This window comes from Acinetobacter sp. TW_SC_4, from assembly GCF_054861205.1.
Window position 1 is genome coordinate 173,014 of record NZ_CM142174.1, and the last position, 230,686, is coordinate 403,699.

206 protein-coding genes, 11 tRNA genes, 3 rRNA genes, 5 pseudogenes and 1 riboswitch (2 of these 226 running past the window's edge) are annotated in these 230,686 nt (G+C 43.3%); of the genes and pseudogenes, 128 read left to right on the forward strand and 97 right to left on the reverse strand.

The window, feature by feature from the left end; all coding sequences use genetic code 11:
• From ACWM1W_RS00745 to ACWM1W_RS00760, 4 genes are all read right to left on the reverse strand, one after another.
• Window positions 1–351: the 5' portion of a DUF1376 domain-containing protein gene (locus ACWM1W_RS00745; RefSeq protein WP_000548572.1), read on the reverse strand. 204 nt of this gene lie to the left of the window's left edge; 351 of the gene's 555 nt are visible here — the first part of the coding sequence; it begins with the start codon at window positions 349–351; its stop codon lies beyond the left edge, outside the window.
• A gap of 68 nt (window positions 352–419) precedes the next feature.
• Window positions 420–668, reverse strand: coding sequence for a hypothetical protein (locus ACWM1W_RS00750; RefSeq protein WP_001084944.1), 249 nt, complete (start codon window positions 666–668; stop codon window positions 420–422).
• On the reverse strand, window positions 658–1,842 hold the full coding sequence (locus tag ACWM1W_RS00755) for a site-specific integrase (protein WP_004883936.1): 1,185 nt from the start codon (window positions 1,840–1,842) through the stop codon (window positions 658–660). Before ACWM1W_RS00755 ends, ACWM1W_RS00750 begins: the two co-directional genes overlap by 11 nt.
• A gap of 13 nt (window positions 1,843–1,855) precedes the next feature.
• Complete coding sequence (locus ACWM1W_RS00760) at window positions 1,856–2,071, reverse strand: hypothetical protein (RefSeq protein WP_001054887.1); 216 nt, start codon at window positions 2,069–2,071, stop codon at window positions 1,856–1,858.
• Between the two features lie 110 nt (window positions 2,072–2,181).
• On the opposite strand from ACWM1W_RS00760, the gene ACWM1W_RS00765 reads away from it, so the two are divergent.
• A complete protein-coding gene (locus ACWM1W_RS00765; protein WP_004280956.1) occupies window positions 2,182–2,388 on the forward strand; it encodes a helix-turn-helix domain-containing protein in 207 nt (68 codons plus the stop codon).
• 391 nt (window positions 2,389–2,779) lie between these two features.
• On the opposite strand, the gene ACWM1W_RS00770 is transcribed toward ACWM1W_RS00765, so the two are convergent.
• Both ACWM1W_RS00770 and ACWM1W_RS00775 read right to left on the reverse strand, forming a co-directional pair.
• A tRNA-Gly gene (locus tag ACWM1W_RS00770) sits at window positions 2,780–2,855 on the reverse strand.
• 45 nt (window positions 2,856–2,900) lie between these two features.
• Window positions 2,901–2,976, reverse strand: a tRNA-Gly gene (locus tag ACWM1W_RS00775).
• Window positions 2,977–3,206: 230 nt separating this feature from the next.
• On the opposite strand from ACWM1W_RS00775, the gene ACWM1W_RS00780 reads away from it, so the two are divergent.
• From ACWM1W_RS00780 to ACWM1W_RS00800, 5 genes are all read left to right on the forward strand, one after another.
• The gene (locus ACWM1W_RS00780; RefSeq protein ID WP_375726005.1) at window positions 3,207–3,515 is read left to right on the forward strand and encodes a BolA family protein; all 309 of its coding nucleotides are present in this window, start codon (window positions 3,207–3,209) and stop codon (window positions 3,513–3,515) included.
• A 9-nt stretch (window positions 3,516–3,524) separates the two neighbouring features.
• Window positions 3,525–3,917 (forward strand): SirB2 family protein, encoded by a 393-nt coding sequence (locus tag ACWM1W_RS00785; RefSeq protein WP_375726006.1) that lies wholly within the window; start codon window positions 3,525–3,527, stop codon window positions 3,915–3,917.
• 61 nt (window positions 3,918–3,978) lie between these two features.
• Window positions 3,979–4,815, forward strand: a complete 837-nt coding sequence (locus ACWM1W_RS00790) for a ParA family protein (protein ID WP_005233323.1) — start codon at window positions 3,979–3,981, stop codon at window positions 4,813–4,815.
• A 13-nt stretch (window positions 4,816–4,828) separates the two neighbouring features.
• Window positions 4,829–5,221, forward strand: coding sequence for a hypothetical protein (locus ACWM1W_RS00795; protein WP_375726007.1), 393 nt, complete (start codon window positions 4,829–4,831; stop codon window positions 5,219–5,221).
• A 194-nt stretch (window positions 5,222–5,415) separates the two neighbouring features.
• Window positions 5,416–6,009 carry a hypothetical protein gene (locus tag ACWM1W_RS00800; RefSeq protein WP_005233326.1) on the forward strand — a complete coding sequence of 198 codons (594 nt, stop codon included), beginning with the start codon at window positions 5,416–5,418 and terminating at the stop codon, window positions 6,007–6,009.
• Between the two features lie 25 nt (window positions 6,010–6,034).
• On the opposite strand, the gene ACWM1W_RS00805 is transcribed toward ACWM1W_RS00800, so the two are convergent.
• Window positions 6,035–6,673, reverse strand: a complete 639-nt coding sequence (locus ACWM1W_RS00805) for a DedA family protein (protein ID WP_004780651.1) — start codon at window positions 6,671–6,673, stop codon at window positions 6,035–6,037.
• A 481-nt stretch (window positions 6,674–7,154) separates the two neighbouring features.
• On the opposite strand from ACWM1W_RS00805, the gene guaA reads away from it, so the two are divergent.
• Window positions 7,155–8,723 carry a glutamine-hydrolyzing GMP synthase gene (gene guaA / locus ACWM1W_RS00810; protein WP_005233328.1) on the forward strand — a complete coding sequence of 523 codons (1,569 nt, stop codon included), beginning with the start codon at window positions 7,155–7,157 and terminating at the stop codon, window positions 8,721–8,723.
• A gap of 94 nt (window positions 8,724–8,817) precedes the next feature.
• Window positions 8,818–9,750, forward strand: coding sequence for a restriction endonuclease (locus ACWM1W_RS00815; RefSeq protein WP_004780654.1), 933 nt, complete (start codon window positions 8,818–8,820; stop codon window positions 9,748–9,750).
• A gap of 52 nt (window positions 9,751–9,802) precedes the next feature.
• Here the strand turns inward: ACWM1W_RS00815 and ACWM1W_RS00820 are convergent, their stop codons facing one another.
• Together ACWM1W_RS00820 and ACWM1W_RS00825 are read right to left on the reverse strand one after the other, a co-directional pair.
• Window positions 9,803–10,870: a GGDEF domain-containing protein gene (locus ACWM1W_RS00820; RefSeq protein WP_395521834.1), complete on the reverse strand. Its 1,068-nt coding sequence runs from the start codon at window positions 10,868–10,870 to the stop codon at window positions 9,803–9,805.
• Window positions 10,871–11,185: 315 nt separating this feature from the next.
• A complete protein-coding gene (locus ACWM1W_RS00825; protein ID WP_005233341.1) occupies window positions 11,186–12,538 on the reverse strand; it encodes a GGDEF domain-containing protein in 1,353 nt (450 codons plus the stop codon).
• A 488-nt stretch (window positions 12,539–13,026) separates the two neighbouring features.
• On the opposite strand from ACWM1W_RS00825, the gene ACWM1W_RS00830 reads away from it, so the two are divergent.
• From ACWM1W_RS00830 to ACWM1W_RS00840, 3 genes are all read left to right on the forward strand, one after another.
• A complete protein-coding gene (locus tag ACWM1W_RS00830) occupies window positions 13,027–13,974 on the forward strand; it encodes a pirin family protein (protein WP_005233343.1) in 948 nt (315 codons plus the stop codon).
• 30 nt (window positions 13,975–14,004) lie between these two features.
• The gene (locus ACWM1W_RS00835) at window positions 14,005–14,403 is read left to right on the forward strand and encodes an OsmC family protein (RefSeq protein ID WP_005233345.1); all 399 of its coding nucleotides are present in this window, start codon (window positions 14,005–14,007) and stop codon (window positions 14,401–14,403) included.
• Window positions 14,404–14,522: 119 nt separating this feature from the next.
• Entirely contained in the window at window positions 14,523–15,173 is a 651-nt protein-coding gene (locus ACWM1W_RS00840) for a glutathione S-transferase (RefSeq protein WP_004780664.1), read from the forward strand.
• Window positions 15,174–15,226: 53 nt separating this feature from the next.
• Here ACWM1W_RS00840 and phoR read toward each other — a convergent pair whose 3' ends face one another.
• The 3 genes from phoR to ACWM1W_RS00855 all read right to left on the reverse strand — a co-directional run bounded on the left by phoR (window position 15,227) and on the right by ACWM1W_RS00855 (window position 18,234).
• The gene (gene phoR, locus ACWM1W_RS00845; RefSeq protein WP_005233347.1) at window positions 15,227–16,585 is read right to left on the reverse strand and encodes a phosphate regulon sensor histidine kinase PhoR; all 1,359 of its coding nucleotides are present in this window, start codon (window positions 16,583–16,585) and stop codon (window positions 15,227–15,229) included.
• A 24-nt stretch (window positions 16,586–16,609) separates the two neighbouring features.
• Window positions 16,610–17,320 (reverse strand): phosphate regulon transcriptional regulator PhoB, encoded by a 711-nt coding sequence (phoB, locus tag ACWM1W_RS00850; RefSeq protein WP_375726009.1) that lies wholly within the window; start codon window positions 17,318–17,320, stop codon window positions 16,610–16,612.
• A 221-nt stretch (window positions 17,321–17,541) separates the two neighbouring features.
• Entirely contained in the window at window positions 17,542–18,234 is a 693-nt protein-coding gene (locus ACWM1W_RS00855) for a TetR/AcrR family transcriptional regulator (RefSeq protein ID WP_005233348.1), read from the reverse strand.
• 218 nt (window positions 18,235–18,452) lie between these two features.
• On the opposite strand from ACWM1W_RS00855, the gene ACWM1W_RS00860 reads away from it, so the two are divergent.
• Window positions 18,453–19,301, forward strand: a complete 849-nt coding sequence (locus ACWM1W_RS00860; RefSeq protein WP_005233350.1) for an SDR family NAD(P)-dependent oxidoreductase — start codon at window positions 18,453–18,455, stop codon at window positions 19,299–19,301.
• Between the two features lie 133 nt (window positions 19,302–19,434).
• On the opposite strand, the pseudogene ACWM1W_RS00865 reads toward ACWM1W_RS00860, so the two are convergent.
• From ACWM1W_RS00865 to ACWM1W_RS00885, 5 genes and pseudogenes are all read right to left on the reverse strand, one after another.
• A pseudogene (locus ACWM1W_RS00865) lies at window positions 19,435–20,375 on the reverse strand (IS5 family transposase).
• Window positions 20,372–20,653, reverse strand: a complete 282-nt coding sequence (locus tag ACWM1W_RS00870) for an LLM class flavin-dependent oxidoreductase (protein WP_228301765.1) — start codon at window positions 20,651–20,653, stop codon at window positions 20,372–20,374. The pseudogene ACWM1W_RS00865 and the gene ACWM1W_RS00870 overlap by 4 nt, the downstream one beginning before the upstream one ends.
• 97 nt (window positions 20,654–20,750) lie before the next feature.
• Entirely contained in the window at window positions 20,751–20,945 is a 195-nt protein-coding gene (locus ACWM1W_RS00875; RefSeq protein WP_005233364.1) for a hypothetical protein, read from the reverse strand.
• A gap of 162 nt (window positions 20,946–21,107) precedes the next feature.
• Window positions 21,108–22,472: an MATE family efflux transporter gene (locus tag ACWM1W_RS00880; protein ID WP_214001821.1), complete on the reverse strand. Its 1,365-nt coding sequence runs from the start codon at window positions 22,470–22,472 to the stop codon at window positions 21,108–21,110.
• A 103-nt stretch (window positions 22,473–22,575) separates the two neighbouring features.
• On the reverse strand, window positions 22,576–23,730 hold the full coding sequence (locus tag ACWM1W_RS00885) for a methionine aminotransferase (RefSeq protein WP_375726265.1): 1,155 nt from the start codon (window positions 23,728–23,730) through the stop codon (window positions 22,576–22,578).
• Between the two features lie 273 nt (window positions 23,731–24,003).
• Between ACWM1W_RS00885 and ACWM1W_RS00890 the strand changes: the two are divergent.
• The 5 genes and pseudogenes from ACWM1W_RS00890 to ACWM1W_RS00910 all read left to right on the forward strand — a co-directional run bounded on the left by ACWM1W_RS00890 (window position 24,004) and on the right by ACWM1W_RS00910 (window position 29,891).
• Window positions 24,004–26,863: pseudogene (locus tag ACWM1W_RS00890) on the forward strand (type VI secretion system Vgr family protein).
• The gene (locus ACWM1W_RS00895; protein WP_375726266.1) at window positions 26,863–28,323 is read left to right on the forward strand and encodes a glycoside hydrolase family 19 protein; all 1,461 of its coding nucleotides are present in this window, start codon (window positions 26,863–26,865) and stop codon (window positions 28,321–28,323) included. The pseudogene ACWM1W_RS00890 and the gene ACWM1W_RS00895 overlap by 1 nt, the downstream one beginning before the upstream one ends.
• A 5-nt stretch (window positions 28,324–28,328) precedes the next feature.
• A complete protein-coding gene (locus ACWM1W_RS00900; RefSeq protein ID WP_375726288.1) occupies window positions 28,329–29,150 on the forward strand; it encodes an IS5 family transposase in 822 nt (273 codons plus the stop codon).
• Between the two features lie 220 nt (window positions 29,151–29,370).
• Window positions 29,371–29,502, forward strand: coding sequence for a hypothetical protein (locus ACWM1W_RS00905; protein WP_340810689.1), 132 nt, complete (start codon window positions 29,371–29,373; stop codon window positions 29,500–29,502).
• A complete protein-coding gene (locus ACWM1W_RS00910; RefSeq protein WP_375726213.1) occupies window positions 29,499–29,891 on the forward strand; it encodes a hypothetical protein in 393 nt (130 codons plus the stop codon). The genes ACWM1W_RS00905 and ACWM1W_RS00910 overlap by 4 nt, the downstream gene beginning before the upstream one ends.
• Before the next feature lie 69 nt (window positions 29,892–29,960).
• On the opposite strand, the gene ACWM1W_RS00915 is transcribed toward ACWM1W_RS00910, so the two are convergent.
• Window positions 29,961–30,881, reverse strand: coding sequence for a Dyp-type peroxidase (locus ACWM1W_RS00915; protein ID WP_340810687.1), 921 nt, complete (start codon window positions 30,879–30,881; stop codon window positions 29,961–29,963).
• Window positions 30,882–31,040: 159 nt separating this feature from the next.
• Here ACWM1W_RS00915 and ACWM1W_RS00920 point away from each other — a divergent pair, with 159 nt between their 5' ends.
• Window positions 31,041–31,661, forward strand: a complete 621-nt coding sequence (locus ACWM1W_RS00920) for a LysE family transporter (protein WP_340810686.1) — start codon at window positions 31,041–31,043, stop codon at window positions 31,659–31,661.
• Window positions 31,662–31,700: 39 nt separating this feature from the next.
• On the opposite strand, the gene ACWM1W_RS00925 is transcribed toward ACWM1W_RS00920, so the two are convergent.
• From ACWM1W_RS00925 to ACWM1W_RS00940, 4 genes are read right to left on the reverse strand one after another with little or no spacing between them, the layout of a single operon-like run.
• Window positions 31,701–32,171 (reverse strand): 2-thiouracil desulfurase family protein, encoded by a 471-nt coding sequence (locus ACWM1W_RS00925; protein ID WP_340810685.1) that lies wholly within the window; start codon window positions 32,169–32,171, stop codon window positions 31,701–31,703.
• Between the two features lie 3 nt (window positions 32,172–32,174).
• On the reverse strand, window positions 32,175–32,975 hold the full coding sequence (gene znuB, locus ACWM1W_RS00930; protein WP_340810684.1) for a zinc ABC transporter permease subunit ZnuB: 801 nt from the start codon (window positions 32,973–32,975) through the stop codon (window positions 32,175–32,177).
• Between the two features lie 3 nt (window positions 32,976–32,978).
• Entirely contained in the window at window positions 32,979–33,761 is a 783-nt protein-coding gene (gene znuC / locus ACWM1W_RS00935; RefSeq protein ID WP_005233382.1) for a zinc ABC transporter ATP-binding protein ZnuC, read from the reverse strand.
• Window positions 33,743–34,240 carry a transcriptional repressor gene (locus ACWM1W_RS00940; RefSeq protein ID WP_005233384.1) on the reverse strand — a complete coding sequence of 166 codons (498 nt, stop codon included), beginning with the start codon at window positions 34,238–34,240 and terminating at the stop codon, window positions 33,743–33,745. The genes znuC and ACWM1W_RS00940 overlap by 19 nt, the downstream gene beginning before the upstream one ends.
• Window positions 34,241–34,385: 145 nt before the next feature.
• Between ACWM1W_RS00940 and ACWM1W_RS00945 the strand changes: the two genes are divergently transcribed.
• The 10 genes from ACWM1W_RS00945 (at window position 34,386) to ACWM1W_RS00990 (ending at window position 42,578) form a co-directional block, all read left to right on the forward strand.
• Window positions 34,386–35,225: a metal ABC transporter solute-binding protein, Zn/Mn family gene (locus tag ACWM1W_RS00945; protein ID WP_005233388.1), complete on the forward strand. Its 840-nt coding sequence runs from the start codon at window positions 34,386–34,388 to the stop codon at window positions 35,223–35,225.
• A 170-nt stretch (window positions 35,226–35,395) separates the two neighbouring features.
• The gene (locus tag ACWM1W_RS00950) at window positions 35,396–35,794 is read left to right on the forward strand and encodes an ATP synthase subunit I (protein WP_004780700.1); all 399 of its coding nucleotides are present in this window, start codon (window positions 35,396–35,398) and stop codon (window positions 35,792–35,794) included.
• Window positions 35,795–35,898: 104 nt separating this feature from the next.
• Window positions 35,899–36,774, forward strand: coding sequence for a F0F1 ATP synthase subunit A (gene atpB / locus ACWM1W_RS00955; protein WP_004780701.1), 876 nt, complete (start codon window positions 35,899–35,901; stop codon window positions 36,772–36,774).
• An 82-nt stretch (window positions 36,775–36,856) separates the two neighbouring features.
• The gene (atpE, locus tag ACWM1W_RS00960) at window positions 36,857–37,102 is read left to right on the forward strand and encodes a F0F1 ATP synthase subunit C (protein ID WP_000424060.1); all 246 of its coding nucleotides are present in this window, start codon (window positions 36,857–36,859) and stop codon (window positions 37,100–37,102) included.
• 39 nt (window positions 37,103–37,141) lie between these two features.
• A complete protein-coding gene (locus ACWM1W_RS00965) occupies window positions 37,142–37,612 on the forward strand; it encodes a F0F1 ATP synthase subunit B (protein ID WP_340810683.1) in 471 nt (156 codons plus the stop codon).
• 12 nt (window positions 37,613–37,624) lie between these two features.
• Window positions 37,625–38,161, forward strand: coding sequence for a F0F1 ATP synthase subunit delta (locus ACWM1W_RS00970; RefSeq protein ID WP_340810682.1), 537 nt, complete (start codon window positions 37,625–37,627; stop codon window positions 38,159–38,161).
• Between the two features lie 43 nt (window positions 38,162–38,204).
• Entirely contained in the window at window positions 38,205–39,749 is a 1,545-nt protein-coding gene (atpA, locus tag ACWM1W_RS00975) for a F0F1 ATP synthase subunit alpha (protein WP_005233393.1), read from the forward strand.
• Window positions 39,750–39,837: 88 nt separating this feature from the next.
• Entirely contained in the window at window positions 39,838–40,707 is an 870-nt protein-coding gene (gene atpG, locus ACWM1W_RS00980; RefSeq protein WP_004780708.1) for a F0F1 ATP synthase subunit gamma, read from the forward strand.
• A gap of 30 nt (window positions 40,708–40,737) precedes the next feature.
• Window positions 40,738–42,132, forward strand: a complete 1,395-nt coding sequence (atpD, locus tag ACWM1W_RS00985; protein ID WP_004780710.1) for a F0F1 ATP synthase subunit beta — start codon at window positions 40,738–40,740, stop codon at window positions 42,130–42,132.
• 26 nt (window positions 42,133–42,158) lie between these two features.
• Window positions 42,159–42,578 carry a F0F1 ATP synthase subunit epsilon gene (locus ACWM1W_RS00990; protein WP_004780711.1) on the forward strand — a complete coding sequence of 140 codons (420 nt, stop codon included), beginning with the start codon at window positions 42,159–42,161 and terminating at the stop codon, window positions 42,576–42,578.
• Window positions 42,579–42,622: 44 nt separating this feature from the next.
• On the opposite strand, the gene ACWM1W_RS00995 is transcribed toward ACWM1W_RS00990, so the two are convergent.
• Window positions 42,623–43,327, reverse strand: coding sequence for a hypothetical protein (locus ACWM1W_RS00995; RefSeq protein WP_340810681.1), 705 nt, complete (start codon window positions 43,325–43,327; stop codon window positions 42,623–42,625).
• Between the two features lie 401 nt (window positions 43,328–43,728).
• Here ACWM1W_RS00995 and ACWM1W_RS01000 point away from each other — a divergent pair, with 401 nt between their 5' ends.
• Window positions 43,729–45,105 (forward strand): NAD-dependent succinate-semialdehyde dehydrogenase, encoded by a 1,377-nt coding sequence (locus tag ACWM1W_RS01000; protein WP_005233395.1) that lies wholly within the window; start codon window positions 43,729–43,731, stop codon window positions 45,103–45,105.
• 68 nt (window positions 45,106–45,173) lie between these two features.
• On the opposite strand, the gene ACWM1W_RS01005 is transcribed toward ACWM1W_RS01000, so the two are convergent.
• The 4 genes and pseudogenes from ACWM1W_RS01005 to ACWM1W_RS01020 all read right to left on the reverse strand — a co-directional run bounded on the left by ACWM1W_RS01005 (window position 45,174) and on the right by ACWM1W_RS01020 (window position 47,790).
• Complete coding sequence (locus tag ACWM1W_RS01005; protein WP_034580597.1) at window positions 45,174–45,779, reverse strand: primosomal replication protein PriC; 606 nt, start codon at window positions 45,777–45,779, stop codon at window positions 45,174–45,176.
• 164 nt (window positions 45,780–45,943) lie between these two features.
• A complete protein-coding gene (locus ACWM1W_RS01010) occupies window positions 45,944–46,321 on the reverse strand; it encodes an RcnB family protein (protein ID WP_005233398.1) in 378 nt (125 codons plus the stop codon).
• 208 nt (window positions 46,322–46,529) lie between these two features.
• Window positions 46,530–47,075, reverse strand: a pseudogene (locus ACWM1W_RS01015) (glutathione peroxidase).
• Window positions 47,076–47,247: 172 nt separating this feature from the next.
• Complete coding sequence (locus ACWM1W_RS01020; RefSeq protein ID WP_340810680.1) at window positions 47,248–47,790, reverse strand: glutathione peroxidase; 543 nt, start codon at window positions 47,788–47,790, stop codon at window positions 47,248–47,250.
• A gap of 327 nt (window positions 47,791–48,117) precedes the next feature.
• Here ACWM1W_RS01020 and ACWM1W_RS01025 point away from each other — a divergent pair, with 327 nt between their 5' ends.
• Window positions 48,118–49,029: a DMT family transporter gene (locus ACWM1W_RS01025; RefSeq protein ID WP_005233405.1), complete on the forward strand. Its 912-nt coding sequence runs from the start codon at window positions 48,118–48,120 to the stop codon at window positions 49,027–49,029.
• Between the two features lie 397 nt (window positions 49,030–49,426).
• Here ACWM1W_RS01025 and ACWM1W_RS01030 read toward each other — a convergent pair whose 3' ends face one another.
• Genes ACWM1W_RS01030 through ACWM1W_RS01040 form a run of 3 tightly spaced genes read right to left on the reverse strand, consistent with a single transcriptional unit; the run spans window position 49,427 to window position 52,388 of the window.
• The gene (locus ACWM1W_RS01030; protein ID WP_005233408.1) at window positions 49,427–49,996 is read right to left on the reverse strand and encodes an L-threonylcarbamoyladenylate synthase type 1 TsaC; all 570 of its coding nucleotides are present in this window, start codon (window positions 49,994–49,996) and stop codon (window positions 49,427–49,429) included.
• Between the two features lie 40 nt (window positions 49,997–50,036).
• Complete coding sequence (gene dprA / locus ACWM1W_RS01035; RefSeq protein ID WP_034171543.1) at window positions 50,037–51,176, reverse strand: DNA-processing protein DprA; 1,140 nt, start codon at window positions 51,174–51,176, stop codon at window positions 50,037–50,039.
• A gap of 57 nt (window positions 51,177–51,233) precedes the next feature.
• Window positions 51,234–52,388: a LysM peptidoglycan-binding domain-containing protein gene (locus ACWM1W_RS01040; protein WP_005233424.1), complete on the reverse strand. Its 1,155-nt coding sequence runs from the start codon at window positions 52,386–52,388 to the stop codon at window positions 51,234–51,236.
• A gap of 120 nt (window positions 52,389–52,508) precedes the next feature.
• Here ACWM1W_RS01040 and def point away from each other — a divergent pair, with 120 nt between their 5' ends.
• From def to ACWM1W_RS01095, 11 genes are all read left to right on the forward strand, one after another.
• The gene (def, locus tag ACWM1W_RS01045) at window positions 52,509–53,039 is read left to right on the forward strand and encodes a peptide deformylase (RefSeq protein ID WP_004780730.1); all 531 of its coding nucleotides are present in this window, start codon (window positions 52,509–52,511) and stop codon (window positions 53,037–53,039) included.
• A 92-nt stretch (window positions 53,040–53,131) separates the two neighbouring features.
• Complete coding sequence (locus tag ACWM1W_RS01050) at window positions 53,132–53,542, forward strand: DUF2946 family protein (RefSeq protein ID WP_005233427.1); 411 nt, start codon at window positions 53,132–53,134, stop codon at window positions 53,540–53,542.
• Window positions 53,543–53,613: 71 nt separating this feature from the next.
• A complete protein-coding gene (locus ACWM1W_RS01055; protein WP_340810678.1) occupies window positions 53,614–55,680 on the forward strand; it encodes a TonB-dependent copper receptor in 2,067 nt (688 codons plus the stop codon).
• A 594-nt stretch (window positions 55,681–56,274) separates the two neighbouring features.
• Window positions 56,275–57,812: ribosomal RNA gene (locus tag ACWM1W_RS01060) — 16S ribosomal RNA — on the forward strand.
• A 61-nt stretch (window positions 57,813–57,873) separates the two neighbouring features.
• Window positions 57,874–57,950, forward strand: a tRNA-Ile gene (locus tag ACWM1W_RS01065).
• A 61-nt stretch (window positions 57,951–58,011) separates the two neighbouring features.
• Window positions 58,012–58,087 (forward strand) — tRNA-Ala (locus tag ACWM1W_RS01070).
• Between the two features lie 379 nt (window positions 58,088–58,466).
• Window positions 58,467–61,358, forward strand: a 23S ribosomal RNA gene (locus tag ACWM1W_RS01075).
• A 230-nt stretch (window positions 61,359–61,588) separates the two neighbouring features.
• A 5S ribosomal RNA gene (gene rrf / locus ACWM1W_RS01080) occupies window positions 61,589–61,703 on the forward strand.
• The 16S, 23S and 5S rRNA genes sit together here with 2 tRNA genes alongside, the layout of an rRNA operon.
• A 153-nt stretch (window positions 61,704–61,856) precedes the next feature.
• Window positions 61,857–63,071, forward strand: coding sequence for an MFS transporter (locus ACWM1W_RS01085; RefSeq protein ID WP_340810879.1), 1,215 nt, complete (start codon window positions 61,857–61,859; stop codon window positions 63,069–63,071).
• 143 nt (window positions 63,072–63,214) lie between these two features.
• Complete coding sequence (locus ACWM1W_RS01090) at window positions 63,215–65,605, forward strand: YgiQ family radical SAM protein (RefSeq protein WP_286713574.1); 2,391 nt, start codon at window positions 63,215–63,217, stop codon at window positions 65,603–65,605.
• Between the two features lie 398 nt (window positions 65,606–66,003).
• Window positions 66,004–66,552, forward strand: coding sequence for a DUF2726 domain-containing protein (locus tag ACWM1W_RS01095; protein WP_340810881.1), 549 nt, complete (start codon window positions 66,004–66,006; stop codon window positions 66,550–66,552).
• Window positions 66,553–66,632: 80 nt separating this feature from the next.
• Here the strand turns inward: ACWM1W_RS01095 and ACWM1W_RS01100 are convergent, their stop codons facing one another.
• From ACWM1W_RS01100 to mdtD, 5 genes are all read right to left on the reverse strand, one after another.
• Window positions 66,633–66,989, reverse strand: coding sequence for a RidA family protein (locus ACWM1W_RS01100; protein WP_286713570.1), 357 nt, complete (start codon window positions 66,987–66,989; stop codon window positions 66,633–66,635).
• 4 nt (window positions 66,990–66,993) lie between these two features.
• The gene (gene shiA, locus ACWM1W_RS01105; protein ID WP_340810885.1) at window positions 66,994–68,289 is read right to left on the reverse strand and encodes a shikimate transporter; all 1,296 of its coding nucleotides are present in this window, start codon (window positions 68,287–68,289) and stop codon (window positions 66,994–66,996) included.
• 222 nt (window positions 68,290–68,511) lie between these two features.
• The gene (dinB, locus tag ACWM1W_RS01110) at window positions 68,512–69,567 is read right to left on the reverse strand and encodes a DNA polymerase IV (RefSeq protein WP_375726094.1); all 1,056 of its coding nucleotides are present in this window, start codon (window positions 69,565–69,567) and stop codon (window positions 68,512–68,514) included.
• A gap of 167 nt (window positions 69,568–69,734) precedes the next feature.
• Window positions 69,735–70,496 carry a glycoside hydrolase family 25 protein gene (locus ACWM1W_RS01115; RefSeq protein WP_340810889.1) on the reverse strand — a complete coding sequence of 254 codons (762 nt, stop codon included), beginning with the start codon at window positions 70,494–70,496 and terminating at the stop codon, window positions 69,735–69,737.
• A gap of 51 nt (window positions 70,497–70,547) precedes the next feature.
• Window positions 70,548–71,939: a multidrug transporter subunit MdtD gene (gene mdtD / locus ACWM1W_RS01120; RefSeq protein ID WP_312087393.1), complete on the reverse strand. Its 1,392-nt coding sequence runs from the start codon at window positions 71,937–71,939 to the stop codon at window positions 70,548–70,550.
• Window positions 71,940–72,291: 352 nt separating this feature from the next.
• Between mdtD and ACWM1W_RS01125 the strand changes: the two genes are divergently transcribed.
• Complete coding sequence (locus ACWM1W_RS01125) at window positions 72,292–73,257, forward strand: hypothetical protein (RefSeq protein ID WP_034169797.1); 966 nt, start codon at window positions 72,292–72,294, stop codon at window positions 73,255–73,257.
• 89 nt (window positions 73,258–73,346) lie between these two features.
• Here the strand turns inward: ACWM1W_RS01125 and ACWM1W_RS01130 are convergent, their stop codons facing one another.
• Complete coding sequence (locus ACWM1W_RS01130; RefSeq protein ID WP_004787380.1) at window positions 73,347–73,967, reverse strand: LOG family protein; 621 nt, start codon at window positions 73,965–73,967, stop codon at window positions 73,347–73,349.
• Window positions 73,968–74,290: 323 nt separating this feature from the next.
• Between ACWM1W_RS01130 and ACWM1W_RS01135 the strand changes: the two genes are divergently transcribed.
• The 6 genes from ACWM1W_RS01135 (at window position 74,291) to ACWM1W_RS01160 (ending at window position 82,778) form a co-directional block, all read left to right on the forward strand.
• On the forward strand, window positions 74,291–75,871 hold the full coding sequence (locus ACWM1W_RS01135; protein WP_340810395.1) for a TerC family protein: 1,581 nt from the start codon (window positions 74,291–74,293) through the stop codon (window positions 75,869–75,871).
• A gap of 75 nt (window positions 75,872–75,946) precedes the next feature.
• Window positions 75,947–76,411, forward strand: coding sequence for a YchJ family protein (locus ACWM1W_RS01140; RefSeq protein ID WP_340810394.1), 465 nt, complete (start codon window positions 75,947–75,949; stop codon window positions 76,409–76,411).
• A 61-nt stretch (window positions 76,412–76,472) separates the two neighbouring features.
• Window positions 76,473–77,117: a trimeric intracellular cation channel family protein gene (locus ACWM1W_RS01145; protein ID WP_004787374.1), complete on the forward strand. Its 645-nt coding sequence runs from the start codon at window positions 76,473–76,475 to the stop codon at window positions 77,115–77,117.
• 131 nt (window positions 77,118–77,248) lie between these two features.
• Window positions 77,249–78,568 carry a niacin transporter NiaP gene (niaP, locus tag ACWM1W_RS01150; RefSeq protein ID WP_004787371.1) on the forward strand — a complete coding sequence of 440 codons (1,320 nt, stop codon included), beginning with the start codon at window positions 77,249–77,251 and terminating at the stop codon, window positions 78,566–78,568.
• A 163-nt stretch (window positions 78,569–78,731) separates the two neighbouring features.
• Window positions 78,732–80,951: a DNA topoisomerase IV subunit A gene (gene parC, locus ACWM1W_RS01155; protein WP_340810393.1), complete on the forward strand. Its 2,220-nt coding sequence runs from the start codon at window positions 78,732–78,734 to the stop codon at window positions 80,949–80,951.
• Between the two features lie 150 nt (window positions 80,952–81,101).
• Window positions 81,102–82,778 carry a long-chain-fatty-acid--CoA ligase gene (locus tag ACWM1W_RS01160; protein ID WP_004787366.1) on the forward strand — a complete coding sequence of 559 codons (1,677 nt, stop codon included), beginning with the start codon at window positions 81,102–81,104 and terminating at the stop codon, window positions 82,776–82,778.
• Between the two features lie 21 nt (window positions 82,779–82,799).
• Here the strand turns inward: ACWM1W_RS01160 and ACWM1W_RS01165 are convergent, their stop codons facing one another.
• Window positions 82,800–83,201 carry a hypothetical protein gene (locus tag ACWM1W_RS01165; RefSeq protein ID WP_340810392.1) on the reverse strand — a complete coding sequence of 134 codons (402 nt, stop codon included), beginning with the start codon at window positions 83,199–83,201 and terminating at the stop codon, window positions 82,800–82,802.
• Between the two features lie 100 nt (window positions 83,202–83,301).
• Between ACWM1W_RS01165 and ACWM1W_RS01170 the strand changes: the two genes are divergently transcribed.
• Window positions 83,302–83,700 carry an MAPEG family protein gene (locus tag ACWM1W_RS01170; RefSeq protein ID WP_004787362.1) on the forward strand — a complete coding sequence of 133 codons (399 nt, stop codon included), beginning with the start codon at window positions 83,302–83,304 and terminating at the stop codon, window positions 83,698–83,700.
• A 120-nt stretch (window positions 83,701–83,820) separates the two neighbouring features.
• Entirely contained in the window at window positions 83,821–84,357 is a 537-nt protein-coding gene (ppa, locus tag ACWM1W_RS01175) for an inorganic diphosphatase (RefSeq protein WP_005233448.1), read from the forward strand.
• Window positions 84,358–84,457: 100 nt separating this feature from the next.
• On the opposite strand, the gene ACWM1W_RS01180 is transcribed toward ppa, so the two are convergent.
• Complete coding sequence (locus tag ACWM1W_RS01180; protein ID WP_340810391.1) at window positions 84,458–85,807, reverse strand: OprD family outer membrane porin; 1,350 nt, start codon at window positions 85,805–85,807, stop codon at window positions 84,458–84,460.
• An 867-nt stretch (window positions 85,808–86,674) separates the two neighbouring features.
• Between ACWM1W_RS01180 and ACWM1W_RS01185 the strand changes: the two genes are divergently transcribed.
• Window positions 86,675–87,409, forward strand: a complete 735-nt coding sequence (locus ACWM1W_RS01185; RefSeq protein WP_004787356.1) for a TorF family putative porin — start codon at window positions 86,675–86,677, stop codon at window positions 87,407–87,409.
• A 46-nt stretch (window positions 87,410–87,455) separates the two neighbouring features.
• Here the strand turns inward: ACWM1W_RS01185 and ACWM1W_RS01190 are convergent, their stop codons facing one another.
• Both ACWM1W_RS01190 and ACWM1W_RS01195 read right to left on the reverse strand, forming a co-directional pair.
• The gene (locus ACWM1W_RS01190) at window positions 87,456–88,943 is read right to left on the reverse strand and encodes a YifB family Mg chelatase-like AAA ATPase (protein WP_448765291.1); all 1,488 of its coding nucleotides are present in this window, start codon (window positions 88,941–88,943) and stop codon (window positions 87,456–87,458) included.
• A gap of 65 nt (window positions 88,944–89,008) precedes the next feature.
• Window positions 89,009–89,236: an accessory factor UbiK family protein gene (locus ACWM1W_RS01195; protein ID WP_004787313.1), complete on the reverse strand. Its 228-nt coding sequence runs from the start codon at window positions 89,234–89,236 to the stop codon at window positions 89,009–89,011.
• Between the two features lie 278 nt (window positions 89,237–89,514).
• On the opposite strand from ACWM1W_RS01195, the gene glnK reads away from it, so the two are divergent.
• The 7 genes from glnK to ACWM1W_RS01230 all read left to right on the forward strand — a co-directional run bounded on the left by glnK (window position 89,515) and on the right by ACWM1W_RS01230 (window position 95,654).
• Complete coding sequence (gene glnK, locus ACWM1W_RS01200) at window positions 89,515–89,853, forward strand: P-II family nitrogen regulator (protein WP_004650081.1); 339 nt, start codon at window positions 89,515–89,517, stop codon at window positions 89,851–89,853.
• A gap of 60 nt (window positions 89,854–89,913) precedes the next feature.
• Window positions 89,914–91,329: an ammonium transporter gene (locus tag ACWM1W_RS01205; protein ID WP_104426949.1), complete on the forward strand. Its 1,416-nt coding sequence runs from the start codon at window positions 89,914–89,916 to the stop codon at window positions 91,327–91,329.
• 139 nt (window positions 91,330–91,468) lie between these two features.
• The gene (gene nrdR, locus ACWM1W_RS01210; RefSeq protein WP_004787309.1) at window positions 91,469–91,936 is read left to right on the forward strand and encodes a transcriptional regulator NrdR; all 468 of its coding nucleotides are present in this window, start codon (window positions 91,469–91,471) and stop codon (window positions 91,934–91,936) included.
• Window positions 91,937–91,938: 2 nt separating this feature from the next.
• Window positions 91,939–93,027, forward strand: a complete 1,089-nt coding sequence (gene ribD, locus ACWM1W_RS01215; RefSeq protein ID WP_375726095.1) for a bifunctional diaminohydroxyphosphoribosylaminopyrimidine deaminase/5-amino-6-(5-phosphoribosylamino)uracil reductase RibD — start codon at window positions 91,939–91,941, stop codon at window positions 93,025–93,027.
• Window positions 93,024–94,316 (forward strand): DNA adenine methylase, encoded by a 1,293-nt coding sequence (locus ACWM1W_RS01220; protein WP_004787305.1) that lies wholly within the window; start codon window positions 93,024–93,026, stop codon window positions 94,314–94,316. Before ribD ends, ACWM1W_RS01220 begins: the two co-directional genes overlap by 4 nt.
• 23 nt (window positions 94,317–94,339) lie before the next feature.
• Window positions 94,340–94,999, forward strand: coding sequence for a riboflavin synthase (locus ACWM1W_RS01225; RefSeq protein WP_004787303.1), 660 nt, complete (start codon window positions 94,340–94,342; stop codon window positions 94,997–94,999).
• Between the two features lie 109 nt (window positions 95,000–95,108).
• Complete coding sequence (locus tag ACWM1W_RS01230) at window positions 95,109–95,654, forward strand: VTT domain-containing protein (protein WP_004787301.1); 546 nt, start codon at window positions 95,109–95,111, stop codon at window positions 95,652–95,654.
• Window positions 95,655–95,755: 101 nt separating this feature from the next.
• Here ACWM1W_RS01230 and blhA read toward each other — a convergent pair whose 3' ends face one another.
• The 3 genes from blhA to ACWM1W_RS01245 are packed head-to-tail and all read right to left on the reverse strand — an operon-like array spanning window position 95,756 to window position 98,248.
• Complete coding sequence (gene blhA / locus ACWM1W_RS01235) at window positions 95,756–96,370, reverse strand: cell division protein BlhA (RefSeq protein WP_004787299.1); 615 nt, start codon at window positions 96,368–96,370, stop codon at window positions 95,756–95,758.
• A gap of 26 nt (window positions 96,371–96,396) precedes the next feature.
• A complete protein-coding gene (locus tag ACWM1W_RS01240) occupies window positions 96,397–96,807 on the reverse strand; it encodes a DNA polymerase III subunit chi (RefSeq protein ID WP_341120428.1) in 411 nt (136 codons plus the stop codon).
• The gene (locus ACWM1W_RS01245; protein ID WP_004787294.1) at window positions 96,800–98,248 is read right to left on the reverse strand and encodes a leucyl aminopeptidase; all 1,449 of its coding nucleotides are present in this window, start codon (window positions 98,246–98,248) and stop codon (window positions 96,800–96,802) included. The genes ACWM1W_RS01240 and ACWM1W_RS01245 overlap by 8 nt, the downstream gene beginning before the upstream one ends.
• 156 nt (window positions 98,249–98,404) lie before the next feature.
• Here ACWM1W_RS01245 and lptF point away from each other — a divergent pair, with 156 nt between their 5' ends.
• The 4 genes from lptF to ACWM1W_RS01265 all read left to right on the forward strand — a co-directional run bounded on the left by lptF (window position 98,405) and on the right by ACWM1W_RS01265 (window position 103,446).
• Window positions 98,405–99,505 carry an LPS export ABC transporter permease LptF gene (gene lptF, locus ACWM1W_RS01250; RefSeq protein ID WP_341120430.1) on the forward strand — a complete coding sequence of 367 codons (1,101 nt, stop codon included), beginning with the start codon at window positions 98,405–98,407 and terminating at the stop codon, window positions 99,503–99,505.
• Between the two features lie 2 nt (window positions 99,506–99,507).
• Entirely contained in the window at window positions 99,508–100,578 is a 1,071-nt protein-coding gene (lptG, locus tag ACWM1W_RS01255) for an LPS export ABC transporter permease LptG (protein ID WP_004787289.1), read from the forward strand.
• 124 nt (window positions 100,579–100,702) lie between these two features.
• Window positions 100,703–102,250: a 2,3-bisphosphoglycerate-independent phosphoglycerate mutase gene (gene gpmI / locus ACWM1W_RS01260; protein ID WP_004787286.1), complete on the forward strand. Its 1,548-nt coding sequence runs from the start codon at window positions 100,703–100,705 to the stop codon at window positions 102,248–102,250.
• A gap of 23 nt (window positions 102,251–102,273) precedes the next feature.
• Window positions 102,274–103,446, forward strand: coding sequence for a S41 family peptidase (locus ACWM1W_RS01265; RefSeq protein WP_004787284.1), 1,173 nt, complete (start codon window positions 102,274–102,276; stop codon window positions 103,444–103,446).
• Here ACWM1W_RS01265 and ACWM1W_RS01270 read toward each other — a convergent pair whose 3' ends face one another.
• Genes ACWM1W_RS01270 through gacA form a run of 3 tightly spaced genes read right to left on the reverse strand, consistent with a single transcriptional unit; the run spans window position 103,447 to window position 107,114 of the window.
• Window positions 103,447–104,868, reverse strand: a complete 1,422-nt coding sequence (locus ACWM1W_RS01270; RefSeq protein ID WP_395521888.1) for a sigma-54-dependent transcriptional regulator — start codon at window positions 104,866–104,868, stop codon at window positions 103,447–103,449.
• A gap of 17 nt (window positions 104,869–104,885) precedes the next feature.
• The gene (locus tag ACWM1W_RS01275; protein ID WP_375726096.1) at window positions 104,886–106,451 is read right to left on the reverse strand and encodes a sensor histidine kinase; all 1,566 of its coding nucleotides are present in this window, start codon (window positions 106,449–106,451) and stop codon (window positions 104,886–104,888) included.
• A 27-nt stretch (window positions 106,452–106,478) separates the two neighbouring features.
• The gene (gene gacA, locus ACWM1W_RS01280; RefSeq protein ID WP_005233474.1) at window positions 106,479–107,114 is read right to left on the reverse strand and encodes a response regulator transcription factor GacA; all 636 of its coding nucleotides are present in this window, start codon (window positions 107,112–107,114) and stop codon (window positions 106,479–106,481) included.
• A gap of 216 nt (window positions 107,115–107,330) precedes the next feature.
• On the opposite strand from gacA, the gene ACWM1W_RS01285 reads away from it, so the two are divergent.
• The gene (locus tag ACWM1W_RS01285) at window positions 107,331–108,383 is read left to right on the forward strand and encodes a serine hydrolase (protein WP_034590260.1); all 1,053 of its coding nucleotides are present in this window, start codon (window positions 107,331–107,333) and stop codon (window positions 108,381–108,383) included.
• Between the two features lie 61 nt (window positions 108,384–108,444).
• Here the strand turns inward: ACWM1W_RS01285 and thrC are convergent, their stop codons facing one another.
• The 4 genes from thrC to xerD form a co-directional block, all read right to left on the reverse strand.
• On the reverse strand, window positions 108,445–109,584 hold the full coding sequence (gene thrC / locus ACWM1W_RS01290; RefSeq protein WP_004787275.1) for a threonine synthase: 1,140 nt from the start codon (window positions 109,582–109,584) through the stop codon (window positions 108,445–108,447).
• A 57-nt stretch (window positions 109,585–109,641) separates the two neighbouring features.
• Window positions 109,642–110,946: a homoserine dehydrogenase gene (locus ACWM1W_RS01295; protein ID WP_375726097.1), complete on the reverse strand. Its 1,305-nt coding sequence runs from the start codon at window positions 110,944–110,946 to the stop codon at window positions 109,642–109,644.
• A 127-nt stretch (window positions 110,947–111,073) separates the two neighbouring features.
• Window positions 111,074–111,886: a DsbC family protein gene (locus ACWM1W_RS01300; protein WP_312331355.1), complete on the reverse strand. Its 813-nt coding sequence runs from the start codon at window positions 111,884–111,886 to the stop codon at window positions 111,074–111,076.
• 99 nt (window positions 111,887–111,985) lie between these two features.
• Window positions 111,986–112,903, reverse strand: coding sequence for a site-specific tyrosine recombinase XerD (gene xerD / locus ACWM1W_RS01305; protein WP_312331354.1), 918 nt, complete (start codon window positions 112,901–112,903; stop codon window positions 111,986–111,988).
• 176 nt (window positions 112,904–113,079) lie between these two features.
• On the opposite strand from xerD, the gene ACWM1W_RS01310 reads away from it, so the two are divergent.
• The 5 genes from ACWM1W_RS01310 (at window position 113,080) to ftsW (ending at window position 118,444) form a co-directional block, all read left to right on the forward strand.
• The gene (locus tag ACWM1W_RS01310; protein ID WP_004787267.1) at window positions 113,080–113,340 is read left to right on the forward strand and encodes a FeoA family protein; all 261 of its coding nucleotides are present in this window, start codon (window positions 113,080–113,082) and stop codon (window positions 113,338–113,340) included.
• On the forward strand, window positions 113,337–115,193 hold the full coding sequence (gene feoB, locus ACWM1W_RS01315; RefSeq protein WP_375726098.1) for a ferrous iron transporter B: 1,857 nt from the start codon (window positions 113,337–113,339) through the stop codon (window positions 115,191–115,193). The genes ACWM1W_RS01310 and feoB overlap by 4 nt, the downstream gene beginning before the upstream one ends.
• Before the next feature lie 57 nt (window positions 115,194–115,250).
• The gene (locus ACWM1W_RS01320) at window positions 115,251–115,502 is read left to right on the forward strand and encodes a DUF6587 family protein (protein WP_262738493.1); all 252 of its coding nucleotides are present in this window, start codon (window positions 115,251–115,253) and stop codon (window positions 115,500–115,502) included.
• A gap of 378 nt (window positions 115,503–115,880) precedes the next feature.
• Window positions 115,881–117,227: a UDP-N-acetylmuramoyl-L-alanine--D-glutamate ligase gene (murD, locus tag ACWM1W_RS01325; RefSeq protein ID WP_375726099.1), complete on the forward strand. Its 1,347-nt coding sequence runs from the start codon at window positions 115,881–115,883 to the stop codon at window positions 117,225–117,227.
• Between the two features lie 20 nt (window positions 117,228–117,247).
• Window positions 117,248–118,444 carry a putative lipid II flippase FtsW gene (gene ftsW / locus ACWM1W_RS01330; protein ID WP_004787257.1) on the forward strand — a complete coding sequence of 399 codons (1,197 nt, stop codon included), beginning with the start codon at window positions 117,248–117,250 and terminating at the stop codon, window positions 118,442–118,444.
• Here the strand turns inward: ftsW and ACWM1W_RS01335 are convergent.
• From ACWM1W_RS01335 to ACWM1W_RS01365, 7 genes are all read right to left on the reverse strand, one after another.
• Window positions 118,433–118,693, reverse strand: a complete 261-nt coding sequence (locus ACWM1W_RS01335; protein WP_375726100.1) for a zinc ribbon domain-containing protein — start codon at window positions 118,691–118,693, stop codon at window positions 118,433–118,435. The genes ftsW and ACWM1W_RS01335 overlap by 12 nt on opposite strands.
• Before the next feature lie 56 nt (window positions 118,694–118,749).
• The gene (gene gluQRS, locus ACWM1W_RS01340) at window positions 118,750–119,670 is read right to left on the reverse strand and encodes a tRNA glutamyl-Q(34) synthetase GluQRS (protein ID WP_375726101.1); all 921 of its coding nucleotides are present in this window, start codon (window positions 119,668–119,670) and stop codon (window positions 118,750–118,752) included.
• A 2-nt stretch (window positions 119,671–119,672) separates the two neighbouring features.
• Window positions 119,673–120,200, reverse strand: coding sequence for an RNA polymerase-binding protein DksA (dksA, locus tag ACWM1W_RS01345; protein ID WP_375726102.1), 528 nt, complete (start codon window positions 120,198–120,200; stop codon window positions 119,673–119,675).
• Window positions 120,201–120,408: 208 nt separating this feature from the next.
• Window positions 120,409–121,221: a metallophosphoesterase gene (locus tag ACWM1W_RS01350; protein ID WP_375726103.1), complete on the reverse strand. Its 813-nt coding sequence runs from the start codon at window positions 121,219–121,221 to the stop codon at window positions 120,409–120,411.
• Window positions 121,218–121,853 (reverse strand): NUDIX domain-containing protein, encoded by a 636-nt coding sequence (locus ACWM1W_RS01355; RefSeq protein WP_375726104.1) that lies wholly within the window; start codon window positions 121,851–121,853, stop codon window positions 121,218–121,220. The genes ACWM1W_RS01350 and ACWM1W_RS01355 overlap by 4 nt, the downstream gene beginning before the upstream one ends.
• Before the next feature lie 79 nt (window positions 121,854–121,932).
• Window positions 121,933–123,828: a phosphomethylpyrimidine synthase ThiC gene (gene thiC / locus ACWM1W_RS01360; RefSeq protein ID WP_375726105.1), complete on the reverse strand. Its 1,896-nt coding sequence runs from the start codon at window positions 123,826–123,828 to the stop codon at window positions 121,933–121,935.
• A gap of 90 nt (window positions 123,829–123,918) precedes the next feature.
• Window positions 123,919–124,047, reverse strand: a riboswitch (TPP riboswitch).
• A gap of 96 nt (window positions 124,048–124,143) precedes the next feature.
• Complete coding sequence (locus ACWM1W_RS01365) at window positions 124,144–125,181, reverse strand: hypothetical protein (RefSeq protein ID WP_375726106.1); 1,038 nt, start codon at window positions 125,179–125,181, stop codon at window positions 124,144–124,146.
• Between the two features lie 281 nt (window positions 125,182–125,462).
• Here ACWM1W_RS01365 and abuO point away from each other — a divergent pair, with 281 nt between their 5' ends.
• Both abuO and phoU read left to right on the forward strand, forming a co-directional pair.
• The gene (gene abuO / locus ACWM1W_RS01370; protein WP_375726107.1) at window positions 125,463–126,812 is read left to right on the forward strand and encodes a multidrug efflux outer membrane protein AbuO; all 1,350 of its coding nucleotides are present in this window, start codon (window positions 125,463–125,465) and stop codon (window positions 126,810–126,812) included.
• Between the two features lie 98 nt (window positions 126,813–126,910).
• Window positions 126,911–127,630 carry a phosphate signaling complex protein PhoU gene (gene phoU, locus ACWM1W_RS01375; protein ID WP_004787240.1) on the forward strand — a complete coding sequence of 240 codons (720 nt, stop codon included), beginning with the start codon at window positions 126,911–126,913 and terminating at the stop codon, window positions 127,628–127,630.
• A 559-nt stretch (window positions 127,631–128,189) separates the two neighbouring features.
• Here phoU and ACWM1W_RS01380 read toward each other — a convergent pair.
• Window positions 128,190–129,992 carry an ABC transporter ATP-binding protein gene (locus ACWM1W_RS01380; protein WP_395521887.1) on the reverse strand — a complete coding sequence of 601 codons (1,803 nt, stop codon included), beginning with the start codon at window positions 129,990–129,992 and terminating at the stop codon, window positions 128,190–128,192.
• A 160-nt stretch (window positions 129,993–130,152) separates the two neighbouring features.
• Here ACWM1W_RS01380 and ACWM1W_RS01385 point away from each other — a divergent pair, with 160 nt between their 5' ends.
• The gene (locus tag ACWM1W_RS01385) at window positions 130,153–130,773 is read left to right on the forward strand and encodes an alpha-ketoglutarate-dependent dioxygenase AlkB family protein (RefSeq protein ID WP_375726280.1); all 621 of its coding nucleotides are present in this window, start codon (window positions 130,153–130,155) and stop codon (window positions 130,771–130,773) included.
• Between the two features lie 54 nt (window positions 130,774–130,827).
• Here the strand turns inward: ACWM1W_RS01385 and ACWM1W_RS01390 are convergent.
• From ACWM1W_RS01390 to recN, 5 genes and pseudogenes are all read right to left on the reverse strand, one after another.
• A pseudogene (locus ACWM1W_RS01390) lies at window positions 130,828–131,593 on the reverse strand (IS5-like element ISAba31 family transposase).
• Between the two features lie 280 nt (window positions 131,594–131,873).
• Window positions 131,874–132,317, reverse strand: a complete 444-nt coding sequence (ruvX, locus tag ACWM1W_RS01395) for a Holliday junction resolvase RuvX (RefSeq protein ID WP_034169762.1) — start codon at window positions 132,315–132,317, stop codon at window positions 131,874–131,876.
• A complete protein-coding gene (locus tag ACWM1W_RS01400) occupies window positions 132,310–132,864 on the reverse strand; it encodes a YqgE/AlgH family protein (protein WP_004787233.1) in 555 nt (184 codons plus the stop codon). The genes ruvX and ACWM1W_RS01400 overlap by 8 nt, the downstream gene beginning before the upstream one ends.
• Before the next feature lie 318 nt (window positions 132,865–133,182).
• Window positions 133,183–134,005 (reverse strand): IS5 family transposase gene (locus tag ACWM1W_RS01405; RefSeq protein WP_085064288.1). Its coding sequence is split into 2 segments (ribosomal slippage): window positions 133,183–133,623 and window positions 133,625–134,005, totalling 822 coding nucleotides; the frame shifts between segments, so codons are not numbered across the junction.
• A 212-nt stretch (window positions 134,006–134,217) separates the two neighbouring features.
• Complete coding sequence (gene recN, locus ACWM1W_RS01410; RefSeq protein ID WP_375725935.1) at window positions 134,218–135,879, reverse strand: DNA repair protein RecN; 1,662 nt, start codon at window positions 135,877–135,879, stop codon at window positions 134,218–134,220.
• Between the two features lie 435 nt (window positions 135,880–136,314).
• On the opposite strand from recN, the gene ppnP reads away from it, so the two are divergent.
• The 3 genes from ppnP to ACWM1W_RS01425 all read left to right on the forward strand — a co-directional run bounded on the left by ppnP (window position 136,315) and on the right by ACWM1W_RS01425 (window position 138,491).
• A complete protein-coding gene (gene ppnP / locus ACWM1W_RS01415; RefSeq protein ID WP_375725936.1) occupies window positions 136,315–136,638 on the forward strand; it encodes a pyrimidine/purine nucleoside phosphorylase in 324 nt (107 codons plus the stop codon).
• A gap of 142 nt (window positions 136,639–136,780) precedes the next feature.
• Window positions 136,781–137,530, forward strand: a complete 750-nt coding sequence (gene rlmB / locus ACWM1W_RS01420) for a 23S rRNA (guanosine(2251)-2'-O)-methyltransferase RlmB (RefSeq protein WP_005233526.1) — start codon at window positions 136,781–136,783, stop codon at window positions 137,528–137,530.
• Between the two features lie 43 nt (window positions 137,531–137,573).
• A complete protein-coding gene (locus ACWM1W_RS01425; RefSeq protein WP_375725937.1) occupies window positions 137,574–138,491 on the forward strand; it encodes a DMT family transporter in 918 nt (305 codons plus the stop codon).
• 38 nt (window positions 138,492–138,529) lie between these two features.
• On the opposite strand, the gene coaE is transcribed toward ACWM1W_RS01425, so the two are convergent.
• Genes coaE through pilB form a run of 4 tightly spaced genes read right to left on the reverse strand, consistent with a single transcriptional unit; the run spans window position 138,530 to window position 142,966 of the window.
• A complete protein-coding gene (gene coaE, locus ACWM1W_RS01430; RefSeq protein WP_004787215.1) occupies window positions 138,530–139,135 on the reverse strand; it encodes a dephospho-CoA kinase in 606 nt (201 codons plus the stop codon).
• A 1-nt stretch (window position 139,136) separates the two neighbouring features.
• Window positions 139,137–139,997, reverse strand: coding sequence for a prepilin peptidase (locus tag ACWM1W_RS01435; RefSeq protein WP_004787213.1), 861 nt, complete (start codon window positions 139,995–139,997; stop codon window positions 139,137–139,139).
• A complete protein-coding gene (locus ACWM1W_RS01440) occupies window positions 139,997–141,226 on the reverse strand; it encodes a type II secretion system F family protein (protein WP_004787210.1) in 1,230 nt (409 codons plus the stop codon). Before ACWM1W_RS01440 ends, ACWM1W_RS01435 begins: the two co-directional genes overlap by 1 nt.
• A 30-nt stretch (window positions 141,227–141,256) precedes the next feature.
• The gene (pilB, locus tag ACWM1W_RS01445) at window positions 141,257–142,966 is read right to left on the reverse strand and encodes a type IV-A pilus assembly ATPase PilB (RefSeq protein ID WP_291358489.1); all 1,710 of its coding nucleotides are present in this window, start codon (window positions 142,964–142,966) and stop codon (window positions 141,257–141,259) included.
• 278 nt (window positions 142,967–143,244) lie between these two features.
• On the opposite strand from pilB, the gene tpiA reads away from it, so the two are divergent.
• The 11 genes from tpiA to ACWM1W_RS01500 all read left to right on the forward strand — a co-directional run bounded on the left by tpiA (window position 143,245) and on the right by ACWM1W_RS01500 (window position 150,513).
• Complete coding sequence (tpiA, locus tag ACWM1W_RS01450) at window positions 143,245–144,036, forward strand: triose-phosphate isomerase (protein ID WP_375725938.1); 792 nt, start codon at window positions 143,245–143,247, stop codon at window positions 144,034–144,036.
• Between the two features lie 13 nt (window positions 144,037–144,049).
• Entirely contained in the window at window positions 144,050–144,379 is a 330-nt protein-coding gene (gene secG / locus ACWM1W_RS01455) for a preprotein translocase subunit SecG (protein ID WP_004787204.1), read from the forward strand.
• A gap of 53 nt (window positions 144,380–144,432) precedes the next feature.
• Window positions 144,433–144,517 (forward strand) — tRNA-Leu (locus ACWM1W_RS01460).
• 52 nt (window positions 144,518–144,569) lie between these two features.
• A tRNA-Met gene (locus ACWM1W_RS01465) sits at window positions 144,570–144,646 on the forward strand.
• Between the two features lie 81 nt (window positions 144,647–144,727).
• Window positions 144,728–144,804: transfer RNA gene (locus ACWM1W_RS01470), tRNA-Met, on the forward strand.
• Between the two features lie 72 nt (window positions 144,805–144,876).
• A tRNA-Met gene (locus ACWM1W_RS01475) sits at window positions 144,877–144,953 on the forward strand.
• Window positions 144,954–145,041: 88 nt separating this feature from the next.
• Window positions 145,042–145,118 (forward strand) — tRNA-Met (locus ACWM1W_RS01480).
• Between the two features lie 224 nt (window positions 145,119–145,342).
• A complete protein-coding gene (gene rimP, locus ACWM1W_RS01485; RefSeq protein WP_125278902.1) occupies window positions 145,343–145,867 on the forward strand; it encodes a ribosome maturation factor RimP in 525 nt (174 codons plus the stop codon).
• Window positions 145,868–145,902: 35 nt separating this feature from the next.
• Window positions 145,903–147,387 (forward strand): transcription termination factor NusA, encoded by a 1,485-nt coding sequence (gene nusA, locus ACWM1W_RS01490; protein WP_004787201.1) that lies wholly within the window; start codon window positions 145,903–145,905, stop codon window positions 147,385–147,387.
• Between the two features lie 10 nt (window positions 147,388–147,397).
• A complete protein-coding gene (infB, locus tag ACWM1W_RS01495; RefSeq protein ID WP_375725939.1) occupies window positions 147,398–150,109 on the forward strand; it encodes a translation initiation factor IF-2 in 2,712 nt (903 codons plus the stop codon).
• Complete coding sequence (locus ACWM1W_RS01500; protein WP_004810065.1) at window positions 150,109–150,513, forward strand: ribosome-binding factor A; 405 nt, start codon at window positions 150,109–150,111, stop codon at window positions 150,511–150,513. The genes infB and ACWM1W_RS01500 overlap by 1 nt, the downstream gene beginning before the upstream one ends.
• A 72-nt stretch (window positions 150,514–150,585) precedes the next feature.
• Here ACWM1W_RS01500 and ACWM1W_RS01505 read toward each other — a convergent pair whose 3' ends face one another.
• From ACWM1W_RS01505 to ACWM1W_RS01555, 11 genes are all read right to left on the reverse strand, one after another.
• Window positions 150,586–150,990, reverse strand: a complete 405-nt coding sequence (locus ACWM1W_RS01505; protein WP_375725940.1) for a Na+/H+ antiporter subunit G — start codon at window positions 150,988–150,990, stop codon at window positions 150,586–150,588.
• A 10-nt stretch (window positions 150,991–151,000) separates the two neighbouring features.
• Complete coding sequence (locus ACWM1W_RS01510) at window positions 151,001–151,276, reverse strand: monovalent cation/H+ antiporter subunit F (protein ID WP_004787192.1); 276 nt, start codon at window positions 151,274–151,276, stop codon at window positions 151,001–151,003.
• Window positions 151,273–151,791, reverse strand: coding sequence for a Na+/H+ antiporter subunit E (locus ACWM1W_RS01515; RefSeq protein ID WP_448765113.1), 519 nt, complete (start codon window positions 151,789–151,791; stop codon window positions 151,273–151,275). Before ACWM1W_RS01515 ends, ACWM1W_RS01510 begins: the two co-directional genes overlap by 4 nt.
• Window positions 151,791–153,599: a monovalent cation/H+ antiporter subunit D gene (locus ACWM1W_RS01520; protein WP_375725942.1), complete on the reverse strand. Its 1,809-nt coding sequence runs from the start codon at window positions 153,597–153,599 to the stop codon at window positions 151,791–151,793. The genes ACWM1W_RS01515 and ACWM1W_RS01520 overlap by 1 nt, the downstream gene beginning before the upstream one ends.
• On the reverse strand, window positions 153,599–153,964 hold the full coding sequence (locus ACWM1W_RS01525) for a Na+/H+ antiporter subunit C (protein ID WP_004787185.1): 366 nt from the start codon (window positions 153,962–153,964) through the stop codon (window positions 153,599–153,601). The genes ACWM1W_RS01520 and ACWM1W_RS01525 overlap by 1 nt, the downstream gene beginning before the upstream one ends.
• Before the next feature lie 4 nt (window positions 153,965–153,968).
• Complete coding sequence (locus ACWM1W_RS01530; protein WP_375725943.1) at window positions 153,969–156,806, reverse strand: monovalent cation/H+ antiporter subunit A; 2,838 nt, start codon at window positions 156,804–156,806, stop codon at window positions 153,969–153,971.
• Window positions 156,807–157,243: 437 nt separating this feature from the next.
• Complete coding sequence (locus ACWM1W_RS01535) at window positions 157,244–158,629, reverse strand: AAA family ATPase (RefSeq protein WP_375725944.1); 1,386 nt, start codon at window positions 158,627–158,629, stop codon at window positions 157,244–157,246.
• A gap of 40 nt (window positions 158,630–158,669) precedes the next feature.
• On the reverse strand, window positions 158,670–160,172 hold the full coding sequence (locus ACWM1W_RS01540; protein ID WP_375725945.1) for an AAA family ATPase: 1,503 nt from the start codon (window positions 160,170–160,172) through the stop codon (window positions 158,670–158,672).
• Between the two features lie 19 nt (window positions 160,173–160,191).
• Window positions 160,192–160,974: a bifunctional phosphoribosyl-AMP cyclohydrolase/phosphoribosyl-ATP diphosphatase HisIE gene (hisIE, locus tag ACWM1W_RS01545; RefSeq protein WP_159122705.1), complete on the reverse strand. Its 783-nt coding sequence runs from the start codon at window positions 160,972–160,974 to the stop codon at window positions 160,192–160,194.
• 215 nt (window positions 160,975–161,189) lie between these two features.
• On the reverse strand, window positions 161,190–162,077 hold the full coding sequence (locus ACWM1W_RS01550; protein WP_034169744.1) for an SDR family NAD(P)-dependent oxidoreductase: 888 nt from the start codon (window positions 162,075–162,077) through the stop codon (window positions 161,190–161,192).
• 294 nt (window positions 162,078–162,371) lie between these two features.
• Window positions 162,372–163,649, reverse strand: a complete 1,278-nt coding sequence (locus ACWM1W_RS01555) for an O-acetylhomoserine aminocarboxypropyltransferase/cysteine synthase family protein (RefSeq protein ID WP_375725946.1) — start codon at window positions 163,647–163,649, stop codon at window positions 162,372–162,374.
• A 319-nt stretch (window positions 163,650–163,968) separates the two neighbouring features.
• Between ACWM1W_RS01555 and ettA the strand changes: the two genes are divergently transcribed.
• On the forward strand, window positions 163,969–165,630 hold the full coding sequence (ettA, locus tag ACWM1W_RS01560) for an energy-dependent translational throttle protein EttA (RefSeq protein WP_005233568.1): 1,662 nt from the start codon (window positions 163,969–163,971) through the stop codon (window positions 165,628–165,630).
• A gap of 42 nt (window positions 165,631–165,672) precedes the next feature.
• Here the strand turns inward: ettA and ACWM1W_RS01565 are convergent, their stop codons facing one another.
• The 6 genes from ACWM1W_RS01565 to ACWM1W_RS01590 all read right to left on the reverse strand — a co-directional run bounded on the left by ACWM1W_RS01565 (window position 165,673) and on the right by ACWM1W_RS01590 (window position 169,085).
• Complete coding sequence (locus ACWM1W_RS01565) at window positions 165,673–166,083, reverse strand: SEL1-like repeat protein (protein WP_375725947.1); 411 nt, start codon at window positions 166,081–166,083, stop codon at window positions 165,673–165,675.
• Window positions 166,084–166,401: 318 nt separating this feature from the next.
• Window positions 166,402–166,743 (reverse strand): hypothetical protein, encoded by a 342-nt coding sequence (locus ACWM1W_RS01570; protein ID WP_004787163.1) that lies wholly within the window; start codon window positions 166,741–166,743, stop codon window positions 166,402–166,404.
• A gap of 143 nt (window positions 166,744–166,886) precedes the next feature.
• Window positions 166,887–166,962: transfer RNA gene (locus ACWM1W_RS01575), tRNA-Glu, on the reverse strand.
• Between the two features lie 36 nt (window positions 166,963–166,998).
• A tRNA-Ala gene (locus tag ACWM1W_RS01580) sits at window positions 166,999–167,074 on the reverse strand.
• A 57-nt stretch (window positions 167,075–167,131) separates the two neighbouring features.
• Entirely contained in the window at window positions 167,132–168,640 is a 1,509-nt protein-coding gene (gltX, locus tag ACWM1W_RS01585) for a glutamate--tRNA ligase (protein WP_375725948.1), read from the reverse strand.
• 139 nt (window positions 168,641–168,779) lie between these two features.
• Entirely contained in the window at window positions 168,780–169,085 is a 306-nt protein-coding gene (locus tag ACWM1W_RS01590; RefSeq protein ID WP_180013405.1) for a hypothetical protein, read from the reverse strand.
• Window positions 169,086–169,475: 390 nt separating this feature from the next.
• Here ACWM1W_RS01590 and ACWM1W_RS01595 point away from each other — a divergent pair, with 390 nt between their 5' ends.
• The 9 genes from ACWM1W_RS01595 (at window position 169,476) to ACWM1W_RS01635 (ending at window position 179,927) form a co-directional block, all read left to right on the forward strand.
• Window positions 169,476–170,480: a sulfate ABC transporter substrate-binding protein gene (locus ACWM1W_RS01595; RefSeq protein WP_375725949.1), complete on the forward strand. Its 1,005-nt coding sequence runs from the start codon at window positions 169,476–169,478 to the stop codon at window positions 170,478–170,480.
• 242 nt (window positions 170,481–170,722) lie between these two features.
• On the forward strand, window positions 170,723–171,742 hold the full coding sequence (locus ACWM1W_RS01600) for a sulfate ABC transporter substrate-binding protein (RefSeq protein WP_159122700.1): 1,020 nt from the start codon (window positions 170,723–170,725) through the stop codon (window positions 171,740–171,742).
• A 190-nt stretch (window positions 171,743–171,932) separates the two neighbouring features.
• Window positions 171,933–172,844, forward strand: coding sequence for a 16S rRNA (cytosine(1402)-N(4))-methyltransferase RsmH (gene rsmH / locus ACWM1W_RS01605; protein WP_180104162.1), 912 nt, complete (start codon window positions 171,933–171,935; stop codon window positions 172,842–172,844).
• Window positions 172,845–172,854: 10 nt separating this feature from the next.
• Window positions 172,855–173,187 carry a cell division protein FtsL gene (gene ftsL, locus ACWM1W_RS01610; protein WP_004787146.1) on the forward strand — a complete coding sequence of 111 codons (333 nt, stop codon included), beginning with the start codon at window positions 172,855–172,857 and terminating at the stop codon, window positions 173,185–173,187.
• A gap of 15 nt (window positions 173,188–173,202) precedes the next feature.
• Window positions 173,203–175,026 (forward strand): penicillin-binding protein PBP3, encoded by a 1,824-nt coding sequence (ftsI, locus tag ACWM1W_RS01615; RefSeq protein ID WP_375725950.1) that lies wholly within the window; start codon window positions 173,203–173,205, stop codon window positions 175,024–175,026.
• Between the two features lie 11 nt (window positions 175,027–175,037).
• Entirely contained in the window at window positions 175,038–176,534 is a 1,497-nt protein-coding gene (locus ACWM1W_RS01620; RefSeq protein WP_375725951.1) for a UDP-N-acetylmuramoyl-L-alanyl-D-glutamate--2,6-diaminopimelate ligase, read from the forward strand.
• Window positions 176,535–176,542: 8 nt separating this feature from the next.
• Window positions 176,543–177,946 (forward strand): UDP-N-acetylmuramoyl-tripeptide--D-alanyl-D-alanine ligase, encoded by a 1,404-nt coding sequence (locus tag ACWM1W_RS01625; RefSeq protein ID WP_375725952.1) that lies wholly within the window; start codon window positions 176,543–176,545, stop codon window positions 177,944–177,946.
• Window positions 177,947–179,065: a phospho-N-acetylmuramoyl-pentapeptide-transferase gene (gene mraY, locus ACWM1W_RS01630; RefSeq protein ID WP_375725953.1), complete on the forward strand. Its 1,119-nt coding sequence runs from the start codon at window positions 177,947–177,949 to the stop codon at window positions 179,063–179,065.
• A 58-nt stretch (window positions 179,066–179,123) separates the two neighbouring features.
• Window positions 179,124–179,927 (forward strand): putative RNA methyltransferase, encoded by an 804-nt coding sequence (locus tag ACWM1W_RS01635; RefSeq protein ID WP_375725954.1) that lies wholly within the window; start codon window positions 179,124–179,126, stop codon window positions 179,925–179,927.
• 58 nt (window positions 179,928–179,985) lie between these two features.
• On the opposite strand, the gene ponA is transcribed toward ACWM1W_RS01635, so the two are convergent.
• Window positions 179,986–182,514 carry a penicillin-binding protein PBP1a gene (gene ponA / locus ACWM1W_RS01640; protein WP_375725955.1) on the reverse strand — a complete coding sequence of 843 codons (2,529 nt, stop codon included), beginning with the start codon at window positions 182,512–182,514 and terminating at the stop codon, window positions 179,986–179,988.
• Window positions 182,515–182,680: 166 nt separating this feature from the next.
• On the opposite strand from ponA, the gene ACWM1W_RS01645 reads away from it, so the two are divergent.
• From ACWM1W_RS01645 to ACWM1W_RS01720, 16 genes are all read left to right on the forward strand, one after another.
• Window positions 182,681–183,739: a pilus assembly protein PilM gene (locus ACWM1W_RS01645; RefSeq protein WP_004787132.1), complete on the forward strand. Its 1,059-nt coding sequence runs from the start codon at window positions 182,681–182,683 to the stop codon at window positions 183,737–183,739.
• Complete coding sequence (locus tag ACWM1W_RS01650) at window positions 183,739–184,377, forward strand: PilN domain-containing protein (protein ID WP_005233586.1); 639 nt, start codon at window positions 183,739–183,741, stop codon at window positions 184,375–184,377. The genes ACWM1W_RS01645 and ACWM1W_RS01650 overlap by 1 nt, the downstream gene beginning before the upstream one ends.
• Window positions 184,374–185,090, forward strand: a complete 717-nt coding sequence (locus ACWM1W_RS01655; protein ID WP_005233587.1) for a type IV pilus inner membrane component PilO — start codon at window positions 184,374–184,376, stop codon at window positions 185,088–185,090. Before ACWM1W_RS01650 ends, ACWM1W_RS01655 begins: the two co-directional genes overlap by 4 nt.
• On the forward strand, window positions 185,090–185,617 hold the full coding sequence (locus tag ACWM1W_RS01660) for a pilus assembly protein PilP (RefSeq protein ID WP_034169727.1): 528 nt from the start codon (window positions 185,090–185,092) through the stop codon (window positions 185,615–185,617). Before ACWM1W_RS01655 ends, ACWM1W_RS01660 begins: the two co-directional genes overlap by 1 nt.
• Window positions 185,618–185,633: 16 nt before the next feature.
• Window positions 185,634–187,802 (forward strand): type IV pilus secretin PilQ, encoded by a 2,169-nt coding sequence (gene pilQ, locus ACWM1W_RS01665; protein WP_375725956.1) that lies wholly within the window; start codon window positions 185,634–185,636, stop codon window positions 187,800–187,802.
• 36 nt (window positions 187,803–187,838) lie between these two features.
• Window positions 187,839–188,375: a shikimate kinase AroK gene (gene aroK / locus ACWM1W_RS01670; RefSeq protein WP_375725957.1), complete on the forward strand. Its 537-nt coding sequence runs from the start codon at window positions 187,839–187,841 to the stop codon at window positions 188,373–188,375.
• Window positions 188,376–188,403: 28 nt separating this feature from the next.
• Window positions 188,404–189,483: a 3-dehydroquinate synthase gene (gene aroB, locus ACWM1W_RS01675; protein WP_375725958.1), complete on the forward strand. Its 1,080-nt coding sequence runs from the start codon at window positions 188,404–188,406 to the stop codon at window positions 189,481–189,483.
• A gap of 12 nt (window positions 189,484–189,495) precedes the next feature.
• The gene (locus ACWM1W_RS01680) at window positions 189,496–190,347 is read left to right on the forward strand and encodes a hypothetical protein (protein WP_375725959.1); all 852 of its coding nucleotides are present in this window, start codon (window positions 189,496–189,498) and stop codon (window positions 190,345–190,347) included.
• A 450-nt stretch (window positions 190,348–190,797) separates the two neighbouring features.
• The gene (gltB, locus tag ACWM1W_RS01685; protein ID WP_375725980.1) at window positions 190,798–195,273 is read left to right on the forward strand and encodes a glutamate synthase large subunit; all 4,476 of its coding nucleotides are present in this window, start codon (window positions 190,798–190,800) and stop codon (window positions 195,271–195,273) included.
• 72 nt (window positions 195,274–195,345) lie between these two features.
• Entirely contained in the window at window positions 195,346–196,767 is a 1,422-nt protein-coding gene (locus ACWM1W_RS01690; protein WP_180025542.1) for an FAD-dependent oxidoreductase, read from the forward strand.
• Window positions 196,768–197,037: 270 nt separating this feature from the next.
• Window positions 197,038–197,631 carry a LemA family protein gene (locus ACWM1W_RS01695; protein WP_004787108.1) on the forward strand — a complete coding sequence of 198 codons (594 nt, stop codon included), beginning with the start codon at window positions 197,038–197,040 and terminating at the stop codon, window positions 197,629–197,631.
• A gap of 37 nt (window positions 197,632–197,668) precedes the next feature.
• Window positions 197,669–198,712 carry a TPM domain-containing protein gene (locus tag ACWM1W_RS01700; protein ID WP_375725960.1) on the forward strand — a complete coding sequence of 348 codons (1,044 nt, stop codon included), beginning with the start codon at window positions 197,669–197,671 and terminating at the stop codon, window positions 198,710–198,712.
• Window positions 198,706–199,266, forward strand: coding sequence for a TPM domain-containing protein (locus tag ACWM1W_RS01705; protein WP_375725961.1), 561 nt, complete (start codon window positions 198,706–198,708; stop codon window positions 199,264–199,266). Before ACWM1W_RS01700 ends, ACWM1W_RS01705 begins: the two co-directional genes overlap by 7 nt.
• 219 nt (window positions 199,267–199,485) lie before the next feature.
• Window positions 199,486–199,989: a pilin gene (locus ACWM1W_RS01710; protein ID WP_375725981.1), complete on the forward strand. Its 504-nt coding sequence runs from the start codon at window positions 199,486–199,488 to the stop codon at window positions 199,987–199,989.
• Between the two features lie 143 nt (window positions 199,990–200,132).
• Complete coding sequence (tfpZ, locus tag ACWM1W_RS01715; protein WP_375725962.1) at window positions 200,133–200,867, forward strand: TfpX/TfpZ family type IV pilin accessory protein; 735 nt, start codon at window positions 200,133–200,135, stop codon at window positions 200,865–200,867.
• A 92-nt stretch (window positions 200,868–200,959) separates the two neighbouring features.
• Entirely contained in the window at window positions 200,960–202,594 is a 1,635-nt protein-coding gene (locus tag ACWM1W_RS01720) for a PglL family O-oligosaccharyltransferase (RefSeq protein ID WP_375725963.1), read from the forward strand.
• 54 nt (window positions 202,595–202,648) lie between these two features.
• Here the strand turns inward: ACWM1W_RS01720 and bfr are convergent, their stop codons facing one another.
• The 3 genes from bfr to ACWM1W_RS01735 all read right to left on the reverse strand — a co-directional run bounded on the left by bfr (window position 202,649) and on the right by ACWM1W_RS01735 (window position 204,139).
• Window positions 202,649–203,113, reverse strand: coding sequence for a heteropolymeric bacterioferritin subunit Bfr (gene bfr, locus ACWM1W_RS01725; protein ID WP_175966220.1), 465 nt, complete (start codon window positions 203,111–203,113; stop codon window positions 202,649–202,651).
• Window positions 203,114–203,339: 226 nt separating this feature from the next.
• Window positions 203,340–203,534 (reverse strand): bacterioferritin-associated ferredoxin, encoded by a 195-nt coding sequence (locus tag ACWM1W_RS01730; RefSeq protein ID WP_004787097.1) that lies wholly within the window; start codon window positions 203,532–203,534, stop codon window positions 203,340–203,342.
• A 221-nt stretch (window positions 203,535–203,755) separates the two neighbouring features.
• On the reverse strand, window positions 203,756–204,139 hold the full coding sequence (locus ACWM1W_RS01735; RefSeq protein ID WP_104425645.1) for a RidA family protein: 384 nt from the start codon (window positions 204,137–204,139) through the stop codon (window positions 203,756–203,758).
• 131 nt (window positions 204,140–204,270) lie between these two features.
• Between ACWM1W_RS01735 and ACWM1W_RS01740 the strand changes: the two genes are divergently transcribed.
• The gene (locus ACWM1W_RS01740; RefSeq protein WP_004787095.1) at window positions 204,271–205,329 is read left to right on the forward strand and encodes an RNA-guided endonuclease InsQ/TnpB family protein; all 1,059 of its coding nucleotides are present in this window, start codon (window positions 204,271–204,273) and stop codon (window positions 205,327–205,329) included.
• Window positions 205,330–205,402: 73 nt separating this feature from the next.
• On the opposite strand, the gene ACWM1W_RS01745 is transcribed toward ACWM1W_RS01740, so the two are convergent.
• The 3 genes from ACWM1W_RS01745 to gmk all read right to left on the reverse strand — a co-directional run bounded on the left by ACWM1W_RS01745 (window position 205,403) and on the right by gmk (window position 208,708).
• Window positions 205,403–207,508: a RelA/SpoT family protein gene (locus ACWM1W_RS01745; RefSeq protein ID WP_461603286.1), complete on the reverse strand. Its 2,106-nt coding sequence runs from the start codon at window positions 207,506–207,508 to the stop codon at window positions 205,403–205,405.
• Between the two features lie 217 nt (window positions 207,509–207,725).
• Window positions 207,726–208,007: a DNA-directed RNA polymerase subunit omega gene (gene rpoZ / locus ACWM1W_RS01750; RefSeq protein ID WP_004650579.1), complete on the reverse strand. Its 282-nt coding sequence runs from the start codon at window positions 208,005–208,007 to the stop codon at window positions 207,726–207,728.
• Between the two features lie 77 nt (window positions 208,008–208,084).
• Window positions 208,085–208,708, reverse strand: a complete 624-nt coding sequence (gene gmk / locus ACWM1W_RS01755) for a guanylate kinase (protein ID WP_461603287.1) — start codon at window positions 208,706–208,708, stop codon at window positions 208,085–208,087.
• A 135-nt stretch (window positions 208,709–208,843) separates the two neighbouring features.
• On the opposite strand from gmk, the gene ispH reads away from it, so the two are divergent.
• The 12 genes from ispH to rplS all read left to right on the forward strand — a co-directional run bounded on the left by ispH (window position 208,844) and on the right by rplS (window position 219,401).
• A complete protein-coding gene (gene ispH, locus ACWM1W_RS01760) occupies window positions 208,844–209,794 on the forward strand; it encodes a 4-hydroxy-3-methylbut-2-enyl diphosphate reductase (RefSeq protein ID WP_159122677.1) in 951 nt (316 codons plus the stop codon).
• Between the two features lie 162 nt (window positions 209,795–209,956).
• Complete coding sequence (locus ACWM1W_RS01765; RefSeq protein WP_461603288.1) at window positions 209,957–210,388, forward strand: pilus assembly FimT family protein; 432 nt, start codon at window positions 209,957–209,959, stop codon at window positions 210,386–210,388.
• Window positions 210,385–210,930 (forward strand): type IV pilus modification protein PilV, encoded by a 546-nt coding sequence (gene pilV, locus ACWM1W_RS01770; protein ID WP_168542238.1) that lies wholly within the window; start codon window positions 210,385–210,387, stop codon window positions 210,928–210,930. Before ACWM1W_RS01765 ends, pilV begins: the two co-directional genes overlap by 4 nt.
• A complete protein-coding gene (locus ACWM1W_RS01775) occupies window positions 210,927–211,838 on the forward strand; it encodes a prepilin-type N-terminal cleavage/methylation domain-containing protein (protein WP_461603289.1) in 912 nt (303 codons plus the stop codon). The genes pilV and ACWM1W_RS01775 overlap by 4 nt, the downstream gene beginning before the upstream one ends.
• On the forward strand, window positions 211,838–212,650 hold the full coding sequence (locus ACWM1W_RS01780; protein WP_278356937.1) for a PilX N-terminal domain-containing pilus assembly protein: 813 nt from the start codon (window positions 211,838–211,840) through the stop codon (window positions 212,648–212,650). Before ACWM1W_RS01775 ends, ACWM1W_RS01780 begins: the two co-directional genes overlap by 1 nt.
• Window positions 212,651–212,664: 14 nt before the next feature.
• Window positions 212,665–216,150, forward strand: a complete 3,486-nt coding sequence (locus ACWM1W_RS01785) for a pilus assembly protein (RefSeq protein ID WP_461603290.1) — start codon at window positions 212,665–212,667, stop codon at window positions 216,148–216,150.
• Between the two features lie 10 nt (window positions 216,151–216,160).
• Window positions 216,161–216,622, forward strand: coding sequence for a type IV pilin protein (locus tag ACWM1W_RS01790; RefSeq protein WP_302700370.1), 462 nt, complete (start codon window positions 216,161–216,163; stop codon window positions 216,620–216,622).
• A complete protein-coding gene (locus ACWM1W_RS01795) occupies window positions 216,610–217,095 on the forward strand; it encodes a type IV pilin protein (protein ID WP_278356940.1) in 486 nt (161 codons plus the stop codon). The genes ACWM1W_RS01790 and ACWM1W_RS01795 overlap by 13 nt, the downstream gene beginning before the upstream one ends.
• A 142-nt stretch (window positions 217,096–217,237) precedes the next feature.
• Window positions 217,238–217,495, forward strand: a complete 258-nt coding sequence (rpsP, locus tag ACWM1W_RS01800; protein ID WP_004826436.1) for a 30S ribosomal protein S16 — start codon at window positions 217,238–217,240, stop codon at window positions 217,493–217,495.
• 21 nt (window positions 217,496–217,516) lie between these two features.
• Window positions 217,517–218,065: a ribosome maturation factor RimM gene (gene rimM, locus ACWM1W_RS01805; protein ID WP_432242175.1), complete on the forward strand. Its 549-nt coding sequence runs from the start codon at window positions 217,517–217,519 to the stop codon at window positions 218,063–218,065.
• Between the two features lie 43 nt (window positions 218,066–218,108).
• Window positions 218,109–218,858 carry a tRNA (guanosine(37)-N1)-methyltransferase TrmD gene (trmD, locus tag ACWM1W_RS01810; protein WP_432242176.1) on the forward strand — a complete coding sequence of 250 codons (750 nt, stop codon included), beginning with the start codon at window positions 218,109–218,111 and terminating at the stop codon, window positions 218,856–218,858.
• A 171-nt stretch (window positions 218,859–219,029) separates the two neighbouring features.
• Window positions 219,030–219,401: a 50S ribosomal protein L19 gene (gene rplS, locus ACWM1W_RS01815; protein ID WP_004787066.1), complete on the forward strand. Its 372-nt coding sequence runs from the start codon at window positions 219,030–219,032 to the stop codon at window positions 219,399–219,401.
• A 523-nt stretch (window positions 219,402–219,924) separates the two neighbouring features.
• On the opposite strand, the gene ACWM1W_RS01820 is transcribed toward rplS, so the two are convergent.
• From ACWM1W_RS01820 to ACWM1W_RS01830, 3 genes and pseudogenes are all read right to left on the reverse strand, one after another.
• Window positions 219,925–220,893, reverse strand: a complete 969-nt coding sequence (locus ACWM1W_RS01820) for a lipase family alpha/beta hydrolase (RefSeq protein ID WP_461603291.1) — start codon at window positions 220,891–220,893, stop codon at window positions 219,925–219,927.
• 169 nt (window positions 220,894–221,062) lie between these two features.
• Window positions 221,063–222,073: pseudogene (locus ACWM1W_RS01825) on the reverse strand (lipase family alpha/beta hydrolase).
• A 505-nt stretch (window positions 222,074–222,578) separates the two neighbouring features.
• Entirely contained in the window at window positions 222,579–223,607 is a 1,029-nt protein-coding gene (locus ACWM1W_RS01830; protein ID WP_461603292.1) for a lipase secretion chaperone, read from the reverse strand.
• Between the two features lie 153 nt (window positions 223,608–223,760).
• Here ACWM1W_RS01830 and truB point away from each other — a divergent pair, with 153 nt between their 5' ends.
• The 3 genes from truB (at window position 223,761) to ACWM1W_RS01845 (ending at window position 226,044) form a co-directional block, all read left to right on the forward strand.
• The gene (truB, locus tag ACWM1W_RS01835; RefSeq protein WP_461603293.1) at window positions 223,761–224,666 is read left to right on the forward strand and encodes a tRNA pseudouridine(55) synthase TruB; all 906 of its coding nucleotides are present in this window, start codon (window positions 223,761–223,763) and stop codon (window positions 224,664–224,666) included.
• 15 nt (window positions 224,667–224,681) lie between these two features.
• Window positions 224,682–225,449, forward strand: coding sequence for a sulfite exporter TauE/SafE family protein (locus tag ACWM1W_RS01840; protein ID WP_004787054.1), 768 nt, complete (start codon window positions 224,682–224,684; stop codon window positions 225,447–225,449).
• Window positions 225,450–225,576: 127 nt separating this feature from the next.
• Complete coding sequence (locus tag ACWM1W_RS01845; RefSeq protein WP_005233643.1) at window positions 225,577–226,044, forward strand: hemerythrin domain-containing protein; 468 nt, start codon at window positions 225,577–225,579, stop codon at window positions 226,042–226,044.
• Window positions 226,045–226,115: 71 nt separating this feature from the next.
• Here ACWM1W_RS01845 and ACWM1W_RS01850 read toward each other — a convergent pair whose 3' ends face one another.
• Window positions 226,116–227,000, reverse strand: a complete 885-nt coding sequence (locus tag ACWM1W_RS01850) for an EamA family transporter (protein ID WP_461603294.1) — start codon at window positions 226,998–227,000, stop codon at window positions 226,116–226,118.
• 331 nt (window positions 227,001–227,331) lie between these two features.
• Between ACWM1W_RS01850 and ACWM1W_RS01855 the strand changes: the two genes are divergently transcribed.
• Window positions 227,332–228,480 carry a hypothetical protein gene (locus ACWM1W_RS01855; protein ID WP_180002706.1) on the forward strand — a complete coding sequence of 383 codons (1,149 nt, stop codon included), beginning with the start codon at window positions 227,332–227,334 and terminating at the stop codon, window positions 228,478–228,480.
• A 46-nt stretch (window positions 228,481–228,526) separates the two neighbouring features.
• Here the strand turns inward: ACWM1W_RS01855 and ACWM1W_RS01860 are convergent, their stop codons facing one another.
• Window positions 228,527–229,393: an EamA family transporter gene (locus ACWM1W_RS01860; protein WP_461603295.1), complete on the reverse strand. Its 867-nt coding sequence runs from the start codon at window positions 229,391–229,393 to the stop codon at window positions 228,527–228,529.
• Window positions 229,394–229,519: 126 nt separating this feature from the next.
• Window positions 229,520–230,686, reverse strand: the 3' portion of a protein-coding gene (gene serA / locus ACWM1W_RS01865) for a phosphoglycerate dehydrogenase (protein WP_005233651.1). The gene runs 66 nt beyond the window's last position; 1,167 of the gene's 1,233 nt are visible here — the last part of the coding sequence; its start codon lies off the right edge, out of view — the gene reads right to left on this strand; its stop codon occupies window positions 229,520–229,522.

A 230,686-nucleotide genomic window follows, 5' to 3' on the forward strand; every position in this document is an offset into this window, starting at 1 on the left:
GGATTTCCCCCAACGTACTTGAGCTGCATTTTTAGCTTTATCAGATTTCATTTGCTGATTTTGCAATGCTTGGCTTTTTAAACTGCTTAAGAAATTTGAATGAATCTGCTCAGACTCGACTTCAAACAATTCTAGGGCCATCAGCGTATTTAACAAAGTTTTAGCCTTGGTGTGCTGCGGTAATTTCGTGATGCTACAAACAGTCGCTAGGTCGTGAGGAATGGCACCATTTTTCCAGAAATCCATCATTAACAGCAGTGCCGCACCAATTTGTTCTGCCGTCATTCGTGCAAATTTTGCCTGTAGGTCGCCAATATAGAGTGGCATCCAAATTGAAATATCTTTATGCATGTGTTCACCTTTTTATAGGTATAGAGGGGCTAAGGTCATCGATTTGATGACCTTTTATGATTGTTTTATTAGTGAGCTAGGCTCATTAACCGGAAACGGGCCTGTTGAGCCAAGTCATCGTAATGAGCTTGCCCTTCATCCAGCATTCGCTGTAGCCAGAGTCTTAATGCTTGGTGATCATCGAAGCATTTATTGATTTCCAGCAAAAAGGCCAGATTGTGCAGTTTGGGAATGTGTAGCTCATGGATTAATTCACGAGCGACCATATCTGCTTCTGGGCTAACGACTACGCCGCCAAAAAAAGCTTTACTGTTCATGGACAAGCTTCTCTGTATTCAGTCTCTCCAGCATGGCTTCAAAAGCACTACCATCGCGGCGCGTAACATTAGGGATGTAACGGCTATAGACCCGGAATAGCATTTCAGTCGTTGAATGTCCCAGCTGGCGTGCAATCCATTCTGGGTTCTCGCCTGCCGACAGCCAGAGCGTAGCTGCAGTATGACGTGTTTGATAAGCACGACGAGGTTTTAGCCCTAAATAGCGTAGCAGGGGATGCCAGACACGCTTATTGACCAGGCGATAATCAAGCGGCCCACCATCGCGATTACAAAATACAAATTCTGATTTTCCAGAATTTAAGCTTTTTTGTTGCAGAAAGGCCTGATAAACCCGATCACTCATCTGGATCGTGCGGTCAGAACCATAAGTTTTGGTTCCACCAAGCTCCCCATTCACCAATGCTTCACGAATGTGGATTTCCCGACGTTGTAAGTCCACATTTTTCCATTGCAAGCCATCGATCTCACTGGTGCGCATACCTGTGAAAAATCGAACAGTATAATAAGGCTTAAAATCATCACGAACTGTGGCAAGGATTGCGTGTACTTCCTTTAATGAAAAAGGTGTTACTTCAATCTTTCCTTGCTTTAAGTTCTTGATATTTTTATAAGGGCTATCAAATTCATATCGTTCGGCAGCACTATCGAGTATCATACGAAGCACTATCATAATCTGGTTGATTCTTGATGGTGAAAGGCATTCTTGGTTTTTTCCGTGAGTCACTTTGGCGAGGGATGAACGGAATCCAAGAATGTCTGACTTTTTAATATTAATAACAGGAATTGCGCCAAAAAAAGGGATCAAGTACTTTTTGATTACAATTTGAATTTTCTCCTTATAACTTGTACGCCACTCTATTTCTTTATCAGTGAACCAGATTTCACAGAACTTTGAAAATAGAGGTGTTTTAGAGCTGATTTCATTTACTCTGTTTTCTGCATTTTTGATTTCTTTCAAACGAGAACTTTTTGGAAAGTACTTAGCATAGTCAAAAATACCCAATAAGATTTCCGCTTCCATTCGCTCAATCACTTTTTCAAGCTTTTTGCGATTCGGAGCATTGTCTTCAAGAGCTGTTGTTTCACGACAACGGATGTTTAAGTATCGAAAATCGACACATAACTTACCGTATCTAGTACGGATGGCAGCCATAATAATATCCTCCTTATTGAAGTTGTAGGCTGTGTAGCGAGCCTAAAGTGGTTTTAGTCATATCTTCTTCAATACGCTCCCATACATATAAAATTTTGCGTCCACCAAAAGGGCGGATGTAATGAATACCTTCGATTAGAACGCTATCCTTTAACTGATTACGAATGGTACGTTCGTTATAATGGATTCGTTCTGCCAATTCTTTTGTAGTAATATAAGTAAGATTCATGTTTGTATCCTTTTATAAAGTATCACAATGGTGTTATTTAAGATCACAATGCAATAATAAATGCGTTTAATACATCATGCAAGTACTTTATTACACAATGGTGGTAATTAATGATAGTTTGTAACTTGCCTGTTCTTTTGGCGGAACGAAGAATGAAAGTGGCAGATGTAGCTCGGGCAACCGGAATGAGTAAGACGACTTTACATAAGCTTTATAATGGTCAATCAACTCGTATTGATTTTGAAACATTAGAAAAATTGTGCGTATTGTTAAATGTAGACGTTGGTGATTTATTAAAGTTCAAGCCAGATGAATAATTATTGCTAATAAAAAGCGTCATATAATTTAATAATTTTCTAGTTAGTATATTGTTTTTATTAAGTATTTTTGGTGACCAAATTTGGTCACCATTTTTTATAAGAGATTAAAAAGCTTTAATGAAAGCCATAAGGGAGTGCTTCAGGTTTTTTTAAAAATTACTCAGTTCATATTGAGTAGAATTCATGCAAAAACTTAAACATGTTGATCTATAGTTGACATTGATAGGGCACGTTTTGGTCACTTTTGGTCACGTAAGCCCACTCTTAACTGATCTAACTTAACTTTTTACTCACTTTGAAGCTGATAGCTTTATAGACTGAAAGAAAAAATGTTATTTAAAATCAACAACGAAAAAGCCCCAATCTTTCGATCAGGGCTTTTTGAATTTGGAGCGGGAAACGAGACTCGAACTCGCGACCCCAACCTTGGCAAGGTTGTGCTCTACCAACTGAGCTATTCCCGCAGGGTCGATCAATTTTTTACTTTAAAAAATGAACAAAAAAGAATTTGGAGCGGGAAACGAGACTCGAACTCGCGACCCCAACCTTGGCAAGGTTGTGCTCTACCAACTGAGCTATTCCCGCATGCCGTGTATAATACAGCATGCAAAAACAGGGTCAATAACTTTATGAAGAATCTTGTGTCGATTGCATAAAATAAAAGCAATATTCTCTGTGCTTCCAGACAATTAGACAAAATTTATGCAAAATTTAATGAAATCTCGGCACAATCAAATAATTGCAGACATTTTTTGCACCGAAATAGCGGATAGAACAGGGTATACTGGACCCATATCTTGAATCGGAGTCAGGCCATGAGCTTAGAACAACAACTGAAAGACCGTTTGACACAATTGTCACCTACTTACCTGGAAGTCGTGAATGAATCTTCGGGTCATGGTGGATATTTTCCGGGTAAGGAATCGCATTTTAAGGCAGTGATTGTCAGTGAAGCCTTTGCCGGCCTGCGTGCGGTACAACGCCATCAAAAGGTCTATGCTGCGGCAGGTGATTTGCTGTCTAAAGATAAAATTCATGCCTTGGCAATTCATGCTTTCTTGCCTGAAGAGTGGACAGGACAGGATACGTCTAGTCCGGAATGTGCACATGCACCAAAAAACTAAGAGGACTTTATGGATACCCAGCTTTTAGTCAAGATTATTCATATGTCTGCGGCAGGACTGGCCATTGTGGCCATTCTTGCGCGTGCTATTACCCTGTTTATGGGTACACAGGGCAATCAACCGAATCCAAAAGCACGTGTATTTCTGGTCGCTTTGCAGCACGTGGTGATTAGCGTGATTGCCTTAACTGGGATTATTGCCCTGTTTTTAAAGAATTTTGATGTACAGCCTTGGTTTTATGCCAAAATTATTTTATTTCTGGTGCTGATTTCATCCTTGGGCAAAGCGTATAAAAAAGATGATTCAATCCTGCTGGTACAACGCCGTGCTGGCTTATTTATTGCTGTGGTTTCACTTATTGCGATTATGGTATTGGTCATGATCAAGCCGAATTTTGGCTAAATTATTCATCAGTCAATGAACTCAAACATACTGATCATTAGAAAAATAAAGAGGGGTGTTTATGCATACTCGTGTGGTTTTTAATCAAAAAGGTGGGGTGGGGAAATCGAGTATTGCAGTCAATTTGGCAGCAATCAGTGCGCATCAGGGGCTTAAAACCCTGTTAATCGATCTTGATCCGCAGGCAAACTCCAGCCAGTATTTACTAGGGGATGATGCAACTTATTCGAGTGACAAGCCGGCGCTGGAGCCGAATATTGAAAACTATTTTGAAGATGTATTGGGGAACCAGCAGAGCAAAAGCTTAATTGGTAATGCGATTGGTTCCATTCTCAAGACCCGGGCTAAAGGGCTGGAAAGTTATCTGCATCAATCACCTTTTAAAAATCTGGATGTCATTCCGGCCAGTCCAAGTTTGGGCACATTGGCCCATGCACTGGAATCCAAGCATAAGATTTACAAGCTGCGCGATGCCTTGCAACCACTTGCTGAGCATTATGACCGGGTGTTTATTGATACTCCGCCAGCATTTAATTTCTTTACACTTTCAGCCCTGATTGCTGCAGACCGTGTTCTGATTCCGTTTGACTGTGATGTGTTTTCTAAACGGGCCTTGCAAACTCTGATTGAGAATGTCATCGAAACTCAGGATGATCATAACGAACGTCTGGAAATTGAAGGCATCGTGGTCAACCAGTTTCAGGCTCAGGCAAAACTGCCTCGCGAAGTGGTACAGCAACTAAGAGATGAAGGTCTTCCGGTACTAAACAGCATGTTGCCACCGTCGGTGCTGATGAAAGAGTCACATCAAAAAAATCAGCCATTAATTCACTTGGCAACTGATCATAAATTGACTCAGGCCTATCAATCATTGTTCAATGAGATAGAGCAGCATTAAGATCGAGTTAACTATGAAACTTGTGAAAATAAGCCTGGCGATCAGCATACTTAGCTTGCTGAGTGCCTGTGCAACGACGGTCAAACCGACCTATGTTTCACCCACTCATTATCAAACCATCAACTGTCAGCAGCTTCAGGGGGAATACAACCGTATTCAGCAATATCTTGATAATGGTGTTGAGCCGCCTAAACGTACAGGTGTCGGCGTAGGGGTAGGCATCGGTGGTGGCTGGGGCAGCCGCGGTGGCTGGGGCATTGGTCCGAGTGTATCAGTGAATATGGGACAGTCTTCCAATACCAAACGCACTGAAACGGCACGTCTACTGGGTGAACAGGAAGCTATTGTACAAGCTGCAAAATTTAAAGCCTGCCCAATTGTTGTCCGTCAAAACACCAATAAATAGCCCTCTAAATATCAAAAAAATGCTGACTTTAAGTCGGCATTTTTTCTATCTTAAAAATGATTGCTCAAGTGACACAGTTCACAGTATTCACCAGAAAAAATGACCGATGCGCATAAAATTTTGAAAGATCCCGTCTTGTGATCAGAACACGAGATTGGTTAAGGTAATCACCTTGTCTGATATGTTTAACTACCATGATTGAAAACTGGCTCTTTGTTTTTGCAACAATAGCAGTGCTGATGATCCCTGGACCTGCCAATGCATTGGTGGCCAGTTCTGCCTATCAGCAGGGAACAGCCAAAACCAGTCTGTATATTCCCGTCATTCTGGTAGGGTATTTATACGCGATCAATGGGTGGGCTCTGCTGGTCCATCTGTTTTCACCGATCTGGCCCAGTTTTCAGGAACTGGTGCATGTGCTGAGTGCAATTGGTGTGGGCTGGATGACCTTCCATTTATTCAAAGCACGGCAACTGGAACAATATAATCAGAGTCATCCTCAGATCCGTCCCTGGCAGATGTTTAAGGGAACCTTGAAAAATCCCAAAGCAGCGCTTCTGGCGACAGGGATATTGCCGCTGTCTACTTGGGAAAGTCCGAGTAACTTTGTTCTAGTCTTTGCGATTTTTACTGGGATTGCTTTGCTTGTTGCATTGTTCTGGATGATCTTTGGACAAGCGATTCTGGCGGGAGAGTCGGCAAAAAGAAAAGCCGACCTGATTTATAAAGGGTCGGCTCTGTTTTTACTGCTTTGCCTGGTGCCCTTGTTGATCAATTGGCTGGAATAAATTTTCAATCAATAATGCTAGGCTTTCAGGCGATTTTATTTTTCTTGAGTTTCTGCTGAATAAAGCCAATCACACCAGGCATGACACTTAAAATAATGATACCGAAAATCAGATGAGTGAAGTTGTCTTTGACGATTGGCATGTTGCCAAACAGATAACCTAGGATCACAAATGAACTGATCCAGAGAAAGCCACCGATTATATTGTAAGTCAGGAAATATTTGTAATTCATACTTCCCGCACCAGCAACAAAAGGTGCAAAGGTACGTGCAAAAGGAATGAAACGGGCAAAAATAATGGTTTTACCACCGTGTTTCACAAAGAACTGCTGGGTAGCAAGCAAATGCTTTTTATTAATAAAACGTGATTCAATCTCAAATACACGTGGCCCAATATATTTACCAATATGATAATTCAGGGTGTCGCCCAGCACTGCCGCAGTGAACAGTAGCGGAATCAGTACCCATGGATCCATTGCACCCGTTGAAGCCGCTAGTGCACCTGATGCAAATAACAGGCTGTCTCCCGGCAGGAATGGCATCACCACCAGTCCCGTTTCAACAAAAATAATCAGGAAAAGAATGCCATAAATCCAGATGCCGTAATTGGTAATGAATTCGAGCAGGTGATCATCAACGTGGAGGATAAAATCAAGCAGTTCCATAGGGAAAAAACAAGCAAAAAGGTGATCAAATCCTAACAGTCTGCGGCATGAAAGTCAGTACCGAACAGGAAAATAATTGCCCGCTCATCCCTGATGGGTGAATTAAAAATTTATCTTACAAATTGGCGGTAAATTCCTATAAAACAGGCTTAGCATGAAAATGTCATTAAAATAAAAATCAAAAGGTGGCTCCCATGTTTAACCCTAAACGCCATCCCAGTGAAGACCGTGATAGAGGTAAGCGAAATAAACCTTCAATAGCAACTTAACTGGCCGGTCTTAAAATATTGAAATCCAAATAGCGTAAATATATTGAATTCTGGGGAGAGAAGGGAAAGCTCTCCTGCTGAATCGAAAGCTTAATTCTATTTAAAAAAATAAACTGCTTAATTATTATGCGGATGGGAATAGTGTGCTTAAGCCTAATAAAAATGTTAGAATACGGCGCTTATCTTTCGTTTGCCTTTCATAGTTGTTTGTCATGACTACCAATACTCAAATTACTGAAGATCGTATCCTGATTCTGGATTTCGGTTCTCAATATAGTCAGCTCATCGCACGTCGTGTCCGTGAAGCTGGTGTATATTCTGAAATGTATGCCTATGACATGTCTGAAGAAGACATTCGCGCATTTAATCCAAACGGTATCATCTTGTCTGGTGGACCTGAAAGTGTTCACCTGGAAGGCAGCCCGCGTGCGCCGCAAGTGGTATTTGAGTTAGGTGTACCTGTACTGGGTATCTGTTATGGCTTGCAAACCATGTGTGAACAGCTTGGCGGTAAAGTTGAGCCAGGTACTGTACATGAGTTCGGTTATGCAGAAGTGGATATCGTGGTACGTGACCAGCTGATTGGTCAGCTGCAAGACCGTGAAAACCAGCTGCATGTCTGGATGAGTCATGGTGACAAGGTTGCACGTATTCCAGAAGGCTTCCAGGTGACTGCAAGCACACCAAGCTGTCCGATTGCCATGGTGTCTGATGAAACTCGCCGTTTCTATGGGATCCAGTTCCACCCTGAAGTGACACATACTTCGAAAGGTGCAGAATTACTGTCTAACTTCGTACACCAGATTTGTGGTTGTCGTGGTCTGTGGACACCAGAACATATTATTGACCTGCGTGTAGAACAGCTTCGTGAACAGATTGGCAATGAAAAAGTATTGTTAGGTCTTTCAGGTGGTGTGGATTCATCAGTTGTAGCTGCGCTTTTGCACAAAGCAATTGGCGATCAGTTGACTTGCGTATTTGTAGACAACGGTCTGCTTCGTTTGAACGAAGGCGATCAAGTGATGCAGATGTTTGCAGACAACATGGGGATCCGCGTGATCCGCGCTGATGCTGAAGACCGTTTCCTTTCTGCTTTGGCTGGCGAAGTTGATCCAGAGAAAAAACGTAAAATCATCGGTCGCGAATTTATCGAAGTCTTTGCTGAAGAAGCGCGTAAGCTCGATGGCGTAACCTTCCTTGCACAAGGTACGATTTATCCAGATGTGATTGAATCTGCTGCCAGCAAACAAGGTAAGGCACATGTCATCAAGTCGCATCACAACGTAGGTGGCTTGCCTGAAGATTTGGCATTTGACCTGGTTGAACCATTGCGTGACCTGTTTAAAGATGAAGTACGTAAATTGGGTACAACTCTAGGCTTGCCACACAGCATGATCTATCGTCATCCGTTCCCAGGTCCAGGCCTTGGTGTTCGTATTCTGGGTGAAGTGAAAAAAGAATATGCTGATATTCTTCGCCTTGCTGATGACATCTTCATGCAAGAACTTCGCGCAAGCGGCTGGTACGACAAAACTGCTCAAGCTTTTGCCGTATTCCAACCAGTGAAATCTGTGGGTGTGGTCGGTGATGGCCGTCGTTATGCATGGGTAATTGCACTTCGTGCAGTTGAAACCATCGACTTTATGACAGCGCGTTTTGCACATCTTCCATATGACCTGGTAGACCGTATTTCTACACGTATCATGAACGAAATTGCTGAAGTTTCTCGTGTGGTATATGACGTTTCATCTAAGCCACCAGCAACAATTGAATGGGAGTAATTTTCTAACGAAAATTACCTATAAAAAAAGAGCGCTTAGGCGCTCTTTTTTTCATTTATACTCAAGAAAAATTAATTCTTAAGCTAAAAAATATATGTCATTACCTACTTATGATCAGTTAATGCTGCCTTTGATGAAATTATTATCAGAAATAGAAGGGCCAATTAAAATTTCAGATGCCGCCAATATCCTAGCTGAGCGTTCTGGCTTACCTGAAGAAGATCTAAATAAGGTACTACCAAGTGGTAAAAATATATTTAAAGATCGAGTTGCTTGGGCAAAGACATACTTAGTCAAAGCAGGTTTAATTCATCAACCAAAACGAGCATATTGTGAAATTAGCGATTTAGGAAGAAAAATTGATTTAAAAAACTTAGAAGCAATAACTAATGAATTTTTAGCACAGTTTGATGGATTTATAGATTTTAAATTTGGAAAGAAAAACGAAGAGGGATTAGAGGTCGAAATTTTAAAAAATTTTGAAAACTCAAATAAATTGCAAGAAACACAAACACCTGAAGAAACAATTCAGACTACGACTGAATTATTAAGGTTCAATTTGAAAAGTGATTTACTTCAAATGGTAAAGGAAAAGTCTCCTTCATTTTTTGAGAGACTTGTTGTAGATCTGCTTGTTGCTATGGGCTACGGTGGTTCACATCAAGATGCAGCCCAAGCAATTGGTAAAACCAACGATGGTGGAATTGATGGAGTAATCAGTGAAGACCGATTAGGGTTAGATAAAATTTATATTCAAGCAAAACGTTGGGAAAATACAGTAGGACGTCCTGATATTCAGCAGTTTAAAGGAGCTTTGGCGGATCAGGTTGCCAAGAAAGGCGTATTTATTACTACTTCTAATTTTAGTAAAGAGGCAATTGAATCTGCAAAGAAGTCGGGAATTGTATTAATTGATGGTGATAAGTTAACGTCTTTAATGATTGAATTCGGTTTAGGCGTACAAATAGAACGTAGTTTTCATATCTATAAAATTGATCAAGATCGTTTTGATGAAGATAATTTTTAACTCATAAAAAAGAGCGCTTCGGCGCTCTTTTTTATTATTTTTCAAATGACATTTAAGCCGGTTTAACCTGCCAGTTTTGAAGTTCTCCAAGCAAACCTTGGTCAAGTTCAGGATCATAACACTCGACTCGGTTCCGACCATTGGCTTTAGCCTGATACAGGGCAATATCAGCCTGTTTAATCAGCGCCATTAAATCCGTTTCACTACTTTCCAGAATGGCTGCACCAATTGAAACGGTGAAATCGAGACGATGCCCATGTTCCAGATTGACCATAATATTCTCGATTTTGTGTCTTAAACGCTCGGCAATTTTGAGTGCATTATCTAGTGAAGTTTCAATAAGGCATGCGATAAATTCTTCACCCCCATAGCGTGCCAGCACATCATGGCGTCGCATTTCATTGCATGTGGTTTGAGCAATCATCTTGAGCACCTGATCTCCAACATCATGTCCATAACGGTCATTGATCTGCTTGAAATGATCGACATCAAAAACCAGCAAACTGATTGGAGCAGGCTGTTTAAGATTGTTTTGGATCAGCTGTTGTACCAGATATGCGAAACAGCGTCTATTATTCAGACCTGTCAGCGAGTCAGTATGGGGGAAATTTTCAAAAGTCTGACGATGATATTCATTCAAGGTATGTTGCAGGAATACCAAACGGGATTTTAGTGTAGAGCTCCAACTGATATATAAACTGAAGGTCAATACCGGCATATAGATCAGGGAAAACAAGAACATCTGATACAGATTAGCTTGGGTATTGAAATACACACCAATATAAATTACCAATGTAATCAGACCGGAATTAATCAGACTAGGCCAGAGGCGGATCTGCATACATAAATTGGCCAGGACAATAAAGACCAGTGAAGCATATTGATAAATGAGTGTATGCGGACTTTCAGACTGATTCAGATTAAAAAACCAGATTGCACTTGCTCCGATAATCGAGGTCGGCAACAGCAGGTCAAATACAGGCAAATTCCGGTAAAAATGATACATCCAGATGGTAATCAGCACGATCACCAAGGTATAGCCTAGCTTGGTCAGAATGAGCAAATTCATAATGTCATTCAGTACCAGGATATCGGCAAGGGTATAGGAGGCATATGCCACCTGTGCAAATAGGTTTACCTACAACAAATATTTTAGAGTGAGCTGTTTCTGATGGTTAAAGTAGGCAGGTTTTAAAGACCCAAGAATACGAACAAGAGGATCGTGAAGGGCATCCTGAAGCAGGAGGCGAGCTTCTTCTTGATATTTATCTGGCATGCAGCCTTCCCACATTAAATCCAAAGAAATGAATAAGATGAATATTTATATTTGTATGAAAAATATTCTATTCTTTTAGGAATTATTTGAAAAGCATCACAAACAAATTTAGGCCTAATTCTTAAATTCTTGTCTAATAATCTTGATTTTGCTATCAGGTTACAAAGCAGACCAAGACTGTTTCGCTTTATGATGAGTGCCAGCCTGCTCCTGTTTATTCAGTGGTTTAAATACATTCCAGGGATTTGGAGAGAGCGGTTTAGTCGGTTGCAGCATATTAGGATGATAGACCCGAATCCGATTTCGTCCTGCTTTTTTGGCTTCGTAAAGCGCAATATCCGCATGCTTAATCAGGTCTTCAAGTTCCTGTTGTGGAGATTCAAGTTCAGCAATACCGATAGAAATCGTGAACTGGATTTTCTGGTCAGAATTGATGTACATCACCTGCTTTTGAATCGAGCAGCGAATCCGTTCTGCAATCATCAGGCAATCCTGTAGCTGGGTATCTTCCAGCAAGGCAATAAATTCTTCTCCACCAAAACGTGCCAGTACATCACTAGAACGCATTTCTTTACGGGTAATTTCAGCAATCAGTTGTAGCACCCGGTCACCCACATCATGACCATAATTGTCATTGATTTTCTTGAAATAATCGACATCAAACATCAATAGGCAGGTGCTGGCAGGCTTTGGCCATTGATGGATTGAACGTTCCGCCATATCCACAAAATGACGACGATTAAATAACTGCGTCAGATCATCAGTATGAGCAAGATTTTTTAAGGTTTGATAGTTCCATTCATCCAGCAAAGTGCGTAGAAAAGAGCGCCGTATGTTGATGATATTATTCCAGTTGATATAAATACTAAACGCCCAGAGAGGTGTGAAAACAACGGTGAAAATAAAGGCCTGCGATAGACTCATGAGATGAGTCACTCCAATCATGATAAACAAGGCGATAAAAATGGAACAATACAAGGCACTCTTAAACTCAGTCTGTACACAGAGGTTGGTAATTAAAATAAAGATCGCAGAAGCATAGATATAAGTCGACACATGCGGGCTGCTCGACAGCAGGAGCAGGCCAATCCAGGTCGCTGCAGCCACAGTCGTGCCCACAGGCAAAATCATGTCCAGAACCCGGATATTCTTTTGATGCTTAAACAGGTAATAGCAGCAAAACATGACAGCAATGACCAGTGATACCCGGATCAGGCCAGACAGGAAAAACATGTCAGGAATAATAAAAATATCGGCAAAGAAATACAGCAAAAAGGCGATCTGCGCCATGTAATTAATCTGGCGAAGATTTTGATGACGATGCAAATAAAGATAGTTATAAAAGTACTGCTGGAATTGCGCAGGAATATGTGCAGCGCGATGTACAAGCGCATCTTCAATTAACTGGCGATTTTGCAGATCACATTCGGCCAACTTTAATGATCTATCCGTGGTCGAGTTTTGAAAAGACATATTCGCCGTTGAATATATATTTTCATTCGAGGATGACATGTCCTGATCCAATCTTATTTTTATTGGGCCCTATTATGAACCAAATGAATAAAAAACAATCTCCCTAGAATTAGGGGGTAGCACAATTTTTAAAAAGAAAACGTAACAAAATTTTTGTTTTTGTGAACATAAAGCTAGACGGATCACATTTTTATAGATTGCTGATTTTAAAAGTTTATATAAATAAAAATAAGCGTTTCACGTGAAACATGAGCAGGATGAATAAGTTGATTTAAACGAGATAATGCTGATTACTTGAATGATTATATAATTCATCACCAAGAACTTGATTACAGTCTTTGGAAGACTGAAGCCTTTAAGTATTTGAACTGTTCTGATGAGTAGCACATTTTATACGTATCGAAATATTTCTAAAGATAAATTTTGCGGGTAGACGCGGTACATTGTTCTATGAGGTAGACATCTTGTGATGATCAGGGAAAGATGTCTTGATACAGCAGAATGAACTTGCCGAGGTCAGCTCAACCATGTCGAATAATAATGATATTGAACTGTCAAATTCAGATGATTGTGAAAAGTATATCAATCAGTTCATACAGGAAGTTCCTTTACGGCGTGCGGAAATCGGGCAGGGAACCGTCATTAAACGCGCCTTGCCGAGTCGGCATAAACGCATGATTGGCGCCTGGTGTTTTCTGGATCATGCCGGTCCCACTCAATTTCCTCAGGGAGATGGTCTGGATATCGGACCGCATCCGCATATTGGCCTGCAAACATTTACCTGGATGATTGAAGGCACCATGATGCATAGTGACAGTCTGGGTAACCGGCAATTGATCCGGCCGAAACAGGTTAATCTGATGACTTCAGGCTATGGCATTTCGCATACAGAGGTTTCACCGGAAACTGAAACCAAAATGCATGCAGCACAGCTCTGGATCGCCCTGCCTGATGACAAGATCAATATGGCTCCGGCGTTTGATCATTATCCGGAATTACCTGTGATCGAAGAACAGGGCATTCAATGTACGGTCCTGGTCGGGGAATTTCTGGATACACTATCACCAGTTAAGGTTCATACCGAACTTTTGGGGGTGGATCTATTCGCTGCTGAAAGTACCCGTGCCCGTCTGAGTTTAGATCCAAGATTTGAATATGGTTTTATGGCCCTTGAGGGGCTGGCAAGTATTAATGGGCATGAACTGACTGAAGATAATATGGTGATTCTTGAACCCGGATTACAGCATGTGGATGTTGAAATTCATGCGGGTGGGCGAATCTTGCTGATTGGTGGAGAGCCATTTGAAAGCCCTATTTTATTGTGGTGGAATCTGGTGGGTCGTGATGTGGAAGAACTGAAGCTGGCCCGTGAACAGTGGATGATGGAACACCCGCGTTTTGGCACCATTCCAAGCTATGATGGCCCACGTATGGAAGCACCGGCATTTCCGGAACATATGCGAGCTTCTAAATAGTTTTCATAATTATAAGAACAAAGGATCAGTATGGCCCGAATCGCAATTGCCAAAATACAGAGCTTAACCATACCGTGGCAGGGAGAAATCAGTCATGGCCAGCATCATTACCTGACCGATAAACCTGAATCCTTCGGCGGGCAGGATGCAGGTCCTGCACCTTATGATCTGCTTTTAGGCAGTCTGATCTCTTGCACCATGATTACTTTGCGCATGTATGCCAAGCATAAGAATATTGAACTGGGCGACTTTCAGGTTGAAGCAGAATTTTTTGCTAATAAAGAAGGGCAGGAATGGATTGAACGACGCTTAAGTTTTGATACTGTTCATGATTCGGCTTTGCAGCAGAAAATTCTGGAGATTTGTGCCAAAACCCCGGTGACCAAAACCCTGTTACGCAGTCTGGAGATTCCCACTAGCCTGATTTAAGCTAAAGAGGGTACGCTATATCCGGTAGGGAAAATGTAAGTAGACTAATAAACTCTTTAATCAGATCTGGACTTTTTGCTATGCTCACGCAGTAATAACAATAAAATCATGAGTCTAATATGCGTGTTTTACATCATCTCGAACAATCAAGATCATTTCGAATCATGTGGGCCTTGGAAGAGCTGGAACTTGATTATGAGATCAAGTATTACAAACGCCTGCCAAACTATTCTGCTCCGCCTTCTTTGAAACAGGTTCATCCTCTGGGTAAAGCCCCGATTCTGGAAGATCAGAATCTGGTACTGGCTGAGTCTGCCGCCATTCTGGAGTATCTCCAAGAAACCTATGATTCGACCCATCAGTTTCAGCCGATCAGTGCCGAGAACAAGGCGCAATACCGTTATTGGATGCATTATGCAGAAGGGTCTTTGATGCCTTTGCTGGTCATGCAACTGGTGATGACCAAAGTTCCTGAGCAAGTGCCATTTTTAGTTCGTCCGGTTGCTAAAACAATTTGTGAAGGAGTGAAAAAGCAGTTTGTACAAAGCCGTCTAAAAGACCATATCCAGTTTCTGGAAGATCATTTAAGCCAGCATGAATATTTTGCCGGGCGTTTCAGTTTTGCGGATATTCAGATGAGCTTCCCACTCGAAGCCATGCAAAGCCGTACTGGTAAAAGTTATCCGGCGATTCAAGCCTATCTGGAACGGATCTCGCATCGAGCAGCTTATTTCCGGGCCTTATCCAAAGAGCAGGCATTAAAGTCTTAAAACCTTCGCTAAAAAAGAAAAGGTGCGACTTGCACCTTTTTTTTATTTTTGAATCAGTCTGGGAAACTGAGACGTTCTTTAGGGAAAATCACTTTAAAGGTGGATCCCTGATTTTCACGGGAGTCAATTTCGAGCTGGGCCTGATGTTGCATCAGTACATGCTTCACAATTGCCAGACCCAGGCCTGTGCCACCAGTACGGCGGCTACGGTCAGAATCTACCCGGTAGAAACGTTCGGTCAAACGTGGCAAGTGTTTAGGATCAATCCCAATCCCGGTATCTTCTACGACAAAATAAGCCGATTCACCATCATCATGCCAGCCCATGGTCACGGTTCCACCTTTAGGCGTGTACTTGATGGCATTGGTAATCAGGTTACTGAAGGCACTGGCAATTTCCATATCTGAGCCGATTAGGTCACAGTGACTGTCAATGTCCAGATTTAGGGTATGGCCATAATCCACGTTATAGGCTTGCGCATCATCAAACAGCTGGTTCATCAGATTCGGCATGTCAATAATCTGGTTCTTGGCAATATTCTTGTCATTTTCCAGACGGGATAGCAGTAACAGGTCATTCACCAGTGCATTCATGCGACGGGTCTGAGACTGCATCTGGTCAAAGGCGCGTTTCCAGCGCGGGCTAATATCTTCCTGATCGGTAAAGGTTTCGATATAGCCGCTGAGCACAGTTAAAGGTGTACGCAGTTCGTGCGAAATATTATCGACGAAGTCCTTACGCATCTGTTCCAGATTATGCATCCGGGTCACATCATAAGCGACCAGTAAGCGGCTTTCACCGCCAAAACGGGTCATTTTGATTTGCACATAATGATCTTCGAATATCGAAGACTTCATTTTAAGACCATCAGGTGCATCATCAATATGATGATAGTAATCAATGAAATTTGGCTGACGTAACAAACTCAGGATATTACGGCCGCGATCTTCCTGACCAATCCCTAGTAAACGTCCTGCCGCTGGATTCCACCATTCAATCTGCTGGTTTTCATCAATCAGCACTACAGCTTCTTGAAGGGCGACTAGCGAGGATTGTGCACGGTCAATCAGCTCGACCATTTCAGCCTGAACAACGCGTTCCTGACGCTGGGCCCGATAAACATTGAACAGTAAAGCGCCCCAGATTCCGTTGATATTTGGCGGTACATCATAGGGACGGTTCGAGATCCATTCATTGACCAGGTAGAGTGAACGCAACTGTGTACCAAAGAAGGCAACAAAGGCCAGAACGATACAGATCCAGAAATAACCGATGCCTAGGCCAATACAACTGGCAATTACCAGGAAGAGAAGAAGGAGACGTAAATCTTGCTTGGCAAAATCCCATAAGCTGCTGTAACGAAATCTTTTGTGCTCGTGTGACAGTTCGGGAACAGGATAGGGCTCATACATAAAACGAGATTTACCTAAAAACAATTAACCGAGTGCAACATCGACACGGGTCGAGAAACGGTAACCGGTGCCACGCACAGTTTGTACATAGCGGTCAGCGCCATAAGGTTCGAGTACCTTGCGCAGGCGACGGATATGCACATCAATGGTCCGGTCTTCAATATAGACGTTGCCACCCCAAACCTGATCCAGCAACTGCGCACGGGTATAAGCACGTTCCGGATGGGTCATGAAAAATGCCAAGAGACGATATTCAGTGGGTCCCATGTCCAGTATAGTATTGCCAAAATTCACACGCTTACTGACTGGATCTAATACCAATCCATTAGCATCAATGGATTTTTCACCACTGAGGGCATTGGAGCGACGTAAAACAGCTTTAATACGTGAAACCAGCTCACGGGTCGAAAACGGCTTGGTCATATAGTCATCGGCACCGGCGTCCAGTCCCTGAACTTTATGATCTTCTTCACCACGCGCAGTCAGCATGATGACAGGAATTTCGGACAGGTTTTCATCACGTTTCAAACGACGACATAGATCGACACCATTGACGCCACCCGGCATCATCCAGTCCAGCAAAATCAATGCTGGACGCTGGTCCACAATCATTTGATGAGCCTGCTTGGCATCTTCTGCCTGTAAACATTGAAAGCCTGCCATATCCAGAGAAGTGTGGATCATTTCACGAATCGGCAGTTCATCATCAACAATTAGAATGTAGTCATCTTTCACAGCGCAATACCCTATTTCATGCAAACGGTGGACCGTTTTATATTTATGACAGGCTTATTACAAAGATTAATTATGACAGTATCATTGCAGAATAGGTAGTTCTGGAACTTTTTGCAAAGATTTGTCACAATTTAAGCTGTTATTTTATAAGAGGGTCTTAATTCAAAATATTGTAGATCACTTACAAGTAAATTTATCTGGAACTTATCTTGATTTAAAAATTATTTAACCGGATCCGCTGGTTTTTCTGTACCCAAAGTGTCTAATAAAGCAAAGAACACCAGACTACAGGAAGACAGAATTTCTTCCAGTGACTGTTTAAAGCCGCTCATGACCCAGCGAATCGCAATCTGGGTGACATAACCATTAAGTCCGGTCGAGACCAGGGAAATCTCTCGTTCAGAACGATTCAGGTTTGGCATCATCAGCATGACAAAGGTCTGAATCATACGGTCGAAACGTCCCATGGTTTCATGAATCGTAGCCTGATTATGCAGTTCCTGAACGAGCATGGCATCGATATAAATAATTCGTGCCATACCCGGATTGTCACGTAAGGTCGTTAGCAAGGCAGTCAGACCGGCTTCGATCATTTTCTTTGGATCAGAAGAGGCTTGCATCATGGCCTGCATGACATTCTGCTGTAACTGGTCAATTAGCTTGAGGAAAATGGTCTGGAACAGATGTTCGCTTTTCTTAAAGGATTCATAAAAATAACGTTCAGTCAGTTTGGCTTCGTTACAGATATCCTTCACTGTGACTGAAAAGAAACCATGACGACCATAAGCTTCAATCCCGGCCTCAATTAGCTTTTCACGACGCGCCTGCTGACGCTCAGCCATAGAAAGTCCTTTAAACTGGCGTTCCTTACTTTTACTCGCTAGTTTTTGTCCTGAATTTACTGCATCCGTCATAAAGACCATAGACTCATGTGCTTGAGATTTTAAGTATCTTATCAATAAATCCGGCTTTGACCTATGCTGAAATTCAAACCTGAAAATTGGCCCGTAGAGACATGCTGGAATTATTGACAATAAGGATTGTCAAAACTATATTGAAACGGTGTGCTGTATTCCTATGCGACAGAAAACAGGCTGTCATGGAAGGGCAGTGTTTTAATCAAGGAAATTCAATGAAAAATTTTAATAATAAAGTCGCGGCCATTACTGGTGCAGGTTCAGGTATCGGTCAACAACTTGCGGTGCTTTTAGCAAAGCAGGGCTGTCATTTAGCACTCAGTGATGTGAATGAACAAGGCCTGGCTAAAACCGTTGAGCTGCTAAAAGGTACTGATGTTCGTGTCACAACCAAAAAAGTCAATGTGGCTAATCTGGAAGAAATGCACGCTTGGGCCGCCGAGGTCGAGAAAGATCATGGCAGCGTGAATATGATCTTTAACAATGCTGGTGTAGCTCTTAGTTCTACCGTAGAAGGTGCTAGCTATGAAGAGCTGGAATGGATCGTCGGGATTAACTTCTGGGGTGTAGTTTATGGCACCAAAGAGTTTCTGCCTTTAATCAAGAAAACCGGTGATGGTCATGTCATCAATATTTCCAGCCTGTTTGGTTTAACTGCCCAGCCAACCCAGTCTGCTTATAATGCCACTAAATTCGCTGTGCGTGGTTTTACCGAATCCTTGCGTCAGGAACTGGATATGGAAAACTGCGGCGTAAGCGCACTCTGTGTACACCCAGGCGGAATCCGCACCAATATCGCCATTGCAGCGAAAATGAATGACAGCATTCGTAGTCTGGGAATGCATCCGGAAAAATCTGTACAGAATTTCAATAAGCTGCTGCGTTGCCCACCGGAAGAAGCAGCCCGTCAAATTTTGGACGCGGTACAAAAAGACAAACGCCGTCTGCTGATTGGAAATGATGCCAAAACGATTGATTTAATTCAGCGCCTCATGCCAACTGGCTATCAGAAAGTCACGGCTTTAGCTACCCGCCTCGGCAAGCAGAAGAAAAAGTCAGCTTAAAACACTCTGATCAAAGCCCGCGTAAGCGGGTTTTTTTATGCCCGAAAACTTAAGCAGCTAAAGTATTTTATAAATCAAAAAGGCTTTGTTGCACAAAGATTTAAAAGACAGCACCTGCTTATCTGAACAGAACTCAAGTGACAACTTGGGTATGAGGACGACCTAATTCTGTAAATCTGTTTAATACTGCTATGCGTGCATGAATCTCATTGACCTGACTAGGAAAACTCCTTGCTGTTAATTTATCGCCTAATCATTTGATGCAATGCATCTTGGTTTCGACCAAACTTCGACGAAGATAACCAGACCATTTTTTCCAAATAGTTCTTCCTAAACGTTTCACTGTTTTTAATAATTCATTCCGCTCTAAAGATCTCAATTTCTGATCTTTCCATGGTTTTGCATTTTTTCTTGGTGGAATGACCGCATGCGCTTGCCGATCTGCAATGACCTGACGGCATTGCTTGGTGTCATAAGAGCCTTCAGTATAAACAGAGTCAATCCGCTCATCTTGTGGAGTTTGATCAAGTAAATCACCAAGCACCTGTGAATCACTGACATTATTGGTTGTAAGCTGAACTGCTCGTATTTGCAAGGTGTCGGCATCAATACCAATATGAAGCTTACGCCATTGGCGACGATATTCAGGTCCATGTTTCTTACGTTTCCATTCACCTTCACCTAGAAACTTCAAACCAGTTGAGTCTACGAGTAGATGTAGCCCATCGCTACTTTTTTGATAGCTAATCGCAATATCAATATGTTTTTGTCTTCGACAAAGCGTGCTGTACGAATATCGCTGATATTCGGAGCAGCTCATTTACACAGTTTAATCAAACTTTGAACAAAACCTGTGACCATGCGTAAAGAGAGTTTGAATAGAGATTTGATCATTAAACAGCATTGAGTAGCGGTATCAGAGTAAGTTTGATTTCGACCTTGCTTGCCTTGTGGTTGTGCATACCACTGAGTGTTTGGATCAAACCAAAGGGAAATATTACCTCGGTTAATGAGGGCACGATTGTAGGAAGACCAGTTAGTTGTACGATAGATTTTAGGAGCAGGTTTATTCATATTGAAATTATAGGACTGAATAATCTTTCTAGGCTAGGTTTATGCAACAAAGCCGCCACAAAGACAGAAACCCCCGGCATTACTTTTAGATCATCCGGATGACGGCCATATTTAGCCAGGCGCCCTTTGACATCACGGTAGAAGGCTCGAGCATCAGCTAAACTTTGCTGGGCGGTAAAAATCACTTCGGCATATTTGGCGGCCAGTTCACGTCCATCTTCAGACTGACCTGCCTGAACAATCACTGGATAGCCCTGTGGCGGACGAGGGACATTCAGTGCACCTTGGACATTAAAATATTTGCCACTATGAAGTGGTTCGTACTGTTTAGATGCATCAAAGAAATGACCGTTTTCTTTGTCATAGAGGAATGCATCATCTTCCTAGGAGTCCCAGACCATCTGCAAGGAAATAAGCATCAAACAGGCCGCGTTCAGCAGTTTTCGCCAATTCAATCGCATAATCGATGCTTAAATGCTCCTGAGGACGAGATTCAGGATGGCACCAACCTGCCGCATGTTGCGAAGTCGTTGGAATAAAAGCACCCAGTTTAATTTGTCGTTTAGCCATGAGAAGACCTTGTGTTTTTATACAATACACTGCTTATAACAAGGATCTTCATGGCTGAAAAATATAATAAAAATGAATCCATATAAAAAATATGGATTAAGCAGGAAATACGCTATTTAGAGGTGCTTTGCTAAGGTTTATCCAGTAGTCCAAGCTGGAAGATTAAACCAGTGCCTCGATGGTTTTTTTCTTCCAGATAAACTGGTAATACAAGCCTTGCATAATACAAAGACAGACAAATGCCAAGGCATAACCATACCAAATCCCTTGTAAACCCCACCAGCGGCTGAACATATAGGCAGCTGGTACTTCAATGCCAATAATGGCAATGATATTGATCAACATCGGGACTGTCACTGTGCCACTGGCCCGCATGATCGAAGCAAAAATTGCGCTAGCACCAAAGAACAGAATCGACCATAAGACAATGAAGAGAAGTTGCTGACCTAGGACCACGACCTGCGGGTCAGTGATAAACAAAGCCATGAGATATTTAGAAAACAGATAAGCTAGAATTACCAGACTACCTGTGAACAAGATATTCATACTTAAGGCAGTTCGAGTCACTTTATTGAGCAAATCATTTTTACCAGCACCAATGGCCTGTGCCCCAAAGACTGAAGCTGCAATGGCAATAGAAAGAGCAGGGAACTGAATATAATTCAGTACCTGATTCACGGCACCATAGGCCGCCGTCGCTTCTGCACCATAACGGTTGACCAGACCCACAATGACCAGACCAGCGACTGAAGTTGTGACCATTTGAACCCCGGTTGGAATACCTAAGCGCAGGATAATCTTGCTGAGCTGGGGCTGATGACGAATATCTTTGATTAAAGCCCAGTCTGGTTTTAGAGGGTGACGTTTATAATTTAAATAGAGAATAAGAAATAACAGTACAGCCAAGTTACCCAGAATGGTTGCAATTGCTGGAGAGATGATCCCCATCTTAGGAAAACCAAAATAACCCGCGATCAGGACCGGTGTCACTACCAAGCCTACACCAATCGTTAGGGCAGAGGCAAACAGTGGCGTAGTACTGTCTCCAACCCCGCGTAAAATTGAAGTATAAATAATATAAATAAAAATCAGAGGACTACCAGCCAGCATCCATTGTACATAAGGTAAAGACAGGTGCATCACATCCGGATCTGTACCTAATAATTGCAAGATATTTTCAGCAAAAAATACACCCAATAGGGCAATCAGGCTGCCACCAATCAACGTCATAAACAGGGTAGAGCCAACTACACAGCGCACTTTTTCAAGATTTCTGGCACCCCAAGCTTGTCCTACCAGAACCGTAGAACCTGCAGAGAGACCAATCACAAAGGCCATCAGACAGAACAGAATCGGGAAAAATACTGCAACTGCAGCAATCGCTTGCACGCCCAACATTTGCCCCACAAAAACAGTATTAATCGTACCGGACAGGCTTTGCAGGATGTTGGTAACCACCAGCGGTAACAGGAAAATAAAAAATGTTTTCCATAAATTCTGCTGGTGAACCAATGCTTGCTGTGCCATATGACATCCTGTTCTTGATTTTTCATATATTTATCAGGACTAAATTATCCTTGATCCGCATCAAGAACGCCTTAGCTTTTCAGTAACCAATAAGTCTATTTTTTTAAACTTTGGAAAGAATATGTGCTGCTTCTATCAAGGTTTCATCTTTTTTGGCAAAGCAGAAGCGTAATAAGTGTAAATCTTTAGGCGGCTCCTGATAAAACGCTGATACCGGAATCGCCACAACACCGTGTTGTTTCGCCAGATAATGGCACATCGACAGTGCATCCAGATCAGGACGAATTTCACTGTAATCCAGATTCTGGAAATAGGTGCCTTGTGATGGCGTCCAGTGAAAACGGGAGTCTGTCAGTGCATGATTAAACAAATCCCGTTTGGCCTGATAAAAACCGGACAGCTCATGGATATGTTCAGAATGTAGCTGCATATATTCAGTCAAAGCCACCTGAATTGGCGTTACACCACAGAAGCTGACAAACTGGTAAATCTGTCTGAACATCTGCATTAAGGCTGGTGGTGCAACACAGAAACCGGTTTTCCAGCCGGTCACATGAAAGGTTTTACCAAAAGAACCAATCACAAAACTGCGTTCACGGAGTTCCGGAAATGATGCTGCAGAATGATGACGAACTTCATCAAATACCAGATGTTCATAGACTTCATCGGACAGAACCACGATATTACGATCACAAATCAGTTCAATCAGCTGCTGCCAGTCTTGCTCTGTCCATACCGTTCCGGTGGGATTATGCGGTGTATTCACTACAATCATGCGGGTACGGTCATTGATTGCATCTTTGACCTTATTCCAGTCCACAGAAAAACCAGGATATTCTAGAGCGATATGTACCGGTTTGGCACCGACCAGCTTCACGCTTGGCGCATAGCTGTCATAACTGGGATCAAAAATAATGACTTCTTCACCTGCTCGTACCGTTGCCTGAATTGCACAGAAGATTGCAATCGTTGCACCAGAAGTAATGGTGATTTCATCTATCGGATCTAGAGTGAGCCGGTCACGGTGCTGATAAAGATCAGCGACCAGCCCACGTAATACTGGTAAACCATCACCCGGTGCATATTGATTAAAACCATTTTCAACCGCCCGACTGAGGGCTTCAATCAATTGTGGTGGAGCAGGAAAATCTGGAAAACCTTGTGACAGGTTAATTGCCCCGAGTTTTTGTGCCAAGGCCGACATAGTACTAAAAATAGTAACGCCCAGATTGGGAAGTTTAGAATGTAACTCAAGCATGTCCTTGGCCTCTGGCTTATCCTGTAATCGAGGATGATGTAGGAGATATAAAGTATTCGGCTTTCAGTGTAGCAGTAAGTGAATCAGCAAATAATCAGAAAAATCGAAAAGGTTGAAACAGAATACATCTTCTATTTCATAAACATAGAGAATATTAGGTCAGGGTAAGGTTATTTGTGGTTAATTCATGTGAAATAAATACCAAGATGGATTGTTCTAAGCTTATTCCCTAAAATCAGTGCGATAAAAATAACCTCAAATAATAATTATAAAATGCTACAGAGTATTTATACGGTGCTTGAAGGCTTGGGTCTAAGCTCACAGAAGCGTGCACTTCATCTCCGATTTTCCAATGAAATTTTAAATTCTCAGGTCCTGATTCAGCGTATTGAAGGCAGGCACTGGATCAATGAGGGACTACATGCTGAATTACTTTGTCTATCCACCCATCCCTATATTGCCTTAAAACAGTTTATTGGCTGTCAGGTTGCTGTTGATCAGGTCACTGATCAAGGTGAGCTTTTTCGGACTACAGGTATCATTACCGCAGCTAAACAGGGGCATAGCGATGGTGCTTTAAGTGTCTATCAGCTGACTCTCGAAGATGCGACTTCACTTTGGCATAAACGCCGTAATAGCCGTGTGTTTTTGAATAAAAGTATCAAAGCGATTAGTGAGATTCTGTTTACTGAATGGCAAAAGCGAAGTGGCTTATTTGCGAAAAGTTTAAGTTTGGATCTTTCCGGACTAAATCGTGAATATGATGTACGGCCATTGGTCATACAGTCCAATGAAAGTGATTATGATTTTCTGACCCGCTTATGGCGTAGTGAGGGTATTAACTGGCTGATTGATGAAAAGGAATTAATTATTCCAATCTCAGCTCAAACCATTCAGCCACAAGTCCTGCGTCTTGTTAATGGGCAGCAATATTTTCAAGCCTTAAAACGCCGTTCCATCCGCTTCCATCGTAGTCATGCAACTGAGCAATTCGATACTATCACCAGCCTAATTGCTGAGCGACAACTTGTACCAAATAGTGTTGCATTGCAACGCTGGCAAGCTATAGATCTGGAGCAGGAGCAAAACCAGCAGTTAGTGAATATCCAGCAAAGTAGTGTTCAGGATCATACCAGTTTAAGTCTGGAAGATGTCTGGAACATCAGTCCAGCTTGGACCAGTGACCTAAAGAGAGAAGATCAGGCTACATCATCCAGTCCAGCTCAACTGGATCAACTCAGTCAGCAACTTAGTCACTATCATGCCATGCAGTCCAAATATTTTAAGGCCAGCAGTAGTGTTCGTGATGCCCAAGTCGGTTACTGGTTTGAACTGCATGACCATCCCGAAATTGATCAACATCCGCACAATGAGCGTGAATTTTTAATTTTGGGCAAACACTTCTATAACCAAAATAATTTACCGAAAGATCTTTTGCTACAGCTGGATCAGCTCATGCAGTCCAGTCACTGGAAAGTTCTGGATGATGAGAGACAAGGTAATGAGCTGTATTTAATTCGTCGAGATATTCCTGTAATACCTAAATATTATCCACTACAACATCGGCCTATGGCCTATCCACAACGGGCGAAAGTAGTAGGGCCTGAAGGTGAGACTATTTATGTCGATGAATGGGGACGTGTGAAGGTCCGTTTTTTGTTTACCCGTAGTGAAGATCATCAGCATGATGGTGGTGCTGGCGCCAATGATAATGACACTGATTCGGCCTGGGTAGACGTGCTAACGCCATGGGCAGGCGAAGGTTATGGCGCCCGATTCCATCCGCGTATCGGGGAAATTGTAGTGATTGATTTCTTCGAAGGAGATATTGATCGTCCCTTCATTGTTGGACGTATTCATGAAGCTGAACGTTTTCAAACTATGTTTGATAAGAAGGGGCAATTGCCATTCACTAAAAAACTAAGTGGTATCCGTTCTCAAGAGGTGGGTGGCGAAGGTTTTAACCAGCTTCGCTTCGATGATACAACTGGACAGATTAGTGCACAGCTGCAAAGTAGTCATGGGGCCAGTCAGCTAAATTTAGGAAATCTAAGTCATCCAAAAGAAGATGAGGCTAGCGCCGGGCGTGGTGAGGGCTTTGAGTTAAGAACAGATCAATGGGGAGCACTTAGAGCGGGAGCTGGCTTGCTTCTCTCTACCTATAAACAAGAAAATGCGAATGCCAATCACTTAAATGTCAGTCCTGCGAAAAGCCAGCTTGAATCTAGTTTGAATCATAGTAAGGCCTTAAGTGAGATTGCTAAAAATCAGCAAACAGACCCCCTTAGAAGGGTTAGATCATCTAAAAAAATTTCTGGATCAGATTGAACAGCAAGATCAAAGCAAGGCTGAAACTTTCAAACAAGCTTTAATGCTGCTGTGTGCACCGAATTCAATTGCACTCTCAACTAATGAAGATCTGTATCTTTCAGCTGATCAGCAGATTAACCACAGTGCTGCGGATAATATTAATTTTTCCACACGGAAATCTTTGATTGCTCACGCTCAGGACAAGATCAGCTTATTTGCAGCTCAACAAGGATTAAAAGTCGTTGCGGCAAAGGGAAAAGTCGAACTCCAGGCACAAGATGACGCAATAGAAACAATTGCTCGTCATAAAGTAAAAATTATTTCAACTGAAGATCGAATTGAAATTATAAGCCCTAAAGAAATTGTGCTTACTGCCGGTGGATCTCAGTTAAAGATTAATGGACAAGGTGTATTTGGAGTAACAGGTGGGAAGTTTGAGTGTAAAGCGGGGCAGCATATATTTAAAGAAGGTCAAAATATTATTGAACAAAAAATAAGTCTACCAAAAATGGAAACTTTGTTTAGTAATCGAATTAATTATCAATGGAATACTGCCTGTGAAAGAGAAAAAGAAATTTTCATTGTTGATAAGAAGGAGGGAACATTAATTAAAAGCAAAAAATCCCTGCTAAATGAAGTAAATCAAATAAGTACTCTACGGTTCTATACCTCTCAAAAAACAGATTTTATAGCTTTTGGATTTAATTCTTATCAAACATATCTACGTCAAGAACTAAATAAAGAGGATATCGATGAGTTATTGGAGGACCTAGAAAACGAGGAAATTGAGGATGAGGTATACACTAAAGAGGATACTGAATAATGAGTCAGTTAGTCACTATTACATCCAAACTTTATGATGCATCAGGGAAGTATGTCACCAATTTAAAAGTAAAATCACGTTATAAAGGTTCATCTAGAGAGAATATCAATAAGACAGATCAAGACGGTCTATTTATCTTTCAAGCTTCACCGAATCGAACTGTAGAAATTCTAGCTCAACCGCCTAATACTAAAGATTATATTGTTGTTAAAACTATTAATTCTTCAATAGTTTCTTCTAGAAAAGACCCTGTAAAAGTACCTTTACCTAAAAGTATAGAGGAATATCAACAGAAAAAAATTACCATTACTTCAAAAGGGATAGTAACAACTTTATTTAAAATTATAGATAGTAAAGAGAAAATCCTGATAAATTTCCCAGTGACTTCTCGTCCTAAAGGAAGTCAAAAGTCATTTGAACGTAATTCAAATGAACAGGGTATTGTAGAAGTTCTATCTTCACCTAATCGAGATATTGAAATTTTGGTTTTAACTTCGAATGATGAATTTACTTTAAAAAGTTCTGTTAACTCTGGGAATGGATCCCAAATACCAATAATAATTAAACTAGATGAACCTTATGAAAATTTTAAAAGTCTCTCAAATTTCAAAATAGTAGACAGGTTAGGAAATGACTACAATATTGAAAATACTAAAATTGAAATCTTGTATTTAGAAAGTGGAATAAAGAAAGTTTCAAATACTTCTAATGGAAAATTTTCACTTCAAAGTATGGTTGGAGAAAAAGTAAAAATTACAGTATTTAAGCCAGATGGAAAGCCTTTAGAAGCCAATAATTATTACTCTAAAAGAATGAAAAAAGATTCTAATAAATTGGAATTAGATGTGGATATAACAGGAGGCCAAACCTCAGTAAATAAACCCGAAATAGAAAAGGAATTAAAAGTTAATGAATGTGCCTGTAATAGAGATATTATGGAAGAAGAATTCAAAAAAGTAACAACTAGTGTTACAGCTATAAGCTTTCTTAAATATTTAAATCAACAGTTTAAGAAACTTAATATGAATAACTGTTTGGAAAAAGCCCATTTTATAGCACATACACTGCATGAAACTGCAAGCTATTCTCTAATGGAAGAAGGATTAGCTGGTAAATCTGAAAGTGAAGTTTATGATGGTTATAAAGGAAGGGGATTAATACAAATAACTTATAAAACTAATTATGAATCATATGGGTTGGCAGTGAATGAAAATTTTTTAGGAAATAATAGGCATAGAATTGCTAGAGAAAAACAACATGCTGTAGGTTCTGCAGTTTGGTATTGGCATCATTCTAAAGCTGGTAATTTAACTCCTCATGCAATTAATAATGATCTAATAGCAACTTGTGCATTAATTAACGGAGGATATAATGGATTTGATGATAGAGAAAAATATCATAAAAGAGCTATAGCAGCTTTTAATAGACCTCTTGCGAAAGTAAAAACCACCTCAATATAAATTTCATGAGATATCAGAAATTAAATCGTTTTTCAGATTCTGAATTCAAACGCTTGGTTGGCATACCTCGACAAGTTTTTACTGAAATGGTAGAGGTTTTAGAAAAAGCAGAATCACTCAAAAAGAAATCAGGTCGTCCTCCTACCTTAGATATAGAGGATCAGTTGTTATTAACTCTCAATTACTTACGGAACTACAGCACTCAACTGGAATTAGCGGCAAATTACCATATCGCTGAAAGTAATGTGAATCGAACCATTAAAAAGGTTGAAGATGCATTGATGAAATCAAGACGTTTTAATCTGCCAAAACGAAGCATTACCACAGCAGACGAACACTTTAACTGGGTCATTATTGATGCGACAGAATGTTCAATAGAACGTCCGAAAAAAAATCAGAGTAAGTTCTATAGTGGTAAAAAGAAGAAACATACGCTAAAAGCACAAGTGATCTATCATCCGAACAGCAAACAAATCATAGGGTTAGATATATCGAATGGCAGTCAGCATGATATTAAATTGGCAAGAAAAACGGTTAAGAAATTCAAACATTGTGAATATGTTATGACCGATTTAGGCTACTACGGATTAGAGCAAGATGGCTTTAAGTTATTGATGCCAATAAAGAAAAAGAAGAATTTACCCTTATTTGATGTTGAGAAAAAGTACAATAAAATGATTGGAAAAATACGAGTTGTGATCGAACACATTAATAGTCAATTGAAAAGATTTAGAATGCTAAGTGAACGCTATCGAAATAGACGGAAAAGATTCGGTTTACGCATTAACTTAATTGCTGCACTCGTAAACCGGATAAACTTGCAATAATGACTTTCGCAAGAGATCTAATATAAAGAAATGTAGAAACTTAGATAAAAAAGTAGTAGCTAATCTTGATTATTATACAAAATTTGAAAATAGTTATATTTATGCTAATAAAATAGGAGAAAGTTTTGGGTGGGGATTATGGAATGATCCTAAGGGATATAAAAAAGGAAAATTAAAAAGTGCTGAAGAAGCCAAAAAAGGATATCAGAGATTTCTAGAAATGAGTAAAGATAAAGAGTTTCCTTTTGGATATACTAAAGATAAAAAAGGTAATAAAGTTAGTAGAAAGAGATATGGTTACACTGCAAATTCTGCAAAATTATTAGCTAAAAAGAGAATAAAAGAATTATGAAGAAAATTATCGCCATATTTTTTGCTCTAACTTCATGTTCAAATGTTCAATCTAATGAAAAATACTATTGCTTGGCAAGCGATAATAAATCAATTCTATTGGTTTCTAGTCGTTATCCCGAAATTGATTCTATAAAATATTATCCCTATTTAAAAAATATTAAAATTTCAAAACCTATAAAAGAAAAAAGTATTGATATGGGAGATAATACTAAACCAGAAATTTATAGAACTATGAATGAAATGATTAATGGAAAAATAACAGGGAAATATACTTTCATGTCGCAAGGTTATCTTCTTTATAATGTGGAATATTTTAGCTTAAAAACTAAGAAAAAAACTTTCTTTGAAAAAAATGATTTAAGAATTAAAGGTATAAATTGTATTTAATTAAGATATGCAATTGATGATAGTAAATTAAAAAGATTAGGGCTAATTGATATCAATTAGCCCTATTATTTACCCTTCCAAAACCCCTTCTAGCAACTCCTCACTTGGTGCAAAGTAATACGCACCATCCATTGGAGTCACGAAATGTAGCAAGCGGTCATGGATCCCATCGCCTGATGTACCAAACATACGCACTAACATGGCATCAATGATTTTCAGGTCTTTGGTATAAGCAATGAAGAATAGGCCTTGGTCACCACGACCATCTCCATAAGGCAGAGAATGACGTAGAATTTCCATTTCCTCGCCTTCCTCATCTTCAACAACAGTACGAGCGATATGCGCATTGGCAGGTTTTACCTCATCCTCGAGTTCAATCGATTCAAGTTTGGTACGACCCATGACTTGTTCTTGAGCATCGACTTTGAGTTTTTTCCATTTATCCAGGTTATGCGCATAACGCTGCGCAAAAATAAATGAACCGTCTTGGAAAATACCAGCATCTTCACTCAGTAAAGCCACTTCAGCACGATCATCCGGAAATTGTGGATTTTCAGTCCCATCGATGAAACCGGTAATATCACGGCCATCAAAGTAACGGAAGCAAACACGCTCATCTAATACTTCAACCTGATCGCGAATACCTTCGAAGAAAGACTGACTCAAGGCGAAACAGATATCGGCACGCGCACTGGCAATATGAATCAGTACATCAGCGGGAACCACAGGCATATTAAATGAACCTTGAATTGGCTCTAATTGTTTAAAACCAGCAGGTGCCTGTTCATACAGTTTTGACCAGAGTTCAGGACCAAAAGCGACAGCCGTTTTAATTTGCGCATTCGGATGTTGGGTAATCAGACGATCGCGTGTCGTAAAGAGCTGTTCTAATCGTTCCTTAAAATCTTCAATACTGAGATCTTTCAGGCGTAAAACAATAAAGCGAGCATGATCTGAAGGTAATGGCAAAATTACAGATTGGGCTGTCATTCATGGCTCCTGTAATAAATTTCTGTATCCAATCCTGCTATTGTGCCTGAAGCGCTATAGAGTGAATAGTATGCAGTCTGATGTTTAAGCAATTTTTTTGGCTGAAAATATTGGAAAAGTCATATAATTAGATCCTGAATTTGAATGAGTTAAATCTCCATGTCCTATCAAGTCTGGTTTGCTTATATGTTAGCTTGTTGGGTGATCAGTATTTCCCCAGGTGCGGGTGCTATTGCTTCGATGTCGAGCGGACTGAATTATGGCTTTCGACATGGATACTGGAATGCGCTCGGCCTGCAACTCGCCCTATTGGTTCAAATTGCTATTGTGGCTGCCGGGGCAGGGGTATTGTTCGCGACTACACCTTGGGCATTTCTTGCTGTGAAATGGTTTGGAGTTGCCTATTTATTGTATCTGGCCTTTGTGCAGTGGAAAGCACCAGCGCAGTCGATTGAAATTAAACATGAACTCGCACGAAAATCAGCTGGAAAACTCGTCATCCACGGTTTTCTGGTCAATATGAGTAATCCCAAGGCAATTGTATTTTTGCTGGCAGTATTGCCGCAATTTCTGGACTTATCTAAACCGCAATGGATTCAATATGTGATTATGGCTGCGACCATGGTGACGATTGATCTGATTGTGATGGCAGGTTATACCGGTCTGGCTGCCAAAGTTCTGAGTCTTCTAAAATCGCCAAAACAGCAGAAAGTCATGAATCGAACTTTTGCCAGCTTGTTCGCTGGAGCTGCGTTTTTATTGAGTTTGGTGCATCAGTAGGGAAACCTCTCCTTAAAGGAGAGGGAATTCAACGATCTCTTAAAGAATCATCTGTAAAAATTCATCTTCAGTCATGACCTCAATATCATGCTGTTTAAATAATGCAGCCGTCACGCCATCACCCTGAATTTTATTTCCAGTAAATGAACCATCATAAATCAGCTTGCTGCCGCAAGATGGACTATTGGCTTTTAAGACAGCATGGGTGACTTGAAATTTCTGTGCTAGCTCCAAGGCAGCATAAGCTCCCTGTATAAAAGCAGTAGATACATCCTGTCCTTGAATATCTGTTACTTGAGCTAAACCTTTAAGAACTTCTAATCCTGTCCCACCTTGAATCTCTGCTGCGGGTCGAGGTATAGGCAAACCACCACTGACTTCAGGGCAAATCGTGACATATTGATCCGGCAATAAATAATCGACCAACTCTTTTACTAGACAGTCGCGATTATCATAACGGACCTTGTGTCCGAGCAAGCAGGCACTAATTAGATAAAATTTGTCTGCCATGCCTTAAGCCAGTTTTTTAAACTTCTGCAGGATAAAAATAGCGGCAAACAGCACTGACATGGTCAGCACAATGGTCAGACCTGTTGACATATTCAGACCTGCACTTGACCAGAGCCCGACTGTCACACCAATTTGTGCAATCACAAAAGCCCAGATCACCATTTGACGAGGAGAATTTGCCAGTAGGCGAGCCGTCAAAGCTGGAATCACCAGCAATGCACCCATCAAAAGAGAACCGACCGCACGTAATGCCAATACAGTAAACAATGCCAATAAGAGCATAAAGATCAGACGTTGCAGTTTTGCATTCACTCCTTCACTGATCGCCATATCAGGATCAATTGCAATCTGGATTTGCGCCTGCCAACTTTTATACAGAACGGCCAATGCCAAGATAATCACAACGGCAAAAGTAGGAAGATCTGTCCATGAAATAGTGAGTAGATCACCAAATAAATAACTCAGCAGTTCCGGTCTTAAACTCGGTAAATGCTGAATGAATAGTAGGCCTGAACAGAGCAGGGTTGCTGAGCAGAGTGCCAACAATGCATCATTCGGCAAACGTGGGTCATGAAGTACCCATAAAATCGCCACCAATAGTAAGGCGATTAAGGTGACACCAGTCCATAATGGCAAACTGAGTGCACCTGCAATGGCCACACCCAATAAAGTGCCATGTGCCATCGTGTCAGCAAAGAAAGACATACGGCGCCATAACATCAGACAGCCGAGTGGTGCGGTCAGGAACACCAAGAGTGTTCCCATAATCCATGCAGGTAATAGGAGAGATAACCAATCCATCATGGCTTAAGCTTCCGGCTCGGGGTGAATGTGGGGGCGTGAATCGTGCTGGCATGGTGTGGCTGAATCACCATGCGCACAATGGTCATGATGATGCTGGTAGAACACCCGGTTGGTACCAAAAATGGCTTGATATTCTGGATGCTGCTGTACGCTTTCTGGCAGGCCGCTACAGCAGATATGTTTATTCAGGCATACCACACGATGCGTACCTTGCATCACCCATTGCAGGTCATGTGATACCATTAAAATGGCACAGCCATATTTTTCCGGCAGGCTACGCACATATTCATACAGTTCAGCCTCAGACTGAATATCTAGACCCTGCATCGGTTCATCCAGTACCAGAATATCCGGCTGACGTAATAAGGCACGAGCCAATAGGACGCGTTGACGTTCACCGCCAGAAAGCTGTTGAACTTTGGAATTTTCCAGCTTGGCAATGCCGGTATCACGAATGATTTCAGCTTTAATAGCTGAAGGGCATTTTTCTAGTGCCAACAGATCTTTGACACGTAGCGGTAAACTATGTGAAGGATTGAATTTCTGTGGCACATAAGAGAATTTCAGCTTGCGCGCCGTTTTGATTTCACCGGATTTCGGTTTGACGATCCCAAGCATGACCTTTATTAAGGTCGACTTACCGGCACCGTTCGGACCAATCAGCGTAACAATCTCTTTCTCCTGCAAAGAGAAATCAATGGCCTTTAAAATGTCACGATCATCAATATTGACCCAAATCTTGGAAAGCTGGATCAAGGGTGATGCATTCAAGCTTTGTTGCGACACTGCTGACAGATTCCTGAAATTTCGATAATGCTGTGGTGTGCACTAAAATCGTCTGAAGCCGCCAAGGCATCCAGTTGTTCTAATAAACCTTGTGCAGATGCTTCTTTAACCGCTTTACATTCAGTACAAATCAAGAACGCTGCCTGATGGCCTTCACGCGGATGGCAACAGGGAATATAGGCATTAATGGACGTCAGGCGGTGAATAAAGCCTTTTTCTAATAGAAAGTCGAGTGTACGGTACACTGTTGGTGGGGCAGCAGGACGGTCGCTGGCATTTTTCATTTGTGCCAGCAGATCATACGCACCCATCGGGCCGCTTGCATTCAGAATCAGTTCCAGTACCTCTTTGCGTAAAGGAGTGAGGCGTGCGCCACTTGCCGCACAAAGACTCTCTGCTTCGGCTAGACGCTGCGCGACATTTGGATGGTCGTGTACGCCGTGCAATGCATTGTGGTGTTCGTGCGAACATGAACCCATAGTTCACCTCAGGTGCGAAACTGAAAATTAAAAGATTTCAAATCTTAACATGAAGCGTCCAGAGTTTCGATTGGGCATAGGTATTTTTGTAATTTTGTTATATTATAACACTACTAAATTTGTCCTTATATAGCGATTTCTCTTCATGTTCCGTTTCCTTGCCCTGTGTAGCCTGGCTTTGTTCAGCACCCTAAGCTGGTCGCAAAGTCTGGTGGTTTCAACGCAGCCGATTTATCTGATTGCCAAGTCCATTACTCAAGGCGTGGAACAGCCGACTTTATTATTGGCTAATCAAAGCGGTCATGATGTCAGCCTGACCCCGGCACACCGGAAAACGATTCAGGATGCTGGTCTGGTGATCTGGTTAGGGCAGGCACATGAAGCACCGTTGGCAAAAGTGTTGAACAATAACAATAAAAGTATCGCGATTTTAGATTCGGGTATTCTGACCACTTTGCCAATGCGTAATCCACGTGGGCAAGCCTTAAAAGATACTATCGATACCCATGTCTGGCTCGATCCTAACAATGCAGTACGTATCGGTTTCTTTATTGCAGCCCTACGTTCTCAGCAACTGCCTGAGCATCGGGAGGCCTATTGGAAAAATGCGCGTGACTTTGCCCAAACCATGTTTTTGACTGCACAGCGTTATAGTTCTACAAGTAAAGCTAAACCTTATTGGTCCTATCATGATGCCTATCAATATCTGGAACGCCCATTGAACCTGAAGTTCATGGGGGCTTTGACGGATGATCCACATGTGTCACCAACCGTGGCGCAGATCAAGTATCTGCAAGACAGTCGTGTGCAGAGCAAAATGTGTCTGCTGGCAGAAGCACATGCTGGTGAAAATCAGTACCGTAAACTGAAACCGATTGTATTCCAGAGTGTCGATGAAAGCATGAGTGGGGCAGGGGACTTTATCCAGGCCTGGCAGAAATTGGCCGAGCAAACCCGTAAATGTGTGTTAAATGCCCATCAATGATTTAAAAATAATCAAGTTTTGATTAGTTTGCCAGCATTTGATCTGTTGAAAAAAACACGACTAAGGTCGGGAAAAGATTGCATGTTCAGGGGTGTAACTCTATAATGCCTGCGATTAAAAATAATCATCAGCTAAACTTGTCAAGCATGCTTGCTGTGAGTGAATAAATAATGAGCCGAACTAGTCGCTTGATTGACCGACGATTAGCGAAAGCTTTAGTCCTCTTACAAGCATTAATGATTCCTGTTTCAGCCTTGATTGGCTGGGTCGTGAAAGACTCAACCTTAGCCTTGAGTGCCGCTTTGGGGGCGTTCGTCTGCTGGCTTGCGAGTTGTTATTTTTCATGGCAATCATTTCGAGCGGCAGGAGCCCGGGCATCTAAGCAGGTTCTTTCGAACATGTATAAAGGCCTGATGGGCAAGTTTGCAATTGTGATTGTTGGTTTCATTTTAATTTTAAGCAATGTCAAGCCGTTATCCCCGGTTGCGTTGTTTTGTGGTTTTATGCTCGTTCAAGCCATGTCGTGGGTCGCTCCTTTTTGGGTGTCACGTCTACAAAAACGAGTTTAAACACAACAAAAAATTGAAAAGTTTTTTTAGGAGCAGGCGAGATATCAAGCAGCACGCGATATTCGTTTGTTCTATAGTTTTTTGACATTGACCAGGTGTGATTTATGGCTGCTGAAGAACATGCCCTTACTTCGACCGAGTATATCAAGCATCACTTGACCAATATGACCTATGGCAAAATGCCAGACGGTACATGGAAATTGGCCGAGAATGGTGCTGAAGCTCAACAGATGGGGTTCACTGCTATTCACTTGGATTCAATGGGTTGGTCAATCGGCCTCGGTATCATTTTCTGCTTGTTATTCTGGCTCGTAGCGAAAGCTGCAAACTCTGGTGTTCCTACCAAGTTCCAGTCTGCAATCGAAATGATTATCGAGTTTGTTGACTCAAGTGTACGCGATACCTTCCATGGTAAATCGCGTTTGATCGCTCCACTAGCGCTAACCATCTTCGTGTGGATTTTCCTCATGAACTTGATGGACCTTATCCCGGTTGACTGGATTCCTTATGTCGCTCAACACGTGATTGGTGGCCTGTTTGGTATTGATCCACACCACGTATACTTCAAGATCGTTCCATCTACTGACCCTAACATTACCCTTGGTATGTCATTGTCTGTATTTGCACTTATCTTGTTCTACAGCATCCGTGAAAAAGGTGTTGGCGGCTTCGTTGGTGAACTAGCACTTAACCCATTTAACCCAAGTAACCCAGTTGCAAAAGCGATTCTTATTCCAGTGAACTTGATTCTGGAATTGGTAACCTTCCTTGCACGTCCAGTTTCATTGGCTCTACGACTATTCGGTAACATGTATGCGGGTGAGTTAATCTTCATTCTTATCGCGTTATTACCGTTCTGGATCCAGTGGGCGTTATCTGTGCCTTGGGCGATCTTCCACATTCTTGTTATTACGCTACAAGCATTCATTTTCATGATGCTGACTATCGTATACTTGAGCATGGCAAGCGAAAAGCATTAATGGTATTGCCTAACTGTCACGGGATGGTTGGGCACAATTTTTTAACTTAATTTGGTATAAACCTAACCTCTGAGGAATTATCATGGAACTCACTTTAGGTCTAGTTGCAATTGCATCTGCTATCTTGATCGCTTTCGGTGCTTTAGGTACTGCGATTGGTTTTGGTCTTCTAGGCGGCCGTTTCCTTGAAGCTGTAGCTCGTCAACCAGAATTGGCTCCACAACTTCAAACTCGTATGTTCTTAATCGCGGGTCTTCTTGATGCTGTGCCTATGATCGGTGTTGGTATTGGCTTGTTCTTCATCTTCGCTAATCCATTTGTAGGTTAATCAGCTTAATTCCGAAATTCACTATTTGAGGAATTTGCAATGAATATCAACCTCACATTGTTTGGCCAAGCGATTGCGTTTGCGATTTTCGTCGCATTCTGCATGAAGTTTGTATGGCCACCACTAATCAATGCGATTAGTGAACGTCAGCGTAAAATCGCTGATGGCTTAAATGCTGCTGAAAAAGCGAAGGCTGACCTTGCAGATGCGCAAGCACAAGTGAAAGCTGAACTGGAAGCGGCAAAAGCACAAGCGGCTCAATTGATCGAACAAGCGAACCGTCGTGCAGCGCAATTGGTCGAAGAAGCTCGTACTCAAGCGTCAGCTGAAGGTGAGCGTATTCGTCAACAAGCTAAAGAAGCTGTTGATACTGAAATCAATGCTGCTCGCGAAGAATTACGTCAACAAGTGGCTGCTCTTGCAGTTGCTGGTGCTGAGAAAATTCTTAGCCAGCAAGTTGACGCAGAAGCTCACAATGCCATGCTGACTCAGCTGGCTGCTAAACTTTAAGAGAGGCGAATTATGGCTGAACTCTTGACGTTGGCACGCCCTTACGCTAAAGCAGCATTTGCTTACGCTTCTGAGCAAGGTACAGCTGACTCTTGGTCAACTGCACTTGAATTGCTCAGTGCTGCGGTGCAAGACGAAGCATTTTCAGCTTATCTAAATCGCCCTGAGTTGACACCTGCTGAGCAGGTGGCACTTTTTGCTAAAGTTTTAGGCGAAGACCAAACGCCTGCAGTGTCAAACTTTTTGACTATGCTTGCTGAAAACGCACGTTTGGCTTTGCTTCCTGAAATCGCTGCAGAATATGAACAGCTCAAATCACAGAATAACAATACTGTGGATGTTGTAATTGAATCAGCATTCCCATTGACTTCTGTACAGGAACAACTTCTTACTCGTGCGTTAGAGAAAAAATTCAATGCAGCAGTAAACGTTTCTGTAGAAGTTAACCCGGCGTTAATCGCGGGTGTGGTTATTCGTGCAGGCGACCAAGTGATAGATGATTCTGCGCTTAATAAGCTTGAAAAAATGCGTACTCGTCTTCTTGCTTAAGAAATAAGAAGACTGAACTTTAAAAAGATTGAGGTATAGCGCAATGCAACAACTGAATCCATCCGAGATCAGTGCGCTCATTAAACAGCGTATCGGCGATCTGGACACCAGCGCGACCGCTAAAAACGAAGGTACCATTGTTATGGTATCCGACGGTATTGTGCGCATTCACGGCCTTGCTGATGCAATGTACGGTGAAATGATCGAATTCGACGGCGGCTTATACGGTATGGCACTGAACCTAGAACAGGATTCAGTGGGCGTCGTTGTTTTAGGTAACTACTTAAGCCTTCAAGAAGGTCAAAAAGCTCGTTGTACAGGTCGTGTATTAGAAGTTCCGGTTGGTCCTGAACTTCTTGGCCGTGTCGTAGACGCTTTGGGTAACCCGATTGATGGTAAAGGCCCTATTGATGCAAAACTGACTGATGCTGTTGAAAAAGTAGCACCAGGCGTAATTTGGCGTCAATCAGTGGATCAACCTGTACAAACTGGTTATAAATCAGTAGATACAATGATCCCAGTAGGCCGTGGTCAACGTGAGTTGATCATTGGTGACCGTCAGACTGGTAAAACAGCTATGGCGATCGACGCGATCATCGCTCAGAAAAACTCTGGCATTAAATGTATCTACGTTGCAGTTGGTCAAAAACAATCAACTATCGCAAACGTAGTACGTAAGCTAGAAGAAACTGGCGCTATGGCGTATACAACTGTTGTAGCAGCAGCTGCAGCCGATCCAGCAGCAATGCTGTTCTTGGCTCCATACTCTGGCTGTACAATGGGTGAATACTTCCGTGACCGCGGTGAAGACGCGCTTATCATCTATGATGACTTGTCTAAACAAGCTGTTGCTTACCGTCAAATTTCATTGCTTCTTCGTCGTCCACCAGGTCGTGAAGCTTATCCAGGTGACGTGTTCTATCTACATTCACGTCTACTTGAACGTGCTTCTCGTGTATCTGCTGACTACGTTGAGAAATTCACTAACGGTGAAGTTAAAGGCCAAACTGGTTCATTAACTGCATTGCCGATTATTGAAACTCAAGCAGGTGACGTATCTGCATTCGTACCAACCAACGTAATTTCGATTACTGATGGTCAGATCTTCCTAGAAACATCATTGTTCAACGCGGGTATTCGTCCTGCTGTGAACGCGGGTATCTCTGTATCTCGTGTTGGTGGTTCTGCGCAGACTAAAGTCATCAAGAAATTGTCTGGTGGTATCCGTACTGCACTTGCACAGTACCGTGAATTGGCAGCGTTTGCTCAGTTCGCTTCTGACCTTGACGAAGCAACTCGTAAACAGCTTGAACACGGTCAACGCGTAACTGAGTTGATGAAGCAAAAACAATATGCTCCATACTCAATCGCTGACCAAGCTGTATCAGTTTATGCATCTAACGAAGGCTACATGGCTGACGTAGAAGTTAAGAAAATCGTAGACTTTGATGCTGCGTTAATTGCTTACTTCCGTTCAGAACACGCTGCATTAATGCAAAAAATTGACGAGACTGGTGCTTGGGATAAAGATATCGAAGCTGAATTCAAAGCTGGTATTGAAAAATTCAAAGCGACTCAAACTTACTAATTTAGCAACTTGCTAGATTGGTGTTGGTTTGGTTCACGGAATCAACCTTCGAGGGCTCGTAAGGGCCTTCGAATACTAGGTTAAGCGTATGGCAAATTTAAAAGAAATTCGCGCCAAAGTAGCTAGTATCAAAAGCACGCAGAAAATTACTCGCGCGATGCAGATGGTAGCAGCTTCTAAGATGCGTCGTGCGCAAGAGCGCATGGCTCAAGGCCGTCCGTATGCCGAAAATATGCACCGTGTAATTGCTCATTTGGTACAAGCGAATCCTGAATATAAACACCGTTATATGGTTGAACGTCCTGTTAAGCGCGTTGGCTATATCATTGTGTCTTCAGATCGTGGCCTTGCTGGTGGTTTGAACATTAACCTGTTCAAGAAAGTGGTAAAACACGTTCAGCAGCAACAAGAGCAGTCAATTGAAGTTCAATTTGCTTTGATTGGTCAAAAAGCGGTTTCGTTTTTTAAAAACTACGGCGGTAAAGTGCTTGGTGCGACCACTCAAGTGGGCGACACTCCAAGTCTTGAACAGTTATCTGGTTCTGTACAGGTGATGTTAGACGCTTATGATAAAGGCGAATTAGATCGTATTTATCTGGTTTCTAACGGCTTTGTCAACGCCATGACTCAAAACCAAAAGATCGAACAGCTTGTTCCTTTGGCAGCTGCTGAAGAAGACAAGACGCTTAACCGTCAATACGGTTGGGACTACATCTACGAGCCTGAAGCTGAAGAGCTTTTAAATGGCTTGTTGGTTCGTTACATCGAGTCTGTGGTGTATCAAGGTGTGATCGAAAACATCGCGTGTGAGCAGTCTGCTCGTATGGTTGCAATGAAAGCTGCAACTGATAACGCGGGTGAGTTGATCAAGAACCTGCAACTTATTTATAACAAGCTGCGTCAAGCCGCGATTACTCAGGAAATTTCTGAGATCGTTGGTGGTGCCGCTGCCGTTTAACATATATTAGTTTGAATTGAGGAGACAGCAATGAGTAGCGGTCGTATCATTCAGATCATCGGCGCGGTTATCGACGTCGAGTTTGAACGTAACAGCGTTCCTAAGATCTATGACGCTCTCCAAGTTGACGGTACTGAAACTACTTTAGAAGTTCAGCAACAACTTGGTGATGGCGTAGTTCGTACTATTGCAATGGGTTCTACTGAAGGCCTTAAGCGTGGTTTGAACGTAACTAACACTAACGCTCCGATCTCTGTACCAGTAGGTACAGCGACTCTTGGCCGTATCATGGACGTTCTTGGTCGCCCTATCGACGAAGCTGGTCCTGTTGCGACTGAAGAGCGTTTACCAATTCACCGTCAAGCGCCTTCTTATGCAGAACAAGCGGCTTCTACTGACCTTCTAGAAACTGGTATTAAAGTCATCGACTTACTTTGCCCGTTCGCGAAAGGTGGTAAAGTTGGTCTGTTCGGTGGTGCCGGTGTTGGTAAAACTGTAAACATGATGGAGTTGATCAACAACATCGCTAAAGCTCACTCAGGTTTATCTGTGTTTGCTGGTGTTGGTGAGCGTACCCGTGAAGGTAATGACTTCTATCACGAGATGAAAGACTCTAACGTTCTAGACAAAGTAGCAATGGTCTACGGTCAGATGAACGAGCCACCAGGTAACCGTTTACGCGTAGCCTTGACTGGTCTGACTATGGCTGAGTACTTCCGTGATCAAAAAGACGAAAACGGTAAAGGCCGTGACGTACTATTGTTCGTCGACAACATCTATCGTTATACACTAGCAGGTACTGAAGTATCAGCACTTCTAGGCCGTATGCCATCTGCAGTAGGTTACCAACCGACTCTTGCAGAAGAGATGGGTGTTCTTCAAGAACGTATTACATCGACTAAGTCTGGTTCTATTACGTCAATCCAAGCGGTATACGTACCTGCCGATGACTTAACTGACCCATCGCCTGCAACTACGTTCGCTCACTTGGACGCAACTGTTGTATTGAGCCGTGACATCGCTTCTCAAGGTATTTACCCTGCGATCGATCCACTTGACTCTACTTCACGTCAGCTAGATCCACTTGTAGTTGGTACTGAGCATTACGAAATCGCTCGTTCAGTTCAAAACGTTCTTCAACGTTATAAAGAATTGAAAGACATTATCGCAATTCTTGGTATGGACGAATTGTCAGAAGAAGACAAACTTACTGTATACCGTGCACGTAAGATCCAACGTTTCTTCTCTCAACCGTTCCACGTAGCTGAAGTGTTTACTGGTGCTCCTGGTAAACTTGTACCGCTTAAAGAAACGATTCGTGGCTTTAAAGGTCTTCTAGCTGGTGAATACGATCACATCCCAGAACAAGCGTTCTACATGGTTGGTGGTATTGACGAAGTGATTGCTAAAGCTGAGAAACTTTAATTAGTTCCCTAATTTAGGAGATTCTCATGGCGACTATGCAATGTGACGTTGTAAGTGTTCAAGAGTCTTTGTACTCAGGCACTGTAACTATGCTAATTGCTAAAGGTGCTGGCGGTGAGTTAGGTATTATGCCTGGTCATGCTCCGCTGGTAACTTTGCTCCAACCTGGCGCGATCCGCGTTATTTTGGAAAACGGTACAGAAGAATTAATCTATGTATCTGGTGGTGTTCTAGAAGTTCAACCGCATGTTGTTACGGTTCTTGCTGATACAGCAGTCCGTGCAGAAAACTTGGATGAAGCTGCAATTATTGAAGCGCGTAAACACGCTGAACAATTGCTCGCGAATCAAAAGAGCGATTTGGACTCTGCTGCTGCTTTGGCTGCTCTTGCAGAAACTGCTGCTCAGCTGGAAACGATCCGCAAAATCAAAAACCGCGCAATGTAATTGCTGGTTTAAGATTGAAAAAACCACCCGAAAGGGTGGTTTTTTTATGGGAGTAAACCTTGAATAGTACTTCCAATAGAAAAGATGCTGTCAGTTATTCCTAGACCTAATGCCAAACCTCCTAAATACATTTTCCAATCTTGGCTTTTTTCACTTCTCATAAAATCTTCGTACTTTTGATTGGTAAATGTATGACCAATCGATTCTTCAAGAATTTCTAATAACCCATCGTTTCCAAATATATGGTAGTAGTCTAAAGCTTCAACGATCTTTCTTAATTTTTTAACAATAAATGATCTAACGCTATCATCTAAAGATTTATTATCTAAAATAGAAAGTATTAAATTTAAAGTATTATTTTTAATATCATTTATATCGTTAATGTTCAAAGTGAGTGACTTGTTATTGATTAATTCCCAAATCCTAATTTGAGAGTAGATATGTGATTGAATATCAGGGTAGAGTGATCTTGCGGTTGAGTAAAAGTTATGAACATCGAAACTTGTGTAAGAAATTAAGTCAATTAAGTCTTGCTGCCAACTATATTCATTGGATGGCTGATCAGCTCTCATAAAATCAACCAAGTCATAAATGTTATTCGCAAGTTGTATTCTTAAGCGATCGTAATTTTCACTGTCAGGTTCGACTTCTAACCCAATTGCTAAGCATTCATATGGCTGTAAAGTACCAGCATTTACATAAGGTTTGATAAGTTCTAAAAAATTATAAATAATTTGAGGTTTATTCATATTTTCAAAAAATATTTGAGGAATAATCTTAAATCTTATACATGAAATGTTTTAAATAGAATGGGGAATAATCTCAAACTCCCCATTCTCCACAATCCTCACCTTAAATGTCTCATCAAATCCTTCTGCTAAACTTGGTACTTCAAGCTTTTTATAGTTTGCTCGAACCCTAACTTCAGCACTATTGGCTTTAGTTTGATATTTATTAGAAAACTTTATTTTGTACCGCTCGATATAACTTTTACCATTTCTCAGTAATGTTTTGAACCAATCTGTAAACCTGCACACGCCATAAAAAAATCAGTGATAAGTTAAATGATTCGAACAGATTTCGCTTGTTATAGCTTAATACGATAGAAGTTTAGAACAGGCAAAACTTATAATTGAAAAAAGGGAAAACTATGGCTTATCAATCTATTAATCCATTTACCAATCAAAAATTGAAAGACTACCCATCGCATAGCGATCAAGATATTCAACATGCACTCGATACTGCAGAAAAAATCTTGAAGTCGGATTGGACTCAACACGTAGATACCCGAATTGAGGTACTTCGTAAACTGGCAAGCAACATGCGGGAACGCAAGTCAGAACTGGCTAAAATCATGACGCTGGATATGGGTAAGCTGATCAAGCAGAGTGAAGGTGAAATCGAAACCTGCGCCAAAATTGCTGAATACTATGCTGATCATGCCAAAGAGTTTTTAGCGCCAGTTTCTTATGAAACGGAACTGGGAGAAGCTTGGGTAGAACATCATCCCTTAGGAATTATTATGGCGGTAGAGCCTTGGAACTTCCCATTCTATCAATTGATGCGTGTCTTTGCCCCCAACTGCGCAATTGGTAACCCTGTGGTAGCCAAGCATGCCAGCATCGTTCCGCAATGTGCTGAAGCCTTTGAACGGTTGATTCTTGATGCAGGCGCACCGAAAGGTGTGTGGACTAATCTGTTTATCAGTAGTGATCAGGTCGCAGATATTATCGCAGATCCACGTGTACAAGGCGTTGCTCTTACGGGATCAGAAGGTGCAGGGCGTGCAGTAGCGGGGCAGGCCGGTAAACATGTCACCAAATCCACATTAGAATTGGGTGGTAATGATGTATTCATTGTGCTGGATGATGCTGATCTGGAAAAAGCGATCAAAATTGGCTGTCAGGCACGCGTTAATAACACGGGGCAAGTTTGTACAGCAGCTAAACGTTTTATCCTGCATGAGAAAATTGCAGAACAATTTAAAGCGGGCATGCTCGAGGTCTTTGAAGGCTTAAAAATTGGTGATCCATTGGATTCTGAAACTACTCTTGGCCCACTGTCTTCAGCAGATGCGTTGGAAAAACTGACCAAGCAGGTGGATAAAGCTGTAGAGAATGGCGCGAAAGTTTTGACTGGTGGTAAGCCTTATGAACATGAAGGTAATTTCTATCAGCCAACTATTCTGGAAAATATCAGCCGTGATAATCCGGCTTGGTATGAAGAATTCTTTGGCCCGGTCGCTCAAATTTATGTGGCAAAAGATGAAGATGAAATTGTATCGATTGCCAATGATTCCAATTATGGTCTCGGAGGCGTGATTCATTCACAAAATATTGAGCGGGCGAAAAAGCTGGCTTCACGTGTAGAAACCGGCATGATCTGGATTAACTGGTATACCGACACTGCGCCAGAACTGCCATTTGGCGGGATCAAAAATTCAGGTTATGGTCATGAACTTTCAATTGATGGTTTCAAAGAATTTGTGCAGAAACGATTGGTAGTGGTGAAAAGCCCAAAAAAATAATATTGAATTTTTAAAATAAAGAAGCCACTTAAACAGTGGCTTCTTTTTGAACGAGATATCAACGTAAATCAGGTGTTTTCTGGTTCAGCTTCTGATGAAGCGTCTTTATCTGGGTTTTGAATCAGCATGCCTGCCAGTTTAAGCATTTCAGCTTGCACACTGACCATCTGGCTTTCAATTTTCTTTAAATCAACCTGGCTGAAATCGACCTGGCCATTCAGTAAAGGAGAAGCCAGAACCTGTTGATTGGCACTCATGATATTGCTACGTACCTGATCAATTTCCTGACTTTTTAAATTCAGTTCACTTAAGGCCTGATTAAAGCCTGTCAACTGTTGTTGTAACTTGCCTGCTGTAGCTTGCAGTTGCTGGGTATCTTTAGTATCTACCGCAGTTTGCAGATCAGTTTGGGTCTGCTTTAACTGTTCAACATAACTGCCTGCCTTGAATTGCAGATCAGCCACATCACGCACCATATAAAACATATTGCCAGACTTCAGCTCTGTTTGCGCAGTCGTCGTGCGATCACTTTGCTGTGCAGGTTCAAGATCAGTAGAAAGAGTACTTTGTTCTTGCTCGACCGGTGCTTCGGTCGCCTGTTCACAGCCCATTAATAAAATGCCTGAGCTAAATAATGCAAAAGGAAGAAGAGCATTTACAAGAATCTTGGACATGAAATCGTGGTCTCGGTGCAGGTGGTTCTAAGGCATGACTATAAGAATAAAATGTGGAGATAAAAAAGATTGTTGCAAAGTAATAACAAATATTTTGAATACAAATGATTAAGACATTAAAAAAGAGTGCCGAAGCACTCTTTTTTCACCGAGGAGGATAAAACTTATCCTGCAATAATTTTGATAATGTTATGGCTCATCACATTGGTCAGGATATAGTCACCATTCACTTTGATCCATTGCTGGTTTTTACCAGGTTTGCTGAGTCTTTTGTATTTGCTGTGGTCTACCTTGTACACTTTGTTCTGGAACTGAGCTGGTATTTTTTGACCTACGCGCCAATCGCGTGAAGGATCTATTTTCTTATGTATCTGTTTATGCTGTTGAGCGTGTGCAGGGGATTTATGCTGTGCATGCTGCTGAACATGCGTTTTTTGTGGCTGATGGTGTTGCGAGTGATGCTCTGGAGCTGCAGCAAAAGCTGAAGTCGCCACAAGTGCACTAGATAATGAAAATATGACTGCTTTTACTAAGTTTTTCATGTTTTGAACCTATCGTTATCTCTCTTGGGATAACTGCATATTAGGCTCAACTCATTGATAAATATGGAATGAAGTGTTGTAGAAAAATAAAAATTAAGTGTAAATCATGGAGGTTTTAGAGCTACGTAAATATGGTTTTAAGTATTTGATTTTAATATAAAGAATAAGTATCTATTCTTGAAATAGATACTTACATTACTGTTACAAATTATTTAGCCAATTCTGCATTGATCGTATCTCGCAAGCGAGCATCATCTGCTGGAATATTGGGTGCAAATCGCGCGACCACTTCACCTTGCTTGTTGACCAGGAATTTTTCAAAGTTCCATAGCACTTCTGGTAATTCATTTGGCGTGTTGCCAAAACTTTTCAGGCGCTCTGCAAAATCTTCGCCGCCTGTACGTTGCGGCTGAGCTTGGGTCAGATAATGGTAAAGAGGATGCTGATCTTCACCCACGACAGAGATCTTGGAGAATAGCGGGAGATCCACATTGTAGTGCAGACTGCAGAACTGCTAGATTTCCTCGTCTGTGCCCGGTTCCTGACCTTTAAAGTTATTCGCAGGAAAAGCCAGAATTTCCAGTCCTTCGGTTTTTTTCTCATTATAAAGTTTTTGCAGTCTTTCATATTGTGGGGTTAAACCACATTTCGATGCGACATTCACAATCAGCAGGACTTTGTCCTGATAACTGGACAGAGTCGTATTTTCTCCAGTGACGGTTTTTACCGGAATCTCATAAATGGACTGACTCATATTGTTTCGCTCGAGTTGTTATGGAAATAGACTCATGTTTTATCGGGTCTGGGCGGTTTCAGTAAACATAAATTTTAGATAAGTTTTTGAAAAGAGTATGAAATTCAATGTTCATGCCTATGAGTCAGGTCGGCTAAACTGGTCATCAGTTGCAACCGACCTATTAAAAGACTTATTTAGCAAGCTCAGCATTGATTGCATCCAGCAGGCGTGAATCATCTGCCGTGATATCCGGTGCAAAACGTGCAACGACTTCACCCTGTTTGTTCACCAGGAACTTTTCAAAGTTCCAGAGGACTTCAGGTGGTTCATTTGGAGTCAGGCCATAGTCGACCAGATCTTTCCACCACGGACCTTCACCGATACGTTCTGGCACAGCTTGAGTCAAAGTAGCATACAAAGGATGTTTAGCTTCACCCACGACCGGAATTTTAGCAAACAGCGGGAAATCCACCTGATAGTTCAGGGAACAGAATTCCTGAATTTCCTTTTCACTTCCAGGTTCCTGTTCCAGAAAATCATTGGAAGGGAAGCCTAAAATTTCCAGTCCTTCGGCTTTTTTATCATCATAAAGTTTTTGCAGGCCTTCATATTGTGGGGTCAGGCCGCATTTAGAGGCTACGTTTACAATCAGTACCACCTTGCCCTGATACAGGTTCAGCGTGGTTTCTTCACCCTGAATGGTCGCAACCGGAATGTCATATACAGATGCCATGTGTTTATCCTAAAGTGATTTATTATCGTTCTCTGTTGTAACGGGCTTTGCCCAATCCCGCAAGACCCATTACTGCGGCTTTTGACAGATTTTTGTATAGCGCTGTGTCAACGCAGCATATTTTAAGCAGGTACTGGATTGAAGCAGGGCTGAATGATGGGACGATCTTGAACAGAACAACATTTCGCAGCAGTACACTGCCCCAAAACGCTTAAATTGGACTAGAATGAGGGCGCAAGGAAAGTTTAAAAATAAAGTGAAAAGGCATTCATTCAGAACAGGAAGCAGAGTCTGCTTCAGGTCTATCGACTCAACAAGGAACAGAATATGACACAGCAAGAAAAAATGCTGTCTTGGGTCATTCTTTTACCGGTCAGTGCGGTACTGATCTGGTCACTGAATATTGTCGTGACCCGCTATGTGACGGACTTTATTTCGCCGGTGAGCATCAGTTTTTATCGCTGGTTTTTTGCCTTTCTGATTCTGACCCCGTTTATTCTGCCGCGAGTGATTCGTGAACGTGCCCTGATCGTCCCGCATCTGAAACAGCTGGCAGTGCTGAGTGCATTTGGTCTGGTGCTGTATCAGGGCCTGGCGTATACCGCCGCACATTACACCACCGCCACCAATATGGGCATTATTAATGCCTTTATTCCAATTTTCACCATTTTTGTGTCGATGCTGATTCTGCGCGATATCCCGAATCGCTATGCGATTATTGGCAGTCTGTTGTCCTTTGCCGGGCTGATCTATGTGATGGGGCAGGGTAATCCGTGGGGGCTGTTGCATGCTGGCGGCCAGTGGGGTGATCTGCTGATGATTATTGCCGTATTTTTCTATGCCTTTTACGGGGTCTTTCTGAAAAAATGGCAGCTGCAGATTCCGCTCATGCTGAGCCTGTATGTGCAGATTCTATTTGCATTGCTGTATCACCTGCCGTTTGTGGCGTGGTTGGGTCTAGATGTCATTAATCTGGCCAATGCTGGCAGCGTCATCTACGCCAGTATTTTCCCGTCACTGATTGCACCTTTGCTGTGGATGATGGCGATTCAGCGTCTGGGGCCGAACCGTACCAGTATCTTTATGAACCTGATGCCGGTGTTTACTGCTTTAATTGCCTTGGTCTGGTTAAAAGAGGCCTGGACCATTTATCACAGTATTGGTGGGGCGATTATTCTGTTCGGCATTGTACTGGCCCAGAAAAAAACCATGGCGCCGGTGCTGCTAAAAGCCAAATAATTGCCTAAAAAACGAACAAACAAACTTAGTTTTTTTGCTTGAATGATCTCGTAAATAAAGACAAATAGACTTTAGTCGAGGATGGGAGGTTTTAGGTTCTTTAAAAAGCACTTTAAAAAGAGCAAGATAATTTGAATTTTTTTAAAATAATGATTGATTAATCATAGGTTTAAGCTGCTTTTTAAGAGCTAAAATATATTTGTTTTTTTTAAACTGTTCGCCCATAATACGCTCCATCGCAGATCAGCAACTGTTGCTGAAATGTCCAGAGATTTCGATACCCTCTGGATGTGATTGATACACATCCTTTTTTATGCTCAACCATCCCTATATGGTTGAGCTTTTTTTTGTCTTAAAACTTTAGTCGACTTGAAAAGAAAAATGACTGAGCAAAGGCTCAGTCACGAATAATTTCACCTGTTACGGCATCAATAATCCGGCTTGGTTTCTGGCTCAGTCCCAGATCACCATTCAGATAATTCAGATCCTGACCAAAATAACGCATGGCATCTTGCAGGGAACGTGCAGGTTCTAAGCCGGCAGGATTGGCACTGGTTGAAACAATAAAACCGCCAAAAGCCTGACACAAGGCTACACAAAGAGGATGAGTGGTCACGCGCACTGCCACTTTAGGGTGTTTGCCTTTAATCCAGCCTGGAATATCGTCATTGGCAGGGAGTAGCCAGGTGGTCGCCCGGTCTGTAGGTCGATCATTACTCCAGGACTCAATTACTTTTTCACGCATTTCTTCACTTAGATCCTGAAGTAAATGTTCCACTTGTAAAATATGAGCTGCGAGTAAAATCACGCCTTTTTCAATCGGGCGCTGTTTTAAGGTTAAAATCTGGTGAAATGCCTGTTTATTATAGGGGTCGCAACCTAAACCCCAAACAGCCTCTGTAGGGTATGCCAAGACCTGTGCAGCTTTGAGACATTCAGCTGCTTCGGCAACAGAGGTGGTGATCATGTGTATACCTTATCAAAACAAGAAATGTCTATTGTGAACCTTATTTATGCGGACGACAACGTAGATACATGCCGGCTTGCTGGGTGCAAAAGCCAAGTAGCTCCAGTTCCATCAATTGACCGGTGAGAGAAGAAACATCCTGTTGCAGATGATGACTGAGATGATCCAAGTCCTGTCCGACCCAGTCCAGCTGGTTATAAAGTCTGAGCAAATGCGGCGGTATGTGTGCAGGAAGTTCATCCGCCATGTCATGTTGTACTTCATTTTGTAAGGCTTGCCATTGGGTCGCCAGTGCCAGTTCTTCAATCACCTGTTGCGGATGATCAATCAGAATCGCGCCTTCACGAATCAGCTGATGGCAACCTTTATGATATTCACTATAAATATGTCCCGGAATGGCAAATACAGTCTTGCCTTGTTCGGCAGCCAGTTTGGCCGTAATCAGAGAGCCGCTTTTTAAGGTCGCTTCAGCCACAATGACCCCGAGACTTAAGCCACTGACAATCCTGTTACGCCGTGGAAAGTGATGCTGCAACGGTGGGGTTTCTGGTAGAAACTCGGTAATGACGGCACCACCATGCGCAATAATCTCCTGGCGCAATTGTGCATGTTGAGAAGGGTAGGTCTGATCCAGTCCGGTTCCCATCACCGCAATGGTTCCCTGATGTTTTAATCCTGCCCGATGAGCAGCTTCATCTATGCCTTGTGCTAATCCACTATTAATATAGAAACCCTGTTCACTCAAATAAAAAGAAAAATCATAGGCTACTTGCCGGCCATGAGGACTCGGCTTGCGACTTCCCACAACTGCAATTTGGGCTTGTAGCAGGGTATCCGGCTCACCTTGGCCAAAAATAATCGGTGGTTTGTCTACATAGTGGCTGAGTTGCTGCGGATAGTGCAGATCATGGTAGAGTAGAACAAAATCACTATCTCGCTGAACTTTTTCCAGACAGCGCTGAAATTTCTGTTGTGATTCTGGAAGCGAGAAGTCTTTTAAGCGTTGGACATGATTGGCATGAATGCCAAGCGCCTGCCAGGTAGGCACCTGATCAGGCCGTATGGCTGTGGTCAGACTTGAATAATGCTGACTGATTTTATAGAAGCTCGAAAGAGAATGCTGAACTAGATACCATAACGTCAGTGTTTCCAGTTGCACGCGTGATAAAGAGTTCAGCATATCGAGACCTATATGTGTGTCTTCTTATTCTTTCAGTTGTAAAGTTAGATCAATCTATTATTCATCTAACAATGGCGCTTGAATATTGGCACCCACCTTGATAGGTAACTCACTTTCCAGCACATAAGCATAGCTCAGCTGGTCAAAAGTTTTAAAGACCATCACATTGCCAATGCGCTCACCTGGAAGCTGTACGCGCTCTTTGGTTTTCGGATCAGTCACGACTTCACCTTTCTGGTTTACGCTAAAGACATGACCAGTCTGAACCCCATGTGCCGTACCACGGTCAATCGTCACGACACTATGACGTGCTGCTGTACCAATTGAACCCAGTACACGCACAATCTGACCACCAGCAACCGTATTTTCTGCATTCACTGGATAGAACAGGGTAGGCAACATCGGATCGTATTCAGGTAATACACGGTCACCACGACGCACTTCGGCATTGTAGCTATCTGTCAATTCCAGCGTGGTAACATCACCTTCGCCACGTACTGCGATTCCGGAAGCAACCTGTTGCAGCTCTAGAGCAGCCGTGTATTTCTTGCCATTTGCATCGGTAAAGACATAAGGGTCTGCTTCACGATACACCGCATAACGCTGGCCAACCACCAGACCGTTACCACGGGCATAGACCTTCTGGCCTTTACCTGCCAGTACGCGCTGGTCTGCGGTACCGAGAATGTAAGGCGTGCCTTGAACTGAATCAGCTGCCACAATGGTATAGCGTTCAAGCCATTGCTGGATGTGCGCTAATGGAATCACTGGAATCGTATTATTTAAAGATTCAACGCGAACCTGTGGTTGTAGTGAAGTACTACCGATATAACGACTGATGATACCTTCACAGCCATCACCTTCGTCTTTACCGATAATTGGACGACCTTGATAGTCACACATCAACAGGCGATCACCTGGAAAAATCCAATGTGGATTTTTCACGTGCTTGTTACTGGCCCAGATTTCTGGCCAACGCACCGGATTTTTTAAGAAACGTTTTGAAATATCCCACAATGTATCGCCTTTTTTGACCACGTAGACATTAGGCGCACTGGCTTTTAAAGCAGGTGGATTGACGTTGCGGGCAGGAGCTGCCTCGGCTGAATATATTGTCCCCATACTCACTCCGACACAAACTGCCAGTGCGAGCATTTGATTTTTTAACCCCAAGGCACTAAAAAATGGCATGCCCTTCAAAACCTTTTTCATTATCATAATTCCTAAAATTATGTGCGTAATTGCGTTATAATAACGATCTTACACACATTTTTTTGATGAAGCATTCCCTTCATTTGGTTTTTTGATCAATGGCATAATTGAGGACGCAGTATGGCCTTATTACCTATTTTAAGTTTCCCGGATCCCCGTCTTCGTACCATTGCACAACCAGTCGAAGAAGTTACTGATGAAATTCGTCAGCTCGCTGCAGATATGTTTGAAACCATGTATGAAGCGCCAGGCATCGGACTCGCCGCGACCCAAGTCGATCGTCATATTCAGCTGATTGTGATGGACCTGTCTGAAAACAAAGATCAACCCATGGTGTTCATTAACCCCAAAATCACACCATTGACTGAAGAAACACAGCCTTATGAAGAGGGCTGTCTATCAGTTCCTCAAATATACGATAAAGTTGAGCGTCCGTCACGCGTAAAAATTGAGGCAATTGGTCTGGATGGTCAACCCTTTGAACAAGAGGCTGATGGACTTCTCGCTGTGTGCATCCAACATGAAATGGATCACTTAAATGGTAAGCTTTTTGTGGATTATCTGTCGCCATTAAAACGTCAGCGTGCCCGTGAAAAAGTAGAAAAACTGGTTCGCCAGCGCAATAAGGAAAAAGTTGCAGTTAAACGCTAAAATTATTTTCCCAAGCAGTTTTTATGATTCAACAAGCCCAATTTTGATTGGGTTTTGTTATACTCAGCCTAGATAAATTTAAGGGTTTGCCTATGGTTCTGCGGGGAGGTCTGCTACTTTCCTTTGTAGCGGTATTTCTACAGATTGCTGTATTCTTACAGCCTTTGCTGCCGAAGCAATATCAGGTTGCTCCGGTCTGTGAAACCATCACGCGTGCCCTTTTAGTTTCCTCTCATGTTCATTCTGAACATCCTGCTCATCATCTTGATCAGCATCCTATTTCCTCGGACTCCATGGCGCATGAACACGATGCTAGTCATCAGTGTCAGTACTGTACTGTCTATGGCAACCTGGTTTTGCCGCCTGAGCTTGAAGTGAAAGAAGTCCTGGATCGAATTCAGGTCAGACTATTGGCTTTTGAACAAGCCTTTAAGCATGTCTGGTTTATCCTTCAACGACTCTTTTTAATCCCGCAGGGACGGGCACCGCCACTGTTTGCATAAATCCACGTTGTTTTGCCTGGGTCTTTACTGACTTAGGCCGTGTTCAATTTATGTATTCAGTGAGATAGAAAATGGCTCAGCCTAAATTTTCTTTACAGCCCCTTGCGGCTGCGATTTGTGTTGCTTGTTATTCTTCGATGGTGCTGGCAAATGAAGCCATGCCAGTACAAACCATGGCACCGATTGTGGTGACTTCAACTGCCGGTAATGATGCTAATGGTCTGATTGTCCGTGCTGATCCGAAACAGCCGATTCAGCCAGTGCCGGCAACCGATGGCGCAGATTATCTGCAAAGTATTGTAGGTTTTAGTTCGGTCAATAGCGGAGCAGGTACCAATGGCGATGTGACCTTTCGTGGCATGTTCGGTTCACGCATTAAAATCCTGACTGATGGCACAGAAAACTTGGGTGCCTGCCCAAGCCGGATGGATTCGCCCACTTCATATATTTCTCCAGAAAGTTATGACCGTATTTCAGTGATTAAAGGTCCTCAAACGGTTCAATATGCCAATACAGGTTCTGCTGCAACAGTTATTTTTGAACGTAATCCTGAAAGCTTTACAGAAGATAAAAATTACCGTGGACAAGCTAGTGTACTTATGGGCTCTTATGGTCGTTTAGATCATAATGTTGAAGCAGCATTGGGGGATGATAAAAAATACATTCGTTTAAATGCGAGCCGATCTGTATCGGATAGTTATAAGGATGGTGATAACAATAAAGTTCCATCAGATTGGGAAAGATGGAATACCGATATTGCATTAGGTTGGACACCTGATGAAAACACATGGATTGAGTTAACAGGCGGAAAAGCTGATGGCGAAGCTGTTTATGCAGGGCGTGGCATGGATGGTTCACAGTTTGCACGAGAAAGCTTAGGTTTGCGTGTTGAGAAGAAAAATATTACAGATGTAATTAAGAAAATTGAAGCGCAAGTGAACTATAATTTTAATGACCATATTATGGATAATTATAGTTTGAGAAAAGTACCTCAGACACACGATGAAAACCATCAAATGGTAGATAATCCAATGTCTATGCAGGTAACACGCCGTACACTCAATACTCGTTTAGCTATGACAAGTGAATGGGATAAGACTCAACTTATTACGGGGTTTGATTCTCAACACAATAAACATGCTGGTGGTATGAAGTCGAATAGCATGGATATGCCATTAAAAGCTGATATGGAGTTTCAGTCTTATGGTGCTTTTGGTGAATTAACTTATCAATTGGAAGGAAACAATCGTGTTGTATCAGGTGCGCGTATTGATCGTGTTGAAATTGATGCTTTAAAAACTCAACACAGCCGCACAGAACTTTTGCCAAGTGCATTTATCCGTTTTGAAAATACTCACCCTAACCATGATGATGGTAAAACTTATATCGGTTTAGGTTACGTAGAACGTGTGCCAGATTATTGGGAATTGTTTAAAACCGATTACAAAGGTGTAACGGCAAATACTTTCAAAAAATTAGAAACAGAGAAAACATTACAGCTTGATTTAGGCTATCAGCATGAACACGGTGCATTTAATTCTTGGGTATCGGCTTATACAGGCTTAATTAACGATTATATTTTGATGGTATATCCACAAACACAATCAAGTGGGCATGGGCATTCAATGCATATGAGTGCTAAGCAAAATACTGTAGATTCAAGAAATGTTGATGCCATTATTGCTGGTGCGGAAGCAGGTATTGGTTATAACTTTACAGATGCTATTCAAGCAGATGTTAGTGCAATGTACGCTTGGGGTGAGAATACAACTGACAATATGCCGCTACCCCAAATCTCTCCATTAGAAGCACGAGTTAACTTGCGCTATATTCAAGACAAATACAATGTTGGGTTATTGTGGCGTGTAGTGGATGGTCAAAACCGTATTAGTAAGAATGAAGGTAATATTGTTGGATACGATCTACAGCAAAGCGCAGGTTTTAGCACATTATCGCTAAATGGAACCTATAATTTAGCAGAAGACATCGATTTATCAGTGGGTATTGATAATGTGTTAGATAAAACCTATACGGAGCATTTGAATAAGATGGGAAATGCAGGTGTCGGTCTGGCGGCCAATGAACAATTCAATAATATGGGACGAAATTATTGGGCAAGAATCAGTATGAAGTTCTAATCTGATTAGATTCAGTACAAAAAGCAGGACAAAAGTTCTGCTTTTTGCTTTTTTAATTTAATAAAATTAATAATAATCAAATATTTAATTATTTTGACAATTTCTAAATAAAATAATGAATATTTTTATTAAAATATTTTTTATATATAAAACAGTTATTTATAAATATTGTGGTTTATAAAATAAACACACGTTTCAAATGTTTTAAAAAAGGTGTTGCAAGGCATCTGAAATGCTGTAGAATGCACATCCATCGGCGGTGATGAAGATTAAAACTTCTGATAAAACAGTAACTTAGCATGAAATAGTTAAGTTGGGTTTTAGAAAGGGGGGTTAAAAATAATTTTCATTACTGGTTGACTTTCTAGAGATAGAGAGTAATATAGCCGACCTAGCTTGCTACTGACGAAGTAGTAAGAAGATCATTAAGAGATTATGAAGAACAACTTGTGTGGATTTTTACTGGTTGATTGATCGAAATTATTTTCATTGATTGATTGGTTTGAATTACTCGAAGTTTATTTGAGCGAAATTTAAGTCAGGAAATTGATGAGCCAAGTTTAAGAGTTTTACTTATAAAACTCGAAATGATTTTAACTGAAGAGTTTGATCATGGCTCAGATTGAACGCTGGCGGCAGGCTTAACACATGCAAGTCGAGCGGGGATAGGGTGCTTGCACCTGATTCCTAGCGGCGGACGGGTGAGTAATGCTTAGGAATCTGCCTATTAGTGGGGGACAACGTTCCGAAAGGGACGCTAATACCGCATACGTCCTACGGGAGAAAGCAGGGGATCTTCGGACCTTGCGCTAATAGATGAGCCTAAGTCGGATTAGCTAGTTGGTGGGGTAAAGGCCTACCAAGGCGACGATCTGTAGCGGGTCTGAGAGGATGATCCGCCACACTGGGACTGAGACACGGCCCAGACTCCTACGGGAGGCAGCAGTGGGGAATATTGGACAATGGGGGGAACCCTGATCCAGCCATGCCGCGTGTGTGAAGAAGGCCTTTTGGTTGTAAAGCACTTTAAGCGAGGAGGAGGCTTACCTGGTTAATACCTGGGATAAGTGGACGTTACTCGCAGAATAAGCACCGGCTAACTCTGTGCCAGCAGCCGCGGTAATACAGAGGGTGCAAGCGTTAATCGGATTTACTGGGCGTAAAGCGCGCGTAGGTGGCTAATTAAGTCAAATGTGAAATCCCCGAGCTTAACTTGGGAATTGCATTCGATACTGGTTAGCTAGAGTATGGGAGAGGATGGTAGAATTCCAGGTGTAGCGGTGAAATGCGTAGAGATCTGGAGGAATACCGATGGCGAAGGCAGCCATCTGGCCTAATACTGACACTGAGGTGCGAAAGCATGGGGAGCAAACAGGATTAGATACCCTGGTAGTCCATGCCGTAAACGATGTCTACTAGCCGTTGGGGCCCTTGAGGCTTTAGTGGCGCAGCTAACGCGATAAGTAGACCGCCTGGGGAGTACGGTCGCAAGACTAAAACTCAAATGAATTGACGGGGGCCCGCACAAGCGGTGGAGCATGTGGTTTAATTCGATGCAACGCGAAGAACCTTACCTGGCCTTGACATACAGAGAACTTTCCAGAGATGGATTGGTGCCTTCGGGAACTCTGATACAGGTGCTGCATGGCTGTCGTCAGCTCGTGTCGTGAGATGTTGGGTTAAGTCCCGCAACGAGCGCAACCCTTTTCCTTATTTGCCAGCACTTTGGGTGGGAACTTTAAGGATACTGCCAGTGACAAACTGGAGGAAGGCGGGGACGACGTCAAGTCATCATGGCCCTTACGGCCAGGGCTACACACGTGCTACAATGGTCGGTACAAAGGGTTGCTACTGCGCGAGCAGATGCTAATCTCAAAAAGCCGATCGTAGTCCGGATCGCAGTCTGCAACTCGACTGCGTGAAGTCGGAATCGCTAGTAATCGCGGATCAGAATGCCGCGGTGAATACGTTCCCGGGCCTTGTACACACCGCCCGTCACACCATGGGAGTTTGTTGCACCAGAAGTAGCTAGCCTAACTGCAAAGAGGGCGGTTACCACGGTGTGGCCGATGACTGGGGTGAAGTCGTAACAAGGTAGCCGTAGGGGAACCTGCGGCTGGATCACCTCCTTAACGAAAGATTGACGATTGGTAAGAATCCACAACAAGTTGTTCTTCATGACGATGTATCTGAGGGTCTGTAGCTCAGTTGGTTAGAGCACACGCTTGATAAGCGTGGGGTCACAAGTTCAAGTCTTGTCAGACCCACCACTAACGACAAGCAAGCAATTGCAGAGTGAAGAAATCAGAGACATTGACTTATTGATAAGCTGGGGACTTAGCTTAGTTGGTAGAGCGCCTGCTTTGCACGCAGGAGGTCAGGAGTTCGACTCTCCTAGTCTCCACCACTCATTGCGATGCAATGAGTTAAACATTAAGCAAACGGTTTGATAGCTTATAGAGCTTAGTAAGAAAGCGGCGTATAATACGCGGCATTGTTATTAAGCTCTGTGATTTATCACAGTAATGCAGTCCGACGAGGATGCATTAAATCATTAACAGAATATATTTGAGTTGAAATAATTTGTTCATACTCATACAAGAGCGGAAACAAGAGATCGCAAGATTGATTGTTGAAGTGATTGAATGAGAACTAGCGAAATTAACTGAATCAAGCGTTTTGGTATATGAATCTAATTGAAGCTGTACAGTGATTAAGTTCACAAGATCGCAAACAACTACGTTGCTACACTGACTTGTAGGTGTAACGACTGTTTGGGGTTGTATAGTCAAGTAATTAAGTGCATGTGGTGGATGCCTTGGCAGTCAGAGGCGAAGAAAGACGTGATAGCCTGCGAAAAGCTCCGGGGAGGCGGCAAATATCCTGTGATCCGGAGATGTCTGAATGGGGAAACCCACCGGCTATAAGGTCGGTATCATAAACTGAATACATAGGTTTATGAGGCGAACGCGGAGAAGTGAAACATCTCAGTATCCGTAGGAAAAGAAATCAATTGAGATTCCCTCAGTAGCGGCGAGCGAAAGGGGAACAGCCCATTAAGTCATATCAGTTTTAGTGGAATGCTCTGGGAAGTGCAACCATAGTGGGTGATAGTCCTGTACACGAAAGGGCTGATATGATGATGTCGAGTAGGGCGAGGCACGTGAAACCTTGTCTGAATATAGGGGGACCATCCTCTAAGGCTAAATACTCCTGACTGACCGATAGTGAACCAGTACCGTGAGGGAAAGGCGAAAAGAACCCCTGTGAGGGGAGTGAAATAGATCCTGAAACCGCATGCATACAAGCAGTGGGAGCCACTTTGTGTGGTGACTGCGTACCTTTTGTATAATGGGTCAGCGACTTATATTCAGTAGCGAGGTTAACCGAATAGGGGAGCCGTAGAGAAATCGAGTCTTAATAGGGCGTATAGTTGCTGGGTATAGACCCGAAACCGGGTGATCTATCCATGAGCAGGTTGAAGGTTGGGTAACACTAACTGGAGGACCGAACCCACTGTCGTTGAAAAGCCAGGGGATGACTTGTGGATAGGGGTGAAAGGCTAATCAAACTCGGTGATAGCTGGTTCTCCCCGAAAGCTATTTAGGTAGCGCCTCGGACGAATACCATTGGGGGTAGAGCACTGTTTCGGCTAGGGGGTCATCCCGACTTACCAAACCGATGCAAACTCCGAATACCAATGAGTACTATCCGGGAGACAGACTGCGGGTGCTAACGTCCGTAGTCAAGAGGAAAACAATCCAGACCGCCAGCTAAGGTCCCTAAATCATAGTTAAGTGGGAAACGATGTGGGAAGGCATAGACAGCTAGGAGGTTGGCTTAGAAGCAGCCACCCTTTAAAGAAAGCGTAATAGCTCACTAGTCGAGTCGGCCTGCGCGGAAGATGTAACGGGGCTAAAACTATGTACCGAAGCTGCGGATTTGCAATTTATTGCAAGTGGTAGGGGAGCGTTCTGTAAGCCGATGAAGGTGGATTGAGAAGTCTGCTGGAGGTATCAGAAGTGCGAATGCTGACGTGAGTAACGACAAAACGGGTGAAAAACCCGTTCGCTGAAAGACCAAGGGTTCCAGTCCAACGTTAATCGGGGCTGGGTGAGTCGACCCCTAAGGCGAGGCCGAGAGGCGTAGTCGATGGGAAATTGGTTAATATTCCAATACTTCAGTGTAATGCGATGAGAGGACGGAGAAGGTTAAGTCAGCCTGGCGTTGGTTGTCCAGGTGGAAGACAGTAGGCATGCATCTTAGGCAAATCCGGGGTGCTCTATGCTGAGAGTTGATAGCAAGCCAGTTTACTGGTGAAGTGGCTGATACCATACTTCCAGGAAAAGTCTCTAAGCTTCAGTTACACTGGAATCGTACCCGAAACCGACACAGGTGGTCAGGTCGAGTAGACCAAAGCGCTTGAGAGAACTCTGCTGAAGGAACTAGGCAAAATGGTACCGTAACTTCGGGAGAAGGTACGCTGCCGGCGGTGATAGGACTTGCTCCTTGAGCTGTTGGCAGCCTCAGAAACCAGGCCGCTGCAACTGTTTATTAAAAACATAGCACTCTGCAAACACGAAAGTGGACGTATAGGGTGTGATGCCTGCCCGGTGCTGGAAGGTTAATTGATGGGGTTAGCGTAAGCGAAGCTCTTGATCGAAGCCCCAGTAAACGGCGGCCGTAACTATAACGGTCCTAAGGTAGCGAAATTCCTTGTCGGGTAAGTTCCGACCTGCACGAATGGCATAATGATGGCGGCGCTGTCTCCAGCAGAGGCTCAGTGAAATCGAATTCGCCGTGAAGATGCGGTGTACCCGCGGCTAGACGGAAAGACCCCGTGAACCTTTACTGCAGCTTGACATTGAACTTTGATCTTACTTGTGTAGGATAGGTGGGAGGCTTTGAAGTGGTGACGCTAGTTGCCATGGAGCCGTCCTTGAAATACCACCCTGGTAATATTGAGGTTCTAACTCTGCTCCCTGATCGGGAGCGAGGACCATGTCTGGTGGGTAGTTTGACTGGGGCGGTCTCCTCCTAAAGAGTAACGGAGGAGTACGAAGGTGCGCTCAGCGTGGTCGGAAATCACGCGTAGAGTATAAAGGCAAAAGCGCGCTTAACTGCGAGACCCACAAGTCGAGCAGGTACGAAAGTAGGTCTTAGTGATCCGGTGGTTCTGTATGGAAGGGCCATCGCTCAACGGATAAAAGGTACTCTGGGGATAACAGGCTGATACCGCCCAAGAGTTCATATCGACGGCGGTGTTTGGCACCTCGATGTCGGCTCATCTCATCCTGGGGCTGAAGCAGGTCCCAAGGGTATGGCTGTTCGCCATTTAAAGAGGTACGCGAGCTGGGTTTAGAACGTCGTGAGACAGTTCGGTCCCTATCTACCGTGGGCGCTGGAAATTTGAGAGGATCTGCTCCTAGTACGAGAGGACCAGAGTGGACGAACCTCTGGTGTACCGGTTGTGACGCCAGTCGCATCGCCGGGTAGCTATGTTCGGAAGGGATAACCGCTGAAAGCATCTAAGCGGGAAGCCTACCTCAAGATAAGATTTCCCCGAGACTTTATGTCTCCTAAAGAGCCGTTGAAGACTACGACGTTGATAGGTTGGATGTGGAAGCATAGCGATATGTGAAGCTGACCAATACTAATTGCTCGTGAGGCTTGACTATACAACACCCAAGCAGTTGTATATAAAGCGTCAATTGATTTCATATTGATCTAACGATCAGACGAAAACTTGATTTAGTTAAGCTAATCGAACAAATGAGAGTATAATTAAGCACTGCTTAGTTCTACTCGCAAGAACTCAGATATTCTGTTAATAACTCATTTGGAAAAAGCATTGGCATACACTGAAAAGTGAGACATAAGACCAAAGCAAGTATCCATAAACAGTTGTGCTGGCGACCATAGCAAGAGTGAACCACCTGATCCCTTCCCGAACTCAGAAGTGAAACCTCTTAGCGCTGATGGTAGTGTGGGGTCTCCCATGTGAGAGTAAGTCATCGCCAGCTCATTATTCTAAACACCCCCTGTCATTTGGCAGGGGGTGTTTTTTTTATGGGAAGGATTTAATCAAATAAATGTTATTTATGTGCTATTTCAACTGAAACATCACATAAAAATAAACTTGAGAGGCGTATACTGAACCGGTCTAAGGAGCTGATATGTCCTCAAACTCATCTTCAAGCCATATTGAATATGGTTCATCTGTCTTTAAAGCGGTCTTGTTTTCCTTGTTTCTGGCTGGATTTGCGATTTTTTCATCGTTATATTGCGTACAGCCGATGATGCCGATTCTGGCAGACTATTTTCATATCTCTCCTACGCAAAGCAGTTTTCCACTTTCATTTTCTACCATTGCATTAGCTGTTGGTCTTATTTTTACTGGACTCATTTCTGACCGTTTTGGCCGTAAGCCGATTATGGTTTGGTCTTTATTTTCAGTTTCAATATTGTTGTTACTGAGTGCTGTATGGCCAGTTTGGTCAGTATTTCTAGCTACCCGAGTATTAATAGGTCTAACCGTAAGTGGCGTGGCCGCAGTGGCGATGACCTATATTGGGGAAGAAGTTGCCGCGAAAGATGTTGGTTTTGCCATGGGACTCTATATTTCTGGAACTGCGATTGGTGGTATGAGTGGTCGATTGATTGCTGGAACATTGGTGGATTTTATTTCCTGGCAATCCGCGACTTTGATTATTGGATTGCTAAATCTATGTATCGCGACAACTTTTTATTTTCTATTACCGAAGTCCAGGCATTTTAAAGCTTATCCAATACAATTCAGCCGTTTTATCAGAGCATTTCAGCAGAATCTGAGTGATCCTAAATTAAGAATTCTGTTTTTACAGGGCTTTATTCTGATGGGGGGCTTTGTCTCGGTATTTAACTATCTGAGTTATCGTTTGATTCAAGTGCCGTTTGAACTGTCTCATGTCTGGATAGGGTTGATTTCGATTACTTATCTGGCCGGAATTTATAGCTCTCCACGAGCCGCAGCTTGGAGCAGAAAGTTTGGACGTTATAAGGTGCTTGCCGCCATGCTTTGTACCATGCTGTTCGGCTTAGCCTTAATGTTGATTGATAACTTGGCTTTGGTTTTTATTGGTTTGCTGATTTTTACCTTTTCCTTTTTTGCGGCTCATTCAACTGCCAGTAGCTGGGTATCGGTGCAATCCTTACAGTATCGTGCGGTAGGTTCGTCCCTTTATTTGTTCTGTTACTACCTCGGTTCAAGCTTACTTGGAAGTTCGAGTGGACTAGTCTGGGAAAATGCCGGATGGTTAGGACTAAGTGTATTTATCGCTATTATTTTAGGATTGGGTTTATGGATGGCACAGTATTTAAAACCTGCAACTGTTCATTCAAAACCAGAATAAGCATATATTCCTGATTAAGGTCTTAATGCTGTTTTTGTATAAATTATAATCAAGCAACATGAGCCGAATTCATGCTAAAATACTCGGCTTTCATCTTTGATCACTTTCCTGATCTTCCATCTGCCAGCCGAGAATTGCTAGCCATGTCTACTGCTTATACCGCTCAGACTGCGCCTAAAGCGTTGTTTGATTACGACAAATATTGGGCGTCATGTTTTGAACCCGCGCCTTTTTTGCCGATGTCACGCGAGGAAATGGACCAACTCGGTTGGGACAGTTGTGATTTTATTTTTGTCTGCGGTGATGCCTATATTGACCATCCGTCATTTGTGACCGGGATCATTGGACGTGTGCTCGAAGCACAAGGTTTCCGCGTCGGGATTATTGCCCAGCCAGACTGGACCAATGTAGAAGCCTTCCGTGTACTTGGTAAGCCAAATATTGCCTGGGGTGTGTCTGCCGGTAATATGGACTCGATGATTAACCGTTATACGGCGGATCGTAAGATCCGTTCAGATGATGCCTATTCTCCAGATAACCAGCCGAATAAACGTCCAGACCGCGCAGCAACCGTCTATTGCCAACGTTGTCGTGAAGCCTTCCCGGATGTGCCGGTATTGCTTGGAGGGATTGAAGGTTCATTGCGTCGTATCGCGCATTATGACTATTGGTCAGATAAAGTTCGTCGTTCGATTCTGATGGATTCTAAAGCGGATCTGTTGATGTACGGTAATGGCGAACGCTCGATCATTGAAATTATGCATCGTCTGGCCAAGGGTGAAAAGATTCATCAGATTACCGATGTTCGTGGTACCGCATTTATTATTAATAAACATAATCGTGCAGCAAAAGCCCAGTTTGTCGAAATCGCATCCAATGATGTCGATACCATTGGCCGTGTCGATCCGATCATCAACCCGTATGTAATGAGCGAAGATATTGATGGTTGTGAAATCGAAAAAGATAAAGGCAACAGCTTAAGCCAATATCAGAATTTCCAGAAAGAAATCGTAGCGAATCCAATCGTGCGTGAAGGGGATAACCTGGACCCAGATACGCAAATCGTGCAGCTACAACCGGCATCTAAAGCGATTAAACATAAATTACCACCACGTGAATTAGCAGTGATTCGTTTGCCTTCTTTTGAAGAAGTCGCGAATGATCCTGTGCTGTATGCGCATGCGAACCGTATTCTGCATCTGGAAACTAACCCAGGGAACGCGCGTGCACTGGTACAAAAACATGGTGAACGTGATGTGTGGATCAATCCACCACCGATTCCATTAACTACCGAAGAAATGGATTATGTGTTCGACCTGCCTTATGCACGTCTGCCGCATCCATCCTATGGTAATGCACGCTTTCCGGCCTTTGACATGATCAAGTTCTCGGTGAACATCATGCGTGGCTGTTTCGGTGGCTGTACTTTCTGTTCGATCACCGAGCATGAAGGCCGTATCATCCAGAACCGTTCTGAAGAATCAATCCTGCGTGAAGTAGAAAAAATTCGTGATACCGCACCCGGCTTTACTGGCATTATCTCGGATTTAGGTGGCCCAACAGCCAACATGTACCGTTTGGCATGTAAAGATCCTGAGATTGAGAAGAACTGTCGTAAACCTTCATGTGTATTCCCGGGCGTGTGTCAAAACCTGCATACCGACCATGCACCGTTGACTCAGTTGTATCGTAAGGCACGTGCTTTACCGGGTATTAAAAAGATTCTGATCGGCTCAGGTCTACGTTATGACCTAGCTGTACTGAACCCGGAATATGTTAGAGAGTTGGTCACCCATCACGTCGGCGGTTATCTGAAGATTGCGCCAGAGCATACAGAGAAAGGTCCATTATCGAAGATGATGAAACCGGGGATCGGGACGTATGACCGCTTCAAGCAGATGTTTGATCGTTTCAGTAAGGAAGCCGGTAAGGAACAGTATCTGATTCCTTACTTCATCGCGGCGCATCCGGGTACCACCGATTACGACATGATGAATTTGGCGATCTGGTTGAAAAAGAATGGTTTCCGTGCCGATCAGGTACAAACCTTCTATCCGTCACCGATGGCGACTGCAACCACCATGTACTACACCGGTAAAAACCCGCTGGCGAAAGTCGCGCGTTATACTGAAGATGTGGACATCGTGAAAGGTGAAAAGCGTCGTCGCCTGCATAAAGCTTTCTTGCGTTACCATGATCCAAACAACTGGCCTTTATTACGTGAAGCCTTGAAGGAAATGGGGCGTCAGGACTTGATTGGTAACTCGAAGCAACATCTGATTCCAACCTATCAACCTGCAGGTACAGATGGGCAATACCAGTCTGCACGTAAGAAGAACTCGACGGTTGCGGGCGATTCACAGAAACGTACCGGTAACCCAAGTAATAGAGGCCAAGCTCAGAATAATCGTCCAAAAAAAGGCCAGATTCTGACCCAGCATACCGGTCTGCCACCGCGTGAAACCGGTGATGCGAAAAAGCCATTCGGTGGCCCTAAACCGAAAGGAAAATCAAAGCCAAAATCACGTGCTTGATTAAGCTGATAAAAAAGACACTTCGGTGTCTTTTTTTATGGTCAGACTTTATTGATGCAGCTTTCGGGTTCTCAATTAAAATGTAAAATATTTTATTTTTAGTCGATTTAAATTTTTGAAAAATGATATAAAAATAACACTTTGTCGGAATTGTCTTACAGTTCAACCGATTTATATTGCGATCTATCAGGAGACTATTTTACAGTCGCGTATAAGGATTTAACCCTAATTTCTATTGAAATAGCAAAAAGCGGTTTTTAAGTAACCGGCAATCAAGTTTTGCTACGAATTGTATTGGTCTCTACACAGAATGGTAGCAGGGCAATTTTAAAAATAGTATGGGTTTATACTGGATAACAATAAAACAAGAATGATTATAAGAATGCAAGGATTGAGTCATGACCACCTATATGATTATAGGGAGTTTCTTGGTGTTCTGTGTCGTGCTCATGGCATGGAAGCAGCTAAGAAATAGCCCTAAACCGCAAGACAGTGCCTTAAAACAGCGCGCTATTTTTAATCCAAATGAACAACTGACGTTTACACGCCTGAAAGAAGTGTTGCCAGATTATATTGTACTGGCCCATGTTTCTTATGACGCACTACTTACTACTAAATTTGGCCGTACCCGGCACAAGTATCGTGATATGATTGCAGATTTTGTGATTCTGGATCAGCAATACCAGATTGTTGCCATTGTAGCCGTCGATGATCCGGTGATTTTAAAACGTCCACAGCAGGCACAATTTCAGGATGCCTTGTTGACTATGGCCGGTTATCGGGTCATTCGCTATGAAGATGTACCGGAATATTATCAGTTACGAGGAGATTTCCTGCGTGAGCAGGAGCATTCCAGTAAAGACCAGAGATTTACTGCTGTGAATGATCTTAAAAAATATCATCTCTATTCAGATCTGGAACGACGTAAAGTCAAAGCATTAAGCTGATAGAACCTAAATGAAAAAAGTATGCCAAGTGCATACTTTTTTCTATTTTAGATGAGTAGCAATTAGGCCTGAATAGAAGTCTATTCAGTTTTGACGGCTACGACAGTCAGTTCCACTAACACGCGTGGATCATACAGTTTAGCTTCGACACAGGTGCGGGGCAGGGCTTGAATATCCGATACCCAGGCATCCCAGACTTCATTAAACGCTACATAATCTTTTTCAATATCTTTGAGATAAATCGTCACAGACATGATCTGGCTTTTATCGGTACCGGCATCCGCCAGGAACTGATCGATAATATCCAGTGTCTGCTGGGTTTGACCTTTGATATCCAGATCCAGATCTGTCGCCAGCTGGCCGGCAAGATGAACCAGATTGCCGGCAATGGCGATCTCAGAAAAGCGTTGTGAAACATGCAAACGTTGAACAGACATCAGCTTAATCCTTGGTTTTTGGCATCAAGGCTGCGACTAATGCAGTCAATAGGCAGCCTATCGCAAGATAGATGGCTACATAATGCCATGAACCATCACCCCAAATCACTAAGGAGGCTGCAATCATTGGGGTAAAACCACCGCCAATAATACTGGCGACCTGATAACCGACTCCGGCACCGCTATAGCGGTATTCCGTACCAAATAGCGAGGTAAAAATCGGTTGATGCACGCTGACCACCATGTCATGCGCGACATTGGCCAGTAGAATGGCGCCAACAATAATCATCCAGGTATTTTGTGCATCCAGTGCCATAAAGAACGGAAAGGCAGACAGTGCACCGATCAGGCCACCCCAGACACACATAGTTTTATGCTGAATTTTATCGGAGAGCCAGGCAAAGAAAGGAATACTGAAACAGCTAATCGCACCAACCATCAAGGTGATATTCAGGAAGAACTGTTTTTCCATGCCCAAGTTGTTGGTGGAATAGTTCAGGGCAAAGTTGGTGACCAGATACATGGTCAACAGTTCGGTCAAACGTAAGGCAATAATATAAAAGAAGGCTTTCGGATGTTTGCTGATTGCCTGCAAGATCGGCAGCTTTTCTGGATGATGATCCGCCTTAATCACTTTCTCTACGAATTCTTGGGATTCATCCTGATCACGGCGAATCCACATCGCAATTCCGATCAGCACGATACTGGCAATAAATGGAATACGCCACGCCCATTCAGCAAAAGCCTTTTCACCCAGTGTAGCAATAATAAGGGATACTGCGCCCGTTGCCAGTACCAGACCTACGCCATAGCCGACCTGAACGCCACTGCTATAAAAGGCTTTTTTGCCTTTAGGGGCATTTTCCACCGCCATCAGGGCAGCACCACCCCATTCACCCCCGACTGCAAAGCCTTGAATGGCACGCAGGGTCACCAGTAAAACCGGTGCCCACCAGCCAATAGCTTCGAAATTAGGTAAAAAACCAATCCCGACGGTGGAAATCCCCATCAAGACGACAGTCAGAACCAGCATTTTCTTGCGGCCGAGCTTGTCGCCGAAATGACCAAATACCACACCGCCTAGAGGGCGAAACAGAAAGCCAACACCAAAGGTCGCTAGTGCCGCCAAGGTGCCCATATTGGCCCCAATACTTGGGAAAAACTGGTCTTTAAAAATTAAGGCTGCAACAATGCCGTAAAGGAGAAAATCATACCAATCGACAACAGCACCAACAAAACTGGATAACGCCGCTTTACGCGCGCGCTGTTCTTGAATAACAGAAGAATTTACAGAGGACATGCAGGGAGGGATTCCATGAGATACATCAGAGTTGCCCTGTAATATTCGGATTTGATCGTCACGCCAATCACAGGACAGTATGCTGAAAGTAAAGGTGATTTTCAGCATCTCAGCACATACATGGATAATGCATTGCGCAGATAGAGTACTCCAAAAATTCAAAATGTAAAAACAAAGTTGCCGTATTTTTAAACTAACGTCTAATACTTGTACAAAATAGGCCTAAAGCAGCAGCAATTGTGTTTCTGTTTCATGTGCAGCGAGCTGATAAACGCCAAGTCCAATCAGCCGAAATTGCAGTTGAGGAGTAATATGCATCTCTTGAAGCAATAAGTGTAAAGCCTGCTCCAGTTCTTGCGGGCTACGCAGCAGCTGGCTGAAGCTTTTACTATGCTGCATGGTCTGAAAATTTTTCATTCTCAGCTTCACAGTAACTCCGCGGGCAGAAAGCTGCTTTTTTTCCAGACTCTGCCAGAGCTGGGCAATTAATGGCTGCCAGTAAGGTTGGCATTGCGGTAAATACAGATCATCATCGAAAGTCGTTTCCTTGGAAATCTGCTGGCGTTCCCGTTCAGCTTCGACTGGCCGATCATCAATGCCTTGAGCATAAAGAAAAAGACGCCGTCCATATTTGCCAAAATATTGAATCAGGATTGCTTCTTCAATCTGCTGTAAATCTCCCAAGGTTTCCAGATTCAAACTTTTTAGTTTTTCTTGAGTGACTTTGCCTACACCGGGAATTTTCTTCAGAGGAAGATCCTGAATAAAACGCTGTACTTGTGAAGGTTTAATAACACAGATTCCATTCGGTTTATGCCAGTCGGAGGCAATCTTTGCGAGAAATTTATTCGGGGCCACGCCGGCAGAAGCGGTTAGTCCAGTAGTTTGAAAAATATCTTTACGAATGCACATTGCTACTTCAGTGGCACTCGGAATCTGCTGTAAATTTTCGGTGACATCCAGATAAGCTTCATCTAGTGAAAGCGGTTCGATGACCTTAGTATAAATTTGAAAAATTTGGTGAATCTGACTAGAAACCTGACGGTATTTGGCAAAATCCGGTTCAATCACGATGACCTGAGGACAGAGCTTACGTGCTTGAGTCATCGGCATGGCAGAACGCAGTCCGAACTCGCGGGCCGGATAGGAGGCAGCCGCCACTACTGCCCGGGGATGATGTGAGGCAATCACCACAGGCAAAGTTTTCAGCTCCGGACGTTCACGCAGCTCGACCGAGGCGTAGAAAGCATCCATATCGATATGAATAATTTTGCGCATATCCAGTATCTTAAGTGGCTTTAGTTGGATTGGGAAGAGACCAGATTGATAAGTAAACAAGCTAAAGCATTATTCAATATGAAGCATATCCTGCCTAAAGGATTCAATATCCATTTCATGGTTGAATTAGGGAGAAATAGGGTTTATTTCTTGGCCGGAGGCTTGGGCTAATCTTGGGTGGGAATACTGTTCTGCTGTAAAAATTTGATCCAGTCCTGCTCCGAGCCATAAAACACATTCAGATCCACAGTACGGGCAATGCCGGGAATTTCGCCCTGACTGGTATGCTGCCAGAAGGTCCATTTAGGCTGATCCTTTAAATCTGGCAAACCTTGGTACTCACGTACCCAGAGCGGTACGTCAGCAAACTCTCCCGCCAGCACAATGTTATAAAAAGATTTTGACACATAGAAGATCGGCTGCTTGCCATAATGGTGTTTTAAGGCATCATGCATAATCCGGATTTCCTTGAGCAGCTGCTCTTTGGAATAGTGATTGATGCATTTGCTGTCATATTCCAGATCCATGACAGGAGGCAGGGCATCCGTTTTACGCGGGACAGACTCTATAAAATTCTGAGCCTGAATACTGCCATCGCGGCAAAGCCGGTAAAAATGATAAGCACCGACCAGAAAGCCCTGTTCGCGGGCCTGCATCCAGTATTCCTGAAACTTGGTATCTTTAAAATCACCGCCTTCTGTAGATTTTAAATAGACAAATTTATATTTCTGTTTTGGTATTTTCTTCCAGTCTATTCCTTTCTGATGATGAGAAACATCGAAACCATGAATCGGATAATCTGCTGCATGCGCTGACGGCTGTTTGAAAACCAGCAGATAAAGCACAGTCGTCACCACAAGTGTAATCAGCAGCCCAACTGCAATCACTGAGTATTTTTTCCAGTTGCTAGAGGTGGGAGCTGCTTTCATTGTGAATAATGGCCTGATTTACGGATATTCATATCGAGTATATATTCTGCCCTAGACTGGCGTATTTTTGGGGATATGCCAGAAAATATAGGCAGCAATAATGTTAATACAGCCCAGACAGAGCAGCGAAACGTGAAAGGCATTGTCCAGTTGTTCAGGGCCGAAGTAGGCACTAAACATATTGACTAGCGTACCTGCCAGTGCCACCCCGATACTCATCGACAGCATCATGATCATCGACAGGAAACTGTTGCCGCTGCTGGCATCCTGCTGGCTTAAATCTTTTAAAGTCAGCGTATTCATTGAGACAAATTGCAGCGAATTCAGAATCCCGAACACAAAGAAATGAATGGCTCTTAGCCAGATTGGGGTTTCCGCCGTAGTTAAGGCAAAACTGGCGATACACAGACCGACCAGCAAAGTATTGATCAACAAGACTCTACGATAACCGAAACGCTGAATGATTTTGCGGATAATCGGCTTAGATGCTAAAGAACCGAGTACCGTTGGAATCATCAGTAAACCGGTAATAAAAGGTTCGAAACCAAAAGCGACCTGCAACATTAAAGGCAATAAAAACGGAATCGAGTTGCCGCCGAGTCGGGCAAAGAAGTTACCTAGAATGCCAATCGAATAAATTTTATTTTTAAATAATTTACTGCGAAAAAGCGCGTTCAGATGAGTATGCGAGTGGTAGGCGTAGATGAGTGAGGCAATCAGGCCACTTCCGACCAGACTTAAGCTCCACCAGAGGGGATATTGTGGATTGGCAAAGTTTTCGATCCCCAGACACAAACCAATCATCGCAATGACCAGCAGAATAAAACCGCCAAAATCAAATCGCTGTACTGTCGGTTCAGTGATATTCGGCATAGCTTTAAAGGTAATCAATGCACCCAGCAGACCAATCGGCAGATTGATCAGGAAAATCCAGTGCCAGGATAGATACTCAACCATCCAGCCACCTAAGGTCGGACCGATCAGAGGGCCCATCAAGCCTGCCAGACTCATCAGGCTCATGGCAGACAGAAACTGGGTACGAGGAATGATTTTCAGCATGGCCAGTCGTCCGACTGGAAGCAGCAAAGCACCACCAATACCTTGAAATACCCGATAAACCAGCAGTTCATTCAGATTCTCAGACCAAGCACAGCCCAGTGAGGCCAGAGCAAAAATAATGATCGCTGCAAAATAGATATTTCGAACCCCAAAGCGATCTGCCAGCCAGCCACTCAAGGGAATGCAGGCTGCCACAGAAAGCACATAGGACACCACCACACTATGCATCCGTAACGGATCTTCCTGCAGATTACTGGCAATCGCAGGTAAGGCCGTATTGATAATCGTGGTATCGAGGCCCTGCATGAAAAAGCCAATCGACACCAGCAAGACCAGCAGTCTGAATTCAGGTTGTAGAGATTGATGCGTAGGCGTGACATTCATGGATTTAAAAAATCATCTATTTTGAATAGTTTAAAGAAATCTATGCAGCAGTGTGACTGAAATAAAAACGATTGTGAATAGGAGTCGTGTAGACAAAATGCTAATGAATTCACAGCCTGATTTCAGTTATTGAAGAGAAAGGGTAAAAGATATATTTCTATACTGCGAACATCTCAAACTTATACGGATTCATAAATAGGTCATTTTTGGAACACTTCAAGCTTCTTTGTAAGGAGCAGGCTACAAAAAAATATGACAGAAATGTCATGAAAATGAAATAAAACCGTCATAATCTGGGGCAAACTTCCAGAACTGCTGTACTGGGAACTGTCTAGTAAAAGGTTTTGTACTTATGACCATCGAGATTCTGATGGTAGTTGGCTTCTGTCTGGCCGCCTATTCCATCGTGGGGAATGATGTTCCGCAAACATTAGGAACATTTATTTCATCGAACTCACATCGCCCATGGTGGGTACTCTGGATTTACATCAGTACTATTCTGGTTGTGGTGTTAATTTATGGCTGGTTTGCTTCTGGAGTAGGGGATGCCTCTTATGGACGTCTGGAAACCATTCCTTTCCCTGAAGATGGGGTCACCTGGCTATATGTGGTACCGCCTCTTTTACTGATTATTTTGACTAAATATGGTATTCCGGTGAGTACTACTTTCTTGGTGCTCACGATCTTCTCCCCGAGCAGTCTGGGTTCCATGCTGACCAAGTCAATGATGGGCTACGCCGTCGCTTTCTTTGTGGCGATTGTGATCTATCGTCTGGTCATGAAAAAACTCGCGGTCTATTTCAGTGAAACCCGTGATCAGCAACATTCTCCGATGTGGATGGCCTTGCAATGGTTATCTACGGCATTTCTGTGGAGCCAGTGGCTGATCCAGGATTTGGCCAATATCTTTGTTTATGTGCCGCGTCAGGTGCCGTTTGAGTTCCTGATCTTTGCCATTTCTGTATTTGTCATCCTGCTAGGCATGATTCTTTACCAGCGTGGTGGAGCTATCCAGAATATTGTCGATACCAAGACCGGAGTGACCGATGTCCGTTCTGCTACGATTATCGACTTCATTTATGCGCTGATTCTGCTGGTGTTCAAAGAGTGGAGTAACATCCCGATGAGTACCACTTGGGTATTCTTGGGGTTATTGGCTGGTCGTGAATTTGCCATTTCAATGCTGGTGACTGAAGTCAACAAGCACCGTACTTCACGTAATGTCAGCAAAGACGCGATGAAACTGATGTTTGGCCTAGCCATTAGTGTGTTTCTGGCGACGACTTTGCCTTGGTTCTATCACACGATTTCAGGTTAATGTCTTTGTATGTATAAATGAAAAAAGCGAGCATCAAGCTCGCTTTTTTATGGCTTTAAAAAATTGTTATCTAAAGTAGACGAGAAAATTTAAACCACAAAACGTTGCGGAGCATCCAGATTCAGCAAGGTGGTATAAATCTGATCTGCATGCTCACAGACAATCAGTTTAGCCCGATGCTGGGGCGGCAAAAATCCTTCCTGCACGGCAAGATCAAGCTGGGCAATCAGTGGATTATAAAAACCATTAACGTTATACAGCATCATCGGTTTTTGATGCTGGTTCAGCTGACCCCAGGTCGCAATTTCCAGAATTTCTTCAAAAGTGCCCAAACCACCCGGCAAGGCGACAAAGGCACAGGCCCGGTCTGCCATCATGGCCTTACGCTGATGCATGCTGGTGACGATATGCAGTTCTGTTAGCTGAGGATGAGCAATCTCATAATCCAGCATAAATTCCGGAATCACGCCCACCGCTTCACCGCCATGCTGAATCATGGTGTCTGCCACCTGACCCATCAGACCAATACTGGCGCCGCCATAGACCAGACCAAAACCATGTTCGGCCAGACCTTGAGAAAGTTGAATCGCTTTTTCCAGATAAATCGGTTTGTTGCCGGCACGAGAGCCACAGTATAAAGCCACTAGCGGGCGTGTTGTTTTTGGGGAGTTATCATTAAAATAATCGGTCATTTTCATTACACTTTGCATTTATTTTTTTCACCTTATCATTTTTTTATCTACTTACTATAACTTAGTTAACAAATATGACAATTCCATGAGCTGGCCTCATTTTAGAACAAAATCTTTCATTCAAATTCATCCATAATCCCGGATGAAAACAGGTGAATTTCATGGTGTTCTTGATATACTGAAAGTCTGTCTTACTACAATAGAACTCACATGGGTAGTCGAAGTTGGCGCTTTAATTTAATAAAACGTCACATTATCAAGTGTTTAATTCAAGTCGGGTATCAACCTGTATCTCATCATGCAAATACTTGCCTTTCTCCTCGGTTAGGGGAGCAGATGCGATGATTTTTGAATGGATGTCAGATCCCTCTGCCTGGATTGGCTTACTCACACTGATTGTTCTTGAAATTGTACTCGGGATCGATAACCTGGTCTTTATTGCAATCCTGGCGGAAAAGCTTCCACCTGAACAGCGTAATGCGGCGCGTATTACCGGTCTGGGCTTGGCGTTGTTAATGCGACTGGTGTTACTGGCATCGATTGCCTGGGTCGTAACGCTTACCGAACCGCTATTCCATATCTTTGAGCATCCATTTTCAGGACGCGACCTGATTTTATTATTCGGTGGTGTGTTTCTACTATTTAAAGGCACCATGGAGCTGCATGAGCGTCTGGAAGCCAAACCTGTGACCAAGGAAGAAAATCCGGTTCAGGCGGTGTTCTGGATGGTGATTGTGCAGATCGTGGTACTGGACGCCGTGTTCTCGCTCGATAGTGTGATTACTGCAGTCGGTATGGTCAAAGACCTATCTGTGATGATGATCGCGGTGGTTATTGCGGTCGGTATCATGTTGTGGGCCTCTAAAGCCCTCATGGATTTCGTCAACAAGCACCCGACAGTAGTGATTCTCTGTCTGGGCTTCCTGATGATGATTGGTTTCTCGCTGGTGGTTGAAGGCTTTGGTTTCCATATTCCAAAAGGCTATCTATATGCCGCGATTGGTTTCTCTGTGATTGTGGAATTCATTAACCAGACCATGAAACGCAATCAGGAAAAAATGGTCACCACGACTGATATGCGTTACCGTACTGCGTCTGCTGTGATGCGTATGCTGGGCGGTAAACCGGCTCAGGATAATGATTCTTCTGAGCCGGAAGATGTACTGGCGACCCGCGCCTTTGCTGATGAAGTCTTTGATGATGACGAAAGTGGGGTCTACCATAGCGTCATGGTGCAGGGCGTACTTGGCTTGTCAGAACGTCCAGTGAAGTCGGTGATGACACCACGCCCTGAACTGGAATGGATTGATCTAGAAAATGATCATGCCAGTATCAAAGAGCAGTTATTGCATATGAGCCATTCACGCCTGATTGTGGCGCGTGGTGAGCTGGACAATATTGCCGGTGTGGTATTGACCCATAAAGTCCTGAATGAATACATCGAAACAGGTATTTTGGACTTCGAAAAACATCTGCGTGAACCAGTGATTGTGCATGAAAATGCTCAGGTCTTAATGGTGATGGATCAGTTGCGTCAGGCACCGCTACAAATGGCACTGGTATTGAATGAATATGGTTCAATTGAAGGGGTGGCGACACCGATTGATGTGCTGGAAGCGATTGCCGGTGAATTCCCGGATGAAGACCAGCTAGAAGCAGCTGTAGAAAGCCTGGAAGATGGCAGCCTGATTCTGGATGGTTCGACCGATATTCGCCACGTGTCACTGCTTCTGGATCGCGATCTGGTCAATGAAACGGAAGAATATTCAACATTATCGGGCTATATTCTGTTCCATCTGGGGCGCTTACCGGAAAATGGCGAAAAGCTCGAAGCAGATGATTATATCTTTGAGGTGGTCACTATGGACGGCCACAAGATTGATAAGGTGCATATTGTTGCTCCAGTGAACCGGAAAGACTAGTTCAACGCCTGAAGAGGCCAGCTAAAAGTTTGCTAAAATAGCCCGCATTGTCGGGCTATTTTTTATGGAATTGAAATGTCAGAAGCATGTCCATGTGGACAAGGTGAATATACAAGCTGTTGCCAGCCACTACATCAAGGTCAGCAATTTGCTCAAAGCGCCGAGCAATTAATGCGCTCGCGTTATAGTGCCTTTGCCAAGCATGAAATTGATTATATCCAGCAGACTACCGCCCGTGGACAGCAGCAGGCTTTGGACATGCCAGCCATTGCTGAATGGAGTAGGACCAATCAATGGCTGAAGCTGGAAATCGTGCAAGCGAATGAAAAACTGGACAAGACCCATGCGCTGGTCGAGTTCAAAGCACATTATCACGATGGCAAGCAGGCCCAGATTCATCATGAAATTTCACATTTTGTGAAGTTCGAGAATCGCTGGTACTTTCTGGATCCAACGACAGATCAACAGCTTACAATGAAACAGCCGTGCATCTGTGGCTCCGGGAAAAAATTTAAGCAATGTTGTGCGCATTTTTTATAATTTTCACATAGATTTAGCTTAGAATAGCCGCCATCTCAAAGCCTCAGGTGGAAGCAGGGCGATGTTACTGACCGTCATCTATATTATTGCAATTACCGCTGAAGCCATGACCGGAGCCTTGTCTGCCGGTCGGCGTAGTATGGACTGGTTTGGGGTTACGATCATTGCCTGTGTTACGGCGCTCGGTGGTGGTTCGGTGCGTGATGTACTGCTTGGCCATTATCCCTTGACTTGGGTCAAACACCCGGAATATTTGGTACTGACCTGTTGTGCAGCCTTTGTCACCATCCTGATTGCCAAATGGATGCGTCATTTACGCAATATCTTCTTGGTACTGGATGCCTTGGGCCTGATTGGCTTTACTATCATTGGCTGCCAGATTGCGCTGGAAATGGGGCATGGTTTTGTAGTCAGTGCGGTCGCCGGGGTTTTGACCGGAGTATCGGGCGGTATTTTACGTGACATTTTATGTAATGATGTGCCTTTAGTCTTCCGCCGTGAACTGTATGCCAGTATTTCCTTTGTTGCAGTTATCTTCTACTGGCTCTGCAGCAATTTCGGTCTGTCACTCGAAGTGACCATTATTTCTACCTTAATTTTTGGCTTTAGCTTGCGTCTGATTGCAATCTATTTCGGTCTGGAAATGCCGAAGTTTATCTATAAGGATGATGACGAACAGTCCGCTTCATCCAAAGACGAATCTTGATATGAATTATGGTAACTGTGGGAGGGAAAACTTCCCGCAGGTGTACGCATTCGTAGTATAAAAAAATAAAAAATCAAACCTCCTGTTGGGACAGCAGCACCTCCCGTTTCACCTGATCAGAGATTTTTGTTATGGATTTAGTTTCTCGGATACAGCGCTTGCCGATCGGCAAGTTCCACTACACTCTTTTATGGGTGATTGGTCTTGGCTGGATGTTTGATGCCATGGATACGGGATTGATTTCCTTTATTCTGGCGAAAATGGCTGAAGACTGGCAGATGACCGCTGACCAGAAAAGCTGGGTGGTTTCGATCGGTTTTATCGGTATGGCGATCGGGGCAATTTTCTCAGGTGGACTGGCAGATCGCTGGGGACGTAAAACGGTATTTGCCAGTACGCTGGTGGTTTATAGTCTGGCAACCGCTGCCTGTGCCTTTGCACCTAATCTAACCTGGTTACTGGTATTCCGTTTTATTGTCGGTCTGGGATTGGGTGGTCAGTTGCCGGTTGCGGTGACACTGGTCAGTGAATATATCCCGGCACGGGTACGCGGTCGTTTCATTGTGCTGCTGGAAAGTTTTTGGGGCTTGGGCTGGCTGGTAGCAGCACTGGTATCACGTTTTGTGATTCCTGATTTTGGCTGGCAAGCTGCATTCATGATTGGCGGGATACCGGCATTCTATGCCATCGTAATCTGGAAACTGGTACCTGAGTCGGTACCGTATCTGATCAATCGTGGCCGGGTAGATGAAGCACAGGTTCTGGTTAAAAAGATTGAGCGCAAATGCGGCGTTGAAGTCATGGAAATCTTTGAAGTTAAACCCGTGGCTGCCAAGCAGAATATCTCGTTTACCCAGCTCTGGAGCGGTATTTTTGCCCGCCGCACCTTGATGCTGTGGCTGATCTGGTTTGGGATCGTTTTCTCCTACTATGGTATTTTCACCTGGTTACCAAGCCTTCTGGTCAAGGAAGGCTATACCATCGTGCAGTCTTTTGAATATGTCCTGGTTATGATTCTAGCGCAATTGCCAGGTTATATTGCGGCAGCATGGCTAGTCGAAAAACTCGGTCGTAAGGCAACTTTAGCTGGCTTTATTGGCATGTGTGCCATCTCTGCTTATTTCTTTGGCCAGTCCGGTAATGTCACCGAGATTGTGATCTGGGGTTGTCTGATGTCCTTCTTTAATCTAGGAGCATGGGGCGTTCTTTATACCTATACACCAGAACAGTATCCAACCAATATCCGTGCTTTTGGTTCAGGCTGGGCCGGTGCAATTGGCCGTATTGGCGGGATTGCTGCACCTTTTGCCGTAACCCATTTGATGGGGATGCCAAATGGTTTCAGTTACGTCTTTACCATGTTTACTGCAGTATTAATCGCAGTAGCTGTGGTCATTTTAGTTCTGGGTGAAGAGACCAAGGGCAAGACGCTAGAATCTATGGGTTTATAAGGTTGGTGATTTTTTAGTTGCTCAGCTGCTATAAAGTGGATATTTTTAGCCCATAAGACACGATTTGTCGCGCTGTGTAGTTTACTGCCCTTGTGCAGCACACAGCCGCGACTTAGCATAAGAAACATTGATACAAAAACGAATTTTAGGATTATAGGTTGTTATGACAAGCCTTGCGCATCATGCGACAGAAAACCGTTCCGTAGCCGAATTTACCGAACAAGCTTATTTAAATTATGCCATGTACGTGATTATGGATCGTGCATTGCCACATATCAGTGACGGTTTGAAACCGGTACAGCGCCGTATTGTCTATGCCATGAGTGAACTGGGCCTGAAATGGACCAGCAAACCGAAAAAATCGGCACGTACTGTCGGGGATGTACTGGGTAAATATCATCCGCATGGTGACTCGGCCTGTTATGAAGCCATGGTCTTAATGGCGCAGCCATTCAGTTATCGCTATCCGTTTATTGAAGGACAGGGCAACTGGGGTTCACCGGATGATCCTAAATCTTTCGCGGCAATGCGTTATACCGAAGCCAAACTGTCGCAATATAGTGAACTGCTTTTATCGGAGCTGGGACAGGGTACCTGTGACTGGCAGGATAACTTTGATGGTTCGATGAAAGAACCGATCAACTTGCCGGCACGTGTTCCCAATATCCTGTTAAATGGTACCACCGGGATTGCTGTGGGGATGGCAACCGATATTCCGCCGCACAACTTGCGCGAAGTGGTGAAAGGTACTATCGCTCTGATCCGTAATCCGAACCTGACCGATGCCAAAATGGCAGAATACATTCCGGGACCGGATTTACCGACCAAAGCAGAAATCATCACGCCACCATCAGAGCTGCTTAAAATCCAGACGACAGGTCGTGGCAGCTATCGCATGCGTGCGGTATACACTATTGATAAAAATGAAATCGTGATTACTGAATTGCCATATCAGGTATCAGGTTCAAAAATTATCAGCCAGATTGCAGACCAGATGCAGGCGAAAAAGCTGCCACTGGTCACTGATGTTCGTGATGAATCGGATCATGAGAATCCAACACGTTTAGTGGTGGTATTGCGTTCGAACCGTATTGATGCGGAAGCGGTCATGAGCCACCTGTTTGCGACCACAGATCTCGAATCCAGCTATCGTGTCAATATGAACATGATTGGCGCGGATGGCCGTCCACAGGTGAAATCGATTCGTCGTATTCTGCTGGAATGGATCGAAATCCGTAAGACTACGGTTACTCGCCGTCTGCAATACCATTTGAACAAGATCGAAAAACGTCTGCATATTCTTGGCGGTTTGATCATTGCCTACTTGAATATTGATGAAGTAATTCGGATTATTCGTGAGGAAGATCAGCCTAAACCAGTGTTGATGGAACGTTTTGGTATTGATGAGATTCAGGCCGAAGCCATTTTAGAACTCAAGCTGCGTCATCTGGCCAAGCTTGAAGAAATGGAACTGCGCCACGAACAGGAAGAGCTGGAAGCCAAAGCTGCCGTGATTCGTGAACAGCTGGCCAATCCTGAGTCTTTAAAAACCTTGATCATCAATGAACTCAAAGAAGATGCCAAGAAATTTGGGGATGATCGCCGTTCTCCAATCGTACAACGTGCCGAAGCCGCTGCTATTGATGAAACTGAAATGCTGCCAGCGGATCCTGTAACGGTAGTATTGTCTGAAGCGGGCTGGATTCGCTGTGCCAAAGGGCATGAAGTGGACGCTGAAAATCTGAATTTCCGTGCAGGTGATCAGTATCTCAGTCATGCCCAAGGTAAGTCTAATCAACGCGTCTATGTATTAGACGATAGTGGCCGTAGCTATGGCTTGCCAATCAATAGCCTGCCATCGGCACGAGGACTTGGTGAACCATTGAGTTCAAAACTGTCTCCGGCAAGTGGAGTCGGTTTCAAGCAGGTATTGGTCGCTGAAGATGATGCGGAAATCCTGGCAGTCAGCAGTAAAGGCTATGGATTTAAAACCCAGGCCAAGCAGTTGGATACCAATGCCAAAGCAGGTAAGGCTTTCTTGAATCTATCTGAAGGCGCGCAGGTCATGAACTTGCAGCCGGTGGAAGATGCAACTCATGTTGCACTACTCAGTTCAGCTGGCCGTCTGCTGATTGTTGATCTGTCGGAATTACCTGTACTCAATAAAGGTAAAGGTAATAAATTGATACAACTTGAAGATAAAGATCAAATTTTATCCATGACAATATTGAAACTTGATGAAATAATTCAAGTGCTTGCAGGACAGCAACAATTAAAACTCAAGGGGGATGACCTGCAAAAATATATTGGGAAACGAGGCTCTAAAGGAACCCTGTTACCACGTGGATATCAAAAAGCAAATAAACTGTTGATTCAAAGATAATACTAGCATCCATGAATCGAAATACGTTATATATGAGTAACGATTCGACAAATGGATGCAATGTTGCACATATACAAGTCTAAAAAATGACGTGCAGCATTGAAAAAAACAGTTGAACTACTAAGGATTATGATTGGAGAGATTGGCATTATGGAAAAGATTTGGTTCGCTGAATACCAAAAAACAGGGATTCCAGAAACTGTAGAATTACCAGCAGAAAATACATCTCTGGTTGATATTTTTGAACGCAATTTCCAAAAATTTGGCTCACGTGATGCCTTTATCTTTATGGATAAGACTTTAACGTTCAATGAGTTGGAAGAAGCTAGTCGTAAATTCGCAGCATATTTACAAAGTTTGGGTCTGGCAAAAGGCACACGTGTTGCCGTAATGATGCCAAACGTTCTTCAGTATCCGGTCGTAGCATTGGGGGTGTTCCGTGCTGGTTTAGTACTGGTGAATGTAAATCCACTGTATACATCACGTGAGCTTGAGCATCAGTTAAAAGATTCTGGCGCTGAAGTTCTGGTCATTATTGAGAATTTTGCAAGCGTTTATCAGTCAATTATTGGCAAAACACCTGTGAAGCACGTCGTGGTTGCTTCTGTGGGTGACATGCTGGGTGCTTTAAAAGGTACTTTGGTGAACTTTGTATTACGTTCAGTACGTAAGCAGATTCCGGCATGGGATATTCCAGGTCACATCAAGTTCAATGCAGCCCTGAATAAAGTTAACCCAAACAACTATAAACGCCCTGAATTGACTTTAAGTGATACTGCTGTACTTCAGTACACAGGTGGTACTACTGGTGTTTCTAAAGGTGCTGAACTGACCCATCGTAACTTGGTTGCTAACCTGTTGCAGTGTGACGGTATCTTCCAGAGCAAATTCGGTGCGCAAGATGGCCAGCCAGATGACCGTATTTTCTGTGCTTTACCGCTTTATCACATCTTTGCTTTCATGGTCTGTGCACTTTACGGCATGTATAAAGGTCAGGCGAACGTTCTGATTCCTAACCCGCGTGACCTGCCTGCGGTGATGAAAGAATTACGTAAATACCAGCCAACATTCTTCCCTGCTGTGAACACGCTGTTTAATGCGCTTGTAAACAACGAAGAGTTCAAGCAACTGGATCATAGCCGTTTAAAAATGGCGATGGGCGGTGGCATGGCTGTTCTGCCTTCTACTGCAGAAGCTTGGAAGAAAATTACTGGCACTAACATCATTGAAGGTTATGGCCTGTCTGAAACTTCTCCAGTAGCAACTGCGAACCCACCGGCATCTGAAGCATTTAGCGGTACGATTGGTATTCCGTTACCTTTGACTGAAGTTGCAATTCTGGATGATGACGGTAATGAAGTTGCACTCGGTGAGCAGGGTGAAATCTCAATCCGTGGTCCACAGGTGATGAAAGGCTATTGGAACCGTCCGGATGAAACCGATAAAGTGATGGTAAATGGCTTCTTCCGTACCGGTGATATCGGTGTTATGGATTCACGTGGTTACATCAAAATCGTTGACCGTAAGAAAGACATGATTCTGGTCTCTGGCTTTAACGTTTATCCTTCTGAAATTGAAGAAGTCGTTGCGAAACATCCAAAAGTATTGGAAGTGGCTGCAATTGGTGTACCAGATGAAAAATCAGGTGAAGTGCCAAAACTGTTTGTGGTGAAGAAAGATCCGTCATTGACGACTGAAGAAGTTCTGGCATTTGCGAAAGAAAATCTGACCGGTTATAAACGTCCGCGTTATGTTGAATTTATGGATGAATTACCAAAATCTAACGTAGGCAAAATCCTGCGTAAAGACCTACGTAAGACTGCATAAATCCTGCAATAAAAAAAGCGCCTAAGGGCGCTTTTTTTTATTCTCTTTTTTCATTAGCCAGCGGTCGAAGTAAGGACGTCCTACACCGATCACACCCAAAAAAATAAACATGGTACCAAACTGGCGGTTAAATCCTCTCAAATTAAAACTGCCATAACTGAGAATATTATCTATCAGGCAATAAATGATGATTGCGACCACCCAGTGCCAGATCGGCATGCGTTTGATGCCCACGGCATAGAAGGCAATCCATAAGATAGCAAAGGTAAAGAGGGGAGACCAGATATTCATATTGGCACAAATGACCGCCATCAGAAATGCCACAATCGGCAATACGATTTTTAATACGCGATCCACTTGACGTTGATGCTGGCGCTGTTTCTCGAGGACATCGAACATTTCATTTTGATCAGGGCTGACCATAGTGAATCCTTAATCATTTATAAAAACACTCTATTTAACAAAATTTATTCACGAAACGCCATGCTATGATAGACATAAAAATTCTCAAGAGAAAAATCAGATGCATAGCATTAGTGGGGTTATCTATCTCATTTTGGCAGCTTGTCTTTTACCTTATGTTTTTACCTTGATTGCGAAAAAATCGGCAGGGTTTCGTGCAAAAGACAATCAGAATCCGCGGGCATTTTTAGAAAAGTCTACAGGCCTGGCCAGTCGCGCCAATGCCGCTCAGCAAAATAGCTTTGAAAGCTTACCGCTCTTTATCGCCTCGATTCTGATGGCAGAATATATGGTCGTTTCACAAAGTCTGGTCATGACCTTTGGGATTGCCTATCTGGTTTTTCGGGTCATCTATGGGATTTGTTATCTGGCGAACTGGTCGACATTACGTTCAATTGTCTGGCTGTTATCTTTATTATGTCCAATAACCTTACTGCTGTTAATTATCAAGATCTCTTAAGCCAAAAATAAAGCAGTTTGAGATATTTACAGTTCGATATTTTAAAATCAAAAAAAATCTGTAAAAACCGTTATAATTGTCGCGGTTTTTAAAAGATATAACTTGTTAAAGAGTGATGCTATGAGCTACAGCAATATCCCAGCGGGTAAAGATGCGCCAAACGACATCTATGTCATTATCGAAATTCCTGCAAATGCAGCACCAATCAAATATGAAATCGATAAAGATTCTGATGCATTATTTGTAGACCGTTTCATGGGTACAGCAATGTTCTACCCAGCAAACTATGGTTATGTACCAAATACACTTTCTCTAGATGGTGACCCTCTAGACGTATTGGTGGTAACTCCACATCCAGTAGAGCCAGGTTCAGTCATTCGTTGCCGTCCTGTCGGTAAACTGAACATGGAAGATGACGGTGGTGTTGATGCGAAACTGGTTGCAGTTCCACACGACAAACTGACTCCGATCTACAAAGATGTTCAGGAATATACTGATCTTCCTCCATTACTGATCAGCCAAATCGAACACTTCTTCCAGCACTACAAAGACTTGGAACCAGGTAAATGGGTTAAGTTAAGTGGTTGGGAAGGTGCTGATGTTGCTAAACAAGAAGTACTTAGCTCAATTGCAGCTTATGCAGAAGCAAATAAATAATTCATTTGCTTTTCAGTTTAAGTCTTTAACTTTTTAAAGCTTAAACAAAAAAACCTGCACATTGTGCAGGTTTTTTATTATGGCTTGAAATCCGGGTGAATTAGAATAATTTCACAGGAATGTCTAACCAGATACGCCATTCGTTGGTGTCACCAATGTATCGATCAGCTTGATAATCATCGCTTGCACGGTAGTAAGAGTGACGTAAACGCAAGCTCGCATCTTTAGCAAAACCAGATTGAACAGTATATTTCACCTGGTTAAAGAATTCACGTTCTTGTGCATCGCTAGTTACTAACTGAGAACGAACTGGATTACCTGCTACATCAATATCCCAACCATATACAAATGCTGAAGTCCAAGATAGACCAGGAACATTTACGGCACCAAAGTCAAATGTGTATTGAAGTTGTGCTGATTTTTCATTATTGCCAATGAAGTCAGACAGGTATGAGTTTGGTAGATAAATCGTTTGATGACCATCACCTACACCGCGACCCAAACCATAGTCATAGCCTGTGTTACCAGTATTTTGTTGGTAAGCCACCATGATATTGTGCGGACCAGTATTGTAAGTGGTAGAAATAGCCCAAATATTGTTGCTTAAGTTACTTAAGTCATTTGTGGTATGAGAATAAGTATATGCACCACCGTCAGCTTTTTTATCCCACTCAGTATGATAGCCACTGAAATCGTGAGTTAAAGTGCCGCCATTGGCTACTGCATAGCTATAGTTCGCATTCACATAATGACGGTCTAAACGGTCTTTAATATCTGTACCGTAGTAAGAAGCGTTTAGAGCATCACTAAATTTATATTTCGCGCCCCAAACAACAGCACGATCAAGCTCGTTACCATCAGAGTCGATTTGGTCTGAATATTGGTTTTTAGTAAATTTACCAGCTGTTAATGACAGGTTATCAATTTCATTGCTAGTCACTAATACGCCTTCAAAGTATTCAGGAACGAGACGTGCAGTATTTGATGCCAATACAGGAAGATCTAAAACTTGGGTACCATATACAGCAGTGGTATTAGATACACGAGCTTTCACATAAGCGCCGCCACGAGCCCAATGATCATAAGTATCGCCAGCACCTTTAACGTACTCACCTTTAGCATTGAAACCGTTTTCACGAGGAATCATGCCATTACCGGCATTTTTGTTGTTTCCTAGTTTGAAAGAAGCATCACCGATGATCCCGGCACCAAAGCCGACTACACCTTGAGTAAAGCCAGAATCCAGTTTCACAATTGCAGTCTGTGCAGCTGAACTTGTATCTGCTACGCCATTTTTCTTATCACGAGATAAATAACCAGTACGGAAAAGTACAGATCCTTCTGCGTCTTCTACAAAACCTTTAGACTCACTCTGCTCGCTAGCAAAAGCGGTTGAGATCAATGCAGCCTGAATCAAAACTGCCAATGTTAATTTTTTTGTGTTTTGCATTGGGAGAGAGCCTTATACAAATTGATGGAAATTTTTAGGAATTGTATAAGATTCGCTGAATAAATGTCATTTTTATTTACGATGTTCCACTAAAGTCGAGGGATTTTTTTAATCTAAAGTGAATAATGGTAAGAGATCTAACAGTCTAAATCCTGACCATACAGTAAAAAACAAATAAAAACAAAGATATTTTTTAAATCTAAATTCTCTGAGGGGTATGACTCATGAGTGCATCAATAATATTTAAAATTAAAGTTCTTAGAATGAAAAAGTTGAGTGTTCAAAATCTTCATTTTCTGTATTAGACTCTTCATTAATAATTTCTTAAAAGTGAGAATTGATTATAAATTATTGAATTTTAATATATAAATATTTAATTTAAATGTTTATAAATCCAAAAATGCGCATAAATTTACGAATAATAAAAAGTCATTCTATGAGAGTCACTTTTTGTTGCTTAGCACTATTTTGAACTTTTTAATCCAGAAATTTCTGAGTTTGAGCAAGAATCAAAAACTCGAATAGAGCAATCTGCTTCTTTACCTTTTATTTCTGCACCTTTTTTTAGCATAAAATTTAATCAATGCAAAAATAGTTTCAAAATGGCGCAACTTGTAAATGATTATGTATAGGGCCGAAAAGAGAAAGTAAATCTTTGAAAAAGAGCTAATGGTAAAAAAAATCTATTAAAGTCCTTTTTTAAAAAAATTAAATATAATTTAAAAACAAAAACATAGATATTAATTTTATTTTTATTTATCAGATTTCAGTTGTTTTATTCCAGATTGGCATAGCTCTTGCAAATTTCGAACTTGAGTTTAATCAATATCATAAAAACGTCTCAGACGATCTGGGGGGAGTCATACAATGAAATCAACATTAAAAGTATTATCTTTTGCTTTACTAGGTGCTGCATCTTCTTTCACTTTCGCGGATGAACCAGCTGCTGAACATTCAGTTTCTGGAAATATCAGTGTACTTTCAAGCTATAACCTACGTGGGATTACTAATGCACCTGAAAATAGCGGAGCTACTTTACAAGGTGGGCTTGACTATAATCATGCCTCTGGCTTCTATGCTGGTTGGTGGGGTTCTACCTTAGATTATTCTTTGGTTGAGGAAGGCCGTGATGCTTTTGAAAATAATTTCTATGCAGGCTACAGCCATTCAGTAAATGATGATTTGGGTTTAACAATTGGTACGACTTACTACTATTATTATGAATCTGATGAAGAAACGAATGGATTTGAGCTGTTATTAGGTCTGAGCTATAAAGATTTAGGCATTACAGCACAAACCCTTCTTGAAGATACGACTTGGGGGAATGCAGGGGATACTTATATCAAAGGTACTTATAGCTACGCACTGCCTAATGACTTTAGCTTAGACACCGCTTTAGGTTTATATGCTTATGAAAAGTCAGGTGACTATGTAGAAGAGACCAGTGAAAGCTTTGGTTTCCGTCATTTTGATATCGGTTTAAGTAAACCTCTTGCAGATACTGGGGTTACTGCAAGCATCAATTACATCATCGGTGGTTATGATCGTATGGATGTGAAACAAAAGAACAAAGTAGTATTCGGATTAGGTTATAGCTTCTAATTTTCTCTAAATAAAAAAGGCGACTTTAGGTCGCCTTTTTTATTGTTTAAATGTGCTGCCCGCGATAAGACAAGGCTTCCGATAAATGCCCAGTCTGAATATCTGGACTTTGGTTAAGATCGGCAATGGTTCGGGCAACACGCAAAATCCGATGATAGCCTCGTGCTGATAAATTCAGTTTCTGCTGAGCCAGTTCAATCATTTTCTGAGCTGGTGGATCGAGAGGGGCGTATTGTTCTAGTTGCTTTGGACTAAGACTCATGTTCAAGACATTTTGCCGTTCGATCTGAATGTTATAGGCGGTGATCACACGCTGTCTGACCGTTTCAGAGTTTTCGACGGGTTTATTGTCCTGTAATTCCTGTGCCTGTAAAGGTGGTACGTCAATATGCAGGTCAATCCGATCCAGTAATGGGCCAGAAATTCGGTTCTGATAACGTTTGATGCTCTCCGCTGAACATTGACAGCGGATGTCCTGATTAAATGCATAACCGCATGGACAGGGATTCATGGCTGCCACCAGCTGAAAATTGGCTGGAAAGGTAATTTGCCGGGAAGCACGCGAAATCACAATTTCTTTGGACTCAAGCGGCTGACGTAATACTTCTAAAACCTTGCGGTCAAACTCAGGCAGTTCGTCCAAAAATAAAACGCCCAAATGTGCCAGTGTGATCTCTCCGGGTTTAGGATGTGAGCCACCGCCGACCAGTGCAATGGCAGAGGCAGTATGATGCGGTGCCCGAAATGGCCGCTGGCCAAAAGGATGATTGGCATTGGCAATCGAATAGATACTGGCAACTTCCAGATTTTCCTGAGTATTTAAGGGAGGCAAAATACTGGCGAGGCGCGATGCTAACAAGATTTTACCTGTACCAGGTGGCCCGCGGAACAGCAGGGAATGACCACCCGCGGCTGCAATTTCCAAGGCACGTCTCGGTCGCAATTGTCCTTTCACATCCGCCAGATCAAATTTATAAAAAGAGTGCTGATCTAATGGACTGGTCTTAAACGGGGTTAAGGTTTCTGCTTGAGCCAGATGTGCACAGACTTCCTGTAAATGATTGGCGGCAAATACCTGAAAATCTGGGAGCTGAGAGGCTTCCTGAGCATTCGGACTAGGCAAGATCAGTTGATGCTGTGCCTGCTGGCAGGCGATTGCAATACTCAGGATTCCTGTTACAGGCCGCAATTGACCATCTAAGGCCAGTTCACCAATAAATTCAAGGTTATCTGTGCAATTTTCTGGAAGCTGTCCTGAGGCTACTAAAATTCCTAGCGCAATCGGTAAGTCCAAACGTGAGCCGTCTTTAGGTAGATCGGCAGGTGCCAGATTAATGGTCAAGCGTTTGGTCGGAAACTGAAAGCCGCTATTCAGAATGGCTGAGCGAACCCGGTCCTTACTTTCCCTGACTGCGGCTTCAGGAAGCCCCACAATGGTGAGGGAAGGCATGCCAGAACTGACATGAACTTCGACTTCAATTAAAGGTGCGTGCAGGCCTAACAGGCCTCGCGTATAAATTTTGGCAAAAGACATATTGTTGTTCCAATATAGTGCATTATTTTTATTGTTCTCGTGTCTTTTGTGCACTGTGGTTGTGCTTATTTTTTAATCGAGATTTTTTCTTCTAGCTCTTCGACTTGTTTTAGTAACTCATTTAAACGCTGATTGGCATTATTTAGGGCAGTGCGTTGACGTTCGAGCTCTTCTTTAGACACTAAATCCATTTTGCTAACGGCTTCATTGAGCAGGGCACGCAGGTTATGTTCCAGGTCCTTTTTAGGCTGTTCAACTTGCTGCAAAATTGCTTGTAACAGGGTTTCAATCATAATCCGATCCATCGCCATATAAATGCGCGGACAGTGTAGCATTGCTGCAAGAGTGACTTACAGTATTTCAGATAAAATATAGGCTGCTTCGATTAGTAATATTGTAAAAATCCACATAAAAAATATCCAATTTGTGCAGATTCCAATACGTTATAAGTATAAAATAAAAGAGCAAGAAACATCGTGCCGGGCTTTCTAATTTCCCCCGACCTTAGGAATCTTGGCATGAAATTTGAACATAAAACCTTACTGGTGAAATAAGCCGAAGGAAAACAAACATGAAGCTCGTAACTGCAATTGTAAAACCTTTCAAATTGGATGATGTGCGTGAAGCATTATCTGAAATTGGTGTTCAAGGCATCACTGTGACTGAAGTCAAAGGCTTTGGTCGTCAAAAAGGCCATACTGAACTTTATCGTGGTGCTGAATACGTTGTAGATTTCCTACCGAAAGTCAAAATTGAAATCGCAATCAGCGACGAAATGGTTGATTCGGTAATTGAATCAATTACTCGTGTTGCAAGCACTGGCAAAATCGGTGACGGAAAAATTTTCGTAACTAACTTAGAACAAGTCATCCGTATTCGTACCGGTGAAACAGGTGCAGACGCTGTTTAATTTGGCACGAAGTTTGCTGAGTACCTAATAACTCACAAAAAACATGGTTGGGGGATACGAATGAAAAAAATGCTAATGGCGTTCGGCTTGTCCAGCGCTCTTTTAGGTGGTTCTGTTGCGTGGGCTGAAGAGGCCGTAACAGCACCAACACCTACTGAAGAAGTCGCACTTGTTGCAGAGACTGGTGATACTTCACTTACAACAACAGACACAACTACAGCAGAGATTGCTGAAGTGGCGCCAGCTGAACCAGCAGCGCCTGCAGGAGAAGAAGCTACTCTCGATACTGGCGATACAGCCTGGATTCTCACTTCAACAGCCCTTGTATTACTGATGACCATTCCAGGTTTAGCCCTGTTCTATGGCGGTATGGTCCGTAAGAAAAATGTGCTGGCAACAATGGCACACAGCTTTGTTGCTGCAGCCGTAGTCAGTATTGCTTGGGTCGTGATTGGCTATACTTTGGCCTTTGGTGAAGGAAATGCCTTTATCGGCAGTCTGGACAAGCTCATGCTGGCTGGAATAACTACCGATGCGCTATCCGGCACAATTCCTGAAATCCTGTTCGTGATCTTCCAAATGACCTTTGCCATCATTACGGTTGCCATCATCAGCGGTTCGATTGCAGAGCGTATGAAGTTTGGTGCTTTTGTGGCATTCATTGCACTCTGGGTAATTCTGGTTTATGCGCCAATTACTCACTGGGTATGGGGTGGCGGCTGGTTAGGCAACGATGGTGCGCTTGACTTTGCTGGTGGTACAGTCGTTCACATCAACTCAGGTGTAGCGGGTCTGGTTGCAGCCTACATGCTAGGTAAACGTATGGGCTTGGGCCGTGAATCAATGGCGCCACATAACCTGACTTTAACTGTAGTCGGTGCAAGCTTACTTTGGGTAGGCTGGTTCGGCTTCAACGGTGGTTCAGCATTGGGTGCGAATGGTTCTGCAGGTTATGCGCTGATCGTAACTCAAGTTGCAGCAGCGGCAGCAGCAATCTCTTGGTTAATTACTGAAAAAGTAGTACGTGGCAAAGCCTCTGTATTAGGTGGCGCTTCTGGTGCGGTAGCAGGTCTGGTGGTGATTACTCCAGCAGCTGGTTTCGTTACTGTCGGTGGTGCACTAGCAATGGGTCTGATCGGTGGTGTGGTATGTTTCTGGGGTATTACTGCTCTGAAACGTGTACTGAAAGCCGACGATTCTCTGGATGCCTTTGGCCTGCATGGTGTAGGTGGTATCGTAGGTGCGATTCTGACAGCATTCTTTGCAAGCGAATTCATCATGGGTGATGCTGCTCCAGCAAATGTAATGAGCCAACTTTGGGTTCAAGTTGAAGGTGTACTTGCAACCATCGCTTACTCTGCAGTATTAACTTTTGTGATTCTTAAAGTGATCGATCTGATCATCGGTATTCGTGTTTCTTCTGATGATGAACGTATGGGTCTGGACTTGAGTCAACATGGCGAACGCGTAGAATAATCTGCTAAAACAATAATCAATATATTGTGTAAAACAGCCCATATGGGCTGTTTTTTTTCTATATGTTGCGTAAAACTCTACAAAGTTTGGAATTTTTGCTACACTCGGAAATCATCAGGATTTGTTCAATTAAACCGCTATGCATTGCCCATTTTGCAATACACCAGACAGTAAAGTGATTGATTCACGCCTGGCCGCTGAAGGTTGCCAGATTCGCCGCCGTCGTGAATGCGTCAGTTGTAATGAACGCTTTACCACCTTTGAAAGTTATGAAGTGGTGATGCCGCGTGTCATCAAATCTGATGGCAAAAATGAACCCTTTGATGAAGCCAAATTACGCCGTTCACTGATGCATGCCTTGCAGAAACGTCCTGTGACGCAAGAACAGATTGAAACGGTGCTCAGTGATATTCAATTACAGATTCGCCGTTTGGGTGAACGTGATGTGAAATCACGTACCATCGGTGAAATAGTCATGCAATCTCTATTTGCACTTGATCATGTCGCTTATGTCCGTTTTGCTTCAGTCTATCAGGACTTCCAGGATGTCGAAGCCTTTCGTCGTCAGATTGAACAAATGCAGCAACGCGGTGAGTTTCAAGAATAAGCATGACTGAACTCACTCAAGATCAAATCTGGATGCGCCGTGCCATCGAACTGGCACGTCAGGGACAGTACTCGACCAAACCCAACCCGAATGTCGGCTGTGTCATTGTCAAAGATGGCGTAGTCGTGGGTGAAGGTTTTCATCCCAAAGCAGGTCAACCGCATGCGGAAGTTTTTGCCATGCGTCAGGCGGGTGAACAGGCACGTGGAGCAACGGCTTATGTCACTCTGGAGCCGTGCGCACATTATGGTCGTACACCGCCGTGTGCCAAAGGTCTGGTTGAAGCAGGCTTAGCCAAAGTGATGGTGGCTTGTCCTGATCCGAATCCACTGGTCGCTGGAAAAGGCGTGCAGATCCTGAAAGATGCCGGTATTGAAGTGAAAGTTGGCATCTGTGAAGATGAAGCGCATCCACTGAATTATGGCTTCTTGAAAGCGATGGCGACTGGGATGCCTTATGTACGTGTGAAAATTGCATCGAGTTTAGATGGTCGTACAGCCATGGCTTCGGGTGAATCGAAATGGATTACTGGTATAGAGGCTCGGCAAGATGTCCAGCACTGGCGTGCGATTTCTGGTGGGGTGATTACCGGGATTGAAACGGTATTGGCCGATGATTGCCAACTCAATGTCCGTAGTCTGAATGGCATTGATGACATCAGCAGGATTGTTCAGCCAAAACGGATTATTCTGGATCGCCAAGGTCGCTTGCCACTCACTGCCAAGATTTTGGAACAACCAGAAACTATGATGGTAATGGGACCTTATCGTCAGGAACTGGCCGATCTCGGTATGATCCAGCTTGAGATTCAGCCTTTAAAAGAATTATTACAGTACCTGGTTCAGCAGCATCAGATTTATGACGTGCTGGTTGAGGCAGGAGCGACCTTATCTACCGTATTTTTACAGGCAGGACTGGTGGATGAACTCATCAGTTATGTTGCACCGACTCTATTGGGGCAAACTGCGCGTAGTATGTTCAATGCAGAATTTAGCCGAATGGCAGAACAACTTCGATTCAAGTTGCAAGACGTGACCCGTTTGGGTGACGACGTGCGCTTCAGGTTAATTCCTTCTCAAGAGACACTATGAATTCAGAGTCTACGGTTTATCACAAACGCCGCCATGCGGCACGTACTACCGATGAATATCTTTTCCATCAGTTGGTTCCTTATTTGGGGAACAAACGCCGTTTACTACATTTAATTCTGGAAGCACTTGAGAGCACGGGAACCTTAAAACGCGAAGATGGCCGTGCGCCTATTTTTGCCGATTTCTTTGCCGGTTCCGGTGTAGTATCACGTTTGGCACGTCAAAATGGCTATCGTGTCATTGCCAATGACTGGGAACCGTATAGCCATGCGCTGAATCATGCCGTTCTGGCTTGCACTGATGCACCTGCATTTAAAGAGCTGGGTGGCTATCAGAAAGCGATCGACTATCTAAACCGTCTGCCTGAAGTCAAAGGTTGGGTGACGCATAACCTGTGTCCGCGTAATGATGAAATCTATGATCCGACCCGAGACCGTTTGTTCTTCAAACGCCGTAACGGCATGCGTATTGATGCGATTCGTCAGCAGATTGCCACCTGGCAAGCCCAAGGTGCGATCGATGACGTGGAAATGAGTGCCTTGTTGGCACCGCTGCTCTATTCAGCCAGTTTTGTCAGCAATACTTCAGGGGTATTTAAAAGTTTCCATCATGGTTGGGGCGGTAAGACCCAAACTGCACTTGAACGTATTGAATCCTTGCTCTGGTTAACGCCAAGCCGTTTCTGTGAAGATGCCAAGCATCAAGGACCTGCCGCAGAAATGTGGTGTGTGGATGCCCAACACTTAGCCAATCAGATGAGTGGTTTTGAAGTCGATGTAGCTTATCTGGATCCACCGTATAACCAGCACGCCTATAGCAGTAACTACCATGTATTGAATGCTTTAACACTCTGGGATCAGGTGGATCTGCCTACGCCAGACACTAAAGGCTTCAAGAGCGGAATTGACCGTGCATGGCGTAAAGAACGTCCAAGTCAGTACAACTCGTCCAAGCATGCCAAAGAAGCCTATGAAACTTTGTTAGCGACCATTAATGCGCGTTTTATCCTGACCAGTTATTCGACCGATGGTAATATCAGTGCCACAGATTTGTTGCAGGCCAACCTGAAACGTGGCCGTGTAACCTTGCTCACTCAGGATGTGCCACGTTATCGTGTCAGCAAACAGCGCCAGTCTGAACGTGCACGCGTACTAGAATTTATTGTAATTACCGACACGCATGCCAAGTCAGGTCCACCAATTCGTCAGTTACTGAGCCAGTTGCATCATTATGCCGAGCTGGGTGGTGTGGATACGACCGGGGTGAGTACCCAATTGGCCTTGTGGTAAGCGCAGAGAAAAAGGAAATAAAGATGTTTACAGGTATTATTGAAAGTCTGGGCAAGGTCGAGAGCCTGCAAAGCGTTGGTGGTGATGTGCGTTTACGCATCCAGACGGATCTGGATATGTCCGATGTACATCTAGGTGATTCGATTGCCACCAATGGCATCTGTCTGACCGTAATTGACTGGGGCGAGAACTGGTATGCTGCAGATGTATCACGTGAAAGCCTGGACCGGACTACACTGGCTAACTGGAAAGTCGGCCAACCTGTAAATGTCGAAAAGGCAATGCTGCCAACTACACGTTTTGGCGGACATATTGTCTCTGGCCACGTGGATGCGGTAGGTGAAATTACGGTAGTACGTTCCGATGCCCGTTCCATCTACTTTGAAGTGACTGCACCAAAAGAAATTGCCAAATATCTGGCAGAGAAGGGCTCTATAACAGTAGATGGTATCAGTCTGACCATCAATCACTTACGTGGAAATATCCTTAGTCTGAATCTGATTCCACATACGGCAGAACGGACCAATATTAGTACCTGGAAGTTAGGCACAAAAGTCAATCTGGAAGTAGATGTACTGGCACGTTATATCGAGCGTTTATTGCTTGGTGAAAAGGCCGCAGAAACTACAGAACAGTCTAAAATCAGCATGGAATTCTTAGCCGAAAATGGTTTTTTGAAATAAATCCGCTGAGCAATTACCAGACAATCTAATTGAAAAATTAGACTGTTTTTTTATTTTTCGGGATAATACGTAGCTCAACTCGCGATTTTAGCCCCAGTGGACAGGTCGAATGCTCGATTTTTTACTTCATCTTGAACAGTCTTTACCATTATTGCTGGAGCAGTATGGGGTATGGATCTATGCAATTTTGTTCCTGGTGATTTTTGCGGAAACAGGTTCGCCGTTTTTCTTCTTTTTGCCAGGTGACAGTTTGTTGATTGCTGTCGGTGCGCTGTGTTCCAGCTCTGACCTGATTACCTTGCACTCCATGGGTTTATTGCTGCTGATTGCTTCGATCTTGGGCTATACCGTGAATTATTATTCGGGCAGGGTGCTCGGATTAAAGTATTTCAATGAGCATTCACGGTTTTTCAAACCCGAATATATGGTCAAAACCAATCATTATTTTATGAAACACGGTGGCAAGACAATCTTAATTGCGCGTTTTATTCCCTTTGTACGTTCCTTCGGCCCTTTTGCGGCAGGTTCTGGCCATATGAGCTTTGCGACTTTCAGTTTCTATAATGTGACTGGGGGAATTCTCTGGATCAGCACTTTGCTAGGGGCGGGCTATCTGCTTGGCAATACCGCATTTTTACTGGCTGACTTGTTTTAATTTTAAAGTAGATTTTAACTAGATAGAATAAGTTTAAATAAGGCAAGCAAGCGCTAAGGCTGAAAAATAAAAAGACTCTTTCAGCCAACTGACCATCAACTTTACTCAGCCAGATCAGAATTTTTCAGAATATAGTCAATTTCTTCCTTGGCTGCAGCGCGTAATTTCTCACGCAGTGCATTGACGGTTTGTTCAATCACAGTTTCTGCTTCGAGTTCCAGACGTAACCGTAAGCTTTCTAGCTCAGACAAAATCTGGGTATCGTTGATATCTAAGCGACCTTTGGCAAAGTCGAACACCTGATCCGGATTTTTCTGATAACGCGCGGCATAATCCTGAACTTCAGTATCCAGCATATGACGCATTTCAGCCAGCTTCTGGGTTTGCTCGGCAAATTTTCGCTCTTCATCACGGCGTAGCTGTTCAGCATAAGCCTGTTCTTCAGCGCGTTTTTCGGCTAAGGCTTTTTCGAGTGCCCGTTGTCTGCGAATGCGTGCTTCTTCAATCAGTTCAGCCTTGCGCTGTGCATACGCTGCTTCAATCTTACGCTCAGACTCTTTCTGTAACTGCTGGTCACGGACGAGCCATTCTTCTATAGCAGTTTCAGGCTTAAGTACTTCACAGATGCGCGAGAGGTCATCGATAAAGGTCTGACGTACAGCCTCAGGCGTGTTTAACCAGCGCTGTTTAAAATCTGGACCTACATTTAATGCCACTTGCATCTCCTTGTTCACGTGATTACTTAGAGCTTAAAGGTATTTGGCTGAATGCCAAAGCGACGATATTGTTTATATTTTTCACGTCCCAGCTGTTTGGCTGGTTCATTGTTTTCAATAATCTCAATAATGTGACTAAATTTCGCATCAGGTTCAAGTGCTTCTTCCGGATTAAAATTAAAAATAATCCAGCCCGACTGCTCTGGTAATTGAGCCGAGATACAGACGGTTGCATCTGGCTGATCAATCCCGTGTGGAATAAAGCTGGCAGGATCAAAGTTCCACAGCTTTTCATCCAGTTCCTGCTGTAAGGCAGGATCGGCACACAGCAGCCAGATGCGCTCTGGCTGACGCAAAATTTTACGGCATAAACGACAAGTGCTGTCCACCTGCCGTTCAGGGCTTTTTTCAAATAAATAAAAGCTGACCTTAGCCATGCTTTTGAACGCGATTAGCCAGGAATTGCATTAATAGAGGTACTGGACGACCAGTTGCGCCTTTATTTGGACCTGAATTCCATGCCGTACCTGCGATATCCAGGTGAGCCCAGCGATAGTCACGCGTAAAACGTTGCAGGAAACATGCAGCTGTTACAGAACCGGCTTTAGGGCCACCAATATTGGCAATATCGGCAAATGGTGAATCCAGTTGTTCCTGATAGTCGTCCAGTACCGGCATGCGCCATACACGGTCAAATGCATTTTGACCGGCGGTTTCAAGTTCTGCAGCCAGCTCATTGTCTGGCGTAAACATACCGGTCAAGACTGAACCTAAGGCCACTACACAAGCACCGGTTAGAGTTGCAATATCAATCACCAGGGCAGGGTTGAAGCGTTTCACATAAGTTAGCGCATCACAGAGTACCAGACGGCCTTCAGCATCAGTATTTAAAATTTCAACAGTTTGACCACTCATAGTGGTTACGATGTCACCTGGACGGGTGGCTTTGCCAGAAGGCATATTTTCCGCTGCAGCAATCGCACCCACTACATGAATTGGTAAACGAGATTCGCATAGTGCACGAAGGGTGCCTAGAACTGAAGCCGCACCGCACATATCATATTTCATTTCGTCCATGCCAGCGCCTGGTTTTAATGAAATACCGCCGGTATCAAAAGTAATGCCTTTACCCAGTAATACCACTGGTGCTTCTTCACGATGCGCCAGATATTCAATCGTAATAATACGGCCTGGACGGTCTGAACCTTTGCTGACTGCAAGGAAGGCACCCATGCCAAGGTCAGCTATTTGCTGTTCATTGAGCACAGTTACTTTAAGCAGGTCCGGATATTGAGCCGCCAGCGCCTGGGCCTGTTCTGCCAGATATTCCGGGAAACAAATATTGCCAGGGCGGTTACCCAGATCACGCGCCAGATTCTGACCAGTCTGAACGGCCTGAATCAATTGCAACTGTTCAGCTGTTAGCGGAGTTTCGGCAGCGATAAAATCAATCTGCTCCAGAATAAATTCGTTCTTTTTCGACTTGTATTCGTCATAGCCGTAGCTGGCCTGAGTTAAAGCCAATGCAAACAGATAGTGCAATTCTTGTGGAAGTTGTGTCAGATCAACAGAAATCTGTTTGAATTTTTTTTGAGAGGCTTTAATAATGGCCTGGGCAATTTTCGCCAGTTTTCCCGCTTGTAATTCGGCAGTCTTGCCGAGGCCGATCAGGGCTGCATGCTGAGACTGGCTGATCTGTCCAATCAGGCTTAAACTTTCTGCTAGACCGGCCTTGAATTGGGAGGCTTCAATTAATGTGTCTAGGTTGTTGATTTGGTATGTTGATGCAGCGCTCTGAATTTGCTCTGAGTCGACTAAAATCAACAAAGATTGACTTGATCCATTCTCTGGGAATGACGTATTAATTGTAAGGTTCATATCTTGTTTTCACGCCTGTTTAGATTTGCAAATCATTCAAGCATTGAAACATTTATCCGAATAGATTTTCAATGGGCAGAGCCACCTAGGTTTTATATTTTTGCTATTCGGGTAAACTAGCATTCGTTTTATGGAGCTCATTTTGGAAGAACTAATTTGATTATTCGGCGTTATCTGGTCAAGCAAGTGGTATCGACCTCCTTGGTGGTGATTGCCTTACTGACCCTTATCATGATGGGCGGTCGTTTGATCAAGTATTTTGGTGTGGCCGCACAGGGGCGTCTGGATGCTGGAATCCTGTTCAGCATCATTGGTTATCGTTTGCCTGAATTCCTGACCTTGATTCTTCCACTTGGGTTCTTTATTGGCTTAATGCTGGTCTTTGGCCGTCTTTATGTTGATCATGAGATGGCGGTCTTAAATGGTAGTGGAATTAGTCGGCATCAGCTGGCACGTCTTTTGATTCCAATGACTTTAGTCTATCTCCTTGCACAAGGCTTTCTCATGCTGTGGGCTTCGCCGTGGGGGATTCGCCAGTTTGAAGCCTTGACCAGTGAGCAGGCAGTACGAACCGGCTTTGATCTGGTTCGGCCCAAAGAATTTATTTCGTCTGGACCTTATACGATTTATGCCGGAGATCTATCCGAAGATCGCAAAAACTTGAAAGATATTTTCTTCTATCAGCGTGCGGAAAAAGAAGGCAAGCCGGATGTGATGATTCTGGCGCAGGAAGCGACTCGAATTGAAATGCCGAATGATGCAGCCAATGTGGTCGACCTGGTCAATGGTCGCCGCTATGAAATTTATCCAGGCACCCCGCAATATACTCAAGCTGAATTTGAAAGCTATCGTTTACGGATCGAAAGTAATAAAGAAGCAGAACTGGTCAGTGATGAAGTTGAAGCCTTGCCGACCGGACAGCTTTGGAAAAACCGTCAGGATCCAGTGGTAGCCAGTGAGCTTGGCTGGCGTGTCTTTGTACCATTTGCCATTGTAATTGCCCTGATTCTGTCTGTGGCACTGTCGGAAGTTAGTCCGCGTCAAGGTCGCTATCTCAAATTATTCCCGGCATTGATGATCTTTGCTAGCCTGATTGTCGCCCTGATGGCAATCAAAACCCGGGTCAGCAAGGCGGAAATGGGCATTTGGGCTTATCCATTAGTCCTGATTATTTATGCCATAGCCGGTGCATTGTTCTCACGTAAACAGAATTTGGCGCCAAAAATTAAAAAACAGATTCAGCGAGTGAGGTCTTAACAATGTTAGCACGTCGTATAGTTGCCAAACATGTAACCGGAACCACTGCGCTGGCGATGCTTGGGGCAACAGCTGTTCTTTCAGGTCTGCAGGTCTTATTTACGTATTTAGGTGAATTGGGTTCCCTGAAAGAAGGCTATGGTGCATGGGATGCCTTAAAATATGTACTCTGGGGCGCACCGAATTATCTTTATGAAATCCTGCCAATTTCCGCACTGATTGGTGCGGTACTTGGTTTAGGTGCATTGGCTTCCAATAGTGAGCTGATCGTAATGCGTTCGGTGGGGGTTAGTCTTTGGCGGATTGTCGGCTGGGTTATTCGATCAGCATTGCTATTGGTCGTATTGTCGTTTGCCCTGAGCGAATGGGTGATTCCATATACCAATGAACAGGCCAAAGCAGTCAAAAGCTATAACAAGCCGGTAAAAATTGGTGAAGTTAAAGGTTACTGGACGCGTGAGGGTAATCGCTTTATCTATATTGATTATGCCAATGCCAAAGGCCAGCTGAAAAATGTACAGATGCTGGACTTTGATGACAATTACCGTCTGCGGGGTACTCTGGATGCCAAGCAGGGTGAATTCGTCAAAGATGGGGCCTGGAAACTAGATAGCACAGAACAGTTTGATATTTTACAAAACGGCAATGCGACACTGGTACAGCATGATAAGCAACCACTGGCTTTGGCCTTGCAGCCGAAATATGTGCATATGGTCACGATTGATCCGGAAGATTTATCACCAAGCCAGCTGGTAAGCTTTATGAGCTATATGAATGAATATAGTCAGGTACCGAAAACCTATCAGCTGGCTTTCTGGCAGAAAGTTGGTTCGCCATTTGCCCTGATTGCGCTGGTAGTGATTGCCTGTTCATTTATTTTCGGGCCATTGCGTCAGCAATCGATGGGCTTCCGTTTGGTGATTGCGTTATTCGCAGGGTTAAGCTTCTTCTACCTGCAGGATTTTCTCGGCTATGCCAGTCTGGTCTATGCGCCATCACCGGCATGGTTCGTATTTATTCCTATTTTGCTGATGTTTGCTATTGGCGGCTACTTGCTCCATCGAGCCCGCTAAGCCACAGGAAAATAGAAGAAATCAATCGCAACAAGAGGCTTAAACCATCGACTGGTCATGGCCTCTTTTTGCAAAATTCGGTAAACTAGAGCGATTAATTCGTAGACGAAAAGAGTATTTCATTATGACGGATGCAACTGCTGGCAAAATCCCTCACGTTTTGGTGATTATGGATGGTGTGGGTCATCGCGAAGCGGTCGAAGACAATGCGTTTTTAGCGGCTAAACGACCAAATTTAACTGCTATGCAGGAAAAGCATCCGCATGGTTTGATCTCAGGTTCAGGTGAAGATGTCGGCCTGCCTGATGGTCAAATGGGGAACTCTGAAGTTGGTCATATGAATCTTGGTGCTGGCCGTGTGCTGTATCAGGACTTTACCCGTATTACCAAAGATATCCGTACTGGTGCTTTCTTCGAGCATGAAGTGCTGGTTGATGCCGTTGAGAAAGCCAAAGCAGCAAATGGCGCAGTCCACATTATGGGCCTTCTTTCTGAAGGCGGTGTGCACTCACACGAAGATCATATCGTGGCCATGGCGGAACTGGCTTTAAAACGCGGTGCTCAGGTTTATCTGCATGCGTTCCTGGATGGTCGTGATACTCCACCAAAAAGTGCACAACCCTCTTTAGAAAAACTGGATGCATTATTTGCTCAATATCCGGGCCAGGGTCGTATTGTCAGTATGATCGGTCGTTATTTTGCCATGGATCGTGACAACCGTTGGGATCGTGTAGAGCAAGCATATCGTCTGCTGACTGAAGGTGAAGCAGTGCGTACTGCAGCTACTGCAGTTGAAGGTCTGGAACAGGCTTATGCTGCAGAGGAATCAGACGAATTCGTAAAAGCGACTCGCATTGGCGATACTGTGAAGATTCAGGATGGCGACAGCGTCGTATTCATGAACTTCCGTGCTGACCGTGCCCGTGAATTGACTCGTGCCTTTGTTGAAAAAGATTTTACCGGTTTTGAACGTAAAGTAGTGCCAAACCTGTCAAAATTCGTGATGCTGACCCGTTATCAGGCAACCATTGATGCGCCAGTAGCCTATATGCCAGAAGCGCTGGTAAATTCTTTAGGTGAGTATCTGTCGAACCTGGGTAAAACTCAGCTACGTATTGCAGAAACTGAGAAATATGCGCATGTAACCTTCTTCTTTAGCGGTGGCCGTGAAGATGAATATCCAGGTGAAAAACGTATCCTGATCCCATCTCCAAATGTTGCGACTTATGACCTGAAACCGGAAATGAGTGCCTATGAAGTAACAGATGAACTGGTGGCAGCGATCAATTCAGGCGAGTTTGACCTACTGGTTGTAAACTATGCCAATGGTGATATGGTCGGCCATACTGGTGTATTTAATGCAGCAGTGAAAGCCGTTGAAGCCGTGGATACTTGCTTAGGCCGAGTTTATGAAGCTGTGATGGCGAAAAAAGGTCATATGATTATTACTGCAGACCATGGTAATGTGGAGCAAATGCAGGATTATCAGAGCGGTCAGGTGCATACCCAGCATACCACTGAACTGGTTCCATTTATCTATGTGGGTCCAAGTTCTGCAACAATCGCAGAAGGTGGTGTATTGGCTGATGTCGCACCAACCCTGCTGAACTTGATGCAAATTCCGGTACCAACTGAAATGCAAGGTCGCAATCTTATTGAGCTGCACGCTTAATCTTTTATAAAACAGGTATAAGAATGATAAAAACACATGGCAAGTCTGTAGTCTTATCCTGCTTACTGATGTGTTTGAGTCATTCCGCGTGGAGTGCCGTTTCAACCGAGATGGCACTTGATGAGCTGGAAATGGATGAACAGGTCTATAATGAAATTCCTGTTACATCCATCCAGGAATTTGTTCAGATTTATGGCATCGTCAAAGATAATTATATTCAAGACAAAAATGACGATGTGCTTTTCCAGCAAGCCATTCAAGGTTTGGTGAGCGGCTTGGACCGCTATTCCCGCTATTTATCTCCTGAAGACTATAAGCAGCTGCGTGAATATACCGAAGGTGATCTGGCCAGTATTGATTTTGATCTGCATTTTAATCCGCAGCTAAAACAATGGATGGTACAAGGCTTGAGTCCGGATGCTGATTCTGCCAAACAAGGCCTTCGCAATGGTGTCACAGTTTACAAGATTGATGATCAGGTCTTGAGTGCGCTGAAACGTGAGCAGGTGCGAGATTTATTGACTGGTGCCATTGGCTCTACTTTAACGCTCCAGCTTTCTGCGCAAAGCGTACCGATTACACTGGTCCGCAATACCAAAGTAGATACCGAGATTAAATCGACCTTACACAGCAATCAGGTTCTGGTGCTACAGGTCAAAGTCTTCCAGCAGGATACCGCTAATGAAATCAAACGGATTATTGAAAGTTATTCAACTAATCGGCTCAAAGCAGTGCTGTTTGACCTGCGTAATAATCCCGGTGGTTTATTGTCCGCAGCCGTTGAATCAGCAGATTTGTTCCTGAATCAGGGTATTATTGTCTCGACCAAGAGCCGTTCTGAAGGCAATCAGCAATTTCAGGCACTACCAGGAATTGAGTTTCAGAACCTGAAAGTCGGTATTCTCATCAATAACCGTTCAGCTTCCGCTGCAGAAGTATTCACGGCAGCTTTGAAAGAACATAATCGTGCGTGGGTGGTAGGGGAAAAGAGCTATGGTAAAGGGGTGGTACAGAAATTATTTCCTTTGAGCAATGGCTCCGCTTTACAGATGACGGTGTCGCAATACTTTAGCCCGAGCGGCAATATGATCGAAGGACATGGGATTCAACCACATTTCACCTATCCCCTAGGTCAGGATGCGCGTGAGGAGAGCTATCTGGATCACGTCACAGACTTGCTGCTCCTGCAGAAATAATCATTCATCTTCTTCAGTATCCAGTCCGAATTTTTTTAGACGATAACGTAAAGACCGAAATGACATCCCCAGTTTCTTCGCGGCCAATGTACGGTTCCAATGTGTCAGATTCAAAGCATTCAACAGAATTTCTTTTTCAATCTTTTCTAAATACAGTTCCAGACCTTCTTCAGGTAATTTTTTCGGAATAATGATCTGATCCGAAGATGAAGTCGGCTCTGCCAGATTGGCAGTTTCTGATAAGACAGGAGCCATATGACGCAGTGGAGCAGTTTGCAGATGCTGAAGATCAATCTTATCTTCATCACTCAAAGTAATCGCTCGTTCAATAATGTTACGCAGTTCGCGTACATTGCCTGGATAATATTGCTCGAGTAAAAATTCTTTACTCCGTTCCGTCAACTTTTTCGCAGGAATTTGCCATTCTTGGCAGATCTTTTGAACAAAATGCTCAGCGAGGAGCAGAATATCCTGGCCGCGCTCACGCAGTGGTGGTAAGACCAGATCCATCACATGAATACGGAAGAACAAGTCCTGACGGAATTTGCCTTGTTGTACCAGCGCATCGAGATCCTGATGGCTGGCACTGATGACACGGAAATCGACATCAATTTCAGTATCGGAACCGACTGGACGAATGCGTTTTTCCTGAACAGCACGTAACAGTTTGACCTGCATAGATAACGGTAATTCAGCAATTTCATCTAAGAACAGACTGCCTCCATGGGCAGACTGAATTAGTCCTTGCTTGTCCTGTGTCGCACCCGTAAAGCTGTCTTTCTTATGGCCAAACAGTTCGCTTTCCATCAATTCAGTCGGAATTGCACCGCAGTTAATTGCGATAAAAGGTCCTTCATTGCGATTGCTGAGACGATGAACCAAATTGGCCACGACTTCTTTCCCGGTACCTGATTCGCCAGTAATAAATACCGGAGCCTGAGAACGGGCAATTTTTTTCAAGGTGATACGCAATTGCTGAATAGGTAGGGATTGTCCAATCAGCAATTTATGTTCTAATGAATCATTGGAATTATTCTGATAATAGTCTACTGGTTTATTCAGTGCTTTTTGCAGCAGTTGTTCCAGATGCTTTTGATTGATCGGTTTGCTGACAAAGTCAAATGCACCTGCCTTGAGTGCAGCAATGGCAATTTCCATATTGCCATAGGCGGTTAGAACAGCCACCGGAAGGTGAGGAGAATGCTGGTTAATCCAGTCCAATAATTGCAGGCCATTGCCATCAGGAAGATTTAGATCTGTCAGACAGGCATCATATTGATGATCTGTCAGAAATTTTTTCGCATCTTCCAGACGATGGGCAATATGCGTACGGATTCCCATGCGCATTAATGACATTTGCATGAGGGTACATAGATCTTCCTCATCATCCACCAATAAGACCAGTGGTTGTTGTTCCACAATATTTCCCCTTATTCCTTTTATGCTGTTACACGTTGACAGCTAATCCGAAAGCATGCGCCCTGTTCTTGTGAAATGTAGTTGAGTTGTGCCTGATTGGCTTCACAAAAACTGTGTGATAAATATAGTCCGAGTCCCGTTCCATGGATAGACGTGCTGAAAAAAGGTTTAAATAATAATTCCTGATCATGGGTGGCAACACCAGAGCCAAAATCCCGGACATCTATCCATACCTTATGTTCATATGGGTGAATATTCAATTGAATATGGGGCGAATCCGGTGAATTATGATGGATAGCATTACGAATCAGATTAATCAGAATCTGACGTAACTGGGCTTCATCGAACTGAATTGCCAGTGGTACATCAATATTAAATTGAATCTGATCCGCCACATCTGCTAAATCTTCCTGAATAAACAGGGGTATAAATTCATTCAGCTGAATCACGACCGGATGGGTTTCTTTATTCTTCACCATACTCAGGGTGTCCTGAATAATCCGGTCAATACGGGTAGCCTGTCGGCTGATCATCTGATGCAGGACCTGTTGCTGTTCAGGTTCAGAATCGAGATAAAGATCATTGGCCTGTACAATGGCAGCCAGAGGATTGCGAATTTCATGGGCAATACTGGCGGAAAGCTGGCCTAGAGCAGCAAGCTTTAACTGTTGCACCTGCTGATTAAGTTTGCGGGCATCTTGCAGCACGAGGAGGGTTAGAGTCTGGTGCGGTACAATCAGTTTTTGTACCTGCACGTGAATATTATAACGACTCTGCTGGGATTCAAATTGAAACCGCTCACCATTTTCCAGATTTTCAAAACGGATCAGTTCAAACAAGTCATTTTGAGATTGGTATAACGAAAACCTTTCATGGGCATACATTGGCTCAATACCCAGCAGATGACAGGCAGCGGGATTACTGAGCACCACATGGTAATTCTCATCTAAGACCAGATAGCCGGTTTCAATCTGTTCCAGAATATAGCGGTTAATATTCTGTAAGCGATATAGTTCTAGCGATTGAGAAAAATTCAGGTTTTCCAGAATCTGAAAGCGCCGTACTGCAATTTGTCCCGAGCCATAAACGACAAAAAACAGAAAGGCCAGCAGGGCACTATTCCCGATATTGGTAAGCGAGGAAAAGGCAAAAATACTGCCGATAAAATGCTGGTAGATGATACTAATCACCGCAATCAGGGTGATGATCAGGGCTTTCTTGGCATCGAGCAATAATGAGGCTGAAAAAATGGTAATAACAAAAATCAGTCCGAGATGGACATTTGGACCCTGACTGGCCAAGGTCAATAAACTGAGAAAAAAGACATCGCTGGCAAAAATTAGAATGAACTGTGGCTGAATCAGGCGCTTTACCCATCTCAGCGTAAACAGTTGCACCGTATTGACGGCGACGCCAATCATTAAGGCGTAGTGATAGAGTTTAGGATACTGATAATCCGCAGTCATATCGGGATAAGTCAGCAGGAAAATCAGCAACAGACCCGTGCTGATAATCAGGCGGTAGGCGCTATACCATAGGCCCAGATGATATTGATTCAGTTCAGAATAACTGGATGTTTGCGCCATAGAAACCGCATTAAGCAGAGGGTTAAATTAAGGTTTAATCAGGCCATAGCGCATTGCAAGATGGGTCAGTTTAACATCACTATCGATATTCAGTTTTTCGAAGATCCGGTAACGGTAAGTATTGACTGTTTTAACGCTCACAAACAGCTTGTCGGCAATTTCCTGCGCGCTGATACAGTTCACCACCATCATGGCTACCTGCATTTCACGTTCAGACAGTGCGTCAAAAGGAGACTGCTGGGTATCAGACAGGTAGGAGCTGGCCAGCTGTTCAGCAATATCGGCACTGAAATATTTACCGCCCTGCATGACTTTATTGATGGCACGAACCATCTCTGATACAGGTGCACCTTTGGTGATATAACCTTTGGCGCCTGCCTTAAGTAAAAGAGAAGGATAAGGTTCTTCAGCCAGACCACTCACCGCAAGAACTTTAGTTTCAGGAGCAGTCTGTAGCAAACGGCGTGTGGTTTCTACACCACCGATACCTGGCATGTTGACATCTAATAGAACCACATTGGGATGATGCTGACGGACGAGGGTAATTGCTTCTTCACCAGATTCAGCCTGTCCAATCACCTGAACATCCGCATGGTCTTCCAGCATTCTGCAAATTCCAGTACGAACTAATTCATGGTCGTCGACAACTAAAACTGTGATCACCTAGACTCTCCCTCTATTAAAAATCATTTTTTTGTTACATAAAGCAAAATAAGCTTGCAATGAAACTACAAAATTAGCAATCCTATTCGCAGATTAAATCTGAAACTTATCACATAGTGTCAAGAACAAAAAATGTTCGGCATTGTGTTTAAATGTAAGGCATATTAGAGGTAATACGCAAATCAATCTTACCTCTGTTAGTTGAGTGAAGGAATAGTGAAGAAAATAAACAAGTCTTTAAGGCATCTACTTGGCCTGTCCGTGTTAATCAGCATGAGCACGACAAGTTTTGCTGAAATCATTATGAATTCTGGCACAACAGAGGGTGGATCCAGCATCAGCTGGTCTTCTGATGAAGTCAATCAGCTCATGAATGATAATTTGAGCGTATCTGCTGCAGAACCTTCACCACCAGGTTCAGCAACTGTTACGACGACAATTCGTCAGGGCGGCGCACCAGCGCCAGTGCTGACAAAACCTGTGCAGATTATTGATAATAGTCACTTTAGTAATCAACCTGCTGTAAGTGCGCGTGCAGCTTTGGTGATGGATTCACAGACGGGTGAAGTGCTATTTAGTAAAAATACCAATAATGCTTACCCGATTGCGTCGATTACCAAATTGATGACTGCAGTGGTGATTTCAGATGCGCGTTTGAATATGTCTGAAAAAATTACTCTGCAGCAGGCTGATTTTTCCTGTGCAGGCTGTAAGAGCTCAAGTTCTACCTTAAGAGCCGGGGACAGCATGAATCGTGCTGAAGCCTTATTATTTGCTTTGATGAAGTCTGAGAACCCGGCTGCAGCTGCATTAGCGCGTACTTATCCAGGTGGTCGTGCAGCCTTTATTGCGAAGATGAATGCCAAAGCTAAAGAGCTGGGCATGAATTCAACCCACTATATGGAATCTACCGGCCTGCATCCTGGCAATGTGTCTTCTGCACGCGATTTGGGGATTCTGGTGAATACCGCTTCACAATATGGCCTGATCCGTCAATTCTCTACGACTGCCAGCTATGATTTCAACCTCGGCTATCGTGTATTGAAATCGAATAACACCAATTCACTGGTGCGAAATGGTGGCTGGAATATTAACCTGTCTAAAACCGGTTATATCAATGAAGCAGGACGTTGTGTCGTCATGCACACGACCTTAAATAACCGTCCTGTGGTGGTCGTGGTATTAGGTGCGGATTCAACTGCTGCACGTACCAATGATGCGACTCGCCTAATGACTTGGGTGTCTAGCCTGCCTAAACAACGTGTTTAATCTTTTTTAAGCGCATATAAAAAAAAGCCCTGCAAGTGCAGGGCTTTTTTGATTCTGTATCTTACATATTAGAAAGAATTGATTCACGAACCTGTTCTAAAGTTGCGTCAATTGAAAGCATTACAGCATCAGAACATTGTTTGATCGCAGTATCCGGATCTTTCAGACCGTTACCAGTTACAGTACACACGATCACAGAACCTTCAGCAATTTTACCTGCTTTAATGTCACGGATTGCGCCACCGATTGAAGCTGCAGATGCAGGTTCTACGAATACGCCTTCATACATAGAAAGAAGACGTTGCGCTTCCAGAATCTCGGCATCAGTCAGTTCATCGAACCAGCCTTTAGAATCACGAACAACCGCTTTCGCATGGTTCCAGCTTTGTGGATTGCCGATACGGATTGCAGTTGCAACAGTCTCAGGATTTTCAACAGGTGCACCACGAAGGAAAGGTGCAGCGCCAGAAGCCTGGTAACCTACCATTGTTGGTAGACCTTGAGGTTTAGGACCAGTGAAAGCATCAGTTGCAGCGTCGTAAACCACTTGCTCAAACTCGCCAGCAGGCTGATTTGCAACCGCTTCGGTATAACCCATCCAGTGTGCAGTAATGTTACCTGCGTTACCTACTGGCAGGCAGTGGTAATCTGGTGCACGGCCCAATTCATCCACGATTTCGTAAGCAATGGTTTTTTGACCTTGCAGACGGTACGGGTTGATTGAGTTCACGATAGTTACTGGTGCTTTGTCAGCGATTTCTTTTACCAGACGCATACCGTCATCGAAGTTACCGCGGATTTGCATGGTGATCGCACCATACATCATCGCTTGTGCCATTTTACCCATGGCAATTTTGCCTTCTGGGATTAAAACAAACGCTTTAATACCTGCACGCGCAGCATAAGCTGCAGCTGCTGCTGAAGTATTACCTGTAGATGCACAGATAATGGCTTTAGAGCCTTCTTCAACCGCTTTTGTTACCGCCATGGTCATACCACGGTCTTTAAATGAACCAGTCGGGTTTAAGCCCTCGTACTTCACATAAATTTCAACATTTTTGCCAATAATGCGCGGAATATTCGCAAGCTTAATCAGTGGCGTGTTACCTTCACCCAGAGAAACGGCTTTAGTAGTTGCAGACACTGGTAAACGGTCGCGATAGCGGTCAACTAAACCAGTATAACGATTGGCATTCGACATGATGATGTTCCAATTGTGTGTAGAGCTTGGCAAGGGGAGAGTGTCCCCTCGACCCGATTAATTATCAAGCGATTCTAAACGAATTCGTACAATTTCGCCATGAATGACAGGAAGAGCTTGAATTTGTTTTAACGCTTCATCCATTTTCGCTTCCTTGACTGGATCAGTCAGGATCACGATAGGAATAAGATCTTTCAGACGTGACTGCTGCAGAATCGCATCAATACTGATGCCTTCACGGCTTAGAATAGAGGTTACTTCAGCCAGTACTCCGGTTTGATCCTCAGCATTGATCCGGATGTAGTATCCAGTCGTCATTTCTTCACGTGGCAGGATTGGCAGGTCACTTAAGCTTTCAAAAGCCAGTTGCGGAATCGTACCAGCACCATCTTCAGTATAAGAAATATCACGTACGATATCCACGACATCTGCGACTACTGCAGAAGCTGTAGGACCTGCACCCGCACCTGCACCGTAATACAGTGTAGGACCAACCGCATTGGCTTGAACCAGAACTGCATTTTTTACACCATTCACATTGGCGATCAATTGCTCTTCAGGAATCAGGGTAGGGTGTACACGGAGTTCAATCCCGGTTTCAGCACGACGGGCAATACCGAGGTGCTTGATACGGAAACCCAAGTCTTCAGCATATTTCACGTCTTGTGCAGTAATTTTGCTGATGCCTTCAGTAAAGACTTTATCAAACTGTAATGGAATACCAAAAGCAATAGAGGCCAGTAATGTCAGTTTATGTGCTGCATCGATACCTTCAACGTCAAAGGTTGGATCTGCTTCTGCATAACCCAGTTCTTGTGCTTCTTTCAGTACATCAGCAAAGGCACGGCCTTTATCTCGCATTTCAGTCAGGATGAAGTTGCCTGTACCGTTGATGATGCCAGCTAGCCAGTCAATCTTGTTGGCTGCCAGACCTTCACGCATCACTTTAATAATTGGAATGCCGCCAGCCACCGCTGCCTCGTAAGCAATTTGCACAGCGTTGTCATCGGCAAGTTTGAACAGTTCATTCCCGTGTTCAGCCAATAGGGCTTTGTTAGCAGTCACGACCTGTTTACCATGCAGAATGGCTTCTTTAATCACTTCATAAGCAGGATGAATACCGCCCATGACTTCAACCACCACATCTACATCAGGTTGACGTACAATGTCGAGCAGATCTGCACTTTGTTTAACTGATTCAGGTAGATTCAGATCAGGACGCGGGCGACGCGTACCAACATGGGTAATTTGAATTTCACGACCGGTGCGACGTTTAATCTCAGCAGCATTTTCTTTTAATAGTTTAAGGGCACCACCACCTACAGTACCAAGACCGAGGATTGCCAGACGAACTGGTTTCACGTCACACTCCAAATATAAACAGTTTTTTACGAGAGCTTAGATCATAGCTAAAAAAGCGGTCTGACTCTAGGGTCATTTCAGAATATCTTCATCTATAAAATAAAGTTAAATAACTAATTAAAATGAGTTATTTAAGTCGATCCAATAATTCTGATGTGCTCATATAGCCACCGAGATAAAGTCCTTCAGAACTGTATACGCCCGGGGTACCATTAACACCAATATTAAGACCCATTTGATATTGATCTTTCACAGGATTTTTACAAGTAGTCGGCGTGATAGATCCACCAGCGATGGCTTGGTCGAAGGCTGCACGACGATCGGAATTACACCAGATGGCTTCCATGGCAGGCATATGCTGCTCGCCACGTGGCCAAGCAATATAGCGTACTTCGATGCCTTTGCTGTTCATTTCATCCATCTGTTCATGGAATTTGTGACAATACGGACAGCTGACATCGGTAAAGACATAGATCACGTGCTTGGTTTTGCCTTTGGCTGGATAGATCAACAGGTCTTCAGCTTTAAGGTTTGCAAAGATTTTCTTGTTGACGTCAGATTGCAGAGTTTCACTGACATTATGCAGCTCTTTATCTCCAAGACGGATGACATCACCCTGAATCAGATATTTACCATCATTTGTCACATAGACGGGCGCCATACCTTCAAGGCTGACCCAAGACATGTTGGGTACTTCAGTAGTTTTAATACCTGTGATTTTTGCGTTAATTCCCGCTTTTTTGAAATGACTTTCGAGCGTTGAAATCAGGCGTTGCTGTGCATTACGTTCGCTAAGGTTAGAGGCTTCACCCGTCGCCGGTGCACTTGCTGTAAGCGTATCTTGCTTTTTATCTGAATTATTGGAATTGGAACATGCGCTCAGTCCCAGACCGGTAGCAAGCAGACAAGCGATAAAAATTTTGGTGCGGGCAAATGTCATAATAACCCTTTTTTTCTTGGACTAAAAACAGAGCATTAGCATAGCAAAAAAAGATAGAGCTACGTCAAACTTCTCAGTTTATTCTATTTGAATCAGCTCTTAAGCTCGTGGATGATGGGTCGCGTGTAGTTGTTGCATTCTGACTTGTGCCACATGGGTATAGATCTGTGTGGTGGATAAATCACTGTGACCTAGCAACATTTGTACTACCCGTAAGTCAGCACCATGATTAAGTAAATGCGTGGCGAAGGCATGGCGCAAAGTATGCGGAGACAGTTCAGCCTGAATTCCGGCTTGTAGTGCATAGCGTTTAATGGCATACCAGAAATTCTGCCGGCTCATGATGCCGCCATGCTGAGTGAGGAACAGATAATCAGTCGCTGTCTTATACAATTGCGGGCGTGCCTCTTGCAGGTATTTTTCCACCCATTCACAGGCCATCTGTCCCATTGGCACCAGACGTTCTTTATTGCCTTTACCGACAATACGCAAATAGCCCTGTTTTAAATTAATCAGATCCAGACGCAGATTGATCAGTTCTGTCACCCGTAAACCACAAGCATAGAGGACTTCAAACATGGCACGATCACGTAAACCCAATGCGGTATTAATATCGGGTGCATGAATCAGCGCTTCGACATCAGCTTCAGACAGATCTTTCGGCAGGGCACGGCCCAGCTTCGGTGTTTTATGGGCAGCAACCGGATTGTCACTCCGCAGTTTTTGTTCCCGCAGGAATTTATAAAAAGAACGTAAGGCGGACAAACATCGTGCAATTGAACGTGGACTTTTTTGCTGTTTGGTCAGTTCAATCAGCACATCGGAAATATCATCATGGTTCCATTCTGGTAAAGGTTTAACCAGACATTCGGCACACTGGATCAGATCAGACAAATAGGCATTTCGGGTATGAGGGCTCACTGTCTGGGCAATCAGATAATCACGAAAACCCTGTAAGTAACTGAAAGATTCAGGAATCTGAACTGGACTAGGAATGCGAGGTTTTTTATTCAGCATGATGTTTAATGAGGATAATTTTTAAAAGCGAGAAGCCTGATTGCTATTCTCCACTCTAGTTTAATTTTACGAACATGTCGATGTGCTATACAGCCAAGAAGAAATGTAATTAATACTTATTTGTTAATTATTCTCATTTGTTTGTATACTGTACAAAAGTCTTAGGAATTTTCACGGTGCGTTTGTCTGATTTGAAAGCAAAACAAACTGCCATCATTCGAAAAGTTAATCGAACTACTGATGGTAAAGGCGCTTCCCACGATGTTGTGGCCAGTCGCTTGGAAACTTTAGGTTTTGTACCAGGGACTCAGGTACAAGTCATTACCAAAGGTATTTTTGGTGGGGATCCGATTCTTATTCAGGTGGGGTTTACGCGTTTTGCTTTACGAAAATCGGAAGCGGCCAAGATTGAAATTGAACAGGGAGCGGCGGCATGAGTGATACCTTACGTATTGCCCTTGTCGGTAACCCAAACTGCGGTAAAACTTCTTTATTCAACCATTTAACCGGATCCCGTCAAAAAGTAGGCAACTATGCCGGGGTTACGGTTGAGCGTAAAGTCGGGAATTTCACACTTCCTTCAGGTAAACCGGTACGTGTACTGGATCTGCCAGGAACTTATAGTCTGAATGCCACCAGTCCGGACGAAGAAATTACCCGTAATGTGGTTCAGGGTAAAATTGCAGAAGAAGGCCAGCAGGATACTTTCCTGTGCGTTGTAGATGCAACCAACCTAAAACTGCATCTGGGACTGGTACTGGAAATGATTCAGCTGGGCCGTCCAATGCTGGTGGTGCTGAATATGATGGATGAAGCACGCCGTCGCGGGATGCAGATCAATACCCAGAAACTGTCTGAGCGTTTGGGTGTGCCTGTAGTTGAAACAGTAGCCGTGCGTACTTCAGGTATTGAAAACCTGAAAAATGCACTGGATAAAAACAAGTTTTCTGCTCCGCAAACTGAACTCAGCGGTTTGAGTGGCGATCACCATCATCAGATTGCCAGTATTCTGAAAGATGTGGTGAATTATGCCGATCAGGAAGATAAACGTACTGATTTCCTGGACAAGATATTCCTGCATCCAGTATTAGGCCTGCTTAGCTTAGCCATTATGATGTTTGTGGTGTTTCAGGCGGTCTTTGCCTGGGCTGCGCCCTTCATGGACGGGATCGAAACTTTCTTCGGCTGGTTGGGCGAGTACATGGGTGGACTGATTGCTCATCCTTTATTAAACAGCTTGGTGGTTGATGGGATTATTGCCGGCGCGGGTGGGGTCGTGGTCTTCCTGCCGCAGATTCTCATTCTATTCTTCTTTATTCTGGTACTGGAAGAGTCCGGTTATTTACCACGTGCTGCCTTCTTGCTGGATAAATTGATGTTTAAGGCAGGTCTTTCGGGCCGTGCTTTCATCCCTCTATTGTCCAGCTTTGCCTGTGCCGTGCCGGGGATTATGGCTTCACGGACGATTAGTGATCCACGTGACCGTCTGACTACGATTTTTGTGGCGCCACTGATGACCTGTTCGGCACGTCTGCCAGTATATGCTTTGCTGATTGCAGCGTTTATTCCTGAGCAAACCGTTTGGGGCTTCATGAACCTGCAGGGTCTGGTGTTATTTGGTCTGTATATGGCCGGTATTCTGAGTGCACTGATTGTTTCCTTTATCCTGAAATTTTTCCATAAAGACAAGTCACAGCACATGCTATTGATGGAGCTGCCAAGTTACCGCTTTCCAGATGTGAAAAACGTCTGGATTGGCCTATTGGATCGCGGCAAAATTTTCTTGAAGCGTGTCGGCGGCATCATCTTTGCATTATCTATTCTGCTATGGTTCCTGTGTACGTTCCCGCAGCCACCAGAAGGTGCAACTTTACCGGATATCGATTATTCCTTTGCCGGGATGCTCGGCCATGTGATGCAACCTATTTTTGCCCCATTGGGCTTTAACTGGCAGATCTGTATTGCACTGATTCCCGCGATGGCAGCGCGTGAAGTCGTTGTGGCAGCATTGGGTACGGTTTATGCCTTGTCTGCAGTTGATGAAGATGCCATGTCTGAGGGTCTGGCGGCACTGATTAGTGGCGGTGGTGATCTGGGCTGGTCGATCGCGACCGGCTTGTCTCTACTGGTCTGGTTTATCTATGCGCCGCATTGTCTGGCGACTTTAGCCACTGTAAAGCGTGAAACCGGTTCATGGAAAACGGTCAGCTTTATGACCTTCTACCTGTTTGGTTTGGCATATTTCATGTCATTCCTGACTTATCAAATTGCATCACATTATTTGGGTTAAACTGGCTGAAGGGAAACCTTGGCTAGATCTGACTGATCATGTGAATGGGAGATTGAGATGATTGAAATTCTGATTGTAGCGGTACTGGTTGTCTGGAGTGCACTCGTGGTATTTAAAAAGGTATTTCCGAATACCTCACGCTCAGTCTTCCAGAAGCTGTCTGATGCCTGTGCAGCCAAGGACTGGCACACGCTGGCGAAATGGTTAAAACCGGCTATGGCTGGTGGCTGTGGCGGTAACTGCGCTTGTCCGGCATCGGAACAAAGCTCAAGTACAAAACCTAAAGCTCAGGCGGTGAAGTGGAAGTAAACTTTCATTCTATTTGAGAATAAAAACTGAGTATGTAAATGAGTAAGGGAGTTTAGAAATAAGCTCCCTCATTTTTTATTTTTTAAAAACTTATTGATTTATCTGGGTGAGAAGAATCCACTATTTTTCTATATATGAATGGAAGCGTTGTCTGATTTTCCTTTCAAGTTATGGCTAGCATAGTCTTAACTTTTATTCCCATGATGACGCCAATAAAAATTCATTAATTATTAAACCGATTAAAGATGAAGATTTAACGATATTTTTTTACGCCCTGACACAAAAAATGCCAGAGAAAGTCAAAACAGAAAAAGCATTCAAAACAGCAAAGTGCTACCATTTCGTCAGTTTTAAAATAGACCAGAAAATGGGGCGAAAATGTTAATACAACGTGGTGGATTAAAAGTCGTTGCAGGACTCGGGATTTCAGGTGTTGCAGCGGTCAACTTCTTACATGACCAGGGCTACCGCGTTGCAGTAACGGACTCAAGAGCCACCCCTCCGGGACATGACCAGATTCCTGCGGAAGTACAGACCGGTTTTGGCAAGTTTGACCAGAATCTGTTGCTCTCTGCCGAAGAAATTATCATCAGCCCAGGACTCGATCCGAAACTACCTGAAATCCAGGCAGCACTGGCACAAGGTATTCCTGTAGTAAGTGAAATCCAAATTTTACGTCGCGCGACGGATAAGCCGATTGTGGCCATTACCGGTTCCAATGCCAAAAGTACAGTCACTACTTTAATCGGTCTGATGGCAGCGAATGCAGGTAAAAAAGTGGCAGTTGGGGGGAATCTTGGCCGTCCAGCACTGGATCTGACCAAAGATGATCCTGAACTGTATATTTTGGAGTTGTCGAGCTTCCAGTTAGAAACGACCTCAAACTTGCAGGCTGAAGTGGCTGTTGTTCTGAATATGAGTGAAGACCATCTGGATCGTCATGGCGACATGATGGGTTATCACACCGCCAAACACCGTATTTTCCAAGGTGTGAAAAAAGTGGTGTTTAATCGTGATGATTCACTGACCCGTCCACTGGTTCCAGATGCAACTCCAATGCAGAGCTTTGGTTTGAATGCACCGGACATCAACCAGTACGGTATTCTCAAAGATACGGATGGCACAATCTGGCTGGCACGTGGTCGTGAACGTCTGCTCAAAAGTTCTGACATGTACATTCAAGGTACCCATAATGTGGCGAATGCCTTGGCTTGCTTAGCTTTAGGTGAAGCAATTGGCCTGCCAATGGACGTTATGCTGGATACGTTAAAAACCTTCAAAGGCTTGGAACATCGCTGCGAATTTGTTAAAGAAGTCAATGGGGTGCGTTATTATAATGACTCCAAAGGAACCAATATTGGTGCAACATTGGCAGCACTTGATGGCTTGGGCATGACAATCGAAGCTCAAGGTGGCAAAGTTGCCATTATTCTTGGCGGTCAGGGTAAAGGCCAGGACTTTACTGCCTTACGTGACTCATTATCTAAGTATGCAAAAGTAGCCGTATTGATTGGTGTGGACTGCCCAATTATTGAAAAAGCCATTACTGGTACAACTGAGCTGGTGCATGCAGAAAGCCTGCAGGAAGCAGTAGAAATTTGCCAGAAGCGCACTCAGGCACATGATGTCGTGTTATTGTCTCCTGCATGTGCAAGTTTTGACATGTTCTCCGGTTATCCGGAACGTGGTCGCAAGTTTGTGGCCTATGTGAATGAACTCAATTAAGAATAACAAGGATTCGTGATATGGCTGAGTTTGCTCAGACTGCGATCAATAAAATTAATCAATTTTATCAGCAGTGGGTACCTAAGCTGCCCGCTGAAGTTAATCCGCGTAATGTGCTGATTTTTTGTGTATTAGCTTTGCTGTGCATCGGTTCGATCATGGTGGCATCAGCATCGATGCCTTATGCTGAACGGATGCATGAAAATGCTTTCCACTATGTAACCCGGCATGCGATCTCGATTCTGGTTGCGGCAGGTGCAGCCTTTTTAGCCTATAAAGTTCCATTAAAAGTCTGGTTCAATAACACTTTCTTTTTATGGATTATTACCATTGTTTTGCTGGTCGCCGTACTCTTTGTCGGGACTGAAGTAAACGGCTCCAAGCGCTGGATTCGGGTAGCCGGTTTTACCTTGCAGGCTTCGGAAGTCGCCAAGGTCATGATGGCGATTTTTACCGCTGATTACGTGGTCCGTCGTGCTGAAGAAGTTCGGAATAATATCAAAGGCTTGGTGCGATTAAGTGCCATCATGGGGGCAACGGTTGGCCTGATTATTCTTGAGCCTGACTTAGGGGCAACAGTGGTAATCACCCTGACCATGCTCGGTGTATTCTTCCTGGCTGGTGCACCTTGGATTCAGTTCGGTGTCGCTTTTATTACTTTATTGGGTGCATTTGCTGCCGCAATCGCTCTGGAACCTTACCGTTTACAACGTTTATTGTCTTTCTCGAACCCTTGGGAAGATCCGCTTGGTACCGGTTATCAGCTTTCCAATGCCTTGATGGCCTTTGGTCGTGGCGAATGGACGGGAGTAGGGCTAGGCCACAGTATCCAGAAAATGTCTTATTTACCGGAAGCGCATACTGACTTTATGTTGGCGATCTTAGGGGAGGAATTTGGTTTCTTGGGTATTTCTACCATTCTGATTCTGTCTTTTACTGTAATGGTCTGCTGTATCCGGATTGGGCATCGTGCCTTGCAGCATCAATACTTGCGTGCAGGTTATCTTGCTTATGGGATCAGTATCATTTTCCTGTTACAGATTCTGGTAAATGCTGGGATGAATATGGGCTTATTGCCAACTAAAGGGTTGACCCTGCCATTTATTAGCTATGGCGGTTCATCACTTATTGTTTGTGCAGTGATGATCAGTTTGATTCTGAAAATTGATTCGACGACCCAGCAGGTCAATCCAAGCCGGGAAGAATCAAGCTTCTAGATTAGACGGACGCTGTGGATCAGGCTGAGCATGGTCAAGTACTGTGCTCGGCATGACAGTTCCACAATTCAGGCAACGCACAAAAGCACTTTTCGCCTTGGAAAGTGGAATCAGCGGAATAAAAAATAAAGAAAAATAATTACGCTGCTGTTTGAGTTCATACCTAGAACGGGTCCGGCAGACTGGACAAAGAAACTGGCTTTTCTCAATGACCTTGGTTTTCGGTCCTACACCAAAAATAAAAAACATTTTTATGATCCTCACTCGCCTTGGTTATTGCTTTTAGCTTAAGTGAAAACCCATTTTTATAAATAGTGACCTTGTAGCTCAGTTGTATGCGGGATTCGGGAAATATCCCATTGTGCAACCGCTTGTTCGAGCATGCGAGCAGGGCGATCCAGTTCTACGGGCGCCTGACAGAGGGCTTGAAGTGCTTTTTGCAAGAGCTGGGGAGCTTGATCAAGATCCAGTGCCTGGGCCAGATTTTGCTTGGACAGTTTCTGGCCCTGATCATTCATTGCCAGTGGTAAATGCATATAGCTTAAACGCGGATAACCCAACAATTGACCCAGATAAATCTGACGTTCGGTATTATCTAAAAGATCCGCACCACGGACTACATGGGTCATGCCTTGCAGATAGTCATCGACTACGACTGCCAACTGATAATTGATGATGCCATCACGACGTTTTAAGACAAAATCGCCCAAGTCTTTTTTCAGCTGTGAGCAGTGTCGGCTTTGTAGACGGTCTTCAAAACAGATTTCAACATCTTCGACTTTGACCCGAATCGCCTGATGTTCAAAAGTCAGACCTAAGTCACGACAGGTGTCTTGGTAAATATGATTGGAGCCCAGCATTTTGCGGGTACATTGACAGGCATAGACCAGATCCTGCTGGCGCAGTTGCTGGATCACATTTTCGTAAATATCCAGACGCTCTTTCTGGTAGATGATTTCGCCATCTGGCTCAAATTCAAAGGCATCCATTGCACGTAGAATATGTTCTTCGCTGCCGGGATAAATTCGGGGGATGTCGGTATCTTCAATGCGGACTAGCCAGCGCCCCTGATGGGCTTTGGCATCACAGTAGCTAGCGACTGCAGTAATGAGAGAACCAAAATGCAAAGGGCCGGTTGGCGATGGCGCGAACCGGCCCACGTAATTCTCTTCAGCTTTCCCTCCCTTTGATAAAGGGAGGGTCAGGGAGGGATTACTTAAAGACATGCTTAACCGTTATTTTGCTTCTCTTTGATCTCTGCCAAAGTTTTGCAGTCGATACATAAAGTTGCAGTTGGACGTGCTTCCAGACGGCGCAGACCAATTTCGATACCACAAGTTTCACAGAAACCGTAGTCATCATTTTTAATTGCTTCGATAGATTGCTCGATTTTGCGGATCAGTTTACGTTCACGGTCACGAGTACGAAGTTCGATGGCAAATTCTTCTTCCTGAGTCGCACGGTCGTTTACATCAGGGAGCGCAGTGTTTTCGTCTTGCATCGTATTTAAAGTACGATCAACTTCTGACATCAGTTCAGCTTTCCATGCCATCAAAATTTGGCGGAAGTGTTCAAGCTGCCCTTCAGACATGTATTCTTCATTTTTTTTAGGTTGATAAGGTTCAATACCAAATAAGCTAGCAGTAGAACCACCCTCAGTCGTTTTCGGCTTAGATTTGCGCACACGTTTTGTAGTTTTTTCCTCTACAACATCAGTTTGTTCGTCTAAGACTTGATTTTGGTTGTCATTCGCCATTTAGGGCATTCCTCATCATATGCGTATGTAATACGCAAAAAATATGGTGATATGCAATTTTTATCCACCCTGTAGAAAGATTATCCTCCTACGGGGGTCGTCATCATATAGACTTTTTATGCTTTTTGATAGTCTTTGATGTCTGGATTATAGATATCACATTTCCTTTGGTTGCAATAAAGTAATTCAAAAAAAATAAAATGCAAAGTTAATAACCTGAAATTTCGGTATTAATATTTTGCTGGCTTAAGGTCACACGTTCGATATGTGTATCGAACTCCCCATTTTGTTTCAAATGTAATACACGATAGCCAGGTGCTGCCTGGTCTAGCGCGAATTCGTCACTCTTGGGTTTGAACTGTACGCTGGTCGATGGCGTCGATAAAAACTGGATACCGTGCCATTCATTGCAGGAATCCTGATGTACATGACCAAACAGAACCAGCTTCACATTCTGGTGCCGGGCCAGTACATCTTTTAGATCTTCGGCATTCTTTAGCCGGTGCTGATCAATCCAGTGCGACTTCATCGCAAAAGGATGATGATGGCAAGCTACCATCACATACTGATTACGATATTCAAGCAATAATTGGTCCAGCTGTGCCAGTTGAGCCTGTTCTACCCAACCATCTATCCGATCCCGGACTGCACTATTTAGTAAAATCAGGGTCCAGTTGCCAAAATGAATCGCATGAGCCTGATCTCGATCCTGATAACAAGGAAAGACCTTAATATCATCATGATTGCCCGGAATTTGATAATAGGGCACCTGACAGGACTGGATATATTTTAAATAACGCGTATAGGTTTCTGCGACCGGCACCTGTGCCAGATCACCGGTATGTACGAGTGCATCCATTTCTGGAAAATTGTGCTGAATATGCTGCATGACTTCATGAAAGCTCTGCTCCGGGTTCATATTCGCGAATTCCAGATTGGGCTGATCCATCAAGTGGGTATCAGAAATCTGGATAATGGTCCATTCTTGTGGCGATGCAGGACTGAATTGTTCCGATGTCATGTCTGCCCCCTTAAACCTGACGGGACAGCCTGTTGATGCTGTTGTAGCCATTGTAAGGCCATAATCACAGGTGCATTTCTGAGGCGACCATTATTCAGCAGGGTCAGAATATCGGCATAATCCAGAATGTGCAGCTGGATATTTTCCCCTTCATCCGGCATGCCAAAAACACCGCCTTCTTCAGGCAGTTCAGTCTGGGCGACATAAAGATGAAACAGTTCCGAGCATGCGCCGGCAGAAGGATAGAAACTGAAAAGATGCTGCAAGGAATCAACAGTGCAGCCTGATTCTTCGAAAGCTTCGCGGCGAATACAGGTCTCAGGCGTTTCATCGCCATCCAGTACACCGGCAATGACTTCTAGTTGCCATGGCGTATCCTGATCATCCAGCCCGCCAATACGGAACTGTTCAATCAAGCCGAATTTTTGCTGCTGATCATTATACAGTAGTACCCCAGCGGCTTCAGGACGATGGATGAGCTCACGCTGCAATGCAGGTGTATAAGATTCCTGATGGAAGACACGGTGACGTAACGTGACTTTTTCCACCTGAATAAATCCCCGATATAAAAACTCACGGGCCTCTATCCTAAAATCTTTTTTATTATAAGAGGCTTGTTTAATAATATTCATAACTCAGAAAAGGATGAAATAACTTATTTTTTTCATCCTATCTGAGATTTTTATGAAAACAACTGTTTTTTTTACAGTTTTACACCTTGTGGTACAATTTTTGACCAGAGTTATGGAAATCGTCTTTCATCTGGTTGAGGCCGGCTTCAATCTCTGCCTGCGTTACAGCCGGGGTCTCATCAGCAGATAACTGGCTAGCATAATCCCGCACATTTTGCGTGATTTTCATTGAACAGAATTTCGGTCCGCACATCGAGCAGAAGTGAGCCGATTTGTGTGCCGCTTTTGGCATGGTTTCATCATGCATACTGCGTGCTGTGTCCGGATCCAGGCTCAGGTTAAACTGGTCTTCCCAACGGAACTCAAAACGGGCTTTAGACAGAGCATTGTCACGGGCTTGAGCCCCTGGATGGCCTTTGGCCAAGTCGGCAGCATGTGCGGCAATCTTATAGGTAATGATGCCGTCTTTCACATCTTTCTTGTTCGGCAAGCCTAAATGTTCTTTCGGTGTTACGTAGCAAAGCATTGCGGTACCGTACCAGCCGATCATTGCTGCACCAATGGCTGAGGTAATATGGTCATAACCCGGTGCGATATCTGTGGTTAACGGCCCAAGTGTATAAAAAGGCGCTTCCTTACAGACTTCCAGCTGCAGATCCATATTTTCCTTGATCATATGCATTGGCACATGCCCCGGACCTTCGATCATCACCTGTACATCATGTTCCCAGGCACGATGCGTTAGTTCACCCAAAGTGCGTAGCTCGGCAAATTGCGCTTCGTCATTGGCATCCTGAATACAGCCGGGACGTAAGCCATCCCCGAGACTGAAAGACACGTCATAGGCTTTCATGATTTCGCAGATTTCATCGAAATGGGTATAAAGGAAGTTTTCCTGATGATGGGCCAGACACCACTGTGCCATGATCGAACCACCACGAGAAACAATACCAGTCAGACGGTTCGCGGTCAGTGGTACATAACGCAATAACACACCGGCATGAATCGTAAAGTAATCCACGCCCTGTTCAGCCTGTTCAATCAAGGTATCTTTAAAGATTTCCCAAGTCAGGTCTTCGGCTACACCGTTGACTTTTTCCAGTGCTTGATAAATTGGGACTGTACCGATTGGAACTGGAGAGTTGCGAATAATCCATTCACGGGTTTCATGGATGTTTTGACCAGTCGACAGATCCATAATGGTGTCGGCACCCCAGCGGGTTGCCCAGGTCATTTTTGACACCTCTTCTTCAATACTTGAACCCAGCGCAGAGTTCCCGATATTGGCATTAATTTTCACCAGGAAATTACGACCAATGATCATCGGTTCCAGCTCAGGGTGATTAATATTGGCAGGAATAATGGCACGGCCTGCAGCGACTTCCTGGCGTACAAATTCAGGGGTGATTTTCTGTAAATTTTTGGCACCAAAATTCTGTCCCGGATGCTGGCGCATATCGGTCCCTTCCAGCTGACACAAGTTTTCCCGAATCGCGATATATTCCATTTCCGGCGTAATAATGCCCTGTTTGGCATAGTGCATCTGGGTCACATTCTGGCCAAGTTTAGCCCGGCGTGGTTTCTGGATATGGGCAAAGCGGATATTGGCAGTACGGATATCACGTAGACGTTGGCGACCAAACTCAGAACTTAAATCATCCAGCATTTCTGTGTCATTACGCTGTTCAATCCAGCCTTCACGCAGATTTGGCAGGCCTTTATTCAGGTCAATTTCAATGTTTGGATCGGTATAAACCCCTGAAGTGTCATAGACCATCAGCGGTGCATTATATTCACCACCCAGACCAGTCGGGGTTTCGCTGAGAGAAATTTCCCGCATGGGCACCTGAATATCAGGACGTGAGCCTTGCAGATAAACTTTACGGGAAGCTGGCAGAATGCGGGTCAGATCACGCGCTTCCTGTTCGTGTGGAGTAAGGGGAGTTTCAGAAGAAAGATTCGTTAACTGGCTCATTGCAATGATCCTTATGAATGACATCAACGAATCAAGCACGACCAAAAACGTGGACAGAATTATCTGGGAGTAGATAAAACAAGGGTAGTCGTTTTTAGATGGCTTGATTCCTACGCAGGTATTAACCTGATCAGGTTCAACGGTACTCACTATCAAATGGCCGATAAGGCTGATTTAAGTGATCTCAGCGAGTTATTACTCGCGCTCCGTCAAGCGAGGCTAAATCTTAGCTTAGTTGGTATTTAAAAAGTAGCTTTAAATTGGGAGGGGTTGCTGATTTTCGGCTATCTCATCGATTTTTAAGAAAAGATTGTTTTAAAGACAGATCGCATCTTTAAAGCAGTCTTTACCGTAGTTCTGTGAGGGTGGGGTGACTTGGGCATAATATAAAATCTGTTCAGTACTGGAACGGTCACGATATTCCGCAGCTAAGGCACGCTGGCGCTGTTCAGGATTCATGTCCAGAAACTCTAAAAATAATTGCGCCTGTGTCGATAACTTGGATTTATGACCCTGTGCTAGACCGATAATAGTTTCCAGATGGCTGGTTTCTACCGAATAACGGTCACGATAATCCTCAGAGATTGGCGATTGCTCGCTGCCTCTAAACAGGAAATAAGTATATTGTTTCAGCAGATATTCGGCATCACGCTGATAACTGCTTTTTGGATAGGTTTGCAGATAATCTTCCCAGAATAGAGCGCGAGCGGCAATATTGGCAGCTTCAAGCTGTAAGCGTTTTTCGACCAAGACCGGTTCCATATTCTGCTCAGCCAGATTTTCAATAAATACCTTTTCGGCAACCGGTAAATACGGTGCAAAAATACGTGCCAGATATTCCGGACTACGACGATATTGTAATGTGCCATTGCCCTGATCCAAGAGTTCTACATAGGCCTGACCTTTATGCTTCAATAAATACTGGTCGCGCGTGGTCAACTGTTCAAAGTGGCTTTGTTGAATAGTAGGATGTTGAGCCATATCCAAGGCATATTGCTCGAAAGCACGTTGCTGGAATTCGGTACGTTCCACATGCAGGAAGCGTTGATACATTTCTGTAGAACGTTGCATCAGATGTTTCTGCTCGGCCAGTTCCATGAGCGGCAGACACACTTTAAGATCCTGATTAATCTGTTCCAGTGCAAAAGTGGTGCGCTGTTCATTAATCTGGGACATGTTTTTTTCAATATTTTCACACATGAGGGTGAAATCGTTCGCGGGAGATTGAACGGTTTTAACCTCGGCCTGTTCCATTTCAACTTGCGGTTCTGAGGATTGCTGGCATCCGCCTACGAACAGCAAACTGCTGAAAACAAAACAAACTTTGAATATCGAATGAATTCGCGTTAACACTATGCTTCAGGACTCTATATAGATGAAATCAGAAATAACTGCCTTACTGGGAGCTATATTGTATAGATCTAATTCAAGTTCTATGTGTAGTATTGTGAATGGCTTTGTTAAGCTAGGATGCAGGAAGGGGAAAATAGGAGGAATATTGAATAAAATCGTGGATCTATAAGAGAAAAGTAATAAAAGTCATACGTAAAAAATCAAAAGAAATCTTTAGTATTGCTGGGTTTAAAGCGCCTTAATCTGATGATTGAAATGGCTGTAGGGGTGAAAACTATAAAATGAAATTAAAACTCATCGTCAGTGCCTGTTTATTGGGTGTCAGTCCGACACTGTTTGCGCTGGATCTGCTTGAAGCTTATCAGCGTGCCCAGCAGAATGATTCGAACTGGCAGGCGAATCTGTTGCAATACCAGTCGGATCAGCTCAATCTGGGCATTGCCAGCGGAAATTTATTGCCGACTGTGACTTTATCTGGAAATGTGACCCGTAAAAACCAGTCTGCCGATAATTCATCGATAGAAGGCTTGCCTGCCGAGTTTGGGGAATTACAAGGTTCGAGTACGACCACACGTCAGATTGCAGTCACTGCACGTCAGCCACTATTTCGTTGGGATGCCTGGCAAGGTTATAAGCAGGTCAAAACCTCGGTAGAACTTAGTGAAGTTAATTTACGTCTGCAAAAGCAGCAGCATATTTTGCAGGTGGCAGAAGCCTATTTTAATGTTTTACGTCAGCAGTCTTTAACCACAGCTTATTTACAGGAAGAGCAGGCTTTATCAGAACAGTTAAGGATGATGAATGCCAAACTTCTAGAAGGGCTCGTAGCGAGAAGTGATGTCAGTGAAGCCAATGCCCAATATCAGAGTGCTCAGGCCAACCGAATTTCTACACAGGTGCAGTTGGTTCTAGCTCAGGAACAGTTGGCACAGCTGATTGGACCTTATCAGGAAAATCTGGCGGTTCTGCGTGAGGATTTCCAGTTCCAGAAACCTGTTCCGAGTAATATCGGTTCCTGGACCGAACTGGCACAAAACCAGAATCTGGAAATTCTACAGGCCCGTTTGCAGAAACGCTATTCGGAAGATGCCAAGCGGGTAGAGCAGGCGGCTCTCTATCCTCAGGTTGAAGCCGTCGGAACCTATGGCTATTTAAAGCAGACTCCTGAAACAGTGTTATCAACCAATGGTGATTTTGACCAGATTGGCGTCGAGGTCAACTGGAACCTGTTTACCGGGGGCCGAACCCAAAAAAGTATTCGTCAGGCCGGCGTAAATGTGCAGCGAAGTGAAGCCCAACTGGATGCCGCAATCCGCAAAGCCAACACCGATGTCAAACAGTCTTATCTGCAGGTAGAAACGGATGAGGCCAAACTCAATGCACGTAAAGCAGCGATGCAATCTTCAGATATCGTTTCTCAAGCTTCCAGAGCTCAATATCAGGAAGGTTTAAAAACCATGGTGGATGTATTACTGGCGCAGCGCAATGCCTTCTCTGCCAAGACCGACTATCTGAATGCTAAATATGATTATTTGCTGCATGTACTGCAATTACAGGCTTCAGTAGGACAATTGACAGAAAAGGAACTGGCAGAGATGAATGCCTGGCTCATTGAATATGACCATTCTTAAAGAAGGCTAACAAGTTGTCATCAAACTTTCATGATAGTCATGCTTTAATCACAGTTCATGGTGTATTTTTGCCTTTTCCTGTTCAGGAGTAGATTTCCTTGAGTCCCAATAATCCTGTGCTCAGTCATCACATTTCTTCGCAATTCAATGAAGAATTGCAGGATGTAAATACCAAGTTCATGACCATGGGCGGCATGGTAGAACAGCAGGTAGCCAATGCCATTCATGCGCTGCTGGATACAGATGCTGCCATGGCGGTCGATGTGCAGTTTCAGGACAATACTGTGAACCGTCTGGAAAGTGAAATTGATGAGGCACTGACCCTGATTTTGGCTCGCCGTCATCCCGCTGCCATTGATCTGCGCATGGTGCTTGCCATGTCCAAGGCGAATACCGATCTGGAGCGGATTGGAGATGAAGCATCGAAAATTGCTCGTATTGCCCAGACCCTATGTGAAGAGGGTGGTTCACCACGCGGTTATATGGAAACCCGACATATTGGTAATCAGGTTCGAGTGATGATTCATGATGCATTGGATGCCTTTGCCCGTCTGGATGTAGACCAAGCACTGCGCGTGATGCAGGCCGATGCTGATATTGACCGGGAATATCAATCCGCTACCCGTACTTTAATGACCTATATGATTGAAGATCCACGGCATATTAGTCGGGTGATCAATGTGCTTTGGGTACTACGTTCCCTGGAACGCATTGGAGATCATGCGCGTAATATTTCGGAACAGGTCATTTATATGGTCAAGGGCCTGGATGTACGTCATAGCAGTGTTGAAGAAATTGAACAAAAATTTCAGCGTTAATTAAAACTAAATAATAGTAAAAAGCCTGCATCGTGCAGGCTTTTTTTATTTCAAAAAATGCTCTTGATATTGTGAAAGCTAGACAGGATAGGCGTTCCCTAATATTACTATGAGAAAAATCACATAAATAATAATTACTAATAAGCTTTATAAATTTAATTAAAAGAAATGTGAACTATTTATCAAAAAACATACAAAAGTTGTATATAATTTAGCAAAATACGGGTTGATTTATGAAAATGGAATTATTTTCAGAAAGTGAAAAGATTTTTTCATGTGCTCATCAAATCTATAGATAAGAAAGAAAAACGAAGCTCTTTTGTTATCAGTCACATACTTCTGGTCTAAACCTAACCCTGCATTAATTTACTCAGTGAAATTATATATTTAAGAGAAAATTCATGATCATTGATGAAAGTCAAAGAGAAGCTTCCCGAATTACGATTATCGTTATATCAAAGGTGAATGGATTATGCGGTTTTAATACTGGATGATAAATCTTGATTTTAAGCGGTCTTTAAAGACCGCTTTTCTTTTTTAGGGATAGTCTAATGAAGAGCTAACTATGCGTTTCTTCCTCTGCATCATCTTCAAAAGTCTTGGCAATTTTTTCAATATTCAGGCTCTTGGCCATTGCATCGAAAATTTCCTTATATACGCCGTCCTGATGATAAAGCGCGTCATGTTCACCGTGTTCGGCAATACAACCTTCTTTCATCACATAGGTATAGTCTGCATCAATAATTTGAGACAGGCTATGCGAAATAATAATCACGGTACGGCCTTGCTTGATCTGATCCAGACTTTGTTTGATCTGTTCTGTCGCAATGGCATCCAGACTCGCCGTCGGCTCGTCCAGAAAAATAATCGGCGGGTTTTTCAGGAACATCCGTGCGATGGCAATTCGCTGTTGCTGACCGCTGGACAGTTGCAGGGCATCGGAATCATAACCATCCGGTAGCTGTAAAATCTGTTCATGAATTGAGGCTTTTTGAGCAGCTGCAATCACCTCATCCATACTGGCATTGGTTTTGCCATAACGGATATTGTCAAAAATTGTGCCCTGGAAAATATGGTTTTTCTGTAGTACCAATCCGATATGATCACGCAGATATTGAGTGTCATAATCTTTTAAATCAATCCCATCCAGCTTGATCTGGCCTTCCTGTGGTTCATAAAATTTATCTAGCAGACTGATCAAGGTTGATTTTCCGGCTCCCGATAATCCTACCAGTGCGGTAATGGTATTGGGGCGGATTTCCATATTGATATCTTTTAAAGCATGATGCCCATTCGGATAATAAAAATTCACGCCACTTAGCTCAAATCGGCCTTGGACAGGTGGTTTTTGCTGGCCACTCTGTTCAATTTCAGCATCCGCTTCCAGAATATTAAAGAAGCTTTCTGAATAGATCATGGCATCATTCACTTCATCATAAATCCGGTGCAACGAGCGAATCGGGGCAGAGACGTTATTAAAGAGCAGCACATGGTACATGATCATGCCGATACTCATCTGGCCATCCAGTACAAAATAGGAGGTCAGAATAATAATCAGGACTATGCCGATCTGTTCAATAAAGGTTTTTAAGCCATCAAACAGGAAGCTGGTTTGCCGGGTTTTCATCTGGTTATCGGTCAGTTCACGCTGCAAGCTCAGCTGCTTGTCTGATTCAATTGATTCCCGGTTAAAGGATTTGATGACTGTAATTGAATTGATGATACTGAGAATCCCTTGGCTCTTTTTTTCCCGGCCATCTCTCAGACTACGGCGCCATCCACCAAGTTTTTGTGCCTGTTTATAGGTGAGCCAGAAGTAGATCGGTACAATCGCTGTGGCGACCAGCCCGACATAAAAATTGGCATAGTACATCAATCCGAGCGCGACAATTGCACTGGTAAATAGAGGAAAAATATCAATGAAAAAGATCTGGACCAGTCGGGTGAGGGAGCCAATTCCGCGGTCGATCCGGGTCTGCAATTTTCCGGCCTGATTATTATCCTGATTAAAAAATGCCAGCCGATACTTTAAAAACTTTTCAATAATGCCTTGAGCCAGATCTTGGGAAATAAAAATCCGCAGCTTTTCTCCATAAAACTTCTGCCCAAACTGTACCAGCGCATTCACCACTTCCTTACCGAGTAAAATGGCAGAGATAGTGATCAGGATATGCCAGCCTTCATCTAGCCCTTGTCCTTGTTCCAGCAGTGCATTGATGCTATCGACTGCATATTGCAGGGTCAGTGCATTGACCTGAGCAGTAAAGGAACCGATCAGGGTCAGAATGAGGGTCGCAATCACCAGGAGCCGATAAGGGCTGACAAAGGGACGAAGTTTAAAAAACAGCTGCCATAAATTCATAAGCAATTATTTTTATTGTCAAAGTTGAATTTAGTCTAGGCAGGAATAAAGGTACTCACAAGATTAAATGTTGTATTTATTTGTGAAATTAGATTGTAATTTCTCTGGATAAGTCTCAATCTTTTCAGCAAGATACTGAAATTTTTAGACTGATTTTAAAATGACTTTGGACCTGTTTGCGCCAGAACCTCAAATGAATTTATTACCCTTTGATGGGGTGGTAGAGGATTATGGCCAGATTTTAAATGAGCAGCAGAGCCAGCAATATTTACAGCATTTTTTAGCTCATCTGGCCTGGCAAGCGGATGAAGTCACTTTATTTGGCAAGCATTATATTACTGGGCGAAAAGTCGTCTGGTATGGCGATGAACACTATCAATATCATTATTCCGGAAGTTTCAAACAAGCTCATATCTGGACACCGGGGCTATTTCGGTTAAAGCAGCATATTGAGAAATTGGTGGGTCATTCCTTTAATTCCTGTCTGGCTAATTTATATGAAGATGGTTCGCAGGGTCTGGGCTGGCATAGTGATGATGAAGCGGCTTTATATCAAGGGGCGTCCCGCGAAAATGTGATCGCATCCCTCAGTCTGGGGGCAACCCGCAAGATGAGCTTTAAACATAAGACAGAAAATAAAACAGTAGATCTGCTTTTGCAAAGTGGTCAATTGATTGTGATGCGTGGACAGACTCAACACTACTGGAAACATTGTATACGGAAAACGACTCGGGTTTTGGAACCCAGAATTAACCTGACTTTTCGTTATTTTTTTCCTTAATTAAATTATCTTTGATAAAACAAAAAATATTAGTTCATTAGGGTCTGTTGACACTTACTGTTCATAATTAACCCTATAACGGTAGCCATAAAAATATACAGGCTAAGGCAACAGAACTTTGATAATTTCTTTTGAGCTTGTCATATCGAGTAGCTATTCCTCTAAATTGCTTTAATCTACAAAACATATTTTCAACTAAATGCCTGATTTTATATAAATACCAGTCCATATGGTCATTGTTCGATTGGCTATTCGTTTTCTTTGGTATATTCGCTTTAGTCCCTGTTTTCCTGATCTGTTCACGCAGTGGTTCTGAATCATAGCCTTTATCTGCGCATACCACTTTTGTCTCTTTTAAATCTAATGTTGATATTAAATCAGGCGCAACTTTGACGTCATGTGTGGTTCCATCGGTAATCATGAAATCAATAGGATTGCCATGTGCATCAACAATCAAATGTATTTTTGAGGAGTTTCCTCCTACACTTTTAGAAATAGATTGATTCGCTATGTCGGCAGAATGTTGATGAGCACGTACATGAGAGCCATCAATAAAAATCCATTCCATATCGGGGCATGAGGCTAGTAATTTGAATAATCTAAGTAACTTACCGCTGCTTGACCAACGATTAAAACGTTTGAAAATAGAGTTTGAATGACCAAAACAAGAAGGAATATCTCGCCACGGACAACCTGTCCTAATTCTATAGAGAATAGCTTCAATAAAATTGCGTAAATTTGAGTTGTGGTGAATGGATAAATTACGCAGAATAACTTTCAACTTTTGCCAGTGTTGATCTGTCAGCATGGTACGAGGCATAGCGAATAGTAAAATTGGGTTTGGTGATTTGATTTTACTACTTCGCTATTTTTTTAAGCTAAAAATGTCAACACACCCTAGTATTTAAAATTCTTTCTCCCTCAGGGAGAAAGTGAGGATGAGGAAATTTCTTTGGTCATTGTTTTATGATTAAAAAATGATTGATGAAGGCACTCTATTCTTTTAGATTGAAAGTATCCCAATGAACTAAAAAAGAGATTCTTTAATTCAAAAAAAATAGCATCTCGAAAGATGCTATGGCTGATATTCAAAAAGAAATTTAAGGTTGTAGTCCAACCGGATGCCGATACCAGCTTTCAATCAAGAGGGCAGCAGCAATACTGTCCGCTGACAATTTTTTGCCGCGACCTTGAGCCTGATAATGATCCAGTTCATCCCGTGCTTCACGAGTGGTCAGGCGTTCATCCACCATCAAGGTTTCAATATTGGTCTGATGACGTAAACGGCGGGCAAATTTACGTGCCCGTGTCGACAGTTCAGATTCACTATCATCCATATTCAGTGGCAGACCAACTAAAAATAAGCCTGGCTGATGGCTTTTTACGATTTTCAGTAACTCATCCCAGTTCGGGATCCCATCTTTCATGGGAAATAAAGGGAGGGGATTGGCACTTTCAATCAGGGATTGACCGACTGCCATTCCCATTTTCTGTGTACCAAAATCAAACGCCATAATAGTGTTTGGCGCGTTTACATCAGGCATGTCCAATCTCGGAAGATAACCAGGTTCGGTCTACGCCCATTTTTTTATAGGCAGCATCCCAGCGGTCGTTATAAGGTAAGTTAAAAATCAGGTCCATATCGGATTCACAGATTAGCCAGTCACCCCGGGCAATCTCTTCTTCAAGCTGATGTTTGCCCCAGCTGGCATAACCCAATGCGATCTGATAGCGGCCTACACCTTCATTATGCGCAATCGCATCCAGAATATCTTTAGATGTGGTAATACAAACATTTTCACCCACAGCAATAGAGGAATGCCAGGTCGGCTGACCGGTATGCAGGACAAAACCAGCCTCTGGTCGCAAAGGTCCACCTTGCAACACTTCATGGGGATTGACATTATCCGCTTCAATATCCAGATCATTCAGCAATTCTTTAATTTGAATGCCAGCAGGGCGGTTAATAATGATCCCTTGAGCGCCATCTTCATCATGACGGGCCAGATAAATGACCGTGTGGGCAAAAAAATCGTCACTTGCATGGGGTGGCGCAATCAGACAACGATGAGTCAGATATTGTTTAGTCACCTGAGCGGCTCTCCAAAAGTCTATATCGTTTGTGATCGTGGTAGATGATTTATCAGGGCAAAAGACTGGATTTTCAATTCTGCAAATTGTCTATTCCTTTATTTACTTATCCCACAAAAATGCACTACTGACAACTTAGCTTTGTAGATGCTGAGTATAAAAAACTACAAATAGGTATTTTTTATTTTTTCAATAAATCAATAAAATCAGTTTTATTTTATTGAATGGTAAATTCTAGGGTTCATTTATTATCGACTAAGAATATAAAATAAATTTAAGAAGGAATAAGTTTATATATTAGATCTCTTGCGAAAGTCGTTATTGCAAGTTCATCCGGTTTACCAGTGCAGCGATTAAGTTAATGCGTAAACCGAATCTTTTCCGTCTATTTCGATAGCGTTCACTTAGTATTCTAAATCTTTTCAATTGACTGTTAATGTGTTCGATTACAACTCGTATTTTTCCAATCATTTTATTGTAATTTTTCTCAGCATCAAATAAGGGTAAATTCTTCTTTTTCTTTATTGGCATCAATAATTTAAAGCCATCTTGCTCTAACCCATAGTACCCTAAATCGGTCATAACATAGTCACAATGTTTGAATTTCTTAACTGTTTTTCTTGCCAATTTAATATCATGCTGACTGCCAGACGATATATCTACTCCTATGATTTGTTTGCTCTTCGGATGATAGATCACTTGGGCTTTTAACGTATGTTTCTTCTTTTTACCACTGTAGAACTTACTCTGATTTTTTTTTCGGGCGTTCTATTAAACATTCTGTCGCATCAATAATTACCCAGTTAAATTGTTCGTCTGCTGTGGTAATGCTTCGTTTTGGCAGGGTAAAACGTCTTGATTTCATTAATGCATCTTCAACCTTTTTAATAGTTCGATTCACATTACTTTCAGCGATATGGTAATTTGCCGCCAATTCCAATTGGGTGTTGTAGCTCCGTAAGTAATTGAGTGTTAATAATAATTGATCCTCTATAGCTAAAGTATGAGGACGCCCTAATTTCTTTTTAAGTGATTCTGCTTCTTTTAAAACTTCGACCATTTCACTAAAAACTGCTCGAGGTACACCAACCAAGCGCTGGAATTCAGAATCTGAAAAACGATTTAATTTCTGATATTTCATGAAATCTATATTGAGGCAGTTTTTACTTTCGCAAGAGGTCTATTTTTAATTGTTTAATAATCAAACTAAATAATTAAATAGAAGAAAATATTAAATTTTATATTTAAAGCGGAGTGCTTTATTTTTTATTAATTTTTTATAAGTTGTTTTAAACTAAAAGACTATTAATAAAAAATCCCTGCACTAGCCAGGGATTTTTTATGAAGCATGATTTATGTTTGCTGAAACTTTAACTGTCTTAACTGACGTGCATGCTGCAAGGTGGTTTCATTAATTTCCACGCCACCCGTCATACGTGCAAGTTCCTGTACAATTTCACTTTCTTCCAGATTAATAATGGTACTGCTGGCCGGATCAGTCTGACGTTTTTTCACCAGTAAATGCTGGTCGGACTGTGCAGCCACCTGCGCCTGATGGGTGATACATAGAATTTGTACATGCTGTGCCAGATCAGCCAATAAGCGACCCACGATTTCCGCAGTTCCGCCACTGATCCCGACATCGATTTCATCAAAGACCAGTACTTCAGCTTCGGTTTTTTCTGCATTCATCACCTGCATCACCAAGGCGATACGGGATAATTCACCGCCTGATGCCACCCGTGCCAGAGGTTGGGCTGGAATGCCCTTGTTGGCAGTAAACAGAAGCTGGATAAAACTCAAACCCTCACTTGATGGATGTTCCAAAGGCTCAAATTTAAATTCAAAATGTGCTTCAGGTAGGGCAAGCTGTTTCACCTGTTCGGTCAGTTTCTTCGCCAGCGGTTCGGCCGCAGCACGGCGAATCTGATCCAGATGTTGAGCTTTGCTCAGAAACTCCTGATAAGAGACCTCGACCTGTTCAGCCAGAGTTTCCGGATCTTCCAGCTGATGCAGCTGCTCAAGCTCAGCCTGCCAAGCCTCATATTCTTCTTTTAGCAATTCTGGCTGAGTGCGGTATTTGCGTGCTAAACGGTGAAACACCTCCAGTTTGGAATTCAGTTCTTCCATACGTTCCGGATCAAAGCTTTGTCGATCCATAAACTGGCGTAAGGTCGCCGTCGCATCTTCGAGTTCACTTTGAGCATTCAGCAATGAGGTATAAATCTGAGAAAGCTGCTCGCTACGACCGGCATGCGATTCCATACGGCGTAAAATTGAAGCCAGTTCCTGCGAAATATTCTGTTCACCTTCGTCCAGTCCATTCAGGCTATAGACACAGTCCTGCATAATCGCTTCATGATGGGAAAGGCGGTCAAATTCCTGCTCAATTTCCTGATAATCCGTCTGGACGACTTCTTCCAGTTCTTCGAGTTGCAGCTCCAGAGTTTCCATACGTTGCTTACGAGTTGCTTGTGCATCCAACGCGGCCTGATGCTGGCGAATATTTTTATGCCAGGTGCTATAAGCGTCACGTACTTCCTGAGCCGGTGCATAAAAATTGCTATAGCGATCCAGCCAGTGTTTGGGATAAGGCGGTTCTAACAGTTGCTGCTGGCTATGCTGGCTATAAAGCTGGACCAGTAGTCGGCCAATTTCTTTCAGTTCAGACAGGCTGCTGGGCCGGCCATTGATCCAAGCCTTACTGCGGCCAGTGGCAAAGATCACCCGGCGTAAATGAATTTCTCCTGACTCATCATCGAGTTCATGCTCTTTTAACCAGCTCGCCTCAGGGCTGTCTTCCTGATAGCTAAAGCTTGCGGTTACATCCGCTTTTTCGGTGCCATAACGCACATAATTGGTATCGGTTCGCTCACCTAGACAGGCAGATAGGGCATCCAGTAACAGGGATTTACCTGCACCGGTTTCACCAGTAAGAACGTTAAAACCTTTATCAATATCAATAGCAAGATGCTCGGCCAAAGCAAAATTGATCAGAGTTAAATGTGTCAGCATAAACGCATCCGGGCTGCGAAAAGTTTGAATGAAATAGCATGTCAGTTGCTTCAGTCTAGCAACGCGGCTGTTATTATAAATCAGGATAAATCGATTTCATTCTATCTTAAATTTCAGGGATTAATACACGCTTATTTGAATGTTGTGTCACAGGAACCAAGATCAGGCCACTAGTTACAAAAGATATTTTCATTTTTCTGACATGCTTGAAAGTTAAATTAAATCAGGTCGGAATATATTTTGCTTATAAATGGCGGGAAAAATCACGGCATTTTCCAGGATCTGCCGAAATCACTTAAACAGCCTAGAATCAAGGCAAGCAGGGGCACCCAATAATTTCATTCAAGTCCGATAAACTTCGATTGATTAGTTGCGGGTGCACATTTAAACTACAGCAATCAAAATATTACAAAATGCTTTATCTGGAGAAATGGCATGTCAGCTCAGTTTGATCATGTATCAGTACTTAAAAAATCGAATGTGTATTTTGGCGGGTTATGCATCAGCCATGTGGTGCAATTTGAAGATGGCACTAAAAAAACCTTAGGGGTAATTTTACCTTCAGAAAATGCATTAACTTTTGAAACACATGTCCCTGAGCGTATGGAAATCATTTCAGGTGAATGTCGTGTGCAAATCGCTGACGGCGAAGAAAAAGAACTGTTCCGTGCTGGTCAGTCTTTCTATGTGCCAGGCAATAGCCGTTTCAAAATTGAAACTGATGATGTGCTGGACTATGTTTGCCATTTTGAAGGCTAAACAGACCTACAGATGAGCTGTAACCGATCAAGAAATTTTGTTCTGAATCGGTTAAACTAAGCTTGATACAGAATCCTGTGAAGTTGGCTTTGCAGGATTTTTCTTTTGCTGCCTATTTCCCAATTTATTTTCGAGGTCGTTCATGGCTAAACCTGAGTATTATTATGGCGTCCATTCAGTAGAATCACTGCTGGAGCTTGAGCCTGAACGTGTCTTGACTCTTTTTACCCTGAAAGGTCGTGATGATCAGCGCCTGAAACGTGTGCTGGAATTGGCTGAGCCTTTCGGCATTAGTGTCCAGCAGGCTAGTCGTGACAAGTTAGAAAAACTGGCAGGTTTGCCTTTTCACCAAGGCGTAGTGGCGGCAGTTCGCCCGCATCCAACCTTAAATGAAAAGGATCTGGAAGATCTATTGAAGCAAGATTCTCAAGTACTTCTATTAGCACTCGATCAGGTAACTGATCCACATAACCTGGGTGCTTGTATTCGTACTGCCGCAGCGATGGGTGTAGCGGCTGTAATTGTGCCGCGTGACCGTTCAGCAAGCCTGACGCCAACTGCACGTAAAGTGGCAGCGGGTGGTGCAGAAAAAGTGAAGTTTATTCAGGTGACCAATCTGGCGCGCACTTTGGGTCAAATCAAAGATGAATTTAATGTACGTGTGGTTGGTACAATGCTGGATGAAAAAGCTTTACCCATCCAGAAATTTGATTTTACTGGAACAGGTGTATGCGTGGTGATGGGTGCGGAAGATACCGGTTTACGTCCAATTACCCAAAGCCAATGTGATCAGACGGTTTATATTCCGATGGCAGGCAATCTGCAAAGTCTGAATGTGAGTGTGGCAACAGGGATGGCTCTTTATGAAGCCTGTCGTCAGCGTCAAGCTTAAGTCCTTTTTATTATTTACCTAAATACTGTTAAAGAAGAAGTCTATGTCTCCCCGAACGCAAGGTTATGCCTTTGTCTTAATTACCATGTGTATTTGGGGAGGTTTTACCTTAAGCACGCGTTTAAGTGCCCAGTGGGGGATTAGTGCCTGGGATCTGGTGGGATTACGTTTTCTATTGGCTTTTCTGATTCTGATGCCAGTCCTGATTTATAAAAAGGACACAGCCTTTTTATGGAGTAAGGAATCCTTTCTCTTAGCCATGATCGGTGGAGTGGGGTATTGCCTGACCGCCTATACCGCTTTCCATTATGCACCTGCAGCTCATGCTGCTGTATTTCTCAATGGCTGTATTCCGCTTAGTACCGCAGTGGCTGCTTTTGTATTATTTAAACAGGGGTTTGACCGACATACCTGGATTAGTATGGCGATTATGCTGCTTGCGATTGGCAGTATGAGCTGGCTAATGTTCCGGGAGTCCGGTGTGGCCTTGGGATTAGGCGATCTGCTGTTTTTCATCAGTGCGATGTGGTGGGGGGTGTTCACTGTACTGCTACGTCAATGGAAACTCTCTGCCTGGCATTCTATGGCTAGTGTGGCGATCTGGTCAGCCATCGTTTATGTACCGCTTTATGTATTATTCTTCCCAAAACGTCTGGATGTGGCTGAACCTTGGCAAATGGCTTCCCAAGTTCTCTTTCACGGTATTTTTGTGGTGATTGTAGCGACACTAACTTATGTGGAAGCGATTAAGCGTTTAGGTGCATTTAAAGCGGGCAGTATCGTGACCCTCGCACCATTCATTGCTGCCATACTGGCTGTACCGTTATTAAATGAACCTCTAAGCCTCGCGATTGTCTCTGGTTTAGTAGGTATGGCAATTGGTGCCATACAGCCTTGGCGCTGGTTGATGCATCGAGATAGCCTGAGTCAAAAACTGGAACAACAAAAAAAGCAGTCCTAAAAGGGCTGCTTTTTATTTGGAGAATGACTGAGTTCGGGTTAATGATTTTGAGTAGCCATCTGAAGATATTTTTCATGCAATGGTGTGAGATGAGCATAGAGATGCTCCAGCTCACCATCATTCAGCACAATATCATCAGCCATAGCGCGTTTTTGTTCACGCGGCATTTGGGCGGCAATGATCTTCTGAATTTGCTCTACATTTTGTCCATCGCGCTGCGAAGCTCGTTGAATTTGCAGTTCAATAGCAGCATCAATTAATAACGTATGTTGTGTCAGTTCATGCTGATTGGTTTCAAACAATAAAGGAGAAACTAAAATCGCATAAGGACTTTGCGCTGCATGCAACTGTTGAATAATTGAAGTGCGAATAGCAGGGTGGGTGATATTTTCCAGCGTTTTTCGTGCTTCTGGAGACTGGAAAATATATTCACGTAAAGCACGGCGATTCAATGAGCCATCCTCAAGTAAAACCCAATCACCAAATGCTTGCTGAATCTGCTGTAGGGCTGGTTGACCAATATCAACGACTTCACGGGCGACAATATCCGCATCTACGACAGCAATCCCTTGAGATTCAAACCATTGGCTGGCAGCAGACTTGCCACTTCCAATTCCACCAGTTAAACCGAGTACAAATTTCACTTTACTGACCTAAATAAATTTTCATGATCTGCTCACCCCATAAAAAGGCAATCCAGCCGGCAATGGCAATATAAGGGCCAAAGGCAAAGGGCTGGTTTTCTTTACGGACTTTAAGCAGGATAATCCCAATAATTGCGCCCACCAATGATGACAATAATATAATGAGTGGTAGGAGCATAGGACCCATCCAGGCACCTAAGGCAGCTAGTAATTTGAAATCTCCATAGCCCATACCTTCCTTGCCGGTCACCAGCTTAAAAAGATAGTACACCACCCACAAGCATAAGAAGCCAATGATATAGCCCCAGATGGCAGAATCAGGGGTAGTATAAATCGTATAACTATTAATACCCAGGCCGAGTGCAGCCAGCGGCAGGGTATAGCGATCAGGTAATAACTGGGTGTCGAAATCAATAAAGGTGAGGGCAATCAGGACATAGGTAAAAACCAGACCAAACAGCATCTGTATTGTAGGCCCGAATACTGCCACCACTATCAGTGCACAAGCAGCTGTCAAAAGCTCAATAAATGGATAGCGGATACTGATAGGATTTTGACAGTTACCACATTTACCACGTAATAAGATCCAGCTAATCACCGGAATATTCTGATACCAGCGAATAGGAGTCTGACATTTCGGGCAAGTTGAAGCTGGTTTGCTTAAAGTAATTTTGCTCTCATCAATAATGGGCTGATCTGGATGCAAGAACAGCTGGCAATCTGTACGCCATTCCTGTTCCATCATTTTAGGGGTACGGTAAATGACAACGTTTAAAAAGCTACCAATACAGAGACTAAAAAGCCCAACTGCGAGATAAAGCGCAGTTGGGTTTTGACTGAAATATAAAATAAAATCTTGCATTAAACCACGGAACCCATTTGGAAAATTGGAAGGTACATTGCGATAACAAGGCCACCAACAAGGACACCAAGAATTGCCATAATCAAGGGCTCCATCATGGAAGTTAAACCATCAACCGCATTGTCGACTTCATTTTCATAATGGGTTGCGACTTTATCCAGCATGGCATCCAATGCACCTGATTCTTCACCAATTGCAACCATTTGTACGGCCATAGAAGGGAATTTATCGGTGACACGCATGGCAAATTGAAGCTGTTGACCTGTCGCAACATCTTCCTTGATTTTTAATACCGCCTCCTCATAGACCACGTTATTGGTTGCACCAGCAGTCGATTCAAGCGCATCAATTAATGGCACACCGGCAGCAAAAGTGGTGGCGAGAGTGCGGCTATAACGGGCAATGATCGCTTTATAGACCAGATCACCAAAGATGGGTGCTTTGAGCGCGGCCTTATCCAGTAAATCACGGAATTTTTTGCTACGCTTTTTCGCTTCAAGGAAAGCAGTAATCACTACGCCAATTCCAATAATCAAAAGGAACCAATATTTTTGCATCCATTCGGACATATTGACTACCATTTTAGTAAATGCAGGTAAGTCTGCACCGAATGAAGAGAATAAGTCCTGGAATACAGGAACTACTTTCACCATCAGGATAATTGTGACGATCACAGCTACTACAATTACTGTGGCTGGGTATTTCATGGCTTTTTTAATTTTTTGCTTTAACAGCTCACTTTTTTCTTTATAAATCGCGACACGATCCAGCATGGTTTCCAGAGCACCAGATTGTTCGCCAGATTCGACCAAAGAGCAGAATAGATTATCGAAATATTGCGGGTACTTACGTAGAGCACCAGCGAAAGTATTCCCGCCTTCGACTTCGCCTTTAATTCCAAGCACAACCTCACGCATAGATGGATTTTCCAAACCTTCCGCAACAATTTCAAAGCCCTGAACTAACGGTACCCCAGCTTTCATCATAGTGGCGAGCTGACGGGTGAAGATAGTGATATCCAGTGTAGAAACTTTTTTCTTCATCAAACCTTCGAGAATATTTTTTTTCTTTTCTCGAATGGTTTTGATCGTAATGCCTTGTTTGCGCAAATTCACTTTTGCTAAGGCCATATTTCGTGCCGGCAATTCCCCCTTGATCTTGGCGCCTTTGCGGTCAACCCCTTCATAACTGAAGATCGGTGTCATCTGGCCTTTTTTTACTGCTGCCATAGCTTTATCCTTATTTTATATTCAGCACGATCATTCGCTGGTTACACGATTGACTTCCTGTAAAGAAGTCACCCCCTGCATAACCTTCACTAACCCTGATCGGCGTAAATTGTTAAATCCTGCACGCGCGGAAGCTTCAGCAATTTCAATGGCATTGCCATCTTCCATAATAATTCTTGAAATTTCAGGTGTGACTTTCATGACTTCGTAAATACCGACCCGGCCCTTATACCCTTCACGGCATTCATTACAGCCGACTGGCTCATAAATCTGAAATTCAGGGCTTTGTAAATCTGATTCGGTAAAGCCCATTTCCAGCAAACTTTGCTGAGGAATATCAGCCGGCTTTTTACATTGTGAACACAAGCGACGGGCCAGACGCTGCGCAATCACTAGATTGACCGAGGTCGCGATATTGAAAGAAGGGACGCCCATATTACGTAAACGGGTCAGAGTTTCCGGAGCACTGTTGGTGTGCAGGGTTGACATCACCATATGACCTGTTTGTGCTGCCTTGATTGCAATTTCAGCTGTTTCCAGATCACGGATCTCACCGACCATGACAATATCAGGATCCTGACGCAGAAAGGATTTTAAAGCCGCTGCGAAAGTCAGGCCAACTTTATTATTCACGTTAACCTGATTAATCCCTTGCAGATTAATCTCGACTGGATCTTCCGCAGTAGAAATATTGGTATCCTCGCGGTTTAAGATGTTTAAGCCCGTATAAAGTGATACGGTTTTACCGGAACCGGTAGGACCGGTAATCAGTAACATCCCTTGCGGTTTATCTAGGGCCTCCATGAATAACTCTTTCTGCTCAGGTTCATAACCTAAAGCATCAATTCCTAGCATAGCACTAGACGGATCTAGAATACGTAGAACCAGTTTTTCGCCAAATAGGGTAGGGAGTGAGTTAACACGGAAGTCGATAGCTTTGTTTTTTGAGAGCTTTAATTTAATACGACCATCTTGAGGAACACGTTTCTCAGAAATGTCCATCTGCGACATAACTTTTAAACGTGACGCTAAACGGTTTGCTAGTTGTAGCGGCGGTGTTGCAATCTGGCGTAAAACGCCATCGACACGATAGCGTACCCGATACATTTTTTCATAAGGTTCAAAATGTAAATCTGATGCCCCCATACGAATGGCATCAATCAGTAATTTATTAATATATTTAACAATCGGGGCTTCTTCACCCTTGTCTTTTTCATCTTCTTCTTTCGTCGGATCGGTTGTGTCGACATCGACATCCAGATCGAAATCATCATCAAAATCAAAAGTACTTTCTTCAGTAAAGTTTTGCTCAATCAGTTTTTCAAGTTTATTGTGTTCAACAATAACAGTTTCGATATTCAGTTTGGTTGCAAAGCGGATGGCATCCGTTGCTTCAATATTGGTTGGATTGCTCGTGGCAACATAAAGAACATTGGCGTTTTTATAAATTGGCAGAATACGATGCTTGGTGATCAGCTTTTCATCGATATCTTCACGCAGGATTTGTCCTGGATCATAAGCGCCAATATCAAATAGAGGTTCACCAAATTCTACTGAGATCGTTTCGGCAATGGTGGTAGGGGAAAGATTATGATGACTGACCAAATAGGCCACAATATCTGTTTTTTCTTGTTTGGCATTGGCTAAAGCAGTCCGCATATCTTCAGCCGATAATACCCCTTCATCGACCAGGCGACGAATAAACCCTGTAAATCTTGGTGACCCCTGCAATGCTGTCATGCTTCAATATGCCTATCAATTCAATTTTTTTAATTTGCTATTCTAAAATTATACGTTTGTTATACAAAAATACCATAGCTGAAAATGCTGCAATCTTCCTGATATTCAGTAAAAGCTTGAACTGGTCGGAAGAACCGGGCATTTTTTCAGTGATAACAAAAAATAATCACTTTGAATAGTCTAAACTGAGAAATAGGAGGAATAAAACTATTCTTTAAATTTTACAATTCCGTGTAGAATGTGCCCAATTCAAGATATGTCAGTGAAATAGGTTATTTATGTCGGTTTCGACGATTACCCCTTGGGTGGTGGGCAACTGGAAAATGAATCCAATGCAGGCAGATGCCCAGGCTTTGGTTCAGAATTTAAAAGACTTGCTTGAGTCTGCACCAGTTTCAACAGAGAATTGTCATTTGGGTGTGGCACCGACAACCCTTGCCTTAACTCAAATTCAAACTGCATTTGCTTCTGCTAATCGCCCTGTATATACCGTAGCACAAGATGTATCACGTATTTCAGGTACAGGCGCTTATACCGGGGAAGTAAGTGCTGAATTATTGGCTGATAGCCAGATTCGCTATGTATTGATTGGACACTCTGAACGTCGTGAAATTTTTGCTGAAAGTTCACAGATTCTAAATGCTAAAATCAAGAATGCCTTAAATGCCGGCTTAACCGTAATTTACTGTGTGGGCGAAAGTCTGGAACAGCGTGAAGCAGGGCAGGCAGAAGCAGTGGTTCTGCAACAGATTTGTGATATCGCGACTGTGGTAGAAGATGAACAGTGGAAAAATATCGTAATTGCTTATGAGCCAATCTGGGCCATTGGTACCGGTAAAACAGCTTCTCCAGAAGATGCGCAGGCCATGCATGCCCAGATCCGTCAGGGCTTGAGCCAGATTACAGGTTATGCTGCGACTATGGCGATTTTATATGGTGGTAGTGTAAAACCGGAAAATGCAGTAGAGTTAGCAGCCTGTCCTGACATTAACGGGGCATTGGTGGGTGGTGCATCACTCAATGCTGAGTCGTTCCATCAAATTGCTCAAGCATTTGCAAATACACAATAATTAGGAGTTCAGCATGCAAACTTTTGTGCTGGTAGTACATATTATCTTAGCGATTTTGATGATTGTCTTGATTTTGGTTCAGCATGGTAAAGGTGCGGATGCAGGTGCATCATTCGGTGGCGGCGGTGCGGCAACGATCTTTGGTGCCTCGGGTTCGGGTAATTTCATGACCCGTTTGACGGCAGTTTTTACCGCATTGTTCTTTGTAACCAGTATTACTTTGGCGATTCTTGCCAAGAAACAGACCACTGATGCGTACAGTTTGTCTTCAATTCAATCAGCTCCAACTGCGCCTGCGCAACCGGTTGAAACTTCACCAACTGCACCACAAACGACCGAATAATTTTAATTAAACCTTTCTTTTTTTCAGTGATGCGACTAGAATGCGTCACAGCTGCGGTGGTGGTGGAATTGGTAGACACGCTACCTTGAGGTGGTAGTGCTTTCGGGCGTGGGGGTTCAAGTCCCCCCTTCCGCACCAACTTATAATCCAGAACATAAGTTGGTGTATGCAGCTAAAAAACTTCTGTTGTTGCGGGATGGAGCAGTCTGGTAGCTCGTCGGGCTCATAACCCGAAGGTCGTTGGTTCAAATCCAGCTCCCGCTACCAATCAATCCTTTTTTAAAGACGCAAACTTTTAAAAGGCAGCTTAAATCTGATTTAAGTTGAGAAGGATTATTTGCATGTTGTTGCGGGGTGGAGCAGTCTGGTAGCTCGTCGGGCTCATAACCCGAAGGTCGTTGGTTCAAATCCAGCCCCCGCTACCAATCCTTTAAAGATGCAAACTTTAAAGGCAGTTTAATGATAGAATGTTAAGCTGAATGTTATTTGTATGCTGATGCGGGATGGAGCAGTCTGGTAGCTCGTCGGGCTCATAACCCGAAGGTCGTTGGTTCAAATCCAGCTCCCGCTACCAAGTTTTCAGTAACAGATAACAAATATGCAGAATGATGTGGTTGTGATTGAAAAGTTCGCATCTTTTGTATATAATTTTTGCACGTTGATGCGGGATGGAGCAGTCTGGTAGCTCGTCGGGCTCATAACCCGAAGGTCGTTGGTTCAAATCCAGCTCCCGCTACCAAGTTTCTTAAAAGAGGCTCACAACTATGGTGGGCCTTTTTGCACAGTGGGATTTGAAAAAATCCGAAATTGTGCATTAATTGGGGCGATTTACGCCCTTTTTTATTGGCTATCGTGTAGTGTCGACAAAATTTGGTCATATCTCCATGTTTCACTACTACTATAGTTTGTATTGGTTTGTAGTGGTCAAATAGATCATAAAATCGCACCAGATGACGAGAGTAAATGAAGCTATCAAATAAAACTCAAGCACTTCAGGACTTGATTGCACCAGCAGTTGAAGCCTGTGATGTAAACCTGTGGGGGATTGAATTCCTGCCACAAGGCAAACGTTCATTATTACGGATCTATATCGACAAACCGGTCGATGAAAATGCAGCACCTGTTGTCAATGAAGATGGTGAAGAAGAGCAGGGTCGTGGTATTGGGGTTCAGGACTGTGTGCGTGTCACACAGCAAGTCGGCGCTATGCTTGATGTCCATGATCCAATCTCAGGTGACTATTCGCTTGAAGTTTCTTCACCAGGTTGGGATCGTCCATTCTTCCAGTTGGAGCAGATGGCTCATTATATCGGACAAATGGTTGCGCTGCGTTTGATCAGTGCCGTCGATAATCGTCGTAAATTCCAGGCAAAACTGGTTGCAGTCGACCTTGAAAATGAAATGATTCAAGTTGAAGTAGAAAAGCAACAGATTTTGGATATCGACAGTCACAATATCGATAAAGCAAACTTGGTCTATCAAGATTAATTCAATTAATAAGAATCTGAACGAATAGGTGACTTATGGCACGTGAAATTCTTACCGTCGTTGAAACGGTTAGTAACGAAAAAGGTGTAAGTCGTGAAGCAATTTTTGAAGCGCTAGAACAAGCTTTGGTTGCAGCGACTAAGAAGAAATTCTACGAGGGGACTCACTCAGAAGAAGCTCGTCTTCGTGTAGAGATTGACCGTAAAACTGGGGACTATCGTACTTTCCGTCAATGGGAAGTGGTGGCTGATGAAGATCATGAAATGCCTGCTTGTCAGGATGCGATCTCTGATGTTGATCCCGCACAATGGTCGATTGGTGATATCCGTGAACTGGAAGTAGAATCAATCGATTTCGGTCGTATTGCTGCCCAGATCGCGAAACAGGTGATTGTACAGAAGATTCGCGAAGCAGAACGTGCGCTGGTTGCCGATGCGTATGAATCTAAAGTCGGTGAGCTGATCTATGGTGAAGTGAAAAAACAAACCAAAGATGGCTTTATCATTGACTTGGGTGACAACGCAGAAGCGTATCTGGCACGTGAAGAGATGATTCCGAAGGAAATCCTTCGTCCGAAACAACGCGTGAATGCGATCCTATACAGCGTTAACCGTGAAGGCCGTGGTGCACAATTATTGTTGTCACGTGCTAAACCGGAAATGCTGATTGCATTGATGAAAAAAGAAATTCCTGAAATTTCTGAAGAAATCATTGAAATTAAGGCCGCAGCTCGTCAACCGGGTGTTCGTGCTAAAATTGCAGTGAAAACCAACGACCACCGTATTGACCCGGTGGGTGCTTGTATTGGTATGCGTGGTACACGTATCCAGGCTGTACAGCAAGAGCTCAATGGCGAGCGTATTGATGTGGTGGTTTGGTCTGATGATCCTGCGCAATATATCGCAAGCGCATTAGAACCAGCAGATGTATCTAGTATTGTGATCGATGAAGATGCACGTACTGCAGACATCATTTTCGCGACTAGTGATCAGCTAGCTCGTGCAATTGGTTCACAAGGTCAAAACGTTCGTCTGGCATCTGAATTGACTGGCTACAAGCTGGACATGATGCTGGAAGAAGAATACTACGCACGTCAGCAAAGCGAAGCACAAAAATACCTGGACATGTTTGTTACACGTTTGGATATTGCTGAAGATTTGGCGATGGCGTTGGTAGAAATGGGCTTCACCTCGCTTGAAGAAATTGCTTACGTACCGCCAGAAACGTTTGATGAAATCGAACTGGATGCGGAACTGGTTGAACTACTGCAAAGCCGTGCGAAAGAAATTGCACTTGCTGATGCATTACAACAGCAAGAAAACGTACAAGCGCCAAGTGAAGAACTTGTTGCAATGGAAGGCATGACAGCAGAGATCGCGCAAGCTCTCGCAGCTCGTGGTGTGGTAACCGTAGATGACTTAGCTGACCAAGCGACTGATGATATTGAAGATATCGAAGGTCTCGGTGCTGAGAAAGCCGGTCAACTTATTATGAAAGCGCGCGAATCATGGTTTAACTAGGAGGTAGTATATGACGGACAAGTCGATTAAAGAGTTAGCACTCAGCGTGGGTCGCCATGTTGATAAGCTCCTAGAGCAGGTTCGTGAGGCAGGTTTACCACAGCGTAAAGCTGACGATATTATTACCACCGAACAACAAGATCGCTTAATGAATCATGTGAAAAAGACACAAGGTTCAGACGGCCATGCAGGACAAATCACGTTGAAACGTAAAACGACCAGTACTGCTAAAGTGGCAAGTACTTCAGGTAAGGCGAAAACGATTAATGTAGAAGTTCGCAAGAAACATACATTCGTTAAGCCAGACCCGGAACAAATTAAAGCAGAAGCTTTAGCGAAGGCTCAAGCTGAACAGCAAGCGAAAGCAGAAGCTGAACAGAAGCCAGCACCAGCTAAAAAACCTGCTGATGCACCTAAATCGGGTACAAACAATGCAAGCAAAGCCCTAGAAGCAATGCGTGCAGCTCAGAAACAAGAAACTGAGAAACAGGAAACACCTAAAGCAGCTGTTGTGGTAAAACGCAAATCAACTAACAAGCCGATTGTGAAAGCAGCGGTTAAACAAGTTGAAACAGCAGAACAGAAAAAAGCACGTGAAGCTCAAGCCGCTCAATTAAAAGCAGCTGAAGAAGCAGCACGTCGTAAGGCAGCTGAAGAAGCACAACAACGTACCCTTGAACAAATGCGCAAGATGGCGTCGAAGTATTCTTCTGAAGATACCACTGCAACCATTCGTGTGATTGATGATTCTCCACTTGCTGCTGGTCTGGTTGGCCAGGCATATGAAGACTCATTTGCGAAAGAAGACCGCGAAATTAAACGCGGTACCAATACTTCAAATACACGTTCACCGAAGAAAGGTGGTCGTCGTGGTGAAGAGCAGTCTTTCCGTGATAACTCACACAAACGTGGTCTGAAATCTAGCCAAGCGAACAAGCATGGTTTTGAAAAACCAGTGAAAAAACAGGTTTATGACGTTGAAATCGGTGAAACGATTGTCGTGGCTGACCTGGCTGCGAAAATGGCGGTTAAGGTTCGTGAAGTGATCAAGTCACTGATGAAAATGGGTGAACTGGTTACTCAAAACCAGGCGATCGATCAGGAAATCGCAGCACTTGTGGTTGAAGAAATGGGCCATAACCCGGTACTGGTTTCTGAAACTGCAGTCGAAGATAACCTGCTTGAACAGGCTGAAGAAGCACGTGGTGCGCAAACTACTCGTGCGCCAGTTGTTACGATCATGGGTCACGTTGACCATGGTAAAACATCGCTTCTGGACCGTATTCGTCGTGCCAAAGTGGCGCAAGGCGAAGCAGGTGGTATTACCCAGCATATCGGTGCTTATCATGTAACGACTGATAAAGGTAGTATCACATTCCTTGATACTCCGGGACACGCAGCGTTTACTGCAATGCGTTCACGTGGTGCCAAAGCGACTGATATCGTAGTCTTGGTTGTTGCAGCAGATGATGGCGTGATGCCACAAACTGCAGAAGCAATCGATCACGCGCGTGCAGCGGGTACGCCAATCATTGTTGCAATCAACAAGATGGATAAAGACTCAGCTGATCCAGATCGCGTATTGAATGAATTGACCACCAAAGAAATCGTACCTGAAGAATGGGGCGGTGACGTTCCTGTAGCGAAAGTATCTGCACATACTGGCGCGGGTATTGACGAACTTCTTGACCTGATTTTAATTCAGTCTGAATTGCTTGAATTGAAAGCGTCTGAAGAAGGTGCGGCACAAGGTGTTGTGATTGAAGCACGTGTTGATAAAGGCCGCGGTGCAGTAACTTCTATTCTTGTACAAAACGGTACGCTGAAAGTGGGTGACCTGGTACTTGCTGGTTCATCTTATGGCCGCGTTCGTGCCATGACCGATGAAAACGGTAAACGTATCAAGTCTGCAGGTCCTTCGATTCCAGTCGAAATTCTGGGTCTTCCAGAAGCGCCGATGGCAGGTGACGAAGTTCTTGTTGTGAATGACGAGAAGAAAGCACGTGAAGTTGCCGATGCGCGTATGGATCGTGAACGTCAAAAACGTCTTGAACGTCAATCTGCAATGCGTCTTGAAAACATCATGGCGTCTATGGGCAAAAAAGATGTACCAATCGTCAATGTAGTATTGAAAACTGATGTACGCGGTACATTGGAAGCACTTCATGTTGCATTGGCTGAGCTTTCAACGGATGAAGTAAAAGTACGTATTATCGGTTCTGGTGTTGGTGCGATTACTGAATCTGACGTCACACTTGCTGAATCTTCAGAAGCGGTTCTTCTTGGCTTTAACGTACGTGCCGACAATACTGCACGTCAAAAAGCAGATGCAGACAGTATCGACATTCGTTACTACTCAGTGATCTATCAATTGATTGATGACGTGAAAGCAGCGATGAGCGGTAAGCTGGCTCCTGAACACCGTGAAACCATCTTGGGTGTTGCTCAAGTACGTGAAGTGTTCCATTCAAGCAAATTTGGTGCTGCAGCAGGCTGTATGGTACTTGAAGGCGTATTACACCGTAATAAACCGATTCGCGTATTACGTGATGACGTGGTGATCTTCCAGGGCGAGCTAGAATCTCTTCGTCGCTACAAAGAAGTGGTGGAAGAAGTTCGTGCCGGTATGGAATGTGGTCTTGCGGTGAAAGGCTATAAAGACATCAAACCTCTCGACAAGATCGAAGTGTATGATGTGCAATTGATTAAACGGAGTCTTTAATGGCGGGTAGTCAACGTCTGAAGCGTATGGCGGATACGGTACAACGCGAGTTGTCTGAACTGATCCGTCAGGAGCTGAAAGATCCACGTCTGGGTGGTCTGGTGACCATCTCAGCCGTGAAGGTGAGCCCAGACTTAGGATATGCAGAAGTTTATGTCACAGTAATGGGTCGTGAACTGGGTGATGAGCAAAGTGAAGCGGCAAATAAAGAAACACTCGATGTCCTGAATAAGGCATCAGGGTTCCTGCGCCATGAACTGAGCCGTCGGATCAAGACACGTATTACACCTCGTCTACGTTTCCATTACGACAAAACCAATGCATATGGTAACTATATGTTTGGTCTGATTGCTGAAGCAGTGAAGGATTTACCTCCTGCTGAAGACAAGAAAGATGAAGAATAAGCTTTTATAAAGCGCAATAAAAAAGCCACCTTAGGGTGGCTTTTTTATTGCTGAACTTTTAAGTAGAACGGGCTAACTATTACTTGAGTCTTGATCATTCATTTCCTTTTCATAAAATGCACGACGGCGGGTTTTCTGCCAAGGCAATGGACGTTCCAGAGTTTCTGGCACTTCACCACTCATCGAGCGCAAACGTAAATGCAAGGCCGCTTGCGCCATCAGGTTGGCAGATACCGGTGCAGTAATGAAGGCAAACAGGGTAATCAGTACTTCAGCAAAACCTAAACGGCCATAGATGGCTGAAAAAATAATAGAAGCGATCAGGAAGCTTCCCAATCCTAAGGTACTGGATTTGGTCGGTGCATGCAGACGCATAAACAGGTCGGGTAGACGTATCATCCCAATGCCACCCACCAGCATAAAAAACGCGCCAATCAATAAAAAAATCGAAACTAGTATTTCTAAAATTAAAGGCATTTAAAAACTCCTAGTCGATGACATGTCCAGTAGTGAAATAGCGGGCAAGGGCAGCGGTAGAAACAAAGCCCAGCATGGCGACCAGTAGGGCACCTTCAAACATGAAAGTGCTGCTCCAGTAGATTCCCAGAATCACCACCAGACAGGTTGCATTTAAAAATAGGGTGTCTAGTGCCAGCAAACGGTCGACGATTGATGGGCCCATAACCAGCCGGATCAGACACAGCAACATGGAGATCGTGACAGCACCCAGACAAATCAGCAATGCATATGGCAGAATGGTCATGCTTCAGCTCCTGATTGTGCGCTAAAAATTTTAATCAAAGGTTGTTCATAGCGCTGTTTGATGGTTTCAATTTCAGCCTCTTCATCATCCGTACTTAAGGCATGGACCAGAATATCGCCCCGGTCCTGATCAATCCCCGCAGAGACTGTACCTGGTGTCGTGGTAATAATCATTGCCAGTAAAGTATTTACTTCTTCATGCTCGGTATCCAGAGGAACACGAAACCATTTGGGATGCAGATTTTTGGTCGGTCTCAGTACTAAAATCGCGACTTTAATATTAGCGACAATGATGTCCCAAACTACGACCCAAAACAGACGCATCGCCGGCACCCACCGGATATTCGGCGTGTAATCAATAAAAGGAGCGACCATTCGCGGAACCAAAATAGCCAGAAATATTGCCATAAGGAGTGTGCCGACTTCCATATTATGGGCCAGCATGACCCAGCTCATCGCCACAATGACCGAAACGAAAGGATGTGGGAACCAGCGTTGAAGTAATGATTCAGCCATTAAAGTCCCTCCGCCGGTTTAAGTTGATTGTCGTCGTATTTGTTCTGTTCAATATACTGTTTATCAATCTGACGCTGTTTAAATTCAGAAATATGTTCGCCATTTAAGGTATTTTCTGAAATGACATAAGGAATCAGATGCGCATTTGGATCAGGCGTTTCACCACCGTATTTGGTTTCTGGTAAATAACCCGGATCAAATGGCTGCACACTAATAAACTTACCTTCAGCATCACGTTTTAATAATGCTGCTTCATAAATCGGATTGGTCTTAATCTGTGCTGCGGTCTGATAATTATATTGATAGATCGGTGCAGCAAAAACCACGTAGGCTGTCAGACTGAGCAATAATAGATAAATGACCCGGTCATTTCGTGCTGGTGCCTTGCTTGGTAAGGCTTCATATTTGCTGAATTCTTCAGAATTTTCATCCTGTTCCGGTCGGCTTGAACGCCAGAACAGAATAAAACCGACCCGGGTAAAAGCCAGAATACTGAGTAAGCTGACCAGTAGAACCGTAAAGATAATCAGCATTTGATGCTCAGACTGTCCTGAAGCTTGCAGGATAAACACTTTACCGAAGAAGCCGCTGAAAGGTGGCAAGCCGGCCATCATCAAGGCAATGATGAAATATACAATGGAAACCAGCTTATTCTGTTTCATCTGTGGGGCAATTTTAAAATGGTCTTTAAACTCACCGCGCTGTGAGGTAATCCAGCCACATAGGATATAAAACGCTGCGCCAATTAAGGTACTGTGCACCATATAATACAAGGCACCTGCCCAAGCCTGAGTGCTGTTCATGGCAATCGCAATCAGAATGGTGCCGACCGAAGACAAAATCATAAAGCCGACGAAACGGCGTAAACGTTCAGTCCCAATGGCACCAAATGCGCCATACAGTGAGGTAATCACCCCAATTATCAGCAGACAGTTCATCAGGATCTGATGACTGTATTCATCGTCAAATACAGTACCATTGACCCGGATAATCGCGTAGATCCCGACTTTGGTCATGATGGTAAACAGGGCAGCTACCGGAGTAGTTGCAACAGCATATGTTTTAGGAAGCCACAGACCTACCGGTAACATGGCTGCCTTAATCCCGAACACCACAAATAGCATCAGTCCGCCTGCAACGGCCAGCTTATGTTCATCGCCTGCCAAAGTTGGCATCAGGCGGGCAACATCAGCCATATTCAGGCTGCCGACACTGCCATAAATCATCCCGAGTCCGATCAGGAACATGGCAGAAGCGAGCAGGTTAATAGCCACATAATGCACACCGAGCTGGAAGCGTGCCTTGCCTTGCCCATGCAAAAGTAGAACATAGGAGGCCATTAACAGGATCTCGAAGAACACGAACAGGTTAAACAAGTCACCGGTCAGGAAGGCACCACTAAGCCCCATTAATAGAAAATGGACCATGGCGTGGAAATAGCGCCCGCGAATATCCCATTCTTTGCTGGCATACCAAACGATTGGCAAAGCGAGTGTATAGGTCAGTACCAGCATCAAGGCAGAGAGTTGGTCCAGGACCAGTACAATACCAAAAGGGGCGGCCCATTCACTTAAAGTGTAGACACTGATCTGCCCTTGGCTGCTATTGATCAGATAGCCAACCGCCATAATCAAACCCAATAGGGTCGAAATATGACTCACGCCACGACGCCATGGCTGACGCCAGTCGGTAATCAGAGAACCGGAACCCGGGTTACCCAACAGTACTAAAATAAAGGCAGTAAAAGCCGGTAAAAGAATACTGAAAATAGGAGTGTGTTGATTCAAGAAGTTGAGAAGATCAGTCATTACGGCTCATCCTCACGTGGGTCATGTTGCGGTATCTCTTCTTTGGAATCAACGTGATCTGTTCCTGATTCATAACGGCTACGTAAGGCCAGCTGTACAATAAAGGCGGTGGTGGCAAAACCGATTACAATGGCGGTCAGCACTAGCGCCTGAGGTAAAGGATCGGTGACCTGCGTGGCTTCGGTGAGCACTGCAGGCGAATTCATCTGAATACGGCCCATGGCAAATAAAAACAGGTTCACTGCATAACCAATCATGGCCAGTCCAAGGACGACCGGAAAGGTACGTGCCCGCAGAATCAGATAGATCCCGGTGGCAGTGAGTAGGCCAATTGCTGAGGCTAATAAAAGTTCTAAACTAATCATTCTATTATCCTCTTGGTACTGGGCCAGTCATACTTGAGTGACGAGAGTCACCTAGAACGGAAATCATCAGCATGGTCGCCCCGACTACGGTGACATAAACACCGACATCAAATAGCGCAGCAGAAGCGAGATGCATATCGCCAAGTAATGGCGGATGGACATGAATATGGGCACTGGTCAGGAATGGACGTGACCAGAACCAGGCTGCAATACCGGTTATGCCTGCAATAGTCAGGCCGACGCCAATCCAGACTTCGTAGAGACGTCCAGATTTAGCTCCCAGCATTTTTTCTGCGTGATCCTGACCAATGGCAACGTATTGAATAATCAAGGCCAATGAGGTGACCAGACCGGCAATAAAACCGCCACCCGGAAGATTATGGCCGCGCATAAAGATATACAGACTAACTACCAGTGCTACCGGTAAAATCCACGATGCTGTAATACGCAGCATCAAAGGGGAGGGGTTAAAACGGTAAGTCAGGCCTTGGGTAATGGTGGTGCCATGAGCACGCATACCGTCCATCAGACTTAATACACCAATGGCGGCAATCCCGAGTACGGTAATCTCACCGAAGGTATCGAAACCACGGAAATCGACCAGAATTACGTTGACGACATTTGTGCCGCCACCAAGCGGAATCGATTGTTGGATAAAGAACCAAGAAATTGAATTATGGTCACGTGTCATAACCAGCCAGGCAACTGTTGCAATTCCTAGACCCCCGCAGACCGCAATCACTGCATCTCGCCAGCGTCGGGTCGGGCTAGATTCATAAGGCGTTAATTGTGGCAGGAGTGACAGGCTCATCAGTAGCAGAACAGTTGTTACTACATCGACTGTAATCTGGGTCAAAGCCAGATCGGGTGCAGAGAAACCAATGAAAACCATGGTGACTACCAGACCGACCGCACCACTGATCAGGATGGCTTTAATCCGTTCATGATGGAACCAGAGCATCATCCAGCAGGCTGAGAATAGTAACAGCCATAGAACAATGGCAAGCACTGGTGCATGGGTCAGTTCGCGGCTACCGGTGTCGATCCCATTGACGACGAGTGGGTAACCCACCAGACCAATGGTAAACAGCACAATCCATAAAATATAACTTTGCAGTTTGCCATTTTCAGTCGCACGGCGGAAACGTCTTGAATTCAGTAACAGATTTTTCAGGAACAGATCAAACAGTACACGGCCTTGCAGTTCGCCCAGTTTCGGATCCAGATCAATTTCCCGGATCGCACCGCCTTTGGCCAGTGCAAAATAGAAAATCGCACCGCCTAATATCGCAATGATACTCATCACTAAAGGTAGATTAATACCGTGCCAAAGGGCAAGATGAGTGCCTTCAAAGGCGAAATTCTGGGTTGACGCTTGTGTGGTACTATTTACAATCTTTTCGACCAGTAATCCTGGTAACAGGCCGACTGCGATACACAGGAAAGCCAGTAAAATAGCCGGTGCACGCATACCAAATGGCGGCTCATGCGCATCTTTATTTGGGACTTGCTGGCCTAATGGACCATCAAAAAACACGCCATGTACCAGACGAATTGAATAGGCGACAGCAAAAATCCCGGCCAGTGTTCCTGCAATAGCTGCACCGACCATGACTGGACCACTTAAGTTTTCGACCAGTTCAGTAAAGAACATTTCCTTGGACAAGAAACCATTGGTGAATGGAATACCAGCCATGGAGGCGGCAGTGATCATGGTCAGGGTTGCGGTAAAAGGCAGCATTTGCCAAAGACCAGACAATTTTCGCAGATCACGAGTACCGGATTCATGGTCAATGATCCCGGCAATCATGAACAAGGCAGCTTTAAAGGTTGCATGGTTAATGATATGGAAAATTGCTGCTGCGACGGCGAGTGGTGAGCCAATACCCAGCAGACACATGATCAGGCCTAAATGGCTAATAGTTGAATAGGCCAACAGACCTTTCAGATCTTCTTTAAAGATGGCAAAGAACGCTGCCACACACAGGGTAAATAACCCGATAAAAGTAACAATATTATGGAACAGTGCCGCGCCTGCAAAAATTGGCAATAAACGTGCAACTAAAAACAGGCCCGCTTTGACCATGGTGGCAGAGTGCAGATAGGCAGACACCGGCGTCGGTGCTGCCATGGCATTTGGTAACCAGAAGTGAAACGGGAACTGCGCACTTTTGGTAAAAGCACCGAGTAAAATTAATAATAATGTCGGTACAAATAGAGCATGCGCCTGAATCTGTTCGCCCATCATCAGGATCTGGTCAATCTGATAGGTACCCGTAATCTGTCCAAGCAGAATAAAACCACCCAGCATAGATAAGCCGCCCATCCCGGTAATGGTCAGAGCCATACGAGAGCCGCGTTGAGCCGCTTCGTAATTGCTCCAGTAACCAACCAGCAGGAAAGAAGAAATACTGGTGAGTTCCCAAAAGATCAGGAGAATCAGAAGATTATTAGACAATGAAATGCCGAGCATCGCTGCCATAAACAGCATCAGCAGGAAATACAGTTTACTTAGAGAATTTTTAGGGCTGAGATAGTAATAGGCATAGATATAAATCAGGGTGCCAATTCCACTAATCAGCAGAGCAAACAGCATGCCCAAAGCATCCAGCCGGAAACTGAAATCGATTCCAAGCTGGGGTAGCCAGGACCAAGTCTGGGTAATTACCGTTCCATTAAATACAGCAGGCGCCTGACTCAACAGTAATAAGAAACTGCTGAGACTGACGGCAATTGCTCCTAAAGCCGTTACCCCGCGTGAAAATTGCTTCAGCCACGAGACAAGGGTTGTGCCTAATACTAACGGTAACAATATAATAATTGGCAGCACACTCGTATCCATTGTCGTGATATAGGTTAAGGTCAACCTAGGGTGAATCTTTATCTTTCAAGGATTACAGGACCGCAAAGAGCGACCCAAAACTTCTCGATCTTGAAAGCCAGAATGATATTCAAACAGAATAAAACAGTTGTATTGCGCAACTTATAAACGATAGCAAATTCCGATTTTACAACGAAAATTGCAAGTAAAACCGATCATATTACAGGATAACCACAACATCAATGTTTTTATGTAGAACTTGTAGATTATACGTAAGCTTGGTTTTGATATGGGGTGCATGCTTGAACATCTCGTACAAATTTGACCGAAAATAAAGATCAAACTCCCTGCATTTATTGATAAAAATTTATAACTTCTTGATCAGGAATGCAGAAAATCCAAACCTATTCTTGCATCCTGATTTTATTTTTTAAATTGCATTATCGTTTCAGGACTATTTAAGAAGATTGAGGCAAGCTTTGTGAATTATCCTGACTCAAGAGCTGTAAAAGCTCCTGTTGCTGTTCTACGCTTAGCTGTTCCTGAATCAGTTGCAGAACAGACTGAGCCGTCAGGTTGGCTGTTTCTGGTTCTTGAAGTGCATCTTCAACTTTTCCTATATCAGTATGATTTTGGCTAATCTCAAGCAACTCTGCATAGAAATGATCATACTGAACCTGCATTGGATTCAGATGGATGTGATGCAGCTGTTTATTTTCCAGTTTTAGACACTGAAAATCCTGAGCCTGTTCCAGCAATTCCGGCCGGTTTCCAGTCACAATAATCTGCAAGTTAGGAAACGCCTGATGCAGACGCGGTAAAATGACGGCAGCCATGTCCTGATCCAGTTGATGGTCAATTTCATCAATCAGCAAAATGCCAGTACCCTCCTGACAAGGAAATAAGCTGTGTGGATTAAGCAGACAAAGTCGTCGTACAATATCTCCCACTAGTGCAATCCAGTTCCGGATACTGCTCGACAACTGCTGAAAGCTAAAAGTGTGATCCTGATAACGCACCATTAATTGCAGCTTGGGCTGGTAATCGAGATAAATCTGGCGAAGTTCCGGCAGCACAATGGATAAAGCTTCACGCAAGGCAGTCAGGCTTGGCGTATGCATATGCGCTTTGGCTTTTTCAATTTGCTGGGCCAGCTGATCTGCTTGAATATCGTCCGATTGCTGTAACGCCTGATCTAGAATCTGGTCAATGATCTTGGCACTTTGTGCATTTTCAATATCACTGACTTCACGAAACCATTCAAAGAAACGTGCAAAAGTCGTAAAAGGAATGGCGGTAATTTCATAGGCATGCGCAGTCTGAAAAATGGCCTGATTATTTTTGCTGAGTAAATTAATTTCATTGACGAAGCGTTCAGCCGGATAGTAGGCGACCATAGGCAGACCGAGCAAAGGGTCATGTTGCCTTGCCTTTTGATAGAGACTCACCATGGCATCGAGTTGCTGGGTTTCCGCTTTGGCAAAGCCAATGCCCTGACTATTTAAAGTTTTGTATAACTGCCAAGAACAGGATTGGGCAGCTTCTCCCTGTGCTGATTCAGGCAATGACCTCAAATCGTCAGGAAAATGCACCTGGATATCAATTTTGGATTGCAGACGATTTTGCAGGATATCCTGATCCAGCATGCTTAAACCTGCGGTACGCAAGTCACGAAAACGGGCAGAAAACCAGGTCAAAGCCTGATAACTCAAGCGCAGCAAGGTGGTTTTACCCGAACCCTGATCACCTAGAATTAAAGTCACAGGTGTTTTTTGCAGATCAAAATCAAGCTGGATATTAGAAAAGTGCAGAGCATGTTTAAGTTGTATTTTTTCGATGTGCATGGATCACCTGTAGCGTGATTTTTTACATCTATGTTTTACCTTAGCCGACGGCTTGGCGCAGTGATTGTGGCATCCTGATTTTCAGCTGTTGAATGAGGTCATAAATGTGATGAATATTTAAGCTTACCTTAGCACGAGTACAGGCCACGTACAGCAGACGTAACTCTTCGTCACTAATTTTATGGTCTTTCTCGTTCAGCTTGAACTGGTAGTCATCCTCAATGTGTACCCGATCCCATTCCAAACCTTTGGCCTTATGCGCGGTAGAGATAATGTAGTCTGCTTGCCCGATTGGGGTGATTTTGGCGAGAGCAGTTTTCAGGGGATCAGTACCATGTTCATCGACCAGTTTGACTAAAGGTTTGATATCACTACCTTCATTGGTCTCGCAGTACTCGTGCACATCATGCCAGGAATTAAACCAGGCCAGCTCAGGTACATCAACCACACGCTTGCCCTGTTTCAGCATCGCGGCGGCATCAACAAAACGGTTCAGTTTGACATGATCCGCTTGCAGGCTGACTTTATCGCCACGTACTAAACCGGCAAGTAATAGTTCCATAGCACGCGCATTGGTCCGACATAGAATCGCATCGCGTAGTTTGGTATGTGGTTTATTGACCACTTTGGAATTTAAGTGCGGATTACCGAGTAGGGGCACAATTTCATTCAATGCTCCCAAAATTGCATTGGCATTCAGCGCAATTTCAGGCCCGAAACGGAATGAAGTGGTCAGACGAGATTCAGGTAGTGGCAGCTGCTGCATGGCATTCACTGCACCACGCCAGGCATAAATCTGCTGATGTGCATCGCCGACATAGATGACCTGAGTGCTACGCTGTTTCAGCAAAATTCCCAGCATCAGTGGGTCGGCATCCTGTGCTTCATCAAACAGCACATAGTCGGCAGGAATATTGGGCTCAGACAATGCCCAAAGTTTCAGGTAAATATCATGCCCAATCCCGGCCTGATGATTGGGATCAATTGACTCTAACCAACGCCGTTCAACTGCTGGATAAAGTTTCTTTTGCAATGCTTCAATATCATCTGGGTGTAGCCAGCTCGGTGCCTGAATATGTCGCGGGGCGGGATATTGCGAACTGGTCGAGCAGAAATAGCCGACTGCGTTCGCAACCAGACTGGCCAGACGCGAAGGCATCAGCACATATTTTTCATAACGTCCCCCCATCATCCGGCGCAAGGTCATGGGCTCAAGACGATATTCCTTGGCAATAAAGCTTGGACTTAAACGCGGTAGGCGTAGCTTATCCGTGACTCCACGTGGAACACTGCGAAAAGCCAGGGAGTGAAACGTTCGGCAGTCCACACCCCGATGAAACTTGTTTTGTGCTTCTGAGGCAATGGATTTATTAAATGCCAGATACATACCGCGCCGTTCCGGCATGGCATCACTGATCATTTGCAGGGTCGTAGTTTTACCTGTGCCCGCATAGGCAATGACTTTAAAAGATTTTCCCAGACGTGCGTTATCAATGGCAGTTGCTTGCTCATAGGTCGCTTTGGGTTTTTGCAGATCAGACACAGGTAGATTCATTCACGACTTAATGTTGACGATTGGCTTTTTCAACCAGACCGGATAGACCCTGACGGCGTGCCAGTTCATTCAGGACCAGTTGTGGATCCAGGTCGAAGTAACCGAGCATCACAATGGTATGGAACCACAGATCAGCCACTTCATAGATCAGGTCATTCTTGTTGTCTTCAGAGGCTTCAGTTTTGAAATCTTTAGCCGCGATCACGGTTTCAAAGCTTTCTTCACCGACTTTTTCCAGAATCTTATTTAAACCTTTATGGTACAGCTTGGCCACATAAGAGGATTCCGGATCGGCTTTCTTACGCTCTGCCATCATCTCGCCCAAGTATGACAATACTTCAACCTGTTCAGACTGAGCGGTTGAGGCATTCATGGCAAGCGTATGCGGATTTGTTGATTTTTCACCATAAATTGCTGCTGGATCTTTAATTTGTGCATCCACAATTTCCCAGCCATTTGGTGTCAGTTTACGGTAGAAACATGATTCACGGCCGGTATGGCAGGCAATGCCACCATGCTGTTCAATCTGTAAAATAATCACGTCCGCATCACAGTCCAGACGGATTTCATGCACGGTCTGGAAATGACCAGATTCTTCGCCCTTATGCCATAACTTGTTGCGCGAACGGGAGAAATACACCGCCTGATTTTTTTCGGCAGTTAAAGCTAGCGCTTCACGATTCATCCAGGCGACCATCAATACACGACCAGTTTGATGGTGCTGGGCAATGGCAGGGATCAGACCTTGTTCGTTAAATTTTACTTCATCGAGCCATTGCACGTTGTTCATAAGGGTTTCCATTAATTGAATCAGAATATAAAAAGATGGATAGGAAATATCCGTCCATAGTGTACGTGATCTCGTCGCATTTGCGGCAAAAATCTGTGCCTGAAAAGACAGGATGTGTCGTTGGGCGCATTCAGATTATAAACCTGAGCGGCTGAATCGCTAAAGTACAGAAATAAAATAGCCGCCAGTAGGCGGCCGGAATATTCTTGAAGAAATTACCAGTGCTCGCCCGGGAAGATCCGTGCATAGGCCTTTTGCACCCAGTTCAGTTTTTGTGGCTGACCCACTGATGCTGAAGAGCTTGGGAACAGGTTATAACCGATCGACATCAGGACATTGTTGATGTCTGGTGCAATCGCATAGGTAATCGAAGCCAGACGTCCCAGATTGGTCGCCACTTTCTTCGGACGTTTCACAATCGCATAAGCAACCAGTTCAGCTGCCTGTTCCGGAGACAGGGTAGGCACATATTTATAGATCTTGGTCGGTGCGATCATTGGTGTACGAACCAAAGGCATATAAATTGAAGTGATTGCAACTTTATGTGAATGGACTTCTGCAGACAGACAGCGGCTGAAAGCATCCAGTGCCGCTTTAGATGCGACATAAGCCGAGAAGCGGGTGGCGTTCGCCAATACACCAATCGAGCTGATATTGATGATATGACCTGCACGGCGAATCATCATTTGCGGCAGGATATTCATCACCAGGCGCACTGCACCAAAATAATTTAGCTGCATGGTACGTTCAAAATCATGAAAACGATCTACTGATTCATGCACCGCACGGCGAATCGAGCGGCCCGCATTGTTAATCAGGATATCGATATGGTCGACTGAAGCAATAATCTGTTTGGACACTTCATCAATGGATTCCATATTGTTGAGATCACATGGAAATACCGAAGCTTTACCGCCTTTGGATTCAATTTCTTTTTTTACTTGTTCTAGGGTGTCTTTGGTACGCGCGACCAGTAAAACATGTGCGCCAGCATCTGCCAGCTGATGTGCCGTCGTTAAACCTATACCACTGGATGCGCCTGTAATAAGGACAGTTTTACCTGCAATACGTTTTTCCAATTGTTTCTGTAGTCTAGTTTTCACGTTTGTTATCCCTAATTTGAAGACTGCGTTCAAATTATTTTTATTAAAAAATCAAAGATGGCTCTAAAGAGATAAGAGCGAAGATGAGTACTAATATAATAACTAATTATTTAAGAAAATCTATACATTAAACTATTGAAAATAAAATAAAAATTAGAGTAATTGCTCTAATTGTGTTCGCCGTTTCAATTGATTTTTATCATGAAAATAAATCACAAAGCAAGTGATTGTATTCAAAAAATAAATAAAAAAACTCCAGCATTTTTGCTAGAGTTTTCTGCTTTAAAATGGCGCTTAAACTGCTGTGAGAGATTGTTCCAGATCCGCAATCAGGTCATCAATGTGTTCAATTCCGATCGATAAACGAACCATATCTTCACTCACACCTGCTGATTTGAGCTCTTCAGGATTAAGCTGGCGGTGGGTGGTGGTTGCCGGGTGGCAGGCCAGACTTTTGGCATCCCCAATATTGACCAGATGGGTGAACAGTTGCAGCGCATCAATAAAACGGGCACCGCCTTCACGACCACCTTCTACACCAAAAGTCAGAATGGCAGACGGTTTACCTTTCACATATTTTTGTGCCAAAGCATGCTGCGGGTGATCTTTCAGACCGGCATAATTGACCCATTTTACTTTTAGATGCTGTTGCAAATATTCTGCAACCTTCAGCGCATTTTCAGTATGACGTTCCATACGTAGACTCAAAGTTTCCAAGCCTTGCAGAATTAAAAATACATTTTGCGGGCTGATCGCTGCCCCGGTATTACGCAGAGGTACGACGCGAGCGCGAGCGATATAGGCAGCTTCACCTAAAGCTTCGACATAATTGACACCGTGATAGCTTGGATCAGGTGTATTTAGAGCAGGGAAACGCTCGGCATGTTGCCCCCATGGGAACTTGCCACTATCTACAATAATGCCGCCAATCGAATTACCATGACCGCCAATATATTTGGTCAGTGAATGCACCACGATGTCGGCACCGAAATCAAAAGATTTTTGTAGGACTGGTGTCGCTACAGTATTGTCGACGATGACTGGTACGCCATATTCATGGGCAATCTTGGAAATCGCTTCGAGGTCAATAATATTGCCCAGTGGGTTTCCAATTGATTCCACAAAAACCAGTTTGGTTTTGTCATCAATCAGATTACGTAGAGCTTCCGGATCTTGATAGTCAAAGAAACGAACTTCGATCCCTTGTTTAGGCAGGGTATGTGCAAACAGGTTATAAGTGCCGCCATATAAAGTAGACACCGAAGCAATATTGTCACCCGCTTCAGCAATGGTCTGAATCGCATAGGTAATCGCAGCCATACCTGAAGCTAAAGCCAGCGCACCAATACCACCTTCCAGAGCTGCAATACGTTGTTCTAGCACCGCTGTGGTAGGGTTCATGATGCGGGTATAAATATTGCCCTGAACTTTTAGGTCAAACAGATCGGCACCGTGCTGAGTATTGTCAAAGGCATATGAGGTGGTTTGATAAATTGGAACCGCAACAGCTTTAGTAGTAGGTTCCGGGCTATAGCCTGCGTGAATCGCTAAAGTTTCTGCTTTATAAGTCATGATCGTTGGTCTTCTTGTGTTTTTTGCTGTATTGAAACTGCTCAAATATTAGCACTTGAAATATGAAGAAAAGTGCATATTTATTCAAATGAATATCTTAATTAACGATATAGCATCAGCAAAATAATGCAAGTTTAGGTGGCAGAAATACTGTTTGAAAAATAAACAGGATTAAACTTGTAACAAGGCATTAACTTCACGTGAATGGCTTATGTTTTGAAGACTTTCTGCGTATAATAGCCGATTATTTTTTCGCTCATGATTGAGCAGGGGGAAGTTTGTTTCTTCCCCATTTGGTTTTTCAATTGAGGAGTCCTACGTGGCCCAATATATTTATACGATGAACCGAGTGTCCAAGATGGTTCCGCCGAAGCGCGAAATCCTCAAGGATATCTCCTTATCATTTTTCCCAGGCGCAAAAATTGGTGTGCTTGGTCTGAACGGTGCAGGTAAATCTACTTTGCTTCGTATTATGGCGGGCGTAGATAAAGATTTCTCTGGTGAAGCACGTGCGCAACCGGGTATCAAAATCGGTTACCTCGAGCAAGAACCACCACTTGATCCAACCAAAGACGTTCGTGGCAACGTTGAAGACGGCGTACGTGAAGCACTTGATGCATTAGAACGCCTTGATCAGGTATTTGCAGACTATGCAGATCCAGATGCAGACTTCGATGCACTAGCAAAAGAGCAGGAAAAACTGGAAGCAATTATCCAGACTTGGGATGCACATAACCTGAATAACCAGCTGGAACAGGCTGCAGCAGCATTAAATCTGCCTGCATGGGATGCAGATGTAACCATGCTTTCAGGTGGTGAACGCCGTCGTGTTGCATTGTGCCGTTTGCTGCTGTCTAAACCAGACATGCTGCTTCTCGACGAACCAACCAACCACTTGGATGCAGAATCTGTATCTTGGCTAGAACGCTTCCTGAAAGACTTCCCAGGCACTATCGTGGCAATTACGCACGACCGTTATTTCCTTGATAACGTGGCCGAGTGGATTCTGGAGCTTGACCGTGGACATGGTATTCCTTACCAAGGTAACTATTCTTCTTGGCTGGAACAGAAAAATGCGCGTTTAGAACAAGAAAACAAGCAGGAAGAATCTTTTGCTAAGGCATTGAAAAAAGAACTTGAATGGGTTCGTTCAAATGCGAAAGGCCAGCAGAAGAAAAACAAAGCACGTATGGAACGTTTCGAGGAACTTAACTCTCGTGAATTCCAGCAACGTAACGAAACTTCAGAAATCTATATTCCACCTGGTCCACGTCTGGGCAACAAGGTGGTTGAAGTTGAAGGGATTAGCAAATCATTTGGTGACAAACTGCTGTATAAAGACTTGTCTTTCACAGTACCACCAACAGCGATTGTCGGTATCGTAGGTCCAAATGGTGCAGGTAAAACTACACTGTTCCGTATGATGACGGGCGAACAGCAACCCGATACTGGTACAGTGACTTTAGGTGATTCTGTAAAAGTTGCTTATGTGGGTCAGATTCGTGACACCTTGGATGACAATAAAACCGTTTGGGAAGAAGTGTCTGGCGGTCTTGATATCCTGAAAGTAGGCGATTACGAAATTGCATCTCGTGCTTATATAGGGCGCTTTAACTTTAAAGGCCAAGATCAGCAAAAACGCGTAGGCGAATTGTCAGGTGGTGAGCGTAACCGTTTACAACTTGCGAAAATCCTGCAACAAGGTGCGAACGTTATCTTGCTCGATGAACCATCAAACGACTTGGACGTAGAAACTTTACGTGCGTTAGAAGATGCAATTCTGGTCTTCCCGGGCTGTGTGATGGTAGTATCGCATGACCGTTGGTTCTTGGACCGTATTGCGACTCACATCTTGTCATTTGAAGATGAGACTCCAGAATTCTTCACCGGTAACTATACCGAGTTTGAAGAGTATCGCCGTAAGAAATATGGCGATGATCTGGCAGCGAAGCGTCAGAAATATCGCAAAATTGGTGCTTAATCAAAGCGTATAAAAAACCAGCCTTTGGGCTGGTTTTTTTCTTTAATATTGGACACTCATTTGGCTATAAGTATTTGATAACAGCCGCGCAGCTTTTAAATGACCTTGCTGTTTAGCCTTATTCAGCCATTCTTCAGCATGAAAATAATTCTGATCTAAACCTAGACTACCTTTAAGAAAGTGTTTACCCAGTCTATATTGCGCTTCGGCGTGTCCACGCGTGGCTGCACTTAAGTAGTTCCAGAAAGCATTGCGTTGATAATTTTCTTGCTGCTCTAGCTGCGCAATTTGAAAATGTTCGGCTTGGCGTTGCTTTAAAGCATGGCAAAGCTTTTCAAACTGTACAGCTTCCAGATAATAAGTGTCTGCTTCAGAAATAGAATTTTCGACTTCTGTACCCGTAGGCTCGTCATGAGAAAACAGAAAATGTATGACTTTTTTAAGTTTAAGCATTTTTATTCCTCACCTTTGCCATTATTAATAATTAATTAAACTATCCACTAAAGACTACAATATAAAGCGGTTTTATTTCGGTAATGAATTACATGCTTTTAGTCTCATGTTGATATTTTTGTGTATTTAATGACCAAAAACAAGCAGTAGAAATAAAAAAACTTCATTTTAAAAGTGAAGTAAATTGGGAAAAATATGAATTTATTGTTCTAGTCGACATTTTAATATTAGGGGTTAGAAGATTTAGTTTTACTAATAAAAAAATCTTGCATAAACATGCAAGATTTTTCGGCTTTGAAAATGAGTGAACTCTAGAAATCAGATTTCCCACTCATGATTGCATTCACGGCATTTCCATTTCTTTTGGCTTTGCATGAAAGCCTGCATGGAAATTTTAAAATCAGGCAAATCTTTATAGAACATGAAGCCTGCGATCAGACAGATAATAAACACGATCACAGTAGCGGTCTGTAAAGTCGTACCTGCACCATCTCCAAAAATCCACATCGCGATGCTAATGATGACCAGCAGCAATAATACAAACAGGGCAGGCACCAGCATGATCAGGCTTTTAGGCACGACTGGGCGCGCCGCCGGTTGACCTGGCTGAGCAACGGGCATGATTTTTGGGCTTTGACATTTAGGGCAACGATATTGCATTACTACTCCAAAATTCTAAATTACTGATTATTTTATCGGAAGATACGCAAAAACCGAAATACCGCCAATATAAAACAGACAGACAATAAAAAACCCAAGTCACAATGCTTGGGTTTTTTATTAAGATGTTGCCATCTTGAATGTGGCGTCCCTACGGGGATTCGAACCCCGGTTACCGCCGTGAAAGGGCGATGTCCTAGGCCTCTAGACGATAGGGACAAATGAGGCAAATACACAGGTAAAGCAAGACTTATTTGGTGGAGTCAAGGAGGATCGAACTCCTGACCTCTACAATGCCATTGTAGCGCTCTACCAACTGAGCTATGACCCCAGTCTGTGTGAACGCTATATTATGGGTATAACGCTCAGCCGTCAACTAAAAAATAAATTAAGCTTGATCAACTGCTTCATTTTTCGACAGTTTCAGACTCTCATTAAGTTTTTCCCAAGCTTTTACTTCTTTCTTGCTAGGGGCGCCGACAACTTCCAGCGCGTGGCGCAGACGGGCAAAAGTCAGATCCGGACCAATGGTAACCATGGTCTGCATAACTGGGGTAGAAGCAGTTGAACCGGCAATCGCAATAAAGAACGCTGGCATAAAGTCACGTAATTTAACGCCCATCTGATTCGCCAGATCCATCAGTGTTTGGCTGACAGTGTCATTGTTCCAGGTGAACAGGCTTTCCAGACGCCAGATCGCAAATTGCAGGCTTTGACGCACTTGTTCTTCAGAAAGTTTTTTGCTTTCGAACTGTTCTTTAGTCAAAGTCGGGAAATGGTTGAAATAGTGCGCTGACCAGTTCACTGCTTCAGACAGTAGATTGATCCGTGGTTGAATTGCAGCAGCGATTTCTTCCAGTTTGGCACGGTCTGCTTTCCAAGCCAGTAAGGTATCTAACAGTTCAGCAGGAGAGAGAGCTTTAATCCATTGGCCATTTAACCAGTTGAGTTTCTCAACATCGAAGATAGGACCACCCAGAGAGACACGGTTAATGTCAAAGTGTTCAATCATTTCAGCCAAAGTGAATTTTTCACGCTCATCTGGCATTGACCAGCCCATACGGCCCAGATAGTTCAACAACGCTTCTGGCAATACACCGATGTCTTTATAGTAGTTGATTGAAGTTGGGTTCTTACGTTTAGACAGTTTTGATTTGTCCGGGTTACGCAGTAGCGGCATGTGGCACAGGACTGGCATATCCCAACCAAAGTATTTGTACAGCAACTGATGTTTCGGTGCAGACGGAATCCATTCTTCACCACGAATCACATGAGTAATTTGCATCAGGTGGTCATCGACCACGTTTGCCAGATGGTAAGTTGGCAGGCCATCCGTCTTTAGCAGAATTTGCATGTCGACTTGCGCCCAGGGAATTTCTACTTCACCACGGAGCATATCATTAAAGGTACATACCCCTTCAGTCGGCACTTTCATACGGATGACATGCGGTTCGCCAGCAGCCAGACGACGTGCCACTTCTTCTTTAGATAGTTTTAGACCGCGGCCATCGTAGCGTGGAGTTTCACCACGAGCCTGCTGTTCAGCACGCATTTCATCCAGTTCTTGCGCTGTTGCGAAACAGTAGAAGGCATGACCTTTATCTACCAATTCTTCTGCGTATTTTTTATAGATGCTCATTCGTTCTGACTGACGGTACGGTGCATGTGGACCACCGACATCTGGGCCTTCTGACCAGTTCAGACCTAACCAGCGTAGTGAGTCCAGAATCATTTTTTCAGATTCAGGAGTAGAACGCAGCTGATCTGTATCTTCAATACGAAGAATGAATTCTCCCCCGTGCTGTTTGGCAAAACACAGGTTGAACAGGGCAATATAGGCAGTTCCCACATGCGGGAAACCGGTAGGAGAAGGTGCAATACGAGTACGAACAGTCATAACCGGATCTAATCTTAAATATAAAATTGCAGCTATTATAACGAAAAAGCCACATCACTTAATGCTTTATTCAACATTGAATGATGCGGCTTTTCAGGATGAGCAAAATATAACGAATGTGGAGAACTAAAACTAAGTCTTATGAATTGCTCGGAGAAAAAATACTTTGCACAAAGCGGGTAAAGCGCAGGTTTTGAGCTGCAAAAAAGCTTTGAGTCGGATTTGATTTGAACGCAGTCAGCGCTTTAAGTTCATCCTCAGTATGAAAAGCATTTTTATCAGCCTTATGTTGCTGAATTGCTTTTTCAATTGGTGAGGTTTTCACTTCAATTGCACTTACAGAGGCTTTAGGTAGCTCTGTTTTTACAACTACGGCATGGCCAAGTTGAATCGAGAACAGCATGATAAGACTTAGGATGCTGGCTGTAAATATTTTAAATTTCATATCCAAACTTCCTCCTTGGCTCTGGTTAATCTTGTTTTGTTAAAAATGTTGTTATAATATTGGCTACAATCTAATCACATTTAGATATAAAAAAGTAGAACCAGGTCACATTTTTTACAAAAAACTAATATTTCTCTGTGGAAAATTACTAAATCTCAGAATTTCCACATTTAAGTTGCCTATTTGTAACAGATAACTGTGTAGAGATCGTGAAGAACTGTCTTATATTGTAGCAGGATATTAAATTTTTAGGGGAAAATGTATCCGAAATGAATTGTGAGCATATATATCAAAAATAGAATATGATTGGATAGAATATTATAAACACATGATTGTTAATTAATTTTTTTATTTATATAGTGCTGGATAAATTAGCAATGAGCACTAATCATGAAAAAGATAATAACTTCTACTATTTTAGTATTACTTGGCGGAAGTGCCATTCCTGGCTATGCTGCAAAAGACTTTCTCAACGTTTCCTATGATCCGACCCGCGAATTCTATCAGGAATATAATGAAGAATTTGGCAAGTTCTGGAAACAGAAAACCGGGCAAGCGGTCAACTTTAAACAGTCGCATGGCGGTTCAGGTAAACAGGCCCGCTCTGTGGTCGATGGCTTGCAGGCCGATGTAGTCACTTTGGCACTGGCCAATGACATCGAAGAAATCGTCAATGCAGGCTTAATCGAAAAGGGCTGGCAGAAAGAGTTCCCAAGTAATTCGGCTCCTTATACCTCTACGATTGTATTCCTGGTTCGTAAAGGCAATCCGAAACAGATTAAAGACTGGAATGACCTAACCAAACCAGGCATTGAAATTATTACGCCAAACCCAAAAACTGGCGGTGCACCGCGCTGGATTTATCTGTCGGCTTGGGGGTATGCCTTGAAACAGCCGGGTGGTAATGATGCCAAAGCCAAAGAACTGGTGAAAAAACTCTATGCCAATGTCAAAGTACTGGATTCAGGTGCGCGTGGTTCATTAACGACCTTTGCTGAACGCGGGATCGGCGATGTATTACTCTCTTGGGAAAATGAAGCGTTATTGGCTACGCAAGGTCTGGGTAAAGATAAATATGAAATTGTTTATCCTTCAATTTCTATTCTGGCTGAGCCTTCAGTGGCGATTGTCGACAAGACCGTGGATAAAAATGGCAACCGTAATTTGGCCAAAGGTTATCTGAACTATTTATATTCACCAAAAGGGCAGGAGCTGGCAGCGAAATACTACTTCCGTCCACGCGATGCCAAAGCAGCAGCAAAATATGCGGCACAATTCCCGAAAATCCAGACTTTTACTATTGATAAAGTCTTTGGCGGCTGGGCAAAAGCGCAGAAAACCCATTTTGTGAATGGAGCCATCTACGATCAAATCTCTGCAGAAAACCGTAAATAATTCTAATTACTGAACCATAAGTAGAAAGCGGATAATTTATTATCCGTTTTTTTTATATCTAAAGCATAAAATGCTATAAAAATAGAATAAGCCTTTAATCTAGATATTTTTATTATATAAAACATGAAATTAAAACAAAAAATAACTAAATATTACCCTGTATGCACTTTGTTTGCTCAATTGCGAAAAATAATTTTATTTCATATAGTTATATCTAATAAAGATAATCTCCCGATGCTCTTATGAAAACTCAATTAAAATCACTGGTTAGTGCTGCCTTATTGGCAACAGGTCTGACATTTACTGCAACTGCGAGCCAAGCCGCGGATCGTGAATTCCTGAACGTTTCTTATGATGCAACCCGTGAATTCTATGACGAATTCAACAAATCTTTTGGTGCCTACTGGAAAAAACGAACCGGTATTGATGTGAACTTTAAGCAGTCTCATGGCGGTTCAGGTAAACAGGCCCGTTCTGTGGTTGACGGTTTAAAAGGTGATGTGGTGACCTTGGCATTGGCAAACGATATTGAAGAGATCGTAAGATCTGGTCAGATCCAGCCAGGCTGGCAAAAAGAGTTCCCGCACAATTCTGCACCTTATACTTCAACGATTGTCTTCATGGTACGTAAGGATAACCCCAAAGGAATTAAAGACTGGAAAGATCTGACTAAACCGGGTGTAGAAATTATTACACCAAATCCGAAAACTGGTGGCTTGCCACGTTGGGTTTATCTGTCAGCTTGGGGTTATGCAGAGAAACAGCCGGGTGGTAGCAAAGCCAAAGCCCAAGAATTTGTCGGCAAGCTTTATAAAAACGTAAAAGTGATGGACTCTGCTGCACGTGCATCGATGACCACATTTGCTGAACGTAATATTGGTGATGTGTTGTTAACTTGGGAAAATGAAGCTCTGGTAACGCAAAAAACTTTAGGTAAGAATAAGTTTGATATCGTTTATCCATCTTTGACCATTCTGACTGAACCCTCTGTAGCCATCGTAGATCGTACAGTGGATAAAAATGGCAATAAATGGTTAGCTAAAGGTTATATCAACTATCTTTACTCTCCACTTGGTCAGGACATGGCAGCACGACATTTCTACCGTCCACGTAATGAGAAAGTATTAGCCAAATATTCATCACAGTTCCCAAAAATTAAAACCTTTACCATTGATGAAGTATTCGGTGGCTGGGCCAATGCACAGAAAACTCACTTTGTGAATGGCGCAATCTTCGACCAGATCTATAACTCGAAGCGTTAATCTGTTGATTAGAAAATAAATTTAAAATATAAAAAAGCTTCCTCGATGGAGGCTTTTTTATCGGCTGTCGAAAAATAAAAACGGTTTTCTCTATAGAAATTAATATTTATCTACAAAAAGTCGTTTGGAGCTTTAGCTAAACAGAGTGATAATGTGCAGTTAAATTTTTCGCCCTATTGATTGAGTTTTTATGTCACATATTTCTGTATTACTTCACGAAACGATTGATGCCTTACTGGCTGGTCGCAATACGGGAATTTATGTGGATGGAACCTTTGGTCGCGGTGGGCATACACGTTTATTGCTTTCCAAATTGGATGAAAATGCACGCGTCTACGCCTTCGATAAAGACCCGCAAGCATTGGCTGTTGCCGCAGAACTGGAACAGGAAGATTCACGTTTTAAAATTATTCATGCCAGCTTCGCTGATTTAAAACAGGCATTAGCTGAGCAGGGTATTGAAAGTGTAGATGGTGTGATGGCTGACTTAGGGGTGTCTTCACCGCAGCTGGATCAGGCAGAACGCGGTTTCAGCTTTATGAAAGATGGCCCGCTGGATATGCGTATGGACAACTCGCAAGGTCCGACTGCAGCAGAATGGCTGGTGGATATTGAAGAAGAAGCACTGGCCAATGTGATTTTTCAGTATGGGGAAGAGCGTTATAGTCGTCGTATAGCCAAAGCGATCAAGGCTGCCGGATATATTGATACCACAGCCAAACTGGCGGAAATTGTGAAAGTTGCCCATCCAAAATGGGAAAAAAATAAACATGCTGCCACCCGAACTTTCCAGGCAATTCGTATTGCTATTAATAAAGAATTAGAAGATATTGAAACTTTCCTCCCTCAAGCGGTTGAAATTTTAAAACCAGAGGGACGTTTGGCTGTGATCAGCTTTCATTCATTAGAAGACCGGTTGATTAAACAGTTTATTCAAAAAGAATCAACGCTTGAAGAAGATTCAGGCTGGGGAATGCCGCAACAACAAAAGGATACGCGACGTTTAAAGAAAATCGCCCGGGTCAAGGCAAGTGATGAGGAAGTTAAAGCCAATCCTCGTTCACGTAGCGCATGGCTGCGCGTGGCAGAACGTTTAGCTTAATAGGCACATCATGAAAACTGAAGTGGTTGATAAAAAAACAGAAAAGTTATGGCTGAAAAAAGTCATTGTTTACCTCATATTAATGTTGATGGTCTTCATCAGTGCGGTATTTGTCGTCTTCCAGGTCTTTGAATACCGTCAGGATAATCGCAAATTGAGTACTTATCTGCGTGAACGGGATGACCTGAATGCAGAGTGGGGACGTTTGCTGATTGAACAGCAGACTTTCGGTGCGACCGCGCAGATTGGTACCCGTGCAGTGACCCAGTTAAGGATGTATTCACCTCCGATTTCACAGAGTGTCGTGATTTCCTTACCACAACCTTCAGATGAGAAAAAATAAGGCTAGCGCTCGAACATGGTAGACAAGAGAAAGAAGCAACCGGTACGTAAAAAGCAGTCCGTCACCGAGAAAAATGCCTTAAATGTTTATATCAACCGTTTTTACATCATGTGGGCCGTGGTGCTGCTGTGTTTTGTGACACTGATCGGCCGAGCTTTCTATGTGCAGATTATCAATAAAGACTTTCTGCAAAATAAAGCCAATGCCAATATTCTGCGAACCAATACCATCAAGGCCATGCGTGGCGTAATTTATGATCGTAATGGTATTCCGCTGGCGATCAGTACGCCGATTATGAAAATCGTGATTGACCCACGTGACTATTTTGATAATAAAAAACTCTATGATGAAACCATGCTGGCACTACAGAAAGAGCCGAATAGCCGTAAACTAAAACGCCAGCTCCCAGATAAAAACCTGAATCTGGATGAGCTGGCTGATGCAGTGGGCATGGAGCGTGCTGAATTGCGCAAAAAGATGGAAGAGCGTCCACGTTCACGTTATCTGATCCTGAAAAAAGAAGTGCCGCCACAACAGGCGGAACTGATCATGAAGCGTAATTTCCAAGGCGTTTATACCGAGAAAAACTATAAGCGCTATTATCCGCAGCCGCAGCCAAACTCCCAGATTATTGGTCTGACCAATAGTGAAGGAACTGGGATCGAAGGTCTGGAGATGCAGCTGAATACCCGTCTTGCCGGTCAGGATGGTGAACAGCAGATTATCCGTGACAAAAAAGGCAACCGGGTTAAAGAACCGGAAGTGATTAAAGAAGTAGAGCCGGGTGAAAATATTACCCTGAGTATCGACTCACGTTTACAGTACATTATGTACCGTGAACTCACTGCAGCGGGTGTCGCCAATAATGCCCGCTCCGCAACGGCGATTGCAGTCGATGTCAAAACTGGTGAAATTCTGGCAATGTCTTCTTGGCCTTCTTATAACCCGAATGACAAGAATGGCTTATTAAATAAAGACGCAATGCGTAACCGTGGTGCTGTCGATTCCTTCGAGCCGGGTTCAACCATGAAGCCGCTAACTGTGGCGATGGCTTTGGAGAGTGGGAAATATACAGCCAATTCGGTGATCAATACGAGTCCAGGTAGTATGCGGGTCGGAAACCACACCATCCGTGATACGCATAACTACGGTCAGTTGACACTGGGTGGCATTATCCAGAAATCATCAAACGTTGGTGTGGCCAAATTGGCTTTATCACTGCCGTATGAAACTTTACCGACTTTCTATAAACGTCTTGGTTTTGGTCAGCGTTCCGCAGTGAAATTTCCGGGCGAAAGTTCCGGTCTGATTCTGCCGCCAAGTAAATGGAATGTGTCTGAAGTAGCAACCATGGCGTATGGTTATGGTCTGAATGCGACTGTGCTGCAATTGGCTGATGCCTATGCCATGCTGGCGAACAAAGGTGTGAAAGTGCCTTTAAGTCTATATAAGTTAGAAGAACAGCCACAAGGCGAGCAGATGATTGATCCACAAATCGCAGAACAGGTTCTGCTGATGATGGAAACAGCAACTTTGCCTGGTGGTACAGCAACCCGTGCAACCGTACCTGGTTATCGTGTTGGAGGTAAAACGGGTACTGCACATAAATTGCGTGCCGACCGTAAAGGCTATTCAACTAGTGAATACCGTGCTTTATTTGCTGGTGTAGCACCCGTGAGTGATCCGCGTATTGCTATGGTGGTGGTCGTGGAAAATCCGCAAGGGTCTTATTATGGTGGTACGGTATCTGCACCTGTCTTTGCCCGTGTGATGCAGGAATCTTTACGCCTGCTAAATGTCCCGTTGGACAAACCTTTAGAATCTCCCAAAGTCCAGTAAATAGGTGATCAATGTCCATTACATTTCAAGATCTCTACGCCGTTCAAGAACCTGCTGAGTGGATGCGACAATCCTTTCAGGGTTTCGAACTGGACAGTCGCAAAGTTAAACTGGGGCAAATTTTTATTGCCCTGACCAGCTTCTCTCAACCTGAAAAAACCGCAGAATATGCCAAAAAAGCCCTGTCATTGGGTGCACTGGCCGTAATTTCAGAACAAGAGCTAGGTGTTACTCCAGCTTTAGTAGTACCCAATGTCCGTCACTTGATGGGCGAGTGGCAAAAGCGCTATCTGAAAGCGACTCAGCCGGTCAAGGCTGCCCGTATTCTGGCCGTAACTGGTACCAATGGTAAAACCACAATTTCCCGTCTGGTTGCTGAGTTGCTGATGCTGCAAGGCAAAGCTTGTGCAGTTATGGGGACTACAGGGAATGGTGTTTTGCCGAATCTGGAAGCCTCTTCTCATACCACACTGGATGCCCTGCAATTGCAAAATGCCTTGCATGCCTATGCACAGGCAGGCGCGGAATTTGCTTCAATTGAAGCGAGTTCGCATGGTCTGGAGCAGGGCCGTCTGAATGGTTGTGTGATTGAAATTGCGGCTTATAGCAATTTAAGTCGTGACCATCTCGACTATCACGGTACGCTGGAAGCTTATGCAGAAGCAAAATCGCGTTTATTCAGCTTTGAATCTCTGAAAGTTGCAGTCCTCAATATTGATGACGCACATGCAGAGGTGATGCTGAATACTGCAAAAGCCAATCCGAATCAGCCGAAAATTCTGACTTATTCTTTGTCGCAAGCAGCTGATTATCAGGTTCAGGATATCCAGTACAGTATTTCCGGTGCTGAATTTAAATTGATCACTGCACAAGATACATTTACTGTGCATAGTCCTTTGCTGGGTCATTTTAATATCGAAAATCTGGTTGCCAGCCTGGTTGTGGCAGAGCAAGCCGGTTTTGCATTAGCCGATTTAATCGCAACTGTGCCCGAGCTGAAAGGTGCCCCAGGCCGTATGCAGGTCATTCGTGATGATGAGCGTTTATTTGTTGTGGATTATGCACATACTCCAGATGCCCTCACTCAGGTCTTGCTTACGCTGAAGCGCCATGTCAGTCAAAAACTCTGGGTTGCTTTTGGTTGTGGCGGTGACCGTGATCGTGGCAAACGCCCGTTGATGACCCAAGCGGCCCTCGAAGGTGCTGATATTGCAGTGCTGACTTCGGACAATCCACGTACTGAAGATCCAAACCAGATTTTCGCTGACATGAAGCAGGGTATCGATTTTTCAGGCAAAACCTATCATGAAACTCATGACCGTCGTGAAGCAATCCGCTTTGTAGTCGACCAGGCACAGCCAGGTGACATTGTGGTGATTGCCGGTAAGGGACACGAAAATTATCAGGAGATTGATGGGGTGCGACATTGGTTTGATGATGTGGTCGAGGTACAGGCCGCGATTGATGCCCAGCATCACAACCGTGATTTAGCATTTCCAGCGCATTAGGATTTTACATGCATACTTCAACAACAAGTACCGTGCCTCTAGAGCCATGGACAATTGAACAGTTACAGCAAGCCACTCAGGGTTATTGGCTGAATGATAAAAAACCTGAAGGCCAGATTAAGCGGATTTTAACTGATTCCCGTCATGCCGAAGCAGGTGATGCTTTTCTGGCATTGAAAGGTGAGCGTTTTGATGCGCATGACTTTATCGCCCAAGTGGCTGAGAAGGGCTGTGGAATCGCGATTGTCAGCCAACCTGTTGACGCAGAGATTTGCCAGCTAGTAGTTGAAGATACTCGCCTGGCGCTGGGTCATCTTGGCGCATATCGTCGTCAGCAAAATCCACAGCTCAAAGTCATTGCTTTGACTGGCAGTAGCGGTAAAACCACGACCAAGGAAATGCTGGGCAGTATCCTGTCACGTCTGGCACCGACTTTAGTCACTCGCGGTAACCTGAATAATGATTTGGGTGTCCCAATGATGTTGCTGGAACTGCGTGCTGAACATCAGTATGCGGTGATGGAGCTGGGTGCGAGCCATCAGGGTGAAATTGATTACACTTCCAATCTGGTACAGCCGCATGTGGCCGGTATCATTAATATCGGTACTGCACACTTAGGGGAGTTTGGTGGCCGTGATGGGATTTGTCGCGCTAAATCTGAAATCTATTCACATATTTCTGAAACTTCGATTGTGCCTGCAGCGGATGATTATGCCGAGCAGATTCGTGCAGCCGTCAAAACCGAGAAGACTCTAAGTTTTGGTCAGGGCGGTGATGTCTATGCAACTGACGTAGAACTACATCCACAATCTGCGACTTTCACGTTAAATACACCACAAGGCACTATAACTTTAAATCTGCCATTTGCTGGTGAACACAATGTGCAGAACGCAACTGCAGCAGTGGCTTTCTCTTTGGCGATTGGTATTAGTCTGGATGATATCGTGGCTGGCCTTGAACAGGCTGTTGGTGCCAAAGGTCGTTTGAACTTTATTCCGCACAAAGATTTTTTATTTATTGATGATACCTACAATGCCAATCCAAGCTCGATGCGTGCAGCGGCTGAAGTTTTAGCGCAGCAGCAGGGTATTGGAGTGATGGTGACCGGTGATATCGGTGAACTGGGTTCATCTGCCGCGATCGAGCATTATAAACTTGGTCGGGATCTGGTATCGGTCAAAGGCATTAATTTTGTGGTGGCTGTGGGTGAATTTGCTCCAGCTGCACAAGAAGGTGCACGTAGTACGCAATATGGTAAGAAGATGCAGGCTTTCCTCAATCAGGAGCAGGCTTTACCATTTTTAATTGATTTGATTGAAACACATCATCCCCAGCCAATGTCTTTTCTATTTAAAGGGTCGCGTTTTACCCATATGGAAACATTAATGGCTGCATTGATGGAGAAACTCTAAATGCTGTTATGGCTATTTGACCAGCTGGCGGGCTTTGATAGCACGTTTAAGGTGGTTCGTTATTTAACTTTACGTGCTTTGCTCAGCGTTTTGACTGCTATGACTATCGGTTTGGTCTTGGGTCCGATCATGATTCGCAAATTGCAGGCACTAAAATATGGTCAGGCAGTAAGTTCGTTTGCTCCTGAGAATCATGCCAAGAAAATGGGCACACCGACCATGGGTGGGGTATTAATCCTGCTCTCGATCGGGATCTCCACCTTACTGTGGGCGGACCTGACGAATCCTTATGTCTGGATTGTGCTCTCGGTGATGGTGATTTTTGGTGCCGTTGGTTGGGCGGATGACTGGATTAAAATCCGTTATAAAGACAATGCCGGTTTACCTGCACGTAAGAAATTCTTCTGGACATCAGTGGGTTCTTTGGGTGCTGGTATTGCGCTGTATGTGATCGCCCAGCAGCAACCGAATCCGGTAGTGACTGCCAATATGCTGGATGTGTTAATTCCATTCTTTAAGGATCACACCATTCCATTGTCTGTGATTCCGCTGGGAATTGGCTTCATTATTTTCACTTACTTCGTGATTAATGGTGCATCCAATGCCGTAAACCTGACCGATGGTCTGGATGGTCTGGCAATTATGCCAATTGTCCTGGTTGCGGCAGGTTTAGGGGTATTTGCTTATTTGGCAGGCGATGTACGTTTCGCTAACTACTTACATATTCCTTATGTGAAATATTCTTCTGAACTGGTGGTGATCTGTGCTGCGATGATCGGTGCCGGTCTGGCATTCCTCTGGTATAACGCTCATCCAGCTCAAGTGTTTATGGGTGATGTGGGTGCGTTATCTTTAGGTGCAATGCTGGGTACGATTGCCGTGATGGTACGTCAGGAAATCGTGTTTGCGATTATGGCAGGTGTATTCCTGGTGGAAGCAATTTCAGTCTTCCTGCAAATCGGTTCATTAAGAATGCGTAATAAACGAGTATTCCTGATGGCACCTTTGCATCACCATTATGAAAAGAAAGGTTGGCGTGAAACTCAAGTCGTCATCCGTTTCTGGATTATTACGATTATGCTGGTAGTTTTGGGTCTAATGACCTTAAAATTACGCTAAGAAATGCATTTGAAAAAGTCGGCGCATGCCGGCTTTTTTGTTTTGGAGAAATTAAAAAATGAACCTACTGATGTGTCCTGTTTGTCGTGAGCAGTTGCGCTTAAATGAACGTACATGGCGCTGTGACAATCAGCATAGCTATGATGTGGCCAAGCAGGGTTATGTGAACCTGCATGTGGTGCAGCATAAACATAGTAAAAATCCGGGCGATACGCCTGAATCTGTGCAGGCACGCCGTGCATTTCTGAGTGCAGGCCATTATGCGCCTTTGCAACAGGCTGTGGTCAAGAAAATCCGTGAGCTGCGGATTGAAAATCTGCTCGATATTGGTTGTGGTGAAGGCTATTACACCAATGCCATGCAGGCTGAAGTCATGCAATGCGTCGGCGTAGATATTGCCAAAAGTGCAGTTCAGGTTGCAGCCAAATTGAATAAAGAAATTACCTGGGTGGTAGGAACAGGGGCGACCTTGCCGGTATTGGATCAATCCATTGATCTCTGTACCAGCTTATTTAGCCCGATTCCGAAACAGGAAATCTTGCGGGTATTAAAGGCAAAATCTTATTTGATGGTAGTGACACCTGCACCACAACATTTGTATGCCATGCGTGAAGCCTTATTTGAGGAAGTGAAAGTGCATGAACCACATAAATTTGTCGAGCAGTTACAGGATGCATTTAATTTAGTGAGTGAACAGGTGATTGATGCGCCAATGACTTTGGCACAAGCAGATTTAAAAAACCTGATTACCATGACTCCTTATGCTTATAAAGCCAAACCTGAACGCCGTTTGGTACTTGAGCAGCAGGATCAATTCGATTTAATGGCACAATTCCAGATTTATATATTTCAGAAGAAGTAAATCGGTTATTTAGAAATAAAAAATCCCTCAATAATGAGGGATTTTTTATTGATTCAGATTATTCAATTTCTTCAATCAAGTTTTCCAAAGGATCCACCACCCGATTTGGCTGTAGTGGCTGGTCTCTTGGTGCCACTCTTTCATCATCCGGTATGCGGATTTCCTGATCAGGTAAATCTTCAAAATCATTGCTTTGTCGCCGAGGTGCTACAACCGGGGCAGGGCGATACAGAGGCGTTGCTAAAGGTGGAGACGACGGATCATGCTGTTCCTGCTCACCTTGGACTACTTTATTACGGTTAATTGGTGCTTTAGCATTGCGATCCAGGCGAACCCAAGCTTCTGGTGTGCCTTTTAAGGCATTCCCCATAAAGTCCGTCCAGATTGGTAAGGCTGCCACGCCACCGTATTCACGGCGACCTAAAGTTTTTGGCTGATCAAAACCGACCCAGGCAACGGTGACCAGCTTGCCATTAAAACCTGCAAACCAGGCATCTTTGGCATCATTGGTGGTACCGGTTTTACCCCCAATATCACTACGACCAATTCTTAAAGCAGCACGCCCCGTACCATGTTGAATCACATCACGTAAAATATTCGCCATATCATAAGCAGAGCTAGATTTTAGAATACGTTCTGCCTGACGGTAATTACTGTCTTCAGCCGAGATTTTTGGTGTCTCTGGTTTTTGCGCTAGGGTCTTGTTATTGATTTCAATCGCCTCATCATCAGGAGTGAGTGCGCCTGTTGGTTGAGGGCTTTCTTCCTGAGTATTAATACACGAGATACAGGCATATTCAGGCTTAGCCTCAAAAATAGTCTTGCCATAGGCGTCTTCAATACGCGTAATAAAATGGGGCTGAATCCGATAACCGCCATTGGCGAACGTAGCATAACCAGTGGCCATTTGGATTGGTAAAACCTGAGGTGTACCTAGAGCAATGGTATAGTTCCGTGGAATCTGGTTATCCTGCAAGCCAAAATCCATAAATAATTGACGGGTACGCTCAATACCAACGGTTTGTAATAGGCGTACTGAAACCGTGTTACGTGACAGATATAAAGCACGACGTAAAGGAATCATTCCTAAATAACGGCCATCCGAATTACGTGGACTCCATTTACCAATGGTAATAGGCGCATCATTGACCATGGTATGCGGAGTCATACCACGTTCTAAAGCCAGAGCATAAACAAAAGGTTTAATGGTTGAACCCGGCTGACGCCAGCCTTGAGTCGCGCGGTTAAATTTGGATTGATAAAAATTATAACCACCGACAATGGCTTCAATCGCACCATTATTCGGGTTTAATGCAATTAATTGGCCCTGTACCTGAGGCGTTTGTACCAGTGCCCAGGAACTTTTATTCTCATTAGGTCTTAAACGAACAACATCTTTAACTTTAACAATCTGTGATGCTCTGCTTGGTGCAGCACCTACACTGTCTGCACTACGATAAGGACGAGCCCAAGACATGCCTGACCAAGGCACAGTTACGGTTGTACCATCCTGCATCAACGCTTCAAAGCTATTATTATTGACCTTGGTCACTTCAGCAGGGTAAGTGTTGGCATAGACACGGAAATTTTGCAGAGGCTGATCATGAGCCTCAGCACCTCGCCAGCCATGACGACGATCATAGGCCTCTAAACCATCCTGTACTGCCTGTTCAGCATAAGCCTGACGTTCACTGTGGATCGTCGTGTAGACTTTATAACCTGAATCTATGGCCTGTTCACCAAAATTTTCTACCAGTTCAGAGCGAACCATTTCACCGACGTAGGGGAATTTGTTACGCGTACTACGGTCAGGCATATCCAGGTTAATCGGTTCAGCAATGGCTTCCTGATATTGGCTTTGATTTAGATAACCCAGTTGCAGCATACGACCTAAAATCCAGTTACGGCGTTCCAGTGCACGTTTAGGATTGGCCACTGGATTGTAGCGAGAAGGTGCCTTAGGAAGACCGGCGATCATTGCCATTTGCGCAATCGAAAGCTCATCTAAACTTTTGTTGTAATAGATTTTGGCTGCTGCCGCGATGCCGTAAGCATTTTTTCCCAAGAAAATTTTATTGACATATAAAGTCAGAATTTCTTCTTTACTTAAATTCTGTTCTATTTTACGTGCCAGAAAAATTTCAGTTAGCTTACGCTTTAAAGTACGTTCGGGACTTAAATAGTAGTTTTTGGCGACCTGCATGGTAATGGTCGAACCACCAGTCTGTACATCAGAGCCAGTAATGGTTTCACTGACTGCACGTCCTAAACCTTTAAAGCTGATCCCGCTGTGTTCGAAGAAACTAGAATCTTCTGCAGCGAGGAAGGCGTGAATAAATTCTTTCGGAATCTGTTCATAATTCACAGGAACAGAAAGCTTGCCACCATACTCTGCAATGAGCTTATTATCTGAGCTAAAAACTTGTAAAGGCTTTAATAAAGGTGCCTTTTTAAGCGTAGACATTTCAGGCAAAGATGGGGCAATATAGAGATACATGCCATAGAAACCCATCGGAATTGAGATCAAAATAATGATAATGATCAAAAAAAATGGATGAACAAGGCCTGAACAAGATAGCTTTTTCATAACAAGTAAGTTTTAATAAGAGCTAATGGCAAACTAATTACCGGTCAGTATATCCTTTAGATATACATATTGTTAGATGAGTTATTGTATCTGTATAAAATTATAGGCCGGCACAGATTGGTGAGTTTGTTTTTATTGGGGATAAAAAAATAATAGGAATTGTATTGTGCGCAGGTTATATCGTAAGCCAAATAAGGGGTTAATAGGAGTCGATATTAGTTCGACTTCTGTTAAAGTTTTAGAGCTCTCTGTAAAGAACGGTCGGTACTGGGTAGAAAGTTATGCTTTGGTCCCACTACCAGAAAGTAGTGTCGTTGAAAAAAACATTTTAAATCCAGAAGCGGTGGGTGATGCGTTGGGGCGTGCGATTAATTTGGCCAATACCCAGTCCAGTCAGTCAGCCTTTGCGATTCCAACTTCTATGGTCATCACCAAGATCATCGAAATGGATGCCGATATGTCGGATGATGAACGTGAAGTTCAGATTCGTGAAGATGCTGAACAATATATTCCTTTCCCACTTGATGAAGCCAGCCTGGACTTTGAAGTTCTGCCAGACCGTTTAACCAATCCGAACCGGGTCAATGTCCTGTTGGTAGCGACCCGAATAGAAAATGTTGAAGCGCGTTCTGAAGTACTGCAAATTGCCAATCTTAATCCAAAAATTGCAGATGTCGAAAGTTTTGCATTAGAAAATGCATTCAAGGTGTTTTCGGATACCTTACCGATGGGGGTAAATACTGTCGGGATCCTGGATATTGGTCATAGTATGACGACCTTATCCGTCATGCAGAATAACAAGATCATTTATACCCGTGAGCAGGTTTTTGGTGGCAAACAGCTGACTCAGGAAATCCAGAACCGTTATGGATTGTCTTTTGAGGAAGCAGGTCGTGCTAAAAAAACCCGTGCCTTACCGGATGACTATGACATCGAAGTGCTGGAACCTTTCTTGGATGCTGTAGTCCAACAAGCAGCCCGTTCATTACAGTTCTTCTTCTCTTCATCTCAGTTTAACGAGATTGACCATATTTTATTGGCAGGGGGAAATGCCAATATTCCAGGTCTGGCAAAACTATTACAGCAAAAACTCGGCTACCGGGTCACGATTGCCAATCCATTCCTGCAAATGGGCTTTTCTCCTCAAATTGATATTAAAAAAATTGAAAATGACGCGTCCTCACTCATGGTTGCATGTGGTTTGGCATTGAGGAGTTTTGATTAATGGCAAAGATTAACTTACTCCCTTGGCGCGATGAGCTAAGAATTAAAAGAAATAATGAATTTGTAGCGATTTGCGCAGGGGCACTTTTTCTAGGATTGGCAGCAGCAGGTTCAACCTGGTTCTACTATGATCAAAAACTTCAGGATCAGGAACAGGCCAACCAGCTGGTGGTCAGTACTAACCAGAATCTGGATGTACAGCTGAAAGCATTAGATGGCTTACAAGACCAGCGTAATGCAATTGTTGAACGTATGAAGCTGATTCAGGGTTTACAGACTCAACGACCGATCGCAGTCCACCTGATTGATGAAATTGTACGGGTCACACCAAGCAATATGTACATTACCAAATTTCAGCGTACCGGCGATAAATTCACTATTGAAGGTAAGGCAGAAAGTCCGAATACAGTGGCTGAATTGCTACGTAATCTGGAGGCTTCTACCTGGTATCGTAATGCATTTATGAATGCTTTCCTGGTTGCTGAAGAACCAAAAGATAAAGCGCCATCATCAGTGATTCCTCGAGTGGAAGAATCTTATGGCAGCTTTACGGTCACGGTTGATCTGGATCAAATCGCTGAGCCAACACTTAAAGAAGGACAAACACCAGCCACAACTACAGCGGAGGCATCATCATGAGTAATGACGAATTCGATGAATTAAGCCAAGACGTAGTGGCTGTTCCTAGAAAAAAAATGACAGTTGAGAAATTCTTTCAACAATTCAATACACTAGATCCAAATAATTATGGCAGCTGGCCATTATCAGTCAAGATTACCTGCTGGATCTTTATTGTTATTCTGGTTTTTATGCTGGGGTATTTCGGATTTATTCGCGGCAAGATAGAAGCAATTTCACAAGCCAGTGCTCAAGAACAAAACCTGTTAAATGAATTCCGGGAAAAGGAATCCAAGCTGCGTAATTTACAGCAGTATCAGATTCAGTTGCAGGAGATGGAAGCACGTTTTAATCAGCAATTGGAACAATTGCCGAAAGAAACTGAAATTCCTGGCCTGGTTGAAGATATTAACCTGAGTGGGGTGAACTCTGGACTGAAATTCAAGAATATTCGCCTGGAACCTGAAATCAAGCAGGAATTCTTTATTGAGCAGCCGATCGCGATTGAAGCCACTGGGGATTATCATGCCTTTGGTTCTTTTGTGAGCAGTATTGCAGGGCTTTCGCGTATCGTTACACTGCATGATTTCACCATTACAGGGACTGAAAATAAAGAAAAGAAATCTGAAATTCCTGTCATTGATTATGTGGTAAAAGCGAAAACCTATCGTTATGTAGGTAATGCAGATGCTTCATCTACTCCGGCTACAACTGATACGCAGGGAGCTCAGTAATGAATATCATTAAAATTACTTCAGCTTTAACGCTTGGATTTTTATTGGTGGGTTGCGAATCAAGAATTGATGCAGTCAATCAGGAAATGGCCAATATTCGTAATCAACCGCCATTACCGATTGAGCCGGCACCAGATTTTATTCCGACAGAAATGTTTAATTATGCAGCTCATCAGCTAAAAAGTCCTTTCCTGCCGAGCTCTTTAGCAGCTGAATTGAAAATTATGGCGGGTAAGCGGGTTTATCCAAACTTGTCACGCCAATTACAGCCTTTAGAGAGTTATCCACTGGAAACTTTAAGCATGAAAGGCAGTATGCGGAATCAGGCGGGGCAGATTCTGGCTTTAATTCAAACGCCTGATGGGGAAATTGAACGGATACAACGTGGCAGCTATATGGGGCTTAATCATGGTCGTGTAACGAGAATTACGCCGACACAGATTGACTTGATTGAGATTATTCCAGATGGCCGTGAGGGATATGTGGAACGTCCACGAAGTCTGGTTTTGATTGGACCAGCGCCATAAGTTTTAAGGAATAAAAATGAATAAGAGTATTAAAGAATTTATTTTTGGGGATGCTAATACAATGAATCATGTGTTTCGTCAGTTTTCTATGGGGGCTGTCGCGATTGCTGTGATGCAAGCGGCCAGTGCGCAGGTTTCAATGACCAATGTGGTGCCAATGCAGATTCCTGGACAGGGAACTGAAATCCGAGTGATGTTTAACGGTCTACCACCTCAGCCTCAAGCTTATCAGCTTGAATCTCCATCACGTCTGATTCTGGATTTTAATGAGGCACAACAAAATCTAAAACAGTCTAGTATTCCAGTCGCGACTGCTGAAGCCAGTTCAGTCGATATTAGCTCGGATGCACAGCGTTCTCGCTTGACAGTGAATCTTGCTAATGCAGGAGCATTTACGACACGTGTGGAAGGCAATACCTTTATTTTAAAAATTAATTCTGCTACTCCAGTCGCTATTGCTCAGCCTGTCCAACAACAGGTCGCTCAGGGAATTACCAATATTGGTTTTCAGCGGGGTGCGCAAGGTGAAGGGCTGGTAGTAATTAATCTGGCAGGTCAGAACACACCAGTCGATGTACAGCAGCAGGGAACCAAAGTGATTGTACGGACCTTGGGCTCCAAGATTCCAGCACATTTGACCCGACGTTTAAATTTAAATGATTTTGCTACACCCGTTTCAACGGTAGATGCAGTCAACCAGAATGGATCAGGCGTGATTACCATTCAGTCTGCAGAAAGTTATGAATATATGGCTTTCCAGACGGATAATAAGCTGACCATTAGTTTGAAGCGTCCAGAAGTTAAAAATCCGCTGCGTCCTAAAGCAACACAACATTATACTGGTAAGAAAATTTCCCTAGATTTTCAGGATATTGAAGTTCGTCGAGTTCTACAGTTATTAGCTGATTTTACCGATATCAATATGGTTGCTGCAGATAGCGTACAAGGTAATATTACCTTACGCCTCAAAGAAGTGCCTTGGGATCAGGCTTTAGATATTGTATTAAAAACCAAAAATCTGGATAAACGCCGTAATGGTAATGTCATCTGGATTGCACCAGTTGCAGAGCTGATTAAGGCTGAAGAAGAAGAAGCTAAGGCTTTAAAACAAAGCGTTGCACTTGCACCAATTCAAACTGAATATATGCAGCTCAGTTATGCAAAGGCAGCTGATATTGAAAAGCTGATTACTCAAAATAAGAGTGCATCAGGATCAGGTAGTTCAAGCAATACAAGTAACAGTGATGATAGAGAAAGTTTATTAAGTTCACGTGGCTCTATCTCTATTGATGCTCGTACCAATACCATTATTGTGAATGATACTCAGCCTTTCATTGACAAAATCCGTAATATGGTGGATTTGCTTGATGTGCAAGTGAAGCAGGTAATGGTTGAGGCACGTATCGTTCGTGCAACCACTGACTTTACCAAAGAAATGGGTGTGAAGTGGGGGATTCTATCTCAAGGGATTACCAATAATAATCACCTTCTTGTGGGGGGGAGCGATACTACCCTATGGGATTTGAGAGATCCTCAAGAAAGTGATTTAGGCGGATTTACCTATGATATTCAACGCCCAGATAACCTGAATGTAGATTTAGGTGTCACTAGTCAGGGGGCTAGCCGTATTGCTTTTGGCTTAATTAGCCTTTCGGATTTTATGCTGGATCTTGAACTTTCTGCGCTTCAAGCAGACGGTTATGGTGAAGTGATTTCTACGCCAAAAGTGCTCACTGCTGACAAGCAAAAAGCAACCGTTGCCTCCGGTTCTCAAATTCCTTATCAGTCTTCAGAAGGTGGTGGTGCTAATGCAGTTTCAACTACTGAATTTATTGATGCAACTTTAAGTTTAGATGTAACACCGAGTATTACGCCAGATGGTAAGGTACAGATGGAATTGAATATTACCAGTGACTCGCCAGGAAACCCGACCCCAACTGGACAGTTAACCATTAATAAGAACCAGATCAATACTAATGTACTGGTTGATAATGGTGAAACAGTAGTACTTGGTGGTATTTTTGAGCAAGAAACTCGAAATGCACAAACTAAAGTTCCTTTCTTGGGCGATCTACCTTATTTAGGTCGTTTATTCCGTAAAGATGTAAAATCGGATAACAAACGTGAGTTACTGATTTTTGTTACACCTCGAATTGTTAATGACAGTGTTTCAAGAAATCATTAATATATTTTGAATTTAACAAAATGAATAGGTGACTCCTTGCCAAGCAAAGAGTTTGAAACCCTGCCAAATATCTATTTGGTAGGGCCGATGGGGGCCGGTAAAACAACAGTAGGACGACATTTAGCAGAACTGTTAGGACGAGAATTTCTGGACAGCGATCATGAAATTGAGCGGAAAACAGGGGCTACGATTCCCTGGATCTTTGAAAAAGAAGGTGAGAGGGGTTTTCGTCATCGTGAAACTGTTGTAATTGATGAGTTAACCTCACGTCCACAGCTGGTGCTTGCGACTGGTGGTGGTGCAATTACTCAGGCTCCTAATCGGGATTATTTAAAGCAGCGAGGCATCGTTGTTTATCTTTACACTCCAGTTGAAATTCAGCTTCAGCGAACCTATCGCGACAAAAACCGTCCCTTGTTACAAGTCGAAAATCCTGAACAGAAACTCAGAGATCTGCTTGCAGTACGGGATCCGTTGTACCGGGAAGTCGCACATTACATCATTGAGACCAATCAGGGAGCTGCACGAGATCTGGCGCAGCGTATTCTGAATCTCATCCTTCCAAAAAAATAAGTTCAGTTGAAAAAGTGGTTATCCCCTCATGAAAACCTTATATGTCGAACTCGGTGAACGCCGTTACCCCATTTTTATTGGCAGTAACTTGAATCCTCAGGAGTTGCTTGAGCCTTATATTCATGGCAAGCAGGTGATGATTGTCAGTAATGATACGGTGGCACCACTCTATCTGGATCGCTATAAGGCTGCATTAGAAAATTTGGGTAAAACTGTGGCGACCTGTATTTTGCCGGATGGTGAGAAATACAAAAATATTGAGCATCTAAACCTGATTTTTGATGCATTGCTTGAGGCAGGTTTTAACCGAGACTGTACAGTACTGGCACTCGGTGGCGGTGTTATTGGAGATATGGCTGGTTTTGCTTCTGCCTGTTTCCAGCGCGGAGTATATTTTATTCAGGTGCCAACAACGTTACTTTCTCAAGTGGATTCTAGTGTAGGAGGTAAAACCGGTATTAATCATCCACTGGGTAAAAACATGATTGGTGCTTTCCAGCAGCCACAAGTGGTGCTGGCAGATATGTCGCAGCTATCTACGCTGCCAGATCGTGAGCTATCTGCCGGTTTGGCTGAAGTGATTAAATATGCCTTGCTCGGTGATGAAGAATTTCTGGTCTGGTTAGAAGCCAATATGGAAGGTCTTATTGCTCGTGATGAGCAATTGCTGGCCGAAGCGGTTTATCGTTCTTGTGCGCATAAAGCTCGTATTGTAGCGAATGATGAAAAAGAGCAGGGTGAGCGTGCTTTACTTAATCTCGGTCATACTTTTGGTCATGCGATCGAGTCTTATCTGGGCTATGGTGAATGGCTACATGGTGAAGCTGTAGCAACCGGTATGGTAATGGCAGCAGATTTATCCCATCGCATGGGTTGGATTTCATTAGAAGACCTTGAGCGTACAAAAAAAATCATTTCTCGTGCGCAATTACCTATTGTTTGTCCTAAAATCCCACTTGACGATTTTCTAGCTTATATGGCTTACGACAAGAAAGTTTTAAATGGGCAGCTTCGTCTTGTATTATTGCAGCAACTTGGAAAAGCAGTCATTACTCGAGACTTTGATGTCGAGTTGATGCAACAGGCGATTTTAGCTCATCAGGCATAGGTTTAAATTTTTATGACAGCATTACGTACCCCTTGGCAAAAGATTCAGCATTATTTCTGGCTGGTCTGTGGTGTATGCTGTCTATTTGCTGCCTTGGTTTTTTGGGCTATCGCTGATACAGATGAAGTTGTAGAAGTAGAGAAGAAGCCGGAAACGGAAGTTGAATTACAGATTCAACCAGAAAAAGTAGCCTCTATGACCCATCTTGGTGCACTTTCTGATGAGGTTAAGCCTCTTGATCTCAATACTCGAATTGTTGTCAATGTTAGTCATGAGCCTGAATTCCGTGGAACCAAATATATTGGTGAAGTAAAGAAACAGCATGCGATTGAGCTATTTCGTGTAGGTAATGAAGCCATTCTAAAAACCTTCCTGAAAAAGCAACAGGATCGTAAGCCTTTTGTTTATTTAAGGCTTTCGGGTGAGAACCAGCCTGAACAATATGTATTGTTATATGGTCTGTATAAAACCGCAGCAGAAGCTCAACAGGCTTTATCAGCGCTCAATCTGAATCTGCCTAAATCCGTCCAGCCTAAAGTTGTGGCCATGCAACAATATGCCAGTCTAGTCAACAGTATGGGTTCGGAAGAACTGGCAAGTAATCAAAAACTCTATGAAATTCAGTTGAAAAATGTACCTTTACCGAAAGTCGATGAATCCGTACAGATCAGACCGAAAGCTCAACCTTCAGCCCCTGTGGTCACCCCTAAAGAAAGCACCACGAGTACCACGATTGTTCGACGTGATCAGGAAGGTAATGTAGTGGATGTACAGAAATCTCAAAGTCATGTCGACGGAAGTCCGCGCTCATCAAATGGCAATTCTCGGCCTCAAGAAAACGAGATTAGTGATCCATTTAACTAGGCCGGTCTAAAATAGCGCACTGACACTTTATCTTTATTATAAATGTGCGCTTTTGGTGCAAAAAATACGCACCATAAATAATCATAATTTTCCTTTTGTAGGCTAAATCTTTGTCATTTGTGTTGTTTTGATTTTTGCTCTTTAAGTTGGCATGAAATTTGCTTTATTGGTGCATGAATTGAATTAATCTCCCTGTTTTGGCGCGAAAATGATTCGATGAATAGGCGTAATTGTCATATTTGTTGCTTATTTTTATCTTATCCATCAGCAAAATGAATGTTATTTTTCATGCATTCCGTCTGAAAAAGGATTATGTTGAAAAGATACTCAATGATATTTTGCTCTATAAAGCTGCTTAGCTTGCGGAGTAAATCAGACAGTCACGCACAGCAGAATTTAGATTGTTTAATAGCCTATCGGGCTTAGTGAAAAGAAGGGTACGCTATGCACATGCCATCGCCTAATAATGTAGCTCCCGCTCAAGGTTTATACCAACCGGATGAGTTTAAAGATAACTGTGGTTTCGGTTTGATCGCCCATATGCAGGGTGATGCCAGTCATGATCTGGTCAAGACCGCAATTCATAGTCTAAGTTGTATGACCCACCGTGGCGGTATTGCTGCTGATGGCAAGACCGGTGATGGTTGTGGTCTATTGCTGGCAATGCCTAAAGAATTCTTCCGTGAAGAGGCCAAACGCTTAAGTGACATTACCTTAAGTGAGATTTTTGCTGTGGGTACAGTATTCCTGAATCTGGATCCAGCATTAGCCGCACATGCAAAACAAGTCCTGACGAAAGAAATTGAAGAAGAAGGCTGTCGCGTTATCGCATGGCGTGTTGTACCGACGAATAATGAGGCGCTCGGTGAGATTGCAATGCAGTCTCTACCAGCTTTTGAACAGGTGATTGTTAACTGCCCAATCGGTGTGACTGAAGTTGAATTCAACCGTAAATTGTTCCTTGCACGTCGTCGTGCTGAACAGCAGTTAACTAGTGATCCATACTTCTATGTGACGACCTTATGCTCAACTGTAATCAGCTATAAAGGTCTGATGATGCCGGCAGCGATTGCCGACTTCTATACTGACCTGGCTGATGAGCGTCTGGCATCACATATCGTGGTCTTCCACCAACGTTTCTCTACCAATACATTGCCACGCTGGCCACTAGCTCAGCCATTCCGTTACTTGGCGCACAATGGTGAGATCAACACTATTACGGCTAACCGTAACTGGGCAATGGCGCGTACACCTAAATTTGAAAACCCGTTACTGCCAGGTTTGACTGAGCTGAATCCAATCGTAAACCGTACTGGTTCAGATTCATCTAGTCTGGATAACATGCTGGAAATTCTAGTGGGTGGTGGTATGGATCTGTTCCGTGCGCTACGTATGCTGGTTCCACCTGCTTGGCAGAACGTTGAAACGCTTGATGCTGATTTACGTGCATTCTATGAGTTCAACTCTAAACATATGGAAGCATGGGATGGTCCTGCAGGTTTAGTTATCCAAGACGGTCGTCATGCGATCTGTATGCTGGATCGTAACGGCTTGCGTCCGGCACGTTGGGTCATCACTAAAAATGGCTACATCACACTGGCTTCAGAAATCGGCGTATGGGGTTATGAACCTGAAGATGTCATTTCTAAAGGACGTGTAGGTCCAGGTCAAATGCTGGTGATCGATACTTATACCGGTAAAGTATTAGATACTCAGGATGTGAATAATCACCTGAAACGTATGCGTCCGTACCGTGAATGGTTACGTGAAAATGCTGTACGTCTACAAGGTAGCCCTGAGCTGGAAGAATATCTATGTGAGCGAGGCTTGAAAGGTGACAACCTGAAAGCGGCACAGAAAATGTTCATGGTGACTTTCGAGGAACGTGACCAGTTGCTGCGTCCAATCGCTGAAAGCGGTCAGGAAGCTGTGGGTTCTATGGGTGATGATACCCCGATGGCGGTTCTGTCACGTCAGGTGCGTCATGTATCAGACTATTTCCGTCAGCAGTTCGCACAGGTAACGAATCCGCCAATCGATCCATTACGTGAATCGATCGTGATGTCGCTGGAAACCTGTTTAGGTCGTGAACAAAATGTTTTCGAACAGGGTCCAGAACATGCAGACCGTCTGATTATTTCAAGTCCAGTCCTGTCTAATTCAAAAATGCATCAGATCCGCACGCTAGGCCGTACAGGTTATGAGATTGCAGATATTGATCTGAACTATGCTGAAACTGAAGGCCTGGAAGCTGCGATTGCTCGTATTTGCGAAGAATCAGCGCAAGCGATTCGTGACGGCAAAACTTTATTGGTACTTTCAGACAAGAAAATCCGTGAAGGTTTCTTGCCAGCCAATGCTGTGATGGTCACTGGTGCAGTACACCATCATCTGATCAATACTGGCCTGCGTACTGATGCGAACCTGATTGTTGAAACCGGTTTTGCACGTGATCCACATCAATTTGCCGTTTTGCTTGGCTTTGGTGCGACAGCAATTTATCCGTACTTGGCATATGATGTGATCAATGATCTGGTGGCTAAAGGTGAGTTGCTGGGTGATCCAGTCTATGCACAAAACAATTTCCGTAAGGGGATTGAAAAAGGCCTGCTGAAAGTCCTGTCTAAGATGGGTATTTCAACTGTGGCTTCTTACCGTGGCGGTCAGTTATTTGAAGCAGTCGGCCTATCTAATGAAGTTGTGAACAAATGCTTCGTAGGTGTTCCGAGCCGTATTCAGGGTGCAACTTTTGCTGACCTTGAAAATGACCAGAAGCAACTGGCAGATTTGGCCTGGAAAAACCGTAAGCCAATCGATCAGGGTGGTATGCTGAAATTCGTCTTCGGCAAGGAATACCATGCGTTTAACCCGGATGTGATTAACTCACTGCATAAAGCAGTACGTTCTGGTAATTATGCTGACTTTAAAGAATATGCAGAGCTGGTAAACAATCGTCCGATTGCAACCATTCGTGACTTATTCAAGCTGAAAACTGACAATTCAATTCCAGTGGATCAGGTTGAGTCTGTAGAAGATATCCTGCCTCGCTTTGACTCTGCGGGTATGTCTTTGGGTGCACTATCTCCTGAAGCACATGAAGCGATTGCGATTGCCATGAACACCATCGGTGGTCGTTCTAACTCTGGTGAGGGCGGTGAAGATCCAGCGCGTTATGGCACGATTCGTAACTCGAAAATTAAACAGATTGCATCCGGCCGTTTTGGTGTAACTCCTGCTTACTTAACATCAGCAGAAGTGCTGCAGATTAAAGTGGCTCAAGGTGCAAAACCGGGTGAAGGCGGTCAGTTACCTGGTGGTAAAGTGAATGGCTTGATTGCCCGTTTACGTTATTCAGTTCCGGGCGTGACTCTGATTTCACCACCACCACACCATGATATCTATTCAATCGAAGATTTATCTCAGTTGATCTTTGACTTGAAACAGGTCAATCCGCAAGCGATGGTATCGGTGAAACTGGTATCTGAACCGGGTGTGGGTACGATTGCAGCAGGTGTGGCAAAAGCTTATGCCGATTTTATTACCATTTCTGGTTATGATGGTGGTACAGCAGCATCTCCATTGTCTTCGATTCACCATGCGGGTTCTCCATGGGAATTAGGTTTAAGTGAAGCGCATCAAGCACTTCGTGTAAACGACCTGCGTGGCAAAGTACGCGTTCAAACTGATGGTGGTTTAAAAACTGGTCTAGACGTCGTAAAAGCAGCGATCTTGGGTGCAGAAAGCTTCGGCTTCGGTTCGACTCCAATGATTGCCTTAGGTTGTAAATATCTGCGTATCTGTCACTTGAATAACTGTGCGACCGGTGTTGCGACTCAGCAGGATCATCTGCGTCAAGAGCACTACATCGGCGAACCACAAATGCTGATCAACTTCTTCACTTTCATTGCTGAAGAAACTCGTGAATGGTTGGCGGCACTTGGTGTATCTAGCCTGAAAGACCTGATCGGTCGTACCGACTTGCTGGAAATCCTGCCAGGTGAAACTGACAAGCATGCTCACCTTGACCTGAGCAAACTGTTAGAGTCACATCCAGCAGCAGAAGGCAAAGCACAGTACTGTGAAGTACAGGGTAATGAACCATTCGATAAAGGTATTTTGGCTGAGAAAATGGTAGAGGAAATTCTGCCAGCAATCGAAGCAGGTACAGGCGGTGAATACAGCTTTACCGTAGGTAATTGTGACCGTTCGATTGGTGCACGTCTGTCAGGTGAAATTGCCAAACGTTATGGCAACCTGAGTATGGAAGCACATCCGGTTAAAGTAAATCTGACTGGTACAGCGGGTCAGTCACTCGGTGTCTGGAATGCGGGTGGTCTGCATCTCAAATTGGAAGGTGATGCGAACGACTACGTGGGTAAAGGTATGGCAGGTGGTCGTATCTCGATCTTCCCGCCAAAAGGTTCGCCATTCCAGACTCAAAATACTGCCATCATTGGTAATACCTGTCTGTATGGCGCGACTGGTGGTAAATTGTTTGCTGCAGGTACTGCAGGTGAGCGTTTTGCAGTTCGTAACTCAGGTGCCTTCGCCGTGATTGAGGGTGCAGGCGATCACTGCTGTGAATATATGACTGGCGGTATTGTGACTGTTCTAGGTAAAGTAGGTCATAACTTTGGTGCAGGTATGACCGGCGGTTTCGCTTATGTATTGGACCTGGACAATGATTTCGTAGATCATTACAACCATGAGTTGATTGAACTGAACCGTATCTCAACTGAAGCGATGGAAGAACATCAGACCTTCTTGCTTCGCATTTTAGATGAACATATTGCAGAAACAGGTAGTGCTTGGGCGTACAAGATCCGCCATGAGTTTGATTTCTATAGTCGTAAGTTCTGGCTGGTAAAACCAAAAGCAGCTAACTTGTTGACCTTGTTGAAAACAACTCAAGCTGATCCACAATAATTCCACTACTGCAGATATAGGCAGACCTAAGGTAATGCGAATAAAGCCTTGGGTCTACCCACGGAGAGAGAGATGGCAGAGCGCCTAAATAATGACTTTCAATTCCTGGATGTCGCACGCCAAGATCCAGAGAAAAAAGAGATTGACGTCCGCAAAGCAGAATTTGTGGAAATTTATAAACCTTTCACAACAGAAGTGGCTGCAAATCAGTCACATCGTTGTCTAGGTTGTGGTAACCCGTACTGTGAATGGAAATGTCCGGTTCATAACTACATCCCAAACTGGTTGAAGTTACTGGCAGAAGGCCGTATTTTCCAGGCGGCAGAACTTTGTCACCAGACCAATACTTTGCCAGAAGTGTGTGGTCGTGTTTGTCCTCAAGACCGTCTGTGTGAAGGTGCTTGTACCCTCAATGATGGTTTTGGTGCAGTCACCATTGGTAATGCTGAAAAATATATCAATGACACCGCTTTCGCTTTAGGCTGGCGTCCAGATATGTCTCATGTGAAATGGACTGACAAGAAAGTTGCTATCATTGGGGCAGGTCCTGCCGGTCTAGGCTGTGCTGATATTCTGGTACGTAATGGTGTTAAGCCAGTTGTATTTGATAAACGTCCTGAAATTGGTGGTCTGCTGACTTTCGGTATTCCAGAATTCAAGATGGAAAAAGACGTGATGAAACGCCGACGTGAAATTTTCACGGGTATGGGTGTTGAATTCCGTCTGAATACTGAAATTGGTACCGATGTTACTATCGACCAGTTACTCGCTGACTATGATGCTGTCTTTATGGGTATGGGAACATACACTTATATGAAAGGTGGCTTTGCTGGTGAAGATCTGGATGGTGTATATGATGCACTGGATTTCCTGATTGCTAACGTGAACCGTTGCCAGGGGTGGGAAAAAGATCCATCCGAATACATCAGCGTTGAAGGCAAAAAAGTGATTGTCTTGGGTGGTGGTGATACCGCGATGGACTGTAACCGTACTTCAATCCGTCAAGGTGCTGAGTCAGTAGTTTGTGCTTATCGTCGTGATGAAGCGAACATGCCGGGTTCACGTCGTGAAGTAAAAAATGCGCGTGAAGAAGGTGTGGAATTCCAGTTCAACCGTCAGCCTATCGAAATCGTGGGTGAAAATGGCAAAGTGACTGGCGTAAAAGTGGTAACGACTCAACTGGGTCAACCAGACAGCCGTGGCCGCCGTAGTCCGGAACCAATTCCAGGTTCAGAAGAAATTCTGCCTGCAGATGCGGTATTGCTGGCATTTGGTTTCCGTACCAGCCCAGCAGACTGGTTCACTGATGTAGAAATCAATCTGGATGGTTCAGGTCGCGTACTTGCAGCTGAACAACAGCAATACAAATTCCAGACTTCAAATCCAAAAATCTTTGCTGGTGGCGACATGGTCCGTGGTTCTGACCTAGTCGTGACTGCGATCTGGGAAGGTCGTCAGGCTGCAGAAGGTATTCTGGATTATCTTGATATTTAATCTAATTTAATCCTCTATTTAAAAAACCCGCTACGGCGGGTTTTTTATTTTTTTTCATTTTACTAATTTATTCAGCTTAGTTCTAAGTAGTTATAATAAATATGGATTTAAACTTATCAATATATCCAATATTAATTCGTAGCTCTGAAGCAGAACAGAAGGAATAAAAACGATAAAAGTAAAAAATTATAAAAATTAACAAAAACTAGGAAAAATATGTTTAAAATCAAATTAATTAAATAAATATCAATAAAGAATTGAGGATAAAAGATGATCCCTGTATTAAAAAAATCTTTCATTGCTCTGATGTTAGCCAGTACCCTGACGCTTACAGGTTGTGGCTATAACACCTTACAAGTTAAGGATGAGGCTGTAACTGCAGCATGGTCCGAAGTACAAAACCAGTACCAGCGTCGTGCTGACTTGGTGCCGAATCTGGTGAATGTGGTAAAAGGCTATGCCGCACATGAAGAGCAGGTATTGACTGAAGTGACTCAGGCACGCGCCAATGTTGCAGGCTTGAAAGTCGATCGTGAAGTGCTGGAAGATCCTGAACTGTTCCAGCGTTATCAGGAAGCTCAGGCACAAATGACCAGTGCCTTGTCACGTCTACTGGCAGTAACTGAAAATTATCCTGATCTAAAAGCCAACGAGCAGTTCCGCGATCTGCAGGTACAACTTGAGGGTACTGAAAACCGTATTGCGGTAGCACGTAACCGCTATATTACCACTGTACAAGATTTTAACTCTTATGCACGTCAGTTCCCGCAGGTGATGACGGCCAAAGTCATTGGAATGGATACCAAGCCAAACTTTAGTGCAGAGCAGAGTGCGCAACAGGCACCTAAGGTTTCATTTGACTAAGCTTGATCTTGGGTAATCTGCTAATAAGGTGGCTGCAATGATGCATACGAGCGCTGTAAAACTTTGTACAGGTATATTTCTCAGTCTCATTATGAGCCTGATGAATCCTGCCTGGAGTGAAACAGCAACGGCAACTGATACAGAAGAAGTCATTGTTGCACGTGAAATTTTGCAGCCTAAAAAGAATACTACGGATCAAAATGTAGAATCAGCCGCTACAGCTCCGCAGCCACAAATTGCCAATGATATGGCAGAAGGTCAGGTTCAGCGTGACTTGCCAAGCATGAATGAGCCGGTGATTGATCAGGCAAATTTATTAACGGCAGCAGAAAAACAGCAACTTAGTCAACGAATCATCAATCTTTATCAGGCAGGTAAGGCTCAGATCGGGGTGGTAATTGTACCTACTACAGGCCAGGAAGATATTTTTGACTATTCCATGCGTGTGGCAGATCGCTGGCAACTAGGATCAAAAGAACATGATAATGGCCTGTTAATGACCATTGCGGTAAATGACCATCGTATCCAGATTTTAACTGGATATGGGTTAGAAGGCGTTCTGCCGGATATTGTGGCTGGACGGATTATTAATAACAAAATTACACCTTTGTTTAAGCAGGGTCAGTATGCACAAGGGATAGATGCTGGGCTGGCAGAAATAGAGCGTATTCTAAATCTGGATCCAGAAATTGCAGCTCAAGCAGCGGCTGAGCTTAAAGAGCGTCAGGAGCAGGCTTATAAAGCGCAGCAAGCATCTCAAGCGACTTTTGGTTCGGTTATTTTTATTATCGTCGCTGGTGTTATTGGTTCCATGATCTTTGGCAGAAAGCTGAGTGCAGCCACTGCTGCAGTGGCTGGAACTGCAGCCGGGTTAGTCAATGGCATGGGATTGGTCGCTAGCCTATTAATTGGTGCTGGAGTTTTCTTTTTGCTTGTTACCTCACTCGCCCAGCTGATCCTGCATGCCTTTATGGCAGGTGGAGGTCGTGGCGGTAGTAATGGGCGTGGCGGTTTTGGAGGCGGAGGCTTCGGTGGAGGCGGCGGTGGTTTTGGCGGGGGAGGAGCATCAGGCTCATGGTAACAACTACAGATACAACAGATATTGTCACGCAACCTAAGCTGGAAGAACATGCTCAACCAAGTTTTAAGCGCTGGCTTAAGCACTTCTTTTATATGCCTGCAACCAAGCGATTTTTCTCCAAGCAGGATCAGCATGCGATTGCATTAGCTGTAGAAGAAGCAGAGCATGGGCATGTAGGAGAAATTCAGGTGGTGATTGAAGGATCTCTACCTTCTCGTTCTGCTTATTACCAGGATACGCTGTGTCGTGCCCGACAACTTTTTGCTGAACTCGGGGTCTGGGATACAGAGCATAATAGTGGTGTGCTTGTATATTTAAACCTCTGTGATCATAAAGTAGAAATTGTGATTGATCGGGGAATTAAACAGGCAACTACACAGGACGTATGGGATCAGATTTGCCAGAATATTATTCAGGAATTGAAACGACAGCAGTATAAGAATGGGGTGATTTTGGGTGTAAAGCAGATTGGAGAAATTTTAAATCAATACTATGATCGAAAAATGGATGATTTAAAGAATGAATTGGGAAATAAGCCCATCATTCTAGGGTGACTTTAGTCAAATAAATGACAATTTTTGTCAGTTATCTACACAAAATGAAACCTAAAAATAACAAATTGAAAAATATTTTTTTAAACTGCTGTTTTTTCTGTCAAAATTATTATAATAAAAATTGGCACATTTAGTGCTAAATACAAAATAGGCTAAATTAGCTTTTGCTTAAGCTTATAAATAAACAAAAAAACATTTGTGGAGAATGTTATGAAAACTATGCAAAAGGGTTTTACCCTTATTGAATTAATGATTGTTGTAGCGATTATCGGTATTCTTGCTGCTGTGGCACTGCCTGCTTATCAAAATTATACAGTTAAAGCGCGTGTATCTGAAGTTATTTTGGCAGGTTCTTCTTGCCGAACTATAATTACAGATATTGTACAAAATGCACCACAAGCAGACTTAGGTACGGCTTTGTCAGAAGCGTGTAGCTTATCTCCTACTAAATTTGTAAGAAGTGGCACTGCAAGTGAAGACGGTGTTATTACAGTAGTGGCTAATGAGGATAACTTGAAGGGTGATACTAGCAGTACAAAAAATTCTATTGATATAACTCCTATGGTTTTACCTACTCCTGCTTCTGGTCAAACAGCAACAGCACGTGCACTAGTAGGAAGTACAGATGGTGGAATGACTATTCAAGGATGGAAATGTGGTCCAAACCCTACCAGCCCAATGCCAAATAAATACCTTCCAGGGTCATGCCAAGGCACTTACTAATTTAGTATATTAACTTTCCATAAAAAGACTGGATTTTCCAGTCTTTTTATATTTATAGAAGTTATATTTAATAAATTAAAGTTATCAAAATATAAAAACTCATTTTTTATCAATTTTTTAAAGACTTTCATTGGATTAAAATAATGTCCAAACGCCTAAAATTTTTCCTTACTCATTTATTAATCTCACTTTTAATAGCTCTAGTGGTAGTAGGGGTGGTGTTTTTTATCTGGTATCCAAATCCACTTGCGAGTGCAGTTGGTGTTACCTATATATTTTTAATGTTGTTAGTCATTGATGTTATTTTAGGACCGCTATTAGGTCTATTGGTTTATAAAGAAAGCAAAAAAATGCTTAAATTTGACTTAAGCGTGATTATTATCATTCAAATTGCTGCTTTATGTTATGGGATATATAACCTTGAGCAAGGTCGCCCTGCATGGTTAGTATTTCATGCAGACCGTTTTGAATTGGTACGAAAAAATGACATTATTCTAGACGGTATTGATCAGGCTCAACCTCAATTTCAGCGTGTATCATGGGGTAAACCACAGTTTGTTGCAGTAAAATCGGCAACCAGTACCAAGGAACGTCAAGATGATATATTTACAGAGATATTGGGTGGGATTTCTCTTGCTCAGCAACCTGAACGATATGTAGAGTTGACTCAAGCCAAATCAAAACTACAAAAACGTGCCTTGCCACTCGAAGAATTACAACAATACAATTCAAAAGTAGAGGGGGAAAAAACTTTAGCACGTTATCCAAAAGCTGACGCATGGCTTCCTTTAAAAGCCAATACTGTAGATATGGTAGTATTAATTAACAAAGAAAAAGCTGAGGTCATTAAAATTGTCGATCTCCGCCCCTGGAACTAACCTGTATTTGAAAGGTCAAAGCAAAAAAGCAGATTACCCTTTAATCTGCTTTTTGTTTATCATGTGCCAAACTTTTACTGCCTGACATTTCCATGAAATTCACGCTTGCCCTTATCGCAGCAATCCTGATCTCCCTTGCATGGCTTATGCCCATTCATTACCGCCCATGGGTAACCTATACCGGTGAACTGTATACCTTCTTTGCGCTCTTTGCTATTGCTGCGATATTTCTGAAAGAGAAAATTAAATTACCAGTGGTAGGTTTACCTTTATTGCTACTCGCTTGTGTACCTTTGATCCAGTTGCTGGCAGGGCAGGTATTTTTCTTTAGTACTGCCATGATGGGCTTCATTTTTGTCTTTAGCTTTTGGCTGGCAAGTGTGTTGGGTTATCACCTTTCAACAGGGAACTATAGCCGAGAAGAAACCTTTACTAATTTGAGTTATGTATTTTTAGTTTCAGGAACAATCACAGGTTTAATTACTTTGTGTCAGTGGACTAACTTGGATGCAAGCTTACCTGGTATGGTTAATATCAGTGGTAATCAGCGACCTTATGCCAACTTTGCCCAGCCGAACAATATGGCGACTTTTTTGGTCATGGCATTGATGAGCTGTCTTTATCTGTATGAGAAGAAAAAAATCCAGACTAAATGGTTAGTGGCTTGCGCCTTAGCTATCGTTATTGGAATTGCTTTAAGTCAGTCGCGTACTGCTTGGGTTGCTGCGAGTGCGATTATCCTTTATTTAGCTTTCTATCAATATAAAGGTGTGATCCGTCTGAAATGGTATTACAGCATTATATGGTTTGTTTTCTTTATTGCGTGTATTGCTGTTTTCCCATTACTTAGCCAATTAGCTGCTCAAGTAATAGATGCAGATGTGGTACAAAGCCGCGATGTAGTAGCACGTGCTACAGGGGATATGTCGCGTTTGGCAATCTGGCAGCAAATGCTAGCGGCCATTCAGGCACAGCCATGGTTTGGTTATGGCTGGTATCAGACCAGTGTTGCCTTTGTCTCGATCAGTGATACAGTGCAGGGTCCGGTCTGGATTCGCAGTGCACATAACTTAATTATTGATTTCTTGCTGTGGAATGGGCTAGTTATTGGTCTGCCTTTCTTAGCCTATTTCGGCTATTTGGGTTATCAAATGCAGCGATGGGTTAAGACCCCTGAGTCGGTCATTGGTATTTTAATGATTGGGACTTTTCTTACGCATGCCATGTTTGAGTTTCCGCAGCACTATGCCTATTTCCTTTTACCAGTAGGTTTTATTTTAGGTACTGTTCTAGCCCAAAATCCGAATATCAAAACCGTGACCTTACCCGCTATAGCAATGAAAATCATTTTTGGGTTTGGACTACTGTTATTGATTGCGATCTATCGGGATTATGATGTCGCTGTACCCAAACTTGGCCAAAGTATTCGTTATGAGCAACAGCCTGAAAAAATCACCAATCAACAGCCAATCTATTTATTAACAGAGTTTAATCATCGTATTGACTGGATTCGTCTTAATCCTTATAGCAAAGCCTCCCCTGAACGGATTCAAGCAGGTGAGCAGATGGTATTAAGTTATCCAACTAAATATAATCTGATTAAATACGCCAAACTGTTAGCTTTTAATGGTTATGAAAATGAAGCCAGGCATCAGCTGCAACGCTTAAAAGTTATTCAAAAAACCGAACTCAGTTATGAAGAATTGATTCAGGATATGCCAAGATAAATTCCATATAAAAAAGCCAGCAAGAGCTGGCTTTTTTATTGATTCATTCTAAGTTTAGAGCTGGCTTTGAATATAGTTTTCGATACCAACACTTTCGATAAGATCTAGCTGAGTCGTAGTCCAGTCCAGATATTCCTCTTCTTTTTCCAGAATTTCACGTACTAGGTCACGGGTCACATAATCCATCTGTGTTTCTGCCAAAGCCACAGCCTGCTGAATGACTTCAATATTCTCTTTTACTTTGCGTACATCACAATGCAGTACTTCTTGAGTGTGCTGGCCAATATACAATTTGCCAAGATGTTGCAAGTTTGGTAAGCCTTCCAAAAATAAAATACGTTCAATGATTTTATCGGCATGCTTCATCTGGCGGATGGACTCTTTATATTCTGCCGAACCCAGTTTTTCAATGCCCCAGTCATTAAACATGCGTGAATGCAGGAAATACTGGTTAATCGCTGTAAGGTGGTGATACAACACCTGGTTCAGCTGATTAATTACATCACGATTGCCTTTCATTGTATCACTCCATATAGCCTGTTAACCCATTTATCGCTATGGGTTTTTGATTAACTTATCTTAAATCAATCGAGCGAGCAATGGCGAGTAATTTATTGAACTGCAAATGAAAATCGCAATCAAAAAGCTTCAGGTGAAATATAAAGCAATAAAAACCCGCCAGAGTCAGAGGCGGGGGAGGAGTAATGATACGAGACCATTAATTTTATAATTATCGTTATCCGCTTTAGGCAGCAACCGCTAGCCGTGCAGCAATCTGGGAAATTTCATCACTGATGATCATACGGGCTTCTGGAGCGCAACGACCACAACACGTGCCTAAGTCAAGCATTTCGCGTACATCACGGTAACTTTCGGCGCCATTTGCAATAGCATCTTTAATGTCTTGATCTGTAATGCCTCGGCATAGACAAACGTACATAGGATACAACCACAGTGAATAAATAAGATAAGAGATATTATTGATAATTGTTATCGTTTGTCAATAAAAATCATTTGAAAATGCTTTTTATAATGATTGATGATTCAGATAAAAAAATACCACCTGAGCGGAAATCCGAGTGCTACTCGGATTTCTGCGCAAGAGCGATTTATAATTTAGAATTAAATATTGCAGGCTGGAGATTTGGTGATTTTTATAACTTATTGATTGATAACGACGATGCCATCCATCTCAACTAAAGCACCTTTCGGTAAACTTGCAACCCCTAAGGCAGCACGTGCCGGATAAGGTTGAGCAAAGTATTCACCCATAATCTGGTTAACGAGTTGAAAATGAGAAAGGTCGGTCAAGAAGATATTCAACTTTGCGATATCAGCTAATGAGCCACCCGCTGCTTCACAAACCGCTTTCAGGTTATCAAAAACACGGCGAATCTGAGCTTCGATGCCTTCAACCAGTTCCATACTATATGGATCCAGACCAATCTGGCCGGATAAATAAAGCGTATCCCCGACTAGAATTGCTTGTGAATAGGTGCCTATGGCAGCAGGGGCATTTTCAGTATGGATTACTTGGCGGAACATTAATTTCTCCTTTTATCAAATGGAGCGTAAAACTCTGTCCTTCAGGGCAGAGCTGTAAGCGATACGACATAAAATGTCGTTGAATTTTTTAAAATCAACACCTTTAATTTAACATGATCTAAAATAAGCTCATGAAAACACTTAAATTACGCATAAAAGACAAACATTGCAAGGTGCTAGACCAATTAGCATCTGAGGTGAACTTTGTTTGGAATTATGTGAATGATTTGAGTTTCAAACACCTGAAAAGAACAGGTGACTTTTTCTCAGCATTTGATATGACTCAATACACAAAAGGAACTTCAAAATTGTGTGGTTTGCATAGTCAAACAGTGCAAGGGATAACAGAAGAATATGTTGATAAAAGAAGACAACACAAGAAAGCAAAGCTGAAATGGCGTGTGAGTAACAAGAAGTCAGCAAGACGTTCGCTTGGTTGGATACCATTTAAAAAAGTAGCGATTAAATATGCTGATGGATATGTGCAATACGGCAAGCAGAAATTTAAGCTATGGGATAGCTACGGCATAAGTAAATACAGCGTGAGAACAGGCTCATTCGTTGAGGATAGTCGTGGGCGCTGGTATGTGTGTCTTGTTGTGGACTCACCTAAACAAGACAAACCAACGGCAACTAAAGCGATTGGTATTGATCTTGGTCTAAAAGACGTTGCCACCTGCTCAGATGGTACTGTAATTTCAAATCCTAAGTTTTACCGTAATTACGAGCAGAAATTAGGGATTGCTCAAAGAGCAAGAAATAAAAAACGTGTACGTGCATTACACGCTAAAATTGCCAATTGTCGTAAAGACCATTTGCATAAAGCAAGCACTCTGCTTGTGAAAGAAAATGCACTGATTGTTGTAGGTGACTTAAGTGCGAGCAAACTTGTAAAAACCAAGATGGCGAAATCTGTTTTGGACACAGGATTTTCAGCACTGAAAACAATGCTCAAGTATAAATGCGAGAACGCAGGGGTATTGTTTGAGGAAGTCAGTGAGAAATTCACAACCCAAATCTGTTCGTGCTGCGGTGAAATCACCTCTAGCAGTCCCAAAGGTAGAACAGATTTGCGAATAAGAGTATGGGAATGTGAGTGTGGAAGTATAAATCATCGTGATTTAAATTCCGCTAAGAACATACTTGCGCTTGGGCATGAGCGTCTAGCAGTAGGAATCCGCTTGCTTTAGCTGGAGGATGTCAACATCAACATACATCATATTAGATCAATTCAACTGACAAAAGCATTATCGTTTTAAATGATTAACTGGCTTTAGAGGTTTCAGCAATATTGAGCGGTTGTTCTAAGCGGGTAATACGTGGAAAACCAAAATGCATGCGTAAATCACGAATAATCTTGGCAATCTGTTTACGGTTATGCACCACAATATTTACATAAGTTTTGCCATCATAATTACGCACCATCTCTACACCTGTATGGCCTTTACGACATTGATAAATCAGATCGGAAATCTGTTCATCGTCCATGGTCTGATCAATACAGAGATAGGCAGTAAAGCTGACATCATCCAAATCTTCAGTCGTCCATTGTAGAGGCATAATATTTTCAGGATGCATATGTTGTTCCTGCAATAAATTATGGCAACGGGCACGATGTACAATTAGGCCACGACGAGTCAGATGACCTTGAATTGGATCACCAAGTACCGGGTTGCAGCAATGTGCGTATTTAACATCTACACCTTCTGTACCCTGAATAAGACGACCTGAACTATTCGCATTTTGATGCTGGTCATGTGCAAATAAATGGTTAGCAACCAGTTGTGGTAATAAGTCACCTACAGCAATCTGTTCAAATAGTTGCTCTTTAGTGGGAACATGACGCCATTCCAGTACATTTTTCCAGTCAGCGTCGGTCAGATCGAGAATAGAACACTGGAAAAGTTTTAAGGCACGGTTGAGGGCCTGTTGACCCACAAGGCGCTGTTCATCAATGTCTTGATCGCGCAGGATATTCTGAATCGCGCGACGGGCTTTTTGGGTATTAATAAAGCTGAGCCAGTCCGGGTTTGGGGTTGCAAGAACATCAGTGATAACTTCAACGACCTGACCACTCAATAATGGCGTAGAAAGCGGTTTGGTTTCACCATTAATTTTGGCGCCAATAGCGTGGTTACCCAGGAACAGGCTGGCGGCATAGGCAAAATCAACAGCAGTCGCACCTTGCGGCAATTCATGCAGATGACCGTGAGGGGTATAAACCCAAATTTTTTCCTGATGCAGATAATCCAGTAATTCGCTGAACGTGGTTTTGGCACATTCACCATCAACCAGTACGTTCAGATTTTGCATGGATGCCTGAATGGCAGAGCGACAGGCTTGAGGGGCATTTTCACCAAGTACGACGCCAAAGCGTGCAGCTTTACGCATCAGTTCAGTTTGAATAGTCAGTGACAGGGTGGTCTTTTCGCCTTTTAATCGCATGGTTAATGACTGGTTGCCGCCTGGAAGGGGGCGGCGAATATTGTCCTGATAATTTTGAACCGTAAAACTTTCAGTCAGAATATCTGCGAGACGGTCACAATCGGCAATACTCTGTAAGATAATTTCAAATGCGTGGCTATGTGTAAGTTCCTGCAGATCAATATCATTTTTTACAAAATGGCGTAATAGCTCGATATTATTGTTTTTCTTTTTAACCCGGCCTTCAATGGCATATTGCTGTAGTAATTCGTTAAGTTTCTGTTCCCACTTGGCCTGATATTCACAGCGTTTAGGCTTGGTTTCTAAAAGGGCAGCCTGGACATCATTATACATATCCAGATCCAGATTCTGATAACAGAGATGTTCCAGATTATCTGCCATTTCGTTCATGCCGACCAAGCGTGCCATTGGAACGAAAATTTCAAAGGTTTCACGGGCAATACGAGCACGTTTATCCGGGCGTAATGCTTCCAGCGTAGTCATGTTGTGATAGCGATCTGCCAGTTTCACAATAATGACACGTGGATCCTGTAAAGTCGCTTGCAGGATTTTTCGGAAAGAGGCCGCTTTATTATATTCCTTATCACTGGAATGGCTGAGCTTGGTGACACCATCAACCAGCTCTGCAACCGTGCTGCCAAATTTTTCAGTAATGTCATTTTTATTGAAGTCGGTATCTTCAATGACATCATGCAGCAGCGCTGCCATTAAGGTTTCAGTATCCAGACGCATATGGGCCAGAATACAGCTCACCGCGATAGGGTGCAGAATATAAGGTTCACCACTTTTACGGGTAATGCCATCATGGGCAATATCGGCATAATCACAGGCCGCAAGCACACGTTCGACATCGCTTTCACTTAAGTACGCGTCGATGATGATTTTTAACTGTTGCTTAGCTTCACTGACCTGTGGGCCTGGCATAAAACACCTTTAAAACTGGATTTTTTAACAAATAAAACAGAGAAAGCTCGTATGAAATGTATAACATAAAGTGGGTCAGTTTTTTCATATCAACAAGTGAAAAATTTATACTGACTTTAGAGCTAACCCTTATGTTATAACCGTTCTGCGCAAAATATAAAAGTCACAGAACAAAAAAAGCCTAGTTTAAAACTAGGCTTTTTGGAATGGTTTATTCTTATTGGAAAGAAAAACCATCTAAATTTAGATTATTTGCAGAAAGAGCAAGGTCTAAACTAGAAGTTTGATAATCTTGATCACGTTGTTTCAAAATATCTTTTGATACATGACCTGCAGCGATTTCACGTAAAGCAACTACAGTCGGTTTGTCATTGTCCCATTCTACAGTTGGTTCAATGCCTTGACGTGCCAATTGACGCGCGCGTTTGCTTGCCACTAGTACAAGCTCAAAGCGGTTGTCTACATGGTCTAAACAATCTTCAACGGTTACGCGTGCCATAAGAATTCTCGTTTTGAATAGTAAATTTCAACAGACTGCACAGTATAAAATGCTTTGTCTGGAGACTCAAGTTTTAATCACTGTTCGCTTGGAGTAATTAGAGCCTGGATCAGTTTTTCATGGCGGGTCGCTTGTTGGGAAAGTGCTAGACGATTGGCAATAATCACAGATTCAAGATCATGTAATGCCTTATTAAAATCATCATTGATAATGACATAATCAAAATTGACATACTGCTGCATGTCTTCGACTGCACAGCTAAGACGGTGTTCAATCACCTCAACAGAATCTGTTCCACGGTTGGAAAGACGCTGACGCAAATCAAACTGGCTTGGCGGAAGAATGAAAATCTGTTTAGATTCAGGAAAAAGTCGACGGACTTGTTGTGCACCTTGCCAGTCAATTTCAAGTAGTACATCATGACCTTTAGCAAGTTGTTCTTTTACAGTCGCTTGTGCTGTACCGTAATAATTACCAAAGACTTCGGCATATTCAATAAAACCACCTTCTTCGACCAGGTTTAAAAAGTCTTCTTTAGTCGAGAAATGATAATGTACGCCATCGAGTTCGCCAGGTCGTTGACCGCGTGTCGTATGAGAAACAGAAACATGAAGATTGTTGACGCGTTCAAGTAATGCTTTAACGAGGGATGTTTTGCCCGTTCCAGACGCTGCAGAAACGACAAACAAGAGACCCGACATGATATTTTTCCTGATATGATAAAATATCTTCTCTATTTTAGAGTAGACCGGCTTTAAACTAAATAGTTGTACGTCGATTGTTTTACATTTATTTCAATTGTAGCGCCATAAATTGAGTGAGTACTGAGGATTTCTATGGAAATTGTTTTAGCTAACCCGCGTGGTTTCTGTGCTGGTGTGGATCGTGCTATTGCGATCGTGAACCGTGCCCTAGAATGCTTTAATCCACCCATTTATGTGCGTCATGAAGTGGTGCATAACAAATTTGTCGTAGATGACTTACGTCAGCGCGGTGCGATCTTTGTCGATGAGCTAGATGAAGTTCCGGATGACAATATCGTAATTTTTAGTGCACATGGTGTGTCTAAAGCTGTGCAGCAGGAAGCTGAACGCCGTGGTTTAAAAGTCTTTGATGCGACCTGTCCATTGGTTACCAAGGTGCATATTGAAGTAACCAAATACGCCCGCGAAGGGGTGGAAGCGATTTTGATTGGTCATGAAGGCCATCCGGAAGTTGAAGGCACCATGGGGCAATATGATAAAAATAATGGCGGTGACATTTATCTGGTCGAAGATGAAGATGACGTCGCTGCTTTAACAGTTCGTAATCCTGAGAAAGTCGCTTTTGTGACCCAAACAACCTTGTCAATTGACGATACAGCGAAAGTCATTGATGCGCTTCGTAAAAAATTTCCGAATATTCAAGGTCCACGCAAAGATGATATTTGCTATGCGACACAAAACCGCCAGGATGCTGTACGTGATTTAGCTGCACGTTGTGATGTCGTGCTGGTTGTAGGATCACCGAATTCATCCAATTCAAACCGTTTGCGCGAACTGGCGGAACGTATGGGTAAAGCGGCCTATCTGGTCGATAATGCAGATGAGCTCAAGCAGGAATGGTTTACCAATATTTCTAAAATTGGGGTAACTGCAGGTGCTTCCGCCCCGGAAATTTTAATTAAGCAGGTGATTCAGCGTTTACAGGATTGGGGTGCACAGGCACCAAAAGAACTGGATGGGCGAGAAGAGAATATTACATTTAGTCTGCCAAAAGAGTTACGTATTCCTGTAACACAGGCTTAAATTGTTAACTATTTAACAATTTATTTTTTATTAAAAAATAAACAGATAGCTATAATATGACAGTTATCTGTTTTTTTATGCCTTTTATCTACTCTGTGTAGGTTTTGTAAAATTTATAGATATTATTTTTAATAGGGGAAAGTTTTGGAGCTGGGGAAGAGTGTGCAAAAGAATAAAGGTTTTACGTTAATTGAGCTCATGGTGACGATTGCGGTACTAGGGATTATTGCAACGATCGCTGCGCCTTCTTTTGGTAATATGATAAAAAACCAAAAATTTAAGTCAAATACAAATGCCTTGATCGATAAGATCAAGCAAGCACGTACTTATGCGGTATTGAATCATCAAGGGGTTACTTTAAAGTTAAACGTTGCTGGGACAGATAATCCACCTGTTTTTAACTGGATTAGTGAAGGCTCAGCGCGGCTAAAAAATGCGTCTGACACGGAAGTCGAATTTGATAAACAAGGTTTTTTGCGCTCTACCTTTGATGTAATTGAAGTTTGTAAGAATACGGGTAACAGTGAATCAATAAAAATTACGCTAACAGCATTGGGACAAATACATAAGGTTAAAAAGGGATCTTGTACATGATTTCAAAAGATCATCAAAAAGGTGTTGGTCTGATTGAGGTATTAGTTGCCTTAGTTGTGCTGGCAATAGGTGTGCTTGGATATGTAATGCTGCAAATGAGGGCATTAGAGGCGACAGCAGAAAGTGCTCAGCGTGTACAGGCAATTAATATTGCCCGTGATCTGGCTGAACGTATCCGTGTCAATAGAGAGGGGTGGACATTTGGCACAACCCCTACATCCTATCTTACAGAAATGTCAAATGCTTCTAAACAAATAAATAATGAAGATTCCAAGGATTGTAGTATTGAATTTTGTAGTGGTGCTGAGCTAGCAGACTATGACGTAGATGAAATTGTTACTTTTGCTCAAAATTTGGGTATGAGTATGAATTTGATGCAATGCCCAAAACAATCTGCGTCTAGTACAACCAATGGGCGTTATTGTGTATATGTTGCTTGGGGAAATACATCTGCAACAAATGATGCAGGAACAACAGATTGTACCAATGGAGCTTCATACAATACTAAATCGACCTGTGTGATTATGGAGCTTTACCAATGAAACAAACTGGTTTTACGCTCATAGAACTCATGATTGCGATGGCATTAGGTTTAATTATTGCTGCTAGCGCAACTTTATTGTTTTTATCTGGACAGAGAAATCTCGTTTTACAAAATAGTGCGAACAGTTTGCAGGATGACCAAAGTTTTGGCCTTTCCTATCTGACCTCTCATATTCGCTTGGCTAATTTGAATAATAATTTGGCGACGGTAAAGCCTGATGTCGCTAAGTCAGGCATTATTTTTAATAAAAATAACCTACCAAGTGGGGTCACTAGTCGTGCAGACTTTAATGATAAGTACAGCTCCTTAACTACGGAAGATGAAAGCAACTTTACCAGTACGGGTGCAGTGAAAAATGATCAATTAGTTATTCAATATCGTCCTGCTGAGGTTGGTGGATTTGATTGTGCTGGTGGGAAAATTGATTCACGGAATGAATTTATTGTGGAGCGATATTTTGTAAGAGCAGACAATAGCCCTGCTAATCATGAGACTACAGCACAGGAAAAGAAAGTTTTGGCTTGTGCTGCAGGAAGATATAGCATCCCTGAAGAGGGTGCTACAGCAACTCTAGATTCCACACTTTATAACAATGGCGAAATTATTTTAAAAAGAGTTGAGTTATTTAAGGTGAGATTCTTAGTTCAGGAGGGGGCTGCGAAAAAATATATGACTTTGGAAGATTATGTAGACCCCACCTCAGATCAACCACGTATTTTATCGGTACAATTGGCGGTGATTTCCAGAGCTTCTGACGCTACTACAGAGAGCACAGTGCCTGTTGCGCCAACATTTAAATTATGGAGTGATTTTGAAGTAACGTTAAATTCAGGTCAGCCTAGACGTTATTTAAGGACTCCGATAGTGCAGACCGTGGCATTACGTAATGCTTTGGGGGATCGATAATGTATAAAACACAACATGGTGCTACTCTCATTGTCGTTCTCCTGCTGTTGGTGGCTATTACAGTAATAGGTGCTTTAGCAATTCGTTCTAGTACTACACAGCTTAGAGTAGCTACAGCAAGTCAGGCGCAGCAGCTCATGTTGCAAAACTCAGACGCAGCTTTATTTCAATTAGAAAATCCAAGTGAATTAAGTAGGCAAATGGCATTGAATGGCATGTTTGGCTTCATTAAGGCGGAAGACGACTCTGGTAAAGAATTGGTTTTTTGTTATAAGGCCGGTGACACTAATTTTTTTGATTTTACTAAAGCGAGTTTAATTAACTGGGATGGTAATACAGTAACCAATACCGGTTTGAGTCAACTCGGTTTTTGTAAGATTGATTCGGGATACTTCAGTACTCATCGAAAAACTGTGATGACGCAAGTTGCAATTAAAGCAGCGGATATGTCAGAAGCGGCTGCTTTCCAACATATGCAAACTGGAACAGATGTTGAAACAGCAAAAGCTGATCCAGCACAGTTGTATACGGTTGTGGCGACTACAATTTTTCCAAACCTTTCTGAAAATACTAATTTAACTAGCAGTCAGTTATCATCAGCTATAAAAAATTGTTTTAGCAATCATTTTAATGCAATTCCTGAAACTAAAGCAGAGTCACTCCAAGGTGAAATTACGGAAGATTCAACTGATGATGAAAAAGAAGCAATTCGTTTAGCAAAATTAACAGTTTCACAGTGTTTAATTGATTTAGGGGTACCTACTCATACGCAGGTAGCACGTTATTCACTCATGCAAAATATTGGTAAATAATTGGGGGCATGGCAATGAAAAATAAGACAAAACATGGCTTAGTCACAGGGTTAACGGCTTTAAGTACAGTAATGATTTGCCAAACGAGCATGACCTATGCCAGTGATATTGAGATTTATAAAGCACCCACTACGGGTGGGGCAACGCTCATGTTTGTGCTGGATCTGTCTGGTTCAATGTCTCAATCTGAGGACAAATCAGTACAAAGAGATTTTTTTGGAGGTACAAGTACTTCATGTACTAGTGAATCGAAAGTTGTACGGACTAGATTTAATAATAAGGATTTTGATTATAACGGCACATTTTGTTATATCACTCAAACGACGTACAATGACTTAAGCTCTACTCTAAGAACAAAGCTTGATCAAGAAGTTATAGCTAAAACATGTATGAAAGAGGTAAAAACTTTTAGAAAATGGCAATCTTACGGTTTGTTTGGTGGGTGGTGGGTGTATTATGAAGAGATGGCTTATAGTTGCCCTGACCGAGTAACAATGCTCGTTCGCAGCATGTTTGATCTAATTAGCGGTAACTCTTCAGTGGATGGAGGTAAAATTGCTACGACTAACACGCCTTTGCCAGATACTGCATCCATTGGTTTCACTAAGTTTTATAATGCAACACCCTCTACAGAAACATCACCTTTGACACTTACGACTGAAAACAGAGAAACTTTACTGAATTATGCAAAAAATTGGCAAGCACTAGGAGGGACTCCAATTGCACGTGCTTATTCAAGAGCTGCTGTAGATCTAGTAGATCATATGTCTAGAGTGGAAACAGCTTGTGCCGGTTATGGGATGTATTATTTAACTGATGGTGATCCATCAGGTGATAACTCAGGAACAGCAAGAACAACAGTAAACCCTAAATTAACGGAAAAGGTGACAACTTCACAATGTGATGGTACTAGTAATAGTCAATCTTGGCCTTGTGTAGAAGCTATAGCTCAAAAGCTACAAGAGAAAAAAAATACTGAAGGTGCTGAAGTTAAAACAGCCGTTGTGGGTTTCGGCACAGCATTTAATTTTGCTCATAAAACAACAGGAAATAATGTTGTTTATAATCCTGAAACTACATATACGGATACGATGCTCAGTAGTTACTTTAAAAATAATGCACTTGCCGCAGCGAAAGCGGCAGTGAAAGGAAAGGGAGGGTGGTATAGTGCCTCTAATACATCTGATATTGTAAATAGTGTACAGAATTTTGTTGAATCAATTAAAGTGCCTATTCCAGCAATCACGACAGGTACTGCTGCAATTCCTCAAGACCATCTTAATCCAATCGCGATTCAGTCTTATGCCTATTTCCCTCAATTTCAACCGAAACCTTCTGAAGACTTTGAAGCTTGGTTTGGTAATTTAAAAAAATTTAAGGTTAAAGATGGCGTGCTTGTTGGCCAGTCCAATGCAAAAGTATTTGGTGCAGATGGTGAGCTAAATACTTCAACTAAAGATTTATGGGTAAATGGTGCCTCTGCTGATTTGCAGGTTTATGGTGGTTTACTGAGTAAACTGAATTTGCAAACATTTACTGATGGTACTGATTTTGCGCGAGCTGTTTATACCAATGCTGGTGGTTCAATTCAGAAAGTTAACCTGGAATATATGCAAGAAAAAATCGCTACAGGTAATAATAAATACCTGTTGGGAGCGCTTGGTTATGATTTAACAGAAACTGAATTGGATGAGCTGGCTGCTTTAGATTCTCTAGAACTCACAAATTTAGTGAACAGGGAGCAAAACCGCTCGATAGGTGCAATCATGCACTCCACACCAGTGTTATTAACCCAATCAGGAAAAATCACTTATAGCGATACTAAAAAATCGAATGAAACTGTTGATCGCAATGACTATATCTTATTTGGAACGACACAAGGTGCATTGCACGTTGTAAAAACTGGACGAGAAGCAGAAACATATCCGAGTGGAACAACAGCTAGAAATTATGATGGCGGTAAGGAGATTTTTACATTTATTCCAGAGGAGATGTTATCGGCTCAGCCAAAAGCTTTATTAAGTGAGCCGAATACCGAAGGTAATGGTATGGATCAACTCTATTATGGTATTGATGGTGCATGGACAGCATATACAGAATATGTCTATAACACTACTTCCGATAAATTTGAGGTCAATCCTTCATCAGGTAAAAAAGGTAAACAATGGGTTTATGGCGGCATGCGAATGGGCGGTTCAAGCTATTATGCATTGGACTTAACAGACATTGATCAACCGAAAATTAAATTCCGCATAGATCCTGAATCTGGCAAAGTTTATAAAACAAATGATATATCTGGTACTGCTTATGGTGATTTAAGCAAAATGGGACAAAGTTGGTCAAAGCCAACCATTGCTTATGTACAGTGGAAAGGTCAGCGTAAACTCGTCATGTTGGTTGGTGGTGGTTATGACCCACAATATGAGGATTTTAGAGCAGGAAAGACGACTAAAGGTGCTGGTGTTTACATGTTTGATGCTGACACAGGTGACTTGTTATGGTCGACCTATGATGCATCTGGTGGAGATAAATCTCGTTTAGAATATAGTGTTGTTAGCCAAATCAAAGCAGTTGACCGTGAAGGTGATGGTGATGTAGATCATCTTTATTTTGGTGATTTGGGTGGACAGGTATTCCGTATTGATTTGAAATCTAATCATAGCTCTTCTGACGCAAAAGCAGACTTTGCTAAAATTACTCGTTTAGCGGATTTCAAAGAAACAGGGAAGTATGCACCGCGTTTTTATGAAATGCCAACGTTCAGTGTATACCGTAATGCGACAGGTATGTTTGCGGTGGTGAGTATTGGTAGTGGTAACCGTAGTACGCCGCTATTAGGTAAGGTAATTGATTCAAAATATGTGGTTAATGGCGAAAGTGGTATAGAGAATCTAAAATTATTAAACGATGCGATCTATAATATTTATGATTTAGCGGTCATGGATACAAATCCTGCGACTTCAACGAAAGGTCCATTAAGCATAACTCGAACTAACTTAAAAAAAATAACGGATAACGATCGTGAGCTAGCTTCTGAGGATGATATTGCAAGCGAGGGTTATAATGAAAACTCTGCCTATAAGGGTTGGTACTATGAATTTACTTCTTCAGCTTCAGTTAACAACCGTAAGGCTGTAGAAAAAGTTCAAAGTGATTTGGTCTTATTAGATTCTGACTTATATGTAAGTACATTTGATGCTGAAGGTGTAGGCAGTACAGAATCATGTGGTGCGGGTATTTACGGGTCAAGTCGAGCACATCGTTTCTGTATGCCATATGGACAATGTGGAGCAGGCGATACAGTTGAAGATAATACTATGACCTTAGGTAAGGGTCTGTTAGGTATAACTCTAGGCCAGAGTACTGATACGAATGGTGTCCCTTATCGTAGCATTATTGGCCCTGTTGAAAATCGAAATCCTACTAGCAACAAAATTTTAAATACATTATATCGTAATAAAATAAAGCTGACTCCTTATAGTTGGTACGAGCGAAATTAAGGAGGATATGGTGAACGAATATAAAAAGGGGTTTACACTAATTGAACTAATGATTGTAGTGGTGGTGATTGCTATCATTGCTGCAATCGCTTTTCCAAGTTATCAGAGTTATATACAGCGTTCTGATGAAGCTGTAGCAAAGCAGCGAATACAACAAATTGCAACTGAATTGGAGAAGTTCAAGGCTCGCCAATTCAATTATCTGAATTATGCTATTGAAAGTGGAATGGATTATTATCCGACTTCTACCAATGCTAAATATACGTTTAGTGTTAAAGATGGTGATAACACAGATAATGCACTGACAGATACAGATGCAACTGGTAGAAATTGGGTGATTCTCGCCACCCCAAGTGCGAGTTATCCAAAACTGCAGCAATTTGTCATGACGAGTACGGGACTGAAGTGTAAAAAAGTACAAGGTAGTACGATTGATCTGGGCTGTAGTGGGGAAGCTTCATGGACAGATTAAGAAATGGTTTTACACTTATTGAATTAATGATCGTGGTGGCAATCGTCGGTATATTAGCTGCTATAGCTTTGCCATCCTATCAGGGTTATAAGATCAGGGTAAATCGAGTAGATACTCAAGCAGAACTCATGGAAGTTGTGAGTAAAATTAACCGTTATAAGATTGCAAATTTTCATTATAAAAAGTCAGCTACTACAACAATTAGTTTGAGTGATATTGGGGTTTCAGGGGTATCTGAAAATGGGCTTTATAATTTGAGTCTGGTTTTTCCTGCTGAGATAAAATCGGATGGTTCTACAATAGCTAATTATACACGTTGGGTATTAATTGCTGATCCGATTACGTCAGAATCGCAGCGAGGAAATGGTGCAATGTGTATTGATTATCAAGGATTCCGACATTGGTCAAAGACAACAACACCAATAAATTGTGCAGCTTCATTGATGAGCACTTCTACTTGGGACGGACGCTAACCAAATTCAAAATTGTGGATAACCAACTTTTGATCTTTCATTCAGGGCAAACTTCGCGTAAAATATTGCCCTCTATGAAAGGGGTTTGAAGTGTTCCGGTGGTCGGTACATGAATAATCCGTAAAAACTATAAGGTTCTATCATGGTTGTTATTCGTCTTGCACGCGGTGGTGCTAAAAAACGTCCGTTCTATCAAATCATTGTGACTGATAGCCGTAATGCACGTGACGGTCGTTTCATCGAACGTATCGGTTTCTTCAACCCTACAGCTCAAGGTAAAGCAGAAAAACTTCGTTTAGATGCTGACCGTTTTGCTCACTGGGTTTCTCAAGGTGCTCAACCTTCTGAACGTGTTGCTTCTCTAGCTGCTCAAGCTAAGAAAGCTGCAGCTGCTGCTTAATTTTAAGGTAGCAGGTAGCCCATGACACCAACACAGAATGTTCCCGAAGATCGTATTCAGATTGGACAGTTACGTTCAGCATATGGATTAAATGGGTGGCTCTGGGTCTATTCCAATACAGAACCTATGAGCAACATATTTGACTACCTTCCTTGGTACATTGAGACCAAAGCAGGATGGCAAATTGTCGATGTAAAACGTTGGAAACCGCATGGCAAGGGCTTGGTTGTTTCGTTGAAGGGTGTGAGTGATCGCACCGCAGCGGACGGTCTGGTGGGTGCTAATGTCTGGATCTCTAAATCGCAACTGCCTCAACCAGGCGTGGATGAGTATTACTGGTCTGATTTGAAAGGTCTAACTGTGTTAGGTCTGGATGAAGAAGAACAGGAAGTGAATCTCGGTCAAATCCATGAAATGTTTGAAACAGGTGCCAATGACGTAATGGTAGTTCGCGCTACTGCTAACAGCGTTGATGGCGAAGAGCGGATGATTCCATGGCATAAAGATGTGGTACAACGAGTTGATCTCGAAGCTGGTCGTATCTACGTAAATTGGGGCGTAGATTATTAATCCTTAAAAAGGGTTAACACAGCAGGAAAATGAGGAGTCTGCGGTGTTCTTTGCAGTCATTACGCTTTTTCCTGAAATGTTTGAAGCGATTACAGCCTACGGTATTAGCGGGCGCGCAGCAAAACGTGATTTGATGCAAATTCATTGTATTAATCCACGAGAATTTGCTGAAGGGAACTATAAACGGGTGGATGAACGTCCATTTGGTGGTGGTCCCGGTATGGTGATGATGGCTGAGCCATTAGCGAAAGCAATTCATCGTGCCAAAGAGCTTGCAGCGCAAGCGGGTGCAGTTAACGTTCCTGTGGTGTATATGTCACCGCAAGGAAAAACCTTAAATGAACCTGCGGTACAGGACTTCGTTAAATATGACGGACTGATTGTATTGTGCGGACGTTATGAAGGTGTCGATGAACGTTTGATCCAGAAATATGTTGATCAGGAATGGTCAATTGGAGATTACGTCTTATCGGGTGGTGAGCTCCCTGCGATGGTTTTATTGGACAGTATTATCCGGAGACTTCCGGGTGCAATGTCAGATGAACAATCACACGTACAAGACTCATTTGTGGATGGTCTGTTAGATTGCCCACAATATACCAAGCCAGACCATTTTGAAGGGATGGATATACCGGACATCTTGAAATCGGGACATCATGCCAATATTGAGAAATGGCGGTTTTTGCAGCGATATCAGCGCACTTTGGAACGCCGGCCTGAGTTGGTAGAAAAAGTTGAACTGACCAAGCAGCAAAAGAAATGGCTAAAAGATTTAAAAAGTGGCAACAACTAATCCTGTTGTCCAAAACTGTATTTAAGCAATGTTGTTTAAATATTTAAAATAGGCTCTTTATGCATTGAAGCGGTCAAGCATAAAGGGAAAGTCAATCGGGTCTATGCGATTCAGCCTCTATACCCAGCGATAATCAGACCTCTTCTGACTCGCACATATTGGAGATACCCCATGAGCGGTAAGCATCCTTTAGTACAAGCTGTTGAAAATGCTCAGCTTAAACAAGACATCCCAGCTTTTGCACCAGGTGACACAGTAGTTGTCCAAGTAAAAGTAAAAGAAGGCGACCGTGAACGTCTACAAGCGTTCGAAGGCGTTGTCATTGCTAAGAAAAACCGTGGTCTGAACTCTGCGTTCACAGTACGTAAAATTTCTAGCGGTGTTGGCGTTGAGCGTGTATTCCAAACTCACTCTCCAATCGTTGCTAAAATCGAAGTGAAACGTCGTGGTGACGTTCGTCGTGCTAAACTTTACTACCTACGCGAATTGTCTGGTAAAGCTGCACGTATTCGTGAAAAATTGCCAGCTCGTAAACAAGGTTAATTTTAGCCTTGCTTTTAAGCAAAAAAATGCGCCTTTGGGCGCATTTTTTTATGTTTGCTTTTATCTGGATTTATTCGAAATGTTCCTGCAAAGGCAAGATCATGGCATCCAAAATGTCCAAGAAAATTTTATGAATAAACATCAGGAATAATACAAAATATCCCCAAGACTGGAATCCTGCATTAAAAAGTTGAATGCAAATAAAACATTGTGTGATAGCCAGTAAAATACTGATCCATACATTTGCGATAATATGTCGATGACAAGAGGGACAATAATAAGGCTCATATTTTTTAAATTGAAAAGGATTAATCACTTTTCGTTTGCAACAGGGGCAGGTTCTTTTAAATCTGTTTTTGATTTCTATAGAAGGTATCTGCATTTATTTTATTTCACAGTTCTTTTTATATTTGATGAATATTTTATATGCAGTTTAATCATGATTAACAAGTAAATTTTAAGAAAAAATTTAGCGAAAAATAAGATGGAAAAAGCCTCTGGATGAATAGAGGCTTGTGTAGCTCTATAAACCTTGCAGTTTTAAGCGGTTGGCATGCTGGCGATAAACATCGACTGGGTCTGGAGCAAAGACATTTTTTAACCCGAGTAACTGGTTCACTTCGTCCAGGTGGTTCCAGTTGTAGTTATCCCGAATGGTTTTACCGAATTTGGCACTACAGCGGGAGACCAGACCATCATTTTCCTTGCCGCCATCAATGAGCAGGGCTGTAACTTTGAGTGCTGAATCAGGATCGAGCGGGTTGGTAACTTGGCCTACACCTGTGAATGAATAGTTGTAGATACCTTTTTGTTGATATGCACCTTCACCACAGGTGGTAGTCGGCATACCAATGGGATATCTCTGATTAAAGTTCGCAGAGCCCAATGCCGTTAAACTGCTGCCACCCGCAAGTGAATCATGCGGATAAGAGTTTGGGTCCAGGCCTTGAGCCCAGGTAATGGCTTTAGAAACCAGATTTATTGTGCCGACCAGTGGCGCTTCAATAGCAGTCCCTTCAGCTTTTAGAATCAGGTCTCCAACCGGCGAACCTTTGTGTGGTGCACCTACTGTGGTTAATGAAGCCACCAGTTTAGGTTCTGAACCAGCCACATAACGAATCGTTGGTCCACCATGTGAGTGTCCGATCAAGTTAACTTTATCTGCTCCGGTAATTGCGGCAATTTCCTTAACCTGCTCCAAAAGCTGTTCACCACGAATTTCAGAGGAGTTAAAAGGGGAGACCCGTGTTGCCCAGACATTCGCACCATTACGGGCCAGATCAGGTAAAATCTGATACCAGTAATCCAGTCCAAACTGGTCAGTGCCAACCCGGATGAAACCCGCCATACCATGTGAAAATACAATCGGATATTTGGTTTTGGCATATTGTGAACTGGCTTTCGACGTCACCTGACTGGCCTGAGTGGAAGCATGAGCCGTGAAGCAGGTCGCTGCCATGAGCAGGCTCGCCGTTAATACTCCATATTTCATCATTATTTCCTCATTCTTGTTGTTGTGTTAAGGCGATCCTCGCCATAATATGGGGAATAGCCAGCTGAAAAGCTGACCCATTAAGCGTTTTGAGTGTTTTATCTCCCTATTTTTTTAAGTGAAAATAACGAAAAAGCCCTTATATCCGCAGATAGAAGGGCGATGAAAATTATAGATTCTGAAGTTTTAAACGATTGGCATGTTGACGGTACATCGCCACCGGATCCGGAGCAAACAGGCCTTTAAGACCAAACATCATATTGGCCAGATCGGTATGGTTCAGCTTGTACTGGTCATTAATCACCTTACCAATGAATGCACTACAACGGGCAACCATGCCATCGTTGTCTTTATTGCCGTAAGATAAAGGGCCAAGCTGCATCAGGATGGTATCGATATCCAGTGCATTGGTCGCTTGAGCCACACCGGTCCAAGAATAATAATAGATACCGTTACGGTCTTTTGATTTCAGGTTCTTATTACAGTTTTCTATGGAGGCTAAGACACCATCCTGCACCATCTGTTTGGCCACGCTGGCATTAAAAGAGCTGGAGCCAGTTTGGGTCAGGGATTTCATGGATGCATCGAAATCAATTTCCAGTTCAGGTTTGAACTGTCCCAGTGCGATCAGTGGCCCAATAATATAATCACCGAGAATATTGAAAGCAGTGCGGGTGAGGGTATTGTTCTGAATATCATCGGCCACTTTAGAGCCATGATAGGTGCCTGCGACCCCTGTAATGGATGCAATCTGCTGTGGTCGAGTCGCTGCCACATAGAGTACAGTCGGGCCACCATGTGAGTGACCGATGAGATTGATTTTTTCCTTCCCTGTAATTGCCAGCACTTCATCAACCTGATGAATGAGCTGTTCACCACGGTGGGTCGTGGTATTGGCAGGCGACAATTGGGCGGCAAACACGGTAGAGCCATTACGAGCCATATCCGGCAGAATCTGATACCATTAATCTAAGCCAATGGTATCAGTACCTATGCGTTGCCAGCCTAGCCAGCCATGCACCATCAGAATAGGATATTTGGTTTTGGCATAGTCTGATTTGGCTTTTTCAGTGACCTGAACTGCACTTGCTGCCGCCTGGGTTTGTGTTGAAAAGCCAAAACCGAGGCCTGCTGCCAAGGAAAGCGCCAGCATCTGTGTTGTTTTAATAAAAGTACGCATAACCGTTCCTTTGTTCATTTTATTGTTATAAAAAGCAATCATTGCTCGGGAGTATTGATGCACGATAAATATTGAAGTTGGATGTCTCGATCGTGCAGACCTAATCTTCAATCACGCGCAAAAATTATTATTTTGAAGCAGAAGCATTTTTTCATGCTGATGAGCCAATTCCATGTCATTTCGGGCCATGCCCGATGAGCATTTATGAGTCCATAAATTTGCAATTTATATACGTATGTATTTTATTGTTAACTCCTTGAAATATAAGATTGATGAATGTTTAGGTTGAAATAGTTAGAAACAAATAACAATGTTAAAAAAAGTAATCAGCCCAAGAAAATCAAGGCTTTCAGAGAGAAATGGCTCTGTTAAACTCTCAAAATAGAGGGTCAGCGTTACTGTTTTTATATAAGAGATGAGACAAAAAAAAGGGAATAAGAGAAGATATTCGACACCGTAGCAGTACTGTGTAGCTACGGCGTCAATGAGCAATTCTAGCTGAAAATTAATTGGCAAAGGGTAGGGTCCCACCCTGATCATGTACCTGTTCAAATGTACCTACACGAAGCCGTTCTTCAGGGCGCTGGAAATGTTTCTGACGCAACTGATCAACTGCCTGCTGTTTGGCATTTTCACTCAGGCCACTTTTTAGGATGTTATCGCGCTCGCCCAAGTAACGCGTCACACTGGATTTCCAATTCGCACGTTCATCATCAAGTTTTTCCAGACGTTGGGTTGCTTCAGGACCGACCAGATTCAGGCGCATCTGACGGATTTCTTCCGCAGAACCACCCCGGGCTTTAATATCAGCGGTGAGTTTACGCAGATCTTCCAGTTTATTCAGTTGCTCCAGATTTTCTTGCCAGTCCTGCGGTAACTGCGCAAACAGTTCTTTTAGCTTCTGGGCTTTTTCTGCTTCGCTCAGCTTTTTATCCGCCATGACTGCCATCCGGTCTAAGGTATATTCATGATAGGTATCTTCAGTGCCAAACAGTCCTTCAATTTCATAATCAGAGAAAAAGCGCTTACGCAGATTCTGGGTGTTGGCATAGATACTGCGGTAGTAAGCTGGATCTTCTTGATCCAGACCTATAGGTGGAGTCAGTTCTCCCAAACCTTGACGATACTGGATATAACGGTTCCAAAGATCCAGAACTTGTGAGAGTGCAGGATCCTGATAATTTTGCTGAATATAGGCCTTAAAATCTCGCTGGATTTGTTCGAGGGTTTTTTCTCCATATTGGGTAATAAAATATTCAAAACAGTTACGAGTCTGTTCATTGACAATCAGGCGATTGCTGGCATCCATCTGCATCTGGCAATTAATTTCCGTATCCTGCTGGCTTGGACTCGGGAATATATTATTTACGGGGCCATTGGCCAGTGCTGCTGCCTGTTGAGCGCTGCTTTCATTGGTGGATTGCGGGCCCGAGACACGTGCCTGTGCTTCATCCCTGGGCGCAAGCCATAGAATCAGGGTAATCAAGCACAATACGATGAGCGCAATCACGATCCATAGTTTATATTTCTGCATATCCTATGTACCTTTATTTTAATTATCGGATTATTTTAAATTTTGCATTCGGCAGGATAGGAGATATTGCACCTTATATGCTGTAGAAAAGTTGTAAATAATTGGCAGGGGTTTTACCATTGCGCCAATTTATAAAATGTCTGACTTTTTGCCATGAAAGCTTCATCTCCTAAAATTCAGCGTCGTCATATCAGCGGTGTATTTCTATTAAATAAGCCTCTAGGCATCAGCTCGAATGCTGCATTGCAAAAAGTACGCTGGTTATATCGTGCGCAAAAAGCTGGACATACTGGTGCACTAGATCCCTTGGCCTCCGGTCTTTTACCGATCTGTCTAGGTGAGGCGACCAAGTTTTCGCATTATCTGCTGGATTCAACCAAGCGTTACCAGACCACAGTTTTTCTGGGACATAGCACTACGACAGGTGATGTCGAAGGAGAGATTCTGCTGGAAAAACCAGTGCCTGAACTGAATGAAGAGTTGATTCAGGAGACAATTGCCAAGTTTGTCGGTGAGATCCAGCAAGTGCCACCGATGTATTCGGCTCTGAAAAAAGAAGGTCGTCCGCTGTACGAGCTGGCGCGTAAGGGCATTGAAATCGAACGTGAAGCACGTCCAATTACCATTTATGCAATTGAGCTTTTATCTTTTACTGAAAATAGCATTACGCTGGATGTGACCTGTTCCAAAGGTACTTATATTCGGGTACTCGGCGAAGATATTGCCAAAGCACTCGGTACTTATGGTCATTTGACTTATCTGCACCGGATTCAAACCGGTCATTTTGACCTTATTCCAAGCTATACCATTGAATATCTGGAAAGCTTGACTGAGGCAGAACGTGAAGTACTATTACTGCCAGCTTATGCACCGGTACAGTATTTCCCGCAGATTCAGGCACCGGAAGGCCGTGCAGAATATTTTAGCCGGGGTATGGAAAGTAATATCGACCATCCGGCAGAGCCACAGGTGCTGGTTTTTGATGGCGAGAAATGTTTAGGCCTGGCTGAAATCACGGATAAAAAACGTCTGGTACCTAAACGTGTTCTTAATCTCTAGGCGCGTTGAATAACAATGGACATTGAGATTATCCTCAGTCTGGTGCTTTTTGCCTTTATGGCCGGAGCGATTGACGCTGCCGTCGGTGGGGGTGGTCTGATCCAGATCCCGGCAATTATGAGCAGTCTGCCGCAGTTGCAACCTGCCACGGTATTTGGCACTAACAAGCTGGCCTCTATTTTTGGTACAGGCTCGGCAGCCTTTTCCTATCTTAGACAGGTCAAACTGCCATGGGTTTTACTTGGTGTAATTGCGCTGTGCAGCTTTATTAGCTCATTTATTGGAGCAGCCAGTGTCACCTTGATTCCGGTGGATATTCTCAAGCCTTTTGTGCTGATTATGCTGATCGTGATTGCGATTTATACCTTCATGAAAAAGCAATTCGGACGGGTACACGTCGAGCAAAAGCTGAATAAAAAGATGCTGATACTGGCAGCATTAGGTAGCCTGGCTATCGGTTTCTATGACGGAATTTTTGGCCCAGGCACGGGCAGTTTCTTTATCTTTTTCTTTATCCGTTATCTGAGCGTGGATTTCTTGCATGCCTCAGCTTTATCCAAAATTGCCAATTTCACTACTAATCTCGCGGCACTGAGTTTCTTTATTCCTACAGGTCATGTGCTATTTCTGGTGGGTGCCATGATGGCGGCTGCCAATATTTGCGGTTCGCTATTAGGAGTTAAACTGGCCTTTAAATATGGCAGCGGTTTTATCCGGATTCTGTTTCTGATCCTGGTCAGTTTGCTGATTTGCCGTATGGCTTATCAGATGTTTTTGGCCTAAAAATAGATGTAAACCATTCTCAATATTAAAGTTTTTTATACAAATTCGCTTTATAAATATTCCTGACCATTTGCCGGTTTCACTCTATGCTGGAGCAAAGGCATGACAAAAACAGGAGAACAATTACATGACCACCATTTTTGAAGCATTAAGGGAAAGTCATGAAATCCAGCGTGATCTGGCAGAAAAATTACTGCAAACTTCGGGGGATTCACCAGAACGTCGTGAGTTGTTCAAGCAGCTGAAGAATGAACTGTTTGCGCATGAAACGGCAGAAGACCGTTACTTTTATATTCCCTTGATGATGACAGATCCCGGCCTGAACATTACCCGTCATGCCTTGGCAGAACATCATGAAATGGATGAAATGATTGAGGAACTGACTGAAACTGAATTTAGTAGCCCAAGCTGGATTGCAATTGCCAAGAGACTGTCAGATAAGGTTCATCATCATTTGAAAGAAGAAGAGCATGCTTTCTTCCAGCAGGCCGGGAAAATTCTGGGAGATGAACAAAAGCAGGCTCTAGCGGATCAGTACAAAACTGAATATCAGCGTTATAAAGAAATGAAAAAAGACATGCTGGTTAAAAGCTAATATTTAAATTTATTTAAATTCAAATTTTCATGACAAAAAAAGATGGTCAAAGTGCCATCTTTTTTATTTATTCAGCTTTCTATTTTCCGGGTTTTATATTTCTGCCGCGCTTCACGCATGGTCACGCCAACTGAAGCCAGCATAATACAAGCCAGTGCTACTGTCTGAAGTAGCGTAATTTTTTCACCCAGCAAGATAAAACCCACCAGAGCTGCCAGAGCTGGAGACAGACTGGAAAGCGTGCCATAACTGGTTTTATTCAAGTGCTGGAGCGCTTTTAAATCCAGCGCATAAGGAATGGCGGTTGCCAGTACTGCAATAGTAATGGCCTTGCCCCAATATTGAGTATCAATCAAAGCAGGGGCATTGTTATACAGTCCGATTGGCAACAAACACAGGGCTGAAATACTGATGGCAATCGTCAGTGCATGCATCCCGATATTTTGCTGTACTACGCGTTGCCCAAAATAGATATACAGCGCCCAGCAGAGGCCGGCCCCTAAGGCGCAGGCTGCACCAAACAGGTCAAAGTTACTGCTATTGGCTTCCCCCCAAGGCACCATCAGCACAATACCTAAAATTGCCAGTAGCACCCAGACATAGTCCTTACGGTTCTGAATCGAAATTAAGGCCAGTCCTAGCGGGCCAATAAATTCCAGTCCGACCGCAATTCCTTGCGGGAGTTTACCCAGCGACATATAGAACAGGATATTCATCACACCCAGAGAAGCACTATAGCAAAGCAGATCCCGCCATTTCAGGAATTGTAAACGTCGGATAACTTTCCAGGAACGGAACATGATACAGACAATAATGGCGGCAAAGCAGAGTCTTAAAATAGTGACAGTGATCGGGTCAAGCACCAGGAAAAGTTGCTTGGCGAAGGATGCACTGATCTGGTATGAAGTCATGGAGAGAACCATGTACAATACAGCAAGAAGTTGGACGTTTGGCATGGGAGAAACTACTTATACCAGAAGGGTATAATCGAGATACAGAAGAAAGCGGAAGTATATCAAACTGGTTAATTTTTGATGAGTAGGGCAGAAGAATATTTTGTGAATACGAAGCAGATTTTGGATCAGTGGATTTAAATTTTTGATTTTATCCCCCACCGAAAAAATTAAATTCAACGTTAATTGTTGATGAGATTGTGGTTACAAATTAATCAATTTTTAATTTGATCTTAATTTTATATTTATTAAAATGGCTTAGACCTCATGATTTGGGTCAACTTAAAATAACAATGAAAAATAAAACGATGAAAAAATAATAAGGTAGATAATAATGAAATTAAGATTACTCTCTTGTGCTGTCTTGAGCCTTATGCTGACTGCATGTGGTGGCTCTGATTCTGATAATAACGAGCCAGTCGCAGGTCAACCAACCCCAACCAATCCTGGTAATCCGAGCAATCCTGGAACTCCGGATAATGGTGATGGAACATCAGATACGATTTCTGAATTCTATACCTATCAGTTCAACCTGCCGAATATTGATGCTTCAGATATGGAGTCGGAAAAGCTTCTATTGGCCAGTCATAAAAATAAAATTACTGACGGCATCTTATATGCAGATGATAACCGGGCTGTTGATACTGAATATGATCTTGATGAAGACATGACTTTCCCAATTTATGTTACAGAGAAAGGCGTATTCCCTGCAGATCGTGCCCGTACAGCATTAGGCTATAAACTGGAAAAGGTATTGGAAAATACTTCTGAACAATTTACCAGTCGTCCTGTCACTATTCCGGAAAATAACATCAGCAATCATCGACACCTGGAGTGGTATGACCTGTCAGGTAAAGCATTAACTGAACGTACCAATATTGCTGTCGTGAAGATGTATGACGATACCGAGACCAGAGTTTTCTTTGATACTGATACCACGGATGCTGAACGTAAATATTACAATCAGTTTGCTACCAATTTTGTCGGTTTGCAGAAGGCACGTACTTTCCCGAACGGATCTAAATGTTTCCGTATTCTGGCTGAGCATCCTGAAGAAGAATTTATTGAATTTGATCCGGATATCAAAACTGGCTATCGTACACTGGCTGAATGGCAGACAGGCGAGTCTGTTCAAGAGATGGCGAAAACCATTTTAGATGGCACGATGGCTAACCTGAAATTTAAAAAAGCCGAATATAAAGACGATGCTCAGCAATATTATAAATACTTTGGGGCGATCGAATATCAGGGTGAAATTTATTCCAGTACTTTCTCGGAACATGGAGAGCATATTGATCATGCCGATTATATTGCTCAAGCAAGAAAAGCTGCCTTGGACAATTTAAGGGAAGAGGGTGCAACTCCTCTAATGCTCAAATGGACAGATTACCTGTATGACCATCTTGCTTCGGCATGTGATGGCTATAATGTGACAGCAGCTACAGCATTAAATACAGCTATTAAGGATGCAACGCCACGCTAAAATTAAATCAATCATCTTAAAAAAGGCGCTTGAGCGCCTTTTTTATTTAATACTTTCTTCTTTGTGTCGTCACCGTACAGCCAATCGACGCACTGATAATGGTGGCCAGCGCCAGCCATTGTGTCCACAATAAAGTCTCGCCTAAGAATACAAAACCGGAGAGTGCTGCAACCGCAGGTTCTAGGCTCATCAAGGTGCCAAAACTCAATGCGGTTAAATTACGCAGTGCAATCATTTCCAAAGTAAAGGGTAAGGCACTGGCAAGTGCAGCCAAAATAACAAAATACATGAGGCTGCTTGGCTCAAACACATGAGCAGGCATTCCCGCAAATAGGGCAATCGGCATCAGCACCAGCATGCCGACGAACATGCCCAGACACACGGTATGATTCCCTGATACACCGGAAGGTTTTTGTCCGGCCACGATATATAGTGCCCAGCAGGAACCTGCACCTAAGGCAAACAGGATACCCATCGGGTCAAGCGGTTGTGCAGCCTGATCAAAGGGAAACAACAGAACCAGTCCCAGAATAGCCAATCCCACCCAGATAAAATCAAATTTTTGCCGGGCATAAAACAGGGCAACACTTAAGGGACCAATAAATTCAAAAGAGACCGCGATTCCAATCGGCAATCGGTCAATTGCCAGATAAAACAGCATATTCATGCCAGCTAATGCCAAGCCATAACTGATAATGGCTGGCCATTTGACCTGGCGGAAATTGATCTGCCAGACTTTAAAAATGAGCGCCAGAATCAATGCACCCAATAGCAGGCGCATGGCAGAAACGGTCAGGATCGGGAACTGGCCAAACAGATATTTGGCAAAGGAGCCGCTGCTCTGCATGCTGATCATCGCGATCAGCAGAATCAGCGGCGCTTGCACCATAGGTGCAATTTTAAGATTTGGCATGACTAAATTTGTTTCGATTTCTCGAAGAGCGGAAGAGCAGCATCAGCTGAGTAAGGCTTAAAAATAAAAACCTTTAAGCAATAAAAAAACCACAGCCCGAAGACTGTGGCTTTTTAAAAACCTGAATTAGAACAATACGCGAACGCGGATTGTACCTTCAAGGTTGTGTAAAGTATCGAGCGCTTCTTGAGATGCAGTTGCGTCTACATCCATCACCAGGTAACCCACATCGCCTTTGGTCATTAAAGTCTGACCAGAGATGTTGATGCCGTGTTCAGCAAACAGGTTGTTGATCTTAGACAGCACACCCGGAATGTTTTTGTGGATATGAAGCAGACGGTGTTTGCCTTCAGTTAATGGAAGCGCGATTTCTGGGAAGTTCACCGCAGAAAGCGTCATACCTTTATCTGAATAAGCTACAAATTTCTCAGCAACTTCCAGACCGATGTTCGCCTGAGCTTCCATGGTAGAACCACCCACGTGTGGAGTCAGGATCACATTTGGAATGTTACGTAATGGAGAAACAAATTCTTCACCATTTGCTTTAGGCTCTTTAGGGAATACGTCAACCGCAGCACCTGCAAGGTGGCCAGATTTCAATGCTTCAGCCAGATCTTCGATCACCACACATGTACCACGTGCTGCATTGATGAAGATAGAGCCTTCTTTCATTTGCGCGAATTGTTCTTTAGTCATGAAGTTACGTGTAGACGGAACATCAGGAACGTGAATAGAAACAACATCAGCATTTGCAAGAAGTTCGCCCATTGTGCCGACCTGACGTGCATTACCGAGTGGTAATTTAGTCACTGTGTCGAAATAGATCACTTTCATACCCAGGCTTTCAGCAAGAACAGAAAGTTGTGAACCAATTGAACCGTAACCAACGATACCTAAAGTCTTACCACGAGTTTCGAACGAACCTACAGCAGATTTGTTCCAGCCGCCTGCATGTGTATCTGTAGATTTTTCAGGTACACGGCGAAGCAGAAGAATCGCTTCAGCAAGTACAAGTTCAGCAACCGAACGTGTATTTGAATATGGTGCGTTGAATACCGGAATACCGCGACGCATTGCTGCATCCAGGTTCACCTGGTTAGTACCGATACAGAAACAACCTACCGCGATCAGTTTGTTCGCAGCTTCAAACACTTCTTCAGTGAGCTGAGTACGGGAACGGATACCAATGAAGTGTGCATCTTTAATCGCTTCTTTCAGTGCTTCACCCTCAAGCGCTGTTTTGCGATAGTCGATATTGGTATATCCAGCTGCATTCAATGTGTCGATTGCGTT

Coding starts and splice junctions, on each gene's coding strand:
- ACWM1W_RS00750 (WP_001084944.1), bottom strand. CDS start 668: ATGAACAGTAAAGCTTTTTTTGGCGGCGTAGTCGTTAGCCCAGAAGCA.
- ACWM1W_RS00755 (WP_004883936.1), bottom strand. CDS start 1,842: ATGGCTGCCATCCGTACTAGATACGGTAAGTTATGTGTCGATTTTCGA.
- ACWM1W_RS00760 (WP_001054887.1), bottom strand. CDS start 2,071: ATGAATCTTACTTATATTACTACAAAAGAATTGGCAGAACGAATCCAT.
- ACWM1W_RS00765 (WP_004280956.1), top strand. CDS start 2,182: ATGATAGTTTGTAACTTGCCTGTTCTTTTGGCGGAACGAAGAATGAAA.
- ACWM1W_RS00780 (WP_375726005.1), top strand. CDS start 3,207: ATGAGCTTAGAACAACAACTGAAAGACCGTTTGACACAATTGTCACCT.
- ACWM1W_RS00785 (WP_375726006.1), top strand. CDS start 3,525: ATGGATACCCAGCTTTTAGTCAAGATTATTCATATGTCTGCGGCAGGA.
- ACWM1W_RS00790 (WP_005233323.1), top strand. CDS start 3,979: ATGCATACTCGTGTGGTTTTTAATCAAAAAGGTGGGGTGGGGAAATCG.
- ACWM1W_RS00795 (WP_375726007.1), top strand. CDS start 4,829: ATGAAACTTGTGAAAATAAGCCTGGCGATCAGCATACTTAGCTTGCTG.
- ACWM1W_RS00800 (WP_005233326.1), top strand. CDS start 5,416: ATGATTGAAAACTGGCTCTTTGTTTTTGCAACAATAGCAGTGCTGATG.
- ACWM1W_RS00805 (WP_004780651.1), bottom strand. CDS start 6,673: ATGGAACTGCTTGATTTTATCCTCCACGTTGATGATCACCTGCTCGAA.
- guaA (WP_005233328.1), top strand. CDS start 7,155: ATGACTACCAATACTCAAATTACTGAAGATCGTATCCTGATTCTGGAT.
- ACWM1W_RS00815 (WP_004780654.1), top strand. CDS start 8,818: ATGTCATTACCTACTTATGATCAGTTAATGCTGCCTTTGATGAAATTA.
- ACWM1W_RS00825 (WP_005233341.1), bottom strand. CDS start 12,538: ATGTCATCCTCGAATGAAAATATATATTCAACGGCGAATATGTCTTTT.
- ACWM1W_RS00830 (WP_005233343.1), top strand. CDS start 13,027: ATGTCGAATAATAATGATATTGAACTGTCAAATTCAGATGATTGTGAA.
- ACWM1W_RS00835 (WP_005233345.1), top strand. CDS start 14,005: ATGGCCCGAATCGCAATTGCCAAAATACAGAGCTTAACCATACCGTGG.
- ACWM1W_RS00840 (WP_004780664.1), top strand. CDS start 14,523: ATGCGTGTTTTACATCATCTCGAACAATCAAGATCATTTCGAATCATG.
- phoR (WP_005233347.1), bottom strand. CDS start 16,585: ATGTATGAGCCCTATCCTGTTCCCGAACTGTCACACGAGCACAAAAGA.
- ACWM1W_RS00855 (WP_005233348.1), bottom strand. CDS start 18,234: ATGACGGATGCAGTAAATTCAGGACAAAAACTAGCGAGTAAAAGTAAG.
- ACWM1W_RS00860 (WP_005233350.1), top strand. CDS start 18,453: ATGAAAAATTTTAATAATAAAGTCGCGGCCATTACTGGTGCAGGTTCA.
- ACWM1W_RS00875 (WP_005233364.1), bottom strand. CDS start 20,945: ATGGCTAAACGACAAATTAAACTGGGTGCTTTTATTCCAACGACTTCG.
- ACWM1W_RS00880 (WP_214001821.1), bottom strand. CDS start 22,472: ATGGCACAGCAAGCATTGGTTCACCAGCAGAATTTATGGAAAACATTT.
- ACWM1W_RS00885 (WP_375726265.1), bottom strand. CDS start 23,730: ATGCTTGAGTTACATTCTAAACTTCCCAATCTGGGCGTTACTATTTTT.
- ACWM1W_RS00895 (WP_375726266.1), top strand. CDS start 26,863: ATGAGTCAGTTAGTCACTATTACATCCAAACTTTATGATGCATCAGGG.
- ACWM1W_RS00900 (WP_375726288.1), top strand. CDS start 28,329: ATGAGATATCAGAAATTAAATCGTTTTTCAGATTCTGAATTCAAACGC.
- ACWM1W_RS00905 (WP_340810689.1), top strand. CDS start 29,371: ATGAGTAAAGATAAAGAGTTTCCTTTTGGATATACTAAAGATAAAAAA.
- ACWM1W_RS00910 (WP_375726213.1), top strand. CDS start 29,499: ATGAAGAAAATTATCGCCATATTTTTTGCTCTAACTTCATGTTCAAAT.
- ACWM1W_RS00915 (WP_340810687.1), bottom strand. CDS start 30,881: ATGACAGCCCAATCTGTAATTTTGCCATTACCTTCAGATCATGCTCGC.
- ACWM1W_RS00920 (WP_340810686.1), top strand. CDS start 31,041: ATGTCCTATCAAGTCTGGTTTGCTTATATGTTAGCTTGTTGGGTGATC.
- ACWM1W_RS00925 (WP_340810685.1), bottom strand. CDS start 32,171: ATGGCAGACAAATTTTATCTAATTAGTGCCTGCTTGCTCGGACACAAG.
- znuB (WP_340810684.1), bottom strand. CDS start 32,975: ATGATGGATTGGTTATCTCTCCTATTACCTGCATGGATTATGGGAACA.
- ACWM1W_RS00940 (WP_005233384.1), bottom strand. CDS start 34,240: ATGGGTTCATGTTCGCACGAACACCACAATGCATTGCACGGCGTACAC.
- ACWM1W_RS00945 (WP_005233388.1), top strand. CDS start 34,386: ATGTTCCGTTTCCTTGCCCTGTGTAGCCTGGCTTTGTTCAGCACCCTA.
- ACWM1W_RS00950 (WP_004780700.1), top strand. CDS start 35,396: ATGAGCCGAACTAGTCGCTTGATTGACCGACGATTAGCGAAAGCTTTA.
- atpB (WP_004780701.1), top strand. CDS start 35,899: ATGGCTGCTGAAGAACATGCCCTTACTTCGACCGAGTATATCAAGCAT.
- atpE (WP_000424060.1), top strand. CDS start 36,857: ATGGAACTCACTTTAGGTCTAGTTGCAATTGCATCTGCTATCTTGATC.
- ACWM1W_RS00965 (WP_340810683.1), top strand. CDS start 37,142: ATGAATATCAACCTCACATTGTTTGGCCAAGCGATTGCGTTTGCGATT.
- ACWM1W_RS00970 (WP_340810682.1), top strand. CDS start 37,625: ATGGCTGAACTCTTGACGTTGGCACGCCCTTACGCTAAAGCAGCATTT.
- atpA (WP_005233393.1), top strand. CDS start 38,205: ATGCAACAACTGAATCCATCCGAGATCAGTGCGCTCATTAAACAGCGT.
- atpG (WP_004780708.1), top strand. CDS start 39,838: ATGGCAAATTTAAAAGAAATTCGCGCCAAAGTAGCTAGTATCAAAAGC.
- atpD (WP_004780710.1), top strand. CDS start 40,738: ATGAGTAGCGGTCGTATCATTCAGATCATCGGCGCGGTTATCGACGTC.
- ACWM1W_RS00990 (WP_004780711.1), top strand. CDS start 42,159: ATGGCGACTATGCAATGTGACGTTGTAAGTGTTCAAGAGTCTTTGTAC.
- ACWM1W_RS00995 (WP_340810681.1), bottom strand. CDS start 43,327: ATGAATAAACCTCAAATTATTTATAATTTTTTAGAACTTATCAAACCT.
- ACWM1W_RS01000 (WP_005233395.1), top strand. CDS start 43,729: ATGGCTTATCAATCTATTAATCCATTTACCAATCAAAAATTGAAAGAC.
- ACWM1W_RS01005 (WP_034580597.1), bottom strand. CDS start 45,779: ATGTCCAAGATTCTTGTAAATGCTCTTCTTCCTTTTGCATTATTTAGC.
- ACWM1W_RS01010 (WP_005233398.1), bottom strand. CDS start 46,321: ATGAAAAACTTAGTAAAAGCAGTCATATTTTCATTATCTAGTGCACTT.
- ACWM1W_RS01020 (WP_340810680.1), bottom strand. CDS start 47,790: ATGGCATCTGTATATGACATTCCGGTTGCGACCATTCAGGGTGAAGAA.
- ACWM1W_RS01025 (WP_005233405.1), top strand. CDS start 48,118: ATGACACAGCAAGAAAAAATGCTGTCTTGGGTCATTCTTTTACCGGTC.
- ACWM1W_RS01030 (WP_005233408.1), bottom strand. CDS start 49,996: ATGATCACCACCTCTGTTGCCGAAGCAGCTGAATGTCTCAAAGCTGCA.
- dprA (WP_034171543.1), bottom strand. CDS start 51,176: ATGCTGAACTCTTTATCACGCGTGCAACTGGAAACACTGACGTTATGG.
- ACWM1W_RS01040 (WP_005233424.1), bottom strand. CDS start 52,388: ATGAAAAAGGTTTTGAAGGGCATGCCATTTTTTAGTGCCTTGGGGTTA.
- def (WP_004780730.1), top strand. CDS start 52,509: ATGGCCTTATTACCTATTTTAAGTTTCCCGGATCCCCGTCTTCGTACC.
- ACWM1W_RS01050 (WP_005233427.1), top strand. CDS start 53,132: ATGGTTCTGCGGGGAGGTCTGCTACTTTCCTTTGTAGCGGTATTTCTA.
- ACWM1W_RS01055 (WP_340810678.1), top strand. CDS start 53,614: ATGGCTCAGCCTAAATTTTCTTTACAGCCCCTTGCGGCTGCGATTTGT.
- ACWM1W_RS01085 (WP_340810879.1), top strand. CDS start 61,857: ATGTCCTCAAACTCATCTTCAAGCCATATTGAATATGGTTCATCTGTC.
- ACWM1W_RS01090 (WP_286713574.1), top strand. CDS start 63,215: ATGTCTACTGCTTATACCGCTCAGACTGCGCCTAAAGCGTTGTTTGAT.
- ACWM1W_RS01095 (WP_340810881.1), top strand. CDS start 66,004: ATGACCACCTATATGATTATAGGGAGTTTCTTGGTGTTCTGTGTCGTG.
- ACWM1W_RS01100 (WP_286713570.1), bottom strand. CDS start 66,989: ATGTCTGTTCAACGTTTGCATGTTTCACAACGCTTTTCTGAGATCGCC.
- shiA (WP_340810885.1), bottom strand. CDS start 68,289: ATGTCCTCTGTAAATTCTTCTGTTATTCAAGAACAGCGCGCGCGTAAA.
- dinB (WP_375726094.1), bottom strand. CDS start 69,567: ATGCGCAAAATTATTCATATCGATATGGATGCTTTCTACGCCTCGGTC.
- ACWM1W_RS01115 (WP_340810889.1), bottom strand. CDS start 70,496: ATGAAAGCAGCTCCCACCTCTAGCAACTGGAAAAAATACTCAGTGATT.
- mdtD (WP_312087393.1), bottom strand. CDS start 71,939: ATGAATGTCACGCCTACGCATCAATCTCTACAACCTGAATTCAGACTG.
- ACWM1W_RS01125 (WP_034169797.1), top strand. CDS start 72,292: ATGACCATCGAGATTCTGATGGTAGTTGGCTTCTGTCTGGCCGCCTAT.
- ACWM1W_RS01130 (WP_004787380.1), bottom strand. CDS start 73,967: ATGCAAAGTGTAATGAAAATGACCGATTATTTTAATGATAACTCCCCA.
- ACWM1W_RS01135 (WP_340810395.1), top strand. CDS start 74,291: ATGATTTTTGAATGGATGTCAGATCCCTCTGCCTGGATTGGCTTACTC.
- ACWM1W_RS01140 (WP_340810394.1), top strand. CDS start 75,947: ATGTCAGAAGCATGTCCATGTGGACAAGGTGAATATACAAGCTGTTGC.
- ACWM1W_RS01145 (WP_004787374.1), top strand. CDS start 76,473: ATGTTACTGACCGTCATCTATATTATTGCAATTACCGCTGAAGCCATG.
- niaP (WP_004787371.1), top strand. CDS start 77,249: ATGGATTTAGTTTCTCGGATACAGCGCTTGCCGATCGGCAAGTTCCAC.
- parC (WP_340810393.1), top strand. CDS start 78,732: ATGACAAGCCTTGCGCATCATGCGACAGAAAACCGTTCCGTAGCCGAA.
- ACWM1W_RS01160 (WP_004787366.1), top strand. CDS start 81,102: ATGGAAAAGATTTGGTTCGCTGAATACCAAAAAACAGGGATTCCAGAA.
- ACWM1W_RS01165 (WP_340810392.1), bottom strand. CDS start 83,201: ATGGTCAGCCCTGATCAAAATGAAATGTTCGATGTCCTCGAGAAACAG.
- ACWM1W_RS01170 (WP_004787362.1), top strand. CDS start 83,302: ATGCATAGCATTAGTGGGGTTATCTATCTCATTTTGGCAGCTTGTCTT.
- ppa (WP_005233448.1), top strand. CDS start 83,821: ATGAGCTACAGCAATATCCCAGCGGGTAAAGATGCGCCAAACGACATC.
- ACWM1W_RS01180 (WP_340810391.1), bottom strand. CDS start 85,807: ATGCAAAACACAAAAAAATTAACATTGGCAGTTTTGATTCAGGCTGCA.
- ACWM1W_RS01185 (WP_004787356.1), top strand. CDS start 86,675: ATGAAATCAACATTAAAAGTATTATCTTTTGCTTTACTAGGTGCTGCA.
- ACWM1W_RS01190 (WP_448765291.1), bottom strand. CDS start 88,943: ATGTCTTTTGCCAAAATTTATACGCGAGGCCTGTTAGGCCTGCACGCA.
- ACWM1W_RS01195 (WP_004787313.1), bottom strand. CDS start 89,236: ATGATTGAAACCCTGTTACAAGCAATTTTGCAGCAAGTTGAACAGCCT.
- glnK (WP_004650081.1), top strand. CDS start 89,515: ATGAAGCTCGTAACTGCAATTGTAAAACCTTTCAAATTGGATGATGTG.
- ACWM1W_RS01205 (WP_104426949.1), top strand. CDS start 89,914: ATGAAAAAAATGCTAATGGCGTTCGGCTTGTCCAGCGCTCTTTTAGGT.
- nrdR (WP_004787309.1), top strand. CDS start 91,469: ATGCATTGCCCATTTTGCAATACACCAGACAGTAAAGTGATTGATTCA.
- ribD (WP_375726095.1), top strand. CDS start 91,939: ATGACTGAACTCACTCAAGATCAAATCTGGATGCGCCGTGCCATCGAA.
- ACWM1W_RS01220 (WP_004787305.1), top strand. CDS start 93,024: ATGAATTCAGAGTCTACGGTTTATCACAAACGCCGCCATGCGGCACGT.
- ACWM1W_RS01225 (WP_004787303.1), top strand. CDS start 94,340: ATGTTTACAGGTATTATTGAAAGTCTGGGCAAGGTCGAGAGCCTGCAA.
- ACWM1W_RS01230 (WP_004787301.1), top strand. CDS start 95,109: ATGCTCGATTTTTTACTTCATCTTGAACAGTCTTTACCATTATTGCTG.
- ACWM1W_RS01240 (WP_341120428.1), bottom strand. CDS start 96,807: ATGGCTAAGGTCAGCTTTTATTTATTTGAAAAAAGCCCTGAACGGCAG.
- ACWM1W_RS01245 (WP_004787294.1), bottom strand. CDS start 98,248: ATGAACCTTACAATTAATACGTCATTCCCAGAGAATGGATCAAGTCAA.
- lptG (WP_004787289.1), top strand. CDS start 99,508: ATGTTAGCACGTCGTATAGTTGCCAAACATGTAACCGGAACCACTGCG.
- gpmI (WP_004787286.1), top strand. CDS start 100,703: ATGACGGATGCAACTGCTGGCAAAATCCCTCACGTTTTGGTGATTATG.
- ACWM1W_RS01265 (WP_004787284.1), top strand. CDS start 102,274: ATGATAAAAACACATGGCAAGTCTGTAGTCTTATCCTGCTTACTGATG.
- ACWM1W_RS01275 (WP_375726096.1), bottom strand. CDS start 106,451: ATGGCGCAAACATCCAGTTATTCTGAACTGAATCAATATCATCTGGGC.
- thrC (WP_004787275.1), bottom strand. CDS start 109,584: ATGTCGAATGCCAATCGTTATACTGGTTTAGTTGACCGCTATCGCGAC.
- ACWM1W_RS01300 (WP_312331355.1), bottom strand. CDS start 111,886: ATGACATTTGCCCGCACCAAAATTTTTATCGCTTGTCTGCTTGCTACC.
- xerD (WP_312331354.1), bottom strand. CDS start 112,903: ATGCTGAATAAAAAACCTCGCATTCCTAGTCCAGTTCAGATTCCTGAA.
- feoB (WP_375726098.1), top strand. CDS start 113,337: ATGAGTGATACCTTACGTATTGCCCTTGTCGGTAACCCAAACTGCGGT.
- ACWM1W_RS01320 (WP_262738493.1), top strand. CDS start 115,251: ATGATTGAAATTCTGATTGTAGCGGTACTGGTTGTCTGGAGTGCACTC.
- murD (WP_375726099.1), top strand. CDS start 115,881: ATGTTAATACAACGTGGTGGATTAAAAGTCGTTGCAGGACTCGGGATT.
- ftsW (WP_004787257.1), top strand. CDS start 117,248: ATGGCTGAGTTTGCTCAGACTGCGATCAATAAAATTAATCAATTTTAT.
- ACWM1W_RS01335 (WP_375726100.1), bottom strand. CDS start 118,693: ATGTTTTTTATTTTTGGTGTAGGACCGAAAACCAAGGTCATTGAGAAA.
- gluQRS (WP_375726101.1), bottom strand. CDS start 119,670: ATGTCTTTAAGTAATCCCTCCCTGACCCTCCCTTTATCAAAGGGAGGG.
- dksA (WP_375726102.1), bottom strand. CDS start 120,200: ATGGCGAATGACAACCAAAATCAAGTCTTAGACGAACAAACTGATGTT.
- ACWM1W_RS01350 (WP_375726103.1), bottom strand. CDS start 121,221: ATGACATCGGAACAATTCAGTCCTGCATCGCCACAAGAATGGACCATT.
- ACWM1W_RS01355 (WP_375726104.1), bottom strand. CDS start 121,853: ATGAATATTATTAAACAAGCCTCTTATAATAAAAAAGATTTTAGGATA.
- thiC (WP_375726105.1), bottom strand. CDS start 123,828: ATGAGCCAGTTAACGAATCTTTCTTCTGAAACTCCCCTTACTCCACAC.
- abuO (WP_375726107.1), top strand. CDS start 125,463: ATGAAATTAAAACTCATCGTCAGTGCCTGTTTATTGGGTGTCAGTCCG.
- ACWM1W_RS01380 (WP_395521887.1), bottom strand. CDS start 129,992: ATGAATTTATGGCAGCTGTTTTTTAAACTTCGTCCCTTTGTCAGCCCT.
- ACWM1W_RS01385 (WP_375726280.1), top strand. CDS start 130,153: ATGACTTTGGACCTGTTTGCGCCAGAACCTCAAATGAATTTATTACCC.
- ruvX (WP_034169762.1), bottom strand. CDS start 132,317: ATGCCTGATGTAAACGCGCCAAACACTATTATGGCGTTTGATTTTGGT.
- recN (WP_375725935.1), bottom strand. CDS start 135,879: ATGCTGACACATTTAACTCTGATCAATTTTGCTTTGGCCGAGCATCTT.
- ppnP (WP_375725936.1), top strand. CDS start 136,315: ATGTCAGCTCAGTTTGATCATGTATCAGTACTTAAAAAATCGAATGTG.
- rlmB (WP_005233526.1), top strand. CDS start 136,781: ATGGCTAAACCTGAGTATTATTATGGCGTCCATTCAGTAGAATCACTG.
- ACWM1W_RS01425 (WP_375725937.1), top strand. CDS start 137,574: ATGTCTCCCCGAACGCAAGGTTATGCCTTTGTCTTAATTACCATGTGT.
- ACWM1W_RS01435 (WP_004787213.1), bottom strand. CDS start 139,997: ATGCAAGATTTTATTTTATATTTCAGTCAAAACCCAACTGCGCTTTAT.
- ACWM1W_RS01440 (WP_004787210.1), bottom strand. CDS start 141,226: ATGGCAGCAGTAAAAAAAGGCCAGATGACACCGATCTTCAGTTATGAA.
- pilB (WP_291358489.1), bottom strand. CDS start 142,966: ATGACAGCATTGCAGGGGTCACCAAGATTTACAGGGTTTATTCGTCGC.
- tpiA (WP_375725938.1), top strand. CDS start 143,245: ATGTCGGTTTCGACGATTACCCCTTGGGTGGTGGGCAACTGGAAAATG.
- secG (WP_004787204.1), top strand. CDS start 144,050: ATGCAAACTTTTGTGCTGGTAGTACATATTATCTTAGCGATTTTGATG.
- rimP (WP_125278902.1), top strand. CDS start 145,343: ATGAAGCTATCAAATAAAACTCAAGCACTTCAGGACTTGATTGCACCA.
- nusA (WP_004787201.1), top strand. CDS start 145,903: ATGGCACGTGAAATTCTTACCGTCGTTGAAACGGTTAGTAACGAAAAA.
- infB (WP_375725939.1), top strand. CDS start 147,398: ATGACGGACAAGTCGATTAAAGAGTTAGCACTCAGCGTGGGTCGCCAT.
- ACWM1W_RS01500 (WP_004810065.1), top strand. CDS start 150,109: ATGGCGGGTAGTCAACGTCTGAAGCGTATGGCGGATACGGTACAACGC.
- ACWM1W_RS01505 (WP_375725940.1), bottom strand. CDS start 150,990: ATGCCTTTAATTTTAGAAATACTAGTTTCGATTTTTTTATTGATTGGC.
- ACWM1W_RS01510 (WP_004787192.1), bottom strand. CDS start 151,276: ATGACCATTCTGCCATATGCATTGCTGATTTGTCTGGGTGCTGTCACG.
- ACWM1W_RS01515 (WP_448765113.1), bottom strand. CDS start 151,791: ATGGCTGAATCATTACTTCAACGCTGGTTCCCACATCCTTTCGTTTCG.
- ACWM1W_RS01520 (WP_375725942.1), bottom strand. CDS start 153,599: ATGACTGATCTTCTCAACTTCTTGAATCAACACACTCCTATTTTCAGT.
- ACWM1W_RS01525 (WP_004787185.1), bottom strand. CDS start 153,964: ATGATTAGTTTAGAACTTTTATTAGCCTCAGCAATTGGCCTACTCACT.
- ACWM1W_RS01530 (WP_375725943.1), bottom strand. CDS start 156,806: ATGGATACGAGTGTGCTGCCAATTATTATATTGTTACCGTTAGTATTA.
- ACWM1W_RS01535 (WP_375725944.1), bottom strand. CDS start 158,629: ATGCACATCGAAAAAATACAACTTAAACATGCTCTGCACTTTTCTAAT.
- hisIE (WP_159122705.1), bottom strand. CDS start 160,974: ATGAACAACGTGCAATGGCTCGATGAAGTAAAATTTAACGAACAAGGT.
- ACWM1W_RS01555 (WP_375725946.1), bottom strand. CDS start 163,649: ATGACTTATAAAGCAGAAACTTTAGCGATTCACGCAGGCTATAGCCCG.
- ACWM1W_RS01565 (WP_375725947.1), bottom strand. CDS start 166,083: ATGCTTAAACTTAAAAAAGTCATACATTTTCTGTTTTCTCATGACGAG.
- ACWM1W_RS01570 (WP_004787163.1), bottom strand. CDS start 166,743: ATGCAATATCGTTGCCCTAAATGTCAAAGCCCAAAAATCATGCCCGTT.
- gltX (WP_375725948.1), bottom strand. CDS start 168,640: ATGACTGTTCGTACTCGTATTGCACCTTCTCCTACCGGTTTCCCGCAT.
- ACWM1W_RS01590 (WP_180013405.1), bottom strand. CDS start 169,085: ATGAAATTTAAAATATTTACAGCCAGCATCCTAAGTCTTATCATGCTG.
- ACWM1W_RS01595 (WP_375725949.1), top strand. CDS start 169,476: ATGAAAAAGATAATAACTTCTACTATTTTAGTATTACTTGGCGGAAGT.
- ACWM1W_RS01600 (WP_159122700.1), top strand. CDS start 170,723: ATGAAAACTCAATTAAAATCACTGGTTAGTGCTGCCTTATTGGCAACA.
- rsmH (WP_180104162.1), top strand. CDS start 171,933: ATGTCACATATTTCTGTATTACTTCACGAAACGATTGATGCCTTACTG.
- ftsL (WP_004787146.1), top strand. CDS start 172,855: ATGAAAACTGAAGTGGTTGATAAAAAAACAGAAAAGTTATGGCTGAAA.
- ftsI (WP_375725950.1), top strand. CDS start 173,203: ATGGTAGACAAGAGAAAGAAGCAACCGGTACGTAAAAAGCAGTCCGTC.
- ACWM1W_RS01620 (WP_375725951.1), top strand. CDS start 175,038: ATGTCCATTACATTTCAAGATCTCTACGCCGTTCAAGAACCTGCTGAG.
- ACWM1W_RS01625 (WP_375725952.1), top strand. CDS start 176,543: ATGCATACTTCAACAACAAGTACCGTGCCTCTAGAGCCATGGACAATT.
- mraY (WP_375725953.1), top strand. CDS start 177,947: ATGCTGTTATGGCTATTTGACCAGCTGGCGGGCTTTGATAGCACGTTT.
- ACWM1W_RS01635 (WP_375725954.1), top strand. CDS start 179,124: ATGAACCTACTGATGTGTCCTGTTTGTCGTGAGCAGTTGCGCTTAAAT.
- ponA (WP_375725955.1), bottom strand. CDS start 182,514: ATGAAAAAGCTATCTTGTTCAGGCCTTGTTCATCCATTTTTTTTGATC.
- ACWM1W_RS01650 (WP_005233586.1), top strand. CDS start 183,739: ATGGCAAAGATTAACTTACTCCCTTGGCGCGATGAGCTAAGAATTAAA.
- ACWM1W_RS01655 (WP_005233587.1), top strand. CDS start 184,374: ATGAGTAATGACGAATTCGATGAATTAAGCCAAGACGTAGTGGCTGTT.
- ACWM1W_RS01660 (WP_034169727.1), top strand. CDS start 185,090: ATGAATATCATTAAAATTACTTCAGCTTTAACGCTTGGATTTTTATTG.
- pilQ (WP_375725956.1), top strand. CDS start 185,634: ATGAATAAGAGTATTAAAGAATTTATTTTTGGGGATGCTAATACAATG.
- aroB (WP_375725958.1), top strand. CDS start 188,404: ATGAAAACCTTATATGTCGAACTCGGTGAACGCCGTTACCCCATTTTT.
- ACWM1W_RS01680 (WP_375725959.1), top strand. CDS start 189,496: ATGACAGCATTACGTACCCCTTGGCAAAAGATTCAGCATTATTTCTGG.
- gltB (WP_375725980.1), top strand. CDS start 190,798: ATGCCATCGCCTAATAATGTAGCTCCCGCTCAAGGTTTATACCAACCG.
- ACWM1W_RS01690 (WP_180025542.1), top strand. CDS start 195,346: ATGGCAGAGCGCCTAAATAATGACTTTCAATTCCTGGATGTCGCACGC.
- ACWM1W_RS01695 (WP_004787108.1), top strand. CDS start 197,038: ATGATCCCTGTATTAAAAAAATCTTTCATTGCTCTGATGTTAGCCAGT.
- ACWM1W_RS01700 (WP_375725960.1), top strand. CDS start 197,669: ATGATGCATACGAGCGCTGTAAAACTTTGTACAGGTATATTTCTCAGT.
- ACWM1W_RS01705 (WP_375725961.1), top strand. CDS start 198,706: ATGGTAACAACTACAGATACAACAGATATTGTCACGCAACCTAAGCTG.
- ACWM1W_RS01710 (WP_375725981.1), top strand. CDS start 199,486: ATGCAAAAGGGTTTTACCCTTATTGAATTAATGATTGTTGTAGCGATT.
- tfpZ (WP_375725962.1), top strand. CDS start 200,133: ATGTCCAAACGCCTAAAATTTTTCCTTACTCATTTATTAATCTCACTT.
- ACWM1W_RS01720 (WP_375725963.1), top strand. CDS start 200,960: ATGAAATTCACGCTTGCCCTTATCGCAGCAATCCTGATCTCCCTTGCA.
- bfr (WP_175966220.1), bottom strand. CDS start 203,113: ATGAAAGGCAATCGTGATGTAATTAATCAGCTGAACCAGGTGTTGTAT.
- ACWM1W_RS01730 (WP_004787097.1), bottom strand. CDS start 203,534: ATGTACGTTTGTCTATGCCGAGGCATTACAGATCAAGACATTAAAGAT.
- ACWM1W_RS01735 (WP_104425645.1), bottom strand. CDS start 204,139: ATGTTCCGCCAAGTAATCCATACTGAAAATGCCCCTGCTGCCATAGGC.
- ACWM1W_RS01740 (WP_004787095.1), top strand. CDS start 204,271: ATGAAAACACTTAAATTACGCATAAAAGACAAACATTGCAAGGTGCTA.
- ACWM1W_RS01745 (WP_461603286.1), bottom strand. CDS start 207,508: ATGCCAGGCCCACAGGTCAGTGAAGCTAAGCAACAGTTAAAAATCATC.
- rpoZ (WP_004650579.1), bottom strand. CDS start 208,007: ATGGCACGCGTAACCGTTGAAGATTGTTTAGACCATGTAGACAACCGC.
- gmk (WP_461603287.1), bottom strand. CDS start 208,708: ATGTCGGGTCTCTTGTTTGTCGTTTCTGCAGCGTCTGGAACGGGCAAA.
- ispH (WP_159122677.1), top strand. CDS start 208,844: ATGGAAATTGTTTTAGCTAACCCGCGTGGTTTCTGTGCTGGTGTGGAT.
- pilV (WP_168542238.1), top strand. CDS start 210,385: ATGATTTCAAAAGATCATCAAAAAGGTGTTGGTCTGATTGAGGTATTA.
- ACWM1W_RS01775 (WP_461603289.1), top strand. CDS start 210,927: ATGAAACAAACTGGTTTTACGCTCATAGAACTCATGATTGCGATGGCA.
- ACWM1W_RS01780 (WP_278356937.1), top strand. CDS start 211,838: ATGTATAAAACACAACATGGTGCTACTCTCATTGTCGTTCTCCTGCTG.
- ACWM1W_RS01785 (WP_461603290.1), top strand. CDS start 212,665: ATGAAAAATAAGACAAAACATGGCTTAGTCACAGGGTTAACGGCTTTA.
- ACWM1W_RS01795 (WP_278356940.1), top strand. CDS start 216,610: ATGGACAGATTAAGAAATGGTTTTACACTTATTGAATTAATGATCGTG.
- rpsP (WP_004826436.1), top strand. CDS start 217,238: ATGGTTGTTATTCGTCTTGCACGCGGTGGTGCTAAAAAACGTCCGTTC.
- rimM (WP_432242175.1), top strand. CDS start 217,517: ATGACACCAACACAGAATGTTCCCGAAGATCGTATTCAGATTGGACAG.
- rplS (WP_004787066.1), top strand. CDS start 219,030: ATGAGCGGTAAGCATCCTTTAGTACAAGCTGTTGAAAATGCTCAGCTT.
- ACWM1W_RS01820 (WP_461603291.1), bottom strand. CDS start 220,893: ATGAAATATGGAGTATTAACGGCGAGCCTGCTCATGGCAGCGACCTGC.
- ACWM1W_RS01830 (WP_461603292.1), bottom strand. CDS start 223,607: ATGCAGAAATATAAACTATGGATCGTGATTGCGCTCATCGTATTGTGC.
- truB (WP_461603293.1), top strand. CDS start 223,761: ATGAAAGCTTCATCTCCTAAAATTCAGCGTCGTCATATCAGCGGTGTA.
- ACWM1W_RS01840 (WP_004787054.1), top strand. CDS start 224,682: ATGGACATTGAGATTATCCTCAGTCTGGTGCTTTTTGCCTTTATGGCC.
- ACWM1W_RS01845 (WP_005233643.1), top strand. CDS start 225,577: ATGACCACCATTTTTGAAGCATTAAGGGAAAGTCATGAAATCCAGCGT.
- ACWM1W_RS01850 (WP_461603294.1), bottom strand. CDS start 227,000: ATGCCAAACGTCCAACTTCTTGCTGTATTGTACATGGTTCTCTCCATG.
- ACWM1W_RS01855 (WP_180002706.1), top strand. CDS start 227,332: ATGAAATTAAGATTACTCTCTTGTGCTGTCTTGAGCCTTATGCTGACT.
- ACWM1W_RS01860 (WP_461603295.1), bottom strand. CDS start 229,393: ATGCCAAATCTTAAAATTGCACCTATGGTGCAAGCGCCGCTGATTCTG.